Origin of the sequence: Clostridium sp. (genome assembly GCF_050717515.1) — a bacterium.
GTDB lineage: Bacteria > Bacillota > Clostridia > Clostridiales > Clostridiaceae > Clostridium_AD.
The window spans coordinates 1-230,686 of record NZ_JBOITL010000007.1 but is presented as its reverse complement, the minus strand read 5'-3'; the positions used below and the strand labels follow the sequence as shown (position 1 = coordinate 230,686).

Annotated in this window: 212 protein-coding genes, 1 pseudogene and 1 riboswitch (1 of these 214 cut by a window edge); of the genes and pseudogenes, 165 read left to right on the top strand and 48 right to left on the bottom strand. The window is 29.6% G+C overall.

Annotated elements, in window-relative coordinates; genetic code table 11:
• The 3 genes in view from pilM to ACREV6_RS02500 are tightly spaced (at most 9 nt apart) and all read left to right on the top strand, a layout consistent with a single transcriptional unit that may run on beyond the window.
• Positions 1-668, top strand: the 3' portion of a protein-coding gene (pilM, locus tag ACREV6_RS02510) for a type IV pilus assembly protein PilM (RefSeq protein WP_431576461.1). 448 nt of this gene lie to the left of the window's left edge; 668 of the gene's 1,116 nt are visible here — the last part of the coding sequence; its start codon lies beyond the left edge, outside the window; its stop codon occupies positions 666-668.
• Between the two features lie 9 nt (positions 669-677).
• Entirely contained in the window at positions 678-1,250 is a 573-nt protein-coding gene (locus ACREV6_RS02505; protein ID WP_431576460.1) for a PilN domain-containing protein, read from the top strand.
• Entirely contained in the window at positions 1,237-2,580 is a 1,344-nt protein-coding gene (locus tag ACREV6_RS02500) for a hypothetical protein (protein WP_431576459.1), read from the top strand. The genes ACREV6_RS02505 and ACREV6_RS02500 overlap by 14 nt, the downstream gene beginning before the upstream one ends.
• Before the next feature lie 121 nt (positions 2,581-2,701).
• On the opposite strand, the gene ACREV6_RS02495 is transcribed toward ACREV6_RS02500, so the two are convergent.
• Entirely contained in the window at positions 2,702-4,129 is a 1,428-nt protein-coding gene (locus tag ACREV6_RS02495; RefSeq protein ID WP_431576458.1) for an aspartate ammonia-lyase, read from the bottom strand.
• Positions 4,130-4,493: 364 nt separating this feature from the next.
• On the opposite strand from ACREV6_RS02495, the gene ACREV6_RS02490 reads away from it, so the two are divergent.
• From ACREV6_RS02490 to ACREV6_RS02415, 16 genes are all read left to right on the top strand, one after another.
• Entirely contained in the window at positions 4,494-5,666 is a 1,173-nt protein-coding gene (locus ACREV6_RS02490) for an NAD(P)-dependent malic enzyme (protein ID WP_431576457.1), read from the top strand.
• A gap of 344 nt (positions 5,667-6,010) precedes the next feature.
• Positions 6,011-6,628, top strand: a complete 618-nt coding sequence (locus ACREV6_RS02485; RefSeq protein WP_431576456.1) for a zinc-ribbon domain-containing protein — start codon at positions 6,011-6,013, stop codon at positions 6,626-6,628.
• A 30-nt stretch (positions 6,629-6,658) separates the two neighbouring features.
• Positions 6,659-8,035, top strand: coding sequence for a YceG family protein (locus ACREV6_RS02480; RefSeq protein ID WP_431576455.1), 1,377 nt, complete (start codon positions 6,659-6,661; stop codon positions 8,033-8,035).
• Positions 8,036-8,410: 375 nt separating this feature from the next.
• Positions 8,411-9,127, top strand: a complete 717-nt coding sequence (locus ACREV6_RS02475; protein WP_431576454.1) for a response regulator transcription factor — start codon at positions 8,411-8,413, stop codon at positions 9,125-9,127.
• Positions 9,111-10,118, top strand: coding sequence for a sensor histidine kinase (locus ACREV6_RS02470; RefSeq protein WP_431576453.1), 1,008 nt, complete (start codon positions 9,111-9,113; stop codon positions 10,116-10,118). Before ACREV6_RS02475 ends, ACREV6_RS02470 begins: the two co-directional genes overlap by 17 nt.
• A gap of 74 nt (positions 10,119-10,192) precedes the next feature.
• Positions 10,193-10,957, top strand: coding sequence for an ABC transporter ATP-binding protein (locus ACREV6_RS02465; RefSeq protein WP_431576452.1), 765 nt, complete (start codon positions 10,193-10,195; stop codon positions 10,955-10,957).
• Positions 10,947-12,908 (top strand): FtsX-like permease family protein, encoded by a 1,962-nt coding sequence (locus ACREV6_RS02460; protein WP_431576451.1) that lies wholly within the window; start codon positions 10,947-10,949, stop codon positions 12,906-12,908. The genes ACREV6_RS02465 and ACREV6_RS02460 overlap by 11 nt, the downstream gene beginning before the upstream one ends.
• A gap of 291 nt (positions 12,909-13,199) precedes the next feature.
• The gene (locus tag ACREV6_RS02455) at positions 13,200-13,475 is read left to right on the top strand and encodes a CD3324 family protein (RefSeq protein ID WP_431576450.1); all 276 of its coding nucleotides are present in this window, start codon (positions 13,200-13,202) and stop codon (positions 13,473-13,475) included.
• 32 nt (positions 13,476-13,507) lie between these two features.
• A complete protein-coding gene (locus ACREV6_RS02450) occupies positions 13,508-13,795 on the top strand; it encodes a DUF2651 family protein (protein ID WP_431576449.1) in 288 nt (95 codons plus the stop codon).
• Between the two features lie 217 nt (positions 13,796-14,012).
• Positions 14,013-15,131 carry a hypothetical protein gene (locus tag ACREV6_RS02445; protein ID WP_431576448.1) on the top strand — a complete coding sequence of 373 codons (1,119 nt, stop codon included), beginning with the start codon at positions 14,013-14,015 and terminating at the stop codon, positions 15,129-15,131.
• A gap of 14 nt (positions 15,132-15,145) precedes the next feature.
• On the top strand, positions 15,146-16,318 hold the full coding sequence (locus ACREV6_RS02440) for a zinc metalloprotease (RefSeq protein ID WP_431576447.1): 1,173 nt from the start codon (positions 15,146-15,148) through the stop codon (positions 16,316-16,318).
• A 166-nt stretch (positions 16,319-16,484) separates the two neighbouring features.
• Positions 16,485-16,616, top strand: coding sequence for a hypothetical protein (locus ACREV6_RS02435; protein WP_431576446.1), 132 nt, complete (start codon positions 16,485-16,487; stop codon positions 16,614-16,616).
• A 386-nt stretch (positions 16,617-17,002) separates the two neighbouring features.
• The gene (locus tag ACREV6_RS02430) at positions 17,003-18,073 is read left to right on the top strand and encodes a M23 family metallopeptidase (RefSeq protein ID WP_431576445.1); all 1,071 of its coding nucleotides are present in this window, start codon (positions 17,003-17,005) and stop codon (positions 18,071-18,073) included.
• On the top strand, positions 18,063-19,160 hold the full coding sequence (locus ACREV6_RS02425; RefSeq protein WP_431576444.1) for a M23 family metallopeptidase: 1,098 nt from the start codon (positions 18,063-18,065) through the stop codon (positions 19,158-19,160). The genes ACREV6_RS02430 and ACREV6_RS02425 overlap by 11 nt, the downstream gene beginning before the upstream one ends.
• 1,103 nt (positions 19,161-20,263) lie before the next feature.
• A complete protein-coding gene (locus ACREV6_RS02420; protein WP_431576443.1) occupies positions 20,264-20,695 on the top strand; it encodes an ABC transporter ATP-binding protein in 432 nt (143 codons plus the stop codon).
• The gene (locus tag ACREV6_RS02415) at positions 20,695-23,223 is read left to right on the top strand and encodes an ABC transporter permease (protein ID WP_431576442.1); all 2,529 of its coding nucleotides are present in this window, start codon (positions 20,695-20,697) and stop codon (positions 23,221-23,223) included. Before ACREV6_RS02420 ends, ACREV6_RS02415 begins: the two co-directional genes overlap by 1 nt.
• Positions 23,224-23,257: 34 nt before the next feature.
• Here ACREV6_RS02415 and ACREV6_RS25720 read toward each other — a convergent pair whose 3' ends face one another.
• Entirely contained in the window at positions 23,258-23,332 is a 75-nt protein-coding gene (locus ACREV6_RS25720) for a DUF6618 family protein (RefSeq protein WP_503417266.1), read from the bottom strand.
• Between the two features lie 99 nt (positions 23,333-23,431).
• Positions 23,432-23,620 (bottom strand): DeoR/GlpR family DNA-binding transcription regulator, encoded by a 189-nt coding sequence (locus ACREV6_RS02410; protein ID WP_431576441.1) that lies wholly within the window; start codon positions 23,618-23,620, stop codon positions 23,432-23,434.
• Between the two features lie 122 nt (positions 23,621-23,742).
• Here ACREV6_RS02410 and ACREV6_RS02405 point away from each other — a divergent pair, with 122 nt between their 5' ends.
• From ACREV6_RS02405 to ACREV6_RS02340, 14 genes are all read left to right on the top strand, one after another.
• On the top strand, positions 23,743-24,423 hold the full coding sequence (locus ACREV6_RS02405) for an ABC transporter ATP-binding protein (RefSeq protein ID WP_431576440.1): 681 nt from the start codon (positions 23,743-23,745) through the stop codon (positions 24,421-24,423).
• Positions 24,423-26,948 (top strand): ABC transporter permease, encoded by a 2,526-nt coding sequence (locus ACREV6_RS02400; protein ID WP_431576439.1) that lies wholly within the window; start codon positions 24,423-24,425, stop codon positions 26,946-26,948. Before ACREV6_RS02405 ends, ACREV6_RS02400 begins: the two co-directional genes overlap by 1 nt.
• Positions 26,949-27,039: 91 nt before the next feature.
• Positions 27,040-27,423 (top strand): GNAT family N-acetyltransferase, encoded by a 384-nt coding sequence (locus ACREV6_RS02395; RefSeq protein WP_431576438.1) that lies wholly within the window; start codon positions 27,040-27,042, stop codon positions 27,421-27,423.
• Positions 27,424-27,827: 404 nt separating this feature from the next.
• The gene (locus ACREV6_RS02390; protein WP_431576437.1) at positions 27,828-29,681 is read left to right on the top strand and encodes an ABC transporter ATP-binding protein; all 1,854 of its coding nucleotides are present in this window, start codon (positions 27,828-27,830) and stop codon (positions 29,679-29,681) included.
• 48 nt (positions 29,682-29,729) lie between these two features.
• Positions 29,730-30,428, top strand: coding sequence for a S8 family serine peptidase (locus ACREV6_RS02385; RefSeq protein WP_431576436.1), 699 nt, complete (start codon positions 29,730-29,732; stop codon positions 30,426-30,428).
• A 34-nt stretch (positions 30,429-30,462) separates the two neighbouring features.
• Positions 30,463-32,589: a radical SAM peptide maturase, CXXX-repeat target family gene (locus ACREV6_RS02380; protein WP_431576435.1), complete on the top strand. Its 2,127-nt coding sequence runs from the start codon at positions 30,463-30,465 to the stop codon at positions 32,587-32,589.
• A 68-nt stretch (positions 32,590-32,657) separates the two neighbouring features.
• Positions 32,658-32,945, top strand: coding sequence for a CXXX repeat peptide modification system protein (locus ACREV6_RS02375; RefSeq protein WP_431576434.1), 288 nt, complete (start codon positions 32,658-32,660; stop codon positions 32,943-32,945).
• Positions 32,946-33,004: 59 nt separating this feature from the next.
• On the top strand, positions 33,005-33,205 hold the full coding sequence (locus ACREV6_RS02370) for a hypothetical protein (protein ID WP_431576433.1): 201 nt from the start codon (positions 33,005-33,007) through the stop codon (positions 33,203-33,205).
• Between the two features lie 273 nt (positions 33,206-33,478).
• Positions 33,479-34,159 carry an ABC transporter ATP-binding protein gene (locus ACREV6_RS02365; protein WP_431576432.1) on the top strand — a complete coding sequence of 227 codons (681 nt, stop codon included), beginning with the start codon at positions 33,479-33,481 and terminating at the stop codon, positions 34,157-34,159.
• Positions 34,159-36,666 carry an ABC transporter permease gene (locus tag ACREV6_RS02360; protein WP_431576431.1) on the top strand — a complete coding sequence of 836 codons (2,508 nt, stop codon included), beginning with the start codon at positions 34,159-34,161 and terminating at the stop codon, positions 36,664-36,666. Before ACREV6_RS02365 ends, ACREV6_RS02360 begins: the two co-directional genes overlap by 1 nt.
• Before the next feature lie 179 nt (positions 36,667-36,845).
• Positions 36,846-38,900, top strand: a complete 2,055-nt coding sequence (locus ACREV6_RS02355) for a thioredoxin domain-containing protein (RefSeq protein WP_431576430.1) — start codon at positions 36,846-36,848, stop codon at positions 38,898-38,900.
• Positions 38,901-39,119: 219 nt separating this feature from the next.
• A complete protein-coding gene (locus ACREV6_RS02350) occupies positions 39,120-40,199 on the top strand; it encodes a metallophosphoesterase (protein ID WP_431576429.1) in 1,080 nt (359 codons plus the stop codon).
• Positions 40,200-40,621: 422 nt separating this feature from the next.
• Positions 40,622-42,346: an arginine--tRNA ligase gene (argS, locus tag ACREV6_RS02345; RefSeq protein WP_431576428.1), complete on the top strand. Its 1,725-nt coding sequence runs from the start codon at positions 40,622-40,624 to the stop codon at positions 42,344-42,346.
• Between the two features lie 201 nt (positions 42,347-42,547).
• The gene (locus tag ACREV6_RS02340; RefSeq protein ID WP_431576427.1) at positions 42,548-43,255 is read left to right on the top strand and encodes a ribonuclease H-like domain-containing protein; all 708 of its coding nucleotides are present in this window, start codon (positions 42,548-42,550) and stop codon (positions 43,253-43,255) included.
• Positions 43,256-43,297: 42 nt separating this feature from the next.
• Here the strand turns inward: ACREV6_RS02340 and ACREV6_RS02335 are convergent, their stop codons facing one another.
• The 3 genes from ACREV6_RS02335 to ACREV6_RS02325 are packed head-to-tail and all read right to left on the bottom strand — an operon-like array spanning position 43,298 to position 45,547.
• Positions 43,298-43,465 (bottom strand): FeoB-associated Cys-rich membrane protein, encoded by a 168-nt coding sequence (locus tag ACREV6_RS02335; RefSeq protein ID WP_431576426.1) that lies wholly within the window; start codon positions 43,463-43,465, stop codon positions 43,298-43,300.
• Between the two features lie 60 nt (positions 43,466-43,525).
• Positions 43,526-45,289, bottom strand: coding sequence for a ferrous iron transport protein B (feoB, locus tag ACREV6_RS02330; protein ID WP_431576425.1), 1,764 nt, complete (start codon positions 45,287-45,289; stop codon positions 43,526-43,528).
• A 33-nt stretch (positions 45,290-45,322) separates the two neighbouring features.
• Positions 45,323-45,547, bottom strand: coding sequence for a FeoA family protein (locus tag ACREV6_RS02325; RefSeq protein ID WP_431576424.1), 225 nt, complete (start codon positions 45,545-45,547; stop codon positions 45,323-45,325).
• 237 nt (positions 45,548-45,784) lie between these two features.
• Between ACREV6_RS02325 and ACREV6_RS02320 the strand changes: the two genes are divergently transcribed.
• The 5 genes from ACREV6_RS02320 (at position 45,785) to ACREV6_RS02300 (ending at position 50,694) form a co-directional block, all read left to right on the top strand.
• Positions 45,785-46,462, top strand: coding sequence for a ribonuclease H-like domain-containing protein (locus ACREV6_RS02320; RefSeq protein WP_431576423.1), 678 nt, complete (start codon positions 45,785-45,787; stop codon positions 46,460-46,462).
• A 116-nt stretch (positions 46,463-46,578) separates the two neighbouring features.
• Positions 46,579-48,297: an adenine deaminase gene (gene ade / locus ACREV6_RS02315; RefSeq protein ID WP_431576422.1), complete on the top strand. Its 1,719-nt coding sequence runs from the start codon at positions 46,579-46,581 to the stop codon at positions 48,295-48,297.
• Between the two features lie 259 nt (positions 48,298-48,556).
• Entirely contained in the window at positions 48,557-48,994 is a 438-nt protein-coding gene (locus ACREV6_RS02310) for a prepilin-type N-terminal cleavage/methylation domain-containing protein (protein ID WP_431576421.1), read from the top strand.
• A 130-nt stretch (positions 48,995-49,124) separates the two neighbouring features.
• Positions 49,125-49,901: a prepilin peptidase gene (locus ACREV6_RS02305; RefSeq protein WP_431576420.1), complete on the top strand. Its 777-nt coding sequence runs from the start codon at positions 49,125-49,127 to the stop codon at positions 49,899-49,901.
• Positions 49,902-50,055: 154 nt separating this feature from the next.
• Positions 50,056-50,694 carry a hypothetical protein gene (locus ACREV6_RS02300; RefSeq protein WP_431576419.1) on the top strand — a complete coding sequence of 213 codons (639 nt, stop codon included), beginning with the start codon at positions 50,056-50,058 and terminating at the stop codon, positions 50,692-50,694.
• 395 nt (positions 50,695-51,089) lie between these two features.
• On the opposite strand, the gene ACREV6_RS02295 is transcribed toward ACREV6_RS02300, so the two are convergent.
• Complete coding sequence (locus ACREV6_RS02295) at positions 51,090-52,319, bottom strand: 6-phosphofructokinase (RefSeq protein ID WP_431576418.1); 1,230 nt, start codon at positions 52,317-52,319, stop codon at positions 51,090-51,092.
• A 472-nt stretch (positions 52,320-52,791) separates the two neighbouring features.
• Between ACREV6_RS02295 and ACREV6_RS02290 the strand changes: the two genes are divergently transcribed.
• From ACREV6_RS02290 to ACREV6_RS02280, 3 genes are all read left to right on the top strand, one after another.
• Positions 52,792-55,116 (top strand): VIT domain-containing protein, encoded by a 2,325-nt coding sequence (locus ACREV6_RS02290; RefSeq protein WP_431576417.1) that lies wholly within the window; start codon positions 52,792-52,794, stop codon positions 55,114-55,116.
• A gap of 207 nt (positions 55,117-55,323) precedes the next feature.
• Positions 55,324-56,070, top strand: a complete 747-nt coding sequence (locus tag ACREV6_RS02285) for a hypothetical protein (protein WP_431576416.1) — start codon at positions 55,324-55,326, stop codon at positions 56,068-56,070.
• 772 nt (positions 56,071-56,842) lie between these two features.
• Positions 56,843-57,448 carry a GerMN domain-containing protein gene (locus ACREV6_RS02280; protein WP_431576415.1) on the top strand — a complete coding sequence of 202 codons (606 nt, stop codon included), beginning with the start codon at positions 56,843-56,845 and terminating at the stop codon, positions 57,446-57,448.
• A 547-nt stretch (positions 57,449-57,995) separates the two neighbouring features.
• Here the strand turns inward: ACREV6_RS02280 and ltaE are convergent.
• Entirely contained in the window at positions 57,996-59,033 is a 1,038-nt protein-coding gene (gene ltaE / locus ACREV6_RS02275) for a low-specificity L-threonine aldolase (protein ID WP_431576414.1), read from the bottom strand.
• Positions 59,034-59,196: 163 nt separating this feature from the next.
• On the opposite strand from ltaE, the gene ACREV6_RS02270 reads away from it, so the two are divergent.
• From ACREV6_RS02270 to ACREV6_RS02260, 3 genes are all read left to right on the top strand, one after another.
• Positions 59,197-60,543: a metallophosphoesterase family protein gene (locus ACREV6_RS02270; protein ID WP_431576413.1), complete on the top strand. Its 1,347-nt coding sequence runs from the start codon at positions 59,197-59,199 to the stop codon at positions 60,541-60,543.
• Positions 60,544-60,555: 12 nt separating this feature from the next.
• Entirely contained in the window at positions 60,556-63,453 is a 2,898-nt protein-coding gene (locus ACREV6_RS02265; RefSeq protein ID WP_431576412.1) for an ATP-binding protein, read from the top strand.
• A gap of 123 nt (positions 63,454-63,576) precedes the next feature.
• On the top strand, positions 63,577-65,574 hold the full coding sequence (locus tag ACREV6_RS02260) for a DNA topoisomerase (protein ID WP_431576478.1): 1,998 nt from the start codon (positions 63,577-63,579) through the stop codon (positions 65,572-65,574).
• Positions 65,575-65,844: 270 nt separating this feature from the next.
• On the opposite strand, the gene ACREV6_RS02255 is transcribed toward ACREV6_RS02260, so the two are convergent.
• A complete protein-coding gene (locus ACREV6_RS02255; protein ID WP_431576411.1) occupies positions 65,845-67,605 on the bottom strand; it encodes a phosphoenolpyruvate carboxykinase in 1,761 nt (586 codons plus the stop codon).
• 315 nt (positions 67,606-67,920) lie between these two features.
• Between ACREV6_RS02255 and ACREV6_RS02250 the strand changes: the two genes are divergently transcribed.
• Entirely contained in the window at positions 67,921-68,853 is a 933-nt protein-coding gene (locus ACREV6_RS02250) for a DMT family transporter (RefSeq protein ID WP_431576410.1), read from the top strand.
• 582 nt (positions 68,854-69,435) lie between these two features.
• Here ACREV6_RS02250 and ACREV6_RS02245 read toward each other — a convergent pair.
• From ACREV6_RS02245 to ACREV6_RS02235, 3 genes are all read right to left on the bottom strand, one after another.
• Positions 69,436-69,723, bottom strand: coding sequence for an ArsR/SmtB family transcription factor (locus tag ACREV6_RS02245; RefSeq protein WP_431576409.1), 288 nt, complete (start codon positions 69,721-69,723; stop codon positions 69,436-69,438).
• Between the two features lie 3 nt (positions 69,724-69,726).
• Entirely contained in the window at positions 69,727-70,986 is a 1,260-nt protein-coding gene (locus tag ACREV6_RS02240) for a D-alanyl-D-alanine carboxypeptidase family protein (protein WP_431576408.1), read from the bottom strand.
• A gap of 126 nt (positions 70,987-71,112) precedes the next feature.
• Positions 71,113-72,372: an MFS transporter gene (locus tag ACREV6_RS02235; RefSeq protein WP_431576407.1), complete on the bottom strand. Its 1,260-nt coding sequence runs from the start codon at positions 72,370-72,372 to the stop codon at positions 71,113-71,115.
• 221 nt (positions 72,373-72,593) lie between these two features.
• Between ACREV6_RS02235 and ACREV6_RS02230 the strand changes: the two genes are divergently transcribed.
• On the top strand, positions 72,594-73,208 hold the full coding sequence (locus ACREV6_RS02230; RefSeq protein WP_431576406.1) for an NUDIX hydrolase: 615 nt from the start codon (positions 72,594-72,596) through the stop codon (positions 73,206-73,208).
• Between the two features lie 87 nt (positions 73,209-73,295).
• Here the strand turns inward: ACREV6_RS02230 and ACREV6_RS02225 are convergent, their stop codons facing one another.
• Positions 73,296-73,646, bottom strand: coding sequence for a hypothetical protein (locus ACREV6_RS02225; protein WP_431576405.1), 351 nt, complete (start codon positions 73,644-73,646; stop codon positions 73,296-73,298).
• A 173-nt stretch (positions 73,647-73,819) separates the two neighbouring features.
• Positions 73,820-74,179 (bottom strand): winged helix-turn-helix transcriptional regulator, encoded by a 360-nt coding sequence (locus ACREV6_RS02220; protein ID WP_431576404.1) that lies wholly within the window; start codon positions 74,177-74,179, stop codon positions 73,820-73,822.
• A 272-nt stretch (positions 74,180-74,451) separates the two neighbouring features.
• On the opposite strand from ACREV6_RS02220, the gene ACREV6_RS02215 reads away from it, so the two are divergent.
• The 8 genes from ACREV6_RS02215 (at position 74,452) to ndk (ending at position 82,464) form a co-directional block, all read left to right on the top strand.
• Positions 74,452-75,093, top strand: a complete 642-nt coding sequence (locus ACREV6_RS02215) for a lactate utilization protein (protein WP_431576403.1) — start codon at positions 74,452-74,454, stop codon at positions 75,091-75,093.
• Between the two features lie 147 nt (positions 75,094-75,240).
• A riboswitch (cobalamin riboswitch) is annotated at positions 75,241-75,436 on the top strand.
• Between the two features lie 125 nt (positions 75,437-75,561).
• A complete protein-coding gene (locus ACREV6_RS02210; RefSeq protein WP_431576402.1) occupies positions 75,562-76,419 on the top strand; it encodes an energy-coupling factor transporter transmembrane component T in 858 nt (285 codons plus the stop codon).
• Positions 76,420-76,439: 20 nt separating this feature from the next.
• The gene (locus tag ACREV6_RS02205) at positions 76,440-78,185 is read left to right on the top strand and encodes an ABC transporter ATP-binding protein (protein ID WP_431576401.1); all 1,746 of its coding nucleotides are present in this window, start codon (positions 76,440-76,442) and stop codon (positions 78,183-78,185) included.
• Positions 78,185-78,892 carry an ECF transporter S component gene (locus tag ACREV6_RS02200; RefSeq protein ID WP_431576400.1) on the top strand — a complete coding sequence of 236 codons (708 nt, stop codon included), beginning with the start codon at positions 78,185-78,187 and terminating at the stop codon, positions 78,890-78,892. The genes ACREV6_RS02205 and ACREV6_RS02200 overlap by 1 nt, the downstream gene beginning before the upstream one ends.
• Before the next feature lie 59 nt (positions 78,893-78,951).
• Positions 78,952-80,823: a DUF4430 domain-containing protein gene (locus ACREV6_RS02195; RefSeq protein ID WP_431576399.1), complete on the top strand. Its 1,872-nt coding sequence runs from the start codon at positions 78,952-78,954 to the stop codon at positions 80,821-80,823.
• Between the two features lie 49 nt (positions 80,824-80,872).
• The gene (locus ACREV6_RS02190; RefSeq protein WP_431576398.1) at positions 80,873-81,556 is read left to right on the top strand and encodes a DUF4430 domain-containing protein; all 684 of its coding nucleotides are present in this window, start codon (positions 80,873-80,875) and stop codon (positions 81,554-81,556) included.
• Between the two features lie 132 nt (positions 81,557-81,688).
• A complete protein-coding gene (locus ACREV6_RS02185; protein WP_431576397.1) occupies positions 81,689-81,904 on the top strand; it encodes a hypothetical protein in 216 nt (71 codons plus the stop codon).
• An 86-nt stretch (positions 81,905-81,990) separates the two neighbouring features.
• The gene (gene ndk, locus ACREV6_RS02180) at positions 81,991-82,464 is read left to right on the top strand and encodes a nucleoside-diphosphate kinase (protein ID WP_431576396.1); all 474 of its coding nucleotides are present in this window, start codon (positions 81,991-81,993) and stop codon (positions 82,462-82,464) included.
• A gap of 134 nt (positions 82,465-82,598) precedes the next feature.
• Here ndk and ACREV6_RS02175 read toward each other — a convergent pair whose 3' ends face one another.
• Positions 82,599-82,958: a hypothetical protein gene (locus ACREV6_RS02175; protein ID WP_431576395.1), complete on the bottom strand. Its 360-nt coding sequence runs from the start codon at positions 82,956-82,958 to the stop codon at positions 82,599-82,601.
• A gap of 29 nt (positions 82,959-82,987) precedes the next feature.
• On the bottom strand, positions 82,988-84,466 hold the full coding sequence (locus ACREV6_RS02170; protein ID WP_431576394.1) for a nicotinate phosphoribosyltransferase: 1,479 nt from the start codon (positions 84,464-84,466) through the stop codon (positions 82,988-82,990).
• A gap of 157 nt (positions 84,467-84,623) precedes the next feature.
• Between ACREV6_RS02170 and ACREV6_RS02165 the strand changes: the two genes are divergently transcribed.
• The 7 genes from ACREV6_RS02165 (at position 84,624) to ACREV6_RS02135 (ending at position 92,575) form a co-directional block, all read left to right on the top strand.
• Positions 84,624-85,370, top strand: coding sequence for a UvrD-helicase domain-containing protein (locus ACREV6_RS02165; RefSeq protein ID WP_431576393.1), 747 nt, complete (start codon positions 84,624-84,626; stop codon positions 85,368-85,370).
• A 324-nt stretch (positions 85,371-85,694) separates the two neighbouring features.
• Complete coding sequence (locus ACREV6_RS02160) at positions 85,695-86,933, top strand: tyrosine-type recombinase/integrase (RefSeq protein ID WP_431576392.1); 1,239 nt, start codon at positions 85,695-85,697, stop codon at positions 86,931-86,933.
• A complete protein-coding gene (locus ACREV6_RS02155; protein ID WP_431576391.1) occupies positions 86,926-89,634 on the top strand; it encodes a tyrosine-type recombinase/integrase in 2,709 nt (902 codons plus the stop codon). The genes ACREV6_RS02160 and ACREV6_RS02155 overlap by 8 nt, the downstream gene beginning before the upstream one ends.
• Entirely contained in the window at positions 89,624-91,237 is a 1,614-nt protein-coding gene (locus tag ACREV6_RS02150) for a hypothetical protein (RefSeq protein ID WP_431576390.1), read from the top strand. Before ACREV6_RS02155 ends, ACREV6_RS02150 begins: the two co-directional genes overlap by 11 nt.
• 30 nt (positions 91,238-91,267) lie before the next feature.
• Positions 91,268-91,732, top strand: coding sequence for a hypothetical protein (locus ACREV6_RS02145; RefSeq protein ID WP_431576389.1), 465 nt, complete (start codon positions 91,268-91,270; stop codon positions 91,730-91,732).
• Between the two features lie 97 nt (positions 91,733-91,829).
• Positions 91,830-92,090 carry a hypothetical protein gene (locus ACREV6_RS02140; protein WP_431576388.1) on the top strand — a complete coding sequence of 87 codons (261 nt, stop codon included), beginning with the start codon at positions 91,830-91,832 and terminating at the stop codon, positions 92,088-92,090.
• Positions 92,091-92,398: 308 nt separating this feature from the next.
• Positions 92,399-92,575, top strand: a complete 177-nt coding sequence (locus ACREV6_RS02135; protein WP_431576387.1) for a hypothetical protein — start codon at positions 92,399-92,401, stop codon at positions 92,573-92,575.
• Positions 92,576-93,097: 522 nt separating this feature from the next.
• Here ACREV6_RS02135 and ACREV6_RS02130 read toward each other — a convergent pair.
• Entirely contained in the window at positions 93,098-93,829 is a 732-nt protein-coding gene (locus ACREV6_RS02130) for a phospholipase D-like domain-containing protein (RefSeq protein WP_431576386.1), read from the bottom strand.
• 405 nt (positions 93,830-94,234) lie between these two features.
• Between ACREV6_RS02130 and ACREV6_RS02125 the strand changes: the two genes are divergently transcribed.
• Positions 94,235-95,446 carry a GNAT family N-acetyltransferase gene (locus ACREV6_RS02125; RefSeq protein WP_431576385.1) on the top strand — a complete coding sequence of 404 codons (1,212 nt, stop codon included), beginning with the start codon at positions 94,235-94,237 and terminating at the stop codon, positions 95,444-95,446.
• 457 nt (positions 95,447-95,903) lie between these two features.
• On the opposite strand, the gene ACREV6_RS02120 is transcribed toward ACREV6_RS02125, so the two are convergent.
• The 5 genes from ACREV6_RS02120 to ACREV6_RS02100 form a co-directional block, all read right to left on the bottom strand.
• Entirely contained in the window at positions 95,904-96,158 is a 255-nt protein-coding gene (locus ACREV6_RS02120; RefSeq protein ID WP_431576384.1) for a hypothetical protein, read from the bottom strand.
• Positions 96,158-96,442, bottom strand: a complete 285-nt coding sequence (locus ACREV6_RS02115) for a hypothetical protein (RefSeq protein ID WP_431576383.1) — start codon at positions 96,440-96,442, stop codon at positions 96,158-96,160. Before ACREV6_RS02115 ends, ACREV6_RS02120 begins: the two co-directional genes overlap by 1 nt.
• A gap of 118 nt (positions 96,443-96,560) precedes the next feature.
• On the bottom strand, positions 96,561-97,034 hold the full coding sequence (locus ACREV6_RS02110) for a hypothetical protein (RefSeq protein ID WP_431576382.1): 474 nt from the start codon (positions 97,032-97,034) through the stop codon (positions 96,561-96,563).
• 79 nt (positions 97,035-97,113) lie between these two features.
• Positions 97,114-97,773 (bottom strand): GIY-YIG nuclease family protein, encoded by a 660-nt coding sequence (locus ACREV6_RS02105; protein WP_431576381.1) that lies wholly within the window; start codon positions 97,771-97,773, stop codon positions 97,114-97,116.
• Between the two features lie 337 nt (positions 97,774-98,110).
• On the bottom strand, positions 98,111-100,243 hold the full coding sequence (locus ACREV6_RS02100) for an ATP-dependent helicase (RefSeq protein WP_431576380.1): 2,133 nt from the start codon (positions 100,241-100,243) through the stop codon (positions 98,111-98,113).
• Positions 100,244-101,068: 825 nt separating this feature from the next.
• Between ACREV6_RS02100 and ACREV6_RS02095 the strand changes: the two genes are divergently transcribed.
• Entirely contained in the window at positions 101,069-101,881 is an 813-nt protein-coding gene (locus tag ACREV6_RS02095; protein ID WP_431576379.1) for a hypothetical protein, read from the top strand.
• 720 nt (positions 101,882-102,601) lie between these two features.
• Here the strand turns inward: ACREV6_RS02095 and ACREV6_RS02090 are convergent.
• The 4 genes from ACREV6_RS02090 to ACREV6_RS02075 form a co-directional block, all read right to left on the bottom strand.
• Entirely contained in the window at positions 102,602-102,865 is a 264-nt protein-coding gene (locus tag ACREV6_RS02090) for a TIGR04540 family protein (protein ID WP_431576378.1), read from the bottom strand.
• Between the two features lie 185 nt (positions 102,866-103,050).
• On the bottom strand, positions 103,051-103,419 hold the full coding sequence (locus ACREV6_RS02085) for a hypothetical protein (RefSeq protein ID WP_431576377.1): 369 nt from the start codon (positions 103,417-103,419) through the stop codon (positions 103,051-103,053).
• Positions 103,420-103,441: 22 nt separating this feature from the next.
• Positions 103,442-104,215: a hypothetical protein gene (locus ACREV6_RS02080; RefSeq protein WP_431576376.1), complete on the bottom strand. Its 774-nt coding sequence runs from the start codon at positions 104,213-104,215 to the stop codon at positions 103,442-103,444.
• A gap of 523 nt (positions 104,216-104,738) precedes the next feature.
• Positions 104,739-105,374 carry a hypothetical protein gene (locus ACREV6_RS02075; protein ID WP_431576375.1) on the bottom strand — a complete coding sequence of 212 codons (636 nt, stop codon included), beginning with the start codon at positions 105,372-105,374 and terminating at the stop codon, positions 104,739-104,741.
• A gap of 206 nt (positions 105,375-105,580) precedes the next feature.
• On the opposite strand from ACREV6_RS02075, the gene ACREV6_RS02070 reads away from it, so the two are divergent.
• The 9 genes from ACREV6_RS02070 to ACREV6_RS02030 all read left to right on the top strand — a co-directional run bounded on the left by ACREV6_RS02070 (position 105,581) and on the right by ACREV6_RS02030 (position 119,659).
• On the top strand, positions 105,581-107,656 hold the full coding sequence (locus tag ACREV6_RS02070) for an ATP-dependent DNA helicase (RefSeq protein ID WP_431576374.1): 2,076 nt from the start codon (positions 105,581-105,583) through the stop codon (positions 107,654-107,656).
• Entirely contained in the window at positions 107,653-108,279 is a 627-nt protein-coding gene (locus ACREV6_RS02065) for a hypothetical protein (protein WP_431576373.1), read from the top strand. Before ACREV6_RS02070 ends, ACREV6_RS02065 begins: the two co-directional genes overlap by 4 nt.
• A gap of 224 nt (positions 108,280-108,503) precedes the next feature.
• The gene (locus tag ACREV6_RS02060; RefSeq protein ID WP_431576372.1) at positions 108,504-110,024 is read left to right on the top strand and encodes a type I restriction-modification system subunit M; all 1,521 of its coding nucleotides are present in this window, start codon (positions 108,504-108,506) and stop codon (positions 110,022-110,024) included.
• Positions 110,025-110,065: 41 nt separating this feature from the next.
• A complete protein-coding gene (locus ACREV6_RS02055; RefSeq protein ID WP_431576371.1) occupies positions 110,066-111,358 on the top strand; it encodes a restriction endonuclease subunit S in 1,293 nt (430 codons plus the stop codon).
• 24 nt (positions 111,359-111,382) lie between these two features.
• Positions 111,383-111,595, top strand: a complete 213-nt coding sequence (locus ACREV6_RS02050; RefSeq protein ID WP_431576370.1) for a hypothetical protein — start codon at positions 111,383-111,385, stop codon at positions 111,593-111,595.
• A 21-nt stretch (positions 111,596-111,616) separates the two neighbouring features.
• Positions 111,617-113,650, top strand: coding sequence for a type I restriction endonuclease subunit R (locus ACREV6_RS02045; protein WP_431576369.1), 2,034 nt, complete (start codon positions 111,617-111,619; stop codon positions 113,648-113,650).
• Between the two features lie 111 nt (positions 113,651-113,761).
• Complete coding sequence (locus ACREV6_RS02040; RefSeq protein WP_431576368.1) at positions 113,762-115,627, top strand: ATP-binding protein; 1,866 nt, start codon at positions 113,762-113,764, stop codon at positions 115,625-115,627.
• Positions 115,628-115,671: 44 nt separating this feature from the next.
• Positions 115,672-118,869 carry a type I restriction endonuclease subunit R gene (locus ACREV6_RS02035; RefSeq protein ID WP_431576367.1) on the top strand — a complete coding sequence of 1,066 codons (3,198 nt, stop codon included), beginning with the start codon at positions 115,672-115,674 and terminating at the stop codon, positions 118,867-118,869.
• 76 nt (positions 118,870-118,945) lie between these two features.
• Positions 118,946-119,659, top strand: a complete 714-nt coding sequence (locus ACREV6_RS02030) for a M48 family metallopeptidase (protein ID WP_431576366.1) — start codon at positions 118,946-118,948, stop codon at positions 119,657-119,659.
• A gap of 530 nt (positions 119,660-120,189) precedes the next feature.
• On the opposite strand, the gene ACREV6_RS02025 is transcribed toward ACREV6_RS02030, so the two are convergent.
• From ACREV6_RS02025 to ACREV6_RS02010, 4 genes are all read right to left on the bottom strand, one after another.
• Positions 120,190-120,696, bottom strand: coding sequence for an HAD family hydrolase (locus tag ACREV6_RS02025; RefSeq protein ID WP_431576365.1), 507 nt, complete (start codon positions 120,694-120,696; stop codon positions 120,190-120,192).
• A 16-nt stretch (positions 120,697-120,712) separates the two neighbouring features.
• On the bottom strand, positions 120,713-121,672 hold the full coding sequence (locus tag ACREV6_RS02020) for a DNA-processing protein DprA (RefSeq protein WP_431576364.1): 960 nt from the start codon (positions 121,670-121,672) through the stop codon (positions 120,713-120,715).
• Between the two features lie 160 nt (positions 121,673-121,832).
• Positions 121,833-122,378, bottom strand: coding sequence for a ComF family protein (locus ACREV6_RS02015; RefSeq protein WP_431576363.1), 546 nt, complete (start codon positions 122,376-122,378; stop codon positions 121,833-121,835).
• A gap of 132 nt (positions 122,379-122,510) precedes the next feature.
• Positions 122,511-122,747, bottom strand: coding sequence for a hypothetical protein (locus ACREV6_RS02010; RefSeq protein WP_431576362.1), 237 nt, complete (start codon positions 122,745-122,747; stop codon positions 122,511-122,513).
• Positions 122,748-123,555: 808 nt separating this feature from the next.
• Between ACREV6_RS02010 and ACREV6_RS02005 the strand changes: the two genes are divergently transcribed.
• The 3 genes from ACREV6_RS02005 (at position 123,556) to ACREV6_RS01995 (ending at position 126,550) form a co-directional block, all read left to right on the top strand.
• A complete protein-coding gene (locus tag ACREV6_RS02005; RefSeq protein WP_431576361.1) occupies positions 123,556-123,786 on the top strand; it encodes a hypothetical protein in 231 nt (76 codons plus the stop codon).
• A 707-nt stretch (positions 123,787-124,493) separates the two neighbouring features.
• Positions 124,494-125,003 carry a hypothetical protein gene (locus tag ACREV6_RS02000; protein ID WP_431576360.1) on the top strand — a complete coding sequence of 170 codons (510 nt, stop codon included), beginning with the start codon at positions 124,494-124,496 and terminating at the stop codon, positions 125,001-125,003.
• Between the two features lie 1,154 nt (positions 125,004-126,157).
• Entirely contained in the window at positions 126,158-126,550 is a 393-nt protein-coding gene (locus tag ACREV6_RS01995) for a hypothetical protein (protein WP_431576359.1), read from the top strand.
• A gap of 313 nt (positions 126,551-126,863) precedes the next feature.
• Here ACREV6_RS01995 and ACREV6_RS01990 read toward each other — a convergent pair whose 3' ends face one another.
• Positions 126,864-127,820, bottom strand: a complete 957-nt coding sequence (locus ACREV6_RS01990) for a hypothetical protein (protein WP_431576358.1) — start codon at positions 127,818-127,820, stop codon at positions 126,864-126,866.
• Positions 127,783-128,025, bottom strand: a complete 243-nt coding sequence (locus ACREV6_RS01985) for a hypothetical protein (RefSeq protein ID WP_431576357.1) — start codon at positions 128,023-128,025, stop codon at positions 127,783-127,785. The genes ACREV6_RS01990 and ACREV6_RS01985 overlap by 38 nt, the downstream gene beginning before the upstream one ends.
• Positions 128,026-128,383: 358 nt before the next feature.
• On the opposite strand from ACREV6_RS01985, the gene ACREV6_RS01980 reads away from it, so the two are divergent.
• The 11 genes from ACREV6_RS01980 (at position 128,384) to ACREV6_RS01930 (ending at position 137,949) form a co-directional block, all read left to right on the top strand.
• Entirely contained in the window at positions 128,384-128,620 is a 237-nt protein-coding gene (locus ACREV6_RS01980; RefSeq protein WP_431576356.1) for a helix-turn-helix domain-containing protein, read from the top strand.
• 295 nt (positions 128,621-128,915) lie between these two features.
• Complete coding sequence (locus ACREV6_RS01975) at positions 128,916-129,218, top strand: hypothetical protein (RefSeq protein WP_431576355.1); 303 nt, start codon at positions 128,916-128,918, stop codon at positions 129,216-129,218.
• A gap of 153 nt (positions 129,219-129,371) precedes the next feature.
• Positions 129,372-130,691: an ATP-dependent helicase gene (locus tag ACREV6_RS01970; protein ID WP_431576354.1), complete on the top strand. Its 1,320-nt coding sequence runs from the start codon at positions 129,372-129,374 to the stop codon at positions 130,689-130,691.
• Between the two features lie 59 nt (positions 130,692-130,750).
• Complete coding sequence (locus tag ACREV6_RS01965) at positions 130,751-130,906, top strand: hypothetical protein (protein WP_431576353.1); 156 nt, start codon at positions 130,751-130,753, stop codon at positions 130,904-130,906.
• A 63-nt stretch (positions 130,907-130,969) separates the two neighbouring features.
• A complete protein-coding gene (locus tag ACREV6_RS01960) occupies positions 130,970-131,110 on the top strand; it encodes a hypothetical protein (RefSeq protein ID WP_431576352.1) in 141 nt (46 codons plus the stop codon).
• A gap of 27 nt (positions 131,111-131,137) precedes the next feature.
• Positions 131,138-131,335 (top strand): hypothetical protein, encoded by a 198-nt coding sequence (locus ACREV6_RS01955; protein WP_431576351.1) that lies wholly within the window; start codon positions 131,138-131,140, stop codon positions 131,333-131,335.
• Between the two features lie 103 nt (positions 131,336-131,438).
• Positions 131,439-131,738: a hypothetical protein gene (locus ACREV6_RS01950; RefSeq protein ID WP_431576350.1), complete on the top strand. Its 300-nt coding sequence runs from the start codon at positions 131,439-131,441 to the stop codon at positions 131,736-131,738.
• A 105-nt stretch (positions 131,739-131,843) separates the two neighbouring features.
• Positions 131,844-133,943: a cell division protein FtsA gene (locus ACREV6_RS01945; protein ID WP_431576349.1), complete on the top strand. Its 2,100-nt coding sequence runs from the start codon at positions 131,844-131,846 to the stop codon at positions 133,941-133,943.
• Positions 133,944-134,017: 74 nt separating this feature from the next.
• Entirely contained in the window at positions 134,018-135,190 is a 1,173-nt protein-coding gene (locus ACREV6_RS01940) for a M20 metallopeptidase family protein (protein ID WP_431576348.1), read from the top strand.
• Between the two features lie 134 nt (positions 135,191-135,324).
• Positions 135,325-136,278, top strand: coding sequence for an RluA family pseudouridine synthase (locus tag ACREV6_RS01935; RefSeq protein ID WP_431576347.1), 954 nt, complete (start codon positions 135,325-135,327; stop codon positions 136,276-136,278).
• A gap of 42 nt (positions 136,279-136,320) precedes the next feature.
• Positions 136,321-137,949, top strand: coding sequence for a putative polysaccharide biosynthesis protein (locus tag ACREV6_RS01930; RefSeq protein WP_431576346.1), 1,629 nt, complete (start codon positions 136,321-136,323; stop codon positions 137,947-137,949).
• 31 nt (positions 137,950-137,980) lie between these two features.
• Here ACREV6_RS01930 and spoVB read toward each other — a convergent pair whose 3' ends face one another.
• Entirely contained in the window at positions 137,981-139,486 is a 1,506-nt protein-coding gene (spoVB, locus tag ACREV6_RS01925) for a stage V sporulation protein B (protein ID WP_431576345.1), read from the bottom strand.
• Positions 139,487-139,836: 350 nt separating this feature from the next.
• Here spoVB and ACREV6_RS01920 point away from each other — a divergent pair, with 350 nt between their 5' ends.
• From ACREV6_RS01920 to nadC, 18 genes are all read left to right on the top strand, one after another.
• Positions 139,837-140,430: a ferritin family protein gene (locus ACREV6_RS01920; protein ID WP_431576344.1), complete on the top strand. Its 594-nt coding sequence runs from the start codon at positions 139,837-139,839 to the stop codon at positions 140,428-140,430.
• A gap of 63 nt (positions 140,431-140,493) precedes the next feature.
• The gene (locus tag ACREV6_RS01915; RefSeq protein ID WP_431576343.1) at positions 140,494-141,792 is read left to right on the top strand and encodes a PQQ-dependent sugar dehydrogenase family protein; all 1,299 of its coding nucleotides are present in this window, start codon (positions 140,494-140,496) and stop codon (positions 141,790-141,792) included.
• 82 nt (positions 141,793-141,874) lie between these two features.
• Complete coding sequence (locus tag ACREV6_RS01910; RefSeq protein WP_431576342.1) at positions 141,875-142,576, top strand: zinc dependent phospholipase C family protein; 702 nt, start codon at positions 141,875-141,877, stop codon at positions 142,574-142,576.
• Between the two features lie 91 nt (positions 142,577-142,667).
• Positions 142,668-143,207: a methyltransferase domain-containing protein gene (locus ACREV6_RS01905; protein ID WP_431576341.1), complete on the top strand. Its 540-nt coding sequence runs from the start codon at positions 142,668-142,670 to the stop codon at positions 143,205-143,207.
• Positions 143,182-144,867, top strand: a complete 1,686-nt coding sequence (locus tag ACREV6_RS01900) for a B12-binding domain-containing radical SAM protein (RefSeq protein ID WP_431576340.1) — start codon at positions 143,182-143,184, stop codon at positions 144,865-144,867. Before ACREV6_RS01905 ends, ACREV6_RS01900 begins: the two co-directional genes overlap by 26 nt.
• A 283-nt stretch (positions 144,868-145,150) precedes the next feature.
• Positions 145,151-145,477: an ATPase gene (locus tag ACREV6_RS01895; protein ID WP_431576339.1), complete on the top strand. Its 327-nt coding sequence runs from the start codon at positions 145,151-145,153 to the stop codon at positions 145,475-145,477.
• Positions 145,464-147,422, top strand: coding sequence for a V-type ATP synthase subunit I (locus ACREV6_RS01890; protein WP_431576338.1), 1,959 nt, complete (start codon positions 145,464-145,466; stop codon positions 147,420-147,422). Before ACREV6_RS01895 ends, ACREV6_RS01890 begins: the two co-directional genes overlap by 14 nt.
• Positions 147,423-147,435: 13 nt before the next feature.
• Positions 147,436-147,909: a V-type ATP synthase subunit K gene (locus ACREV6_RS01885; protein WP_431576337.1), complete on the top strand. Its 474-nt coding sequence runs from the start codon at positions 147,436-147,438 to the stop codon at positions 147,907-147,909.
• 43 nt (positions 147,910-147,952) lie between these two features.
• The gene (locus ACREV6_RS01880) at positions 147,953-148,552 is read left to right on the top strand and encodes a V-type ATP synthase subunit E (RefSeq protein ID WP_431576336.1); all 600 of its coding nucleotides are present in this window, start codon (positions 147,953-147,955) and stop codon (positions 148,550-148,552) included.
• Positions 148,553-148,617: 65 nt separating this feature from the next.
• Positions 148,618-149,619 (top strand): V-type ATP synthase subunit C, encoded by a 1,002-nt coding sequence (locus ACREV6_RS01875; protein WP_431576335.1) that lies wholly within the window; start codon positions 148,618-148,620, stop codon positions 149,617-149,619.
• Complete coding sequence (locus ACREV6_RS01870) at positions 149,612-149,920, top strand: V-type ATP synthase subunit F (RefSeq protein ID WP_431576334.1); 309 nt, start codon at positions 149,612-149,614, stop codon at positions 149,918-149,920. The genes ACREV6_RS01875 and ACREV6_RS01870 overlap by 8 nt, the downstream gene beginning before the upstream one ends.
• A gap of 17 nt (positions 149,921-149,937) precedes the next feature.
• A complete protein-coding gene (locus tag ACREV6_RS01865) occupies positions 149,938-151,710 on the top strand; it encodes a V-type ATP synthase subunit A (RefSeq protein WP_431576333.1) in 1,773 nt (590 codons plus the stop codon).
• Positions 151,703-153,085, top strand: coding sequence for a V-type ATP synthase subunit B (locus ACREV6_RS01860; protein WP_431576332.1), 1,383 nt, complete (start codon positions 151,703-151,705; stop codon positions 153,083-153,085). Before ACREV6_RS01865 ends, ACREV6_RS01860 begins: the two co-directional genes overlap by 8 nt.
• Before the next feature lie 2 nt (positions 153,086-153,087).
• Positions 153,088-153,759, top strand: a complete 672-nt coding sequence (locus ACREV6_RS01855; protein WP_431576331.1) for a V-type ATP synthase subunit D — start codon at positions 153,088-153,090, stop codon at positions 153,757-153,759.
• Positions 153,760-153,912: 153 nt separating this feature from the next.
• Positions 153,913-154,389, top strand: a complete 477-nt coding sequence (gene def, locus ACREV6_RS01850; protein ID WP_431576330.1) for a peptide deformylase — start codon at positions 153,913-153,915, stop codon at positions 154,387-154,389.
• A 320-nt stretch (positions 154,390-154,709) separates the two neighbouring features.
• Entirely contained in the window at positions 154,710-155,618 is a 909-nt protein-coding gene (gene nadA, locus ACREV6_RS01845; RefSeq protein WP_431576329.1) for a quinolinate synthase NadA, read from the top strand.
• Positions 155,619-155,622: 4 nt separating this feature from the next.
• The gene (locus tag ACREV6_RS01840; RefSeq protein WP_431576477.1) at positions 155,623-156,924 is read left to right on the top strand and encodes an L-aspartate oxidase; all 1,302 of its coding nucleotides are present in this window, start codon (positions 155,623-155,625) and stop codon (positions 156,922-156,924) included.
• Positions 156,905-157,741 carry a carboxylating nicotinate-nucleotide diphosphorylase gene (gene nadC, locus ACREV6_RS01835; RefSeq protein ID WP_431576328.1) on the top strand — a complete coding sequence of 279 codons (837 nt, stop codon included), beginning with the start codon at positions 156,905-156,907 and terminating at the stop codon, positions 157,739-157,741. The genes ACREV6_RS01840 and nadC overlap by 20 nt, the downstream gene beginning before the upstream one ends.
• 184 nt (positions 157,742-157,925) lie before the next feature.
• On the opposite strand, the gene ACREV6_RS01830 is transcribed toward nadC, so the two are convergent.
• The 4 genes from ACREV6_RS01830 to ACREV6_RS01815 all read right to left on the bottom strand — a co-directional run bounded on the left by ACREV6_RS01830 (position 157,926) and on the right by ACREV6_RS01815 (position 161,573).
• On the bottom strand, positions 157,926-158,606 hold the full coding sequence (locus tag ACREV6_RS01830) for a hypothetical protein (protein WP_431576327.1): 681 nt from the start codon (positions 158,604-158,606) through the stop codon (positions 157,926-157,928).
• Positions 158,607-158,840: 234 nt separating this feature from the next.
• Complete coding sequence (locus tag ACREV6_RS01825; RefSeq protein WP_431576326.1) at positions 158,841-159,206, bottom strand: hypothetical protein; 366 nt, start codon at positions 159,204-159,206, stop codon at positions 158,841-158,843.
• 353 nt (positions 159,207-159,559) lie between these two features.
• Entirely contained in the window at positions 159,560-160,060 is a 501-nt protein-coding gene (locus ACREV6_RS01820; RefSeq protein WP_431576325.1) for a DUF2798 domain-containing protein, read from the bottom strand.
• A 682-nt stretch (positions 160,061-160,742) separates the two neighbouring features.
• Positions 160,743-161,573 carry an SDR family oxidoreductase gene (locus ACREV6_RS01815; RefSeq protein WP_431576324.1) on the bottom strand — a complete coding sequence of 277 codons (831 nt, stop codon included), beginning with the start codon at positions 161,571-161,573 and terminating at the stop codon, positions 160,743-160,745.
• A gap of 250 nt (positions 161,574-161,823) precedes the next feature.
• Between ACREV6_RS01815 and helD the strand changes: the two genes are divergently transcribed.
• From helD to ACREV6_RS01800, 3 genes are all read left to right on the top strand, one after another.
• A complete protein-coding gene (gene helD / locus ACREV6_RS01810) occupies positions 161,824-164,118 on the top strand; it encodes an RNA polymerase recycling motor HelD (RefSeq protein WP_431576323.1) in 2,295 nt (764 codons plus the stop codon).
• Between the two features lie 330 nt (positions 164,119-164,448).
• Positions 164,449-165,624 (top strand): FprA family A-type flavoprotein, encoded by a 1,176-nt coding sequence (locus ACREV6_RS01805; RefSeq protein ID WP_431576322.1) that lies wholly within the window; start codon positions 164,449-164,451, stop codon positions 165,622-165,624.
• Positions 165,625-165,837: 213 nt separating this feature from the next.
• Positions 165,838-166,236, top strand: a complete 399-nt coding sequence (locus ACREV6_RS01800; RefSeq protein WP_431576321.1) for a hypothetical protein — start codon at positions 165,838-165,840, stop codon at positions 166,234-166,236.
• 24 nt (positions 166,237-166,260) lie between these two features.
• On the opposite strand, the gene ACREV6_RS01795 is transcribed toward ACREV6_RS01800, so the two are convergent.
• On the bottom strand, positions 166,261-166,437 hold the full coding sequence (locus ACREV6_RS01795) for a Spo0E family sporulation regulatory protein-aspartic acid phosphatase (RefSeq protein ID WP_431576320.1): 177 nt from the start codon (positions 166,435-166,437) through the stop codon (positions 166,261-166,263).
• Between the two features lie 359 nt (positions 166,438-166,796).
• Between ACREV6_RS01795 and ACREV6_RS01790 the strand changes: the two genes are divergently transcribed.
• From ACREV6_RS01790 to ACREV6_RS01780, 3 genes are all read left to right on the top strand, one after another.
• Entirely contained in the window at positions 166,797-166,964 is a 168-nt protein-coding gene (locus ACREV6_RS01790) for a DUF896 domain-containing protein (protein WP_431576319.1), read from the top strand.
• Between the two features lie 52 nt (positions 166,965-167,016).
• Positions 167,017-167,937 carry an HPr(Ser) kinase/phosphatase gene (hprK, locus tag ACREV6_RS01785; RefSeq protein ID WP_431576318.1) on the top strand — a complete coding sequence of 307 codons (921 nt, stop codon included), beginning with the start codon at positions 167,017-167,019 and terminating at the stop codon, positions 167,935-167,937.
• Positions 167,938-168,051: 114 nt separating this feature from the next.
• Positions 168,052-169,458, top strand: coding sequence for an aminopeptidase (locus ACREV6_RS01780; protein ID WP_431576317.1), 1,407 nt, complete (start codon positions 168,052-168,054; stop codon positions 169,456-169,458).
• A 244-nt stretch (positions 169,459-169,702) separates the two neighbouring features.
• Here the strand turns inward: ACREV6_RS01780 and ACREV6_RS01775 are convergent, their stop codons facing one another.
• Positions 169,703-170,536 (bottom strand): PHP domain-containing protein, encoded by an 834-nt coding sequence (locus ACREV6_RS01775; protein WP_431576316.1) that lies wholly within the window; start codon positions 170,534-170,536, stop codon positions 169,703-169,705.
• A gap of 336 nt (positions 170,537-170,872) precedes the next feature.
• Here ACREV6_RS01775 and ACREV6_RS01770 point away from each other — a divergent pair, with 336 nt between their 5' ends.
• The 10 genes from ACREV6_RS01770 (at position 170,873) to folK (ending at position 181,176) form a co-directional block, all read left to right on the top strand.
• Positions 170,873-171,541, top strand: coding sequence for an ABC transporter ATP-binding protein (locus ACREV6_RS01770; protein ID WP_431576315.1), 669 nt, complete (start codon positions 170,873-170,875; stop codon positions 171,539-171,541).
• 19 nt (positions 171,542-171,560) lie between these two features.
• A complete protein-coding gene (locus ACREV6_RS01765) occupies positions 171,561-173,849 on the top strand; it encodes an ABC transporter permease (RefSeq protein ID WP_431576314.1) in 2,289 nt (762 codons plus the stop codon).
• Between the two features lie 40 nt (positions 173,850-173,889).
• On the top strand, positions 173,890-174,579 hold the full coding sequence (locus tag ACREV6_RS01760; protein ID WP_431576313.1) for a response regulator transcription factor: 690 nt from the start codon (positions 173,890-173,892) through the stop codon (positions 174,577-174,579).
• Entirely contained in the window at positions 174,563-175,918 is a 1,356-nt protein-coding gene (locus ACREV6_RS01755) for a HAMP domain-containing sensor histidine kinase (protein ID WP_431576312.1), read from the top strand. Before ACREV6_RS01760 ends, ACREV6_RS01755 begins: the two co-directional genes overlap by 17 nt.
• 182 nt (positions 175,919-176,100) lie before the next feature.
• Entirely contained in the window at positions 176,101-176,694 is a 594-nt protein-coding gene (locus ACREV6_RS01750) for an anthranilate synthase component II (protein ID WP_431576311.1), read from the top strand.
• A 9-nt stretch (positions 176,695-176,703) separates the two neighbouring features.
• Complete coding sequence (gene pabB / locus ACREV6_RS01745; protein WP_431576310.1) at positions 176,704-178,053, top strand: aminodeoxychorismate synthase component I; 1,350 nt, start codon at positions 176,704-176,706, stop codon at positions 178,051-178,053.
• A gap of 43 nt (positions 178,054-178,096) precedes the next feature.
• Positions 178,097-178,870, top strand: coding sequence for an aminotransferase class IV (locus ACREV6_RS01740; protein WP_431576309.1), 774 nt, complete (start codon positions 178,097-178,099; stop codon positions 178,868-178,870).
• Between the two features lie 40 nt (positions 178,871-178,910).
• Positions 178,911-179,447, top strand: a complete 537-nt coding sequence (locus ACREV6_RS01735; protein ID WP_431576308.1) for an HD domain-containing protein — start codon at positions 178,911-178,913, stop codon at positions 179,445-179,447.
• A 37-nt stretch (positions 179,448-179,484) separates the two neighbouring features.
• Positions 179,485-180,291 carry a dihydropteroate synthase gene (gene folP / locus ACREV6_RS01730; RefSeq protein WP_431576307.1) on the top strand — a complete coding sequence of 269 codons (807 nt, stop codon included), beginning with the start codon at positions 179,485-179,487 and terminating at the stop codon, positions 180,289-180,291.
• Between the two features lie 66 nt (positions 180,292-180,357).
• Positions 180,358-181,176: a 2-amino-4-hydroxy-6-hydroxymethyldihydropteridine diphosphokinase gene (folK, locus tag ACREV6_RS01725; protein ID WP_431576306.1), complete on the top strand. Its 819-nt coding sequence runs from the start codon at positions 180,358-180,360 to the stop codon at positions 181,174-181,176.
• Between the two features lie 110 nt (positions 181,177-181,286).
• On the opposite strand, the gene ACREV6_RS01720 is transcribed toward folK, so the two are convergent.
• From ACREV6_RS01720 to ACREV6_RS01705, 4 genes are all read right to left on the bottom strand, one after another.
• Positions 181,287-182,339, bottom strand: a complete 1,053-nt coding sequence (locus ACREV6_RS01720; RefSeq protein WP_431576305.1) for a flavodoxin family protein — start codon at positions 182,337-182,339, stop codon at positions 181,287-181,289.
• A gap of 33 nt (positions 182,340-182,372) precedes the next feature.
• Positions 182,373-183,617, bottom strand: coding sequence for a lactate/malate family dehydrogenase (locus ACREV6_RS01715; RefSeq protein WP_431576304.1), 1,245 nt, complete (start codon positions 183,615-183,617; stop codon positions 182,373-182,375).
• A 19-nt stretch (positions 183,618-183,636) separates the two neighbouring features.
• Positions 183,637-188,499, bottom strand: a complete 4,863-nt coding sequence (locus ACREV6_RS01710; RefSeq protein ID WP_431576303.1) for a nucleotidyl transferase family protein — start codon at positions 188,497-188,499, stop codon at positions 183,637-183,639.
• Between the two features lie 139 nt (positions 188,500-188,638).
• Positions 188,639-189,124, bottom strand: a complete 486-nt coding sequence (locus tag ACREV6_RS01705; RefSeq protein ID WP_431576302.1) for a DUF4883 family protein — start codon at positions 189,122-189,124, stop codon at positions 188,639-188,641.
• 194 nt (positions 189,125-189,318) lie between these two features.
• On the opposite strand from ACREV6_RS01705, the gene ACREV6_RS01700 reads away from it, so the two are divergent.
• The 6 genes from ACREV6_RS01700 (at position 189,319) to ACREV6_RS01675 (ending at position 195,142) form a co-directional block, all read left to right on the top strand.
• A complete protein-coding gene (locus ACREV6_RS01700; RefSeq protein ID WP_431576301.1) occupies positions 189,319-190,257 on the top strand; it encodes an N-acetylmuramoyl-L-alanine amidase in 939 nt (312 codons plus the stop codon).
• 105 nt (positions 190,258-190,362) lie between these two features.
• A complete protein-coding gene (locus ACREV6_RS01695; RefSeq protein ID WP_431576300.1) occupies positions 190,363-191,301 on the top strand; it encodes an acyl-CoA dehydratase activase-related protein in 939 nt (312 codons plus the stop codon).
• Positions 191,255-192,352 carry an acyl-CoA dehydratase activase-related protein gene (locus ACREV6_RS01690; protein ID WP_431576299.1) on the top strand — a complete coding sequence of 366 codons (1,098 nt, stop codon included), beginning with the start codon at positions 191,255-191,257 and terminating at the stop codon, positions 192,350-192,352. Before ACREV6_RS01695 ends, ACREV6_RS01690 begins: the two co-directional genes overlap by 47 nt.
• Entirely contained in the window at positions 192,333-193,289 is a 957-nt protein-coding gene (locus tag ACREV6_RS01685) for an acyl-CoA dehydratase activase (protein WP_431576298.1), read from the top strand. Before ACREV6_RS01690 ends, ACREV6_RS01685 begins: the two co-directional genes overlap by 20 nt.
• Before the next feature lie 154 nt (positions 193,290-193,443).
• The gene (locus tag ACREV6_RS01680) at positions 193,444-193,605 is read left to right on the top strand and encodes an aspartyl-phosphate phosphatase Spo0E family protein (RefSeq protein ID WP_431576297.1); all 162 of its coding nucleotides are present in this window, start codon (positions 193,444-193,446) and stop codon (positions 193,603-193,605) included.
• A 244-nt stretch (positions 193,606-193,849) separates the two neighbouring features.
• The gene (locus ACREV6_RS01675; RefSeq protein WP_431576296.1) at positions 193,850-195,142 is read left to right on the top strand and encodes a hypothetical protein; all 1,293 of its coding nucleotides are present in this window, start codon (positions 193,850-193,852) and stop codon (positions 195,140-195,142) included.
• Between the two features lie 255 nt (positions 195,143-195,397).
• Here ACREV6_RS01675 and ACREV6_RS01670 read toward each other — a convergent pair whose 3' ends face one another.
• A complete protein-coding gene (locus ACREV6_RS01670; RefSeq protein ID WP_431576295.1) occupies positions 195,398-195,760 on the bottom strand; it encodes a helix-turn-helix domain-containing protein in 363 nt (120 codons plus the stop codon).
• Between the two features lie 689 nt (positions 195,761-196,449).
• On the opposite strand from ACREV6_RS01670, the gene ACREV6_RS01665 reads away from it, so the two are divergent.
• From ACREV6_RS01665 to ACREV6_RS01645, 5 genes are all read left to right on the top strand, one after another.
• On the top strand, positions 196,450-197,691 hold the full coding sequence (locus tag ACREV6_RS01665) for an Ig-like domain-containing protein (RefSeq protein WP_431576294.1): 1,242 nt from the start codon (positions 196,450-196,452) through the stop codon (positions 197,689-197,691).
• Between the two features lie 511 nt (positions 197,692-198,202).
• The gene (gene rseP, locus ACREV6_RS01660; protein WP_431576476.1) at positions 198,203-199,204 is read left to right on the top strand and encodes an RIP metalloprotease RseP; all 1,002 of its coding nucleotides are present in this window, start codon (positions 198,203-198,205) and stop codon (positions 199,202-199,204) included.
• 124 nt (positions 199,205-199,328) lie between these two features.
• Positions 199,329-199,625: a hypothetical protein gene (locus ACREV6_RS01655; protein ID WP_431576293.1), complete on the top strand. Its 297-nt coding sequence runs from the start codon at positions 199,329-199,331 to the stop codon at positions 199,623-199,625.
• A gap of 196 nt (positions 199,626-199,821) precedes the next feature.
• A complete protein-coding gene (locus ACREV6_RS01650; protein WP_431576292.1) occupies positions 199,822-200,709 on the top strand; it encodes a L,D-transpeptidase family protein in 888 nt (295 codons plus the stop codon).
• A gap of 349 nt (positions 200,710-201,058) precedes the next feature.
• Complete coding sequence (locus ACREV6_RS01645) at positions 201,059-201,316, top strand: hypothetical protein (RefSeq protein ID WP_431576291.1); 258 nt, start codon at positions 201,059-201,061, stop codon at positions 201,314-201,316.
• A gap of 228 nt (positions 201,317-201,544) precedes the next feature.
• On the opposite strand, the gene ACREV6_RS01640 is transcribed toward ACREV6_RS01645, so the two are convergent.
• Together ACREV6_RS01640 and ACREV6_RS01635 are read right to left on the bottom strand one after the other, a co-directional pair.
• Complete coding sequence (locus tag ACREV6_RS01640; protein WP_431576290.1) at positions 201,545-202,180, bottom strand: CatA-like O-acetyltransferase; 636 nt, start codon at positions 202,178-202,180, stop codon at positions 201,545-201,547.
• 833 nt (positions 202,181-203,013) lie between these two features.
• Positions 203,014-203,262, bottom strand: a complete 249-nt coding sequence (locus ACREV6_RS01635) for a hypothetical protein (protein ID WP_431576289.1) — start codon at positions 203,260-203,262, stop codon at positions 203,014-203,016.
• A gap of 218 nt (positions 203,263-203,480) precedes the next feature.
• Here ACREV6_RS01635 and ACREV6_RS01630 point away from each other — a divergent pair, with 218 nt between their 5' ends.
• Positions 203,481-203,909, top strand: coding sequence for an effector binding domain-containing protein (locus tag ACREV6_RS01630; protein WP_431576288.1), 429 nt, complete (start codon positions 203,481-203,483; stop codon positions 203,907-203,909).
• A gap of 163 nt (positions 203,910-204,072) precedes the next feature.
• Here ACREV6_RS01630 and ACREV6_RS01625 read toward each other — a convergent pair whose 3' ends face one another.
• Positions 204,073-204,933 (bottom strand): hypothetical protein, encoded by an 861-nt coding sequence (locus tag ACREV6_RS01625; protein WP_431576287.1) that lies wholly within the window; start codon positions 204,931-204,933, stop codon positions 204,073-204,075.
• Positions 204,934-205,257: 324 nt separating this feature from the next.
• On the opposite strand from ACREV6_RS01625, the gene ACREV6_RS01620 reads away from it, so the two are divergent.
• From ACREV6_RS01620 to ACREV6_RS01525, 20 genes and pseudogenes are all read left to right on the top strand, one after another.
• Positions 205,258-206,034, top strand: a complete 777-nt coding sequence (locus tag ACREV6_RS01620) for a sugar phosphate isomerase/epimerase family protein (RefSeq protein ID WP_431576286.1) — start codon at positions 205,258-205,260, stop codon at positions 206,032-206,034.
• Positions 206,035-206,106: 72 nt separating this feature from the next.
• The gene (locus ACREV6_RS01615; RefSeq protein WP_431576285.1) at positions 206,107-206,907 is read left to right on the top strand and encodes a leucine-rich repeat domain-containing protein; all 801 of its coding nucleotides are present in this window, start codon (positions 206,107-206,109) and stop codon (positions 206,905-206,907) included.
• A gap of 616 nt (positions 206,908-207,523) precedes the next feature.
• Positions 207,524-207,733, top strand: a complete 210-nt coding sequence (locus ACREV6_RS01610; protein WP_431576284.1) for a hypothetical protein — start codon at positions 207,524-207,526, stop codon at positions 207,731-207,733.
• Between the two features lie 13 nt (positions 207,734-207,746).
• On the top strand, positions 207,747-207,944 hold the full coding sequence (locus ACREV6_RS01605; protein ID WP_431576283.1) for a hypothetical protein: 198 nt from the start codon (positions 207,747-207,749) through the stop codon (positions 207,942-207,944).
• 274 nt (positions 207,945-208,218) lie between these two features.
• Positions 208,219-208,692, top strand: coding sequence for a hypothetical protein (locus tag ACREV6_RS01600; RefSeq protein WP_431576282.1), 474 nt, complete (start codon positions 208,219-208,221; stop codon positions 208,690-208,692).
• A 208-nt stretch (positions 208,693-208,900) separates the two neighbouring features.
• Positions 208,901-209,356: a flavodoxin family protein gene (locus tag ACREV6_RS01595; RefSeq protein ID WP_431576281.1), complete on the top strand. Its 456-nt coding sequence runs from the start codon at positions 208,901-208,903 to the stop codon at positions 209,354-209,356.
• A gap of 62 nt (positions 209,357-209,418) precedes the next feature.
• Positions 209,419-209,700: a hypothetical protein gene (locus ACREV6_RS01590; RefSeq protein ID WP_431576280.1), complete on the top strand. Its 282-nt coding sequence runs from the start codon at positions 209,419-209,421 to the stop codon at positions 209,698-209,700.
• 252 nt (positions 209,701-209,952) lie between these two features.
• A complete protein-coding gene (locus ACREV6_RS01585; protein ID WP_431576279.1) occupies positions 209,953-210,747 on the top strand; it encodes a class I SAM-dependent methyltransferase in 795 nt (264 codons plus the stop codon).
• Positions 210,748-210,978: 231 nt separating this feature from the next.
• On the top strand, positions 210,979-211,386 hold the full coding sequence (locus ACREV6_RS01580; RefSeq protein ID WP_431576278.1) for an HIT family protein: 408 nt from the start codon (positions 210,979-210,981) through the stop codon (positions 211,384-211,386).
• A 287-nt stretch (positions 211,387-211,673) separates the two neighbouring features.
• On the top strand, positions 211,674-211,982 hold the full coding sequence (locus tag ACREV6_RS01575) for a nucleoside triphosphate pyrophosphohydrolase family protein (RefSeq protein WP_431576277.1): 309 nt from the start codon (positions 211,674-211,676) through the stop codon (positions 211,980-211,982).
• A 274-nt stretch (positions 211,983-212,256) separates the two neighbouring features.
• The gene (locus ACREV6_RS01570) at positions 212,257-212,529 is read left to right on the top strand and encodes a hypothetical protein (protein ID WP_431576276.1); all 273 of its coding nucleotides are present in this window, start codon (positions 212,257-212,259) and stop codon (positions 212,527-212,529) included.
• The gene (locus ACREV6_RS01565) at positions 212,529-213,344 is read left to right on the top strand and encodes a GNAT family N-acetyltransferase (protein ID WP_431576275.1); all 816 of its coding nucleotides are present in this window, start codon (positions 212,529-212,531) and stop codon (positions 213,342-213,344) included. Before ACREV6_RS01570 ends, ACREV6_RS01565 begins: the two co-directional genes overlap by 1 nt.
• 120 nt (positions 213,345-213,464) lie before the next feature.
• Complete coding sequence (locus ACREV6_RS01560) at positions 213,465-213,638, top strand: hypothetical protein (protein ID WP_431576274.1); 174 nt, start codon at positions 213,465-213,467, stop codon at positions 213,636-213,638.
• A 783-nt stretch (positions 213,639-214,421) separates the two neighbouring features.
• Positions 214,422-214,655: a hypothetical protein gene (locus tag ACREV6_RS01555; RefSeq protein ID WP_431576273.1), complete on the top strand. Its 234-nt coding sequence runs from the start codon at positions 214,422-214,424 to the stop codon at positions 214,653-214,655.
• A gap of 145 nt (positions 214,656-214,800) precedes the next feature.
• On the top strand, positions 214,801-215,082 hold the full coding sequence (locus tag ACREV6_RS01550; protein WP_431576475.1) for an HAD family hydrolase: 282 nt from the start codon (positions 214,801-214,803) through the stop codon (positions 215,080-215,082).
• Positions 215,083-215,179: 97 nt separating this feature from the next.
• Entirely contained in the window at positions 215,180-216,118 is a 939-nt protein-coding gene (locus ACREV6_RS01545) for an alpha/beta hydrolase family protein (RefSeq protein ID WP_431576272.1), read from the top strand.
• A 102-nt stretch (positions 216,119-216,220) separates the two neighbouring features.
• On the top strand, positions 216,221-216,718 hold the full coding sequence (locus ACREV6_RS01540; RefSeq protein ID WP_431576271.1) for an alpha/beta hydrolase: 498 nt from the start codon (positions 216,221-216,223) through the stop codon (positions 216,716-216,718).
• 175 nt (positions 216,719-216,893) lie between these two features.
• Positions 216,894-217,118 (top strand): annotated as a pseudogene (locus ACREV6_RS01535) (GyrI-like domain-containing protein); the annotation flags it as partial.
• Positions 217,119-217,120: 2 nt separating this feature from the next.
• On the top strand, positions 217,121-217,573 hold the full coding sequence (locus tag ACREV6_RS01530; protein WP_431576270.1) for a hypothetical protein: 453 nt from the start codon (positions 217,121-217,123) through the stop codon (positions 217,571-217,573).
• 11 nt (positions 217,574-217,584) lie between these two features.
• Complete coding sequence (locus ACREV6_RS01525) at positions 217,585-218,304, top strand: DUF5131 family protein (protein ID WP_431576269.1); 720 nt, start codon at positions 217,585-217,587, stop codon at positions 218,302-218,304.
• A gap of 320 nt (positions 218,305-218,624) precedes the next feature.
• Here the strand turns inward: ACREV6_RS01525 and ACREV6_RS01520 are convergent, their stop codons facing one another.
• Positions 218,625-218,876, bottom strand: a complete 252-nt coding sequence (locus tag ACREV6_RS01520) for a fatty acid kinase subunit FakA-related protein (protein ID WP_431576268.1) — start codon at positions 218,874-218,876, stop codon at positions 218,625-218,627.
• Positions 218,877-219,446: 570 nt separating this feature from the next.
• Between ACREV6_RS01520 and ACREV6_RS01515 the strand changes: the two genes are divergently transcribed.
• From ACREV6_RS01515 to ACREV6_RS01455, 13 genes are all read left to right on the top strand, one after another.
• Positions 219,447-219,893: a hypothetical protein gene (locus ACREV6_RS01515; protein WP_431576267.1), complete on the top strand. Its 447-nt coding sequence runs from the start codon at positions 219,447-219,449 to the stop codon at positions 219,891-219,893.
• Between the two features lie 118 nt (positions 219,894-220,011).
• Complete coding sequence (locus ACREV6_RS01510; protein ID WP_431576266.1) at positions 220,012-220,500, top strand: hypothetical protein; 489 nt, start codon at positions 220,012-220,014, stop codon at positions 220,498-220,500.
• 341 nt (positions 220,501-220,841) lie between these two features.
• The gene (locus ACREV6_RS01505) at positions 220,842-221,129 is read left to right on the top strand and encodes a YdcF family protein (RefSeq protein WP_431576265.1); all 288 of its coding nucleotides are present in this window, start codon (positions 220,842-220,844) and stop codon (positions 221,127-221,129) included.
• Positions 221,130-221,143: 14 nt separating this feature from the next.
• Complete coding sequence (locus tag ACREV6_RS01500; protein WP_431576264.1) at positions 221,144-222,520, top strand: TraB/GumN family protein; 1,377 nt, start codon at positions 221,144-221,146, stop codon at positions 222,518-222,520.
• A 276-nt stretch (positions 222,521-222,796) separates the two neighbouring features.
• Positions 222,797-223,111 (top strand): hypothetical protein, encoded by a 315-nt coding sequence (locus ACREV6_RS01495; protein ID WP_431576263.1) that lies wholly within the window; start codon positions 222,797-222,799, stop codon positions 223,109-223,111.
• 210 nt (positions 223,112-223,321) lie between these two features.
• A complete protein-coding gene (locus tag ACREV6_RS01490) occupies positions 223,322-223,582 on the top strand; it encodes a hypothetical protein (protein ID WP_431576262.1) in 261 nt (86 codons plus the stop codon).
• A 125-nt stretch (positions 223,583-223,707) separates the two neighbouring features.
• Positions 223,708-224,199 carry a GNAT family N-acetyltransferase gene (locus tag ACREV6_RS01485; RefSeq protein WP_431576261.1) on the top strand — a complete coding sequence of 164 codons (492 nt, stop codon included), beginning with the start codon at positions 223,708-223,710 and terminating at the stop codon, positions 224,197-224,199.
• Between the two features lie 352 nt (positions 224,200-224,551).
• Positions 224,552-224,995: a GNAT family N-acetyltransferase gene (locus ACREV6_RS01480; protein WP_431576260.1), complete on the top strand. Its 444-nt coding sequence runs from the start codon at positions 224,552-224,554 to the stop codon at positions 224,993-224,995.
• A gap of 64 nt (positions 224,996-225,059) precedes the next feature.
• Entirely contained in the window at positions 225,060-225,824 is a 765-nt protein-coding gene (locus tag ACREV6_RS01475; protein WP_431576259.1) for an ABC transporter ATP-binding protein, read from the top strand.
• 121 nt (positions 225,825-225,945) lie between these two features.
• Complete coding sequence (locus ACREV6_RS01470) at positions 225,946-227,751, top strand: FtsX-like permease family protein (protein WP_431576258.1); 1,806 nt, start codon at positions 225,946-225,948, stop codon at positions 227,749-227,751.
• Positions 227,752-228,102: 351 nt separating this feature from the next.
• Positions 228,103-228,816, top strand: coding sequence for a class I SAM-dependent methyltransferase (locus tag ACREV6_RS01465; RefSeq protein ID WP_431576257.1), 714 nt, complete (start codon positions 228,103-228,105; stop codon positions 228,814-228,816).
• A gap of 165 nt (positions 228,817-228,981) precedes the next feature.
• Complete coding sequence (locus ACREV6_RS01460) at positions 228,982-229,584, top strand: YdcF family protein (protein ID WP_431576256.1); 603 nt, start codon at positions 228,982-228,984, stop codon at positions 229,582-229,584.
• Between the two features lie 230 nt (positions 229,585-229,814).
• A complete protein-coding gene (locus ACREV6_RS01455; protein WP_431576255.1) occupies positions 229,815-230,348 on the top strand; it encodes a GNAT family N-acetyltransferase in 534 nt (177 codons plus the stop codon).
• Positions 230,349-230,686: the final 338 nt, after the last annotated feature.

Here is a 230,686-nt window from a genome sequence, read left to right as displayed (position 1 = left end):
ATTTAGTAAAGGAATTAAAGGGCAATGCAGTAGCATTAGATATTAGTTCAAATAGTATTAATAAGTTATTTACTTACGATATAAAAGTTAACGATGAAAATTACAGTTTAGAAGATACGGTTGCAGTTATAGATTTAGGATATGATTTCATAAATGTAAATATTATTACGGAAGGAAATGTCCAGTTTACTAGAATTATTACTTATGGCGGCTCCCATATAGATATAAATATTGCTAAGCAATTTTCTATATCAGAAGAAGAAGCAGAGCAGCAAAAGATTGAAGGTTGTAATTTAGAAAGTGAATCTTTAAGTGATATGCATAGTTCAACCATAAATGATATTGTAAAAGCACAAGTAAGAAATTGGGTTAACGAAATAGAAAAATTGCTTAATTATTATAAAAATAAAGAACAAGGAAATAAAGTTGATAAAATATATATTTGTGGAGGAAGTTCAAATATTAAAGGTATAGAAACCTTTATAAAAGAGGCATTGAACTTACCTGTTACCCAAATACAGAGCTTAAGTAATGTAAACTGCTCTAAAATAAATGAATCTAAGGCAGAACCATCTAAATTTGACATATTTAAAGTAGAACCATCTAAAATGGATACAGAATTAAGCAAATATTTAAACGCTATAGGAGCAATAATAAGACTGAGGTAGGTGGAAATTATGAAGGATTTTAACTTTTTTGCTCCCTATACGGGAAGTAGAAAAGATTTTAAAAAAGAATATTTATATGCTGCTATTTTATCTTCTGGTTTAGTGTTATTGATTATTTTTACATATGCTTTTAATTATTTTAACATAAGTAAATTAAATTCAGAAATAGTGGATATACAGCAAAATTTAAATTCAAAACAAAATATTGTTAAGTTAAAAGAAATAGTTGATGAAGAAAAAAAGTTAGCTATAATGGATCAATACTATAGCAAAGTGGCAAATATTAGTAAGGTCATAAATAATAATGATTTTGTAGGTAGTAAAGTTATAAACAAAATTAATTCCTGCGTTCCTGAAGGTGTGTACTTTAAAGTCATGGCTTTGGATGCAAGTGGAGTGCAACTTGAAGCTCAAGGAAAAGATAGAGAAACAATAGCAGTATTTGAACGAACTTTAAGAAACTTAGATATTGTAAAAGAAGTTCATATTGCTAACATAACGACCTCATCTGCAGAAAATGAAAAACTTGTTTTCGTTGTAAATTGTACTTTAAAGGACGTTGATAATTATGAAGGTAACTAAAAGGGAACAAGTATTGCTAGGAGCTTTATTAATAATGATATTATGTTATAGTTTTTATAATTTTATTTACGCAAAGCAAGTTCAGAAGATAGCTGAATTAAAAGTCAGTAGAGATACGCTTTCACAAAAATGGGAGCGGGATAAAGTGAAAATTGCAGCAAAAGATAAAAGAAAAGGACAGTATACAACATTAAAAACTAAAATATTAAAGGAAACAGATACTCTGTTTCCTTCAATAGAGCAGGAAAAAATTATAGTAGTTTTAGATAAAATGATTAATGTTAGCAAACTTCAAGCAGATGTACTAGGTTTCTCGGGAGTAGGAAATGAAAATACCCCAGTAGTTACCAGCAAAACTGCGAAAATTGAAGAAAAAAGCAAAGATGCTACCAATGAATTAGACAAGTTAGTAAGTGCCTTTAATGGTGATGCTGCAAAAGATGATAAAAGCAAAAAAGAAAAAACAAATAATAGTAAAGTTAGCACGCAGACTAAAAATTCAATGTCTATTGATGCATATAAAATGCAAGTTGCATTTAAATTTAAGGGTATGTATGATGAATTTATAAGTTTTATAGAGCAAGTAGAGGATTATGATAAAAAGATAATTATAAATAATATAAACCTAACTGGAGCTGAGGGCAGTGATGTATCAGGAACTATTATATTAGACTTTTATGGTATTCCTAAGCTTGATGATAATGATTATTTTGTTTGGGATTATAAAAAGCCTAGCGGAAATGGAAATCCTTTTCTTGGCTCATCCTCTTCATTACAAGTTAACAAGGGGGTAATAACAAATAAAGAAAAAAAAAATCAAGTAAATAGTGAAATTACTGACGAAGTAAATAAAGAAGTAAGTAAAGAAGTTGCCCATGGCAATGAAATAAAAAGTGACTTTATTTTGAATACAAAACCTAAAACATCTGATTTGCATACTGTAACAATTGAAAAGGCAAAAGATGAGTCAAAACAATCATATATTTATGCAGACAATGCAGGAATAGAGAAAGTAGAGTTGTATTTTACAAAGATTGGGGATAAGTATTTTTATAAATATAAAACAAGTGGAGAAACGTATCCTAAAGATTTCAGTAATTCTACTAAATTTGTACCTAATGGAAAAAATATAATTTTAGATATTTTTTCGCAGAAAAGAGGTTTAGCTTCAGATTTATCGGGAGCAAATATTAAAATTACTAATGGTACTGATAAAAGTATTATTGTGAATATTTTAGATGATGATAAAATTAAACCGAGAGTTAAAATACTAAAAGAAAAAGGTGATATTTCGGTTATTAGAAATTACATTCGCTATACAGATAAGTGATAAAATAACGGTTAACACATAAACTAACCTAAGAATAATAGCAATAGCAATAACAACAGCTACTGCTGTTGTTATTGCTATTGCTATTATTTACACTAAATTAATAAAAAAATTCATATAATTATATGGCTAATAAATGTTTTGCTGCTATTCCTGGTTCGGTCATTGCTATGGTATCTAGTATTTCATTAAGTTCTAATTTCGTTAGAATATTTTCTTTAAGTACCAGTTCTCTTACAGGTTCGCCCGTTACAATAGCTCTATCAGCAATTTTAGCAGCAGTCTTATAGCCTACATGAGGAACTATTGCTGTAATTATACCTACACTATTATCTACTAATGATTTACATCTTTTTCTATTAGCAGTGATACCTACAATACAATTTTCACGAAGGGTATTAACTCCATTAGCTAGTGTTTCTATTGATTCATACAAGTTGTAGAATATAACAGGTTCAAATGCATTTAGTTCTAATTGCCCGGCTTCTGCTGCCATAGTTATGGTAATATCATTTCCTATAATGTTGAAAGATACCTGACTCATAACTTCTGGAATTACAGGATTTATCTTTCCTGGCATTATTGAAGAACCATTTTGTTTTGCTGGAAGATTGATTTCTCCAAATCCCGTTCTTGGACCAGAGGACATTAATCTTAAGTCATTTGATATTTTGGATAGACTTACTGCACAAGTTTTAAGCGCAGATGAAACATCTATAAAAACATCTAGATTTTGCGTGCCGTCTACTAAATCTTCTGCTTGACGTAAATCTAGATTAATAACCTTATTAATTGCGGGTACAATCTTTTTAAAATACTCTGTATCTACATTTATTCCTGTTCCTATAGCAGAAGCTCCCATATTTACAGTCTTTAGACCTTCGCTAGCTTTTTCTAGCCTAGCAATATTTCTTTTTATTACTGAACTATATGCATGAAATTCTTGTCCTAATCTAATAGGTACAGCATCTTGCATTTGAGTTCTTCCCATTTTAATAACATCATCAAATTCTTTGGACTTATCAATAAGTACATCATACAAGCTTCTTAACTCCTCTAAAGTTCTTGGAATAAGTTTTAGAGCTGTCATCTTGCCTGCTGTTGGGAATACATCATTTGTAGATTGGCCCATGTTTACATGATCATTTGGATGAACTTTATCATACACACCCAATTTACCACCTAATATTTCATTTGCTCTATTAGCAATTACTTCATTAGCATTCATATTACCAGAGGTACCAGCTCCACCTTGAATGGGATCAATTATAAATTCATCATGAAGTTTACCAGCTATTATTTCATCACATGCTTGTACTATTGCATCTCTTATATTTTTACTCATTAAACCAGCTTCATTATTAGCAATGGCTGTCCCTTTTTTTACTTGGGCAAGGCTAATGATTAAATCCTTGTGCATTCTTCTACCTGTAATGTTAAAGTTTTCTGATGCTCTTAATGATTGAACTCCGTAATATGCGTCTATAGGTACATTTTTAGAGCCTACAGAATCATTTTCTATTCTGAAATTCTGAATGTTTTCATTCATAATGACGCCTCCTTATTTATGATATTATACTAATAATACCCTTTAAAACAAATTTAGTCAAATTTCTAACAGTTGTTGATAGTATGAACAATATGTGTTATAACTAAATTAGATTTAAAATTTTTCATTGAACTACTTGATAAATGGTGCTTTTAAAGCTATACATGTAAAATAATTTGCAATCTATAACAAGAAACGCTAAGTATACTTAAATAATAAGAATATTGTGAATATTATAAATAATGAAAGAAAACTGTTAAGTTTAGCTTAATATTTATTTTGAACCCATAATAAACATATAAGATAGATCCATTCATTTATAATTTAAAGAGTACAAAAAAATAACAAAGGGGAGAGATATTAAATGAATTATTTTGAAGAAAGTTTAAAACTACATGAAAAGCATTTAGGTAAAATTGAGGTAACATCAAAAGTGAAAATTGAAACAAAAGATGATTTGAGCCTTACATATACACCTGGTGTTGCAGAGCCTTGCAGAAAGATATATGAAAACGAAGAAAATGTATACAAATATACTGCTAAGGGGAATATGGTTGCGGTGGTTACAGATGGAACTGCTATTTTAGGACTTGGAGATATAGGACCCAAAGCAGGACTTCCTGTTATGGAAGGTAAGGCTATATTGTTTAAAGAGTTTGGTAACGTAGATGCATTTCCAATTTGCTTAGACACAAAAGACGTAAATGAAATTGTTCGCACAATACAACTTATCTCACCAGGGTTTGGTGGAATAAACTTAGAAGACATTAGTGCTCCAAGATGCTTTGAAATAGAAGAAAAGCTTAAAAAAATACTAGATATACCAGTATTTCACGATGATCAACATGGAACAGCAATAGTAGTTCTTGCAGGCCTAATAAATGCTTCCAAGGTGGTTAATAAGGAACTTAAAGACTTAAAAGTTGTTGTAAATGGTGCTGGTTCAGCTGGTACTGCTATTGCTAAACTTTTAATTTCCTCAGGTGTGAAAAATTTAATTGCCTGTGATAAGGTAGGAATTCTTTATAGAGGTATGGAGAAAATTGATGATGCAAAAACTGCCCTTGCAGAAATAACAAACCCCAATAACCTAAAAGGAAGCTTAAGTGATGCTTTTGTAGGTGCAGATGCATTTATAGGAGTTTCAGCTCCTGGCATTGTAACCTCTGAAATGGTTAAGTCTATGAATAGTGATCCTATAGTCTTTGCAATGGCAAACCCAACTCCAGAAATTATGCCAGATGATGCTAAAAAAGCAGGTGCGAAGGTATGCGGATCAGGACGTTCTGACTTCCCTAATCAAGTGAATAATGTGCTTGTATTTCCTGGATTATTTAGAGGTGCTTTAGATGTGAGAGCAAGAGAAATAAATGAAGAAATGAAGCTTGCAGCAGCCTATGCTATTGCGAATTATATAAAAGATGATGAATTAAACGAAAATAATGTGATTCCTAGTGCTCTTGACAGAGGGGTAGCAAAAAAAGTGGCACAAGCAATTTCAAAAGCAGCAAGGGAAACAGGAGTTGCAAGAATATAGAAAATCTTCGTAAATGCGAATAAATATTTGTGTTTAAATAATTGATTAACAACCTAAATTACGAACTTTGTAATTTAGGTTGTTTTTTTGTTTGTTCCAAATTTAAATATCAGTGATTTCCTCTAGGGTTGTTATATTTTCAAAATGCCAGTACAATAGTAAAGGGTATTTAGTTGATTTTTCAAATAGATATTAATTTAGCATAATAAAAATATTAATGTGAATAAATTGATGAAAAAATATAGTCACATTAGTAGTTGTTTCAGCAAATAGGTATAGTAACTATACAAATTTGAACAAAAATTATTGCTAATAATACAGAAGATAAAACGGAGGATTAAAATATGAATTGCAAAAATTGTGGGTCCGAATTACCAGAAGAAACTTCATTTTGTAGTAAATGTGGACAAGATCTTAGAGGTATTAGTGATACATATTTAATTGAAAGCCAACAATTAACAATGAAGATTGAATTACCTAAAAAAACAAAAATGTCACGTAAATTAATGAAGAAATTTTCCGAAATTATTAATTTAAGCAAGATTCAAGTATCTAAAAAAGCAAAAGAGTCACATAAATTAATGAAGAAATTTTTAGGAAATGTTCACTTGAAAAATATTGAAGTATCTAAAAAAATAAAAGGATTAATGAAAAAAAATCTCAAAAATATTCATTCAAAAGAACTAGTAATTATTGATGGATGGACATGGGTAACTGAAGATAATTATACCTACTTGCGGGGTAGTGTTAAAAACATTGGAAAAAAAGCTATAAAATATTTTGAGGTTAATATAAAATATAATGATTTAAATAAAAATGTTTTAGATTCTGATTTTACTAAGTGGGATCGAAAGATACAGCCTGGGGAGTCTAAAGAGTTTGAAATTAAGCACCACATAAATAAAAAATATCAATCTGTTGATATTTCAGTAAATAATTATAAAAAAAGTTTGTGGAAGTAAACTTATACTTTATATTTTGAGGTGGTATTGTTGATAATAACTGAAAAATCTAAAAAAATTGTTCTTTTGGATAGCTTAGATCCTTTTGAAGATATATTAAAATTACAAGATCAGAGAAATAAACTTCTTAAAAAACCAAGTGGAATACCAATCTATTTTTACAGATATATAGGAATTGAGAATAATAAAGAAAGCTATCTTGAAAAATTAATAGAATTGCAGGATAAATTAAAAAAGTCTTCGTCTACTTATATTAAAATGACAAATAGCTTAAATAAGAATTTTTCAAAAGAAGAAATAGAAATAGCCAATAAACTTTGGTTGGAATATTTGATATGGGATAAAAGTACTTATAGAAGTGAGAGTAGTTTAAACGAGATGAAGTGGAATAGAAATTTAAATTGGTCTGCTAAAAAGAAATTTGCCACCATTCTAAGTATCTTTGACTCTACAGAGAAAAACATAAATGAAACTATAAGAAAAAATTTTGGAATATTAATGATTAAATGGATAGACACGTACTTTAACAATGTATTTCCTAGTGGAAAAATTACCAATGAAATACCAAAGTTTATTTATTATGGACCTATAAAAAGAAATGAAGTATACTTTTTAATATATCTTTCAATGATTGGATGCGATGTATTATACATTAATCCAACGGAAGATAAAGAATTTTTTAGAATAGATCCCAAAAATATTTATTCGAAATTAATTGAATATGATAAAAAAATTAATATAATTGATTTCCCTAAAACTATTGCTTCCAAGGAAGTCATTAAAAGGCAGATTCCTCAGATTCCCAAAATTCAAACTATAGCTATAGTACCTGAAGTGAAAAATGATAAAAGCTATGAAGAACTAGCCAAGCTATCTTCTAGTGTAGTAATGATTAAAATTTATGATGATAACCTAGTTACTTGTGGTAATGGATCAGGTGTTGTAATCGATGGAGAGGGAACAATCGCTACCAACTTTCATGTAGTTAGAGAGGGTAGCAGCTTTGGAATAATATTTGAAAATGACGCGAATGAATCTATTTTTGCAAGGCTAATTAAAGTAAATGAAAATTGCGACCTTGCACTATTAAAGATAGATTGCAAAACTGTGCCTATACCTATTAAAGACAAGGATACATTAAATAGAGGTCAACAAATAGTGGCTATCGGAAGTCCACTTGGACTTATGAACACTATTTCTGATGGAATAGTTGCAGGTTTTAGAAACATTGATGAAAGAAAATTTATTCAAATTACTGCACCTATTTCTCCTGGAAGTTCTGGTGGAGCTTTACTAGATAAGTATGGTTACTTGGTAGGGATTACAACTGCTGGATATTTAGAAGGACAAAACCTCAATCTAGCTGTTCCAAGTAGCGAACTTGTTTTGTTACTTAATGAATTTTAGAAATGAAAGATTTGTAGCATGCAGATACTCAAGCTAGATACTCAATTATTTGGGAAGGTAACGGTGATGAAGTAAAACTACAAGTGAATTTCTTATAAGAATAAATGCTATCGGATAATATCTGGTAGCTTTTTTGTTAGGGCTGTGATTTAGAGGTAGGGGTTTCAGTTTAAAACATAGATAAAACAAGAAAAATATTACAGGAAAAATAAAGATATAATGCTAAATTTTATAGTATAATGAAGTCAATATTACAAAAAACGGAAAGCTTTTGGAGTTATTTGATGTATTCAACTTCAGCCCAAAAACTAAAAAGTTAAGTTTTATTTTAATTTGCCTGTAGTATTGTAAAATATACAAGCATTAGGGGGGAATATGGATAAGATTTGTATAATAGAGGATGATTTTAAACTATGTGAATTAGTTAAAGAGTATTTAGAAGATAAGGGTTATTACGTGTATATAATAGACGATTTTATTAATATAGAAGAAGAAATAAGTAAAGAAAATCCAAAATTAATATTATTAGATATAAATTTACCCTATGTTGATGGCTATTACGTTTGTAGGGATGTTAGGAGTAAATCGAATATCCCAATAATAATAATCTCAGCTAGAAGTGGAGAAAAGGATCAGATTTTAGCTATTGATTTAGGAGCAGATGATTATGTGACTAAGCCCTTTAAGTTAGAAATATTACATTCAAAGATTAAAGCTGTTTTAAGAAGAACTTATGGTGAATATGCTTGCACTAATAAGTATATTGAAGAAAAAGTATTATATTTAGACGAGAAAAAATTTACTATTAATTTCAAAGATAGAGTTATTGAGCTTACCAAAAATGAGCTTAAGATTATTAATAAGTTTTTATTAAACCCTGGAAAGGTAATTAAAAGAGCAGCATTTTTTCAAGAACTCTGGGACGAGGATACATTTATTGATGAAAACACATTAACAGTTAATATAACTAGAATTAAGAATATATTTAAGGCGCTAGGAATTAAAGATATTATAAAAACTAAAAGAGGTGTTGGATATATTTTTGATGATACTGTAATAAAAGAGGTGAAGGGAAATGAAGAAGATAATTAAAAACTTTTTTATGGACAGGCTAATATATATATTATTTATGGTTATTAATTCGGTACTTATAACAACTTTTTATACCTTTACTGTAGGTGAAAATGTTGAGGTTATATATCCACTTATAATAACTATATTTCTTATTTCTGCCTTACTAATCATTGATTGGTTTAGATATTATGGATTTAGTAAGGATATTGCAGCAATTAAGCAAGAGAGAAACCATAGGCTAAAGGCAGTAACAAGAGAGCAAAAGGAAGTAACGAAAGCAATTAAATATCTTAACTTGAAGTATGCCCAGAAGGAACAAAACCTTTTAAGCGATTATGAAAATAAAATATATTTTTTAAGTGGTGCAATACATAAGTTTAAAAATTATATATCTGTTGTTGGGCTTATAATAGAAAAAAATAAATATAAAAATCAAGAAATAGAATTAGTTTTAAAGGATATAGAATATGAAAATGATAATTTGTGTGCTTCTTTAGAGCAAGTTTTAAATTATATAAGACTTGATAGTTTTAGTAATGATTTTGAACCTGTAGCTGTTAAACTATATGATGAGCTAAAAGAAATCATCAATGTAAATAGGAGCGCATTTATAAATAGTGACGTATTTCCTATTTTAAACTGTGAGGAAAAAGATGGTTTGATAATAACAGATAAAAAATGGAACAAGGTAATAATAGAACAAATTATTACAAATGCAATCAAATATGGAGCATTAAAAAATGAAAAAGTGTATTTTAATATTAAAAAGGAAGGTATCAATGTATTTTTAACTATAAAAGATGAGGGTATCGGAATACCAGGTTATGATTTAAAAAAGATATTTGAGCCTTTCTTTACGGGGGAAAATGGAAGAAAAGTAAGGAGTTCAACTGGAATAGGCTTATATATAGCTAGAGAAGTAGCGCATAAGCTGGGCCATGAAATATATATAGAATCAAAAATTGGTATAGGCACAGAGGTAACAATTAGATACCTTTCAAAATTGTAAGGTTATTTTCACATAAATAAATTTTTAAATGTGGCAAATAGCCTTAATATTATATGTGAAAGGGAGATGATTAAATGGAGATTTTAAAGGCAAGGAATTTAACAAAGATATATGGAAGTGAAAATGGTGAAGAGTCAACCAGGGCATTAAACAGAATATCTTTTAGTGTGGATAGCGGTGAGTTTGTAGGCATAATGGGACCATCAGGCAGTGGAAAAACAACTTTGCTTAATATGATTAGTGGTGTTGATAAATTAACGTCAGGGCAAGTGAGTATAAATGATAGAGATATATGCGAGATGAGCAAAAATGAGCTAGCCTTATTTAGAAGAAAAGAAATAGGGTATGTATTTCAAGATTTTAATCTTTTAGATAGCTTAACATTAAAGGAAAATATAATGCTTCCAATGATTTTAGATAAGAAACCAGCAGAGGAAATGGAAAAGAAAGCTAGGGAGCTTATGAAACTTTTTGAAATATATAATATAGCAAATAAATATCCCTATAACATATCAGGAGGGCAGCAGCAGAGGGTAGCTGTAAGTCGCGCACTTATTAACAACCCATCAATAATCTTTGCAGATGAGCCTACGGGAAATTTAGATTCGAAATCCTCAAAAGGTATTATGCAGTGTTTTGAAAAGATGAATACAGAGCTTAAGGCTACCATACTAGTAGTAACTCATGATGTTTTTGCAGCAAGCTATTGTAATAGAGTCATATTTATTAAAGATGGGAAAATACACTCGGAAATTGTTAAAAAAACCACAAGAAAAGAATTTTTAGATAGTATTTTTAACTCATTAGCTGTACTTGGCGGTGAAAGCTATGACCTTTAAAGATATAGCAATTAAAAATATTAAAGGTAATATAAAAAAATACATAACATACTATTTGTGCAATAGCTTCATTGTAGCAAGCTTTTTTATGTACTCAGTATTAATTTTCAACGAAAAACTATGGACAACATCTCAAATAGAGAAAGGTGTTTTACAGGCGATTATGATTCCCAGTGTAGCTTTAGGAGTATTCTCACTATTTTTTATAAGTTATGCTCACTCCACCTTTATAAAGTGTAGGAAAAAAGAATTTGGTGTATTTATGCATCTAGGCATGACAACGGTGGACATAAGAAAAATAATTATTTATGAAAATATAATAGTGGCTTTAGCATCAATATTATTAGGTCTTTTAGTAGGACTTGTTTTTTCAAAATTATTTTTTATTGTTACAATAAAACTATTAGGGGTTAAAGAAATAAGTTATGTTATAGGGTTTAAGAATTTTATATTCCCAACAATTATATTTAGCGGTATTTACTTAGCAAATTTGTTAACTACGATAATAGCTACACGTAGGTTTGAAGTAATTAAACTTTTAAAAGCTGACAGAAAGATTCAAAGTAATAGGTTTAGTAATCCTATATTCGCGTTAATAGGATTACTAATAGTTATAGGGTCAATTATTATTTTATATAAAGAATTTAACAACTCAGAAGCTGGTAGGCTAGTATTAGAGACAACTATATTAATTTCGATAGGCGTATATATTTTTATATCGCAGTTAGGGGGATTTTTAATAAAATACTCAAAGAGAAATCCAAGGGTATATTTTAATAAATTATTATTTATAACCAGCCTAAATAGTAAGTTTAAGCAGAACAAAATAATAATATTTATCATCTCAATTCTGGTTGCAGTAATAATATTTTATAATGGAGCTATGCTTAGTTTTTGCATCACAGCTGAAAAAGATGCATTAAATACAAATGCTTATGATATTTTCTATGCTGAAATTAAAGGTAAAAATGTATTATCTAATGAGGCAATAGAGGAAATAGTGATTAGAAATAAAGAGGAAATAATAAAGCATGAAACCTTAGAATTTGTATATTACTATGGAACCAGTGGAGAACCGGTTGATGAAATCATAATGACTGATAAAGAAATAAATAAATTAGGTAAGACTAATTTCAAGGTTAGTAAAGGTGATTATATATATCTTTATCAGTTTGATGTAACTCGTGAAGCTGAAAAGAAAAAATTTAGAAAATTTAACATGAAGCTTGTTTTTAATAGTGGAACATACGAATTATATAATCAAGAGAATGTTTTTAAAAGAATAGTCAATAACGGTAATTATAGTTATTCTAGAATTAATGTGGTAAATGAAAGTGACTATAATTTTATTAGAGAGCAAAACAAAAGTTATGAACTTGGTAAATTTCAATTATACAATTTTAACAATTGGAAGGCTACAAAAGTTATAGTTGAGGAGCTTAAAAGTGAGCTAGAGCTAATAAATAAAACCACAAAAGAGTTGTATTTACCATTTAATAGATACGAAGATATGTTAAAAGTTGCTTCAAAAGTTGGAAGTTACAATTTTAATATGCAAGGAGCTAAACTATTACTATTTACCTCAGGATTTTTAGGAATATTCTTTTTTATAGCTACAGCTATAGTGCTATTTTTAAAGCTATTATCAGATATTGATAGTGATAAAAAGAGGTTCAATAGTATGTATAAAATAGGAATTACAGAGGAAGAGATAAAAAAACAAGTAGGAAGTGAACTTAAACCTTTATTTTTTATAGGACCTATTATTGGAATTATGTTAGCTTTTGCTTATACCATAATCTTTAGTCAAGATAGCGCATATAATGTAAGAAGGTATTTTGTATATTCTAATATAACAGTTTCGTTAATATTTTTGCTTATACAATTAGTTTATTATTTTATTTGTAAAAAGATTTATTGTGATGAGATTTTAGAAGATCTTTTGATATGAAGATTTTATTAAGGCTTTTATTAGTTAGTTATTTGACAATATTATAGTTGGTGTTATAGTATGCTCTATGGTAAAATATTCACATAATGGTTTAAACTTATAGATTAGCTATAAGAAATAACAAACACAATTCATTGTAACCTGAGAAGAAAGGGGGAGAGAGCTTTATGACCGAATATGTAATTAATGCGTAGCAGAGGCTATTGCATAAATATTAATAGTTAATAATTAAAATATGAAATAACCTTTGCTCAATCCTAAAATTAAATTGTATTTAGGAGGAGCATACTAATGAGCTATGTTAAAGCAACTGATGTGTTGCCAGAGGAAGTATTGGATTTAATTCAAAAATATGTAGAGGGTGAGTACATTTATATTCCCAAAAGGGAATGTAACAGAAAGCTTTGGGGACAAACTACTAAAAGTAAAGAGATAACTTCTGCGAGAAATGCAGATATTTATAAAATATACGAAGAGGGTGTTTCTGTAAAAAGTCTTTCTAAAATGTATTATTTATCTCTCAAAAGTATACAAAGAATTATTTTTAAAATGAAAAGAGAAATATAATAATAAAATGCGTCTAAAAGGAGGCATTAACTATGTTATTATCTATACAGTCAATTGACCCTTTTCTAATGCAATTAGTAATCATTCCGTTTATAACCATTGGATGTGGAGTGTTATCTTCAATATTTTTAAAGAAGGTTTGGATTTCTCCAATAGTAACATTTATTATTAATGCTTTAGATGAGATATATTATTTTAAACACTATTACTCAGAAATTAGACTTACATCTTGGAGTATTATTTTTCCTATAATTTCATTGGTTATTTCTTTAATAATAATTCCAACTATTAAAACAAATAAAAAGGATCCTGTTGCATAATAGTAACGGGAGTAAAAAAAATGCGCCATAAAGCAAAAGCTGAGTGGCGCATTTTCGTTTCAAAAAAATTTAGAAATACAAGAAATTTATTATATATTGAAGAAAATACTAATAGAATGTAATTTATATTACGAATCATTAATTTGTTGACAAATTATACAATTAATTGTATAATTTACAAATAAACTAATTTAATATATATATGGGGTTTGATACAATGAAAGAAAAATTTATTAAACAGTATCAATATATAGATAAGTATATGTCACATAGTAATTGTAAAGTAAAATGCTTATATGATGTATTAAAAATGTGCGAAATAAATATAACTATAGATCAAGCTTACTTTCTTATAATGAATGATTTAACTTATTTTAAGACTTTTGATTATCCATTAAAACACACAAAGGTGAAATTAGGGCTATTATGTAATTTTACTGATGGTTGTGAGTTCGAAGCTTTAAAATCAATTGGATTAACTATAACTGAATTAGATAATAATCAAACTGATTCATTAGAAAAATTAAAGCTGTTAGTTGATAAAGATAGTATAGTTTTATATTGTTTGAATTCAGCAGAAATGTTAAATAAAAAGGAAACTAATACTTTAGCAGCTAGACCAGTCTCTGTATATGCTGTTATAGGATATGATGAAAATAAGATAATATTAAATTATAGGTCAAATAAGGGTATATTTGAAAAGGTTGATTATGAAAAATTTGAATTAAGTAGAAAAAGTATAATGTATCCAGTTAGCCCTAATAGCAAGGCTTATGCTATAAGAATGGAGAATACAGAGGAAAAATATACTAAAATTGAAAAACTTATAATTGAAAATTTAAATAAAGTAAGTGGCGGTTATTTTATTGTGGATAAACCTGATTGTAGCAACATTACTAAATGGGAATCTAGTCCTTATTTTTCTATGATAGAGCATTTGAATTCATTTAAAACTAATATTTTAAATATAACAAGGGATGAAGATGTTATAGACAAGCTTTTTAAAATGCAGTTAAGTGTACAAAGATTTGCTTTACATTTAGGTTCAGAGGGGACACTTTCAAGAAGAGAATTTGGAGAAGCACTTAAACATATAAACATAGGTTTAAATAAAAATGAACTTTGTGCATTAGGTGATGAATTTAATGATATATCAACTAGATGGAGAAATTTAAGTAGAGATTTATATCATTATAATCTTGGAAAATTAGACAGCGATAAATGCATTGAAGAAATTTCATTAAAACTTAAAAATATATGGTTGGAAGAGGATCTATTATTAAAAAAATTATACTTAATAAGTGGGAGACATCCTTCAGAAATGTCGTTAAAGTAGGGAGAAGAGGTTCATTGGAAGAAATTATTGATAAAATAAAACCGAAAATTATTAGTAATTGTGAAATTATTAACGGCGAAGATTTTTATGGAAATGGGTTTTATATTTTAGCATGTGAGGATTATGAAAAATATTTAAAAATAGATTCTGATAAATTAGTATATGTTGAAGAAATAATTAAGATGTTTACAGGAAGTAATACACTAATAGATATTTCGAATATTCTTTATGAAAAATTTAATAAGAAGGTTGATGTTTATACATTTTATAAAATATTGTTAAAAAATAATTTTATAAATTTAGGAAGTAAGCATAGTAAAGACTCAATAAAAAATGAATTAAGTATAATGAGCACGCAACTATTTAAAATAGAATTCGAAAATCAATTTAACTTTTTAAAAAAATCATCAAAAAAAATAGAAAAAGTAACTCGTATAGTATACTGTTTGTTATTTGCAATATCAATAATATGTATATGGAATGCCAAATATGTAATAGATATAAAAAATATTACATTAAAAAATTCTCCTTCATTAGCTTTTTTTACATTTATAGTTATTAATTTAATTGTAATAGTTCCACATGAATTATCCCACATTATAGTTGGAACAGCATATGGTAAAAATCTAAACAAAATAACCGTAAATTTGTATTCAGGAATATTTATAATGTTTATAGTTAATTTTAGAGGCTTAACTACATTGAAGGATCGTGAAAAGTTTCATGTTTTAATAGCAGGAATAATTACAAATTTAATGATTTTCATAGTATGTTGGGGAATTTTATCTTTACAGTGGTTTTCAAATTCAGCTAGAGATATTATTAGCATTATAGCAATTAGTAATTTATTCAATGCTTTAGCTAACTTTAGCCCTTTCTTTTTATCAGATGGTTATTTCTTATTTTCTATTTTGATAAATAAATATAATATGAGAACTTATCTAATTAAAAAAATTTTTTTGAAAAACAACACAAATGAATTAACAAAAAAAGATAAAAAAATATACATAGGTTATATTTTCATTAGTCTGGTCTTTATTATTTATATGACAATCTGTTTGATTTTTTGGCTTATGTCTATGATAAGAGCAAGAGAATATGCATTAGTAACTATTTTTATATTTGTATTTATATATAGTAAATGCAATGTTATTAAAAATTTTCTTAAGTTAAGAAAATCGCAATAATTTAGATGCAAATTATTATTAAAAGCATGTTTATAGTATTATTTGGATATATAGACTTTTATTGTTGCTTAAATATAATTAGTAATAATAAAAATTTAATATATATAAACAAAACGTATAGTAGAGTTGTTCACTTTTAAGTTATATAAAAGAAAGGAGGGTTAACATGAGTGATATAAAAAATGAAAAGGAAATAGTTGTAGAGGAAATTACATTTGAAGATTTGGAAGAGATAGAACAAGTCATTACAGCAAATATGTCCATTGTTTCTGGAAATGCCAACAGTAATTTTTGCTAACATTATTTGTTATTGATAACCATACATTCCAATTTAGCAAGTGAATGTGTTAATGTCTAACCATGATCTTTGAGCGTATAAATGAAGAATAAAAGCTATTGGATTATATCTGATAGCTTTTTTCATATTGTATGAAGATACAATATGAAGGAAGCATTAGTAGGAACTACGTTTAATTACATTTATATTCCTAAAAAGGAATGCGCCATAAAGCGAAAGCTGAGTGGCACATTTTCGTTTCAGAAAAATGTTATAGGTTGATACGCTGATGTTCCCAGTGATATCATTTAAATAGAAGGTTAAGAAAGTGGTGAAACCCATGGTAAAATAAGCGAAGTATTAATTGTGAGTAAAAATAATCTATTATATATAGTAGGAGGATTATAATGCAAATAAGTGCAATTCCAAAAGATTTTATTATTAATATGGCCCTTGAAACAGGTGGGAAAGTAGTATCAAATTTTCTTTTACATGGACTAAAAATTAAAAATGATTCAGATGAAAATATAATACTAAAAGATATAAATTTTGAGTTATATGTTTCAGATGTTTTAGTGAAACAAGTTACATACCAGGGAAAGTCACTTGAGAATTCTATAAAAGAATTTGCAGAAAATAGTATCTGGCTTATTAAAGGTTTTGGGGCTAAATTATTTTTAGGTGAAGAGGGCTTTTGGAATCCTGAATGTTATACAAATTCTATAGAGATGAAACCAAATCAGGAAACAGGTATATTTAATGAATATTTTATAGTAGTACAGGATAATGTTATAGATGAATTAGTGATAAAAGTTAATTATATTAAAGGTGGAGAGGACCAGATACAGGAGTTGAAAATTCCTCTAATACAATATAAAAATAAAAACAAATATATATTTCCACTTAAAGGTATCATCTCAACTTGTGGAAATTATAATACTTTGCCCGACCACAGGCAGCATTACTCAATGGAATTTGCTTTTGATATGGCTCAGTATAATGCGGATCAAAAGCTATGTTACAAAGACAATATGTGTGAAGAGGACTATATAGTTTATGGTAAGGATATACTAGCAATAGCTGATGGTGAGGTTGTAGATTGTTATCACAGCTTTACTATGACTACTTCTTGGGATTGGAATGAGAGGAAGCCACTTCTAGATAAATATGGATTGGCAGCTCAGTGTGGAAATTATATAGTTTTAAAACATGCTAATGAAGAATATTCTTTTTATGGGCACTTGGTTACAGATAGTTTAACTGTAAAAAAAGGTGATAGAGTAAAACAAGGACAAGTTATAGGTAAGGTTGGACATACAGGATTATCTAATTGTCCTCACCTACATTTTCAACTTATGGATGGACCAGACTTCTTAGCAGCTAGAGGGCTCCCTTGCTCTTTTTCAAATATAAGAGATGTAGCCGGCGAGAAACTTGGCTTAATACAAGAAGAAAATATAATTGTGCATGCAGAATAAAAGAAAAGAGAGGATGATAAAAATAGAAATTACAATTTTACCAAAGGATTATATAATAACAACATCTGATTCCTATGATAATACATATTTTTCTGATTTTATGTTGAGAGCTTTAAGGATTAAGAATACAACAGATGCTGTGATAGAAATACAAGACATTTCTTTTACAGTGAAGAAAAATGGACAGGTTATAAAGGAATATGTATACTCTTATGAGGCATTAAAGTTCTGGATACCAGAGTGGAATAAAAACATTCATATTTCAGAAAGTCAAATAGGAGCATTAATAGGGGTCAAAAAATTATGGGATTACAACTCCTTAGTTGAAAGTACAAGATTAGAGCCTGGTAAAGAAATTGGATTAAGAAATGAGTACTTTCATATTGTATATAATGAATTATTAGATGAACTTATAGTTCAGGTCAAATATACACAAGCGGGTACTGAGTATAAAGAAAGTAAGAATATCACTCTTTTAAAATATGAGAATAAAAATAGATATATTTTCCCAGTTAAGGGATCATGGCAAGTCAACGGAAATTTTGACTGTATCATGGCTCATCGACAAAGAAACAGTGATGAATTTGCCTTTGATTTAGCCAAACTAGACAGAAATGATATGACGCCCATTAATAAGGATATGAAACCAGAAGAATATCCTTGCTATGGAGAAAAAGTATATGCTATTGCAGATGGATTAGTAGTGCAAGTTTATGAGGACATGAATGTAAATACCATAGGAATAAGCAAGAAAGAAGGAGAAAAATTAGAATCTATTCATGGCTACTGGCCAATAATCACAGGTAATGTGGTAAGTATTCAGCATGATAGAGGAGAGTACTCTCAAGTTGATCATTTACAATATCATAGTATAAATCTAAAAGTTGGAGAAAGAGTGAAACAAGGTCAAATAATTGGTTTAGTAGGTGATACAGGTTTATCAAATTGTCCCCACCTGCATTTTGAATTAACAAATGGGTTTAATGCAGAAGCTAGAAGTTTCCCTTGCTTCTTCACTAATATCTATACTAATGGAAATCCAATTGAGATTATTACAGAAGAATATACTATGGTACATGCTGAATAAAGAGTAAAAAGCAAAGTGGTGTAACCAAAAAGGCTATCGGATAATATTCGATAACCTTTTTGGTTATAATAAAATAAAAAAGTGAAGGGTTACATAATTAATGATTTATAGCATATATAATAGTATTATTGAAAGCTATAAGAATAGGTCTTTCTTTTACGAAAGTTAGCAAAATAATAGAAATAAGAATTAAATTTTAAGCTTAAATGGTTAGATATAGATGAAGATGAACCAACCAAAGTATTACGAGTTGGAGATTATAGAGTTTTATTCGAGAAAAAGGATAAAGAACTTATAATTATTATAATCTAAGTTGGAAATAGAGGACAGATTTACAAATAAGCAAAGTTTAAGTAGAAATTCTTATAAATGCACTGAATTAATTTTCAGTGTTTTTTTGTGCTTTTAAATGGTTATTAAATTATAATAAAATGAATTTATATGAAAAGCTTCAAATTACAAAGAAACACTTGCTGATTCTTTGATTTTGGGGACTTAGACAAGCCCATTTTTCAAATGAGTGGCAGTAGCACATGTGGAATCACTGATACAACTAAAGCCCCTATAATGCTTATCATAGTACCCAAGTATGTTAGTTTATATCAATATGTTCAGAGACAGCACTTAAAAAATACAAAAAAAATTTTAATTGTTACATAAATGATTTGTAGTTTATGATTTTTACATACAAATTTTAAAAATATTGAATAAAAAAAGATATTCATATATCTTTAATTGTAAAGTCTTAATCGCTAGAAAATACTATATATTACAGTATGTATATAAAAGATAAGAATATTTAATATAAAAAGAAACAAAAAAATATAAAAGAAGTTGCTTTATTTAATAACATAACTTAAACTGAATATATAATATATAATATTTAACATTTAAACAAAAAAAATACATTTAATTTTAGGAGAACAAGCAATTTTTCCAAATATAGAAAATTATAAGCGAAAATATTCTATAAATCTGGATTAATACAGATAAATTAAGAGCATTTAAGACTTTGTCATTAGAAATGCAGAGTAAACAAGAGTGCATAGATTGTGAAGTAGCTGAAGGTTGTGCATTGAAATAATTGATGGGGGTAACGTATTATGGAATTACTAAAAACATATTATCTAACCAAAACCTACGGCACAGGTGAGGCATCTGTCAAAGCGCTAAAATCTACAGATTTAGTTATTGAAAAAGGTGAATTTACTGCAATAGTAGAACCAAGTGGTTCAGGGAAAATCACACTTTTACATCTATTAGCTGGACTTGATAAACCTTCCGCAGGGCATCAGCAGAGAGTGTCTATAGCAAGAGCACTATCTAATAAACCTTCTATCATATTTGCTGACGAGCCTACTGGAAACTTAGATAGCAAAAATAGTAAGGAAGTTTTAGAACTTCTTACCATGTCTATAAAAAAATTCAATCAAACTCTTGTTATGATTACCCACGATCCTAAGGTTGCAGCATGTGCAGATAGAATTATAACTATATCAGATGGAGAAATCATTGAGGACACGAGGGTGATATAATGAAGAACTTTTGGAGTCTTATACCACGTAATTTAATGAAAAATAAGAAGAGAGTCTTTTTTATAGCAGTAGGTATAATATTATCAATTTCCTTGATTATTTCTTTAAGCATAATGCTTGATATTTTGAAAACTTCTTCTTATAAACGTATGGTAGACGATGATGGTGGTATATATGATGCATCATTTTTCACATCACAGAAAAAAAACTTAGAAAAATTAAGTAAAGATTCGGTTGTAAATAAAACATCGATTTTTGCTTGTTTAGGAAATTATAAATTACCAAATACTAAATATATTTTAGAAATAAATGGTTATGACAATAATATAGCAGAATTTCTTAATTTTAAGTTGTCGAAAGGTAGATATCCTAAAAATAATAATGAAATTGCAATGGAAGAATGGATATTAAATAATATGCCTAAAAAATATAATATAGGGGATAAAATTAAATTAACTTCAAGTATACAATATATAAACACTCAAGGAAAACCAGATGAAATAAAGAATGAAGATGAGTTTATATTAGTAGGGACTTTTGAATATAAATTTAATAAAAATGGCCAAAAAAATAAAGCAATTGCATATGTGACCAAAAATTATGTTGAAGGTGTATTACCATCAAAATATATTCAATATGGTGGGTATTTAATTACAAATTCAAACAATCCTATAGAAAAGGGTATACAATTGTTGGAAGCAACTGATGACTATGAAAAAATATTTTTCAAGAGGAATTCTAGCAAAATATTTACATTGCAAATATTTAAGACTGTTGATTTTATAAGTATAGTTTTATATATAATAATAAGTATTGTAGCTAGCGTAATAATTTACAACATATTTAATATGTCAGTTACAGAAAGAATTAGAGAGTTTGGTATGTTAAGAGCAATAGGTGCCTCACCATCAAAAATTAAGATCTTGGTGCTGGGTGAAGGATTAATTCTGGGATGTATATTTATACCCCTGGGAATTATTATTGGAAGCTTTGTAGTTAAAGGTATTATAATTCTTATGTCTGGATATAAGGATTTTAGTGCGATAATGGATATTCCTAAAAATGGAGTTATAGCCTCTTTTATAGTCGGATTTTTAACTATAGTAATTGGTGTTTATTCTCCAGCAAAAAAAGCATCTAAAATATCTCCAATGGAAGCTATTAACTCAAATAATAATTTACAATTAAAAGGTAAAAACATAAAGAAAAATTCACAAGTGAAAAATATAATAAGTAAGAACTTTGGATTTGCAGAAGATATGGCGTACCTAAATCTAAATAGAAATAAAAAAAGATTTATAACTACTCTGGTTTCACTAAGTATAAGTATAATAATGTTTATGATTATAAATTATTTAATAAATTGTTCAGACCCTTTAAATAGTATTAAAACTAAAATGGGAGGAGATTTTTTAATATCTACAACCAATAGTCAACAGAATTATTCCATATCAGATAAAGACTTAGAAGATATTAAAAATATAAACGGTATAGATAAGGTGAATAAATCAAATGAGTTGAAAACAACTATTGAAGTTGAACGCGAAAAAATCACCAATGAAGGTATGAAGTATATTGAAAGAGAAAGTAAAAAATCTCCTGAAGCGAAAAATAATTTCCAACAAAAAATTTATAGTTTTAATGCAACTGCATTTGGATATACATCAGAAAATTTAAAGACTATGAAAAAACATATAGTTAAGGGCAAAATAGATATAAATGATATGAATGAAAAGCCAGAAATTATTTTAGCACAGAATTTAAATTATAATAATAATACTAAATTAAACTTAGGAGATAGTATAGTATTAGATTATCCTTATTATGATTCAAAAGGAAATTTTGTGAATATGCGTAATGAAACCTTTATTATTAGAGCATTATTAAATCAAGATTATGCAGCTCCTGATATGAAAATTGGAAATGTAGTGATTATGAGTGACAAAGTTGCTGAGAAATATCTTAATATTAAAGGTTATCAAAATATAAAAATTAATTTAAGCAAAAATGGAAATTATGATGAAGTGGAAAAAACTTTAAAGTATAAATTAAGCAAACATCGTGGTGCTACATTAGTATCATATAAAGAAGCATTGGAAAAAGCTAAAAAGGATAATTTGCAAGTGTCCTTGATAATGTATAGTTTTGTAGTTGTAGTAGCTATAGTTAGCATTGTTAATTTGCTTAATATTATGAGTATGAATGTACTATTAAGAAAAAAAGAAATAGGTATGCTTAGAGCCATAGGCTTTGGAAATGATGAAGTAAAAAAAATGATAAGAGCAGAAGGAATATTTTATGGGGTTGCCTCTGGATTTTGGGGAACAGCATTTGGAACAGTATTATCCTTTATATTCTTTGTACTTACAAGAAAATCGCTTACACAAGGGATGACATGGCGTTTCCCTATAGTTACTATAATAGCACTATTTTTAGTAACTATAGTTATTTGTTTACTTTCATCAATAAATGCATCACGAAGAGTATTTTCTTCAAGTATTGTTGAATCTATAAAGGGTGGAGAGTAATAACAGTTATAGAAACCCACCTAATTCTAGTTGATTATGTTAAGGCGTGAGCCACAGTTATCGCATCTATTTTGTTCATAATTGCACTTAAGCGTTCAGAGTTCCAAATATTAACTTTCTTCGCGTACTTTACAAATATAAATAAAATTGTATAGCAAATTGAGTGTTAATTTATAAAAGCAACAGGGCGAAAATGCCGCCCTGTAATCTATTCTTTTTCTACTATTATAATATTGATTTCTTGTTCTTCAAAAGCTGATAAGTCTTCTTCCGATGCATCCCAATCGGTAATAAGAGTATTTAATCTGTTTGCAGGGCAAATACTGACTATGGATTCAAATCCGATTTTCTCTGTTGGAAACAATCCGATAGTTTCCTTTGTTATCCATTTCTCCACCTAAAAAAATTGTAGATATATTATCCTTTTTTCGCAATTCTTCTGCAATAATAATGGAGTTTGTAACTACCGGTGCATTGAAATAATTGATGGTTTATAATAATTTATGGGGGTAACGTATTATGGAATTACTAAAAACAGATTATCTAACAAAAACCTACGGCACAGGTGAAGCATCTGTTAAAGCTCTGAAATCTACAGATTTAGTTTTCGAAAAAGGTGAATTTACTGCAATAGTAGGGCCGAGTGGTTCGGGAAAAAGTACACTGCTACATCTTTTAGCTGGTCTTGATAAACCTTCCGCAGGGCATGTATATATTAATGGCTCTGATATTTATTCTATGAGTGAAAAAGAGTTATCTAGATTTAGAAGAAGAAACATAGGATTTATATTTCAGTTTTTTAATTTAATTCCCATATTATCCGTTGAAGAAAACATTAAACTTCCAATTTTAATGGATGGAAAAAAGGTGGATAAGGATTACATAAATGAACTTATGGAAATTTTAGATATAAAAAATAGAAAAACTCACTTACCTGGAGAAATATCAGGGGGACAGCAGCAAAGGGTATCTATAGCAAGAGCACTATCTACTAAACCTTCAATTATATTTGCTGACGAGCCTACTGGAAACTTAGATAGTAAAAATAGTAAGGAAGTGTTAGAACTTCTCACTATGTCTATAAAGAAATACAACCAAACGCTTGTAATGATTACCCACGACCCTAAGGTTGCAGCTTGTGCAGATAGAATTATAACCATTGCAGATGGAGAAATCATTGAGGACACGAGGGTGAGATAATGAAGAACTTTTGGGGACTTATACCAAGGGGTTTGATAAAAAATAAAAAGAGAACATTTTTTATATCAATAAGTATAATGCTTTCTGCTATGTTAATAACAACCATGAGTATAACCATATCAAATTATAAAAGACAAACTATACAAAATGCAAAAATGCAAAGTGGAGGTCATTATCATGGTTCTTGTTTTGAAGCAGGAAATGTTCAAAGTATAAAAACACTAAAAAGTGAGCCATCTATAGATAAATTCGGAACAAGCATAATGATGGGGTATGCTGAAGTAGGTAGTGATAATTACAAAATTGATTTAAATGGTTATGATAATGTGGATACAGAACTTTTGGATTTTAAGTTAGAAGAAGGAAGATATCCAAACAAAGATTCAGAAATAGCTTTAGAAAAATATGCATTAGATAAGTTTAATGTAAAACCTAAAATAGGAGATAAAATAAAACTTAGTTATAAATTTAATTATATAAATTTTAAGGATGAGAAAGAGTCACCAGCAGCTAAAAACGGAGACAAGGAATTTGTTTTAATTGGTATTTTACAAAATAGAATGGATTCTATGAAGGAAAGAAAGGCTAAAGGATATTTAACAATAGACAGTGTGAAAAACACTCTTTCAGAGGATGCTTATAGATATAACCATCATTTTACACTTAAAGCTTTGTATAATGTAAAAGAAACTTTAAATAGTATGTGTGAAATACAAGGTGCTTTTATTAAGGAAAATTACAGTTATATAAATGCTTTGGAATCAGCTAAAAAAATGAACTTCATTTTCATATTTTTAAATATAATCATTCTTATCGCTGCTGTATCTGTAATTTATAATATATACAGTATTTCAGTATTAGAACGAATGCGTGAATTTGGTCTTTTAAGAGCTATTGGAGCAGAGGCAAAGCAAATACAAAAGATACTCTTTGGTGAAGGGATTATACTAGGTCTTATATCGGTGCCCTTAGGTATTTTACTTGGTATTCTATCTGTTAATGAAATAAGTGCATTGTTTTATAAGAGTAATAATTTGGGAATGACATCTATTTTAAATGATAAAGCTGAAATACCTTTGTGGGGAGTTATAGTATCTTTGGTAGTGTGTTTTATCGCTATATTTATATCTATATATTTTCCAGCTAAAAATGCTTCGAAAATATCACCAATGGAAGCAATAAGTAATACATCAGTTCAAGGAGAACAATTAGAGAATTCAAAAAGAAATAAAAAACCTAGAATTTTCGGTAAGTTTACAACAAGCATGGCATATGCCAATTTGACCAGAAATAAAAAAAGATTTATAGCAACGGTTATATCATTTAGTATTAGCATAATACTATTTATTGCAGTAACAAGTATTACTGTATGGTTTGATCCTTTAAAAATGGTTGACTTATATATAAATTCTGATTATATATTAACCTTAAATTGTAAGGAAAAAAACATTGGTTATGATAGTAAAACCATAGATGAAATATCAAAAATGAAAGGTGTAGATTCTTTTAAAAAAAATCTATATTTTAGAGGAATAGTTGAACTTTCAGGAGATAAAGTTACGGAAGCCTATAAAGAAAGTGTTAAAAAAAGGGCGTTAGAAAATAGCAGGGAGGATTTATTAATAAAAAGTGACATTTACGAATATGAAATAGCCATATATGGAGCTAATGATGAAGAATTAAAAGAGCTGAATAAATATTTAGAAGATGGAAAGATAGATGCAGAAGACATGAAAAAGAATAATAAAATTATTTTTATTCAAAATCAATCTAATATAAAAAACACAAATTTAAATGTAGCAAACAAGATTACTATGGAAATTGCCATGCATGAAGAGGATGTATGGAAACATTATAATAAAGACGTGGAGATAGGTTCATTATTAAATAAAGCTCCTTTTCCAACTAGTGATTATCAAATGGATGCTGTAGTTATTTTTCCAGAAGAAGTTTTAAAGGAATGGATAAAGGAAGATAAATATAGGATGTTAAGAATAAATACAAAAGAAGATGCCGATGAAGATTATATAAAAAATAAACTTAATGGGTATTCAAAGCAACAAATAGAGGGGGAAGTGATAAGTTATACGGAAAGGTTAGACTACTTTAAAAGTATTCAAAGAAGTATATCTATAGTACTTTATAGTTTTGTAATAGTCATAGCTATTATAGGTATAGTAAATATAATAAACACAATAAGTATGAATATTATACTCCGCAGACAAGAATTTGGAATGATTAGAGCAATAGGTATGGGGAATGATGAAATAAGAAGTATGATACTAAAAGAAGGGTTATTATATGGAATTTTTAGTACTATACTAGGAAGTATAATGGGAGTTCTTCTTCATATTCTTTTATATAAAGCACTGAAATTTGATAAGGCTGTGCAGTGGTTCTTTCCTTGGAAAAGTATTTTAGAGGTATTTTTAGTGTCGATGACTATATGTGTACTGGCATCTATTGGACCTCTTAAAAGATTGCTTTCTACTAGTATAATTGACTCCATTAGAAATGTAGATTAAAATCTAAAATGAAAATAGAAATCTAATAAAAAAATGCGCCATAAAGCAAAAAGCTGAGTGGCGTATTTTCGTTTCAGAAAAATGTTATAGGTTGATAGAAGCTATTCCGAACATTGGAGACCAATGGTTAAACTTAGGAATTTTATTAAAGGAAACAAATGAGTTTATCGGTTGGTGCTGCACAGGTCCAAGTGATGAATTATCTAAGACTAATAGAGAGATAGGTTATGCCATTTCAAAATATCATAGGAATAAAGATTATACCACACAAGCAGTTCAAGCGCAGATCAAATATTTGTTTGACAAAACGAATATTGAGGTCGTAAATGCAATGGCTTTGACACATAACGTATCTTCAAATAGAGTGATACAAAAATGTGGATTTAGATATATGAATAATATAGAGATTGAAAATTGTGAATATAAAACAGCTATACTCAATGGAATTCTAGTGAATGTAGTTGTTTTATACTAAAGTAAACTAAGTTTATGATTTTTACATACAAATTTTAAAAATATTGAATAAAAAAAGATATTAATATATCTATGATTGTAAGGTCTTAAACCATAGAAAATAGTATATATTACAGTATGTATATAAAACATAAGAATATTTAATTAAAGAAGTAACAAAAAAAATAAAAAAAAGTTGCTTTATTTAATAACATAAATTATACTTATTATACAATGTTTACCATTTTAATAAAAAAAACATTTAATTTTAGGAGGACAAGTTATTTTTCCAAATATAAAAAATTGTAAGCAGAAATATTCTATAAATCTGTAAATGTTTATTATCTTTATACAAGAAGATAATATCTAAATGTAAGTTAAATTACTTACAAAATCCAATATAAATTATTGAAGTAGGTGGTTTTATTGAGAAATATTTTAATAAATATCAAGAAGATGCGTTCCAAAATTAAATTTCTTTCAAAAGATGATGTAAAAGTATTGAAACGGTGTTTAGTATACATTAAACCCTATAAAAAGAAATTTTGTGTTTTTATGATTTCTATATTAACAGTAATTATATTTGGAATTATACAACCATTAATATGGGGGAAAATATTACAGTGTTTAGCTGAGAAAGACTATAAATCTATATACATAAATCTCATATACACATTTATACTTCTTTTGTTAAAAACTATTGTTGAGTTTATAAAATCTTATAGTGAATCAGAATTGAATAATAACTTAGCTTATGATCTAAAGGCAGATATGTACTATAAAATATTGAATTTACCAATGAAAATATTTGATAACACATCAATAGGAGATTTAATTTCAAGACTTCAAGGAGATGTATTTACACTATCAAATATAATAACTAACCAGCTAGTAAATGCAGTATTAGACATTTTGAGGGTTCTAATAGTCGGAATTGCTATTTTTAAGATAAACATAATATTGTCTTTAATAGTGTTAGGGGCTTTTCCACTTTCGTACTTAATATTTGCTATGTTTGGTAAGAAACTTAGAAAAGAGAATGAAAAAATTAAAAAATTAAATGATAGATATTTCAGTTTAATTCAACAGTCTTTATTAGGAATAAAGCATATAAAGACATTTGGAGCTAAAAATAGTAATTACAAAGATTTTAATAAGATATCCGGGAATATGAGAGACAAGCAGATAGAGGTAAATTTACTGGAAACTATGTCATTTACATTTTCAAATATAGTAAATTTTTTAGATGAGTTTGTAGTTATATTAATTGGAATTTACTTTATATACAAGCAAAAGTTAAGCATTCAATATTTTGTTGCATTTATATCATACTCAAGTCAATTTTCAAATTCACTTAGCTCAATAACTAGATTAAATTCTAGTATACAACAAGCTCTAGTATCACTTGAAAGAATCTTTGAATTAATAGATAATTTCACTTTTTCTATTGAAACTTTTGGAAATAAAGAAGTAGGAGAATTGGATGGAAATATAGAGTTTAAGAATGTTAGTTTTTCTTATGAAGAAAGTAAAAAAATACTGCGAAATATATCTTTTTCCATACCCAAGAATAAATTTATAGCTGTAGTTGGAAAAAATGGCTGCGGTAAAACAACAATATACAATTTACTTCTAGGACTTTATAAAGTAGATAAAGGTGAAATACTGATAGATGGGATAAATATTAATGATTTTAGCGAGGACTCTTTAAGAAAAAATATTTCAGTTGTACATCAACAACCATTCTTATTCAATTTATCTATATACGAGAACATGAGAATAGCAGTGCCTAATGCCTCAAATGATGAAATAGAAAAGGGTTGTAAGCAAGTTTTTATACACGATTATATTATGAGTTTAGAAAACAAGTATGATACTGTAATTGCAGAAGAAGGAAGTAATTTATCTGGAGGGCAGAAACAGAGATTAGCTCTTGCAATGTGCATGCTTAGAAAGGCGTCCATAGTACTTTTAGATGAAGCAACATCAGCATTAGATACTGAATCAAGATATTTTGTTAGAAAATCAATAAATCATATTTCAAAGTCAACGACTGTCATAATAATTACTCATCATTTAGCGACTATTTTAGATGCAGATGAAATTATTGTTATTGATAATGGTAAAGTTGCAGCAAAAGGGTTTCATGAAGATCTTTTAAAAACAAGTATTATATACAGAGAGATTTATGAACATGAAATTGCTTCAGTAATAGATGAATACGAAGTAGATACGTCACTAGATGAAATAAGTGCTGATATTGAAAATGAAACCGTTTAAAATTATTACTTAGTCATTAAATAAGGTAGTTAGGGGAGGACCGTGTGTGTGTGTGATATAAATAATTGTAAAGTTCCTAAAGTTGTAATTATAGATAGTGGAGTTGATATTAAAAGATATGATTTAAATAAGAATGTTAAAAACTCAATATCATATAAATTAAATAACAGAGGAGAGGTTGTAGAAGATAGTAAAATAAAAGCTAGAAATGATCATGGTACAGCTATAGCAATGATAATAAAGTGCATATGTAAAAAAGTAGAAATTTTTAGCATTAATATTTTAGATGAAAACTTAAGATCTGATGGAAGGGTATTAATATATGCTTTAAAAAAAGCTGTTCAAATAAAACCAGATATAATTCATCTAAGTTTAGGGACTACTAAATTTAGATATAAGTATGCTTTGAGCAAAATTGTTAAAAGAGCTGGAAAAAATAATATCGTTGTGGTTTCTGCTTATAGTAATGATGGGAAAGATAGCTACCCAGCAGCATTAAAACGTGTTGTAGGAGTTAAATCATCAGAAATTAGAGCTAATCAGAATATTTATTTTCATAAAAATACTTTTTTTGCACCACCAATCATTATATATGATGAGTTGAAATCTTTTTTTAAGTGCGGAAATATGTATGGCAATAGTATAGCTGCGGCATATATAACTGGACATATATGCAAAAATATAAATGGAAAACAAAATGTAAATAACAATGAATTAATTAATTATTTAATAGAACAGTTTTCATAAAGTGATAAATAAGGATTAACGAGGGGGAATTTGTATGGAAAACAATGAAGTATTAATGGGAAACTTATCACCAGGCTGGGAAGGTAATGGAAATATTACAAAAGAAATAACTTTTTGTGTTACTGAAGATTGTAATTTAGCCTGTAAATACTGCTATATGACTGGTAAAAATAACAATAAAAAGATGACATTTGAAACAGGTAAAAAAGCAGTAGACTATATTTTAAGTGATAGAGAAAACATTTCGAATACTGGAGCTGTTATTTGGGATTTTATTGGTGGAGAGCCATTTTTAGAAATAGACTTGATAGACAAAGTATCTGATTACATAAAACAACAAATGTTCCTGCTAGATCATCCATGGTTTAATGCATATAGATTTAATTTTTCTTCTAATGGAATACTGTATAGTACAGAAAAAGTTCAAAAATATATTAACAAAAATAAAGGGCATATTCATATAGGATTAAGTGTTGATGGCAATAAACTTAAACATGATATGCAAAGAATCTATCCTGATGGTAGTGGTTCATATGATGATGTAGTAAAAAATGTACCATTATGGCTTAAGCAGTTTGCTAATTCATCAACAAAAGCTACGTTTTCTAGAGATGATTTACCAAATTTAAAAGACAGCATAATAAGCTTATGGAATCTTGGAATCAATGTAGTTTCAGCTAATGTTGTATTCGAAAATGTATGGCAAGAGGGGGATGACATTGTATTTGAAAATCAATTAAAGGAGCTAGCTGATTACATAGTAGGTAATAAATTGTGGGATAACTACTCAGTAAGATTTTTCAGCCCTGAAATTGGGTTTCCTATCAATGACGAAGGGAAAAAGAAAAATTTTTGTGGAGCGGGTCAAATGGTTGCAATAGATTGTGATGGAAATTTATATCCTTGTATAAGATTTTTAGATTTCTCGTTGGAGAATCGTAAAGGAAGAAGACTAGGAGATATTTATTCAGGTATTAATACGGATAAATTGAGAGCATTTAAGACCTTGTCATTAGAAATGCAAAGTAAAGAAGAATGCATAGAATGTGAAGTAGCTGAAGGTTGTGCATGGTGCACTGGATGCAATTATGATAATGCAGATACAGATACAGTATACCAAAGAATAACATTTCATTGTAAAATGCACAAAGCTAATGTTAGAGCAAATAATTATTTTTGGGACAAGTATTCTCAAGTAACGGGTAAAAAATATCCACATAAACAGCGATATGAAGGTACCAATAACAATAATAAAGACTCAGAAAAGTTTTTACAGTTTATAACTAGTGACCAAATTACACCACATTGTCGTTATGAAAATTGGAATAATATGAATAATGTTATGAGCAAAGAAATCATTAAAAGAGGACTTGAGTTTTCGGAAAAAAATAATTTTATACCTATAATTATAGGAAATGAAAAAGGTGAGTTAACGCAAGAAAAATTCATATGTTTCATTAATAGTGAATCAGATGATATAGGTGGTAATTCTATAGTTATATATGATAACAATATTGATAATTTAAAAACATCAGATAATTGTACTTTATTAATACAAAAGGATAAAATTTTAAATATACAGATGTTTATTAAAAAATTATCTTTATGCCATGCAAGAATAAACTTAGTTATTCAAGATATAGAAAAATGGAGTGATAATGAGTTTAAAGTTTATGAAAATCAATTAGATAGTTTAATTGAGCTAATTGTAGAGAAGTATGAAGAATACAGTGATATACAAGTAAATGTTTTAACAGATAGACTAAACCTTAGAACAATGTGTAATTGTGATGCTGGAAATGAAAGTTTTGTTTTGGCACCTAATGGTAAAATTTACATTTGTCCTGCATTTTACTTTGATAATCCTGAAAATAGTATAGGAGATTTAGATAACGGTATAAACATTAAAAATAAATATTTACTTGATTTGGAATTTGCTCCTATCTGTAAAGAATGTGATGCGTATCATTGTAATAGGTGTAAATTTTTAAATAAAAAGCTTACTGATGAAATAAATACACCTGGTAAAAATCAATGTTTAATAAGTCATATTGAACGTAATTGTACCCAAAAACTTCAAAACATTTTAGTGGAGAAGGGGCTTATACCTATGGATAACACAATAAAAAATATATTTTATTTAGATCCTTTAGAGAAATAAATAAGTAAGTTAACTTATAAATTAAACCTTTATTAAATAAAAAAATATATGATAGTTGGAGGTAAAAAATGAAAAAAATAGGATTCGTAATGGAAAATGAAAAAAATCAGATACTTACTTTATATGAAAGAAAATTAGCATTAGAAGAATTAGAAGAGACGTTGATTAATAATGATTTGAGTATTATTACAAAAAGTTTATTAATAAATAAAGTAAAAATAGATAAGGAGAAAACCCATGAAAAATTTAATCGTTGGTGGATTAGTAAAAATATTAAATATAAATGGATATCTAATGAAGATATGTCAATGCTAAGTATAGATTTTAGAGCTAATGAAATATTTATAGTTGAATAATTGTATATAACTGGTATTTATGTGATTGTTAATTATACTGAATTTTGGGGGGATGTAAAATGAAACAATTTTTTATTAAAAACAATGCAAAGTCGAGAAATGACATACAAGGGTTTATATGTACTCCAGGGTGTGCTGCACAATGTATAGGATTTTGTAATAATGGATGCTCTGGAGCTTGTAATTCAGGTTGTGCTAATTACTGTGATAATACATGTGTAGGGAAATGCGGTGGACTTCTTTCGGGAATATTCGGTTAGAATAATAACTTAAGAAAATAAACAAATAAATACCAGTTTTATAAAAATGAGCTGATTTAATATAATCAGCTCATATATTTTAATTTAATTATTAGAATATGAAAGTAGTTTTTTATGATAAAACAACTACTTTTTAATGTGCTTAGGATTGTTATTTTATTGAAAAAATGTTATATTTTATATAAGATGTATTAAAGATCTTACAAAAGATAAAAGGAGAATTTTGAAAGTGGAAATAAATGGTTTTATAATAATTTATGGGGGTAACGTATTATGGAATTACTAAAAACAGATTATCTAACAAAAACCTACGGCACAGGTGAAGCATCTGTTAAAGCGCTAAAATCTACAGATTTAGTTATCGAAAAAGGTGAATTTACTGCAATAGTAGGACCGAGTGGTTCGGGAAAAAGTACACTGCTACATCTATTAGCTGGTCTTGATAAACCTTCCGCAGGGCATGTATATATTAATGGCTCTGATATTTATTCTATGAGTGAAAAAGAGTTATCTAGATTTAGAAGAAGAAACATAGGATTTATATTTCAGTTTTTTAATTTAATTCCCATATTATCCGTTGAAGAAAACATTAAACTTCCAATTTTAATGGATGGAAAAAAGGTGGATAAGGATTACATAAATGAACTTATGGAAATTTTAGATATAAAAAATAGAAAAACTCACTTACCTGGAGAAATATCAGGGGGACAGCAGCAAAGGGTATCTATAGCAAGAGCACTATCTACTAAACCTTCAATTATATTTGCTGACGAGCCTACTGGAAACTTAGATAGTAAAAATAGTAAGGAAGTGTTAGAACTTCTCACTATGTCTATAAAGAAATACAACCAAACGCTTGTAATGATTACCCACGACCCTAAGGTTGCGGCTTGTGCAGATAGAATTATAACCATTGCAGATGGAGAAATCATTGAGGACACGAGGGTGAGATAATGAAGAACTTTTGGGGACTTATACCAAGGGGTTTGATAAAAAATAAAAAGAGAACCTTATTTATATCTGTAAGCGTAATGCTTTCGGCTATGCTAATTACAAGTTTAAGTTTAACATTGTTAAATTATAACAAACAAAAAACAGAAAACGCTAAAAAGCAAAGTGGGGGTCAGTATTATGCTTCTTACATGGAAGCGGAAAATTTTGAAAGTATAAAGACACTGAAAAATGAACCTTCAATAGATAAGTTTGGAACTAGTATATTAATGGGTTATGCTAAAATTGATGATACAGATAATAAAATTGAATTAAATGGTTATGACAATATAGATACAGAACTTTTAGATTTTAAGTTGGAAGAGGGGAGCTTTCCAGAGAAAGATTCAGAAATAGCTCTAGAAAAATGGGTACTTGATAAATTTAAAGAGAAGGTTAAAATAGGGGACAAGGTAAATCTTAATTATGTATTTAATTATATAAACTTTAAAGATGGTAAGGAGTCACCAGCAGTTAAAAATGGAGAAAAAGAATTTATTTTAACTGGTATCTTGGAAAATAGAGTGGATTCAATGAGAGATAAAAATGCTAAAGGATACTTGACTATAGATAGTGTGAAAAATACACTTTCACAGGATGAATATAGATATATACATCATTTCACACTTAAGACATCTATTGATATAGAAAAAATATTAATAGGTATGGGTGAAAGACATGGGGTTTCTATTAAGGAGAACTATAGCTATATAAGTACTTTAAATTCTGCTGAAAAAGCTAATATGATTTTTGTTTTCTTAGGTATAATAATAATTATTTCGGCTATATCTGTAATTTATAATATATATAGTATTTCAGTAGTAGAAAGAATACGCGAATTTGGGCTTTTAAGAGCCATTGGAGCAGATACACAGCAAATTAAAAAATTAATATTTGGAGAGGGAATAATAATAGGCTGTATATTTATACCATTTGGGATTATAGTGGGCATTATTTCTATGAATGGAATAAACAAATTATTTAGCTTTAGTACTAATTTTAAAGGCAATGCAGCGATACCATTTAGTGGAATTATGATATCTTTTGTAGTATGCTTTGTAGCTATATTTGTGTCTATATATTTTCCATCGAAAAAAGCATCAAAAATATCTCCAATGGAAGCAATAAATAATACATCTGTTCAAGGAGAAAAGTTAGAGAATTTAAATGGAAAGAAAAAAATTCAAGTGTTTAGGAAATTCACAACAGACATGGCATATACAAACTTAACAAGGAATAAAAAGAGATTTTTAGCAACAGTTATATCATTAAGTATTAGTATAATACTTTTTATTACAGTGACAAGTTTTTGTGTATGGATTGACCCTGTAAAAAACGTAGAGGCGGATATAAATTCTGATTATATTTTAACTGCCAGCGATAGTGAAAAAAATACAGGTTATGGTAAGAATGTTGTACGTGAAATATTAGATATACAAGGTGTAACTTCGGTTAATAAGAATTTATATTTTAGAGGATCCTTCGACATTTATGGAGATAAAATTACAGAAGTATACAAAGAAAAATTGAAGGAAGTATCTTTACAGAATAATAAGGATGATTCCAAAATAAAAAGTAGTATTTATAATGTTACAATAGAATTGTATGGATGCAATGATGAAGAATTGAAAGAAATGAGTAAATATTTAGATGATGGAAAGTTAGATGTAGAAGATATGAAAAATAATAATAAGGTTGTTTTAATTCAGAATTTTTCCAGTGAAAAAAGTACAAATTTAATAATAAACGATGAACTTAATTTAAAGAGTGCTATGAAAGAAGATGACATATGGAACCAATATAATAAAAAAGTTTCAATAGGTGCGATATTAAATAAGCTACCATTTCCAACAATGGATCGTGGAATTAATGTTGTAGTTATTATTCATGAGGATGTTTTAAAAAGTTGGTTAAAAGAAGATAAGTATAGGGTATTAAGAATAAATACAAAAGAAAATTTAGATGAAAATTATATAAAAAACAAGCTTAACCAATATGCAAAAGGTCCCAAAGAAGGGAAGTTAATATCCTATAAAGATCAATTAGAATTTTATAAGAATGCTCAAAGAAGTATATCCGTAATACTATATAGTTTTGTAATTATAATAACTATTATAGGAATAGTAAATATAATAAACACAATAAGTATGAATATTATACTGCGCAGACAAGAATTTGGAATGATTAGAGCTATAGGTATGGGAAATGATGAAATTAGAAGTATGATATTAAAAGAAGGATTATTATATGGTGTCTTTAGTTCTATACTAGGAAGTATAATGGGAGTTGTCCTCCATATTATTTTGTATAATGCGATAAAATATGATAAAGCTGTTCAGTGGTTTTTTCCTTGGAAAAGTATTTTGCAGGTGTTTTTAGTGTCGATGGTTATGTGTATACTAGCATCTGTTGGACCTCTTAAAAGACTACTTTCTACTAGTATAATTGATTCAATTAGAAATGTAGATTAAAATTTCATTGTTAACAATAATAATTCAGAGATTTAAAAATACTGTGTGTAATGGTAATGAAGAAGAGAAGAGGTAAAAACAGATGCAAACTTTTTATAGAAGTAGATGCTATCGAATTATATTCGATAGCATCTTTGGGCATAGTAATAAGAAATAAAATATGAAGGGAGCGTGATAATATGTCTAATCAGAAGATGCGTGAAAAGTCTAATAGATTGGTTAATGAAAAGAGTCCATACCTGTTACAACATGCATATAACCCAGTAAATTGGAATCCCTGGTGTGAAGAAGCTTTTGCTGAAGCAAAAGCACAAGATAAACCAATATTCCTTTCTATTGGGTACAGTACCTGTCATTGGTGTCATGTAATGGAAAAAGAATCTTTTGAAAATGAGGAAGTAGCAGCTATTTTAAATAAGTATTTTGTTGCTATAAAGGTAGATAGGGAAGAACGTCCAGATATAGACAGTATTTATATGACGGTATGCCATGCCTTAACAGGAAGTGGTGGTTGGCCTTTAACTATTTTTATGACTCCTGATAAAAACCCTTTTTATGCAGGTACTTATTTCCCTGTGGAAAGTAAATATGGAATGCCAGGGATAATGGATGTACTGAACTCCCTTGCGCAGCAGTGGAATGAAAAAAGAGAGGATATTGTAAAATCTAGTGAAAAAATAGTAGAGCATATAAAAGGCATTGATACAAAGGTTATAAGGGAAGAAATAGGAGAAGAAGAAATACATAATGCATATAATAGTTTCAAAAGTGTCTTTGATGCGAGTTATGGTGGATTTGGTTCTTCTCCAAAGTTTCCGGCGCCTCACAACTTACGATTTTTATTAAGATATTGGAAAAATTATAAGGAGCCCAAAGCCTTAGAAATGGTAGAGAAAACACTGGAAGCCATGTATGAGGGCGGAATTTTTGACCATATTGGGTTTGGGTTCTCAAGGTATTCCACAGATGAGAAATGGTTAGTACCTCACTTTGAGAAAATGTTATATGATAATGCACTTTTAGCCTCTGTATATGTTGAGGCTTTTGAAGCCACGGGTAATTTATTCTACAAAGGTGTGGCTGAGAAAATCTTCACTTATATACTCAGAGATATGACTTCGAAAGAAGGGGCTTTTTATTCCGCTGAAGATGCAGATAGTGAAGGAGAAGAAGGCAAATTTTATTTATTAACATTAAAGGAAGTGGCTTTAGTTTTAGGTGAGCAATTTTATAAAACCTATTGTGATCACTACAATATAACTGGAAAAGGAAATTTTGAAGGTCGGAATATTCCAAATCTCATAGGTATGGAAAGTAGCTCTAAGCCAGATGAGGATTTACAGTACAAACTAGAAAAAATGAGACAAAGGCTTTTTGAATATCGAGAAAGAAGAATTCATCCCTATAAGGACGACAAGGTATTAACCTCTTGGAATGGACTTATGATTGCAGCATTAGCTTATGGAGGAAGAATTTTTGATAATAGCACTTATATTCAGCAGGCAGAAAAGGCTATGGAGTTTATCTTAAGTAATATGGTTAATGAAAAGGGCAGATTAATGGCCAGATATAGGGAGGGTGAAATAGCTCACTTGGGTTATTTAGAGGATTATGCTTTCACAGTGAATGCGCTAATTGAATTATACCAGGCCACTTTTAATGTCAGATATTTAATTAAAGCACTAGAACTTAATGATAATATGCTTAAGCTATTTAAAGATGAAGATCAGGGTGGATTATTTTTATATGGGATTGACGGAGAAGAACTAATTGTTAGGCCTAAAGATATTTATGATGGTGCGGTGCCTTCAGGTAACTCAGTGGCTACTTTAAATATGTTAAGGCTTGCTAAATTAACTGCTAATAGTAAGCTGGAAAATGAGGCATATGGGCAATTTGAAGTTTTTGCTTCAAAGGTTAAAACTATAGAAAGTGCTCATGCTTATTTTATGACGGCCCTACTATATAGTAGGGTACCAGGAAAAGACATTATAGTTGCGGGAAAAGAGCAGGAAGTGGAAACAAAAGCTATGATTAAAGAAATTAATAGTAATTACCTACCTTTTGCTACAGTAGTTCTAAATACTGGTGATGAAAGGCTATATTCTATAAATTTTGAAATAGAAGCTTATAAACCATTGCAGGGGAAAACCACCGCTTATATTTGTGAAAATTTTAATTGTAAAGAGCCTATAACTGATTTGCAAAAGTTTTCTGAGAGTATCAAGGGTTAAGGAGATTTTAGGAAGCCTCAACAATTAGTAATTATTTCTATAAAAATTCAAGTATCAAAAAGAACATCTGCTTAGGTAGGTGTTTTTATTATCATTAGGTTGTGGTATATTGTTATTATGGTAAATATTCCTATTGGGTGCTGAAAACTGAATTATAGTTTAACAACATTTCAGTACCGCAGGTGATAATTTAGAGGGGGAGAAATAATTAAAGCTAAAGTGAAAAAAATTATATTATCAGAGAATAAAAGGATTATTGTAATAAGTGATATACATGGTAATCTAAATCTCTTTCAAACAATTTTGGAAAAGGTTTCGTATACAAAACATGACATCTTGTTCTTAGTAGGGGACTTGATTGAAAAAGGAAACATGAGTTTGAAAACTTTAAGGTATGTAATTGAACTAGAAAATACAAATGAAGTTTATATAGTAAGTGGCAACTGTGATGCAATTTGGGAAGATATCAAATATGAAATAGATGACGAAAATCTTTTAAGATATATGATATTGCGAAAAAATAGTATTTTAAATGAAATGTGCTATGAACTATCAATTGAAGTTAATGAAAAATCAGATATTAAGTATATCAAGAAACAGATAATGAAAAATTTCAGTTGTGAAATTGAGTGGTTAGAGCAATTACCCCACATCATTGAAACAGAAAACTTTATATTTGCTCATGCTGGTATTACATCTGAAAATTTAGGAGAACAGGATGCAAGTAAAGTCATGAAGAATGATGCATTTTTGGAGCAGGGTTTATTTTTTTCTAAATATGTAATAGTTGGTCATTGGCCAACGGCTAATTATGGGAAAGAAAAGGCTTGTTGCAATCCAATTATAAAAAAAGAACAGAAAATTATCAGTATTGATGGGGGAAATATTATTAAAACAGAGGGTCAGTTAAATGCTTTAATAATTAATGGTGATGATGTTGAAAGTATAACATATGTTGCCAGTGATGATTTACCTAAAGGGGTAATTATAGAAGAGCAAAGCGATAATTCAAATACGATTCAAATTTCATGGATGGACAATGCTGTGGAATTGTTAAAAGAGGAAATGGAATTTAGTTTTTGCAGACATATATCTTCAAATCATAAATTATGGATTAAGAATACTAAGCTTTTTAAAACTAATGATGGAATGCGCTGTTATGACTGCACAGATTATTTTCTTCCACTTTCAAAAGGGGACATAGTGTCAATAATAGAAAGGTCAAATAATCAAACATTAATTAAGAAAGATGGGATAATCGGGTGGGTTCTAAATGAAAGATTAAGTGAGAAATATTAGAAAAAATGATGAAGCTAGAAAAAAAGTTGACAACAATATGCTAGTAGTAATATAATATAGTGTAATATGAAATAAATATATAACAACTAAATTCTGTGAAGAGGATAGTACTTTCTTATTAATCTTAAAGCGAGCAAGGGAATGGTGTAAGCCTTGTAAGGTATAGGAAGTTAAATGGGTAACTATTTAACAAAATTAATCGGATTAATTTTAGGAAAAGAACCTTGGAGATGCTGCCTGAACTAGTTAGAAGGAATAATTTTTGACTCTTATAGGGCATGCCGCGAAGAGCGTTAAAATATTGAGTGGACTTTATAGTCAACTAGAGTGGTACCGCGGAAATATAACCCGTCTCTTTATTTAGAGATGGGTTTTTTGTTATATTAAAAAATACATGAGTTTTAAAATTAGGAGGAAATAATATGGATTATAAGAAAATAGTTGCAGAAAGAATTAAACAATTGGTGGAACTCGACATAGAAACAATAGAAAATTTAATTGAAATACCACCAAAGCCTGAAATGGGAGAATTTGCTTTTCCTTGTTTCCAATTAGCAAAAACAATGAAAAAAGCACCTAATGCTATAGCTAAAGATTTAAAAGAAAAAATTGACAAACAGGGTTTTGAAAAAATAGAGTGTTTTGGTCCTTACGTAAACTTCTTTTTAGACAAAGGAGTATTTATTAAAGCTACTATAGAAAAGATATTAGAAGAGGGCGATCAATATGGCTCATCTAAAATGGGTGAAGGTAAGAATATAGTAGTAGAGTATTCATCACCTAATATAGCAAAGCCATTTCATGTAGGACATTTATTTACTACAGTTATTGGTAGCTCACTATACAAGATACTTTCTTTTGAAGGATACAATTGTACTGGAGTTAATCATCTAGGTGATTGGGGAACACAATTTGGTAAACTTATTTATGCTTATAAAAATTGGGTAGATGAAGTGGCTTTAGAAAAAGAGCCTATTAAAGAGTTATTAAGAATTTATGTTAAATTCCATGAAGAGGCTGACATAAATCCAACACTTAATGATGAAGCAAAAATGTACTTTAAGAGACTAGAAGATGGCTGCGCTGAGGAAGTTGCACTTTGGACTAAATTTAGAGACTTAAGCCTAGTGGAGTTTAAAAAACTTTATGAAACATTAAATGTTAAATTTGATTCATATGCTGGAGAAAGTTTTTACTGTGACAAAATGGAAGATGTAATTGCAGATATAGAGTCAAAGGGATTACTTGTAGAAAGTAATGGAGCTAAGGTTGTAATGCTAGATGATTATAATATACCACCTTGCATAATCAAAAAATCAGACGGGGCTACAATTTATGCAACACGTGACTTAGCAGCAGCAACTTACAGAAAGAAGACTTACGATTTTCATAAAAACATTTATGTAGTTGGAAAAGATCAAGCTCTTCATTTTAAGCAAGTATTTACTACATTAAAGCTTATGGGTAATGAGTGGGCAGATGATTGCGTGCATGTACCTTTTGGTACTGTAAGATTTGCAGATAAAAAATTATCTACAAGAAAAGGTGATGTTATTTTCTTAGATGAGCTATTAAGTGAAGCAGTGGCGAAAACTCTTGAAATAATAAATGTAAAAAATCCAGAACTGGAAAATAAAGAAGAGGTAGCTAAAAAAGTAGGAATAGGTGCTATCATATTCACTTATTTGAAAAATCATAGAGAAAGAGATATTGTTTTCAATTGGGAAGAAATGCTTAGCTTTGATGGAGAAACAGGTCCATATGTTCAATATACTTATGCAAGAGCAAAAAGCATATTAAGAAAAGTTGAAGAAAATAGCAATGGGTTGACCTCTAATGAAATTAGAACTAATGTAGAGCTTGATTACAATAAATTAAATTCTAAAGAAGAATTTGAACTTGTAAAGCAGCTAGAAGGTTTCCAAAACTCAATTATGTACGCTATTGATAAATTAGAACCATCTATGGTTACAAGATACGTTATTGAGGTAGCTAAGTCCTTTAATAAATTCTATAATCAGCATAATATAGCTAATTTAGAAGATGAGTCTAATAAAAAAGCAAAAATTAAAATGGTAGAAGCTACTTGCCAAGTAATTAAGAATGCATTAAATCTTATAGGTATAGAAGTGGTAGATAGAATGTAATAGAGCAGCTTAAGTACAAACAAATAAATAACATGCAGACATATTATTTATTTGTTTGTTTATTATTGCAATGATTTGCAATAACCTTGTTTTTAATGTATTATTAAAATATAGAAAAATGTAAAATTTATTTAGAATTACTTAGCAAATAGAAAAACATTTGTTGTAATACTTTTCTTTTTTTATAGATTAGGGGGAACTATGTTTATCAAAGAATATGAAATTAACGTTACTTTACCCAAGGAGATTTTTAGAAAATATAAGATGGACACTATTGCGTATTTGGACATTGAGGCTACAGGTTTTGATTTTGAACGTGATAAAATAGTATTGATATCACTAGGATATTACTTAAAAGAAGATCAATTTAAAGTTGTTCAATATTTTGCAGAATCGCCTTGTGAAGAGGAGAGCATTTTGAAAGAACTTAAAAAATCTATGAATAATTTTGAAAAATGGTGTTCTTATAATGGTACAGCTTTTGATGAACCTTTCGTAATTAGAAAGATGAATAGACATAATCTTGGGTTTAGGCTGCCTAGTGAACACATTGACTTGTTTAAGATTATAAGACCATTCCATAAAAAGATGGGAATGAAGAACTGTAGTTTAAAAAGTGTAGAGAAGTTTGCGGGTATTAAAAGGCGAGATGAAATAAATGGAGCCAAGAGCGTTGAAATATATAATGAATACTTAGTAAAACATGATGAAAAATTAAAAGAAATCCTTATGCTTCACAATTACGAAGATGTCCTAAATTTGCCTAAAATTTTCAAGGTGATTGACATTATTGAAAATGATTTGGATTTAAAAAGGAAAGAAAAATTAGCTAAAAAACAAATGTCACTTTTAAATAGTAATATAAAGACAAATGGCCCACTAAAAGTGGTGAATAGCCAATTATCATAAAAAACAGCCCTATAATACATTTATGTATTATAGGGCTGTTTTTCATTCGATTTTGTCACCATTCTTAGCAGACGGCTTTGTTTCGCAGCTGTGGCTACAACCTTTGCAGCCATTTCCACAACCACAATCACCCTTTGCTTGTTTTTTTATATTAGAATATAAGATATATCCAGCTACAATAATAATTACGCCAACAATAATAAATTCCATTGGCACATCACCTCACTATATTTTATACTAGAGGCTGCTACTTCAAATAGCCTCTTTTTATTATCCTATTATAATACTACCTACATTAAATATTATAAAAGATACTACCCATGCTAATACTAATTGATAAGCTACAGAAAAAATTGCCATTTTATTTCCATATTCTTTTTTCATAGTCGCTATTACTGATACACAAGGAGTGTAAAGTAATACGAAAGCCAGGAAACTATAAGCTGATAGAGGAGTAAAATAACTAGGCAATATATGTGTTAAATTACCACCATATATAACGCCCATGGTACCTACAACTACTTCTTTAGCCATAAGACCAGTTAATAGTGCTATGGAATTTTGCCAAGAAGCAAATCCAAGTGGAATAAATATTGGGTTTATAAATTTTCCAATAGCAGCTAAAAAGCTGGAGTTTATATCAACCATACCTGTAGTGTTGAAATTTGATAAAAACCATACTATTACGGAAATTGAAAAGATTATAGTACCAGCTTTCCTTAAAAACCCTTTACCTTTTTCCCAAGTGTGTAGTAATAAGCTTTTTATTTCTGGTAATTTATATTCAGGCAATTCTATAATAAAAGGCTCTTCGTCTTTTTTAAACAGTGTGTTTTTGAAGAGGAGACCAATTCCAAAAGCGAGTCCAATACCCATAAGGTATAGTGAAAATACCATGAGCGTTTCTTTTCCAGGAAAAAACACTGATGCAAATAAGGCATAAACCGGTAGCCTTGCATTGCAGGACATAAGTGGTACTAAAAGTGCAGTTAATTTCCTGTCCTTATCACTCTCTAGAGTTCTAGCAGACATTATGGCTGGAACAGAACAACCGAAACCAACAATTAAGGGGATAAATGCTTTACCTGATAAACCCATTTTCCTCATTAGCTTGTCCATTATAAAAGCAGCTCTTGCCATGTAACCACTGTCTTCTAAAAATGAAATGCCCAAGAATAATGCTAAGATAACTGGTAAAAATACTACTACAGAACCTACACCACTTACGATACCATCAACTAATAATGAAGAAAACCATGGGCTGTTGCTGGAAAGCAAATTACTCAGAAATGGAACAAAAGAATCATTAAGCAAGGTATCTAGAAAATCGGCTAAAGGTTTTCCTACCCAACTAAAAGTAAACATAAAAATTAAAAATAAACTTCCGAAAAATAGTGGATAAGCAATTATTCTATTAAGCACAATTTTATCTATTTTTTCCGAAACAGAGACTTTATCATCATTTTTCTTATTAGTGATTGATTTTAGTAAAACTTCAATGTATGCATAAGTTTCTTTTTCATCTTTGAATTTTAGGCTCTTTGAAGAGTTAGTAATATAATCCTCTTTAAGAAGACAATCTCGAACATCAGAGATTCCCTTTCCCTTTGAAGCCACTATAGGTATTACTGTTACACCTAGTTTTTGTGATAAGAGCTTATAATTAATATCGAACCCCTTAGCTATAGCTACATCCACCATATTTAACACTAAAACTATTGGTTTATTAAATTGTTTTAATTGCGTAGTAAGATATAAATTTCTATCAAGACTGGATGCGTCTACAATATTAATAATTACATCCACATTACCATTTTGCAAAAAATCTTTGGAAACTTTTTCTTCATTAGAATAAGTATCCATTGCATAAATGCCAGGCAAATCAACAATTTTAATTTTATTATCAATAAAGCCTTCTTTTTTTTCGACTGTTACTCCCGCCCAATTACCTACGTATTGGTTAGAACCTGTAAGTGCATTATATAGAGTTGTTTTACCAACGTTAGGATTACCTAGTAGTGCAGCAGTGATCATTCAAATCCTCCTCATTATGTCTGTGTACAATAATTATGCCATTTTTATATTTATATTTTTAGCGTCATTTTTTCTAATGGCTAAATTGAAACCACGTAAATTTATAATTATAGGATCGCCTAGAGGAGCAGTAGCTTTTAAAGTTACTTCAGTACCTTCTATGCACCCTAATGCTAGTAACCGTTTAGCAAACTTTTCATCACCGCAAACCGAATGAATTAATGCTTTATCGCCTGGTTTTAAATCATAAATACTCATAATAGTCACCCCTTAATGAAAATAATTCTCAATATCATTTTAACATGATTATCGATTGGTGTCAATGTAAAATAACAGGGGAATTCAACAAAATTTTTAAAATGCTTTCATATAATAGTGAAATTGTGATAAAATAGATAGAGCAGAGTTTTAAGTTAGATATGTGCAAATTTATGGGTTTGTTCTTTAGTTAACTTGCTAGGAAAGCTAGTAAACTTAGTAGAAAAGAGTGATATTATGATTACAAAACTTAGTAGTGTTAAAGTGGGAGAAATTTGTATGGAAGGCTCACTTACCATAGACGGAAATAAACAACTCTTTAAAGATGCATTGTTTTTTGATTTAGAACATTACATTTATAAAAAGCCCATATGCATTGGAGTTTTTGGGTGTTGCGTTTATGATGAAATTTCAAAGGAATTAAAGGTTACTCAATATATGGCGGAAAATAAAAAAGATGCTGTAGAAATATTATCTTTAGCTAAAAATTATTTTGAAGAAATGAAAATGAAGTATAATAAAAAATATATAGTTACATTTTCAGGAAACAATGATTTTACAGTTATAAATTATTTATTAAAAGCGCATAAAACAGATTTTTTATTAGAGGGGTATTTTGGAGAAATAGATTTACAAAAATGTTATGAAAAAGCTGAAGGAACATGTATTGGACTTAAAGCTTTGGAAAAGAAATTTGAGATTGATCGCGAAAGTGAATTAATAAGTGGTTCTAATTTAGCTAAAACCTTTGGTAAAATAGTAAAAGATGATGACTATATAAATAGAATGCCTCAAGAGAAAAAGGATAAGATACTATTATATAATCAACAGGACGTTGTCAGTTTATTTTATATCTATATAGATTGGTACAATAGAATAAATTTAAAACCCGAAGAAATCACAGCACAGCAATAGCTGTGTTTTTTATTTGCAAAGAAAATTTATACTTAAATTAGCAATAAGGAATACTGTGGCCCTTTCCGTAATAATTTAATATAAGGCTTATGAAAAATATTGGAGGGGGAGAGCGTGTGGATGGAATTAAAAGAAACGTTGATGTAGCTATGGGAAGGGCTAAGGCTGATTTGGTGCTAAAAAATGCAAATTATATTAATGTGTTTACTGAAAGTATAGATAGAGGGGATATTGCAATAGTTGGGGATACTATTGTAGGCATTGGTGAATACACAGGGGATGCGGAAATTGATTGTACAGATTTATATGTGGCACCAGGGTTCATTGATGCCCATGTACACATAGAATCATCCATGATTATGCCAGAGCAGTTTGCAAGGGTGGTTATTAAAAAAGGTGTAACTACAGTAATAGCAGATCCACATGAAATAGCTAATATAGATGGAATGAATGGCATTAATTTTATGCTTAAAAATAGTAAAGACGCGCCTATAGATGTTTTTTTTATGCTACCATCTTGCGTACCAGCAACAAAATTTGAGGATAATGGGTACATCCTTAATGCTGAAGATTTAGAAAAATTAATAAATAATAATAGAGTTTTAGGTCTCGGCGAAGTAATGGACGTGCCTTCAGTTGAAAATTCAGATGAAAATATGTTAAAAAAAATAGATATGGCAAAGCATAAACATATTGATGGGCATTGCCCTAATATTTCAAAGAAAGGGCTAAATGCATACTTAAGCTGCGGTATAAGAACAGACCATGAATGTACTAATATTGTGGAGGCTACACGCAAAGTTAGTATGGGAATGTACGTTATGCTAAGAGAAGGATCCGCAGCAAGGAATTTAAAAGACATACTCCCCGCTGTTAATAATCGCAATTTTGGAAGATTTTTATTTTGCACGGATGACAGGCATATAGATGACTTGCTAGAAATTGGATCTATAGATAACTGTATTAGAGTTTCTATAAAACAGGGACTGAGTCCTATAAAAGCTTTTATAATGGCTTCTTATAATGCAGCTAAGTGTTATGGCTTATTGGATAGAGGCGCTATAGCCCCAGGTTATAAAGCGGATTTGGTGCTATTTGAAGACTTAAAGGGGCTAAACATAAAAAAAGTTATGAAAAACGGAAAGGTGTATGCAGAATTACAGGATAAAAAATACGTTAACTTAAAGATAAATTCTTCAATGCATATGGATTTCATAAATAGTGAAATTTTCAAAGTACAAAGTACAGCTGAAAATATAAATGTGATAAAATTAATTCCAAATTCCCTGCAAACTAAATTGGTTAAGAGAAAAATAGAAAATGAATTTGGATATGTAAAGAGAGTCGTGGAAAAAGATATATTAAAAATAGCAGTAATTGAAAGACATCATAATACGGGTAAACATTTTGTTGCGTTTATAGAAGGCTTAGGGTTAAAACATTGCTCCATAGCACAAACTATAGCTCATGATTCTCATAATGTTATAGTGGTGGGAGATAATGATAAGGACATGGAGGTGGCTGTTAATACTCTTGTTACTATTGGTGGTGGTATATCCATGGTTTCTGAGGGAAAAGTTATTGCACAGTTAAACTTGCCAATTGCTGGAATAATGAGCTTTGAAACTCCCTATATGGTGGCAGAAAATCTAAAGAGGCTTAATAGAATTGCTAGAAATTTTGGAGTACGCGACGAATTTGATCCTTTTATAACTTTATCTTTTATGGCACTTCCGGTAATACCTGAAGTTAAAATTACTTCCAGAGGATTGTTTCACTATAATAAATTTGAGTTTATAGAACTCATGCTAAATAACGAGCAAAATAAAAAGTAAAAATAAGTCGATTATTTATAAAACACATTTCTATATTCAATAGGAGTGTGTTTTTTTGTTGTCAAATAAAAGGGGAAATTAACTTTTAACTAGGTGAAAAATAATTATAAATATATGTTTACAATTCAAAAAAAGTGGACAGAATTTTAAAAGTCATTAGGGCATAATTTCGGTAAAATCTATAGGTGGTAAACCATCCAAAGTTATTAGCTCTCCAAAGGAGTTAAAATAAAAAACATAATAAGAGGAGGAACCAAAAATGAAGAAAAATGTAAAAAAGAAAAAAGGATTTACTCTGATTGAGCTTATAATTGTAATTTCAATTATTGTTGTATTAGCTGCAATTGCGGTGCCCAAGTATGCTAGTATACAAAAGGATGCTAAAGTAAAAGTTGATATTGCTACGGCAAAGACAATAGCTGATGCAGTTACTGTTTTAGTAGCACAAGAGAAGATAGCTGAAACAATAGGTACTTCTGCTTCGCCAGTTGAAATTACGGCGACTGCTACGGATGCTGGTGCTATTGCTATAGTAAGTTATCTTCAGTCAATACCAACATCTGCTGTTAGCAAAGGTAAAAATTTTTCCGTAGCAGTTAGCGCCGGTATTGCAACAGTTTATGTAGAAAAGACGGAAGTATATCCAAATGGTAAGGAGCCATATGGGCCAGAAGTTGTAAAAAATGCAGATAAATAAAAAAATAATTTAAGAAGGAAAAGTCCTCACTTATAAAAGTGAGGACTAATAATTTATAATTGGATTTTTGTAAAATAATGTTGTGTTGTAGGTAATAAAGTTATAAAATAATATTAAATGAGGTGATCCAATGGAAAGTATTTTTCCGATAACTATTTTTATATTAGGACTATTAATAGGGAGCTTTTTAAATGTATGTATATACAGAATTCCAAGAGAAGAAAGTATAGCATATCCGCCTTCTCATTGTACCACCTGTGGAAGTAACATTAAGTCTTATGATCTTATACCAGTGATTAGCTGGATTTTTTTAAGGGGTAAATGCAGGAACTGTGAACAGAAGATATCTATTAGATATGCACTGGTAGAGCTTGCCACTGCCATACTTTTTTTATTAACTTACTTTCAATATGGAGTCAGCATTTTTCTCTTAAGGTATCTAATACTTATACCTTTTTTAATAGTTATAGCTATGATAGATTATGATACTATGGAAGTGTATAATACAACCACATGGGTAGCAATTGCTATGGGTATTGTTTTACTAGGGGTGAATTTTTATCTAGGGCAACCAGTAGCTACTTACGTTTATGGTGCTCTATTAGGTGCAGGATTCATAATTGTTATTATTTTATTATCCAAGCTTATTATTGGAACAGAAGGTATGGGCTGGGGTGATGCAGAAATTTGTGGACTTTGTGGCCTGTTTTTAGGTTTTAAATTAACCTTTCTTATGATGTTCTTTTCTTTTATAATTGGTGGTGCCGTTGGTGTTTATTTATTGAAGTTTAAGAAGAAAAATGGGAGATCAGAAATGCCCTTTGGTCCTTCTATAATAATAGCTGCTTTTTCGGTTATAATTTGGGGGGATAGAATTTTAAACTGGTACTTAGGCTCATTTAAATAAATAGTTGCAAATAGCTGTCTAAACATAAGGACTTTAACGGAAACTAGAGGATAACTTGAATAATCCGTAAGCTATCTAGAATGGCTCTAGTTGGCTATTCATAGTAATCGGTGTATAATAAGACATAACTGAATGGTTATGAAGGGTTGATAATATGCAAAATATATTGCAGAACATGAATAATAAATGGAAGAAAAAAATTATCAAAGCGAAAAAGAATGATTATCTTCAAAAAATTTACGAGAAAAATACTAGTACAGGAAATTATGTTATACAGGTAGCCTTAGACAAGTATAATGATATATTTAATGACTGGGATCATGCTCCTTTTAAAAAAAGAGATATGGATCCGGATTTAGCAAATTTTCTTGAAAACTGTTTTGAAGAGATTCCCGCTAAACATGGAGTAGATATATGCTTCTACTTGCCAAAAGAGGAAAAAGACGTAAATCGAGAAGAATTGTTAATTGCAGGTATTAAAACCTACTACTCTTTTTATTTGCATCAAGAAATTAAAATTTTAAAGGATAATTATCGAAGGTTATTTAAATATTTACTCACATCACTTAGTCTACTAGCGGTGTCTGTTTTTTTAAGTACCTCTATTGAGGGCAATATAATTTTAGGGACTATACAACAAGGATTTAATATAGGCGGCTGGGTGTTTTTGTGGGAAGTTATCTCAATGGTTGTTTTTAGAGGAAGAGAAGTTAGCTCTGAAATTAATAAATATCAAAGATTTTTGAATTCATTAATCTATTTTAAATATGGTAATGAAAATCCATTATTCTAATATATAGAATTTAAAAAAACTTTATGAAAATTTTTCGTAGAGCTTTTTTTATTTTGAAGATCTTTAAATGATTTTTGTTAAGTGAAAAGTCGGAAAAATTAAAAAAATGAATTTATATAAAAAGAATATATCAATTTTTAGAAAATTCCATATGCAAATGATTATATTTGTGATATTATAAACATAGGCAAGTTAGTAGATAGTTATATAATGCAGTGTAAGTATTTAATGATTTGTTTTCACTAAAAGTCCTTAACTCGGTAGCGTGGATATATATCTGTGCTATCATTTTTTTTGATTTAATCATCATCTGCGATGCTGCAATTAACGACTTTAGAAGGAGATTTATTTATTTGAAAAAATAAAATCACCTGGGAGGACCAGGTGATTTTGCTCTAGAATTTAAAAGGGACCTCTAAAAACGTATATTTTGGAAGACCATTTTCAATAGAGATTTTTGGTTCCCCCATTATTAATGGTAATGTATAATCGTAGGCTTCACGAGTTACATTATTACCTTCCTCATTAATCCATTCTAGAGGGAAGTATTTAATGTTATTAGCAACCTTAGAGGTTTCAAGTACAAAAGGTTCGGATGCATAAGGCGTATTGGAAAGTCTTCTTATACCTATCATGTTTCCGCTTATTCCGTCAACAGAATAAGAAACGGCGGCTTTACCTACTTCATAGGCCTCATCAATATCAGTTTGTGATGCACAGTGCATTGAACAACGTTGAATTGTTGAAAGTTCTAAAACTCTAACTTTTTCAGCCGTATTATTTGTTAAAATTAAATTTTTCAAGTATGCACAAACACCACCTAACTGAGCATGACCAAATTTATCAAGTCCGGTTGAGTAAGTTTCGCCTAAAAATTTGCCTTCTTTAGTTCGAATGCCTTCAGAAACTACTACGAAAACGTGATTTTTCTCTGTGAGTTTTTTACTTATGTCCCTTAAAAAATCATCTGGACTAAAAGCAACTTCTGGAAGATATATAAAATCTGCGGCAGGTTTACCGTTAATAGTTGCAACGCAAGCACTAGCTGCTAGCCATCCGGTATCACGTCCCATAGTTTCAAGTATGAAGACTCCTTTTGCAGGATATACACTGGAATCTAGGAAGTTTTCAAGGACTGATGTGGCAATTAGTTTAGCTGCACTACCAAAGCCCGGGGTATGATCCATAATTGGCAGGTCATTATCTATTGTTTTAGGAATGCCAATAAATTTTACATCCTTATTATGCTGCTTTGCGTAAATACTAAATTTATGTACAGTATCTTGTGAATCATTACCTCCGATATAAAAGAAGGTTTTAATTTCATGTTTTTCTAATATTTTAAAAAGTTTTAAATACTCTTCAGGACTTTCCTCAAAGGATTTCAACTTATACCTGCAAGAGCCAAGACCAGAGGAAGGAGTATACTTTAATCCTTTAACCTCATCATAGGGTATGTTAGATAGGTTTACTATATGGTCATCCAAAATACCTTGTATTCCGTTTATGCCAGCATAAACGTTATCATAATATTGAGAGTTAATATTTTCATCTAGCACTCCCATGGCACTAGCATTTATTACAGAAGTTGGACCGCCTGATTGCGCTACTATACAATTTTTCATTTTAGAATTTCCCCTTTCCATTGGAACTAAATTGTGATTACAATTAATAGAATCTACTAATTGATTATAAGGTATAAATTTAAGTTACTCAAGATAGAATTCAATTTTAAATGAATCATATTCTAAAACAATAAGAATAATTAGTCTATTACATATAACATTTGAATTTTGCATAAAATATTAGAGCTGCAATAAAAGAATAAAATTAATTTTAGCCCAGAGAAAATTGATATAATATTTTATAAAAATGCCATAAGAGTTATAAAAGCGGTGTGCTAATAATATATATTTATTTTTTTATTAGCACAATAATACATAATTAAAATGAAAGATAATAAAAGTAAAAATATGTAATAAATATAAAAATATTTTGATAAATCGGAAGACTAATTTTATTATTAATGATAAAATATATGTATAATATTTTAAAGATTTGATTAAATCTTTGCGATATAAAATCAGGAGGGGTACAATGGTAAATTATAATACAAACCATGGAAAAGAATTGAAGAATAACATAATCTTAAAAGAAGTTAATATAAGAGGAAATTTGTGTGGTGAATTCGCTGAGTATACTATTGACCATGTTTATGAAAATAAGGGAACAAATGATGTAGAAGCAATTTATACTTTCCCAATTCCAGAGCGAGCAGTTATATCAGGTTTTGAAGCAGTGCTAGGTGGTAGGACTATAAAAGGATTAATACAAGATAAAGATGAAGCAAATAAAATATATGAGAATTTCAATCAAAAGGATAATAACACCTTTTTGATGGAAGAATTTAGTGATAGTATATTTAGAATAGTTATCGGTAAGATAATTCCTAATGAAGTTGTAAAAATTAAAATATCTTATATAGAAGAACTAAGCTATGAGAATAGAAACTTAAAATTAGTTATCCCCACAATAATAGCTCCAATAAATCTTTCGAAAGATAATACACTAGATTCCAGTGTATTAGGCATCATCCATAAAGATAACAATTATAAATTTACTTTAAGGCTACTTGTTGAATCTTTAACAAAATTAGAATTCAAGTGTTCTTCTCATAAAATAAAGGTGGAATATGAAGAAAATAATTTATATAAAGTAACTTTAGATGGAAACAATCAAAGAATGGATAAGGATTTAGAAATTGTATTAGAAGAACTAGAAAAATTGGAAACTACAGGAATGATATATGATTACCCAAGAGATGATAAAGGGATTTTATATTTAAGATTTATACCAGACATTGAAATTGAGCAGAAATCATCTGGTTCAAACTATATATTCCTTTTAGATATATCGCAGTCAATGGGCGGAAATAAATTAATAGAAGGTAAAAATGCACTTCAACTATGCCTTAGGAATTTAACATTAGGAGATACCTTTAATGTTTGTGCTTTTGGAGATAAGCTTCATTTCTTTGCTATAGAGACAAAGGTTGATTTTAATGAAGAAAATTTAAGCAATGCCAGCAAATGGATTGAAGAACTTAAAGCAGAAGAAAATGCAGTGGTTTTTGATGCAATAAAGTATGCTCTGCTAGGAAAAAGTGAAATAGAAGAAAATGTAATTTTCTTATTTACAGATGATTTGGTGGAAAATGAAAAAGAAATATTGAATTTTGTGGAAGAAAACATTAAAGAAAGTAGAATATTCCCTTTTGGAATAGATACTTCAGTAAATAGCTATTTCATAAATAAATTAGCTCGTATTTCTTATGGTGCTGCAGAAGTTATATATCCTGGGGAAAGAATTGAAGATGTGGTGCTTAAACAATTTAATAGAATAAAAAATCCCCAAGTTACTGATATTGAAATTGATTGGGGTAAAATGAAGGTTGAAACAACATTCCCGAGAACTATTAAATATATGTATGATAAAGAACCATTTTCGGTTTTTGCTAAAGTTAACGGAGAAGTAGGCGGAGTTGTTATCTTAAAAGGTAAAGTTGGGAAAAATAGAATTCAAAGAATAATTATGCTAAATGATCTTGAGTTAGAAGAAAATGTTAACTTAATTGAAAAAATATGGTATAAAAAACGTATACAATCCCTCCAACACAGAGTAAAATATGAACGAGGGGAACTTCAAGAGGCAATGAACAATAAAATTATTGAAATTTCTAAAAAGGTTGGTATAATTTGCAGGGAAACTTCTTTTATCCTTTATGAGGAAATGGAAGATCCAATACTAGGTATAAGAATAAGAGAAATTCTACCTGTTAAAACTACAAAAAAAATAGAACTTGCCTTTGAAAGTTTAGATGGAGAATCAGAATCAACAGCATTTTATTATAAAGATTTATCAATACTAAAAGAAGATTACGATAAATATGCTGGTTATCAAAGAAATGAGTTATTAAAAGTTTTAGCTTCTAATCAATTTGCTAGTGGAGCTTTTGGTATCAATGTGGAACATAGCATAGAAAACAATATTAAGTACACTACAAAAGCAATGTTAGCCTTTGTCCTAGGTAATGAGGACATTAAAATGTATACTAACCAATTAAATAAATCTTTAGAGTTTTTAAATAGAGCATTAAAAAATACTGATCTTGATTTGAATAAAGATGACTATCAAAATTTATTATTAGTTTTCAAATTGTCTATTAAAAAGGATATAGTACTATCTTTTTATAAAGAAAATATTGACAAGGAAATCCAAAAAATTGAAGAAAAATTCCAATTGCATAATATAGATGTAGTTAAAATTCAGAGTGAATTTATCAAAAGGCTAAGTGAGAATCCTAATGAGCCTAAAGATACACTTCATTATATAATCCATACTGCGATTTTAAAAACCATTTAAACACTATTTTAACTACATTTTAGAAGAGTACTAAAAAATCCCACAGGTTATATATGTGGGATTTTTGTCTGTTCATTTATAAAAGATGGATAGTTATTATTTTAGAATCATGATATATTATATTTATAAATTTTTTCAAATAAAGTATCTTAAAGAATAAGGACTAATTATTTTTTAAAGGCGCTTAGTTATAAGGAAGTAAAAATAATGACAGGACAAAATATAAAAGATTTAAAATATAGTGCAGAAGAAATAATTAAAAAAAGAAAGGCTATAAGAAATAAGTTTTTAGCTAAATCTGAAAATGTGAATACGGGGTATATAAAATCTATGTCAAATCAGGACATGAGGATTTTGTTCCATTTATATGATGAAGAAATTTTCTGTAATTATTTTAGTGAAAATTTTAAGGAGAGTATAACTTTTTCTTTATCCACTAGGATGACCACTGCAGCAGGAAAAACCATATATATTAGAAAAATAAAACTATTACAGGAAACAGAAAAAACTTATGAAATAAGAATGGGCATAAAATTCTTTTTTCAGTATTATAAGGTAGAAAGGGATAAGATAGTATCTGGTATAAATACAGTGGATTCCTTAGAGGCATTTCAAATAGTTTTTGAACATGAATTATGCCATTTAATGGAGTTTCATCTTTATGGTGAATCTAGTTGCAAAAAGCGCAGATTTAAAATTATGGTTAATAACATATTTGCTCATACTGATGTACATCATCAATTACCAAGTCAACAGGAGATAATATCAGCGGATTATGGCTTTAAAATAGGGCAGAAGGTGGACTTCGCTCGGGATAATAAAAAATATAGTGGCTTCATTTATAAGATAAATAAAAGAGCAACAGTTATGGTTGTGGATAAGAAGGGTACTTATAAAGATGGGCAGGGAAACACATACTCGAAATGGTATGTAAACTTTGGACAATTAGTATGACTAAAAAAATAAGCTATTACACTGGGGCATGTTATTTGTTTGAATTTGCTTTGGAAATATTAAGGGCAGGTTTAGCTAAAACCTACCCTATCCTAGGATATATGGAAAGCTCAGAACGATTTACACTACAACATATACACATCCCTACACACCTAAGGATAATCTTTCGACTATATATAAGCATTACACAACATGTATACATCTTTGCTCGATTAAAAGATGTACCTTGGAGAACATAGATAATCTTCCGACTATATACAATCCCTAACTCTTATCATCATAGTTAATTATTAAAGTATAACTGGAACATAATGTTATACACTACAACTGGAGCCTGCGGCACATAATCTAGTCTTAGCTCGACCATTACACATCTATTAAGATCCTATACACACAGTTATGCAAATATACAACCTTTTCAAGACACATAATGATCTTCCCTCTGGCATATATTAAGCCATAACGACCTAGGATACACCTTTGGCCGAATGTTAAAAAGCTATTTATAACCTCGTAATACTCTTCGCTCAACCGATCTAAACCCTCTCATTTAATATTCTTGCCCGATGTGGTTTTATTATACAAAAACTCATAAAAATATTTAAATAATATTATAAGATATTTTTTCAGAAAAGGTAATTTTAATAAAGATTACCACATATGGTTATAATCTATGATATAATTTATATATAGTGCGAGCTAATAAAATTAAAGATTCATCTTTAGCTTTTATTAACTATTAATATAATATCTTATTAGGAAGGTGACAAAAATGAAGAAAATTCTTTCAGTAATATTATGTAGTGCGTTAATGTTTACATTGGTTGCTTGTGGAAAAACCGAGGTAAAAAAAGAGGATAGTTCAAAAAGTATAGTTAAAGAGGAGCCAAAAGAAACATCTAAAGTAGTAGGTGGTACCGTGGAACCAAAAGTAGAAGCTAAAACTGAGATAAAAAATAGTGAAATGGTACTTTATTTTAGTGATGATCAAGCTATGAACTTAGTAGGCGAAAAAAGAACTTTAGAAAAACCTACAGCGAAGTCTGTTGTAGGCGAATTAGTAAAAGGGCCTAGTGCAAAAGATGGGGACGCAAAATTAGTTGCAACATTGCCTGTGGATTTAGAAATAATAGATGTGCAAGTTAAAGAAAATATTGCTTATGTTGATTTTAAAAGTAGCGCAACAGAGAAAATCTCCGGTGGCTCTACAGGAGAAGGAATGGCTTTGTTTTCAATTGTAAATACTTTAATTTTAAATAAGGAATTAGGGGTAAATAAGGTTCAATTTCTTGTTGAAGGAAAAAATGTAGAGAGTATCAAAGGTCATTTTGATGTTAGTAAACCTATGATTGAAAATCAAGAAATGATAAAAAAATAATATTAATAGATTATAACCATATAATTATTTACATAAAAAGGGAAAATAAAAAAGGCAAGTTATTATAAAATAACTTGCCTTTTAACCCAAGGGATTTTTTGACCACTCAAAGCAATCTACGCTACAACATATACACATCCCTACATACCCATTTGAGCATTACAGCACATATATACATCTTTACTCGACCATATAGAACACCTTGGGAGCTAAAAACAATCTCTCGATTAAGAATAACCCCTAGTCATATACTAATAAAACCTGCGGCAACCTATATCATCTTAGCTCGACTATCACACATCCGGGAGAACCGTATAAGTACAGTTAGGCACATATACAGCTGTTAAGAACCTGTAACAATCTTCCCTCCGGCATATAAAAAACCTTAGCAGATATCGTATACACCTTTGGCCGAATACTCTAAAACCATTTCCAGTCTAGGAGCACTCTTGGCTCAACCACTTTGAATCATCTATTAAGATTATTATATGCTTTTTTTAAATTATTATACTATAAGGCATCAAAAAGCATAAGAAAAAAATGTGGATTATTTTTCAGCAAGAACTTCTTTCATAGAGGTTATAATAAATTTAATATCTTCTTTAGAAACCCAATTATGTGTAACAAAGCGCATTAATCCATCTTCTTCTCCATTAATTTTTATTCCTCTGTTATAAAATTTTTCTACTAATTTATCGCTACTAAATCCAGTAGCACTCATATCAAAGAACACCATATTAATATGTGTATCTTCACTATTTACTGATATACCAGGGATTTTTGATAATTCTTCTCCTAGTAATATAGCATTTTCATGATCTATTTTAAGTTGAGGAATCATTTCGCGCAAGGCTACAAGTCCTGCTGCAGCTAAAATACCCACTTGCCTTAGGCCTCCACCCAAAACTTTTCTTTTCTTTCTTGCCTTGGCAATAAAACTTTTATCACCAGCAAGTATAGAGCCAATAGGTGCACAAAGAGCTTTTGACATGCAAAACATCACACTGTCACAATATTTAGTGATTTCTTTTGCATCTACATCTAGGTATGCAGCAGCATTAAAAAGTCTTGCACCATCTAAATGAACTGGAACGAATTGCTCCTTTGCTAAATTATAAATTTTTTCCATTGTACAGAGTGGTATTACTCTACCACAAGAATGAGCATTTTCTATGCATATAAGACCTGTGCTAGGATAATGAATATCCTCATCTTCTTTTCTGATTCTAGCTTGGATTTGTTTAGGGTCCAGTTCTCCCTTATTACTGGTTAGAGTTCTAAGCTGAACCCCAGCAATTACTGATGAGGCAGCAACTTCATGTATAACTATATGGCAATCATCACCAAGAATAACTTCATTACCACGAGTACAATGGGTAAATAGTGCTAGCTGATTTCCAAAAGTACCACTTGGAACAAATAGTGCTGCTTCTTTGTTAACTAGTTTAGCAGCATATTCTTCTAAGGCTATTACAGTTGGATCATCACCATAAACATCATCTCCAACCTCAGCTGTAAACATAGCTTGTCTCATGTTTTGTGTAGGCTCCGTTACTGTGTCGCTTCTTAAATCTATAAATTTCATATACATATCCCTCCTATGAATAACTATAAATATCATTATAGCTTAAATTTTTTTAAAATTGTATCAAATTATAAAATTTCAATCTATTTGAGTTATATATACAATTGGTTTTATGGTAAAATATCTATAGTGATATCTGAAAAAAATAGGTGGTGGAAAAGTAATGAGTGGAACATTTCGGTTTATTCATGCTGCGGACTTGCATTTAGGATCTTTTCTTAATATAAATGGTAATCCTACAGAAAAAATACAAACCCTATGTAAAGACGCTGTATACGGCGGTTTTGAAAGATTATGTGATACTGCCATTGCGTATAAGGTGGATTTCATATTGATTTGTGGAGACGTATATGATAGTTGTTTAAGGTCAGTGCGAGGCAATAGATTTTTTATTAATCAATGCTTAAGGTTAAGTGAAATAAATATAGGTGTATATGTTATTTATGGCAATCACGATGCTGCAAATGACAAGCAAGAATTATTTGATATGCCTCTAAATGTTCACATATTAAGTTCTGATAATGCAGAGATTTTTGAAGTATGCAAAGATGATGAAATTATAGCTAAAATTGTTGGGAAATCCTATAAGCTTCGATCTGAAAGAGAAAAAATTTATGAAAACTATTTATTGGATAATGATTGTTTTAATATTGCAATGCTACATACTGCAATAGAGTGGGATAATAATAATTATGTTCCCTGCACATTAGAGGAGCTTAAGGCAGTACCAAATATAGATTACTGGGCCCTTGGACATATACATAAAACTAATATTCTAAGTGATACAAGGCCTATTATAGCTTTTCCAGGAATCCCTCAAGGACGTGATATGGGAGAGCCAGGACAGGGCGGAGTTTTCTATGTAGAGGTATCCAAGAAAGAAATTGTTCATATGGAATTTTTGCCTATAGCAACAATCATATATAAAAGAGTAGAAATAATAATTGGACAAGCAAGCAAGATAGAGAATTTTAGTGATTTAACTGGATTGATTTTAGAGAAAATTAGAGAGGTAACGGATGTTCTTCCCAAAATTTCTAATGAATTTGTGCACGTAAAGCAAGCAGTAAATGAGGAATTTAAAGGCTATGTCTTACAGCTAGTAATAAAAGGAAGAACGGATTTGCAGGATAAAATAACTCATATGAAGGAAGATGATTATAAACAGTTTATAGAAGATATAAACCAAGAAATTTCAGAGGGAAAATATTTTCTGTGGATAGATTCCATAATATTTAGAACTTCCCCGCTTATGAAAGATTTTGAAAGTCTCAAAATGCAAAACTCTATTTTTGGGGATTTAGATGAAGTAATTAGCTTATATAGGGAAAAAGGAGAGAATAGAGAAGAACTTGTGAAAAACTGGGGTTCCATTTGGAAAAAGCAAATTTGTACGGAAGATATAGATGAGGATAAATTTGATTTTGATGAAGAAATTATTGAGGATATTATAGTGCAAGCTAGGGAACTAGTAATTGAAAAGCTAGCAGAGGCTTTAGAATTAATGTAGGGGGTGGAGAATTTGAAAATAACACAATTGGATATTAGAGATTTTGGAGTATTTCAAGGTGAAAAGCTAGAAAACTTAGGGGAGGGAATAATAGTTATTGGGGGAGCAAATAGGTCCGGTAAAACTAGCTTAATGCAGATAATTAGAAATATACCCTATGGGTTTTCTCAAAATAGTAATCTACCTCCACCTAAATTTCAATATGATGTGAGATGCGATTTGAAAATCCAGGAGGATAACGGAGTAAATATATTGTTAAAAGGGTTTAGTAATCCAGAGATAGTTTATAAAAATAGCACAGATAATAAGGATAGTAAAGGGTTATATAATATAGATAAGGCAACCTACAGAGAGCTTTTCACTATAAGTCTTGATGAACTTAATAGGAGTTCAGATAAGGAAGATAATAATCTTCAGCCTATGCTACTAGGTGCAGGCTTTAAGCACATTATAAAAATACCGGTGATTTCTAAAGAGTTAAGGGAAAAAGCTAATATTATTGGTGGAACTCGGGGAAATCCATCTACTAAAATGTTTAAGCCTTATACGGAAAATATTAAAAAAAGCGTAGAAGGACGAAGAAAATCCATGGGGCTTATAGATACCTTTGTGAAAAAGAAAAATATGTTTTCAAAGCTTCAAAACACTGTAATTTCAAAAGAATTGGAAATTATAAATAGTAATAACAATATAATTAAATTAGAGATGTTAATGCACAATTATGATCTTAATGAAAATAAAAAAAATCTGGAATTAGAACTTAATAGTTATTTATTTAATCCTGAGGATATAAGAGAATATAATATAGAAAAAGCAAAGGCGCTAAAAACACAATTTATTAAAGAACTAGAAAGATATAATAATGACAATGATGAATTTCAAATTCAAACATCTAGAGATAAGCACACCAAAGAGTTGCTTCTTGAAAACAAGGTGGATATTAGTAACTTTTATAATAGGATATCAGGAATTAAAGAAATGATGAAAAATCTACTCATTATAAAAAAAGAATATTATGAAAAGACACAAACACTAATGAATAAAACTAAAAAAGCTAACAATAATTGGGTTAGTCTAAATATTGTGGAAGAAATTAATTGTGATGAGGTAGAGCAAGACATTTTAATCGGTAACATTGAAAAATTTAGAAAAATAGAATCCGAAACGCTTGCTTGCAATAAAAAAATTGGAGACTATAAAATTGGAAGAGAAATTTTAGAAAAACAAATTAAACCCTATGATTCTATAGTTTATGCTAAAAAATATTTTAATTTCACATTATTCACTATGATTTTAGGACTTGTATTGTTTTTTGTAGATAAATTACTAGGATGTTCAATAATAATAATCGGAGGCATAGGCGCAGCAATATATTTGTTTATAAATTACTCAAATAGCAAACTAATGTTAAATAGAAATTTGGAAACTAAAGCTAGCATTGAAAACTTAGAGATTGTTTTTAAGAAAACTACTGCAGAACTAAAAGATTTAGATGAAAACTCAATAGAAATAAACAATATCATGGATGAGTACAGGGACATTTTAAGGCTTGATGCTAGAGTAACAGCTGAGGGTATTAAGGATTATTTTAAAACTGCAGCTTTTTTAAAGGATGAAATATCCGAATATAATTTATTAAAGAAAAAACTAGACAATGAATTTAGTGTTACCTGTGAATATTTAAGTAGTATTAATGTGTTACTTAATAAATTTGATGATTTTAATACCAAAAATTCAGAGCAAGCACTGGAAGAAAGAATAGACATAAATAATATGGGCAATATTTGCAATGATGCATTACTAAAGGTAGAGGTTTTATATAAGCATTTGATGTTGGGAGAAAAAGCTGAAAAGAGCTTTTCAAAATTGATTATGTTGGAGCAGGAAATAGAAGAGTTTTTAACTAGGGGTAAATTAGCTGTAAATACTTCCTTTGAAGACAATTGGGAGAAAAATCAATATGAAAATGTAATTTTGTCATTAGAAAAATATATAAGTAAGGGTGAAGAGTATTTAAAATATATTAATCATCAGAATGAATTGAAAATTATTAATGATAAGCTATTGCAAGCTATAAAAAGCCAGCGTATAGGGGGATTACTACAGGATGGAAAAAGAGAATTTGCACAAAACAGAGATGAAAATGAAAAGCTATTAGAAATCCTGGAAAATTTATATAAGCAGTATAATAGTGCTTCTGAATTGAATAATGAATATGAGGCTTTAAGTAGAGACAATAAAGAATTGATCAGACAATTAGAGGATTTAAAGAATGAAAAACAGACCGTAAAGGATGAGATTGGAGCCTTGAATTCTGATGACAAATTACTGCAGTGTGAGCAAAATATTAGAGGAGCAAGAAGTCAGTTAAGACCACTTGCAGAAAGATATGCTGTTTATAATACAGCAGCCTTATTCTTAGAAAAAATTAGAGAGCGATTTTTAGAAAGTACCAAGGATAAGCTCTTAAAGGGAGCTAGTGATATTCTGTGTGAAATAACCTCAGGAGAATACAAAGATATTATGCCTATGGAAGATTTAATGCAGGGGGACTTTAAAACAGTACTACGAGATGAGAGTATTATGGAAAGTTCAAAAGAGTTAAGTAGGGGTACAAAAGAACAATTATTCTTGGCAGTTCGTATAAGTAGAATAAAAGAAATTAAGCCAAGCTTACCAGTTATACTTGACGATTCCTTTGTTAATTTTGATATAGCGCATACTAGAAATACTGTTAAGGCCTTAGTAAACCTTTCAAAGACACATCAAATTTTTGTACTTACCTGTCATGCAACCTTAGTAGAACTAATAAGGGCACAGTGTGCGCAGGCTCAATACTTCAAATTAGATAGGGGCAAATTCACAAAAAGTTCAGGTGGAGATTTACAAGAATATCTAAAAACACTATAAGGTACATTTAAGTTTCTTTTGAAATAGGTGTATAAACAATGGTATAATTAATTTTCAAGCATTAACAAGGACATTTAATACAGAGACTAATAATGTAATTTAACGGAAAGTGGAGTGGTACATATCAGTAAGGCATTATTTATTACAGAAAAACCAAGTGTTGCTGCAGAATTTGCTAAAGCCTTAAAAATAAATGGCAGAAAATCTGATGGATTTATAGAGTCTGACAGGGCTGTTGTTACATGGTGCGTAGGTCATCTTGTTACTATGAGTTACCCCGAAAAATATGATGTAAAATTAAAAAAATGGTCTTTAAATACTTTGCCATTTTTACCTAAAGCATATAAATATGAGGTTATAGAGGGAGTAAAGAAACAATTTAATATAGTTAAGAGTCAATTAGTTCGCGAAGATATTGATAGGATTTATGTTTGTACAGACTCAGGGCGAGAGGGAGAATACATATATAGATTAGTGGATGAAATGGCAGGGAGTCCTAACAAGGAAAAACGTAGGGTATGGATAGATTCACAAACTGAAGAAGAAATAATTCGTGGTGTTAAAGAAGCAAAAGAATTAAAAGAGTATGATAATTTATCGGAAGCTGCATATTTAAGAGCAAAAGAGGATTATCTAATGGGAATTAATTTTTCTAGACTTCTAAGTTTAGTTTATGGAAAAACTGTAAGTAATTATCTTGGAAAAAATTATATAGTTATTGCGGTGGGACGTGTAATGTCTTGTGTGCTTGGAATGGTGGTTCAAAGAGAAAGAGAAGTTAGAGAGTTTATTGTTACTCCATTTTATAAGATTATAGGAAGCTTTAAGGTAGATGAAGAATCTATTTATGAGGGAGAATGGAAAGCGGTAGAAGGCTCTAATTATTTCGAATCACCACTTCTTTATAATGAGGGTGGATTTAAAAAACAAGAAGCGGCAGAAAAATTAATAGCAGAACTTAGAGATTCTAGTATAGAAGGCAAAGTTGTGGTTGAGAATGTTACTAAGAAGAAAGAAAATAAAAATGCTCCACTGCTATTTAATTTAGCAGAAATACAAAATGAATGTTCTAAAAAATTCAAAATAAACCCAGAGCAAACCCTTAGTCACATTCAAGCCATGTATGAAAAGAAAATGCTCACATATCCAAGAACAGATGCTAGGGTATTATCTACGGCTGTGACAAAAGAAATCAATAAGAATTTGCAAAAACTAACAAATTTCAAGGGAGACCCTGAAATAAAAAATATAGCAGGAAATATTCTAGAAAAAAAATGGTACAGCAATTTAGCTAAAACAAAATATGTTGATGATAGTAAAATCACAGATCATTATGCGATTATTCCAACAGGTGAAGGTCTTCAAAACTATATGTCTTTAAAGGATATAGAAAAGAAAATCTATAATTTAGTGCTGCGACGGTTCCTTGCAATATTTTATCCTCCGGCTGTTTATAGCAAGGTTTCTGTTATAACCAAGATTGACAAGGAAAGATTTTTTACAACAGATAAGGTTTGCGTTGAACTGGGATATTTGCAGGTTTTAAAACCTGATAATGATAGTAATGACAGCGAAAGCAAAAACATGAAATTTTTGAGTACCTTAAAAAAAGGTCAAATTGTGAATCTGGAAGACTTGATTGTAAAAGAAGGTAAAACTTCTCCTCCTAAAAGATTTACTACAGGTTCAATAATTATAGCCATGGAAAATGCGGGTAAACTTATTGAAGATGAAGAATTAAGAGAGCATATAAAAGGCTCTGGAATTGGTACAAGTGCCACTCGTTCAGGAATTTTAACAAAGCTTGAAAAAATAGAATACATTAAATCTAATAATAAAACCCAGGTAGTTATGCCAACACTGCTTGGAGAAATTATTTATGATGTGGTAAAAAATTCTATACCCACGCTTTTAAATCCAGAATTAACAGCTAGTTGGGAAAAAGGATTAACCATGGTTACCCAAAATGAAATAGCGGGGAATTTGTACATGGATAAGCTTGAAAATTACATTATTAAAAATACTGATAGAGTACTTAAACTAAACAATGGCTTAAGACTTAAAAACAATTTTGATGCTGTAAGTTCATTTTACAAAAATCCTCAAACTGGGGTGGAGTAATTTTATAGGAAACAGTTTGCGGAAGTGGCTGTGGATAACATTTATACTCCACCCTAGGGAGAATTACTTCTTTACATGGTAAAGAAGTATATATTACGTAAACTTCATTTGAGCAAGCTCTAGTAATTCTTAAGTGATTTTAATGGGAGATGCGTTAAGAAAAGTGCATGTTTGAGCGTTAGCGAGTTTGCACTTTTTAGCATCTTTCATTAAAATCAGTTTAGAATTACTTAGCGCAGCGAACAGAAGTTGTAGTAATATATACTTCTTTTATTTTATGATTAACTCGAATAATTTTTTAGCTGCTTTTTTTGGCCCATCTTTTTCCTGACCTTTTATACCTAAGGAAGTTCTAATTTGTCCAACTTTTACTCCTGTTTTAAAGAATTCCTCAAAATACTTTTCTATAAGAACATCTACTAGTTCTTGTTTTTGCACAGGTCCAAAAGGATTTGCAAAATAAGATGTTACAAGGCCCAGTTCAGTGGTGGTACCTTTTGCCATTCTTGCTCCACTTTTGCAAACTGCAATGGCGTCCATTGGATTTGTAAAGAAATTAATTTCTTCATTTTCTTCATTTACCTCTTCATAATTGTTTGCGTAAAGGAATAAATCTATAGGGTATCCCTTAATAATATCTTTATAGCTTGCTACAGGCATAACAAGTCTTGCGTTAATTTTATCAGGATTCATAAATATACTTCTATCGATTTCTTTAAAAGCATAACCTGCATCCAAATCATCCAGTCTTACGAAGGCACCAATTTCTGTTCCAAAGCCTAAGGGTTTGTTACCGCCATTCATAGTTACAACGCCCATGTCATCAAAGACTATAGTCATGTCACTGACAAAATCTTCACTTAAACTTCTAAAGGCTTCTAAGCATTCAGATTTACCTGCACCACTATCACCCATAATAACAACATTTGCGCTTTTACCGTTATTCATAACAATATTTACCATGGCACCATGGATTGGTAAATGACCTCTTTTAATCATTATTAAGTTATGAAGCGTTAAAGCCATCTTTTTTACATATCCAAAATAATCAATTTCTTCACCATAACTTATATAGCCAAGCATAATATCATTTTTTACATCGTCATAAAAAACTGTTTTGATCTTAGGAGAGGGATCTTTAGCATTAATAGAGTCCTTAGCTCCAAAAACAAAAACTATATCCGGTTTAATACCTCTGTATTCTTTCTCTCTTGCCATTTCAAATAGGTTACATAGAGTTATTGCATGAGCCATAAAATCTCTGTGAACATAGATGAATGCAAGAAGTGTTCCTACTTTCGCAGGGTAACAAAACCAATGGTCAGTGCTTAAAGTACAATGCTCTAATGGATTTTCAAAACATTCATTAAAAATACCATCGCGAGTGTTTCTTTTAGGGTAGCTTATATAAGGTAAATCTAGCATTATTGATTCAATAAAGGGAACGTCCTTTAATTTTTCATAACCAGAGGGCATAGGCCAATTTGCATTATTAACAATAAGACCAGCATTGCCACCAGCAGGTAGTTGTCTGTAAACTGTAGGTTTATGGCCAACTACATTCTCTTCAATTTTTCTGTACAAATTAAGTATAAGCATGGAAAAATCATTGTTAGCTTCGATAAAGCTTGTTTTCTCTAAACCCTCATTAATTTTATTGTTTTGAATTACAGTGTATCTTTCAAGCTTTCTCCAGAAACCATAAAAATCTTCTATAAAATCAATAAAGGAATCTTTGTTATTTATAAGGGAACTATATTTAGTATTTAAATTTATAATTTCATTTACATTTAATATAGACAGTAGTTTAAACAAATGTATCATGAAAACATCTAAATCCTCATTTTCTTTGTGAGCATTTTGAATTAAATATTTATAGATATTTGAGTTTTTCTTTTTTATTTTTTTAAGATAAGCATTAAAAACTCTTCTAAAGCCATTACTTTCTAATAATTTTTCAGGACTATTACAGTATTTTGCGGTGAAATTTATCATTACATTATCGTTACTTAGTGAAAATTCTTTTTTCAAATTGGCACCTCCATAGGTTAGTACATAATTTTTTTTAATTAAAATGAATTTTATTTAGCTAAAATTCATCATAAACAACTGAAAATAATTCAATTCTATAATATAATACTCTAAAAATGAAATATTGACAATACTAAAATTGCAAAAATACATTTAAAAATATTGTCAATTAAAAATAAAATTGTAGTGTAATTATTGGTAATTCTAAGATATAATCATATTAGGCGCATGAAAATAAGTAACAAGTCAGAATAGACTAGTATACTTACTTGTTATTTATTTTCAGGTGGATTAAAGAAAAGTAAAGGGTGTGATATGTTGAAAAATAAAAAAATGCCTCATATAATGGCAGTTATCTTAATGGTGATATGGAGCTTATCCTATTTAAGTATAAAGGTTATAGTGGAAGAAGTAGATCCAATATTATCAGCATTTTATAGATTTGCGCTGGCTGCAATAATTTTATTTATAATAATGAAAGTAAAGTACCCTAAAGAGAAGATTTTAAAAGAGGACAAGCTTAAATTAGCCTTGGGTGGTCTATTTGGAGTAGCAATATATTTTATTTTCGAAAACTATTCTGTAGCATATACCTCTGCATCAAATGTGGCAATTTTAATTGCGACTATACCTGTATTTACTTTATTTTCACAAAAAATACTTTATAAAGAGAAGATGACCTATGGAAAAATAATAGGTGCTACCTTAAGCCTAATTGGGATTATTATAATAATTGCATCTAAGGGAAGGGTAAGCTTATTTTCAAAAGGAAGTATAGGAGACTTAATGGCTCTGGGAGCAGTATTTTCTTGGGTGATTTATAACATGGTTTGCAGTAGTTTTAAAAGAAATTATAGAATAATAACTATAACTACTTATCAAATTATGTGGGGGGCATTGTTCTTAAGTCCTTCACTGCTATTTAGTACTTTGCAAGTACCCTCTACTAAAGTTGTATTAAACATAGTGTTCTTATCAATCTTTTGCTCTTGTATTGGGTATATAATATATGTCTATTGCCTAAAAGAACTTGGAGCAACAATCATTACTACATATATAAATTTACAGCCTATTATGAGTTTAATTGCAGCAGCAGTCTTATTAAATGAAGTCATAACTGTTGGGCAGGTAATAGGGTGCACAATCATAATAATGGGGGTAACTTTAGTTAGTTTGGATGGTAAATTTAACTTTAAAAAATTCAAAGGAGGTATGAAATCTCTCCTACGTGCCTTGCAACAGAACTAGAAACTTGAAATTTCATTAAGAAATTCTAATCTTTTGCGAATATAAAATTCTCTAACGCTCACATTCTGCGTCCTGCCTCAGGTTCGCTAGCCTGACTTCCTGTCAGGCTTACGAGAATTTTATATTCGCAAAAGAAGAATTTCTAAATGGAATTTCAATAGTTTTGTCGTTTCTTATTGCAAGTCACTTCGGAGAAATTTCATACTTATATTTTATATACAATTAGAGTATCCCTTAGGTTCACAAAGTAATTATTAATTGCTATGTGCCCTAAGCTGTTTACGGAAAATTTTAATGTGATACTTTTTCTCATAGTATGCTAACAAAAGTATATATTGCGTAAAATGCGTTGAACAAACCATAGTAATTCACAATTTATTTTATTTGTAGCTGCGTGAAGAAAACCACATGTCTGAGCGCAGCGAGTTTGTGGTTTTTAGCAGCTATAAATAAAATAAATTGTAGAATTACTCGGTGAAGTGAACGCATTTGTAGCAATATATACTTTTAGTTATAGCATACTATGAGAAAAAGCACGTAGTGCTAATTTTTTAGTACTACATGCCTTTTGATAAATTTAAATTAAGTTTCATCAGGAAACAGTGCATTTATTACATTTATAATGGTTTCGTTACAAATTTTATAATTAATTTGCAAGCCATTTCTTTCACCTTGTATAATTCCTAAAGATTTTAGCTTTTGAAGGTGTTGAGAAATGGTGGATTGAGGAAGGTTTAGGCAATCTTGCATATAGCTAACATTGCAACTACCTTTGCTCATAAGCCCTCTTATAATACAGATTCTTACAGGGTGAGCAAGAGCTTTTAATAATTCTGAAATTTCTGTATATTGTTGAAAATCCTTATTCATTGCTTATCTCCTTTTAAAACTCATTCTTCTACCACCACGGTTTTTACGTCTGCTAATGGAAGAAATTAAAAACACTATTAAACCTAAAACTACAACTAGTAGAATGGCAACTATAGCGTAAATTATTATATTGTCTTTAATAAGGGTAGATTTTGAAATCATTGGATATAACTTATAACTCTTTTGGGCATCTCTTTGTTTAAATGCTAAAGTTCCAACTGATGTCTCTTTATTAAGCTTCCATGCATTTATGCTATCAGCTTTAACAATAGTTTGTGGTTTGACATCATTATTAAAAGCAGTCACATCCTCTTTTGACTCTAATGGAATATTAATTGTTCTTTTTGGTCCTATGAATGGAATAACCTTATAGGGTACTGAAATTGTTTTTATAGCAGTATTTTTTTTAGTAATTACTTCTTTTTTAGCGGCATAACTAAAGTCAATTAGTTTTTGCATATCTTCAAAGACTTTTGTGTCTTTTGCGTCATTTTCAGAATTCATAACAACTCCTAATATATGGCGGCCATTACGTTCATATATGGAAACTAAACATCTTCCGGCTTTTGTTGTATAGCCAGTTTTACCACCCATGTTACCATCTACACCAAGAAGTTTGTTTCTATTTTGAATAATAGCTTCAGGACCCTTGGTAGATTTTATTGTGCTAGTTTTTTTAGCCATAGATTGCTTTACTCTATCGTTTTTGTAAGCAGCTATACCTAAGATAGTTAAATCATAAGGGGTTGTAAAATGTTGATCATTTTTATCATCCAGGCCATTTGGAGTGATAAAGTGAGAACCTTTCATTCCTAGCTTCGCAGCCTCGGCATTCATCATTTTAGCAAAATTAGCTTCATTTCCTCCAATGTTATCTGCAATCATATACGCAATATCATTTCCAGAATAAAGAAGAAGTGCGTCCATTACGTCATCAGCTGACATAGTATCACCAACTGCTATAGGATGAATATTTAGGTTGTAAGAATAAGGTGGTTGCGCTTTTGCTGATGCAGTATAGATCAAATTGTCCGTGGATTTCTTATTTTCAGCAAGTAATAAAGCTGTAATAAGCTTTGTAATGCTCGCAGGGTACATCTTATTATCAATGTTTTTAGTATAAATAATTTCTTTAGTATCTATATCTACAGAAATAGCAGCTTTACCAATTAAATCTAGTGGCTTAACGGCAGCAAAAACAGTTGTAGAAAAGACTAGTGTAAATACTAGTGCAAATAATAAAAGTCGATTTGTTCTTTTCAATTTTCATCTCTCCATTTACGTTAGATTTTATACTTATCTACTGATAAATACAAAATAAGTATATCATTTTAGTTAATTAAGAACAAGGTACATTGTTTAATCACTTAGGTATAGTAAATTTTACGTTTAGTCCACTAGGGTGAAAATATTTTTTTCCTTTTTCTTTTGGTTTTCATCGTATTTTTCAAGTACACACATAAATATTGATGATATAAGTGCTACCATACCTAAAATTAGCCATGCTGATTCTATGCTAATATGTCCCAAGGCTTTGCCCATAGTTATGGGTCCTAAAGTATAGCCCATGCCGAAGATTATTGGAAGAACGGCATTCATTCTACCACGATGTGACATAGGTGTATGATTTGCAATAAATGGTGTAACGCTTATTGACAAAATAATTTCTCCCAAAGTAAATATGAAAACAGATACAAAGAAGAAAGGTAGTGTATTTAGTATACCTAGCATCCCAAAACCAAATGCATATAGAAGGCCTCCATAGATCATTTTTCTAATGTGTTTCGTGTTTTGTGAGATTTTAGTTATAAGTGGAGTAAAAAGCATAACTATTAATCCATTAAAGCCTGCCATTAAACCATAATATTTAGCTCCTAGATTCAGAAAATTTTGCGTTGAATGGATTGGCATCATAAAAGACCATTGCGAATAAACAAAATTATACCCAAAAGTACAAAATGCAAAATATATGAGTATTGGTCTTTTTAATAACACTGATATTATTGAACCTTCTACTCTGGATTCTAAATTTCTAGCTTCAACTGTAGTCTCTTCTTTTGTAAGATGTATAGTTTCTTTAATGAAAATAGATATTAAACCAAGGGATATAAGTGCGGTTACCGCATCTCCTATAAATACAAGTGATAAATAATTTTCATAGAGAAGCCCACCAATGATTGGACCTATGGCGAACCCAATATTCCATCCCATATAGGATAATGCATAAGCACCATCCCTGTTTTTGGGTGTAGTTAAATCTGCAATAAGGGCATCGTGGGCCGGACCAGCTATAAACATACATACAGATGCAAGCATCAATACGTAAATCATACTCATAGATGGATTCATAAATCCACAAACAATATATAAAATGGCAGATAAAAAATCAAATATAACAATAATTGTTTTCCTGCCAATAATATCAGTTAATTTACCACCAATTATAGATGCAGGCATAGATATTAATCCTGCTATACTAATGTAAACTCCTGACATTTCCTTGGATAAACCGATTTTTTCTGTAAGAATAAGGGTAAGTAAGGGCATAACAAAACATCCCATGGCATTTATAATTTTTGAAATAAAAATAACATATATTTCTTTGGGTAATCCTCTATACGGATCGAGCAATGCTGATATTTTCTTCATTTTTTAGTCCCCCTTTGTAAAAACAAAAATATATGCAAGTGTTGCAATACGCCCTAATTTGATGCTGTGTAAATTCTACCATTTTTTTAATGTTATGTAAATAATAAAAAAGTTCACAGTGTCTAAAAATTTTAGCTTTTAATCATATTTTCAACAAAACAAATGTTTTTAATAGTCTTGTGTGATATTATTAATTTGAATATAATTTGGTGGTGATTAACATGATAAATAAGCTAGAACAAATATTTAAAGGTAGGAATTCTAAGCCAATAGGGGAATTTAAGGAAAGCGCAGTTATGATATTACTTACAGAGGAGCTGGGCGAATTACACGTTATTTTTGAAGTGCGCGCTCTTAAATTAAGGAGTCAGCCAGGGGATGTATGCCTGCCTGGTGGAAAAGTGGAAGAGGATGAAAGCCCAAGGGAAACTTCTATAAGAGAAACCATGGAAGAATTAAATTTAAAAAGAGATCAAATTGAAGTTATAGGAGATATGGACTATTATATAAGCCCCTATGGAAATATAATGCATGCATTTGTAGGAGAATTAAAATATGGAGAAGTAAATCCAAGCGTTGATGAAGTAAGTCACATATTTAAAGTTCCATTAAAATTCTTTTTAGAACAGGAGCCTCTGCTTTATAAAATGGAAATAGGACCTATAAATCAAGAAGGGTTTCCTTTTCATTTAATAAATGGAGGTAAAGAGTATAATTTTAGAAAAGGGTATATGGATGAGTATTTTTATGAGTATAATGACTATATAATATGGGGTTTCACAGCGCAGATTATTAAAAGCTTTGTTGATGTTTTGCAAAATAGTAACAACATTTAAATTAATGCTGTGGATAATTTACAAAAATAGCTGTAACAAAATAGAAATTAATTTCTTTTTTGTTACAGCTATTTTTAATACAAGGAACTACTTACTGCTCACAAGCTTATTTTTCTTAAGGAATAGTGAAACACTTAACGCAATAACTGCTATATATACAAAAACATATATAATTGATATTAATCCTGATTTATTGAAAAATTTTAGATAAATAAAAGCAGTTTGGGAGATAAAAGCCCAAAAAAGAGAAACAAAAGCCATAATATTATTTCTATGTCTCCAATTGTCAGGGTCTTTCATGGAGCCAATAATTTTATCTCGTCTTTTACTTTTAGCACCTGTGTTAATTACTAGAAATTTGTAATATAAGAAAAATATAAAGGCTATTATTGAAATCCCAAAAAATATATAGGCTAAAGAAATACTTGTTATATTCAAAAAAATCACTCCTTTTAGAAATATAATCCCTAAAATGATCATAAAATCACATTTTATATAATTAATGTGCCCTAAAAGTTAAAACATATGTTTATTTAATATATAATATTTCCAACATGCATAATTTGAATCATCAAAAAAAAGAGTGGAGGTCCACTCTTTTTTATAATAAATTACTCTTCTTTGTCCGAAACAACGCTTTCAAAATAATCTGTTCCCCAATTACACATAACATCTAATATAGGCATTACACTTTTGCCTTGTTTGGTTAGAGAGTATTCTACTTTAGGAGGAACTTCTGCATATACTTTTCTATGAACCATTTCATATGCTTCCAATTCTCTAAGCTGTTGTGTTAGCATTTTTTGAGTTATGATGCCCATTGACCGTTTCAATTCGCTAAATCTTAATACGTCATTCTTGGCTAATTTCCAAAGAATAATTGGCTTCCATTTTCCACCGATAATATCCAGTGTTAACTCTATGGCACAGCTATATTCTTTATTATTTATTTTCATTGGTTTATCTCCCATAATTACCTCCTAGTTTTCCTCAGGATAGGTTAACTGTTTTCAAGATATTAATTACATTAGGATACTAAGGCACTAATAAGTGAGTACTTGATTAAAAAACCTTTAATATTTACAATTATATCATTGATATATTTTATATGCAATATTTCAAAAATATAAATTGCATATTATATATGGGTCAAATGAATTTGAACAAGCTTTAGTAATTTTAAGGTTTAAAAGGTATAATAAATATAAAAATAATTTAAATAAATTTTGAAAAGAGGGAAAAAATGAAAGAAATTCATAATTGGCACAACGAGACCATAGGTTTAAAAGTAGTAGATGTTCTTAAAAAAAATGGGTTTTCAGCACTTTATTGTAAAAGCGGTGAGGATGCTTCAGAATTTATAATGAATAATGTACACAAGGGTGACAGAATAGGTTTTGGAGGATCAATGACTGTAAAAAAACTTGGTATACAAGAAAAGGTAAAGTCATTGGGAGGACATGTATTAGATCATGGGGATCCAACTTTATCATCAGAAGAGAAAATGGAAACTATGAGAGCTGAGCTCCTTTGTGATGTTTTTTTATGCAGTTCTAATGCCGTCACTTTAGAGGGAGAGCTTGTAAACATTGATGGAGTAGGAAATAGAGTTGCAGCCATGAGCTTTGGACCTAAAAAAGTTATTGTTGTAGTGGGTGTTAATAAAATTTGTAAAAATGAAGCTTCTGCCTTTGAAAGACTAGAACAGATAGCTGCACCAATGAATTGCAAGAGATTAAATATGCCAAATCCTTGTACTAAAACTGGGGTTTGTAGTGACTGCAGTGCAGATACTAGAGCCTGTAGGATTTATTCTGTAATTAAAAGAAAGCCTATGAGAACTGATATTACTGTAGTTGTAATTGGAGAGGATTTTGGCTTTTAACGACATTTCAGAAGGAAGTCTCCCACTTCTATAAGCGGGGGTAAATATCCTTCTGAAGTCGTTAATTGCAGCATCGCAGATGATGATTTAACGACATTTCAGAAGATGATGATTAATAAAAATGTAGACTACTACATATAAAAGTAATATAATGTATAGTATAGTAACAATTGAATAAAACAGTTAATTATAAGAGGAAATGTGGTTTAATGCCACAGCAGCCCCCGCTACTGTAATCATGGACGATGGGTACGATACCACTTGACGCTTTAAAAAACGTTAGGGAAGGGTACCTTAAGGATGAAATGAAAGCCAGGATATCTTTTATAATTAGAATGAATACGATACCTTCGGAGGGAGGGTAAAGGGTTATATTTTATAGGCCTTTACCGAACTTTCGAGTTCGGTTTTTTTAACGACATTTCAGAAGGAAGAGGATGAGTTGATTTCTAGAAAATAGGAGGCGCTATGCACAATAAAAACAGTAAAATTCATGTTGTAACATCAGCACTACTAGGTGTAAATTTGCTTACAATAACTTTTTTGTGTGAAAATCCGATTTTGTTAATAATAATATTTACATTTTGTGCTTTTACTATGGTCTATAGTGGAAATTTAGAAAAGTTAAAAAATGGGTTTAAATATTTTATTCCCTTTTCAGTTTTAGCTATAGTGGTTAATATGATTTTTGTGGCACAAGGCAATACCGTTCTTTTTCATATTTTCGGAGAAAAATTCACACTGGAGGCATTACTTTATGGTGTTATATTATCCTTTAAACTTTTAGTGGTAATTTATTTGTTTGCAGTAGTTGGAATAATTATAGATTCTGATGTGGCTGCCTCATATTTTTCTTCTAAAATACCAAAATCTACATTAACAATTATGATTAGTCTAAAAATATTCCCCAATATGAAGAATCGAATTGTAAACTTAAAAGAAATATATAGTATACGTGGTGTAGATTTTGAAAGCAAAAAGCTTAAAGAAAAAATTAAAAGCAATATACCTGTATTATCTGTTTTATTAGAAGATTCACTAGAAGGGGCCTTTGATATAGGCGAAGCAGCTTATGTGAGAGGATTTTTAAGTGGAAAAAGAAGTGTATATGATAAGCCTAAACTTGAAATAAGAGATTATTTATTAATTGTAGCAAGCATAGTCACATTGTTTTTGTATTTAATAATAAAAATAAGAGGGATAGATAATTTTGATATATATATGAAGGTTAGTTTTTCACAACTTGTTAATTACTGGGTTTTAGTTTTTTTAATTTTAATAATTATAATGGAAGCTATGCTAATTAAGGTGCTAAATAAAAAATAATGCAATAGGGAGAAAATTAGATGTCATACATAGAAATTAATGGATTAACCTACTACTATCCAAAGGAGCAGAAACCTGTATTACGAGATATAAATTTGCAATTAGATAAGGGTAAGATTTTATTTGTTGTAGGAGAATCAGGCTCAGGTAAATCTACTTTAGCAAAGTGCATTTCAGGAGCTGTGCCAAATTTTTATGGAGGCACAATACAAGGAAGTGTAAACATAGAAGGACAAGGCGTAATAGAAATGGACCATAACACCCGGGCCCGAGAAATAACTATGGTTTTTCAAGATCCAGAAAGTCAGCTAATAATGAACAAGGTACACAGGGAAATCGCTTTTGGCCTAGAAAATGTGGGTGTAAAAAGTTCAGAAATAAAGAGAAGAATTTGGGAAGCCATGGAATTTTCTAATATTTTAGATATAGCTGATAGAGAAATTAACACACTATCTGGTGGACAAAAACAGAGAGTGGCAATAACCTCTGCAATGGTTTATTTACCAAATTGTATTATTTTAGACGAGCCTACCTCACAGCTAGACCCAGCTGCTGCGGAAGATGTTATTTCACTTATAAAAAAAATAAACGAGGAACTAGGAATTACCATTATTATCATTGAGCAGAGGATCCAAAAATGGTTTGAGATTGCAGATGAAATTCTTGTGTTGTCTAAAGGTAAAACAGCTTTTTTAGGAAATAAACAAGAGTTTTATAATGAAGAAACTAATGCAATGCAGGATTTTTTGCCCAACTATTTAAAGATATGCAAGGCCTTAGACATTACTAATATGCCTTGTGGTTTAAAAGAAGTAAGAAAAATTATTGAAAAATCTTCAGATGAATATAAAACCCCCTTCTTAGAAAAAGATTCAACTAGCAGGGAAGAAATTATTAAAATTGAAAATTTATGCTGCAAATATGAAGATACTTTAGCTATTAAAGATTTGAGTATTAATATAAAACAAGGTGAATTTATTAGTATTTTGGGGGCTAATGGAGGGGGGAAAAGCACTTTTTTAAAAGCGCTTATGGGACTTATTAATTATAGTGGTTCAATTAAAGTGTTGAAAAATTCCTTTTTAAATGAAGAGGATAGCAAAACACTATTCAAAAATACAATTGTGAATTTTAGTGGAGAGCATAAAGAGATTAAAAAACTTAAAATTAAGGATATAGCTAGGATTATAGGGTATGTTTCTCAAAATCCTAATGATTATATATCAAAAGAAACAGTTTATGAGGAATTAAAGTTTACCTTAGATAATTACAAAATTGTGGATGAGGGGGTTATAGAGGATACTTTAAAGGCTTTAGATATTTATAAATTAGTAGATAAGAACCCGAGAGATCTTAGCGGTGGCGAGATTCAGAGGGTTGCCATAGCATCAATTTTGGTTCTAAGACCGAAAATTTTACTCTTAGATGAACCAACTAGGGGGTTAGATTCCAAGGTAAAAGCAATGCTTGGGAAAATATTATTAGATTTAAATAAAAATGGGACTACAATAATACTGGTAACTCATGATGTGGAGTTCGCATCAGAATTTTGCAATAGATTTTTATTGATGTTTAATGGTGAGATAGTAGGAGATGGAAACCGGGAAGAAGTTCTTGGTACTGGAATTTATTATACTACCACCATAAATAAGATTTTCAGAAATAGGAATAGAGGTATTTTTACTTTAAAAGACTTTTATTTAAGCAGGGCACCCTCAAATAATTTGAAGGCACCGCTAAATAATTTAAATTTGAAGGTGAAATAATGAAGAAAATTGCAATGTATTTTACATTTTTAATTCCATTGGTATTAATAGCACTAGGTATTAAATTCAATAATTATATTAATATGTCTTTAAGCGTAACCTTAGCGGTGTTTTTAATAATTTTTTTAAGTTATTTTTATTTTGAAAAAAGTTCCATGGGTACTAAAGAAATAGCAGTTATAGCTACTTTGAGTGTATTTGCGGCAGTTAGTAGAATACCCTTTGCAGCTATATTAAATGTGCAGCCAACAACCTTTTTAGTAGCCTTATCTGGACTGGTTTTTGGGGTTTACGAGGGATTTTTAGTGGGAAGCACAGCAGCATTTATTTCAAATATTTTTCTTGGACAAGGACCATATACCCCATGGCAAATGCTTGCCTGGGGTATTGTGGGGGCAATTTCAGGTTTAATAGGTAAAAGGAGCAAAAAACTTTCTGTAGAAAAATTTGCAATCATATGTTTCCTATATGGGTTTTTGTTTGATTGGATAATGAATTTATGGTCTGTGCTTGTAATTGTAGATCCAATTAGTATAAAAGGTATTTTAACCGTCTATTTAACTAGCATTACTGCAGATGTAATGCATGCAGTGGGAAATTTTATTTTTGCTATGATTTTTTATGAAAGCTTCTACAAAGTTCTAACAAGATTTAAGAGTAAATTAGACATTACTTATATTAAAAACATTAAAAAATCAAGTCTATAGTTTGAAAAATAAAATTCATAGGCTTTTAAATATAAAAAAAATTCTAGGGGGAAAAAATAATGAGAAAAACAATGAAAAATAAGATTTACACCATGGCTTTGATAGTATTATTTGTTATAGGTCAGATTTTCACAGGAGCGTCTAGCGTAGCCTACGCAGTAGAAAATAATTTTCAGGTTTCAGTGCAGGTACAAGGTTTTGATAAAGTAATTACAACAGGGAAATCAAGTAAAGCAAATGGATTTGAGGCTTTAAAAGAGGTTTTAGATGTAAATAATATACCTATGGTTGCAACAGACGGAAAGTACGGAAAATTTATTTCAGAAGTTAATGGAATAAAGGGTGGTAAATTTGGTGGATATGATGGATGGTCTTATGCAATTAATAGAAATAATAGTTATGAAGATATAAATACAGGCATTGATGCTGCCAAATTAGAAAATGGGGATAAACTTATTTTTTATTATGGTGATATGGGAACACTGACTTCAAATAAAATAGAGTATTCAACAGTGGAAGCAAATATGGAACTTACTATAAGTTTAAATAATATGTATAATGATTTTACAACTGGAAAGCCAGTAATTCAACCTATCAATGGAATAAAAGCTGAGATTGATGGTGCGAAGATGCAAGTTGTGAATAATAAAATTACTATTAAAGAAGGATTGAAAAAGGGAACCCATACTCTTAAACTAAATGATTTTAGAACAGATGGGTGCCCAAAAGTAGTTTATGATGAAATAAAATTTACTATAGGAGAAGGAATAACTCCAGGTAGCAATGGTAATGAGAACAGTGGAACTGGAAATGTAGATAACACTAAAAATTCAAAATCTATTTCTGAAGCAATTGTTTCATCAACCTCAAATGTTACAGCAAAGGGACTTAATACTTGGTCTGCTATGAGTTTGAACAAGCTAGGTAAAAAGGTAGATACTAGTTTCTTAAAAGAAAGTATGGATAATATTAAAACTAGTGGTGTAAAAGATATTAGCAATACGGATATGGAAAAATTAATCATGGGCCTCACGGCGGCAGGGTTTACACCTTATAATGTTCAAGGATACAATTTAGTATCTGAATTATTTAATAGGGATGCAAATACATTTTTAATTAATGATGCAGTGTTTGGAATCTTTGCTTATAATTATGCTAACATAAAAGAGAATTATAAGGTAACTAAAGAAAAGTTGGTCAGTATTATATTGAAATCCAAGTTAAGTTATGTAGCAGAGGGAAATAAAATAGTAGGATGGACATATTACGGTGAAAAAGTAGACCCAGATATGACTGGAGCTGCCATAAATGCTCTTTCAGAATTTTATAATACAAAACCTGAAGTCAAAGAATCTATTGATGCTGCAGTTAAAACTATGTCTATATTACAAAATGAAAGTGGATATAGCGTTAGCCAATATGGTTTAGCCAGTGAAACTACGGCTTTTGTTGTACTAGGACTTACTTCTCTAGGAATAAATCCAGAGGGAGAAACATTCACTAAAGGCAAAGGGGATTTAGTATCAGCTTTATTATCCTTTAAAGCAAAGGATGGTGGATTTAAGCATTTATTAGAAGAGGGATCATCAAACTATACATCTACAGAACAGAGTCTCCGTGCACTAATAGCTATTCGTGAATATAAAACTTCTGGGAAATATGATTTTTATTCTAGCAATATTAATTCCAAAAAATTGCCAATATTTATTTTAACAGATACTAAAAGTAATACTGGAGTTAAAGACAATAATGTAGTTAAAGACAATAATGTAGTTAAAGGTGTAAAAGAAGATAAAAGTGTAAACAAGGTAAACATTGGTAAATTACCTGCCACTGGTGCCTTTGTTGATAATAACATGCTTATAATTCTAGGAATGTCATTTGTTGCTATAGGAGGTTTTTACACAAAAAAGGTTAAAAGTGAAAAATAATATTTACGGCGCAATCCCTTTTATGTCAATATAGAAAAGAGGAATTTCAATGAAAAAGAAAATAATACTTATAGCTGTAGTTATCTTGGTAAGTTTAGGTTTATTAAATGGTTCTAAAATTGTGCAAAATAAGTACCTTAATAAAAAAAGTGTTTCAGCAGAGCAGAAAACCAGCAGTCAAACCTCAAGAGAAGTTAGTGTAAAAGCAAATGATAAACAAGATGTAAAACCAATAATTACGAAGGCACAGACAAAGACAAAGGTTCAAAGTAAAACACAAACAGATGTAAAAAGCGCAACAGATAATAAAACAGTGGAAAAGATACCACAAACAAAAGCGAAGAGTACTAAAAATGTAGTGGTTTCAAAGGAGGTATCTAAAAAGGCGGTTACAAAGGTTCCTGAACCTAAAAAACAACCTAATTTGGTAATTAAAGATGATATCTCTGGTAAAATCATTTTATCTATAAATATAAGTACTGAAAATAAAACAGTAGGTGAAATTACATTAAGTGAACTAGATAATAGAGGTATTAGCTATAGTGCCTCAGGGAGAGGCGAAGCAGTTTATTTTACAATGATTAACAACCTTAAGGCAAGAGGCAAGGGAGCTTTAAGTGGTTGGTGTTATTACGTAAATGGAGCTAAGCCAGGAGTAAGTTGTGGAGCCTATAAATTAAAGTCTAGTGATGTTGTTGAGTGGAAGTATTTAAAGGATGGTGTAAATAAATAGGTTCATATTTCTATATTGTATGATTATTGTGAATTTTTAAAAAAACACTTCAATTTATTGTTAAAATGTCTTATAATGTTACCACGGTAACAATGTTACTGTAATAACAAATTATGGGAGTGGGGTGATAAAATGTTACAGTGTCCTTTTCTAACAACTATGGAAGAAGAGACAGACTGTTTTAAGGAGTGTGCATTCTATAAATGGGCGGATAATGGAGGGAAATGCCCATTTCTTGATTTGAAAAATTTCAAACCCTTCACTATTAAGAATATTTCTGACTATGATTTATTTAATGAGGATAAAACCTCTCCATTAAGAATGTTGTATAAAGAAAAATATTCATAGGATTGTTTATAGGTGAATGTGTATTATTTATAATAATAGGATATAATTTAGTTTATAGTTAATACAAAACAGGGATGTGAATTTAAATGGAAAGAACCTTGGTTTTAATTAAACCTGATGGAGTTAAACGTGGACTAATTGGAAAAATTCTTAATCACTATGAAGAGAAATCACTAGAAATTGCGGAGCTAAAATTGATTACTGCCACCACGGAGGATGCTAAAGAGCATTATAGGGAACACGAGGGAAGAGAATATTTTGAAGAATTAATAAATTATGTTACTGGAGGTAAAATGTGTGCAATGATTTTGATGGGTGAAAAAGCTATTGATGTAACACGCAAAATCAATGGAGATAAGGATCCTGTAAAAGCAGAATTGGCAAGCATTAGAGGGGAATTTACACTAGATAAAACTCGCAATTTAGTTCATGCCTCTGATAGCCATGAAAGTGCAGAACGTGAAATTGCTATTTGGTTTCCTGAGCTTAGTTGTAAAGATGGTTATAACAAAACTGTAGATTTGTTGCGAAAAATTGATGGTCCAATAATATATGTATAGTTCATACTTTATTTCACCTATTCAATGGTATGCTTGAGTTGAAATAAAAACTAACTTTATTACTTAAGTGATTTTTCGAAATTTGCACAAAAAAATAACGGCCAATGGTATACCATAGGACGTTATTTTTGTGTCTAATGTGAACCACAATTTCCAGAGCAACCACCACAGGAGTCACTATCAGACTTAGAACAATTTGTGCTACTATCTTTTGTGGAAACTGTTTTAACCCAAAATTTAGAATCACTATAGGCTATTGTGAGTTCCACAATGCTATCCAAAAGAGTTTCATCATATAATATTGGTAAATCATCAATATTATTTTTTATATCCCCCGTTTTAAAATTGTCTAAGTAAATGTCAACTTTTGCTGATTTACAGCAACCTTTTGCGTCCATAAATCTTACGCTGGTATACTCATCGGTTTGTTTAAGCATTTCTATAAGCTTATCATGAGCATCTTTGGAAAGTTTGATTTTTAAAGTTTGTTCCATAATACCTCCTTCTATTCTTGCTATTATTGTTACTCCTCAAAGGTTTCAGAATAATAATTTAATAATCCCTGCTTAAGATTCCATAAAGTAGAAGAAAGATCCACATAGTAGGCATGAGGATTTTCAAATCTTAAGACTTCACTCCATAATTTAGACACTTCTTTAGCAGAAAATGCTCTTATTTCCATAACAGAGGGTGATTCATAAATAGACTCTCCATTTTCAAAAATTTTAACCATAAGGTCTTTTATATAGTAATTTTTAATTTTTTTCTTTTTCCAAGTATATATGGAATTAAAAATTTCAAGAGGTTTGCTTTCATCAATTTCCTCATTGTGCAGGGTAATTAAATCTGCAATGGCTTTGTGTGATGTTTTGTCGAAAATTCTATATAGCTTTTTAAAAGCAGGATTTGTAATTTTCTCTTCATTTTCACTAATTTTAATTTTTGGTATTATTTGTCCATCATTCTCAACAGCAACTAGTTTATAAACACCGCCAAACACTGGTTCTGATCTTGCGGTAATAAGTCTTTCACCTACACCAAAGCTATCAATTTGTGCCCCGCTTTCCAAAACTCCTCTTATAATATATTCATCAAGGGAATTGGAAATAGTGATTTTTACATCCTCGTATCCAGCATCATCTAACATTATTCTAACCTTTTTGGTTAGATAAGTAATATCACCGCTATCAATTCGAATTGCTTTAGGTCTTTTGCCAATAGGTTTAAGCACCTCATTAAATACCTTTATGGCATTTGGAACACCAGAGAGTAGTACATTATAAGTATCTATAAGCAGTACGCAATTATCAGGGTAAGTCTGCGCCCAAGCTTTAAAGGAGTCATATTCGTTATCAAAAAGTTGTACCCAGCTATGAGCCATAGTACCAAGGGCCGGAATACCAAACATTTCATCAGCTATGGTGCAGGCAGTACCAGCACAACCACCAATAACAGCAGCACGAGCCCCATATATAGCACCATCATAGCCTTGAGCACGTCTAGAACCAAATTCCATAACAGGTCTACCTTTTGCAGCTCTACATATTCTACTTGCTTTAGTAGCTATTAAGGTTTGATGATTTATTGTGAGGAGTATCATTGTCTCAACAAATTGAGCCTGCATAACAGGTCCTTTAACTATAACTAAGGGTTCCCCAGGAAAAACAGGATAACCTTCCGGCACCGCCCATACATCACAAGAAAATTTAAAATTCTTTAGATAATCCATAAAATCCTCTGAAAAAATATCTTTGCTTTTTAGATAGGCTATATCATCATCTGAAAATTTTAAATCTGAAAGATATTCAATCAATTGTTGTACTCCAGCCATAATACAATAGCCGCCACCGTCGGGTATTCGTCTGAAAAACATATCAAAGTAGGCAATTTTATCTTGAACATTATTATGGAGATAACCGTTACCCATAGTTAATTCATAAAAATCTACTAGCATTGTTAGGTTTCTTTCATTATGTACATTAAAATCTTTTGAGTGTTTCATAATTTTTTCCCCTTTGAAATTTAATAAAAGTATATAATGGAATTATAACATATTTATATTTTAATATTTAAATGTGATTATTACAATAGCATTTTGGGTATAAACATAATATATGACAATTTAAAGTAGGTGGATGAAGGTGGAGAACAATCGCAGTATGAATAATAAAGTGACTAACAATAAAATAAATTCAAATTTAAGTAAAGAGCAAAGAGCAGCAGTTTTTTCGGATAATAGAAATTTATTGGTTACTGCTGGACCAGGTAGTGGTAAAACAGTGGTTATAGTTAATAGAATTGTTAATTTAATAAATCAGCAAAACATTAACCAGAGTAATATTATAGTCATTACATTTACAAGAGCAGCGGCTATTAATATGAAAAACAGATATATTGCTATCAATGGAAAAGGTAAGGTGCCATTTTTTGGAACCTTTCATGGCTTGTTTTATAAGATTCTTAAAAATTATTATGGACAGATAAATATAATCGATACACTAGAGGTTTATAAGTTAATAAAAAATGTGCTGATGTCATATTTGGATGAGGTAAGCGATGAAAAAGTAAAGGAAGTCATAAATAATATTTCTGTATTTAAAACAAGTGGGAAAGAAATGGAAAATTTTGATTCAAGTATTGATAAGGGAATATTTATAGCAGCTTATAATATTTATGAACAGTATAGGAAAGAAAAAAACTTATTTGATTTTGATGATCTCCAAATAGGCTGTAGAGATTTGTTTATAAAAAACTATACAATACTGCAGGGGTACAGAGCTTTATTTAAGCATATTTTAGTTGATGAATTTCAAGATTGTGATTCTATGCAAGTAGATATACTAAAATTACTAAATGAAGACAATTCTATTTTTGCAGTAGGAGATGAGGTTTTAATAACCAAATAGCTACTCTTTATATAAATATTATAAAATATCTATGTGATACATTGATATTAAAGAGAGTAATAAGAGTAAATTACATATTGAATTATTCATGGTTATAATGTATACTTATTTATATATTTTCAATATAAATAAATTGTATGTGGAGAGAAGCAAAATGAATAAATTTAGAGATAAATGTAATTTTTTACATAAAAATAATAATAAATTAATACATAAAAAGAGGATGTTGACCAAGGGTCAGCATCCTCTTTTATTTTGTAAATTTTAAATTACCGTTTTCTGAAAAAAGCATATGTTGTTAATACAAAAAAAGGAGTGGTTATTATGGGTGGTATTATTATGAATTTATCAAGAGAAATATTGGAGAAAAAAAAGGTTGTTAAAGTTATAAAAAAAGAAAATGTATTTCAACTTCAAGAAGCAATTTATTATGATGAGACTTATAAGATTGAAACTATAAGAAAGATAATAACTAAGAATGATATGCCATTGACAATCATTAATAATTGGTTGTCGACTTTAAGCACAGAAGGTACAACTAAAGGTTATGCTTATAAATTAAAACGGTACTTAGAGTATATAGATAGATTTGGAGTGGAATTTTATGACGTAAAAGATTCAGTTTTAATAGTTAATTTTTTAAAAAAAATAATGCGTGAAAATCCTAAGAAAAATATATCTACGGTTGAAATACAAATAGGATATAACACTATAGACACTAATGCTCTGGTAATTAAAGAATTTTATCTTTGGTTAGATGAAATGTTTAACGTTGATAAAATCATGAAAAACCCAGAAATAACTTATGAAATGCAAAAATATTATGAAATAAAAAATAGAAAAAATAAAAAGAAGAAAGATTATAAAAATGAAACAAAAATTATAAATTTTGACTATTTTGATATTTGGTCAAAAGACTTTATGGAAATTTTGGGTATAAAAAGAAGTTCATGCAAGAATAACAAAGTTGAACATATTAAATGGTATTCAAAAGAAGACATTAAAATAATAAAAACTAATTTTAACACAAAGAGGGATTTAGCTATTTTTTGTCTTGGGTTAGCAGGTGGAAGAATAGAAGAAATAGTAACAATAAAAAAAGAAGATTATATAAGTTCAGAAAAAAAAGTATATATATCAGAATCTAAGACGATGTTAAGGTGGCTATATTTAAAGCCGAGTGTTTGCCAAATTATAGAAGACTATTTATTTACTGAAAGAGACGTTATTGAAAATGAAATGGGCTTCGAGGGTGTTGAGCCATATCTATTTATTAACTTGGCGACCAATAGTAAAGGCAAGAAAGTACAACAAGGGAATTATCGAAAGATATTAAAAAGAGTAGGCAAGAAGTCTGGGTTCAATCCAGAAGAAGTTATTACTCATGCAGGTAGACATACTTTAACACAGCAAATGATTAAACTTGAGTATACAAATCAGCAAATAATGACTGTATTAGGATGGAATAGCGAAGAAACTATAGAGTTATATAAAAAGAAATTTGATAATGATATTGCTCTAAGTGCTTCAAAAAAGATAAATAGGAGAGAAAGAGATGTATAGCTTGGATAATTCAACAATTGAAATAAATTATAAAGAAAAAGAAATATACAATATACTATTTGTAAGATATGACTGTGGAAATAATATATCAGTGTGGAATATTAATGAAATTAACACAAATTTATTAGTTATAGACTTTAAAAGAAATGAAGTTGAAAAGGTAAATGATATTGTCCAAAAGATAGGGAGTTCATTAATAAACAAAGAAAGAATTGAAAATGATGATATTAATTTATCATCAGTTTTTAATATTTGTATGAGTGTTTTTAATGACAAATTAACGGAGTATTTTGATTATATGATAACTAAATACTTAAATGAGGAAAATAAGCCAATAACACTTAATAGATTTATTAGATATATTATGAATGTACAAGTTAAACACCAACTTTCATTATCTAATTTAAGTCAAAATGAAATTTTTTTGAAGTGTTTGAAATTTCCTACACAAATAATAAATTTAATGGAAACTAATTCTATTAAATTATTAAAATATAAAATGGAAAATAATGAGAATTTATATCAAGTGGTAAAGACAATCGGTTTAACTAAGATAATTAGCGTTAGTATAAATTGTCTCAAAAGTCTCACAGAGAAGTACATTTATAATGTTGTCACAGAAAATATAAGATTTAAGCCAACTTTTCCCTTTATAACAAACTACATATTTTATGAAGAGTGTGTCAACCTAAAGTGTGGGGTACCCGAATTTAGACGCATAAATATAGAGTATACAGATATTGTTAATGATTCCTTAGCAAATGTTTATTTAAAATATAATGAATTAAATACTTATGAATACAGGGTTGATTATAAACATTTATTAATAATTCCTAAAATAAAAGAAATATTAATTAAAAAAAAGCTTTTTACTCAATTTTTAAAAAACACTACTTTTAAAATTGAGTTGTCAATTCTTTTTAGAATCATTTTCAATGAGTTTTCTATTTTATTTAATGAATATTTACTATATCATGCTGACCAGTTATATAAAAAAAATATATTGATAAAAAACAGTTCCACCTTATTAGAATATGCCTTTGGAATTAATCCAGTGAAAATTAACAGTTTGTTTAAGGATAGTTTAGGAGAAAAATATTCTAATATTTATATTGGGTTTTGTAGAGAATGTTTAATTGAAAAACATGCTTTAATAAAAAATACGGATACTGCTAATAAAATAGATATTAATGATGATATATGGTATTATAATTACTTTTCAAATGGTGAAGTTAAAACAAAAAAACTTAATTTTGAAACTATAAAAAACAATAACTTAAAATTAGTATTAAAACACTATTACAAAAGTTTAATAAAAAAGCAAGAAATCAACAAAGGTAAAACTTCTTTATTTAGTCAAATAGATAATTATTTTAGAAATGTTAAAAGTGTAACTTATTTTATTGATACATACTGTATTCTATCGTTTAAAGATATTAAAATGGATATGATAAAAGCTCTTTATCGTCACCTAAGAAATAGAAAAGGTAAAGACAAAAAAATGGTAGGGATGAAGACTGTATCAACTTATATAACTTCGATGAAATTATTTATTGAATGGTTGATTGAAGAGAGTGGTTTTGATTATCAGAAACCAACTTATAATTTATTTGTAAATGTACGTTTTAAAAAACTTGATAATACTATAAAGAATACTGAAATTATAGCTAAAGAGGTTATGGATGATATTCCTAAAAATATAAATGAAGTAGGAAATGAGGCTATTGGGAGAATTATAATTATAATGATTAATACTCCAAGGAGATTTAAGGAAATAGCATATCTAACTGAGGACTGTCTTGATTTTAAAGATAAAGATGGAAAACAGATGTTAAGGTACATTCCTTGGAAGGTAATAGAAGCTAAATTAGCAAGAGACCCCAATAATCAATATGAGCAAGTTTATGTAAATGATGTTGTTATTAATGAAATAAAAGCTCAAATTGAAAATACAAAAGAATTAAGAGAAATAAACAAAATAAAAGAAATATTTATTTATAAAAAAGGAAAAAGGAATTTTAATTTCATTGGCATTTTAGATAACAATAAGTTGATTAACAAAGCTATAAATAAGACATTAGCTGTTGATTTAAGAAAGGAAATTAATGTTACAACAAGGCAGTTTAGAAAAACAATTGTTATAGAGATGATTCTAAATGGAAGTACAGTAGAAGAAATTAAAACTGAATTAGGACATTCAAACAAAAAAACAACAGAAAGGTATTATGCAGAAGCAGATAAACTACTTATAGCAGATAAGAATACAGTTCGTTTTAAAGAAGAGTTTGAAAAAGCAATATCGAAAGAGAACTTAGAAGAATATACCGAAAGTGAAAGGGAGCAACTTTTTAATCACTATTGCACCGAGTATAGAAAGGTATTCTATAAAAGAACAGTTTTAGGTTTGTGTAAAAGAAATATTTTTAAACCTTGCCTAATGAAAGATACTAATAAAACAATATCTTGTGCGTCCTGTAAAAAACTTTGTGCAGGTACTCCTAATTTGGAAGCATGGACAGAGTTAAGAGATGATAGTTTAAAAAGCAAGAATGAACTTGATAACTTTTATAAGGATAACTTGAAATTACAATATGAACAATATAAAGAATTTGAGGAGTACAAAGAACTTCTTGAAGATATTAAAAGCTACTTGAATGTGATAAATGCGATAAAGGGAAGAGGTATATCAAATGAAGTTTAGTAATCAATTAGTAGGAGTATTTATAGATGATTTATATGATGAAGGGCTGCGGGTAAATTTAGTTATTCAACTAAAAGAATTAGGAGATAACATTAACTTTAAAGACGATATATGGTTTTGTAATAAAAATAAAAAATCAAATTCAGTAACAGACAGTTCGCTGACATTAGATTTTTCTAAAACACCAGAAAAGTATAAAGATTTTGTGAAATATTTTGCATTAAAACACTTCTCTGAAATTTCTACAATTCAAAATATAATAAGAGAATTTAATAGATTTAATAAATTTTTATTTGAAAAATATGTTGTGGTGGATTTAAAAGATTTAAATAGAAATATTATAGGGGATTATAAAAAGAATTTAAAAAATAATTCCAACATAGGGAATGTTGAAAGACGAAAGCGGTGGAGTAATCTACGGGTATTTTTAAACACTATGCAAGGATGGCCAGAACTGCCTAAGTATACTCTTATTTCAAGTCAAGATAACCCATTTAAGATAAAGACTACAGATAAAAAAAATGATAGTAATTATCCGCCAAAAGAAATTACTAATAAATTGGACTGGATTTTCATACATGAAGATTATATTCCAACATGGATAAAAATTTCTTATTTTTATCTTAGGTTATATCCAAACAGAGGTGTGGACATATGCGGAATATTAATAGAAAATTGTCTAAGACCATTTGGAAGTATGTATACACTTACTATACCAAATTTGAAAGAAAGCATTGATGGGGAAGTACAAAATAAAGTTTTATATATAAATGCTGAGACTGAAATTGAAATAAAATTTATTGAACTAATACAGAAGCAAAAAGAAATATCTAAAAAATATCAGCATTTATTACCAGAAGATAAAAGAGGTTTATTATTCACATTTCCGAATTGTAGCTTGAATAAAACTAAATTTAGAAAGTCTGGCATTAAAGAATTTAGAATCTCAGATTCAAAAGTATCCATAGCAGATTCCAAAAAAATTTATTATGAATTTAAAATTATTTGTGAGTTATACAACTTAAAATATAAGGGTAAGGAATATCATATTACACCTAAACAGCTTAGGCATAAAGAAATAACAGATAGACTTGATAGTGGATTTTCTGGTTTCGAGACAAAATCAGAAAGTGGGCATACAACGGATATAATGAATACAACTTATTACCATCACCTTGAAGATGAACAGAAAAAAATACAATATAAATATAATCGGGAAAGTGAGCCAAACTCTGAGAATAATATAGAATTTGGAGGACATATTCTTGGAGAAATGGCTTTGAAGCGATTACTAAACAAAAGACAATCCCATGAGTTGGTAACCCCTGGTGGTTCATCTTTGGGGGTTTGTTCAGACAAATTCTCTTGCCCAAACAATGATGTATTCGACCCTTATCTTTGTTTAGGATGTAGCGAATTTGATTCGGAAAGTGAAAATAAATGTAAGGGTGGAGAAAAAAAGAGTAGATTTATCGACTTTTATAAAAAGGAAGCTGAAATGTGGAATAAAGATTATATATTTTTCAGTAACAATAATAATGTTATCTATAGAGATATAGCAAAACAAAATTTAGATGTATGTATGAAAATGTTAGCAGATTAACTGAAAATTAATATTAAGGGAGGATTATTTATGCAAAGGGAAAAAGGAAAAAGAAATGATGGATTAAAGAAATACAACGATGATAAAAAAGTGAATACTATAAATAAAGTTCGTGAAGCTATAATTATATTACAAGAAGAAAGAAGTGTTATTACTCCTAAGAAACTAATGGAAATAACAGGTTTCTGTGGAGCTACTTTTTGTTCTGACCATGTTGAAGAATTATTAAAAGAATATAAGGTATGTAAATATAAAGATAGTAGAAGAATTAGTGATGATAACCCCAAAAGCTATTTAAAAAACCTTGAAAAAGAATATGACCGCTTGGTAAAAGACAATGGAAAATTATCAAATGAACTTTCTAAAAGCAGAGGAACTAACAATTATTTAATTAGTGATTTAAGTAAAAAACAGAACCTTATAAATCTATATTTAGGTAAAATTGATGAACTTCAAGGTATTATTATTAATAAGAGTCCAACATTAATAAAATAATAGGGGAGCAAAAGTCATATATCTTCCCTCGTAATATGATTGAGATTTATGTGTAAGGGCATAATGATTATTAAATTACCAATATGGGAGTGAAATAATGGATATAAGTGGAAGTGTTAAATTAGTATACCAATTAATGTTAATGTCAAATAAAATAAAAAGCAGAGAAATAGTAACTGCATTAGATGAAGAAATAAGAGAGTATCTACATGAAATAGAAAATGTAGTATTTACAAGGAAAACACTTTCTCTGGAAGTTTTTGATATGTATGATTTAATAAAATATAGATATATGGAAGATTACCGAGTGCAGTGTGATTACGTATTAAACTTAGGCTATGTTAAAGAACAATGTTGAAATTGGAAAGCAACCATGTGAGGTTGCTTTAAGTTTATCACAATAGAATATTGAAAATTATATGTTTGATAATAAAAGACATCAGCATAGCTTATTTGAATTAAGGGTTCTTTAAAAATTTATATGATAAATAATATCTGTTAACATTTTGTAAACCTTTTTATAGAAAAAGTTAATTTTTTAAAGATTAAGTTAATTTATTAATAATATCCTTAAATGACAGAAAATTCGGCTATTTTAAGGGCATTTCCAGTATTATTTTTAGGTGCTATGATTAAGGTGCAAGATATGAATGGGAGGTGATTCTGGTGAATTTTAGAAGTATGGTTATTCCCAAAAATACTAACAGACTTATATTTACAGGCGAAAAAAATGAAATAAAAGCGTTAGCAGATAAGCTTGTAGAAAAACAAGGAGTGAAAGTTACTTGTCGTAGATTAACAAGCTATAGGAATCAGCAAATATATCGAGTGTGGGTCAGCTAAATCTAACACGTAGGGTAATAACAGCTACGCTGTTATTACTATAAAGTATTTGTAGTATGTGGATAAACGTAAAAATCGTTGTTAATTGAAATTAACAACGATTTTTATGCATGATATGTATGTGTCATAGAAATTAGCTACTATAGAGACTTAACCCTATAATAATTATATTGTTATCAACATCTTTCTTAAATAAAGCCTAAACTTAATAGGATATGGCAGTGGTTTTTAACAGGGTTACGTTAGCAGTAACGCTATATAAGAGGCAGTAGTATCAAAGGATACTATTTAAGCAATGATGTGTTAGGAGAGCGTATATTGAGTTAAAGGGTCACTGAGAAGGGTGTTATTTAATAGATGGGATACTAATTAAACAAAAGAACACCTCGAAAGGTGTTCTTAACAGTTACTAACAATATTTAGGGAAGAGCTAAATTAAAGGAAGAGAAATAGCCTACATTTTTAATTACTATGTAAAATAGATATAAGCTTTTTGTGTAAAAAAAATAAAGAGCTATATTGCTAACTCTTTAACTTTATAAATTCATCTGCAAACTTGTCCGCTATTGTTCTATCTGTATCAATACTAATTGTTTCTTTGTTATATCGTGCTTTTTTAGTCCAATTATAAGAACCGTGTATTACAGTTTTCAAATCTATTATACAGAATTTATTGTGCATAATATTCTCAAAATAACCATCTTTTTTTAACCTATATGTTTCAAAATTTTCTTCATACTTACAACCATAATTTTTATTGATTTCATCATCAATAATTATAATTTGTATGTTTAATCCTTCATTTTTTTTGTTTAATAGCTCTTTAAATAACACTTCATCAGTAAACCAAGCTACAGCAACCCATATAGTATATTTTGCTTGTTTTATTTGCTCTATTATCTGTTCTTGTATATCTTCAAAATGTATCATCTGCAATTTTTCTTCTTCTGATGTTATTGTTGAATTTCCAGGTTTTATAAACATTCCGCCAAAGTCATACTCTTTAGTTTCTATATATATTTCTGCACATATCTTTCCTAAATATTTTTTATATATCTCAGCTTTAGAAATGATAGGAATAGGAACTCTCAATTCTACATACTCCCACGACTGCCAATCTTTTCTTGTAAAGTCACTTGTTTTGTCAAATAAAATGTAACTTTCTTTTAAAACCTTTAATAACTCTTTTTTATCCTCATATTCACTATAATTCACATACTCAATAAGTTTTGTTAGAAACTCTTTTTCAGTCATTATACTATCATCCCCTTATTTTAAATCCACTCCTTAGTTAAAATTACCATATTATAAAATAATAACATATATTGAAATACAATACAATTACATTGAGATGCCCATAAATACAATATAATACCATTAAGAAAATTGAATCGTGATTTTGTAGTTGTATAAATACCGACAAAATAATATTATTTGGTGTTTAACTGCAACAATTTAAGCTGTTTTAATCATTTTTTATTAATGAAACTTACTTATTCACAATTAAATTACATTAATATTTTTACCTCCATAAATATATGAAAGCATATAGTTTATTTCAAAAATATAGAAAGCATGTTATAATTTTATTGTAAGCTATATATATCCCCAAAATTGATATATATACAACATTGTGATACGTATTAAAGGAGATAAATTATGAAAATTAATGAGGTTGAAAAGAAACTGCTTAAACATTCAGAAGCAAAAGAAATTAGAATCCAAGAATTAAAAGACATAGCAGAAAATAAAAGTATATGTATTCAATTTATTGATAGGGCAATAGAAACCATTAATAGGAATACTCCTCAGTATGTCCAAGGATACGAGTTGAAAATTGCAAATGAAAGAACAAACCCAATAGAAATAAGTGAAGACAAAGACAAGGATAACGAGTATACGTTCTTCACTGAAAAAGGGGAAAATATAAAGATAGATATTGTTTTAAAAAGTAAAGATAAAGAATTAATAATAGGTGAGATAGATTGCAATGTTACATGGACAGAGTATTCCCAAAAAAGATATTATGTAAAATTAAATTATATAGCACTACATGAGGAGTACCAAAACAAGGGATACGGAACGGAAATACTTAATCATATACCAACAATACTGAGCCACCTATATAAAGGTGAAATAGCAATGGTTAAAACAACAGCAGAAGTTATGAAGTATGATAAATATAAAATACATGAAATTACATACAATGAAAGAATTAAAGGCATTGAAGCTTGGTTAATAAAAAATGAATATCAGCCCAATGGAAGTTTTTTAAAGGATACTGAGTTAGAAATTTATGAAATGAATTTAAGGAATAATAAGAGCATAGATAATGACCTATTAATTTTTAAAAGGTCATTAATAAATATTCTTAAATCATCACTAAAAGATGATTTTTTTATAAGTTGGAGAAATGAAAGTATTGAAGAATGTGAAGGTACGTTAGAAATAATATGTAAAAATAAATATAGTGATGGAGTTTCTGAGCAAAAGATATTAAAATTGCAGAAAATAAAAGAAACAATAAAACGAGAGTATGAGACATTGAAACAGGAAAAGGAAAGTATTATATTTGCAGTTAGTGAAGTAGCAAAATTACATGATAAAGTTACCTTAGAAGAGTTAGAAATCAATGAAGATAATAGTTTAGACGAGAAGGCAATTAAATTATATTGTAAATACTTTAATTATGGAGCAGTTAGTAAGACCTTGGAACAAATGGGATATACAACAAAGAAAAAAGGCACAAACGAAAATAGAAAATATACATCAGAAGAACTTAAAGAAATTATGTTTAATAGCAATACTGAAAATAAAAAATTAAAAGAATATGCTAATTATATAATTATATCAAATTATAATTGTTGTTAAAAATACTTTTATAAATAGGAGTAAGAGAAATTATAAATTATGAGCAAAATAAAAGAAGAAATTGTTTTTTGTAGGGAGTTTGGGTGTTTTTGCCTATCTCCCCCAAAAGTTATGTTAGTAGGTTAATGTGAGTCAGTAAAGTTATGGGTTCAGAAGCTACTACAAGAATAATACAAACACTTTATTCTAAATGTAATTTGTAGTTATAACTTGGTAATCAATATTTTGAAAGTTACAAAAGTTTTCAGTTCTAAAACTATTACCAAAAACAAAGTTTCAAAACAATTTGAATTTAACCTTTAGGGTGCTTGTTTATGGTTATAGTTGGATTAACGTAGGTAAAAACTTTAATTAGTATCCAATTATTGTCTTAGAGTGGGTTTTGTCGGAAATGTTGGCGACACCCCTTATAGCGAAACCACTAATTTTCCATGCTTTCAATTTCATTGCCCTTTTTCTATTTAAGCATATTATATAGAAGTGTTTTAGCTTCATCAGATATAGTACTAAAATTTAGCAATTCTATAAACTTACTATTATCTAATTCATCTATATTTTCTACATTAATTTTATTTTCCATAATAAAAAGCATAATTTGAGAATTTTTGCTCTCTTTACCCCAAAATTTAATCCAGTTTTGTCCGTCTTCTTTTTTTTCTATTTCCATAATTATAAATCCATTTCCATATTTTTCTTTATATAACTTCTGCATTATAATTGACCTCCTATTAATGTATCTACTTTAGCTATTGTTTTTTGTAAGGAGGTTGTAGTAAGTACAGTATCTATAACAACTTCTACAAACTTTGAAGCAATATTAGCTTCTTCTTCTGTGTAATTTGAAAACATTTTTAAAGTATCATTACGAATAATTTCCATTGAAGCAACAAGTGTTACATTTCTGTTACTGGTCTTGCCAGTAAAGTTCACCAATTTATCTTTTAATACACTCCAAATCGCCTGTAACATTAGCCTTTGTTCTCTTGTTAAATCCATTATAAAGTCACCTCGCATTAATTTTTTTATAATAAATAAACTAAATAAGATACTAACATAGTAAGTACAAACTATCCCTTCTTACTAATACAAAACCTTCGTCTCTTTACATCTCTATTTAGGCTAATGTTGCTCTAAATGCTTCTATTTCTTCTAAAGGAAAATCAGTAATTTCTTTAATAATTTCATTTGTTAGCCCTTTTTTAATAGCATTTATTGTGATTTCCATTATATCTTCTTCATTTTTTAATATTTCTTTTTTTCTTACCGCATTTTTAAGCTGTAAAACACAGAAATATAAATTATTATTTATATCAATTGTGTCTCTTATTTCTGCTATTATATAATCATTAAAATGGGTTAACTCTACTATTTCCCTATTTGTAAATCCCATTTTTATAGCTCTAATAACAACTTCTTTTTTTTCTCTCAATCGTGCTGTGTTAGCTACTTTGGGAGCATATAAATTTTTATCTATTAATAGTATACCCCTAATTCGTTTAACCTCTTGCACTGGAACGTCTGTAGCTATGCTTATATAACTATCTGTTAAGCCCCCTGCAATTCTCTCAACCACGTCTTTTAAATCCATATTAAACACCCTTTCAAGATTATTTCTATCTACAGAAGGTCGTTACTTAAAAATTGATAGATATTCCAAATCAATAAAGCTACACCAACTTACGCTTTTTCATTATTGTAATTAATTGAAGTAAAACACCAGTTATTTTACCACCACCAAGTCTATTACTAACAAATTTAGGAGAAAATTCATTTATAAATTTGTCTTCTTTATCAAATGTTATTTTTGTCGTATATGCAAAAATTCTTGTAGTATCAAGAGACCTAAAACTATCAAATGCAAGTATTGAAGAATTAACAGCCCCCATTGGTAACAGAAGCCTATCAAATGACTTGCTGTTACTCCAATGCTGTCTTATACGCCTTTTTATGTTATCTGTTGTACCGATATATACCTGGCAATATTCATCAAGAACCATTATATAATATCCTGATTTTTCGTCATACAAATTAAGGTCAAACACTTCAACAAAACACTTATTACTTTTAATAAACTTATTTATTTCTATATTAAATTCATCATGGCTTAATAAAAAAAAATACTCCATATTTAAGTCATAATTTTTCAAACTGTCATCAAGCTGTTTCGCACACCATTCATCCGAATATATTTTTCCTTCTTCATCAGCGTAAATATCCACCGAAAAATGAGGTAATGAGCTTTTGTTGCTCACTACTGCATATTTTTCTCGTGTTAACTTTAGTCCACGTTTTCCTTCGAGTACCTTTACTCCAAAATGATTTGGCATAAATTATCCCCTTTCAAATTCTGCTTTATATTCCCAAAACTTTATTTACCATAAGTATTTTATTAAATACAATTCAATATAACTTCTTGTATTCCTTCAAATGGTATAATGGGTGACCCTTACTTCATGCGGTCCATTTGTCTTAGAGGGGTTCTAAGCCCGAGAATGCTTAGAAGAAGCATTTAATGCAAATGAGTTTACTCAAAAGGTATTAGAATATCAATTCGAGAATGAAAAATATGATGATTTTATAAAAAAAACAAAGGCCGCACAATACTATATGAACATACACTTTCATATAGTATTATAAAATAAAAATGTAAGCAATAATCAAAAACTAAATATTTAGTATATGTATCAAATTGTTTTTTACACATACCTCGCTCGACAAACACATAACTTTATTTGTGTCCTCAAAAAGCACTGAAATTTTATCATTCTCCTTCTTTATTATGTATCCGTTTCCGAATGTTTTATGTTTTATATTTAAACCTTCATTTAATTGCATTATTATTTTATTATTTATTTGATTTGTTTGAAATTCTCTATTTTGCTGTATAATATTTTTTATCTCATTATAGAAAATAGAAGGTTGTTGATTAACTACTTTAGGATAAAGGATATATACGTTATTTTTAGCCCTCGTTATCGCAACATATGCTATCCGTCTCTCCTCCTCAATATGAGATAATATTTCTTGTTTATCATTACTATCTATAGGAGCAGGAATAACATTGTCTACAAAATCCATTATAAAAACTTTATCAAATTCCATTCCCTTTGCACTATGAATTGTTGTCAATGTTACTACATTTTCACCTTTGAATTTTTTTGAATTTTGGATTTTATTATTTAATGTTTTAATCTCTAATTCTAATTCATTTATGCTCTTAATATTCCCACATAGTATCTCCAACATCTTTAAAATATTGTCTATATTATTTATGTTATATTTAAACTTTTTTGAAAAATTTTCGATGTATTCTTCGTAATTTAGCTCAAATCTTATAAATCGTATGCACTTAGAAGGTTCAAGCTCTTTCAATTTACTAAACTTCTTTATAAACTCTCCGTATCTTATTTTTAAATGCTCATTTACACTTGTTCTTGAAAGAGATTCAAATATATTTTCATCATCCCTTAATTGAAAATGTAATTGAATAATTTCAGTTTTTTTACAATAGGATTTAATCTTGTAATATATTTTCTCGAATGTATTTATGTCAGATAAATTAAATGCAAATTTTATAATGCTTAAAATATCTCTTAATATCCAATGGTTAAAAAAAATAAAAGGAGGGTCTTTGATATAAAATGGTATTTCTGCTTTAAGTAATTTATCAATAATAGTTAGGGATGTAATGTTGTTTCTAAACAAAACAGCACATTCTTTTAAATTATTGTCCTCTTTTATATTATCAACAATAAATTTTGCTTGTTCATTGTTGTTTTCAACATCAATTAAAGTGATTTGTTCTCCTTTTGCATTATTAGTAAATATATCCAAGTTGTATCGAGCTTTATTAATCTTAATAAACTCATTTGCAACATTAGTAATACTTTTTGTACTACGAAAATTCTGGCTCATAAATAATATTTTTGCGTCACTATTATAACTTTTGTTAAAATTCAATAATGTTTCGGGACATGCTCCCCTCCAAGAATAAATTGCCTGGTCTGGGTCACCCACAAGGCATACGTTACATTTCTTACCCATAATTAGTTTGATTATTTCATGTTGAATCTTGCTTACATCTTGACTTTCATCTATTTCTATATAATCGAAATTTTCTATAAACATTTCTAACAATTTTGAATTGGTGGATAAAATTGAATAACATAATTCAAGCATATCATCAAAATCTATATAAAAATTTTCTTTCTTAATATTCTCATATTCATTATATATAGAAATAAAATTACCGCATGGAAATTTACTACTGTATAAATCTTCAACATCTTCTGAATGTATCATCATGTTTTTTAAAAAACCAATGAAATTAGTAATTTCCTGTATCTTATCATCCGTTGTAAAATCTCCGCTATTATATTTTTTATAAAGGTTACGTAAAATATTGTTTTTATTAATATCAGATATATTATTCTCTATTATTTTATAATTGATATTGTGTTTAGAAGCATAATTTCTAATCACATTATATGAAAAACTATGTATTGTATAAAATTTGATTTTTTGCTTAATTATTTGATTGAAATTTTTATTAAACCTGGTTTCCATATCATCAGCAGAGGCTCTGCTAAAAGTTAGTGCAAGTATCCTTGACGGGTTAACCTGATTATTCAAAATTAAATTTGCGGTTCTACATATCAATGCTGTCGTTTTTCCTGACCCTGGTACTGCAATTACTGCTATAGGCCCATTAACAGTAAAAACAACTTGCTCCTGCTCTTTGGTTAAGTTAATATTACATTTTTCTTTAAGAAAACTTTTAAACTTTAGTTGATTCATTATTATTAATACCTCGTTTATTTTATTTAATATTTATTAATAAGCACATTGTTAAATGCAATTTTAAAAATTAAGACAATTAAATATTTTTCTTATCTTTCTATTTTAACACAATTAATATAATGTCTAAAATTATCAGCGAAATACGAATAAATATAGTGCTTACACAACCAAAAAAGAACAAATATTATTTAAAGGTTAGTTTTCTTAATTTGTAACTCTTTAATCTTCTTTATTTCTTCTATAGTTAATTAAGTAAATTCTGCTATCATGGACTAAATAGAGGTAAAGTATACTAAAGCGATAAAGACTTAACGCTTAAAATTGTTTTTTAGTCATTATTGATACTATAAAAATTACAATTAATACCACTGAATCTCCCAATATATAAGCAAATGAAATATTTATAAATTTACAGTAAGTTAGTATTTGGGTTTATATCCAATTTTTCATAAAAGCAGTATAATTAAATAAATATTTGGTTTCGTAAGGAAGAACATAGTGTTATGAAATATACATTTATATGGAGGTCTGAGTTTAACTGTATCAAGTAAAAATGGTGGGTATTTATATTTTAAGAGTGGAGAGCCGATTGATTATGCTCATTTTGTGAATTTATCAGACCAAGATGGAAAGTTTTGGTCAGCACAATTATCTAAATAAATAATATAGTAGCATCTTAAACGCCCATCTCTAAAAGATTACTATAAATTAAAACTACACCTTTATTAATTATGATGGATTAGCACTATTTAATGGGAAGGCATTCCAATATATGAAGTATAATAACAAAATAGGTTCTTGCAAATTTAAAGGAGATAAGCTATGAATTATGTTAAGAATATAAATGATATGCGTAAACATTTAAGCTCTCAAATATTTTTTTTGAAAAATTCAATTAGTTCATATGATTCAGGATTTGAAGATGAAGGTCAGAGAATTGCTACAACTATTAGAATTTTATTACATGACACAGATAACTCAACATCTTTGTTTAAACATCTTGATATGAAAACACACATGCTTTTTCTTTCTACTGCATTGCCATATATACCTGCGAACATGCTGAGTTATGAAGGATTATTAGCAACATCAAGTATTGGAATATACCTTCCTCATTGTTTAAGTGACAATAAAATACAAGGAATATGTTTAGTATTTGAAGACTGGTGGAATGAAATAATTTTAGATGATAAAATAAATGTATTCAGTAGAAAGGATATTGTATTGTATGTGGCTAATAAAGATGGAGGGGCCCATATTGATAAGAATTTAAATGAAGCATATACAAATCTAACCAAGAATAACTCATTATCAGGATACTTGTTAGTAAATAATGAAAAAAAACCACTTTATAATAGTCCCGTTTACGCTTGTATTCGACAAATTGCATTTGAATTATTGTATTCAATTGATTATTCAAAGAATATAAAATCATTTACAAGAAGAAGGGATAATACTGATAAATTTATAGCAACTTATGTTAAAGAAAAAATATATTTCAAACCAGATAAATCTTTAAATAATTTATTTTATGAAGATTGCAGAATATCTAAAAGTGAAGAAAGAAAGAACTATATAGATAAAGTCATTTTTATTAGCGGTAAAATAAGTGAAAGATACGTGATTTTAAAATAATTATATTGAAAAAGAGATTTAGTTATTATTTATTTTCATTGTAATTTTATAGGTTTAAAGGTACAATAACCATCAATGTTATGCCATTTAAAAGCATAATGTATCAAAAAATAAATAATTAGTATTTAAAAATTGAATATTGATGGAAGGAGTCCATTGCTATGAGCAAATCTAAACATTTGTTTTTAAAAATAGTAGCAACAGGATTGATTTTTATATTAATTATGAATCTTATTTTATTAGATTTATATTAATATAGTATCCTGGTTGTTTGCCTATAAAGGTGAACAATTGGACCGTTGAATAAATTAAAATAGTATATTGTATTTTTACTATATACGGAGTTCTTTTCATTAAATATTAATAATTTAAAAAGGAGAAGCTATTTTTGAACTTCTCCTTTTGTGGTTTCTTATTTAATTTTGATTTGTTGAACCATTGGTATAACTATGTTAATCAATAATGATTACCTTCAAAAATGATAATTAAATTTAATATGATTATTAAATGATAAGCTAAAATAAATTAAAATGAATTATTTTTTAATATTTAATTATCTTAACTTATAGAATAACATTTCTGAATATAAAAATTAATTAATGACGTTATTATGATTGCATTGAAAAAAGCATAAATGCCTGGATTTAAGCGTTTATGCCTCTAATGGTGATGTTATATAGCTTATTCTAATTTTCCAAATAGATTAATATGTCATTATAACTAAATGAACCTGTACTGGTGTCCATTAAGCATGTGGTTTACAAGAGTAAGCCTTTTAGTGCCTACCCTTTGAATAATAGTAGGGTTAAATTCGCACGAGCCATTGAACATTTTCTCACCAACATTATCAGCCCATGACCATATAATACTTTTCAATTCATTCTCATTAATTCTACGGGCAACATAATCATCACAAGCTCTCTTAATCTCCTCAATTAGTATTTTTGTTGTCGGAGGATACTTAATATAATCAGGATTTTTCATATGAGCCTCCTTACGTCTGTATTCATTTTGTATTATTTGTATTGATTTTGTATTGATTTTGTATTAGTTTTGTAATGTTAATATAGGTTATATTTAAAGAGTGTGCAAAATAGATTTAGGTGTTTTTATATAGATGGAAACAGGAAATATTTTTTTGACTTGTTTATCCAATAGTATTTTATTAATTAACTTTCATTTAGATATTTACTTATTTCTTCTTCATTATGAAAAAATCTTGATGTATACTTTTTGCTTCTAATATCATTCATTTTCCTATCTATATTAGTCCTAATTATTTTGCTTGTGTAAATACTTAATATTTTTTCATATTTAAATTTCAGGTCATCTATTTTTCGTTTTTTTATTAATAATTCCTTTAAGATTTTGCAGTAGTTATAGGCTTCCGCAGAATTAAAGTTATCATTTTCGATTACCATGAGAAGTTTCTTTATCAGGTCATCTATGGTAGTACCTCTTTTTAAATAATCATTATATTGAATTTCTAACTCCTGAAACAATATTTCTAACTTATTTAATACTTTTAAAACTTCCATAATTCAAGCTTTTACTAACTCTTTATAAAGAACTTAGTAGCTTTTTCCTCGCCTCCTTGGTAGAAAACATCTGTTTATGCTTTAATGGTTCACGATGGTTTTGACATTCTTGCAAATTAAAGAACGTATCTAAAGTATTGAGTAAATAGCCAAGTGGGGGAGAAAAGTATCCTAAGACCTCTATCTCATACTTTAGTTCTCTCCGTTCTTTTCTGATTTTTTTTAGGGTATCCACATACTCAATCTTTTTATCAATAACAAGTTCGGTAAATTCGATGAAATGTAAAATATCTTGGATGGCCATATTGTGCTTAGAAAGACTTTTATAATATTCCTCATTCATCCCCTGGGATTTCCTAATAATTAAATATAACTTAATTATCAATTTATAAAACTTACTATAATCTCCTACAACTGTACCCTGCAATAATTGTTCATCAAAATCCTCACGAAAGGTAAAACTCATATTTTTTACTCTATCAGCAATCTGCTTATATAAACCATTTATAGAACAATCTAAATTTGCCCTTTTGATACCTGATGTTAAGTCGTTAATCAGCTCTTTATTATTAATAATAAAGACTACATTTTTATCTGCTAAACAGCTTGTGTATTCTGCTTCAAGCTTCAATATAATTCTATTTACTAATTTAATTAATGCTTCATACTCATTGGTTGCCTCAAATCTTTTAATTTTCTCTAATATAAAAATTTCTTTGGCTCTATAAACTAAATAACTGGTATAATATATGTTTTCAAAGAAATCACAAAAGCATTGGCAGTAAAGTGTTTCCATGTAAAAGTACATCTCCTTTTTTAACAAAATAGACAATAAAAAAAGTTGGTGTAGATTATAGTCAATAGATATTTGACTAACACTACACCAACTTCAAAAAGTTGAATTTTTTATATTTACGTTTTAACTCATTAAATATTTTATGCCAATACATATGGGTCCCCTCCTATTTAATTTAAGTTTATCCCTATAATTATATCATAATTCATAATATTTATACATTAAGCTAAAAAATATTATATACGGTAATAATCGGTTGATGGTCATACACAATTGAAGATACAGTATTATTTAACTTATTTAACATAAAAATTGAATTGCCTCATTGAAACTAAAATTGTTTTCTTTGTGTTAAATATTTGAAATTCATATTAATATTCTGAAAACTTAATATGGATAACATATCACAAGTACATTTTAGGGTGACCACTTCCTGTTATCAACCGTTATCTATCGTATATAGAATATAAGAGAATGTGCCATTTATTTATATCCATATATGCATAGCTATATTTGAGGATTATTAATCCTCATCAGTTTTGGGATAATCATATAAATAGTGATTTGCTATCATGTTCAAAGTATCACTAATCTCTTTAAATCTCTCTAAGAAGTTTTCCAAATCAATTACTACATTATCTAATTCGTCTATATAAAAATGATTAATATACTTCTGGCTAAAAGGGTATCTTGAAAAGTCCATATTGTCTTTATGTTTTCCACATGATTTGGGTTCGATTTTTTTATATAATTCATCAAGATATTCCTTTAAATTCATGGTTATTTTTTTAAATTCATCTCTGTTTTCTTTTTCTTTTTCAAATTTATTTACTAATGAGCATACAATGGTGAATATCTGCTTTATGTCATGGTTTCCCTCAATTTTAACATCGTTTTCTAATAAAACATTTAATGACCAGGTAATTGCTTTCAAGTATAGCTCTATTCCATGATTAGCGTTAAACAATATTGGGAAAATAATAATATCGGCTTTCTTATCTCTGTTATCATTCAATGACTGTTCAGTTAATAGTATTGAAGATTTCATAAATCCTTCTGCAATAGTTATCATATTATCAATATGTGAATGCTTTTCAGTTCTCCAATTCAAATAGGCATTTTTATGAATAGATATGTTATAAGAAAATACATCTTTCATATATGATTCCTCCTTAAAATTATTATTTTTGATTTGCCATTATAAAAATAGCTCTTATAAGATTATATCAAATTTTAACACATATTGTAATATAACCTAATAACTAAAGAAATTTTACAAATTGATTAGAGATTATATGGATAAATGGTATAATAATGTTATATGGTTCAGCTATAAACTTTATTAGGAAGGTGTTTATAAATTATATGAATTTTACGGATTACATTTTAGATATAAATAAGCCTATTGATATTATTGAACAACTTGATTTTGACGAAGGAATAACCCAAAAGGTCTGGGATTTGTTTGATAAAAAACTACCCATGTTAGGCTATGAATTAAGGGAAGGCCAAGAAGATATGGCATATGATATATCCGAAGCTATAAGAGATAATCGCCATATAATAATAGAAGCAGGTGTCGGCATAGGCAAATCTTATGCTTATTTAGCTCCATTGATATATTACAATAGGTTAACAAATAGTCCTGTAATTATTTCGACTTCTACTATTTTACTACAGGAACAGCTAATAAAAGATATTGACAAACTATCAAGTATAATAAGTATTTATCCAGAGGTTATACTTGCAAAAGGAATGTCGCATTTTATCTGTTTAGATAGGGCTTTTGACTATCTAAATTATAATACTAAAATTTCAAAAATATATCCTTGGTTGGAGGGTTGGTTAGTAAATACGAATAATGGAGATAGGACAACCCTCCCCAACCAGATTAAAGATAGTTTGTGGAAAAAACTTAATGTAACTGCATGTCGGTCCAGGGAATGTAAATACGGATTTGATTGCTACTATTCTAAAAAAAGAAGGTCGATGTTAGAGACTAAGGGAATTATTCTATGTAACCATGATTTATTAGCTGTAGATTTACAGAAAAAAAATAAAGGATTAAACCCTTTATTATCTAAAGAAGCAAAATTAATAGTGTTAGACGAAGCTCACAACTTAGAAGATAAAGTTAGAAACTCATTAAAACAAGAATATTTATTAAATGATGTTAGTAAAATTGTTAATGAAGCAACCCAGTTTCTTGCAAGGCTTTATAGCTATGATAATATGGAAGACAAGATTTTAGATTTACTAAAGGAAATTTACATACAGCTTTGGGAGCAGGTTGAGGTGCAATATTCAAAGATGTTTTCAAGTGATGGAGACATTGTAAGATTTTATATAAATAAAGAAAAAATAAGCGGAAATGTGAGACTATTTACTAAAGCCACCGATGGATTAAGTGCTAAGGTCCAGTTAGCAAATAATGTGAGATTTGAGAGTGTTCAAGATAATATAATTGAGAACCTTGAAGTTATTCGGGATTTCTTTAACGACTTAGTTTATAAGGGTTCTAATATGTTATTTTGGATTGAGCTAAGTGGAAAGCGGAATTCTTTTAAAGATATATCCATTATAGGATGTCAAAAAAAAATGCACAAAGCAATTAATGAATTATTTTTTCAATCAAAAAAATATAAGACAATTTTAACATCAGCAACACTTACGAATAGCTTTAAAGGAAGTAATAAGGAAAGATATTCGTATATAATAAAAAATTTAGGTTTTCCATTAGAGCCTATTGGGGAGCTATCTGAGCCTAAAAAGTCGCCATATCCTTATAATGAAAATGCTTTAATATATTATAAAGAAGATATGCCTCACCCAACTAATGAAAGGGAAAAATTCATTTGTAAAAGTATAGATGTAATAGCTGAATTACTTTTTATAACTAATGGAAAATCCCTTATGCTATTTACATCGAAGAGTGATATGTTAGCAGTATATAATGGATTACTAAAGAAAAACCTTCCTTGGAAACTGCTTGTTCAGCAGGAAGGTTCCTCACAAGGGGCAACTATTGCTGAATTTAAATCAGATATAAATTCGATTTTATTAGGCACAGGTGTATATTGGGAAGGAATTAGTATAGAGGGAGTTGCCTTGTCTAATCTAATTATTTTCAGATTGCCATTTCCTGTTCCTGACCCAGTAATTGATTATAAAAAAAGTCTCTCTAATAATTCTTTAATGGAGGTAGATGTGCCTGAAATGTTAGTCAAGCTCAGACAAGGTGTTGGAAGATTAATTCGTAATTATGAGGATAAGGGAATTGTAACTATACTTGACCCAAGGGTGGGGGATACATCTAATAGACCATATAAAAATTCAGTATGGGATGCCCTTCCAATAAAGACAAAGACTAATGATATTAGTAAGGTGAAAGAATTTGCAATGAAGTATTTGAATGGGGGGGGGGGGAAGTTATATAAATGATGTATAGTAAAGCAAGAATTGATGCATTGACTGGGAGTGTACTTGATGAAATGATTAAACATATTTCAGAGAGGTGGATTGAAGATATTTATAATACATATGAAAATGCCTGTAGCTCGGTTTTAAAAAGGTTTGATGTAAAAGTTACCGAGTTAAACAAAGATAGGTATGATAGAATGTTTCTTGAATTATTATCCTTTGGTCTGTTTTTATCAATAAATATAGCTTCTGGTATTTTTATAATTAAAAAAGGGTTTTTTAAAAAAGAGATTGATGTAGAAAGTAAACAGTATTTTAGGGAAACAATTGCTACTTTAACAGCAGAATATATAAATACACACTCCTTAAATAATATTCCAGAGTTTGTTATAAAAGAAATCGACCCACAAATAGTATTCGGATATGGCGAAGACATATATTTTTGGAACAGAGTTAATAGTTATGCAAAGCTTTATTTTTCAGAGGATTCGGAGGGTAAAGAAATAGAGCTATTTGGAAAGAATATTGGAAAAGCATTAGATACAGTACACTATCCAATACTTTCTGTTATTGGTGGACAATATTGCAATAGCATAGTAAACGATATTAGTAAAATATTTGATAAAAATAAAATGAGTGTTTAGAACAGCGTTAATAAATTTATGATTAAGTTAATAAATGACATTGAAACTAAGGTTCTGTAAGCATAATTTCCTTACAAAACCTTTTTTTATTTATAGTAGATACTTATTTTACTTTAACATAATTCCTATAGGCAGAAAAACACAAAAATGTGGTAAACTAAACGTATAGATTATTATTATAAATACAAAAAATAATTGATATAGATTGACGAGGAGAGAGAACTATGGAAAAATTGACATTACAAAATTTAGAGGGCGTATTATGGTCATGTGCGGATATTTTAAGGGGTGAGTTATCGGCCGCAGAATATAAGGATTATATATTTGGATTACTATTCTTAAAGAGATTAAATGATGAATTTGATGAAGAAAGAGGAATTAGGAATAAGGAATTTGTTGAGCAGGGAATGGTTGCAGAAGAAGTAGAAATGCTGTTGAATGACAGCTCTATTTATGAAACTTTTTATGTACCTGAAAGTGCAAGATGGGGTAAGTTAAAAAACTTGAATTTAAATGTAGGACCCGAACTTGATAAGGCTTTTAAAGCGTTAGAAGATGAACCTAAAAATGCAGAGCTTATTGGTGTTCTTACTACTGCTAATTATAATGATAAAGAGAGAGTTCCCGACAAGAAACTTTCACAACTGCTTTTGGTTTTGGATACTATTAACATTGCAAACTCTAATTTGGAATCTGAGGATATACTTGGAGACGCATATCAGTATTTGATAAAACAATTCGCAGATGAAGGCGGAAAAAAGGGTGGGGAATTTTACACGCCTACAGAAATTGTAAGAATAATGGTGAATGTTTTGAAACCACAAGAAGGCGATAGAATTTATGACCCAACAGCGGGTTCAGGCGGTATGCTTATTCAATCATTACAATATATAAAAAATAAAGGTGGAAACTATAAAAATATATCGTTATTTGGGCAAGAAATTAATTTATCAACATGGGCTATTTGCAAGATGAATATGTTGTTCCATGGAGCAAAGGGAGCAGATATTCAAAAGGGTGATACTATAAGAGAACCAAAACATACAGAGGGTGGAGTTTTGAAGACATACGATAAAGTCCTTGCTAATCCTCCATTTTCGTTAAGTAACTGGGGCCTGGAAGAAGCAAGTGCTGACCAGTTTCACAGATTCCCATATGGAATACCTCCGAAATCCTACGGAGATTTGGCCTTCGTTTGCCATATGATAGCAAGTTTAAATGTAAGAGGTAAGATGTGTTCAGTAGTTCCTCATGGAGTTTTATTTAGAGGTGGCTCAGAAGGTAAAATAAGAGAAGGCTTTTTAAAGGATGATTTAGTTGAAGCTATAATTGGACTGCCATCAAATATATTTTATGGTACATCTATTCCTGCGGCCATAATTGTAATTAATAAGAATAAGACAGAAGATAGAAGAAATAAGGTTTTATTTATAGACGGGAGCAATTATTTTGTTAAAGATGGAAATAAGAATAAAGTAAGAGATGAAGACATTGATAAGATTGTAAAAGCTTATGATGAATATGTAGATGTAGAAAAGTATGCAAATGTTGTTGATATAGAAGATATAAAAGAAAATGATTATAACCTTAATATCAGCAGGTATGTTGATACAAGTGAAGAAGAGGAAGAAGTAGGCATTGAATCAGTTATTGAGGAAATAAATGAATTAGGGATTAAGGAAAAAGAGATAGGATTAAAGTTGAATGGGTATTTGAAGGAATTAGGGTTTGAAGAGATAGAATAGGATTTGGAAGAAGATAATATAGAGGTTGAGGTGGTAAATTAGTGAAAAATGTTAGAGAAGGATATAAAATTACTGAGTTAGGGGAGATACCTTTTGATTGGGAAATTGTGAATATAGATAAGGTTTCTGAATTTGTTGGAAGTGGAGTTACACCTAAAGGGGGGCAAAGTGTTTATAAAGCTGAAGGAATACCCTTTATAAGAAGTCAAAATGTTTATCCACAAGGATTATTTTTAAACAATATAGCTTATATAGATGAAGAACAAAATGAAAAAATGAAAAGGACCAAAATTCAAGATGAAGATATACTGTTAAATATTACAGGAGCTTCAATAGGTAGATGTACATTAGTGCCGATTGGATTTGGTAGAGGAAATGTAAATCAACATGTATGTATAATAAGAACTACTGATAAAACGAATCCACAATATATAAGTATTTGTTTGAATTCAGAAATAGGGAAAAAACAAATTGATTCATTTAATGGAGGTTCAAGCAGGGAGGGGCTAAATTTTCAACAGGTTCGAGGTATAAAGCTTCCTATGCCAATATTAATAGAACAACAAAAAATTTCATTAATACTATCCTCAGTAGATGAAAAAATAGAAAATACTGATAAACTTATAGAAAAATCAAAGGAGCTAAAAAAAGGGCTTATGCAGAGGCTTCTTACAAAAGGAATCGGGCATGATAGGTTTAAGGATACTGAAACTGGAAGGATACCTGAGGAGTGGGAAGTTAGAAAAATGAAAGATATAATTGAGACAACTCAATTAGGAACAAATGCTATTGGAAGTAATGATATCGAGAAAGGGATTCCTATGATAAAAATGGGGAATCTCTTAATTGGTGGATTTAATTTTGATAAGGTCCAGTATATAAAAAATGGAGATTTTGATATTAACAAAGAGTTTGTACTGAAAAAAGGAGATTTCTTGTTTAACACAAGAAATACATTAGATTTAGTTGGGAAATCCTCTACATGGAATAATCAATTAGCATTAGCTATTTTTAATAGTAATATAATGAGAATCCAATACAAAATAGATATTGATAGTTTTTATATGTCGTATTACTTTGCCGATAATATTGGGTGGAGACAATTAAAGTCAATTGCTAAAGGTACTACAAGTGTTGGGGCCATATATACTAAAGATTTAATTAATATAAAGGTAAAGATACCACCATTAAACGAACAGGTGAAAATAGCTTTAATTCTATCCTCAGTAGATGAAAAAATAAATCAATATCAATTTAAAAAAGAAAAACTTCAAGAACTTAAAAAGGGACTTATGCAGAAACTTTTGACAGGGAAGATTAGGGTTAAAGTTTAAGGAAAAAGGGGGTATGCGGAATTTATGGCTACATATAAGCAGATACAAAAATATGTAAAAGAGACACATGGTTTTATTCCTAAGACTTGCTGGATAGCACATATGAAAGAGGTATTGGGATTAGAAAGTAAAGTAGCTTTTAACAGAATTAATATAGATAAAAGGACAAATCCACGTCCAGAAGATAAACAAAAGTATATTGGGGAAGCTTTTAGGCATTTTAATATGGTTGGTTAACATAAAAAGGGGGGCGAGGGTATGTCTTATATAGGTAATGAAGAAGAGCTAATAGAATTACCAACAATAGAATATCTACAAAAGAACTTGGGGTATGAGTTTATTAATGGGGAAAAATTATCACCTGAGTTGGGAGAAAGAAGTTCTTATGGAGAAGTAATATTGAATAAAAGGCTTGAAAAAGCTTTGTATAGGTTAAATTCATGGATGAATGAATCTGATGTATCTAAGGCAATTGAGTATTTAAAATGCAAAGAACAAAAGGAAGAGGCATTAATTAATATAAACAACAAAATACACAATACTTTAGTAGATTCAAATTTTACTATTGAGAAAGTAGACAATAAAGATGAAAGTAAACAACAAAGAGTTAGTTTTATTGATTGGGAGAATACTAATAATAATGATTTTTTAGTTACCAGTCAGTTTAAAGTTAAGGGGATTAATGAAGATATTATTGCTGATATTGTTATTTTCATTAATGGAATTCCAGTTGTGGTATTAGAGTGTAAATCAGGCTTGATAGAAAATAAAAATGATTTAAAACAACAAGCCTATGAAAAACTGAACCAATATATTAATAGAAGCAAGGTTACTGGAAAAGAGCGTGTAGAACAATTATTCTATACCAACTTTTTTACAGGAGTGCTAACAGAAAATAATAATTATATTGGTACAATAAGCCCCTTAGATTCTCAGTATTTGCATTGGAATGACTGTTATCCTTTTGCAAAACAGGAGTTGGATGATATAGAAAAACATCCAAACAACTTAGCATTACAGGGGGTTTTTCATAAGGAAAATATTTTGAATATTATGAGTAATTTTATTGTCTTTGAAAATGACAATCACAGTATAGCTAAGAGAATGTGTAGATATTATCAATATAGAGCTGTCGATAAAGCTGTTATGGAACTAATGAATTACCCTAAAGCTCAAAATTCTTGTGGCTTTATACACCAAACTCATGGTTCTGGAAGATATATGACGATGGTATACTTAATCAATAAAATAAAGAAGATTGATAATTTAGCAAATAATATGATTGTAATTGTAACGGATAGGGTCGATTCAAGTAGGCAATTATATGATGTTTTTATTAGGATGGGAATAAATTTGCCTATAAAGTGTGTTGTAACATCAAACGAGTTAAAAGATATATTAATTCAGGGGAAGAGCGAAATAGTTATCACAACTATACAAAAGTTCCAAGACGAAGAAGGAATAATATTAAATGAAAATCGTAATGTTATTGTTTTAGTGGATAATGCTCATAGAACTCAAAGAGGAAGGGTAGCATTAAAAATGAGACAATCCTTGCCTAATGCTACTTATATCGGATTTTCACAAGTGATAAATAAAAACGTACAACAAATGTTTGGGAATTGCATTGACAAGTATTCAATGAAAAATGCTACTGAAGATGGTTTTGCTATAAAAATATTATATGACCAAAGATTGCGAAAATATCAAATTGATACTTTAGAACTAAAATATACTAATGATGATGGCGAAGTTCTACTTGAAGATGATGATAGGAAAAATCTACTCGAAGATGATAATAGAATAGATGAAATTGCAAAGGATATATTAAGTCATTATAAAGATAATGTATATCCTGGGGGATTCAAGGCACAGGTAGTATGCTCTTCAAGAAGAGCATGTATTAAATACTATGAAGCACTAAATAAATACATGACGGAAGTTATAGGTGAACCGTTAGAAATAGGAGTTATAACTTCTTCAAATGTTAACGATTCTCCTGCGATGAATAGATATTCTTTAAATAAACAAGAACAACATGATGTAATTAGAAGATTTAAAGAACCGTTGAGTAATAATAAATTAGCATTTTTAGTGGTGACGGATATGCTACTTACGGATTTTGATGCACCTATTCAACAAGCTATATATATTTGCAAGAACTTAACAGGTAATAAGTTAGCACAGTCCACTATAAGAGTTAGCAGACCTTATGAAGATAAACAGTGTGCATATATAGTTGACTATTATGGGATTTCAGATTGTATATCTGAAATAATTGATAACAATTAGGTACATTAGAATTGAATAATACTGAAATTATATTTTATTTAGGGGAGGTTAGATATGAATTAGTATAAAGTGAATATTATATATGCAAAGTTATATAAAGGGGGCATTTTCATGAGATTGAAAAAACTGAAACTTGAAAATTTTAGAGGGTATACTAATGGGGAAATTAGCTTTGATAATGATATGAATGTAATTATAGGAAGAAATGATGTGGGAAAATCAACAATTATGGATGCATTAGAAATCTTTTTTAATGGAAACAGTAGTGATTGCCAAGTCAAAATAGATATAGATGATTTAAATGTTTGTTGCGGAGATGATAATAAGCAAGTAAAGGTTATATGTTGTTTTGAAAATATTGATAATAAAGAAATATTAGTCGATACTACAAATTTGACAAATTTAAAGGAAGAATACTTATATAATGAAGAGGGATTATTAGAGATAGCAAAAGTATGGAATTGTTCAAAAACTAAAATAGGGGCATCAGACTTAAAGATTTATTTAATATCAAACTATCCAGTAATTTTTGATAAGCCCTTAATAATATTAAAAATTCAGGAGTTAAGAAAAAAATTAGATGAAATAAAAGCTGAAATTACAGATTATGAAGAAATTAATAAGACTAAGAATGCGGAACTTAGAAAAGCATTATACAGTTATCATGTGAAAAATAAAGAAGTAGAGTTTAATAATACTGAAATTGACATTGCAAAAGAAGATGCAAAAAATGTTTGGGAAAGTATAAAAACTAATTTACCATTGTTTTTTTTATTTCAATCAGATAGAAGTAATACGGATGGTGATTCAGAAGTACAAAATCCATTAAAGTTAGCAACTAAAAATGCTCTTGCTGAGATGGAAACAGTATTAAGTGATGTTAGAAAACAAGTGGAAAGAGAAGTGAAAAAGATTGGTGAAAGAACTATAGAGAAGTTAAAGGAATTAGATGCAGGTATAGCACAAAATTTAAAAACTGAATTAAAGTTAAAACCATGGGATTCTATATTTTCGTTTGATTTAATTGCTGATAATAATATTCCATTAAATAAAAGAGGTAGTGGGGTTAGACGACTTATATTATTAAGTTATTTTAGAGCTGAAGCAGAGAGAATATCAAATGAAAGCAGTTCAAAAGATATTATATATGCAATAGAAGAACCTGAAACTTCACAGCATCCTGACTTTCAAAAAATGATAATTGAATCTTTATTAGAGATTTCTAAAGATGCGAAGCATCAAATTATTTTAACAACACATACCCCTGAAATAGCGAAAATGGTTAGTGTTGACCAATTAATTTTCATAAAAAAAGATGAAATGAATAAACCATTTGCTGAAATTGATGAAGAAATTAAAATAAAAGATATTGTTGAAACTTTGGGCATCCTTCCAGGAATAACATCAAAGTTAGTAATATGCGTTGAAGGTGAAAACGATGTTAATTTTATTAAGAATATCAATAAAAATATAGATGAATTTAAAGAAATTATTGATATTGAAAAAGAGGGTATTAATATTATTTCTTTTGGTGGAAGTAATTTAAAAAGGTGGATAGAAAAGAACTATTTAATAGGCTCAAATGTGAAAGAAGTGCATATTTATGATAATGATGTGGAGGAATATGCAAAGAAAATCAAAGAAATAAATGAAGTTAACGATGGTAGAAGGTTTGGATGGATTACGCAAAAGAGAGAAATGGAGAATTATATAAATCCAAATCTCATAGAGCAAGAACTTGCAATAAGTATTCCAGATAAACACAAAGAAAACTGGGATAATACTGATGTTCCCAAAATTTTGATTGGAAAAACTATGACACAAATTAATGACGTTAAGTTAAGAGAAAAAGCTATAAAAGTGAGATTAAATAGTGGAGTTTCTAAGAAGATAAATAAACAGTTCCTTGAAGAAATTAACGCTTATAAGGAAATTGAAAAGTGGTTTTTAGATATTAAAGAGGTATATGATAAATAAGATTTCAAGCTTCATATTATTTTGTATACAAAGGGTGTGAAAACATGTCTTATCTTGGTAATGAAGAAACGTTGGTAGAATTACCTGCAATAAAGTATTTAACAGATAACTTAAAATATGATTTCATCCATGGTAAAGAACTCATTCCTGAAAAAGGAGAAAGAGATTCTTTAACGGAGGTAATCCTTGTAAAAAGGCTTGAGAAAGCTTTGAAAAGGTTAAATCCCTGGATGGATGAAGGAAATATTAGTAAGGCTATTAGATATTTAAGCAGACCAGAGAATTTAGGGTCAAGTTTATTAGAGATAAATGAAAAGCTTTATGACTCAATTGTAGATTTAAACTATACAGTAGATAAAGATATATATGGTAATGGTCAAAAAAAGCCTCAGACAGTACATTTTATTGATTGGACTAATGTAGATAATAATGAATTTTTAGTTACACGCCAGTTTGAAGTTAAAACTATTTTAGGAAAATCAATATACCCTGATATAGTAATATTTGTTAATGGAATACCAGTTGTGGTTTTAGAATGTAAATCACCATTCTTAGAAAAAACAAAGAATGAAAATATAGGTAAAAATGAAGCCTTTAAGCAACTTAGAAGATATATGAATGAAAGAGATAATAACATTTTAGAGGGGAATCCAAGACTTTTTTATACAAATTTCTTTACAGGAATAATGAATAAGTATCATGCTTATTTGGGGACTATTAGCTCTAAATATAATCATTATTTGGAATGGAAGGACCCTTACCCATTTGCAAAAGATAAGGTAGAAGGGTTAGAGGACAATGGGCAAAATTTATTTATTCAAGGGTTGTTAGAAAAAAATAATCTTCTTGATGTAATGAGGAATTTTTTATTATTTGAAACAGATAGTGGAGCTACAGTAAAGAAAATATGTAGATACCAACAGTTTAGAGCGGTTAATAAAGCCATTAGTAGATTGAACCAAGGAAAGGACTGTTTATCAAGAGGTGGCGTTGTATGGCACACACAGGGTTCAGGAAAATCTTTAACAATGGTTATGTTAGCAAGAAAGATAAAGAGAACTAAAGAGCTTTCTGACGCTACTATAGTGGTAGTGACAGATAGAATTGATTTGGATAAGCAAATATATGCTACGTTCATAAGGACTTTATCAAAAATAACTACCCCAGAACGTGCTAATAAAATTTCAGTAATGAAGGATTTGTTATCAAAAGCACAGTCCAAGGTTATAATGACTACTATTCAGAAGTTTGAAAGTGAAATAGAAGAAAGAGAAGTTATTGAAAATGGTGAGAAGGTTAAGAAAAGATTTAGCCTTCCATATGAGGTTTTAACAACAAAATCTAATGTAATTGTGCTTACAGATGAAGCTCACCGTAGTCAATATAAGGATACAGCCTCAAATATGCGTACAGCATTACCCAATGCAACGTTTATAGGATTTACTGGCACTCCTATTGATAAAGATGATAAGTCAACGCCAAGAACTTTTGGAGGATACATAGATAAATATGGTATTAAGGAAGCTGTGGATGATGGAGCTACTGTTAAGATAGTATATGAGGGTAGACGGTCAGAACTTCACATCAAAGGTGATAGCTTAGACGATTTGTTTAATGAGGCCTTCAATGAGAAAAGTGATGAAGAAAGAGAAGCCATAAAACAAAAATATGCTAATAAGAAAACAATAATTGAAGCTGATGATAGAATTAAGGATATAGCAATAGACATACTTAAACATTATAGAGATAATATTTTTCCTAATGGGTTCAAGGCACAAATTGTTTGTGTAAGCAGGGTGGCTTGTGTTAAATATTATAATGCTATAAAAGAACATATGAATGAGATAATGGGAGCAGAATTAGAGTGTAAGGTTATTTTCTCTGGTAACTTGAATGAAGAAACTTTTCTAAAGGAACATTTTACAACAAAGACTGAGCAGGAAAGTATTATAGATAGATTCAAGCAACCAATAGAAAAAGACAAGCTTTGTTTTATTATTGTAAAAGATATGCTCCTAACTGGTTTTGACGCACCTATCGAGCAAGTAATGTATCTTGATAGACCCTTAAAAGAGCATAATCTGTTACAGGCTATTGCAAGAGTAAATAGAACTTGCACAACTGATATTATGCGTAAGGTGGAAGATGGAAATATTAAGAAAGATAGCATTATAAAGCAGTGCGGATATGTTGTAGATTATTATGGTGTTTCAGATTATTTAGAGGAAGCTTTAGATATATTCGATAAGCAGGACTTAGGTCAACCTATGCAACCACTAAATGAATTATATAAAGAAATGCTATCCTATCGAGAAGACATTATGAATATGTTCAAGGGAAAAGATAAAAATAATCTTGATGAACTTATTAATGTGTTAGAACCACAGGATAAGAGAGCAGAATTTGAAATAGGATATAAGCGTTTTTCAGGTGCGGTAGAATCACTACTGCCATCTCATGTTGGGACTGATATTATAAATGATGTAAAATGGCTTGTGTATATACGAGCGGGGGCAAAAGCAAAGTACAGCCCACAAGAGGAATTAGACATTAGCGATTGTGGTGAGAAGGTAAGAAAAATAATTGAGGAACATTTAAAATCTCTTGGAGTTTTCCAGTGGATAGAGCCTATCACGTTATTTGAAGATGATTTTAAGAGTAAGATTAGTACCCTAAAATCTGATGAAGCCCAAGCTTCTGCTATGGAACATGCTGTAAAACATGCAATAAGTGTAAAAATGGATGATAACCCTGTATTTTTCACAAGCCTTTTAGAAAAACTTCAAAAGATACTTGATGAAACTAAAAATAACTGGATAGAGAAGAAAAAGAAGCTTGAAGAATTTATTGAAAAAGAAGTTGAAAAAGGTACAAAGTCACAGTCTGAAAGCTTAGGGTTAACAGAGAAAGAATTTGCTTTTTTTGAAGTGGTGAAAAAGTATATATTAGAAGATAGTGATGTCATTGAGGAAAAAGGGAATAAGCTTCACGAGGAAAGTGAAACATATATTAGCCAAGATATAATTGATTTATCCAAAGAAATAGCAAAGGATATGTCACAAATTATTCAGGAGAACTATTGTGTGGATTGGGTTACTAACAATTCCAAAACATCAGATGTTGAGAGAGCAATCTTTATGATACTTAATAAAAAGTATTTTAAAAAGATTAAATTCGATGTAAGGAAACAAATGGTTCAACCATTATTAAACTTAGCTAAAAAGCATTTTTCAGTCATTTAAAAATTAGTATATAAAAAAAATATGAAGTTAGGATTAAGGAATAGGCTAACCTTAGACCTAATAAATGAGGTATTATATGAAGCTTTCATTTAAGTATGGAACAACAAATATAGCATTTAATGTAGAATATAAAAACAGAAAGACAATGGAAATTGCAGTAGAACCACCCAATATTATTACAGTTACTGCTCCTATGGGAACGTCAGAGGAAAAAATAGTTGATAAGGTAAAAGGTAAAGCAAATTGGATTATACAGAAAATTTATTTTTATAAACATATGCACTATGTTCCTATTAATAGAGAATTTGTTAATGGAGAATCTTTTATGTATCTGGGGCGAAACTACTCGCTACAAATAGAATTAGAGTTAAGTATAAAGAAAACTGAGGTCAAATTATTTAGAGGTAAATTTATTGTTACAGCTCCAAATAAAAATGAAGAAGATATTAGAAAAGCCATGGAAGTGTGGTACAGAGGCAGAGCTAAAGAGATGATAAGGTTAAAGGTTAAATACTATCAGAGGTTCTTTAATATTGTTCCAACAGATATAAAGGTTAAAGAGCAAAAGAAGAGATGGGGGAGCTGTACATCGAAAAATGAATTATTATTCAATTGGAGATGTATAATGGCAAAAACTAATGCACTTGATTACATAATAGTCCATGAAATGTGTCATATGTATCACAAAAACCATTCAAAGGAATTTTGGGAACTTGTAGCTTCTGTACTTCCTGATTATGAGATAAGAAAAGAATGGTTGAAAAATTATGGTGTGAGAATGGATTTATAAGTTAGATAAAAAGAGAGATGTATAGGTTTGTTAGATGAAAATTTGGGCTGATGACAATTAGTTCAATGGCAGAAATATACTAAAGTGGAGAATATAGAAGTGGATTACAGGAAGGTTAAAACACTATTAAACAAAGGTGAATGTAAAACGATAGGTTTCAAAATAGAATGTAATGCCTTCATAAAGTGAAAGCAACTGCTGAGTGGGCTAAAGATATTATCACATTCGCTAATAATGGTAATATCGCAAGTTATTTAATAATTGGAATTGCGAATGACCGAAATGGATTTAAGTTAGTGGACAATTTCAATTTGTACTACTGAAATATAAGTATGATAAACTTACCATACTTAATGTAATAACATTTTATCAAAGTAACACCGTTTATATAGAAGACAATGTAATAACTATAAAAATATAAATAATTAACTGAGAATACACCATTTGATATGGAGTGGGGTATTCTCAGTTAATTATTTATGTCTAAGATAGCCTAAAATAAAAATAGTGTTATTCCTGCTCATAATTCTTTATTTATATATTTCATCTAAATACTTATCTAATTGATTAACTTCATCGAAAATATAATCAGGATTTTGTGACGCTATTTCAAACTTGTTTGTAATTCCCCAAGTTACAGCAACACTAATTACACCAGCTTTTTTTGAAGCAACAATGTCCTTTGGTTCATCACCAACTGAAATAATTTGATTAGGATTAAGTCCAAGTAATTTTATACCCTGTAGTATTGGGTCAGGATAAGGTTTATGATTTTTTGTATCATGGTAACAAACAGTTTTAAAATTTGTCCAATTCCAATAATCCATGACTTTCTTACAGTATGAAGATGGGCTTGATGTTACGATACAAATTGGGATTCTTTTATTAACTAACTTGGACAATAATTCATTAATGCCCTCGAATGGTAGTAGTGAAGGTATTAATTTATATACACTTTGCCAATCTCTATTTCGTCTTAAATTAATAGCCAGTGAAGAATTAATTAGGGTCTGGTCTAAATCGAATATTACCCCCATAGTTACACTCCTTTAGTTAAAAAAATCTTATTTGGTCATATTTTTCTACAGGCTTTATATCATTTTTTACATATTCACCTGCAAGTATTTTGTTTTTTAAATTTTGAATATCTATTTCATTAGCTAAGGGAATAGCTTTTCCTTCGCTTATTAGCATTTGATTCCCTTGGCTCTGTTTCTCATTCAAATATTTATCAGGATGTTTATAACATGCTAATATTCTATTTTGTAATAATGCGTCACCAACAGTGTGTAACGTTCCGCCTTTTATATCAGTCTCTACAACAATGACAGCTACGCTTAATCCGCTTTGCAATCTATCTCTTTCTACAAATGAACTTCTAAAGGGCTTCACACCTATTGCATACTCACTAATCAAGCACCCATTTGTATCTAATATTAACTTCGCTAAATCTTTATTTTTAGATGGATATACACTATCTAAACCACCTGCCATAACTGCAACAGTCTGCCCATTTGACTTGATACATCCCTTATGACCAAATTCATCACAACCTTGTGCTAATCCACTTATTACAACAAAGCCATCTTTCCCGAATGTCATACCTAATTTTTCAGCAACTCCAATACCATGATTAGTTGGAATTCGTGTTCCAATTATGGCAACTGAATTTGTATTCAATAAGCAGTTATAATTACCTTTATAATGTAGCAAAACAGGTGAATCAGGTATATTCCTTAATGATTCAGGGAAATTTTCATCTAACATACTTACAAACCCTATATTCTGCTTTGAACTGTTCTCAATAATCGAATATGATTTTTCTATTGCTTTGCTAATATCATCCAAACAAGGAATTGGTATCCTTTTATTTCGTTGGTGAAAATCACTAAACAAATCAACAATCTCATTTTTGGTCGTAGGCACAGAATCAGTATGTGTAAAAATATATCTAACTATATTTCTGCTTATTCTTGGTATATTTAATAAAGTAAGTATAATTTTTGAATTCATATAAAAAATCTCCTTTTGGTATTGTATACATGATGTATTTTAAACTTTTTATACGGAATCTCAATTCATTTTTAACTACACTATGAAGAAAAAGTTTTTCAAATTAAACAAAAAATTAATTGTAAAATACATCACATAAGAAGTATTATATATTATATGTCTAATGTTGCACAGTTTTAGTTAGACATAAACATATAATATCTTTTGCACCAGACTTTTTAAATAATTCTTTACTTGCTAATAATGAATTGCCTGTTGTAGTAACATCATCAAGTAATAATATTATTTTATTTTTTATTGATTGAGGATTATTTATAATAAGTGATTTAAAATGTACTTCTTTACGCCTATCACCACCTTGTGCAAGTTTTGGTATATCAATAGTTCGCTTTAAAGAATCACCCAAATAACTTATATTGTTATAAGAAGCTAATCTACTTGATAAACCAAGCAAAGAGAGGCTAACTTTTCCAGCTGTAGATGAAGGTATTGGAATTATAATAGTATCTTTATTACCTTTGAAATTTACTAATTCATCTTTTAGAAGGTTATAGTAATGAGTTATAGCATGAGCATCCCCTTGTTTAAATTGATAAAGTATTTTTGTGTGTAATGGATTTTCTGTTTTTTCTCCATTTTCATCCCACTTCCAATATGGGTGATAATCCCCTAAATAGTATATCTTAGTTAAATCGTCTTGTAACATACTTATCATCTCCTTTAAATTATGCAAAAAATGGCTTGTACTTATAAACTATATTTTAACATATCTTCAAATTAAATCATAGAAAATGATTACATGCAATATAAATTATGACGAATATGTAAGTTGTTAGTCTTATGATAGTGTATTTAGGTTAGTAGAGTTTAAGAGTATATATCCTTTAAACGTACTTATATTTGTATCTATTATTACGTTCTTATTTTGAAACATGGGGATTTCAGTAAATATCTTAGGCCCATTAGGGTCTAAATCAATTGAGTTTCCAATTTTCTCACACATATCTGCTATAGAATCCTTAAATATATTACGTCTTTGTGCAAAATTTAATTCAATTATTATTTTATCATCCACAGCACAATATCTATTGTGCCAGTGCAAACTCTTATAATATTCCTTCCTAAATTCTTCAATATATGTACTGCTAAGTGCCAGTATAGCCTTAGTAATATCATTTCTATATTGTTCATTATTAAGAGGTAATTTAAAAATTTATCCGTATTTACAGTTTTTGAAATCACTCTAATACATTTTTTAACAAGGGATTTATTATATAAAAGTTTATATTTTGTGTCTAAAGCGAGATTTAAGTGGTCTTGACTTACAAAACAAGTTTTTGGGTTACATATAAAAAATATATTTTTTGATTTATATGTTTTTAAATTGTTATATCATCAAATATTTACTCTATATTTTTAAATTTTCAAAACACCTTTCACTAATATCAAATATCTTATCATACAAAAATCATGTATTTGCAATTGTAATAAGATTTATATTCATAATAAATTTATTGACAAATACGACACGAAAAACACTTCATTGACAATATGACATGATTTGACATATTTATTACTTATGTGGTATATTATAGCCATATAATAATTTTAAGTATAGGAAGTGATTATATTGAAAAATGAAAAAGGCTTTAAAATTGTACCTGCTGAAATCTCGACTATTATTGAAAAAATGGTAAGTGAAGATAAATCCTAAGAATTAGTAGTTAAGGCCATGTTTGAAAGTGGTTTAAGGATTAACGAAATATTGCCTCTTTTAAAATAGAAATTAATATATAAATTACTATATTAATACTTAAAGAAATTATACGTTTTAACATTAAATGTTGTTTTATAAATATGATTTTGTATAGGTGGTGAATACATTGAGAAGGACAATAAGATTTGGAATGATAGATGATGGACTTTCTTATAGTGAAGCTAAATTATGTCTGAACAATATAAATCCAGAAAGTATGTTGAAATACCATATGGGCGATACTACTAAAATGGAGGACAATAGGACTACACAGACAGGATACTGTTTATCAAAGAAAAGTAATTGCACATCTGAAATTAAAGAAAATTGTAGCAATTGCAAAAACAATCATGTTTAGAGTTTAAAAATAGATTAGGTGACTTTATGAAAAGATGGGACATAAGAGATAAGGATGGCAATATATATCCATTAAAATCACAGCAATTTAGAACAAGATTTATTATGGAACTTATAAAACAGTAAGTACCAATAGAAATACTTAGTAAATTACCTGGTTACAGAAGTGAAGAGTAGTTGTCTCGTCTACTTCAAAGATTTTAGGATTAGGGGCAAAAGAGGAAAGGGTTAATGCTCCGATAAGTAAAGTTGTTTCCTCTGCAACTGCCATGAGATTAAATTTTAACCTATATTATCACAAGAACTGAAATAAAGACTTCTATGCTTTAATAAAAAATATCAACAATTGTATCTTAACCGCTGTGGTAAAATACCATGGCGTTTTTTAAGGTTACAATTATACTCAGTCTGTTTTAAATGTAATAATTGAAACAAAGATGTAATCTCTGAATAAAAAAGGTTATATACCTCAGTAATCCGTTGATGGTCGTATACCGTTGAAAATCCAGTAATTATTAGCCTTATTTACCATAAATACCTCACTGTCTCGTTGAAAATTTACCATAAAAATTATATAATAAAAAGTGAATAAGGACACACTTGTAGAATATTATGGTGCGAGTTAAAATAATAGAGCATACTTATTGTGAATAGAGTTTTAGATTGATATTGGTAAGAACAGCTATAATAAAAGGTAAGGGGATTACTATGATATTAGAACAAGATAAAGAAACTATCACCTATAACTTTAATTTTTTAAAGAAGACTGTGGGATTAGATTCTGTCGATAAATTATTATTTGAAACTAAAATGGCTGAATATTATACTGTTTTCAATATTGGTATTAATATAGATGATAAGGAGGAAATACATTCTTATTTTGAAAAACACTATATGGATAAGGCTGAATATCCATCATATTCATGTTGCTTAAAGGAGTTATTATATGACTTCATTAAGATTCCAGAAAATTATGAAATAAAGACATACAAATCAATCATAGGTAGCGTTAATTCTTCAATACGCTTAAATGCAAAGAATGGTGATGTATGGATTTTTAAAGATATATTAACGGAATATGGAGAAACATACAAAGACGGAATTTATACAATCTTTAAAAATGTTAAAGACTATTACGATAGAGACGAAAATAAGGAAAGAAAGCAAAGTTACATAAAAAAATTTATTGATGAATATAGTGGATTAAGTAAGGAATAGATGTTAAGGAAATTGTCCTTTAGCGGATAGTTGAAGACATCTTCATATTATTCATTTAATGCGAACAACTTGAAAAATAAAAGATATGTTATATCAGAGGTTAATTATTATATAGATTATTGAATAAAAAATATTTTTATTTCTATGCAAGACAACACATATAAATAGACTTATTTAGGAAAAGCTCTTAAATATGCCTTTATTCATGCCACTCCCCGTCATCAACGGTCATCTACAGTATACATAATTTAAGAGAAACATCATTTTTAAATGTATCTGAGGCTATGGAGAAACTTATTCTCGAAAAATTTGGTAAAGAACCTGAACCTGACGAAGATGAAAACATATATGAATATACAGACCAGGATACTTGGAAACAGATAAGGAAAATGCTTTAGTTTAAATTAAGTTCAATAATTAATTATCAATTTTCAATTTAAATAAACAGCAAATTAATGAATGTATTTTAGTATGCTTGATTGTTTGACTAACACTACAAAGAAAAAAGAGCTATTTTGCCGATAGCTCTTTACGAGAAAATCCATCATCAAATGCAAACGCACACCGACTTTGTATGCTATTAATTATATTATTACACGCCTAAAATTGCACCAGGCAATGCAATTAATTTATATACGGTAATAATCCGTTAATGGTCATACACACTTGTAAATAAAGGATTAACTAATTTTATTTATCACAAATATGGCATTGTCTCATTAAACGATATGGAAATAATATTTATGGAAATCCTTAAATCTAAAGTGAATTATACAATCACAGAGATTAATAATAAAAAATTAAAATTACTAAAGCCAACTACAAGTTATTTGTTATTTGTAAGGCACAAGTTATGAAAAAATATAAGCAATTAGCTTTATACAGTCTTGTAAGTGCGATAATAAAGTTACCAGACATAGATAACAACATATAAGAATTAATTACTACAGATAAGCATTATGATGTAGCAGATGAAGATTTAGAAACAATTAAAAGTATGGCATATAAAGTTTAGGCTATTATAAATTAATATTTTTATGACAAATATTTTAAATTAATTTTAATATTGTATATAATTAAATAAGACATACATACCTGTATCTAAGAACGAAGCAAATAATATAAAATAGAATTAGAGAGGAGAATAATGAGAGATGAAAAAAATAGGGTTTAATTTGCTTATGGTATTAATTTTGTTATTTTTGACTGCATGTAATTCCAGTAATGTTGTAATCTCTGTAAAAGATGGAACTTATGTCTTGGAGCAAACAGCAACAAAGGGTGATGTACTACCACAAGTTAATATTTCTAATGGTAATAGTTCATTTACATATGATTTATTAAGTAGTTATTGGCCCGTTGGAACATATACAATAGATGGCAATATATTAACAATGACTACAACAGATAAAAAGTATAAGTATTTATTTCAAGTAAAAGGAGATAAACTTATTTTTCACAAAGATAAATCATCAAAAGTAAATTTGACAGATGATAGATTGGGATTTAAGATAACAGATAATGCTGAATTTAAACTAAAGCAGTAGAAAAATTTCAGTTTTATAAGTTAAGTTAGTTCATATAATTCTTTTAAAGCGAATTAATTAATAAAAATAAGTATCAGAAGTTAATAATAACTCCTGCTATTTTCTTTGTTATAATATATGTTATTTTAGGGGCTAATTATTATGTAGATTATGGAATGAAAAACATTTTATTTCTATGCGAGACAAGGAAGATAAAAAGGCATATTTAAGAAAAACTCTTAGATATGCCTTTATCTATAGGTGTTCCCATCATCAACGGTTATCTACCGTATATAAAAAAAAGGCTATCAAAATATAGCCATATTTAAAGATTTTAGAGGTGAATTATTTTATACATTTTTGTAGCATATTCTATATAACCTTTAGCTGTATTTATAGCTGTATCTATGGTTAGCTTCTTGTTTTTGAGTATAGGTATCTCAGTAAATATCTTAGGGCTGTTAGGGTCTAAATCAACCGAGTTTCCAATTTTATCACACATATCTGCTATAGAATCCTTAAATGTACTAAATATATTAAGTCTTTGTGCAAAATCTAATTCAATCCTTATTTTATCATTCTTAGCACAATAGATATTAAGAATAATATCGGATGTCCCAGTACCGATTCTAATTATATTTTTTGTAAGGTCTTTATACCAATGTACTGCTAAATGCCAATATAATTCTTTTCTTAAACCTTTTAAAATAGCGTTAGCAATCGAATTCCCACATTGTTCATTTATTAGATTGTATATGAACATTCTATCTGTATCTACTATAGAAGAAGCCACGCTAATACATTTTCTAACAGCGGGTTCATTATATATAAATTTTTTTTTATTGTTTAAAGAATAATTTACATGGTCTTGAACTTCCAAAATCAGCTTCTTTGATATATACACAAAATATACTTTCACATTATAGGTAGCTATTAATTTTACTATATCATTTATATCTTCATTCAAGAAATTTGGTGATATTAAGACTATATGTGCAAATTTATCTTTACCGATAAATTCTAAAATCTTAATTAATTGATTTCTGTGAGTCACAAAATCTTTTACGCAACTATCTCTGATGGAAACCTCTACAAGTACCAGACACCCTTCTTCTACCTCACCAACTAAATCAACTCTAATCCTATTTTTATTAAGTCTAACTTCTGAATGAATGTTATTAATATTACTCCCAATTATTTTCTTGAATACCTCCTTATTATTTTTTAAAATTTCAACTATGTAACCCTCTTTATCACAATACTTTTTTAACCCTTGAATTTTCATATTCATGCCTCAGCTCCTTCATAGTTCTTCTACTCACTTTTAATTCAATTAATGCGTTATATATCCTTTCAAAACTTAGTTTTCCTATATTACGTTGGTCATTTCTATATCTACATAATGTTGTAGTATGAATATTTGTAATTTCACTAAGCAATACATTACTTATCCTGTTTTTACTCATTATTAAGTCAAAAACTTCATTTGCTATCATTTCTTAATCATTCCTCTCAAAAAAAATATAGAATGTTCCCAAATGGCACATTTTAAATTATTACCTATTTATTAAAATTAATTCATGATTATACTCCAAAATTAAAAATATTTGTTTAGCTACATGAACCATATAAGCAAGAAAGATAATAATATGTGTAATGTAGATTTAACAGGTTAAAAAAAGTTTAGGGAATATTTTTAACATAGTTATACAATAACCAATAGTATCCTGTTATATAGAAAATAGTATGTTATAATAAATATAAAAAAATTTTAAATTAGTATCAACCTTTTATTCATTTAAAAAAAATATAGGATGTGACTATTTGTCACATCCCATATTAGAGGGTGAGTAAATGGAAAAAGATATTAGAAATGGATTAGGACCCAATATTAAATTTTACAGAAATAGAATGGGAATTACGCAAGAAGAATTGTCAATACTTTTATATAACGAAGGTATTAAAATAAATAGAAGTACGCTGGCCAAAATTGAAAATAAGACAAGAAGACTATATGACCTTCAAATTATTGCATTTGCCAAAATATTACAAGTGGAGTATAAGGAATTATTTGATGATGTATCCGAATAGAAATAAAATTTCTATTCGGATTTTTTGTTTTGACAATTATTAAATAAACACTATATTAGCTAATTTTTTAAAAAGTTAGATGGTATTTAAATTGCAGTAAAATTACAAATTAATTTTAGGGCATATTAATATTATAGCTGTCGAATAAAGGAAAATAAAAAATTGTAGATGTTTTAGATGACTACTCATAGTTTATTTTTATTTGAAACCTCCGACTATATCAAACCAATATTTTTACTAAAGCTATTTAAACTTAATATAATGAATAATAAAGGAAAGATATGGAGGATAAAAATTGAGTTTGAATGAAATTGGAAATTTATTGAATGAAGTTGAGAGGTCTAATTTTAGACAATCATTATTAGATGAGTACGATTTAGGAGTTCTATCTACTAATTTTAATACACTCATAAGCTTGAAGAACAAGTTTTTATTGTCAAATATGAATAACTATAGTGCATGTGATATTGAGGCAGTAAGATTCAAATTAGTAGAATGTATTATGAATACTAAAATTTCAATTAAAGAATTGAAGGGAATAAGTACAGCAGATGAAATAGAGGAACTTAAAAAACTATATTTGATGAAAATTGATTAAAGTAACATTTATAAATTTATTTTAAAAAATTACCTAATAAATGATAGGTTATCAACAATTTATCCACAATTATTATCAAGAGATAGCTAAAGAGTAAATCACACCTCTTATAAATAAAGGGATAGCTATATTTTATAAGCGTGAAAAGTCTTTATGGGTATTAAAAACTGTGACCAATGTATTTATGGGTTTAGAGGGTCTAATCCTGAGTGTATGGTTCAGTTTTCTGAGCATTTTGAAGGGGGAGGGAAAGTACCACTTTCAACGAATTATAGATGCCCAAAGAACATAGTAGAAATATCCATGAATGTTATAAAGAATAACAGTATGAGAAACGAAAAAGACATAGTAGCATTTAAAGAGCAAGATGGTGGTATTGCAGTACTTAATAATATAAATGAAAACTCCCAGGCAGAGGAAATCAGTAATATTATTCAAAGTCGCCATGAAACATTGGATAAGAGTTATAGAGATAATGCTATATTGTACAGAACAAACGTAGAGTGTAGAAGTCTAATAGATGTTTTTATAAAGAGAAGAATACCTTTTATGCTCTTGGATAAGGAGTATGATTTCTTTCAACATTTTATTTGTAAGGATATAATTGCATATTTAAAACTAAGTATTGATAAATCTGATAAAGAGAGCTTTCTTAGGATAATTAATAAACCTTTTAGATATATAAGTAAATTAAATTTAGATAATTTAAGAAGAAATATTGTTAAAGAAGACTGTTTTGAAACCGTAAAGGAAATTTCCGGCGTACCCATATTCCAAATGAAGATGCTAGATAAGTTGAAAAAAAGTATTCACATTTTAAATAAAATTTCTCTAAGAAGTGCTATAGACAATATAATTTTAGATATAGGCTATCACGACTATATTAGAGAGTATTGTACTAAGTTTAAGATACATCTAGGTGAGATGGAGGATGTTATTGAAGAGTTTAGGCAATCAATAGATGGGTATAATTCTATAATAGCTTTTCTAGCTCATGTAGACCAGGTTAAAGAAGAAATTAGCAAGGGAAAGAAAAATACAAATGAGGATGCAGTAATACTTAGTACAATTCACGGCGTGAAGGGTATGGAGTTTAAAAATGTATACCTTATTAATTGTAATGAAGAGAATATCCCACATGTAAATAGTATGGACAATAACATAGAAGAAGAAAGAAGATTGTTTTATGTAGGAATTACAAGAGCTATAGATAATGTTTGGCTATGTATTTGTAAAAGTGTAAAAGGAAAAGCAAAGGAAACCTCACGATTTATTGTGGAATGCAATATTATAGGGGGGTTACCTACAGGTTTGCCTTTTCAAGAAGGGGACATTATACTACATAAAAATTTTGGTAGGGGGAAAGTAATTTCAATTACAAGTAAAGATTTAGATTTGAAGTTTGAGGGTGGAATTACAAGAAAATTTGATGCTACGGTATTATATAATAACTCACTAATATCAAAAGTATAAATGTTGCTTTAGAAGGAAAAGTCACTAATAAAACTATTGATGAATGTCACAAGGAGTATTTGAATCATTGTATTTCTATAGTACAAGCCTATATTTTAGAATCTATAGAAAGATGCAGCGGGGTTAAATCTGAGTTTGTAAGTAATACGGAGAAGTGTAGGATTAATTTAAAGAAAGCTAAAAAGAAAGCTAGTAAAGATAAGAGGGAAGATTAGTATTACAATAAAGGGATTTATTATTTTATGTAGAATTATCTTCCATATAGGGAGGTGAGATAGATGCATATTCATGAAATCAAAGAAGTTATAGATGGAATACAAGAGGTAAATAGCAATGTAGATTCGGTCAGGATTAATACAAATGAAAAGTTGGATAAAATAATTAGCTTATTGGAAAAATTAGTTAAGCAAGGTGAATAAATAGATTAGGAGACCTTACGATTTATTGTGGAATGCAATATTATAGGGGGATTACCTACAGGTTTGCCTTTTAAGGAAGGGGACATTATACTACATAAAAATTTTGGTAGGGGAAAAGTAATTTCAATTACAAACAAAGATTTAGATTTGAAGTTTGAGGGTGGAATTACAAGAAAATTTGATGCTACGGTATTATATAATAACTCACTAATATCAAAAGTATAAATGTTGCAAAGCAATAACATAACACATATAATGTAATAGGGTGTAATATTTAACAAAGCATATAAATATGTTACACTATATTTTTTTGTTAAGGAGGAATATAATGGTTGCATTTAAGAAGATGTGGGAAGATGTACGATTAATTTTGTCAAATAAAGAATACTCAGACGTAGAAATTTTGGAGAGATTTAACTGTGGGTTTACAGTTAAAGAGCGAGATAATATTATTTTTATCACAAGAGATGACTTTGTGGATTTTTGGTGCAAGCTATTGTATTATAATGAATTATCCTTGGAACAGGTTTTAAAAGAGGATAAATCAAAACCCAAATATATTTACACTATTATAAAACAATTACCTTATATATCAGAAAACTCTGGAGTAATTAAGTTAATACAGTAGTTTTGTTGAAAGTTGCTATATAATGTTATATAATTTTAATAAGCTCATATTCTATGAATATGAGCTTATTACATTAAAATAATTTTGTGAGGAAGAGGTATATAAATGGAAATCACAAATGTTAACGCAGAGGATATTATATTTGCTTTAGATATAGGAACAAGATCTATCATAGGTACAGTGGGGGTAATAGCGGAGAAAAAATTTCAAGTTATTGCTGAAAGTTACATAGAACATGAAGAAAGAGCTATGATTGATGGTCAAATTCATGACATTCAATTGGTAGCTAGTGGAGTAAAAAAAGTAAAAAAAGAATTAGAGAGCAGCTTAAATAGTTCGTTAACTAAGGTTGCTATTGCGGCTGCGGGAAGATTTTTAAGGACAACTGAAGTAAAGTCTGAAATAGAAATTGAGGGCGATAATGAAATTGATAGGGAGGTCATTAGAAGTTTAGAACTTACTGCGGTTAAAATGGCGGAGGATGAAGTTAATAAGTCCACACAGGGCAAGCTTTATTGTGTAGGCTATAGTGTGAAAAATTACTATTTAAATGGATACATAATTTCAAATCTAAACGCCCACAAAGGAGAGAAGATTGCAGTAGAAATAATTGCAACCTTTCTTCCACGCTCAGTGGTTGATAGTCTTTATGCTGTTATGAATAAGGCAGGACTTGAAGTTGTAAGTTTAACCTTAGAGCCAATAGCTGCTATGGAAGCTGCAGTGCCACAGAATTTAAGATTATTAAATTTAGCTTTAGTGGATATCGGGGCAGGAACTTCGGATATTGCTATTAGTAGTAAGGACAGCATAAGTGCTTATGGTATGGTACCTATTGCAGGAGATGAGATAACTGAAATAATAGCGCAAGCTTATTTAGTTGATTTTAATACCGCTGAAATAATTAAAAAGCAGTGCAGTGGAAAAGACAAAATTAAATTTATAGATGTTTTAGGTTTTGAAAATGAAATTGAGCCAGAGGAAGTATTAAAAATAATTAATCCTGTAGTTATGAAGATTTCAGAAGAAATTGGAAATAAGGTAATTGAACTAAACGGAGGGAAAGCTCCTAATGCGGTATTTCTAGTAGGCGGTGGAGCACATACGCCTTATATTAAAGAAAATATTGCTAAAATTTTAAATCTACCAATTCAGAGGGTTGCAATTAAAGGGCGCGATGCAGTAGTTGACTGTATATGTGATGGTGAACTGGGAAGTATTGGAGTTACGGTTTTAGGCATTGCACTTATATCAATAAAGAAATTAGGACATGATTTTGTTGACGTCACCATAAATGATAAGATTATAAGTCTATTTAATGCACATAAACATACGGTTATGGATGTAATGGTACAAGCAGGTATAAACCCGAAAATATTGATTGGCAAAAACGGACGTAATATAAGATTTGTAGTTAATGAGATAAAACGAGTGGCCTTTGGAACTCTTGGCAGGGGAGCAGAAATAAGGATAAATAGTATACCTAGTAATATTGATTCTGAGGTAAAAGAAGGCGATGTTATTGAAGTTGATTTCTGCATTGACGGAAAAAATGCTGAGCCTAAAATTATGGACTTTGTGAAGAATATCCAAACTGTGTGCTTTTATTTTGAAGATATAATACAAAATATTGAGCCTGTAACATTTATTAATGGCGAAAGGTCGCGAATAAACGCTGTAATAAAAGAAGATGACGATGTTCGCATAATATTCCCTACTACAATACAGGAATATGCAAAGTATTTCCCAGAGGTTGTAGGTGGCTCAATTTTTATAATGAATAATAAAGAGATGCAAGTGGATTATATTATAAAAGAAGGGGACAGAATATATAGTGTAATTGAAAAGGATGAAAAAGCAGTGGAGCAGGTGGAAGATCATTTGGTGAAACAAGCTGATATACCCTTTGAAATGCACAAGGAAATAGAAAAGAAACAGCCCATAGTTAATGAGGAGCAGGCTAACACGGAAATTGTACATACTAAATCAGAAAGCGGAGTGCCAAGCATTGTGGTGGAAGTTAATAAAAAAAATATTACTCTTAAAAATAAAGAGAAATACATATTTGTGGATATATTTGATTATGTGGAATTTGATTTGTCTGTTTCAAAGGGGAATTTAGTACTAACGCTTAATGGAAGCAAAGCTAGTTATTACCAGGCGCTAAAAAATGGAGATGTAATCCAGATGTATTGGGAAAAATAGCATTAGTGCATCCCAAACAAAATAAAATAAATCGGTTATTGTGTAAATGACTAACAATTAAAGAGGTGTAAATATTGAATTTTTTAGATAGGGCAAGAGGTATTGAAAGTGAGTTAATAGAAATAAGGCGCGATCTTCATGAAAACCCAGAACTGGGCTTTAATTTAATTAGAACATCTCAAAAGGTAAAAGACTTTTTATTAGTAGAAGGCATTGAATTTTATGAAGTAGCTGAAACAGGAATTTGTGCTATTATTCGCGGCAAGGGTGAAAAAACCATTGCGCTAAGAGCTGATATGGATGCACTTCCACTAGAGGATAAGAAAACATGCAGTTATGCATCGAAAACTTTGGGTAAAATGCATGCCTGTGGACATGATGCTCATACCACTATACTTTTAGGAACAGCAAAAATATTAAATAGCATGAAAGATGAAATTCGCGGTAATGTTAAATTGTTTTTTGAACCAGCGGAAGAAACTACGGGTGGTGCACCAATAATGATTAAAGAGGGAGTGCTAGAGCATCCTAGAGTAGATGCTGTTATTGGGCTTCATGTAGAGGAATGGCTTGAGGCTGGGACTGTTGGCTTAAAAAGAGGGGATGCCTATGCAGCATCAAATCCATTTACTATAAAAATAATAGGTAAAGGAGGACATGGTGCTAGCCCACATGTGACTATTGATCCTATTGTAATAGCTAGCAATGTTATTGTTTCTCTTCAAAACATTGTAAGTCGCGAAATTCCACCCACAGATGCAGCGGTTATAACTATAGGCTCCATTCATGGGGGCACAGCTCAAAATATTATACCAGAAGAAGTGATAATATCAGGAATTATTAGAACTATGAAAAGTGAACATAGAGAATATATAAAAAAAAGATTAGTCCAGGTAGTAGAGGGCATCGTGGACTCTATGAGAGGGAAATGTGAGATTGATATGGAGGAAAGCTACCCTTGTCTTTATAATAATGATGAACTAGCGGAGATGTTTGAAAAAAAGGCAAGTGAATTAATTGGTGAGGATAATGTTTATAAATTAGATAAGCCTACTATGGGAGTGGAAAGTTTTGCTTATTTCTCAATGGAAAGACCATCACTATTTTATTTTTTAGGAAGTGGAAACGTGGAAAATGGTATAGTCAATCCGGCTCATGGAAGTTTATTTGACATAGATGAGAGCTGTTTATCTATAGGTGTAGCTATGCAATGCAAGTTAGCTTACGAATTTTTATTGAATTCATAGCCCATATTAGTATATAATTGATGCTTGATGTGTTTTTTTTAAAGTGGAAGTTTATTTATTATAAAATAAATTAGATTATCTGAGGATTCGTCATTAGATAAAAAACAAGAGATAGAAGAATTAGGAGGATATGGATGAGGATAGAAATCGGAGCAAATGAAGCAGGACAAAGAACAGATAAATTCATGAGAAAAGTACTTGGTGATGTACCACTCAGCAAAATATATAAAGCTTTTAGACAAGGTGACATTAGGGTCAATGGTAGCAAGATAAAAGAGAAACATTCACTAGTAGAAGGTGATATTGTTGAAACAAAATATATTACAAGTGAGTTTAAAAAGGAAGAATTTAAAAGAATTGAGAATAACTTAAAAATAACCTTTGAGGATTCAAATATATTAATGGTGGAAAAATGGCCAGGTGTTTTAGTTCATTCTGATAAAGTGGGTGGCGAACCAACTTTAATAGATTACGTACTCTCTTATTTATTTGATAAGGGAGATTATAGACCAGAAAATGAAATAACCTTTACTCCAGCACCATGTAATAGACTAGACAGAAATACTTCCGGTATAGTTATATTTGGTAAGAATTTCAAATCTCTTAAACTTTTGAATGAGATGATAAGAGAGCGAAACGTTGAAAAATTTTATATGGCACTAGTAAGCAATAGGATTAAAGATGGAGTTTACGAAGGATACATACGTAAAGATGAGGACGCAAATATATCACAGGTATTCGACACTAAAATGCCAAATACAAAAAAAATAGCAATGGAAGTTAAAAACATAGAAAGTTGTGGTACATTTTCTTTAATAGATATTAATCTTTTAACAGGAAGAAGTCATCAGCTTCGTGCGCATTTGAGCCATTTGGGAAATGCAATTGTTGGTGATTCAAAATACGGAGATAAAAAAATGAATAGTTTTTTCAATAATAAATATGGTTTAGATTATCAATTTCTATATGCATATAAGGCAACATTTAAGAATTGTCCAGAAGAACTATCTTATATGGAGAACAAAACTATTGCAGAAAGTTTACCACCAGTATTAAAAAAGATTAAAAAGGATGTATTTAAATTTTAGAGGCTGTTTAGAACACATTACAGCACCGAAGGTGATGATTTAATGAGTGAAAGTACAAATTTAAATAAACAATCTACCACAAAGGGCTTTGCCATATTATCTGCGGCAGGTTTTATGGTTAAGCTTTTATCATTACTCTATATACCTTTTTTAGGGAAAATATTAGGTGAGGATGGGCTAGGGGTATATTATTCTGCCTACAATATTTTTGTATATATGTATATATTAACAAACGCGGGTATTCCCGTGGCTATATCAAAGATGGTATCAGAGCTCATAGCAAAGGGAAATTACAAAGATGCGGTAAAAACTTTTAAAATAGCTAGATTTTTACTCTTGATATTAGGGCTGATTATGTCATTATTGATGCTTATTTTCGCAGTACCCCTGGCTAATATAACAGAAAGTTCTACTTCAAGACTCGCCATTATGGCCTTAGCTCCAACTATTTTAATAAGCTCTGTATTATCAGCTTATAGAGGGTATTTCCAAGGAAGAGGAAATATGACTCCCACAGCTGTATCACAGGTATTAGAACAGGTTGCAAACACTATTTTTACTTTAGTTTTTGCAATGTATTTTATAAAATATGGGTTAGCAGCAGGTGCAGCAGGTGGAACCATTGGTACAACAGTAGGTGCACTAGTTGCTGCAATATATATGGTTTATGCCTATGAAAAAAATAAAGTTTTTAAAGTCCCAAAAGGTTATAATAAATTAGATATAAAAAGACTTACTACTAAAAAATTAATAAAAAAACTATTAAGTTATGCCGTTCCAATGACAATATGTTTAGGAATACAACAAGCAGGATTACTAATTGATTTAAAATTAGTTAAATCAAGGCTTCTATTTGCTGGAATTGATAAAAACCAGGTTGAAGTTTTATGGGCTGTACTAAGTAAATATACAACACTTATAGGGGTACCTATAGCTATTATTTCATCTCTAGCTATAACTATCTTACCTTCGATATCTAGCTTAATGGCACTAAGGGATAAAAAAGCTGTAAGAAGTAAAGTTAATTATGCTTTTAGGCTATGCTTTTTAGTGGCAGTACCTTCCGCGGTTGGCCTTGCAGTTTTGGCTACCCCTATAGTAGACCTCCTCCATTATGGTTCTGGTGTTGGAAGATTACTTGTATATGGTTCAGTGGTAATAATACTTATGGCTGTGGTTAGTATTCAAACTTCAATTCTTCAAGGGCTTGGAAAACTCTACTTAGTTACCTTTTATGCAGTAATCGGATTAATAGGCAAAATAATTATTAATTATATTTTTGTAGCCATACCAAGCTTTAATATATTGGGTGCGGTTATGGGAAATGGAGTAAGTTTTGCAATACTTTTAATACTGAACCATAATACTATGAACAAAGAGCTAAGGGTTAGGGTTAATCTATTTAGTCATGCAATTAAACCGATAATAGCCTCAGGTGTCATGGCTATCGTTGCAAAACTAATGTATGGAAACTTTAATTTTGTATTTAGTTTTGTTCGCGAAGGGTATTTCGCTAATGCGATTGCTATATTAATAGCTATGGTTTTTGCCGTATTAACTTATTTCTTTATCTTAGTGTTAATAGGCGGAATAACTAAAGAAGATTTAGGGGTATTACCCCACAAGATTACGAAACTTATACCTAAGCATATTTTACATAGAATTAGGTAGAAAAGTAAACAAATCTAATGCTTTTAAAGCACTAGACTTGTTTACTTTTTTTTGTAAGGATATGAGAAAAGAATATTAGAGAGAAGCCCGTGGCAATAATTACTATGTTTTTAGTAATAAACATAGAGTTTGGCAAGGTATTATCTAAAATTTTCAATACAAAGTATAAGAATATGCTAAGGCAAATATTGATTAAAAATTCTACCCCTGAAAAATGTATATAGCAGCTCTTTTTAATGGCATTAATATTCAATATAAAGCTTACTACAGAGGTTATAATGAGAGTTATGCCATAGCCTAAAATGTTTATACGTGGAATACCTAATAATATATACAGTAATATAAGCTGGAGAATAGCGGTTATTACTGAATTTACTAAAAGATCTTTTTGCCTGCCAAGTCCATTCAAAATTCCAAAGGTTGAACCAGCCATGTACATGAAGGGCGAACTTAGCGCAGCAAGACGTATGTAAATGCCTAAGTCATATCTGTCAAAAAATAGTTTTCCCAAAGAGTCCCCAGTGCTTAAACATATTATCATAGTTGAAATGCCTAGCAAAAAAGAAATCTTTATAACTTCCATTATTCTATGCTCTAGTGCATTATAATCATTTTTAATAATACTTTTAGAAATATCCGGTGTTAAGATGGTTGCCATGGACATTACAATGATAAAGGGAAAGAACACAATGCTCATAGCCATACCTGAAAACTTGCCGATTAAGGCCAGGCTGGCGGTATATTCAAGGCCTGCGTAAACTAGACGTCTTGGTACAATCAAGGCGGATAGGGCGGAAATTATAGTGGTTAAAAAACCATTTAAGCTTAAGGGGAGTGAAACAACTAGGATGTTAAATAAAAGTTGAGCCCTTCCTTCGGTTTTTTTTCTGTAATCCCGAAATTTATTTTTGTTTTTTTCATAAAAGATAAATAGTAGAATAAAACTTATAAATTCTCCAATGGTTAAGGAAATATAAGTAGCGGTTACAGTAGAAGTTACAGTTTTTAATGCGAAAAAGTTTATTAGCCCAAGTATTATTGCCATTCTTACGAACTTTTCAACTACGTCTATGATTGCAGGTACTTTAACATTTGAAATACCGTAGAAATAACCCTTGTATATAGATGAAAGAGCAACAAAGATTAGGGCAGGACAAATAACCCAAAGGGAATATAGTGTTCTTGCGTCTTTTATTATATATGTACTAATGTAGGGAGAAAAAAGAAATACTAAAATCATTATTAATATACCCCATGCAAAATCAAAAACTAAGGCAATATGTACAGATTTGTTAAGATTACCATAATCATTTATTTCATAATAGGCTGAAGCTTCCTTTGAAATAGCTGTTACCATTCCACCACAAATAAGGCAAATGAATAAATCGTAAATAGGCATTACTAGGCTATATAGCCCCATACCTTCTGCCCCTAATTTTTTTGAAAGTAGAATTGAAAACATAAATCTGAGTATTCCAGCAGTTAAATTTGATACCGTGAGAATTATTGAGTCTCTATAGAAATTATCTTTAATCATAAAAGCCCCCTCCTCTTTCTTCCTAGTGGTAGTTAACAGTTATTAATAATTAGTATGTGAAGCTTTATGATTATATTCTAAAAGAACATGAAAATTATATAATGCTAAGGGATAGTGGGTTTGCGCCCAAGTTTATAAGGTTATTATGTGAAAGGCTCTCCAAATGGAGAGCTTTTTATGTTAGAATTAGTATATTAGTACATAAAAAAGCGACAAGTCAAATTAGATACAAAGAGCAAAAAGTTTATTAATAGAAAGCAGAAAGGGGGAAAGCAAGGTTGGGAGTTGCTTACCAGCGAGTAACAATTCCTTCCTCACTTTAGAAGTGGGAGCATCCTTGCTATAAAAATATGAAATGTTTGATATGTGGGATGAATATAAATATAAACAATTTTAATATGAATAATGATGGCTTAGTAGAGAATAATGAGAGAGAACATGTTAAATATTGCCCATTTTGTGGTGTTAGTGCTGTGTATTTAAAACCAGAAGACGAGATAAATTTTAAAGAAGAGATCTATTCTGAAAAAGGAATGTATAAAGTTCCTGCTGAAAGTTTAGATGAAAATACTTTAGTAATACTAGATCATGCTATGAAACTTGAAATATTTAATTCGGAATTTTATAATGCAGCGGCAAAGCTAGCAAATAGCAGTGATGCTAAACAAACCTTTGAAGCACTTTCAAAAATTGAGAAGATGCATGCTATGGTGCATCAAAAACTAGGAGGGTTCTACGAGTTACCTAAATTAGTGAAAATAGATTATAGCAAACATAAAAACGATGACAAAAGCTTAATGGAACTGGCAAAAAATAGAGAAATTCATGCTGCTATGTTTTACGAAAAACAAGGTGGGAAAATAAACAATTCAATTGTGAAACAAGTATTCCACGCTTTATGGTTAGTCGAACGGGACCATATACAAATTGCTGGAAATTATTAACACATATACTCTAATCTATGTAAATATATATAGATTAGAGTATTTATAATTTAGGGGGCAAGTATGAAGAAGACCATTGGTTTTATAGTGATTTTAGCTGCAATGGCTTTTGCGCTGTTTTCATTAAAGAGTTCTTTAAGTGAATATAGGATAACGGTGAAAGATGAAGGTATAAAATCACAGATCCTGTTTAAGGGATTAAGTGGAGCGGTAGATTTTACGAGGGACAGTGAAGGAAACTATTATATAGCTTTCAAAGACAGTGTACAGTACATTGATAAAGCTGGCAAAGCATATAATGTGTTTGAAAACAAGAAGCTAAGTATAACTAGTTTAGATTATAACAATAGTGTATTGTATTACGCATCGGGTGCATCAGTCTATTCTTATAATTTAAAATCAAAGGAAAATAATGAAATAATTAAGAATTTACCTAATTATGGGGATTATAATAAGAGCCTGATTAGAATTAATGGAGAATATCTATTTGTTACTATAGGGTCAGCAACTAATTCTGGGGTAGTGGGACAAGACAATTCGTGGATAGATGATTATCCACAAAATCATGATGTTTCACCAAAAAGTATAACAATAAAAGGAATTAATTTTGGAGAGGAGAAAACTGGATCATTTGTTTCATATAAAACTAAAAATATAAAGGGGCAAATTATAACAGGACATATGCCTGGAAATTCATCCATAATAATCTACAATCTAAAAACTGGAGCGCAGGGAAATTTTGCTTGGGGTATAAGAAATATGAAAGGAATAGATTTCAACAGCCAGGGTAAAATAATAACTTCTGTTGGAGGAATGGAGGATAGAGGTCTAAGACCTGTGAGTGGAGATAGTGACTATATATACGGAGTTAGAAAAAATGCATGGTATGGTTTTCCGGACTATGCTGGTGGAGATCCAATAAGTTCTCCTAAATTTAAAGGCGCGAATGGCAACAGTATACCATTTATTTTAGATCAGCACCCTACAACAAATCCACCTGCACCAATTTACCAGCATAGTGCAGTAGATAGTTTAGAAGGTTTATCAGTTGATACAATAGGAATTTTAGGTAATAAAGACTGTATATATTTCTATGAAAAGAATGATAATAGTATATATAGTTTAAATAAAATAAATGCGCTTAAAGAAAAGATTAACTTTGGGAGCGGCACCTATATATCTAGTATGAAGTTTTTTAAAAAATTAATTTTACTAGACTCTAAAAGCGGATATCTAATATCAATAGAAAAAAAACAGAGTGATGTTATAGGGAAGGGGAGAGAAAGATTTTTTTACTATTTATTAGCAATTGTAGTAACTTTAATAGTTAGCCTACTTGTAGAACTGGGCAAAAAGAACTAGAATAGAGTAATGCATATTGTTGCAAATTATTAATATGTTTTCAAAGTCAATTTAGTGTATACTAAATTAAGAGGTGAACAGGTTGAAGAAAAAAATTGAAGCTACTTATGGAAAAACTTTAAAAGCCTTAATGGTAACAGTAAATCCAATTAAAAAAAAGATTATGAAAACTCATTGTATTGTTCATAAATTTATAAATATTCAAGCTATCGAAATATTAAAGAATCAGGGATATAGTGATGTTCATAATTTTTATAAATCACATATAAAAGAATTAAACAATGGAGTTACTTGGGCAGATCAAGATTTTAAAAGCTCAAATCATTTTTATCATCATTTTAAGGGTACTGGCCTTTATGGATTTTCAAATGCATTAACTGAATTTCAAAAATATTATAAAAGAGCTTTGAAATTTGTGGAGGCAGGAGATATTAGGCAAGCAATGTTTTATTTTGGAGCAGCATGCCATTTAGTTCAAGATGCTACAGTTCCTCAGCATGTGAACAATAAACTCCTAAAAAGTCACAGAAATTTTGAACTTTGGATCATAAGTAAATTAATGAGTGATTATTCTTTTCCTATTTTCAATGAAATAATAAAGCAAGATAGGGTAGAAGACTATATAAAAAATAATGCGTTATTTGCTAATAAGACTTATAATTCTTACGCAAATGTAAAAAGCAAGGAAGAGAAATACAATAAAATATCTGTACTTATAGTTCAGAGGGCACAAAAGACTACCGCGGGGTTAATGATAAATTTTTATAATGAAATTAAGAAATAATTCCTTTATTTTAGAGGGATTATTTTGTTTTTGAAGAATAATTAAAAAACAAGTAAATATATAAAATTATATTTGATGAGGGGGTCAATAATTGAAAAGGGAGGTTTTTATAAATTTAGAGAAAGAAATTTTCAAAGGAAATATATTAGACATAGGTTTTTCTAATTATGGAATTATATACAATATATGCAAACAATTTATTGATGATAGTAATAGTGTAGAGTATATAGAAGGCAAAGGGGACAAGACAAAAATAGAGGAAGGAGCATATGACACTTGTGTACTGTTTTTTACTCTAAGTGATATAAAATTCACAAAGAGCAAAGAAAAATTGATAAAAGAGGTATATAAATTTTTGAAAGAAGATGGGTTATTATATATATGGGACATAGATAAGGGCTTTGCTAAAATTTTCAATTCAAGAATAAATATTGTGTTACCTGATAAAAGCACAAAAAAAATAAATTTAAGACAATTGAATTTATTTAAAAATAGTTCTAAAGAAAATACAATAAAAATTTTAAAGCCTTATTTTGAAATAATAACTATGAAAAATTCAGACAATATTTATTACATGATATGCAAAAGGAGAGGGAAACCAAAAGATGAAAGTATTATTAGTGGGAATTAATTCTAGATTTACACACAGTAACCTTGCAATTAGATATTTAAAAGCATTTACTGAGGATTTAAAGTATCAGTGTCTTATAAGAGAGTTTTCTATAAATGATAGAGTGGAGCGAATCGTTCAAGAAATTATAGCTGAGAAAGCAGATATTGTGGCTTTTTCTTGTTATATATGGAATAGAGATTATGTTAAACAGATATCTGATTTACTAAAACTTATAGATAGTAATATAAAATTGTTATATGGAGGGCCAGAAGTATCTTTTGACAGTGAAAATTATTTGAAAGATAGTTTCGCAGATTACTTAATTGAGGGAGAGGGGGAAGAAACCTACAGAGAATTTATAGAATATATGATAGCAGGTAGTGACCTTAAAGATGTTAAAGGGTTGTACTATAAAGAAAATGATGAAATATTTTATGGCGGTAAAAGAGCACTTATGGATTTAAATAAGATTGTTTTCCCATATAACATTGAGGATGATTTAAATAACAAAATAGTATATTTTGAAGCTTCACGTGGATGTCCTTTTAACTGCAAATATTGTCTTTCTTCAACTATACGTGGAGTTAGGTTTATGGATTTAGAAAGGGTTAAAGTTGATTTAAAGTTTTTAATAGATAAGAATGTAAAACTTATAAAATTTGTTGATAGAACTTTTAATTGTAATGATAAATTCGCTATGGGAATTTGGGAATATTTAATGAGTTTAGAGACTGATACCACTTTTCATTTTGAAATCTCAGCGGATGTATTAAATGATAAGCAGCTTAAACTTTTAGCAAAGGCACCAAAGGGTAGATTTCAGTTTGAAGTAGGCGTTCAGACAACAAATGATGAAGTTTTAAAAAATATAAATAGATTCGTAGTTTTTGGCGATATAAAAAAACAGGTTATGGAGCTAAAAAAATATGGCAATATAAAGCAACATTTAGATTTAATTGCAGGACTTCCAGGGGAAAACTTTGAATCCTTTAAAAAGTCCTTTAATGATTTATACGCCATAGAACCGGATGAAATACAACTTGGATTCCTTAAAATATTAAAAGGGGCGCCTATGAAAGATGAAGCAGAAAAATGGGGGATTGTTCACTCGAACTATACTCCCTATGAGGTGCTGAAAACCAATGACATAAGTTATGATGAAATCATTCTTCTAAAAAGAGTTGAAGAGATGGTGGATAAATACTATAATTCTGGAAAATTTAAAACTATATTAAAATATTTTATTCCTAAATTTGAATCTGTTTTTGATTTTTATTTGTGTTTAGGCACGTTTTTTTATGATAGTGGGTATCTTAGTAGAAGTATATCTTCTGTAGATTACTATAAGATATTTATTGAATTTAATGAGGGAAAACTTAAAGGTGAAAATTTCGCTTTAAAAGAGATTGTTAAATATGACTATCTTAAATATAACAAAAAGAAATGGCTTCCAGATTTTCTATTTAGAGATGTGAATAAGGAAATAGAAAGAGGGATTAAAGACAAGTTTCTACAAAACAGCACTATAGAAAATGCAAATAATATTCATGTTGAAAAATTCATGATTAATATTTTAGATTATATAGAGAATAATAATATTTGTGAGGAACCTCATTATTTAATTTATGATATTAATGATGAGGAGAATGTAAAAGACGTAACTTGTATTCTAATTTAAAAATATGAAAGAGTAAATATTAGTATATTTCAAAAAAAACCATAAGTCCTGTTAAAAAGGGTCTTTACGACAAGAAAATGAGTTAATATTACGAATATTTGTTAATTTTCAAAAAAATCAGTTGAAATTTATATTAATACTAAGTATAATCAAGTTGTATTCAATACTACATAAAGTATAATGATAAATAACAGATTTAATTGACTATTTGTTGTTATAAAAAAGTATTAATTATTTAATAATACTAATTATAACTATTGATTAGAAAAAAGGTGGTGATATTTTGGCATTAGAAGCAATAAAAAGTATAAAAAATGCAGAGGAGCAAGCGGCAGATAATATTAATAAGGCAATTGACCATGGCAAGGATATATTAAAAAAATCTGAGACTTCCGCTGAAGAGCAATACAAAAAAGTTTTGGATGCTGCTAGAGAAGAAACTAAAAAAATCATCGAAAATGCTAAAGAAGAAGGTAGAATAAACTCAGAACCGATTTTAGAGCAAGGTAAAACAGAAGTAGAGGGTATTCTTAATTTAGAAAGTGAAAAATTTAATAAAGCAGTAAGCATAGTGGTTGAGAGGATAGTGAAAAATAATGGCAATAGTTAAAATGAGTAAGTTTACATTATTTGCCTTTGAATCACAAAAGGAAACTTTACTAGATAGCCTTCATAGATTTGAAAATGTTCAATTTATAAACCTGCAACAAGTTGAAGAAGAACATTTACAATCTCTCAAAAAGGACTCAGAAAACGAAAAAGTTTCCTATATAGAAGGTGAACAGGCAAAAGTAAAATTTGCTCTTGACCTACTAATAAAGCATACCGAAAAAGAGGGCGCCATAAAATCCTTAGTCAAGGGTAAAAGTTTATTGAATTATGATAAATTAGAAACACTAGCTAAAAAATCAAATTATATTGAAAACTATAAAAGATTAAAAGAAAAAGACAACGCACTAACAGAAATGAAGAATGAAAAATCTAAAATTAATTCTGAAATAGAAGCGTTGACTCCTTGGATATCACTAGATTCTTCTTTTGAGGATCTAAAAGCATTAAAATCCACTCTATTTCTAATGGGGTCAATTCCAAAAATTTCTAAAGATGCTTTTAGAGAAAAATTTGACAGTGAAGTTCCATATTCCTATTTAGAAGTTATAAGTGAAGGAAAAGATGGAATAAATATGATTGCTTTAATATATAAAGATTCTGAAGAGAAAGCTAAAGAAATTCTTAAGAACTATAGCTTCAACGCTATTAATTTAAAATGTGATGGAATTCCATCACAGCTTTTAAAAGAATTTAAGGCAAGATTAGAGGCTATATCTAAAGAAGAAGAAATCATAAATAGTGAAATAAAGGAAGACTGCCAGTATTTAGAGGACTTTAAGGTTGTTTATGAAGATTTATCAAATAAACATATAAAAGCTTCAGCTTGTGAGAATTTCTTAAAAACAGAAAGCGTAGTTGCTATAGAGGGATGGGTACCTACTGAATTAGTTAGTGATTTAGAAGGTACAATAAAGTCTATAACTAAAGAAGAATTTTATTTGGATATAGAAGGAGCGAGTAAGGAAGATGACCAGGTGCCTATACTTTTAAAAAATAATGCATTGGTAGAACCCTTTGAGTCAATAACTTCAATGTATAGTTTACCTAAATATTCAGAGATAGATCCTACGCCGCTACTAACACCATTTTACATGGTATTTTTTGGAATGATGGTAGCAGATATTGGATATGGTGTAATAATGCTCATAGGTTCATCACTTGCATTGATGAAATTTAATTTAGATGAAGGTCAGCGAAAGTTTGTAAAATTCTTTACATTACTAAGTATTCCGACAATAGTAGCAGGTATTGTTTATGGAAGTATTTTTGGGGATTTAATCCAATTTAAGTCTTTAATAAATCCTAAAGAAGATATAATGACTTTATTAATTATTTCTGTAACAATGGGTGCATTCCAAATTTATTTTGGTCTTGGAGTTAAAGGTTACATGCTTATTCGTGATGGTAAACCGATGGATGCTATTTATGATGTTTTAACATGGTATTGTGCATTAACAGGAGCGTTTTTATTATTAGCTGGAGCAAAACTAGGATTAAGTCCATCTGCAAGTAACATAGGTAAATGGGTTATGATAGCAGGAATGGTAGGCATAGTATTAACTCAAGGAAGAGAAAATAAAGGCATAGGTGCAAAGCTAGGTGGAGGAATATATGGTTTATATGGGATAACTAGCTATGTAGGAGATTTGGTTTCATATTCAAGAATTATGGCTATTGGACTTGCGGGGGGATTTATAGCAGCCTCTTTTAATATGATTATTAAAATGTTGCCATCACCCTTTAATATTATTATAGGTGTATTTATATTTGTGTTTGCACAGACATTTAATTTATTATTAAGTGCATTATCAGCTTATGTTCATAGTGCAAGACTTCAATATGTAGAGTATTTTAGTAAGTTTTATGAGGGTGGAGGAAAAGCATTCAAAGCCTTTAAATCAAAGAATCAATACGTTACTGTAGTAAAAGAAAAGCAAATTTAAGGAGGAATTAATTATGACGTTAATGGAATTTTTAGTTAAAAATGGTGGGTATGTTTTTGCTGCCTTAGGGATGGCGCTTGCAGTAATTTTACCAGGAGTAGGATCAGCAAAGGGTGTAGGTATAGTTGGTGAAGCGGCGGCTGGACTAACAACTGAGGAACCGGAAAAATTTGGTAAAGCACTTATTCTTCAGTTGCTACCAGGTACACAAGGACTTTATGGTTTCGTTATAGGATTATTTGTATTACCTAAATTAGATCCTAACATGACTTTAGGTATGGGATTATTCTTATTTATGGCTTGTTTGCCAATAGCTTTTGTAGGATTATATTCAGCAATTGCTCAAGCGAAAACAGCTGCAGCTGGTATAGCAATACTTGCTAAAAAACCAGAACATATTGCTAAAGCTATAATATATTCTGTAATGGTTGAAACCTATGCGATTTTAGCATTTGTTGTTTCAATAATTTTAGTTTTTAGTATATAAGACATTCTAAATTTTAAATTTAGAAGTTAGAGGATGTGAATATATGTCAAATTTAGAAAGTTTATCTGCTAAGATAGTAGAAGATGCTAATATTAGAGCGGAAGCTATATTGAAAGAAGCTAATGATAATGGGAAAATAATGGTAGAAGATAAAACGAAAAAAGCAGAGGTACTTAAAGCCCAAATGCTTGAAAAAACTAAAATTGAAGCTATTACAGTTAAACAAAGGATTATATCAAATGCCAAGCTAGCGGTTAGAAATGAAAAATTAGTGGCTATGCAAAAGATGATTGACAAGGTATTTGCCAAATCCCTAGAAAACCTTTTAGTAATGGGTGAAAATGAATACTTTGAACTTGTAAAAAAATACCTTTTATCAATGCCAATAGTAGGGGATGAAGAAATAATACTTCCTGGGAAATATAAAAGCATTGTAAGTGAAGAATATTTATCCCAAATAAATGCAGGACTAAAAGCCTCTGGAAAAATAGGCGAAATAAAGTTGAGTTCAGAGTCTAGGGACATAAACAGTGGATTTATAGTACTTAAAAATGGTATAGAGATTAATAATACTTTTGAAAGTCTAGTTAACTCTTTAAGAGCTGAGCTAGAACCAGAAATTGTTGAACAATTATTCAAATAAATTTAAGTAAGATAACAATTAACAATTGTTATCTTACTTAAGCAAAACAAGGAGGATAGCCATATATGGATAATATGAATTTTACACAAGCTGTGGCTAGGCTAAGAGTATTAGAAACAAGACTCCTGAATAATGTAAAGGTTGAAAGAATGATTGATAGTACCTCGGCGGATGAGGTGCTTAAAACCTTGCAAGAAACTGAGTATGCAAGTTTAATGGTAAATGTAAAAAGGCCAGAGGACTACAATATACTACTTAAGGAGGAGCTAGAACGCGTTTATTCCCTTATGTATACTGTTTCTCCAGATCCACTTATAGTAGATATTATGAGCTTAAAATATGATTACCATAATATTAAGGTAATGTTGAAAGCTAAAGCTTTAAATAAGGACTTTTCTCATATGCTAATGACCGTAGGTACGGTTGATATAGAAAAATTAAAGCTATATATGGAAGCTGAGGATTATAGGGAATTAAATCCTAAGATGAGAGAAGCTATAATCCAGACAGAAAAAGTCTACAATGAACTTGTGGATCCTCAAAAGATAGATATTGTAATGGACCAATATATGTATATAGATATGTTAGCTAGGGCAAAAGAAACAAAAATTGATTTTATAATCCATTATGTGGTAACAACTATAGATTTTTGTAATATAAAGTCAATTATTAGATTAAAGAAGCAAGAGAAGGATGTAGCATTTTTAAAAGAAGTTATGCTGACCGGTGGAGATATACCTATTGATATTTTATTAAGAGCATTTGATGATACTATTGAAAACATGGCAGCTAAATTTTCTTCACTAAAGTATAGTGAAGTTATAAAATTGGGACTAGAAGAGTATATGAAAACTGGAAAACTTTCGCTTCTTGAAAAGCTTTCAGAAAACTATATTATGAAAGCTTTAAAAACTGCTAAGTATATCACTTTTGGACCTGAGCCAATATTTGCTTATATCCTAGCCAAGGAAACAGAAATAAAAATAATTAGAATAATTATGGTTGGAAAATTAAATAATGTTGATACTTCTGTTATAAGAGAAAGGGTGCGTGAGGTTTATGCATAAAGTAGGAGTAGTTGGAGATAAAGATTCAATACTTGCTTTTAAAGCTCTTGGAATTGACGTATACCCTGTTATTGAAATTGAAGAAGCTAGAAAAGCGATAGATAAAATGGCATTAGATAATTATGCGGTTATATTTGTTACAGAACAGATAGCTCAGCATTTAGATGAAACTATTCAAAGATATAACAGACAGATGCTTCCGGCCGTTATATTAATACCAAGTAATCAAGGCTCGCTAAATATAGGAATGCAGAGAATTAGAGATAATGTAGAAAAAGCGGTGGGCGTAAATATTTTATAGAAGGGTAGGGAGATAACTTGAAAATCGGTAAAATTGTAAAAGTTTCTGGCCCATTAGTTGTTGCAAAAGACATGGACGAAGCTAATATATATGACGTAGTTAAGGTTGGAGAAAAAGGTCTTATTGGCGAAATTATCGAAATGAGAGGAGATAGAGCCTCCATTCAAGTATATGAGGAAACATCAGGCCTTGGACCTGGAGACCCAGTAGTGTCTACTGGAGAACCATTAAGTGTGGAACTTGGACCAGGACTTATGGAATCAATGTTTGACGGTATTCAAAGACCACTTGATGCAATAAGAGCTATAGCTGGTAATTACTTGACAAAAGGTGTAAATGTTTCACCTTTAGATAGAAGTAGAAAATGGAATTTTGTTCCTACAGCTGTGGTTGGAGATGAAGTTTCTTATGGTTACGTTATAGGTACAGTTAAGGAAACTACTGTTATCACTCAAAAAATAATGATACCTAAGGGGATTTCAGGAACTATAACTTCTATAACTGAAGGTGAGTATACTGTAGAAGATACAGTTGCAGAAGTTCAAACTTCAGAGGGTATTGTGAAAATTACATTGATGCAGAAATGGCCAGTAAGACGTGGAAGGCCTTATGCTACAAAGTTAAATCCAGTTGAGCCACTAATTACAGGTCAAAGAGTAATAGATACGTTCTTCCCAGTAACCAAAGGTGGTACTGCATGTGTTCCAGGTCCTTTTGGAAGTGGAAAAACTGTAGTTCAGCATCAATTTGCAAAATGGGCAGACGCTGAAATAGTAGTTTATATAGGTTGTGGTGAGCGTGGAAATGAAATGACAGACGTTTTGAATGAGTTTCCAGAACTTAAAGATCCAAAAACAGGCGAATCATTAATGAAAAGAACAGTGCTAATTGCAAATACTTCTAATATGCCAGTTGCAGCTAGAGAAGCTTCTGTATATACAGGTATAACTATTGCAGAGTATTTTAGAGACATGGGTTTTTCAGTAGCATTAATGGCGGATTCTACGTCTAGATGGGCAGAGGCATTACGTGAAATGTCCGGAAGACTTGAAGAAATGCCAGGTGATGAGGGATATCCAGCATATCTTGGTTCACGTGTAGCTGATTTTTATGAAAGATCAGGAAAGATAGTTTGTGTTGGAGATGGTGAACGCGAAGGAGCCATTACAGTTATTGGTGCAGTATCACCTCCAGGTGGAGATTTATCTGAACCAGTTACTCAAGCAACTCTTAGAATAGTTAAAGTGTTTTGGGGACTAGATGCCCAACTTGCTTATAGAAGGCATTTCCCAGCAATAAATTGGTTGGAGTCTTATTCACTATATTTAGATCAAACAGCTAAGTGGATGAATGATACTGTAGCAGAGGATTGGACTGAGCTTAGAGTTAAAGCTATGCTTGTTCTACAAGAAGAAGCAAAGCTTGATGAAATAGTAAGACTTGTAGGTGTAGACGCTCTTTCTGAAAAAGATAGATTGAAATTAGAAGTTGCAAAGTCAATTAGAGAAGATTATCTACAACAAAATGCCTTCCATGAGGTTGATACATATTCATCTTTAGATAAACAATATAAAATGCTAAAACTTGTTATAGCATTCCATGTTGAAGCTGAAAAAGCTTTGACTGCAGGAGTTTATTTAGATAAGGTATTAAAAATGGAAGCAAGAGATAAAATAGCAAGAGTAAAATACATTGCAGAAACTGAAATGTCAAAAATTGATGATGTATTTATAGCCTTGTCCGACGAAATAGAAAAATTAATAACGGAAGGAGGAGTTGCTCGTGATTAAAGAATACAAAACCATAACAGAAGTTGTAGGACCACTAATGGTTGTAGAGAAAGTTGAAGGCGTTAGATATGATGAACTAGTAGAAATAGAGCTACAAAATGGTGAAATTCGTAGCGGAAAAGTACTTGAAATAAATGAAGATAAAGCAATGGTTCAGTTATTTGAAAGTTCTGCAGGGATTAACTTAAAAGGTAGTAAGGCTAAATTCTTAGGTAGACCACTGGAACTTGGTGTTTCAGAAGATATGCTTGGAAGAGTCTTTGATGGTCTTGGAAGGCCTAAAGATGGCGGACCAAAAATTATCCCTGATAAGAGACTGGACATTAATGGAGAAGCACTGAACCCAGTGGCAAGAGATTATCCCTCAGAGTTTATTCAAACAGGTATTTCAGCTATTGATGGACTTAATACACTTGTTAGAGGGCAAAAATTACCAGTATTTTCTGGATCAGGGCTTCCTCATGCGCAACTTGCGGCTCAAATAGCAAGGCAAGCTAAGGTAGTAAATTCAGATTCAAAATTTGTTGTTGTATTTGCAGCTATAGGAATAACTTTTCAAGAAGCACAATTTTTCGTAGATGATTTTACGAATACTGGTGCTATTGATAGGACTGTATTATTTATGAATCTTGCAAATGATCCAGCAATTGAGAGAATAGCTACACCTAGAATGGCACTTACTACAGCTGAATATCTTGCTTATGAAAAGGGATATCATGTTCTTGTAATTATGACTGATATTACTAATTACTGTGAGGCACTACGTGAAGTTTCAGCTGCAAGAAAAGAAGTTCCAGGTAGACGTGGATATCCAGGATATCTTTATACTGACCTTTCTACCTTATATGAAAGAGCAGGAAGAATTAAAGGACTTGAAGGTTCAATAACTCAAATTCCTATACTTACAATGCCAGAAGATGATATAACTCATCCGATCCCAGATCTGACAGGATATATAACTGAAGGACAAATTATTTTAAGCAGAGAACTTTATAAAAAAGGAATTATGCCTCCAATAGATGTTCTACCTTCATTATCAAGACTTAAAGATAAGGGTATAGGTAAAGGCAAAACACGCGAAGATCATGCGGATACAATGAATCAATTATTTGCTGCATATGCTCAAGGTAAGCAAGCAAAAGAGTTAGCAGTTATATTAGGAGAGTCAGCTTTATCTGAGGCAGATAAAAAATATGCAATATTTGCAGATGCTTTTGAAAAGCAGTATGTAGCGCAAGGATTTGAAACTAATAGAACTATTGATGAAACAATAAATTTAGGATGGGAGCTTCTATCTATTCTACCAAGAAATGAACTTAAGAGGATTAGAGATGAATACGTAGAAAAATATTTACCTAAAAAAGAGGGTGAGTAAGCATGGCAAGGTTAAATGTCAATCCCACTAGAATGGAGCTTACTAAACTTAAAAAAAGATTAGGTACAGCTACTCGTGGACATAAATTATTAAAAGATAAACAAGATGAACTTATGAGAAGGTTTATTGATCTCATAAAACATAACAATGAACTTAGGAAAAAAGTTGAAGAAGAATTGCAAAATTCTTATAAAGATTTTCTTATGGCAAGTGCATTAATGTCTTCAGAATTTCTAGAGGAGGCCATTGCCTACCCAAAAGAAAGTATTTCTGTAGAAGTTGCAACAAAAAATCTTATGAGTGTTAATGTTCCCATAATGAAATTTAAAAGAAAATTAGAAGATGATCCTGGCAGTATATATCCTTATGGATTTGCCAGTACTTCAGCAGAACTTGATGGAGCTATAGAAAAGCTATATTTAATTCTGCCAAAGCTTTTAGAACTTGCTGAAGTAGAAAAATCTTGTCAGCTCATGGCAGACGAAATTGAAAAAACTAGAAGAACGGTTAATGCTTTGGAATATATGATAATACCTCAACTCCAAGATACTATAAAGTATATTAAAATGAAGCTTGGCGAAAATGAAAGAGGAGCTTTAACTAGACTTATGAAGGTTAAAAGCATGATGGAAGAATCCCAAAGAATAGCAGAAGCAAAAAAAATTAACGGATAAATGTGACGAAATTAAGGTGTTTTAGGGCACCTTAATTTTTTTTGATGAAAATTTATATTGATGTATACAGCTATTTATATTAGAATATAAAATATAATAAACTAAATTTTATTGCTATTGAAGGCAATTAATATAAGGTAAAGGAGAAGGCATATGGCAGTTAGAAAAATTTTACAATATGGTGACAAACGTCTTAATACAGAATGCGCAAAGGTGGAAAAGGTAGATGGTAAAATACTAAACTTAATCGACGATATGATGGATACGCTTTATGAAGGTAATGGAATAGGCCTTGCTGCTCCTCAAATAGGTGTTCTAAAAAGAGTTATCTTAATTGATTTAGGAGAGGAAGAAGAAGAACCAATAATAGTTATAAATCCTAAAATAACATCAAAGTCTGGAAATGAAAAGGATTTTGAGGGTTGTTTAAGTTATTTAGGACATGAGGGTGAAGTCTTTAGACCTACAAATGTTACAGTAGAAGGAATTAATATTAAAGGAAAACCAGTAACTTATAAAGCGGAGGGGTTACTTGCAAGAGCCTTCTGTCACGAAATTGATCATTTAGATGGAATACTATATATGTCTAGAGCTGAGGAAATGTACGAGCTAGCTGAAGAGGAAGAATAATTTTGTCCGGAGTCTATGATTTAAGGTCAAGTATAATATAAGAATAAACTCTTCTGTGAATCCTTTGTATTTCTAATAGACGCTAAAAAGGTATTAATTGTTTAGCGTTTTACATGGAAAACAATTACAATGTCCTTAAAAAAAATATATATTGTTAAAAAATACTGTAAGAAGAGCATGCTGTGTGATTTCAATATCATAGTGTATGCTTTTTTTTATTTCCCATAAATATTGATATATTACTAAACAAATGCTATTATAGTATATAATATAGGTGTATATACACCTGTATACGCATATATAAAGAGGTGTATAAATAAATGCAAGAGTTAAAAGAAAAGATCCAGCAATTGAAAGTAGAAAAAAATGCTTTGATTCTAGCGCATTATTATGAGAGTGATGATATTCAAGAGATAGCTGATTTCGTAGGAGATTCTTATTATCTTAGTAAAATAGCTAAAGAATGTAATGAAAATACTATAGTATTTTGTGGGGTAAAGTTTATGGCTGAGAGTGCAAAAATACTTTCACCAGAAAAAACAGTGCTTCTTCCAAATATGGAAGCGGGGTGCACTATGGCAGATATGATTAATGGGGAAGATGTTAGGCAGCTTAAGGAGCAGCATCCAAAGGCAAAGGTTATCTGTTATATAAATTCAACAGCAGAAGTTAAAGCCGAAAGTGATATATGTTGTACTTCTTCAAATGCATTAAAAATAATTAATAACTTAGATAAGGATGAAATAATTTTTATACCAGATAAAAATCTAGGTGAATATATAAATGAAAAGGCTCAAGGTGTGGACATGATTTTATGGAATGGTTTTTGCTGTGTGCATGAATTTGTAAACGCGAAAGAGATTATTGAAGTGAAAAATTCGGATAAAGATATAAAAGTTTTAGTTCATCCTGAATGTAATAGAGAAATTAGAAAACTAGCTGACTTTATAGGAAGCACTGGAGAGATAATTAAATTTGCCAGTGAGGACAGGGGCCAAAAGTATATGATTGTAACAGAGGAAGGTATACTTTATGAGCTTAAAAATAAAAATCCTAATAAACAATTTATAACACCGAAGACACCTATGATTTGTAAAAGTATGAAAAAAACCACTTTAGAGAATGTTTATAATAGTCTTCTAAATAAACAATATGAAATAACCTTAGACGAAGATGTAAGACGCGCAGCACATAAATGTCTAAATGCTATGCATGAAATGGCAAGGTGATTTAATGGATATTTTTGTAGATGTGCTAATAGTTGGAACTGGTGCAGCGGGCTTATATGCTGCATTGAATTTAAGAGAAGACTTAAATGTACTTCTAATAACTAAAGATGAAGTAAATAAATGCAATACATTCCTAGCTCAAGGTGGAATTTCAGTGGCTAGAGATGAAAGTGATTTTGAACTGTTTGTACAAGACACATTAAAGGCAGGAAAGTTTAAAAACTCCATAAAAGCAGTACAAACCCTAGTATATGAATCCATAGATAATATAAATAAAGTAACAGAGTTTGGAACCAGTTTTGACAGGGAAAACGGGGAACTCAAATATACAAAGGAAGGTGCACATAGCATCAGTAGAATTGTCCATAGAAAGGATGAAACTGGAAAAGAACTTTTTTTATCCTTGTTAGAAGCTTTAAAAAATAAAAAAAACGTGAGTATATTAGAAAATACTACCTTGGTTGATATTATTACTAAAAATAATGTTTGTTGTGGAGGCATTGCAACTAAAGGTGAAAAAAGAATGAATATCTATTCTAAGGCAACTGTTTTTGCAACAGGTGGTATTGGAGGTCTCTTTAAAAATTCAACCAACAGAAGAAGTTTAACAGGGGATGGAATAGCTATTGCTTTGCGACATAAGATTAAAACCTCTGATTTAGACTACGTGCAATTTCATCCAACTGCACTATATGATGATAATTTAAATTGTGAGAAATTCCTTATATCTGAGTCACTAAGAGGTGAGGGTGCCAAACTACTAAATGAATATGGTAGAAGATTTGTAGACGAACTACTACCAAGAGATGTAGTTGCTAAGGCAATCTATGGAGAAGAAAAAAAGAGTAGTATGCCTTTTGTGTTTTTAGACATTTCATTTAAAGGCAAGGATTATATAACTAATAGATTCCCAAGTATTTATAATCACTGTTTGCAAAGGGGTATAGATATTACAAAAAATAAAATTCCAGTAACGCCAGTACAACACTATCACATGGGCGGAATTGCTGTTGACTTAAGTTCTAGAACATCCATGGAGAATTTATTTGCCTGCGGTGAGGTGAGCTGCACGGGAGTACATGGAGCAAATAGACTAGCAAGTAATTCCTTATTGGAGGCTTTGGTTTTTTCTAGAAGAGCTTCAGAATTTATAAATAAGTCAATTGATAGTATTGCCATTTTAAACTATGAAGATTTGAATGATTTAAATAAGATCAAAGATTATAGTGAAATTAATAAAACTATAGTTGTAGATAAATTCAAGAAAATGGGAGAGGGTATAAGGAATGAATTGGTTAATTATTGATGATATTATTATAGAGGCAATAAAAGAAGATGTACCTCAAAATGATATTACAACGGAATTTATTATAAGTGATGAGTGTAATTGTAGTATTGATTTAATAGCTAAAGAAAATGGAGTAATTGCTGGGCTTCCTGTATTCGAGAGGGTTTTTAAAATACTGGGAGAGGTTAATATAGAGTTTTTTAAAAGTGATGGAGATTTAGTAAGTCAGGGGCAGTGTATTGCAAAACTAAGGGGAAAAACAAAGCACATATTGACAGGAGAAAGAACTGCATTAAACTTTCTTGGAAGAATGAGTGGAATTGCCACATTAACTAAAACTTATGTAGATAAATTAAAAGGCAGCACAGTGAAGATTTTGGATACAAGAAAAACTACGCCTAATATGAGGATATTTGAAAAGTATGCTGTAAAAATGGGTGGAGGCTGTAACCATAGATACAATTTATCTGATAGTGTATTAATAAAAGAAAATCATATAAGTGCGGCAGGCGGAATAAAAGCGGCAGTTAGTATTATACGCCAGAATGTTTCCTTTGTTAAAAAAATCGAAGTTGAAGTTGAAACATTGGAGCAAATTAATGAGGCTTTAGAAGTTGGTGCAGATATTATAATGCTAGATAATATGGATGCTATTACTATGAAAAAAGCCGTAGAGATAATTAATAAAAAAGCTCTAATTGAGGCATCTGGAAATGTAACATTAGATAATATTTTAGAAGTAGCTAGTAGCGGAGTTGACTATATTTCTGTAGGTGCGTTGACTCACTCTTTTAGGGTTTTAGATTTGAGTATGAAAAACTTGGTTAATAGTTAAAAATAATGACAAGCTAGTTACAACTTTAAGAATCCAATCAAGTTGGTTTTAAAATTTAGAACAAATATTTTTTTAAACTCCTATATCATTTGAAATAGGAGTTTAAAAAAACATTAACCATTTACTAAAAGTATAATCACTTATAGAAGTTGTTAGTTCTGTCATAAAAATATGTAGTTTGTTATTATTTTACTCCGTGTAAAATGTTTAATTTTGCGAATTCTTCGTATTCGTCATTTTCTAAATTCATACGTGCAAAACCCTCATGAGCACAAATTGCTAATATTATCCTTTCTTCTTTGTAAAAGGTTAAGTCTTCAAACTCAGTACCTTCAATTTGGTGAGGATATACAAATAACTTACTCATATTTAACATTAAATTTCTAAATATATCACCTATTATAAAATAACACATTTCAAACAAGGGTCCCCTAGATGCAGGGGTTACTCGTGTAAATTTTTTGTATAAAAAATCTTCTGTATTTCCATTAAAATGCTCATATTTTTCATTTTGGAACTCTTCATTTTCTAATTGGAACTCCTCATATCCTAATGAAGTACAAAACTCTATCTCTTGGTTAAGAATATGATTTAAAAATTCTTCCCCATCCATTTCTGTGTCACAGTAATCATTTATTAGGTCTCTATATCCATTAATGTTTTCATTATAGTCTAGTCGTCTTTGTTTATCCTGCGCAAGAATTAATGGTTTATCTTCAGACTGCATTTGATTGAATTCTTCTTGTGTAAGGTTACCAAAATAGTACCTTGATAAAGACAGTTTATTGATTTTCCCACCAACAAATAATAATAACTCATTAAGTTCTTTTCCTTGTAAGTCTTTATTTATAAAAACATTTTTCATACTTTCCCTCTATTCCGCATTTATAGTCTTTTTTGCTTCGTACTTTTTACAATATATTTTCAGTCTTTGTCTTAATTCACACATAAATAACAACACTCCCTTATTTTTGATTTCTACAATAAAAGACTAAAGGAAGTGGATTTTATGTGAGTTATAATATGATTTACATAGTTATCACTGGTATGCCAACGTTTTTAGCGGTTTAGTTCTTATTTACCGTTGTACTCGTAATAGCTAATCTATAATTATTTCGGATTTAATGCATTTTTCTTTTTCATCAAAATAAATGAAAAGAGATTCACTATCTACACTAATTAAACTTCTTTCAGATCCTAGGTAATACATAATTGAATTGCTTGTCTTTTCTGATTTAGTTGGCTTGCCTAATAAAGTTAATATATCTTCTTTATTTTTTTCTTTTAGCTTGTTATTTTTTAACAGGTTGTCTACCATTAAAATTCTTTTCTTTTCATATCGAACCCATTTGGAAGGAGTGAATTTTGAATAATAATATTTATTTAATCCTAAGTTTGATAAAAATAAAATAGCTGAAATAGAAATAATTATAATTACTAAACTTGATTTTTTAAATTTGTGCAAAATCATACCACCTCTTTTTAAAATTATACTTACATGTTATCAGAATTGTTGTGCAGAAAATGTAATTATATGCAAAGTATAAATAAAAAGTAAGCCTGTAAGATTATTTTGTGAAAATACATGTTTATGTATAATTAATTTTATTGCTATTAATTAATGAGGATTTATACAGGGCAACTATACATTTTAAATGGTGAATTATGCTAATAAAAGTATATATTGCGTAAAATGCGTCTGAACAAACCTTAGTAATTCTAAAATAAATTTTAGAATTACTTGGCGTCATGAACGCATAAAAAACTCAACATTAAGCCCCTTATGAAGATTGTTCATTGCTCAAAACATTTTTGTTTTTATGCACCTAACCTACCATCTAAATCATTTTCATTTTTGTCATGCATTATTCTCATCACAGTTCTTGCAATAGGCTGTACAATAAGCAGTTCCAAAAATATAACTACACAAAAGTTGCGTGGCCAGATAAGTGGGAACTCTTTAATGACTTCCATACTGAAACCACTTGCTAAAATTCCTCCCACATTTGTCATAATAATAGACATACCAATAACGGTAAAAAATGTCCTAAACAGAATATGAGCATTTAAACTATCTGATGGGGAACTAAAAACATTCACTAGTTTACCCGCTATCTTCCCCACAATAAAAGTTTCAAGTATCATTGCAATTATAAAGACTAATGGAAATGCTTTTAATGATGTAACTATAGCTTCTCTTGACACTCCACCCATGTTAATAGAAATATTCATAGTAGCCATGAATATGCAAGTCAATGCACATATAACACCCCCGTAAATCAATCCTTCTTTCCCATTTCTAGGCATACATTTTTCCATAATTTCCTCCTTTGGTTTACTTAAATTAAAAAAAATGCGCTGTATCGACGATGATATGACCGTCGGTACAACGCATTGAATTTGATTTGACTTTTATAGTATAGCATAATATTTTTATTTGTGTAATACCCTGATTTTATTTTTTAGATTTTGTTAAAATTACACATTACATAAGATTTAGTGAGATTCGCATTTATTTATGATACGGTTCAGTAAGAAAAACTTTTGAACTATAGAAGATTATAATATTTATAACCTAACGCCTTTGACTCCATATATGGAGCCGAAAAATGGAATTTTTAATTTCAGGTATACATGTATATCTTTATTTAGAATAAGGCTTTTATGAAGGTACACCTTCACGCCCTCATATTCCATTAAAATAAATTGTTCTGAAGGAGTAAAATTTTTCTGAGACTCAATCCAGAGACTCCTTGTAGGTGTTCCTCCTCAACCACAAGAATTTAGTACAGACTTAATCACTAAAACTGAATTCCCTTTTTTTATAGCATTAATTGATTTATTATCCATGGTTAACATAAAAACACCTCCATACCCATAGTGGGTATACCTATACTGATATTCTATTCCGAAAGTGTCTAAATGTCAATGAAGATAAAAAATTTAAGGTTTCTAGGTAGGTTCAAATAAATAACAAGTTAGTAAACTGGTCTAGTCTATTCTAAATTTCCTTATTAATATAATCTTTAAGTCTATCATTCCAAGGTGGAATTTTAATACCAAGGGAGCTTTTTATATGAGAACAATCCACACAGGTATATTTAGGTTCTTTGATAATATTAGACAAGAGTTTATCTGAGTTTAAAATCAACGGAATATTAAGATTACCAAACTCTATTATACTATTTATTAGTTGTGATTTTGATAAACAACCTTCATTGGTATAGTTATATACTCCATATTTATCAGTGGCTAGAAGCCTCTGAATAACTGCAGTCAAATCTTCAATATTAGTTATGGAAAGAGTGGGATTTGAAAATAGATAAATTGCAGTATGCATGCCTTTTACAAGTTTTGTAACAAAACAATCATTACCACCAAATATATTTGAGCTGCGAATAATAAAATATTTGCTGCAAATAGTTTGGATTAATTCTTCTGCCCCGAGTTTACTCTTGCTATATGCATTTATTGGAGTACATTCATCACTTTCGCTGTAGGGGGAAGATTTAGTATCACCATATACATCTGTGCTTGATAGGTATAATATGGGAATATCAAGAAAATTACAACAATTGGCAATATTTAAAGTTCCAACAGTGTTTACGCTATAGGCCAAATCATCATTGTACTCACAAATGTATTTATTTGTTATGGCTGCAATATGAATTACAGCATCAGGCTTTAATTCATTGAGAGTTTTCTCAGTATTTATTTTATCCATTATATTAAGCTGAGTTTTATCTAATCCATATATAGTATGTGATTTTGACAAGACGCTGCAAAGATATGTTCCAATATTACCTTTTGCACCAGTTATTAAAATATTCATAAATACCCCCTTAAAGTTCATGCTACTAAATTATATGATTTGGTATTTTTATTATTAAGGAATTCATAAATTTTCTTAAAGAAATTTTTAAAAACTTAGGCTTTGTGCTATATAGTATAAAGCATCTGAAATAAGGTAGAGTAAATTCTCATACTAGATAGTTACTTTTAAGGATAAGAAAGCATAAATTGACATTTATTGAGTTAAATTGTATAATTGTAAATCAAAGTATAGGAATGGAGGTGCGGCAATGGCAATAAATAAGAGCGAAATGGAATTAGAAAAGCATAAACTAGAGGAAACTGTAGGGTGGCTCAATAAGCAAGTTAATTTAGCAGCGGAAAAACAGGTAGAATTAGAAAAAAAAGTATCTATGTTAAAGAAAAGTTCTGGTGGCACATATAATGAAGAGTTAGCATTAACACAGCAGGTATATGAGTTTGCAAATAATAATTTACAAAAATACAATGAAGCATCGCATAAACCGTATTTTGCAAGGATTGATTTTAGTGAACGTAGAAGAGAAAAGGAAAGTTATTATATAGGCAAATTTGGTTTGAATGATAGCACTGAGGCAGAAGAAAAAGTAATTGATTGGAGAGCGCCCATTGCAGAATTGTATTATAGTGGGGAGCAAGGTGATGTTAGTTATAAGGCACCTATAGGTTTTGTTGAGGGTGTGCTATCTCTAAAACGTAAATTTCTTATTAAAGATGAAAAATTAGAAAATGCTTTCGATGAAGGTATTAATGACATAATATTAAGAGCTTCAAATGATGAAAGTGAGGATAATGCATTAGTAGATGAATTTTTAAAGATAAATTTAGAACAAAGCATAGGAAGCAAGCTTAAAGATGTTGTAGCTACGATTCAAAAGGAACAGAATGAAATTATAAGGGCAAGTAAAAATACAGTTATGATTATACAGGGTTCCGCAGGTTCCGGAAAAACTACAGTTGCGCTACATAGGCTGGCATACCTCATGTATAAATATAGTGAGAATTTAACCACCCATGAAATTTTAGTTATAGCGCCTAATAAGCTATTTTTAGATTATATTTCTGATATACTACCTAGTCTTGGGGTAAGTGGAGTTAAGCAAAGCACCTTTGAGGATATTGCTTGTAGCATCTTAAAATATAGTGGGAAAATTCACACTAAGGATATGAAATTTTCCTTAGTTATGGAAGAAATCAATAAGGAAAAAGTGAAATTTATAACCACTAGCAGTAAATTTAAAGGAAGCATGACATATAAAACTATTATGGATAGATACTTAAAATATATAGAAAATAAAGATATTCAAATTGAGGACATTATGGTGGGGGAATATATAGTATTTAGTTCAAATGAAATAAAAAGATTATACTCTAAGGATTTAGTAAACTTCCCGCTAAATAAAAGAAAACAGGAGATTAAGAGATATTTCAACTTGAAATTAAAGGTTATAATTCCAGAAGTCTTTGAAAAAATAGATGATACCTATGACAGATCAATTCAAAGCGTTAAAAGAGATATTAAGGATGAACTTTCTAAAAGAAAAAAAATTATTGAACTTTATGATAAAAGGGATGAGGAAAAAAAGCATTTCAAGGCTAATGCTAAAAAAGCAATGGATGAGTATTTTAAACAATGGTCCCAAAAGAGCATAATTGACTTATATTTTAATTTACTTGTAGATGAAGAGGTCTTTAATGAGCTTACAGAAGGTAAAATAGGCACAAAATTATATGACTTTATTAAATCCGAAACTATTGCAAACATAGGTGATAATATTATAGATAGCGATGATTTGGCAGCTTTACTTTATTTAAAGCTTAAAATCGAAGGTTTAGATAAATTCAATTTTTCTCATATTGTAATAGATGAAGCGCAAGATTATAGTAATTTTCAATTATTGATGCTTAAAAGCATTGCAGTTAATGACTCTTTCACAATTGTAGGTGATATTGGGCAAGGAATTTATTATTATAAGGGCATTGAGAGTTGGCAAAAGCTTATTAGTGAGGTTTTTAAAGGACAAGCAAATTATATTCCACTAACTCAAAGCTATAGATCTACTATAGAAATAATAAATGTAGCAAATAGGGTACTTCAAAAGCAACAAAATTATATAACTCCAGCGAGTCCTGTACTAAGACATGGGAAAGAACCTGAATTAATAGGATACTTTGAGGAAAAAGAGTTTGCAGAAAAATTAGATGTAATAGTTAAGAGTGTAAAGACAAGTGGAAAGAAAAGTATTGCAGTTATTGGAAAAACTTTTGAAGAGTGTAAACACATAAAGACGCAACTTAAAAAATATAGCAAAAATGATTGGGAGTTAATAAAAAATACTGATAAAAATTTTCAGTCAGAAAGAATAATTATACCATCCTATATGACTAAAGGTTTAGAATTCGATTGTAGTATTGTTTATAATTGCGATGAAGAGAATTACGGTGATAATGAGTTAGACAAGAAGATATTATATGTAGTTCTTACAAGAGCGCTACATTTAGAGTATATCTTTTATAAGGGGAAACCTTCAAGTTTATTAGAATAACTTAGCGGGTAATAATCGCTAGATGTGAATTAAGGAAAAAAGACATTATTAGCGTAGGAATACTATTTTATAATAATTTCACTTTTACCGCTAAACTGTGATGGCTAAAACAAGAGTATATTTTAATATTTAAGTGACAAACTATAAAATGACAAAGCTATGCATACCAATAAAAAATCTGACAACCAATAACTATTATTAGTTGAATAGCTTTGCTAAATGTGGTAAAATATATTATATATAAGAGGATTAAAATCATATAAGTTTATAGGCGGGGTAACGGTCAATAATTGTTATCTTCTCCATAGAACTACAAGGAGGATTTTGAGAATGAAAACAACAAAGTTAAAAGATAATATTTATTGGATTGGTGTGAACAACCCCGAGCTTAGAGTATTTGATATTATAATGGAAACAAAAAAAGGAACTACTTATAATTCATATTTAATAGATGATGAAAAAGTTGCTATAATAGATTGTGTTAAAGATGGTTATTTTGAAGAGTTTTTAGGTAAGATAAAAGGCGTTATTGGAGAAAGAAAAGTTGATTACATAGTTGTTCAGCATACAGAACTGGACCATAGTGGTTCTTTAGCTAAGTTCCTAGAAGTTTATCCAGAGGCTGTTGTTGTTGCTTCAAAAGCTGCTATAAACTATTTAAAAGAAATTACTAATGTGGAATTCAATAGTAAGCCAGCAATGGAAGAAATTTCCTTGGGTAAAAACACTTTGCAATTTATTTCAGCACCAAATTTACATTGGCCGGATACAATGTTTACATATATTAAGGAAGAAAAAATATTGTTTACTTGTGATGTAATGGGCTGTCACTATTCACCAACTAATTGTATAACAGATAACTGCTCAGGTGATTATTTTGATGAAATGAAATATTATTTTGATGTTATAATGGGGCCTTTTAAAAAGTTTGTAAATATGGGCCTGGATAAAATTAAAGATTTAGAATTAGATATAATAGCACCAAGTCATGGACCTATACATGTAAATGATATTAAAATGTATGTAGACCTTTATAGAGAATGGGCTACAACTTACGAAATAAAAGAAAAAAACGTTCAAATTTTTTATGTTTCAGCTTATGGTAATACAGAAAAAGTTGGAAAATATTTAGCAGGCAAAATCAATGAAAATGGTATAAAAGCTGAGGCTCATGAAATTTCATCTATGAATTTAAGCGATATTGTGGAATTAATTGAAAAAGCTAGTGGTATCATGATCGGTTCTCCAACTATTAATCAAGATGCTGTAAAACCTGCTTGGGACGTTTTATCTCTTGTGTGTGCAATAACAAACAGAGGTAAGGCTGCTGCAGCTTTTGGATCCTATGGATGGAGTGGAGAAGGAGTTCCTATGCTTACACAAAGGCTAAAGTCTTTAAAATTTAAAGTGGTAGAAGAGGGACTTAAATTTAAATTTGTTCCAGACACTAAAGAATATGAGATGGCTGACAAGTTTGTGGAAGCGTATTTAGAACTTTTAGAATAGTGAATCACAAATAAATAATAAAAAAGGAGAATTTTACTTTAATAGTGGAGTTTTCCTTTTTTTATAAGGAGTTAAGTGTATCTTAAATGTAAAGAATATAATTAGAAATATATTTGCAATTTGTTATAGAAAAAAAAGGGCATTTCTAGTATTATTTAAATAAGCATAAAATCTTAATGAATAATTTACTAATGAAATATGGAGGGGATTTATTTGAATAAACAATTTATAATTAATTTTTTAAAAATAAATGATCTAAGTGATATAGCAGAAATTCAATATAAAAAGGACACCATAGCTCTAAAATTTAAATATTATTATGATGAAGTAGAAATGGAAGCGGCTACATGTTATGCAAATGAAGAAGGAGATTTTAAAAAGGATAAAGAGGAATGGTACGAAGAATATTTTTTACCTTATCTAAGTGATATTGCAGCAGATAATGTGGAAGATATTATGGAGGAATGTTCGCAGCAAATGAAAATTGAGTATGAGTTTATTGGCTGTGATATATCAGAAGATGCATATGAATTTAATGAATTCGCAGTAGTTTTTTATGGTGAAGATGCAGATATAGATATTGATGATATTTTACTTGAATTAGATATTTAATCTTCTTTTATAATAAGCGGAGGGTTAAGCCACTTTTTTGCAAGTGGCTTTAACCTTTTCATACTTAACAATAACTTCATCTAATTGCTGGCTACAGGACACAACTATTTTATCTGTAGGTTTTTTAAAATTGAGTAGAAAATGTAATATCATTCTTAATGATTCTAATTCTTTTTTTATAATTTGTAATTTAATATTCATATATTTATGCCTCTTATTCATATATTTGTACTCCTTGTTTTTAATTTTGTTTTTGTAAAGTAAATACAGTATACCAAATTATTTAGATCATGTTAGTTTTTTTGTTAGTCAATAAAATATACAAAATTACAAAATAAACTATATTTTCGGAAAATAATTAAACACAATATGGTAAAATATACCAAATAAACCCATGTAGGTGTTTGGGAAAGCTATTTTACATAATATGTAAATGACGAAAAAAGTCTTAAATTTCTTGTTCTATAATTATAAAAAATATAATATGTTTGATTTTTACTGTTTACCAATAAAATATTTTGCTATAATAAAAAAGTTAAAAATAGTAAAGGAGTGATATTATGAGTATAGATGAGTTAACGAGTAGAATAAATTATCTTTATAAGAAAAGCAAGGAACTGGGACTTACAGAAGAGGAGAAAGTAGAGCAGCAAGAATTAAGACAAAAGTATATTGACAATGTTAAAAGAAATTTTAGATCGCAATTAGATACAATCAAAAAAGTATAATAGAAGGATTAAAAACAATAAATTTACTGATTAATAGAAAGGGGGAATTTTAATGGATGTTACTATAGAGGAATTAATAGAGCATTTTAAGTTAGAGGTTTTAGTGGAAGGGGAAAAGGGTAAATTAATTAGTGTTAGTGATATTAATAGACCAGGGCTTCAAATTGCAGGCTTTTATCAGTATTTTGATAATAAGCGAGTGCAATTAATAGGCATGGCAGAGTGGGGCTTCCTAGACTGCATGGAAGTAGAACTGAGGAAGAAACGAATTAACAAATATTTCAAATTGGATCCGTTTTGTGTTATTTTTACTAGGGGTTTGGAACCTCACACGGAAATTCTGAAGGCAGCACAGGAAAATGGTTTATGGGTTTTAAGGACAAAATTAATTTCCACAAGATTTATTAGTAAGCTTACAAATTTTTTAGACACTAAGCTAGCCCCGGAAACTAGACTTCATGGAGTTTTAGTAGATGTTTATGGTATAGGAATATTAATAAGTGGTGAAAGTGGTATAGGTAAGAGTGAATGTGCTTTAGAATTAATTAAGAGGGGTCATAGACTCATTGCAGATGATGCGGTAGACATTAAAGAAATTGATGGTGTGCTCCTGGGAAGTTGTCCATATATAACTTCAGGTATGCTGGAAGTGAGAGGTATGGGAATTATAGATATTCCAGCGATTTATGGTATGAGTTCCGTTCTAAACACTAAGACTATTAGCATATATATTTCACTTACTCTGTGGAATGAGAATGAAGAATATGATAGGCTTGGTATAGATAATGAATTTATGGATATTCTAAACGTGCCTTTAAGAAAAATAACGCTGCCAATTAGGCCGGGTAGAAATATAGCAGTGATTATAGAGGCTGCTGCAGCTAATTATAGATATAGTTTGAATTCTAAGATAACACCTGTTGAAACCATAAATATGAGAATAGAGGAAGTAACTGCAGCTCGTAAAAATTAAATAAATCATTCTAATTATATTCAATTTTAAAGACAGTTTTGGTGTTTGTAATTTGATAAAATATTTAGTAGAATGGTAAATGTAAAAAGTAGTTATATTAGGAGGCAAGTAAACATGTCTGATGTTAAACATTTAGAAAAAAAATATGAATTAGCTTGGGATAAATATACTAAAGGTGATTTGAAAAAGGTCTTCGCATTGTCTGATAATTACATAGATTTTATGTCGAAATGCAAAACTGAAAGAGAGTGCATAACTGAATTTGTTATTTCAGCTGAAAAAAACGGTTACAAGAACATTAATACATATATAAATGCAGGTACTACATTAAAAGTTGGTGATAAAGTTTATGCAAACTGCATGGGAAAAACTTTAGCATTATTTTTAATTGGCTCTGAGCCTATTGAAAAGGGTTTTAAAATTTTAGGTGCTCATGTTGACTCACCAAGACTTGATTTAAAACAAAATCCATTATATGAGGATTCTGATTTAGCATTAGCTAAAACACATTATTATGGTGGAGTTAAGAAGTATCAATGGGTGACGTTGCCTTTAGCTATTCATGGTGTTGTGGTTAAGAAAGATGGCACAATAGTAAATATAGTAATAGGAGAAGATGAAAAAGAACCAGTGGTGGGAATATCAGATCTTCTATATCACTTATCTGTAGACCAATTGCAAAAAACTATGGAAAAGGGTATTGAAGGTGAAGATTTAAATGTGTTCATGGGAAGTATACCAGTAGAAGATAAGGACGCTAAAAATAGAGTTAAGTTAAATATATTAAGACTTTTAAATGATAAATATGATATAGATGAAGAAGATTTTGTATCTTCAGAACTGGAAGTAGTACCTGCAGGGCGCGCTAGAAGTTATGGACTAGATAGCAGTATGATTATGGCTTATGGACATGATGACAGAGTTTGTGCTTATACATCTTATGAAGCATTAATGAACATCAAACAAACAGATAAAACCTGTATTGTTTTACTTGCAGATAAAGAAGAAATAGGTAATAGTGGTGCAACAGGAATGCAATCTAGATTCTTTGAAAACACAGTAGCTGAAGTTGTTAATTTAATGGGAGAATATAGTGATCTAAAAGTAAGAAGAGCATTAGCAAATTCTAAAATGTTATCTTCTGACGTAAGTCCGGCCTTTGATCCAAACTTTCCTTTAGTTATGGAAAAATTTAATTCTGCATACTTTGGAAAAGGTATAGTTTTAACCAAGTATACTGGATCTAAAGGAAAACTTGCATGCAACGATGCAAACCCAGAATTTATTGCAGAGCTTAGAGCTATAATGGAAAAACATAAAATTTCATGGCAAACCTCAGAGCTTGGTAAAGTGGATCAAGGCGGCGGTGGTACTATAGCTTATTTATTAGCTAAGTATGGTATGCAGGTTATTGATTCAGGAGTTGCGCTTCATAACATGCATGCACCTTGGGAAATTGCAAGTAAAGCAGATATTTATGAAGCTTTTAGAGCTTATGAAGCATTTCTTATTGAAATTTAGAAACTGAAATATAAAGTATATATTACTACAACTGCATCTTGCTGCGCTAAGTAATTCTAAACAAATTTTAATGAGAGATACTAAAAAGTACAAACTCGCTAGCGCTCAAACATGTACTTTTCTTAACGTATCTCCCATTAAAATTAGTTAAGAATTACTAACGCTTGTTCGAATGCAGTTTACGTAATATATACTTTTTTTACGCATTAAATGAAATGAAAAAAAGGATGTGAAAACATCCCTTTTATTTGTCTAATTCATTTACAAAGATAGCTAGTTCATTATGGCTTAGGAAAACTGAACCTACGACACCATGACTGGTATCATTGGCTGTAATCCCATGGAAATCTGAACCGGCAGTAATAAACTTATTGTACTCTTTAGCCTTTGCTTTTAGAAAGGCTTTTTGTTTTTTTGTGTTTAATGGATAGACGGCTTCAATACCATCAAAATCAAAACACATCATTTCATCTATAGAAGACTTTTTAATTAGTACAGGGTGTGCAAGTACTACTAATGCATTAACTTTCTTTAACATAGCTATACCATCAGCTGTTGAAATTTTCTTGGTTTGTACGTATGCAGGGCTATCGTTTGAAAGCAAATTATCAAATATATATTTCCAATCATATTTGTAACCAGCATTCATTATAGCTTTTGCTATATGAGGTCTAGCTATTACCCCTTTTGCATCATCTAAAATTTTCTGGTAATCTAATTTTATTTTGAAAAATGTATCTAGATTTTCCACTATTTTTTCAGCTCTTAATACTCTATAAATTTCCATTTCTTTTAAATAATTTTGAAAAACACCATTTTTATAGTTACCATCTTTAAAATAACCTAAAATGTGAATACTTTCTTTATTGTGAATAGTAGAAAGTTCTATTGCAGGTACTACCCTTATATTCTCACGTGCACCTTCTATAATTCCTTCTTCAACATTTAAAGTGGTGTCATGATCTGTTATTGCAATAATATCTAAACCTCTTGTAGAAGCTGTATAAATTAATTCTTTAGGACTTAGTTTTCCATCAGATGCATTTGTATGAAGATGGAAATCACCTCTATTGTACATATAATCACCTCGAATTTTAAGTTTACCACAAATAATATAAAAGAAACAAAAAAATAATTATGATATTCTATTTATTTTTATCTGTCTAATATCATTTTAACTAATAATGGTGAATATTTAAAGGGGTTTGTAATAAATAATAATTATTATTTGCTATTTAATGAATATTAGGCTCTTTTAATTTGTACTTGTATCCGTGTTATTCTGCTGAGATAGATATTCGTATATATAATCTTTATATTTTATTTATGTTTAAAACATAAATTACATACATTTCATATTTTATAATTGTAGATGTAGCATGATTATAATTATAAAAATTTGGAGGTTTATTATATGATTCAATTAAAAGCTGTGAATAAAAATTATAAACGGGAAAATGTGGAGCAGGAGGTGCTGAAAAATATAAATCTTACAATCAAGGAAGGGGATTTTATTACTATAATGGGTCCTTCAGGAGGCGGGAAGTCTACACTTCTATATATTCTGTCATTGCTTGAAACTTCAAGCAATGGCGAAATCTATTTTGACAATAAGGTTGTCAGTGGTAAGAAAGAAAAAGAAATAGAGGTATTAAGACGTAAAAATATCGGGCTTATTTTTCAAAATTCTAATTTAATAACCAGTTTAACACCTTTAGAAAATTTATTGTTAGCTATAGATAGCAAAGAAGGCAAAAATGAGAAAGTAGTAAAATGTGAAGCTTTATTAAAAAAAGTAGGTTTGTTAGATAAGAGAAATGCAAAGGTAACTTCACTTTCTGGTGGAGAAGCCCAAAGAGTAGCTGTGGTGAGGGCACTTGTTAACAGTCCTAGATTTATATTATGTGATGAACCTACGGGAGCTCTAGATTCTGAAAATGGTAAAAGGGTTATTGAGCTTTTACTGAAGGTTAAAGCAGAAATAGGTTGTTGCCTTGCTATAGTAACTCATGATGAAAGAATAGGCTCTTTGGGAGATAGAAAGTTTTTTCTTGAGGATGGTGTTTTGAATGAACTGGCTTAATATTTTCAAAATATATAATATGAAAAATTTGAAAGTGGAAAAGTTGATTTTATTATTCACAATGATCTCTATTTTGCTTACCACAACTTTATCTATTACCGTTCCTATTCTTTCAGCAAACATGAATGAATACAACAAAAAAAGTATCATGGAGGCTAATGGTGGCGATTTATTTATAAAGTCATTTTATGAATCTAAAGATTTTAATGAAGAAATAAGTATATTAAAAAAAGAGGGTTACAAGGTTACTTATAAAAAAACTATTACTGCCTTTTTTCAAAATAGCAAAAGCAGCAAAAGCAGTAAATTTTACGCTAAATTGATACTAGGTGAGCAAAGCCTTAAAAAGGATGAAGTAATTTTGGATTCATCCATGGCAAAGAATCTTGCTGCTAAAACTGGAGATAAAATTAGTATAAAAACTGATGGGGGAACAAAAGCCTATACTGTTAAAGAAATAGAAGCAATGCCTAAAGGGGTAACTAATGATGAAACAATAATTGGCTACGGAAAAATAAATGAAAGTGTTAGCGCGGGTAATTTAATTTATATCAGTGGAAATACTGATGGAGAAGCTTTGAAGCAGCGTATAGCGTCTAAGGAAGATGGATATTTGTATAGTTCAATAAAGGATAAAGAGCGAAGGCTTAAAAGTGAGACAGATGTGCAGCTTGCTTCTTTTGGAATATTGACCACTATGGGATATATACTATCTTCAATAGTAATAATAACTACCTCAATTATGCTTATAATAAGAGGTCAAAGGGATATATCTATTATGAAGATTTTATCCCTTAAAAATAAGGATATAAAAAATGCTCTAAGATTGGAATTATCGATTATAGTTTTACTGCCCATAATCTTATCTGTTTTAACAACTATTTTAGTATCTAATGTCCTATTAAAAATGAATTATATCCCTCAAAGTATAAGTTTTATAGAGGGATTTGGAATATTTTCCAAAGGAATTATTTTGAATATACTATTCTTCGAGATGTTTTCAAATATACCTTTATTAATAATAGATGATTTTAAAGGTTTATGGCTTCTAAGAGAAAATGAAGAAAAAAATGGGATAGTAAAAAAACGTGTATTTATCTACATTATATTACTAATACCTGTAATGCTATTCATATACTCGGTTTATATAGGAAGTTCTGTAAATCTTGTAACTTCATTAGGCATAATATGTATCATTTTAATATTTTTGATTATAAGCGCTGTACTGATGAAGATTTTGTCTTCGATTCATTACAGAAGTCAATTATTAATGTATTCCTTCAAAAATATGAAGAAAAACTTTTTAACATTTATTCTACTTACTGTAAGTTTTTCTATTACTTTAGTATTTATAATGATCACATTAACTCTAAACAACAATGTTAAAAACAGCATGAATAAATCTTTAACTACAGCTTTGCCATATAACTATATTTTGCTTTCAAAAGAAAATTTAAATTTGGAAAACATTCTTACAAAAGAAAATGGGGTTGAAGGGTATATTAAAAATTATAATTCAGCAGGTAAAGTTTTAAACAATAATATTAAACAAAAATTAATTGCCTTTAAAGAAATAAAAAAGGAAGATTACAAGCTGGAGTTTAAAATGGTGGAAGGTGAAAAACTTTTTAAGGGAAAAGACGGGTGCTTGATTACTTCCCAGTACCAAAAGGAAAATAAGTTGAAGGTTGGCGATATACTTCACATAGCTTATCAAAATAAAACAGTAGATATAAAAATAAAGGGCGTTTATGATAATTCATTTATAGATAGTATGTGTATGCTACTGCCTTATCGTGGGTATAGCAACAGTTCACAATTTTATATTAAGGCAGGCGGCACTAAATGGATGGATAAACTAGGGGACAGCCCTCTTATATCAGTTGATATTTTAGGCAGCGCTATTTCAGCATATATAGGGAAATTTCTTAATATATTCAAAGCACTTTCACTTATGGTAGTGTTTGCATCATTAATTTTTAATATTAATCTTCTGAATATTACATTCATAGAAGAAAGAAAAGAAGAAACAGTAATAAGAGCTTTAGGCCTGGGAAAAGGGTTTATATCAAAAGTATACATCTTTAAAGGAAGCATACTTATTATAGTATCCTGTATTCTGTCTTATGGCTTCTATGTTTCAGTTTCAAAGTTATTCTTAAAGCTACTAGGAATTAAGGCAGTTAATTCTTTATGGGACATGATTGTATTATTACTTTGTAGCCTAACTCTCACTGCGGCTACTTTCATTTATCCATTTATCACTATGAAAAAATATAATTCTTATGAGTTTTTAAGAGAGAACTAAAATGGTATAATTAAGAAAAAATGTAAAGATAGGTGGAAAAATGCAGAATAATATATTAATTGTGGATGATGATTTAGATATAAGAGAAATGTTAGGTAATTATTTTTCGAGAGAGGGTTATGAAATTGCTTATGCTTGTGATGGAGAGGAAGGTTTAAGAATTACTAAAAACAAGACATTTTCCCTGATATTACTAGATATTATGATGCCCAAAATGGATGGTTATGCAATGCTAGTAAGACTTAGAGAGTTCTGTGATACCCCTGTAATTTTGTTAACTGCTAAAGGTGAACAAATGGACAAAATAAAGGGATTTACTAAAGGGTGCGATGACTATGTAGTTAAGCCTTTTGACTTTACAGAATTATCCTTAAGAGTTCTTTCAATATTAAAAAGAACATCTGATAATAAGGCGTCTATAGATAGCATTTTAAAGATAAAAGATTTAGAAATAAATCTTTTAGAACATACAGTACAAAGAGTTGGAGAAGAAATCATGTTAACCCCTAAGGAATTTGAGATTTTAAGCACTTTAGCTTCAAATAAGGGACGAGTATATTCAACCAAAGTGCTGTATGAGTTAATATGGAAGGATACCTTTTTAGAAAATGATAACAGCGTTATTGTACACATGCGAAACCTTAGGGATAAATTAGGTGATAAGGTTAAGGTGGGTAAATATATAAAAACTATTTGGGGAATGGGGTATAAAGTTGAAAAGGATTGTTAAGCTTAAGGGTGAGTTAGTTATTATAGCGTTAGTTGCTTTTGTGATTTCATTTTTGAGTTCCGCAATTATAAAAAATATGGGCGTAGGAATTTATAATAAAAATCCTACTTATAGAATAAATAATATGTATTCTGAGTGTGTTAAGGGCTTAGAGAAGGAACTGGAAAGCAGTAATTTTAGCAATCCTATTGATTTGCAGCAACTTATAAATAATAAATATGCATTTAACCAAGGGTACAATTTCTATATAGTAGATAAAGTGGGTAAGGTTATAGTTGGAAGTAACAAAGGAGTACAAGTCATAGATAAGAATGAGATTAAAGACGGCATGCGGGAATATTCTATTTTAAGAAAAGATGAAAATATTTTTAAAATATATGGCTGTGATTATTTAAAGGAGGGATATTTCTTATATTATGGTTATCTTGGATATGGAAATGATGACAAGATGATGCTCGTTTGGACATTAATAGGATTTGTAATAATCTTTTTTATATTAATTTGGGGGAGGGTATCCTATATTTCAAAAATAAAATCCTCAGTGCAAATTATAGCCCAAGGGAATTTATCTCACAGAGTGCCCATTCACTATAAAAACGAATTAAGAGAACTTGCAGAAGGAATTAACTTTATGGCAACTGAACTTGAAAAAGAAGATAGGAAAAGAAGCGAATTTTTAACCAATATTTCACATGATCTGCGAACTCCTCTGACAACCATACTTGGATATATTGATATTATTAAAAAAGATAAATATAATTCTAAGGAAGAACTAAGTAAGTATATAAGCATAATAGAACGTAAGGGTGTATTTCTTAGAACTATGCTAGAGGACTTTTTTGAGTATTCAAAACTAACATCAAAGGATATAATATTAAATTTTGAAAATTTAGAGCTAAACGAATTGGGAAGACAGATATTCGAGGATGAAGCAAGTGGATTTTACGAGAACTCATTAAAACTAGAAGTGGAGCTGTCAAAGGAGCCTGTTTACATAAATGGTGATCCTGATTTGATTGGCAGGGCTGTTAATAATCTCCTAAGTAATGCTTTAAAAAATTCTAAAATAAATACTGTAGTGAAAATTAAGATATCCAAAGAAAAAATAAATAATATAAGCTATGGAGCTTTTTGCGTGAGTAATGTTCCTAGAGAGACAGTTTCAGAAGGGGAAGTGGACAGTTTTTTTGAAAGGTTATATAAAAAGGATCAGTCTAGGCATGAAGAGGGTAGTGGGTTAGGTTTGTCAATTGCTCTGGATATTGTAAAACTTCATGGAGGAATTATAAAAGGTTTTAAGGAAAAGGAAGAGGTAATATTTAAATTATATATAAAATAATAGCAAGTCAAAACTTCCAGTTTTTATTATGAACTAAAAAGTCATAACAGAAAATGGAAGTTTATTTTAATGCATTTCAGAAGTCGTTAATTGCAGCATCCTAGATGAGGATTTAATCCTAATGATTTTATTGGAATTATTTGATATAATATAAGTAATTATAAGAGAAAAGGAGATCCTTTATGTTTTTGATGATAGACAATTATGATTCATTTGTATACAACCTAGTTAGATACTTTGAAGAGTTAGGTGAACAAATACTAATATATAGAAACGATAAGATTTCAGTGGAGGACATTGAGAGAATTAAACCAGAAGCTATAATTATTTCACCTGGTCCAAAATCTCCAGAATATGCAGGAATTTGCATGGAAATAGTAGAAACCTTTAAAGGGAGAATACCTATACTAGGAATATGTTTAGGTCATCAAGTTATTGGTAAGGTATTTGGTGGCAAAATCATTAAGGGATCCCAGCCAGTGCATGGAAAAGTGTCTGAAATTGTACATAGTCAAAAATATATATTTAAAAATATTGTGAGTCCAATGAAGGTTACAAGATATCATTCCTTAATAATCGAGAGAGAATCACTACCAGAGGTACTGGAGATAACTAGTGAGACAGAGGACGGAGTTATAATGGGGATAAGACATAAGCAATATCACATTGAAGGTGTACAATTTCACCCTGAAGCGGAACTTACGCAGTATGGACACGAAATTCTTAAAAATTTTATTAATGAGGTTAGAAATAAAAATAAAATTGTTAAAGACTAAGGAGAAAAAATGAAGCTACTAATTGAAAAGTTCAACACAAAGCTTGATGGATTTGATATATATTCACTATTTAAAGATGATTTAAACACTATATTATTAGATAGTGCTAGGGACAAAGAAACCTTAGGAAGATATTCTTTTATAGGGGTCAATTGTTTTTTAACTTTTAAAAGTAAAGATGGTAGGTGCTACAAGGGAGAAGAAGATTATATAGGGGATACCTTTGAGGAGTTAAATAAAATTCTAAAAGAATATGCTATAGAAAATAATACTGAGCTTCCTTTTGTAGCTGGCGGAATGGGGTATTTTTCCTACGACCTTGCTAGGGAAGTTGAAGAGCTACCTAATATAGCAAAGAAGGATATAGATATACCAAATTGTATTTATAATTTTTATGATAACATTATTATCTTAGATAATCTTGAAAGTAGTGTTTATATATCTGCACTAGGCATGATTAAATCACAGAAAGACAGCATCGGAGATATTGCAAAGCGGATAAAAAAGGGAGATAAAATTGTATATGAAAAAGTAGGAAGTATAGTTAATAAATTTACTTCGGGCTTTGAAAAGAAGGATTATATCAAAACTGTATCAAAGGTAAGAGCTTATATAAAAAGTGGTGATATATATATTACCAACTTAACTCAAAGATTTAGTTGTAGCATTGGTAAAAGTGCATATGAAATATATAAAGACTTAAGACATATAAATCCAGCTCCATTTGCAGCCTTTATGAATTTTAAAGATTTTAATATAATATGCTCTTCCCCAGAAAGATTTCTGTCAATTAAAAACAGAATGGTAGAAACTAGGCCTATTAAAGGTACAATGCCAAGGGGAATAGACGTAGCAGAAGACTTAAAAAATAAAAATATATTAATAAATAGCGAAAAAGATAAGGCTGAACTTTTGATGGTGGTGGATTTAGAACGAAATGATTTAAGTAAAGTATGTAAGCCAAGTTCAGTAAAAGTTACCGAACTTTTTAAATTAGAGGAGTATAGCACAGTATTTCATTTGGTGTCTACGGTTGTAGGTGAACTGAAAGATGGAATAAGCCCCCTAGAATGTATTAAAGCTTGTTTTCCTGGAGGGTCTATAACCGGAACGCCTAAAATACGCTCAATGGAAATTATTGAGGAATTAGAGCCTGTGGGTCGAAATATATATACGGGGTCTCTTGGATATTTGGGTTTTGACGGAAATGTAGATTTAAATATAATTATTAGAACAATCTTAATAAAAGATAAGCAGGCATATTTTGGTGTAGGTGGAGGAATAACTTGGGATTCTAATGAAGAATGCGAATATGATGAAACCTTAGATAAAGCAAAGGCACTGATGAGAGTATTATAGAGTGGTGCCACCCACGTGGGTGGCACCAGTAAGGAGAGTATATATGATGCTTATAAATGGGAGTTTAAGCCAAGAGGCCATAGCCTTAGATAGTGGATTTTTCTTTGGAAGAGGAGTCTTTGAGACTATATTAGTTAAAGAAAAACCAATATTTCTTGGAGAGCATATACAAAGGTTAAATAGTGGACTTAGCACACTAGGTGTAAATAAAAAGATTACAGCAGCAGAAATTTATGCTGGGGCGGAAAAGATTAGCTCTAAAAACTCTGTGCTTAAGATTATGGTATCTGAGAAAAATACTATAATTACTAAAAGAGAAATTCCATATATAGATAGTGATTACGCGCGAGGGTTTTCCTTAGGAGTAAGCGAGGTACGTCGAAATGAATATTCAAATTTAACTTATGTGAAATCCTTTAATTACGTGGAGAATATAATTGAACGAGATAAGATTATAAAAAAAGGCTATAATGAAGCACTATTTTTAAATACAGAAGGATTTATAAGTGAGGGAGCTGTAAGTAATATATTTTTTGTGAAAAATGGGATTATATTTACACCGAAGGTTAAATGTGGTTTACTACCGGGTATTATTCGAGATTTTGTTATAAAAAATTCATTGACACTAGGATTTAAAATTCAAGAAGGCGAGTTTACATATGGCGAATTAATGGAAGCAGAGGGCATTTTTATAACTAATAGTATTATGGGCATAATGAAGATTAACAAAATTGAAAATAAAATTTTTAATGAAAGTTTGGTTGTCTCCCAAATGAAAAAGTATTATGATAGTTATGTAGAAAATTATAAGGAATAAGGCATATCAAAATAGACTAGCAAATTGATTTGTTATTTGTTTGAAGCCGCCTAAATACTACTCCAAAGGGGTGGAAGTTATAGATAATAATTTAATAAATGATAAAATCAATATTATTATAGAAAATCATAGTTTTCAGTATAATTTAAAAAATATAGAAAATTTAGAAAAACAAAGGGAATTTTGCAAACATGATATGCAACACTTTTTAGATGTGGCAAGACTTATGTACATAATAAATTTAGAAAATACTTTAAATATACCCAAACATATGATTTATGCAGCTGCACTTTTGCATGATATAGGTCGGGGAGAAGAGTATGAAAATGGAACTCCTCATAATACTTCTAGTGTGGAAATTGCCAGTAATATATTGAAGCAGTGCAATTATGATATTGAAGAAATAGATGAGATTATAGAGGCTATAGGAAACCATAGAAATAATACTGAAAAACCAAATAGTTTAAGCTATATATTATACAAGTGTGACAAGCTTTCAAGAAATTGTGCAAGTTGCAGTGCTACTTACGATTGCAAATGGCCTGTGGGGAAGAAAAACTTGAAGATAACATACTAAAAAGAATAATATTTAATTATTTTTGGGGAGGAAGTTTATGAGAATAGGAAACAAAGATTTTGAAATTGGTAAAAGAACATACATAATGGGAATTTTAAATGTTACCCCGGATTCTTTTTCTGATGGGGGAAAATTTAATAATATTGAGGCAGCCATAAAGCATGCCAAAAGGATGGTGGCTGAGGGCGTAGATATTATTGATATTGGTGGTGAATCTACAAGACCAGGGCATAAATCTGTAAGTGAAGAAGAAGAGATTAAAAGAGTAGTGCCTATTATAGAGGCTTTAAGGGCAGAAATAGAGGTTCCAATTTCCGTAGATACATATAAAGGTAGAGTTGCAGAACTTGCCGTAAAAGCAGGAGCAGCTATGATTAATGATGTATGGGGGTTTAAGAAGGACGATTACATTGCGGAAGTTGCAGCTAAGTATAATGTGCCTTGTTGTTTAATGCACAATAGAGATAATAGACAGTACAATAATTTAATGGTGGATATATTAAAAGACTTAGAAGAAAGTATAGCAATTGCAATAAAGGCAGGAGTTAAAAGTGAAAATATAATACTAGATCCAGGCATTGGTTTTGCGAAAAGCTATGAGGATAATTTAAAAACTATGAATAACTTAGAAAAGCTAAATAGCCTAGGATATCCAGTACTGCTTGGAACCTCAAGAAAATCCATGATAGGATTTGCACTGGATTTACCTGCAAGCGAAAGGCTTTGCGGGACACTTGCAACTACTACTATAGGAATAATGAAGGGCTGTGAATTTATAAGAGTACATGATATACTCGAAAATAAAAGAGTTTGCGTTATGACTGATGCTATATGTAGAAGCTGACAGATGAATATTGTAAACTTAAAAAGCACTTTTAGGTACAACGGAATATAGGGAGGATACAATACTATGGACAAAATTTATATAGAAGACTTAGAAGTTTACGCCCATCATGGTGTATTTAAAGAGGAAAAAAACTTAGGACAAAGATTTTTAATTTCATTAGAGCTTTTTCTTAGTTTAAGGGAAGCAGGCACCACTGACGACTTAACTAAAACAGTTCATTATGGTGAGCTTTGCCAATTTGTGGAGGAAGAGTTTGTGAAGGAAAGCTACGATTTAATAGAAAAAGCTACAGAAAAATTAGCGGAATTTATACTTTTAAAATATGATTTAGTCCAAAGAGTAGTGGTTAAAATTAAGAAACCTTGGGCACCTATTGGAAAGCCACTTAAGTATGTAGCAGTAGAGGTAGATAGAAAATGGCATACTTCTTATATTGGTATAGGTGGAAATATTGGGGACAAAGAAAAAAACATTAAGGGTGCATTAGAGCTTATAAATAATTCACAGCATACTAAAATAACAAAAACATCAAAATTTTATCAAACAAGTCCAGTAGGATATCTAGAACAAGAGGACTTTTTAAATTGTGCTATTGAGATAAAAACACTTTTAAATCCACTAGAGCTTGTACGATTTCTCTTATCTATAGAAAAGGAATTTAAAAGAGAAAGAGTTATAAGATGGGGCCCTAGAACTCTAGATTTGGATGTATTACTTTATGATAATAATATTAGTTCTCTAGAAGAAATAATATTGCCTCATCCAAGAATGCAGGAAAGGATGTTTGTTTTAGAGCCACTATGTGATATAGCTCCTTATGTTATGCATCCAATTTTGAATAAACCTATAATTCAAATCAAGGCAGCTTTAAAAGATAGTTAGTAGTATACAAGGCTATGATGGACTTGTATACTATAGCCCACTCTAGAATAGCCTTAGCTATTCTACTAAGGTTAATTTTAAAAAGATACCTAAAAGGAAATAAAAGCAAATTAAGCTTTTATTTCCTTTTTAATATTCTCTGCAAAATCTTTAGCTAGTTCATGAATTTGTGGAACCTTAAAAATTTCACCAGGGTCATTAGCAATAGCCATTATAGAAAAATATGGTGGCAATCTAAAGCCCTTATTTACATTTAGGGCTCCAATTAATTGTTTACTAATAGAATCACTTCCAGAACTACCGGATACCACCACTGCAAAGATATTCTTATCATAAAAGGCTATCTTTCTATATAGCACTGTGAGCCGATTTATTACAGCTGTTAAATTTGAAGCTATGGCATCATTATAATTAGGACATAGCCATATTATTGCATCAGATTTTTCAATAGAGGGAAGGACATCATCTACCATTACTCCTCCATAAAAGCATTTATTTTGGGTAGCGTAATGAGTACATAATTTATAAGAGCAACCGTTACAGTCTAAAACCTCTCCGTTTTCTATTTGCAGTTCTTTAATATCATAAAGCGCCAGATGTTCTGAGGTCATATGCCATAAATCCAAAGTATTAGAAGTTTTATGTGGACTTGAGTATAGTACTAATATATTAGGATTATTTATGATAATTGGATTATATTCTAATAATCGGTTTCGAAGCCTAGAGCACAGGTTCAAACAAATTTCTTCAAAGGGTAAATTTAAAATCTTTTGCCAAGTGAGAAAATTTCTAAGGGATGAAGTAGCTTCTACTACACTGTGCCCTATAAAGCAGCAACCTAAGTTGTTTGCAAGATAGATAATATCTTGACTTGTACGTTTGGTACCATGTTCCGTACTACTATGAACAAGGACGGCAGCAACAGAACCCAAAAGACAATCATTGCCTTTTTCATATAATTTCGAAAAAAACTGGAGCATTGCAATATCACAATTAATATCAGTGCTTTCAGAAGCAAAGAATATTTTCTTGTTTTGAAGGTTAGGAATATTATTATAATCTTCCACTAAAGTATAATTGGTGTAACGAGTAACCTCCCCTATCATTTTTGATAGCATGGGAGATATATTTTTGCTTGGTGCAATTACAAATAGATCCTTCATAAAAACCCCCTTTTTATAAACTTCTTAAATAAACTATATAGAGCCACTAAGAAGTTTATAAGTTGAATTTAGCTTACTTAAGAGCACTTCATTTAGGTCCAAGGTTTCAAGCTCAGTTCCAGAAGGTAGAAGTCTATTTCTAGAGCCCATAAAAGTACCCCCAATAAATGTAGCACTATAATGCCACTGTGAATTAATAGTGGCAAGTATTGACAAGGTCCCAGAAGAAAGAGCTGGAGCAATATAGGGTTTAAATCCTGTAGATCTAACTTCTAAGTTTGCAGTTTTAGTGCTAAAAGTTAAAGAATCTGAAAGCGATTCATTATAATGCTCAATACTATCGGCTATGATGAGACCTTCACCATGTGGTCCAAAAGCTCTACCTTCATGTATATAATGTTTTGTAGCATCTTGCTGCATGGCATAATAGCAAGCTCTAGCATTCATAACCCCCAGGCCATACCCTCTAATTTGTTCTGGAGCAAGGCCCTTAAAGTCCATATTCCCTGAACTGTCTTTATTACTTTCAACAAATGCTACTTTGCAAAGTAAATCTACTGGATCTGATACTACTGCAAATACGCCTTTAAATTCTTTTTCACCTGCAAGGGTAGCATAGTGGGAAATTATTTTAGAATTGCCTTTAAACTGTGCGAGTCTAACATCTGTAGACTCTTTGCCCACCTCAGGTACTCCCACAGATACACAAAATACAAACATATCACAGTCAAAGACATCATCTTCTTTTAAGGACACTATATTTATAGAATTTTCATTCATGTCCGGTGAAAGGATTTGACTAAGTTCATATTTGTAGCGTTCATTGCGATTTAAATCTCTATCGTAAAGTCCGAGACTTTGAATTTTTTCAGCGCCTAAGAGTTTTAAACCTGTAAGTAAAGTGCCACCAACATCCCCAAGTCCTACCACATTTATTCTCCATTTATCAGGCGACCTGTAGGTTAATACTTGCTTCCAGCTAGGATACATAGTATTCAAAGAGGTAACGCGATTACTATTAATTGCCTCTTTTATCCACTGTGGTACATTCACATTGGAGGTTACAGGTCTTACAAGTAAGTTTAAGTTTTCTTCATTTAAAAAGAGAAAATTCTCATGGGAAACAGAGAAACTCCTCCGACCGCGTTCTGGATTAATCTTATTCAAGGCAAAAATCATGCCCGTATATTTTTCTGCTTCAAATTCAGATATAACCGCAAGACTTGGATATGCTTCATTGGATATTAATAATTTTTCATGGCAAATATAGTAAAACATTTTAAGCACCTCTTTTTATTTATAATAAATTATCGAGCCTACGTAATTGCTGTAAATCATTTTCTAGGTAGTGAGAGGGCGAGATATTTAAATCATAGTGCAGATCACGTCCAATATCAGGACAGCGAGGAACAGTAAATACTTCACCCAGTGAAGCTAAAGTTAAATTACGAGTATATAATATATGATACTCATTTTCTAAAACTTTTAAAAGTTCTATAGAATTTTCAATACACACTTTTGATAATTCATAAAGATTTTTGGGTAGCGCATTTTTTATAAAAACTGGATAAGTATAGGGCAGTATTAAATTAACGGAAGGAAGTAAGTTTCTTTTTGGATAAGTACCTCTCCATAGCGCATCTCCACCAATAAAGGGATATAGTGTATTCTCATTAAACCAAATTTTAAGCTTGGGTATAAAGTAAACACTATCAACATGGCGATGCTGCATATCCATTAGGTCTTTTCCTCGCCCAGATAGAATACCAGCAATGATTTTTTTTACATTTACGGACTCCTTTTTTAAGAGCGGGTCTAAAGCTTTCATCCTATAACCTTTATGAAGTATATTATCTACTAGTATCACAGGTCTATTAAAAGACTTTATCATTTTAATTTGATGCTCAAGGTTTAAGTAATAAGGGAATTCTCCAATATGAAATTTCTTAATCTCAGGATCAAAAAACTTTTCTGTATGCAGTGATTTAGTAACAGTATTGGGAACTATATATCTGTCAAGAATATCTCCATAAGGTACACACATAGCTTCTCCATTTTGCTTTGTATGGCTTATTTTAATTGGAACATTATTTTCGCTGCAAACCTTTTTTATCATTTGTTGATGGAGTATATCACTATCGAAGGATAATACGAGTTCACCAGGATACAAATTTGATATGGCTTGTTGCAACCGCTTTCTTGTACTGCAAATAACTTGTTTTACTCGTGCACTACTCCTAAAGGGCTCTTTAAGAATATTTTCTAAATCTAAGTTTAGTACGCAAGGACTATTCATATCTACCACAAGTGCAGTTAAACTAGGATCAGTGGTATCAACTTTTTTAAAACCATGCAAATATAGAAGTTCGATTAGTGAAGGAGCATACAATTCTTGCAAAATTGGTTTGAAAATTGCATATTCATAGTCTTTAGATAATGCATAAGCTAGAGACTCTGTAATAAGTATTTGCTCTAGTATTTTGTTTTTTTCTTTGCTTTTTTCCTTATTGTTTATATACATTAGATCAATAAGAATAATTCTACCAGAGGCATTTTCACGAACATATCTTGATAATTTATCATCATATAATTCACTGTATAAAATATTGGAACGAATCCAATGCATTGATGCAAAACCTAGAATTTCGTGACTTTGGATATTTTTAATTATTACAAGCTTTGGGGCGATTTTTTTCGAGAGCTGGGTCAAAATTTGGAAAACAAGCTCTTTATCATTACAGGAATTAGAAAGCTTTTTTATAAAGCTTTCAGTAAACTCTTCAGCAAACTCAATATCTATATGAGGATATGCCAGTGAAAGCTTATCTTGTGGTTCTCTTTGATAAAAACCATTTTCATAAATATACTGCTGAACTAGCGGGTCAATTAAACTTGAAATATCACGGTTGTCATCAATATAATTTCTTATTTGACTAGAGCTAATGCTAGCATAACTAGAAGGCAAATTTATTAATTTTATTTCTCCAAGGATTCTTTTCTTAGCCTCATCTAATTGTTTGTTTTTTCCACGCTCAAAAATTATATGTGGAAAATTGTGTATAGAGAATTCAGTTACAGGCTTCTTATAGCAAGTAGCATTTAATATAACATCACTGCCAGCAACAAAATAAACCTGAGATTTACTAAAGTTTTCCTTTAACTCTCTCATATCCTCTGGATTAGAAATATTTGTTGGAAAGTTTTCTGGATAAATAAAAATATTTAATTCATCTGCAATGGACATATTCAGTAAATTTTTACGAAGCAAGGTTGGTAAGGTTTTCTTTGACCAAGAAAACTCATCCACAGATAAATAAACTTCGAAACCCATATTTCTTATAGATTTTGCAATGGTTTTATGACTAAGGGAGAAGGGGTCAAAGGTGCCCGGGAAAAAAGCTGTTTTTGAAGGAATAGGTATAGTAATTTCACCTATAAAGAAACTGAAATCTGATATAAATCTATATATGTGATTTAGTGCTGCAGCATTTGTAAGGAAAAGTAATTGTTCTGTGCTATCCTCTGTAATTAGCGTAAGGATTTTTTTTGCAGCTAATTTAAAGATAACAATTTTATCCTCTAGAGATAGCAGTTTAGAACCAAAAACATCTTTTCCAAGGCTGTGTGCGGCGGATTGCTTAACTTTTGTTTTGTAATCAGCTAGGCCATTTAAAAGTATACCAAGTATATTTAATAGGCGGTTATCATAATCCGCAGGTTTTTCAATAAATCGACTTCTATACCTGGGATAATTAGCTAAGCAAACACCTAGAGTCTTAAGAATAAGAGGCTTTACATTTTCATTGGCTATTTTTATTTTGATTTTTAAATCATCAATAATTTCATTTAGCTCCACAGGTTGTAACCAAAGAAGGATTTCACCCAGGTAAGGTGGAATATACTCAGTAAATCTATGGCCTTCTATCTCTAGTGCCCGAAGAAGTTCTACTGAAATTTCATTTCGCTCAGCGAGTGTAAGTGTGGGCATAATTTTAAGTATGGCAATGCCTGCCCTACTGCGAACACTCTCAACAGCACTCACTTTAAGCAAATTACAAAAATGAATAGCTGTGTGAAGGCCTGTGGCAGGTGCTTTATTTAAAGTATAATTTAACAATAAATCGATTTGGTTTTTCTTTTTTATCCAATCAGTTGCTGTTTTTAAATTGCTTAAAAATATATCGGGTATTTTTGCATAATCTTCTTGGCAAAATTTTTGAAAAATAGGAATAGAAGTTTTAAGATTAAGCAGTGTGAAAATCCTTAGTTTAAGTAGATTTTCTGCAGGGAGTTTACTTTTAGTATAGTAACTGGAAAACTGCCCTATTAAATTTTCCTTTAAATAATTAAATTTAGGAAGCTTTATTATTAAGTCGGTTATAATTTCTAAGGCGGAAAGTCTTAAAATACTGCTTCTTTTGTTTGTCATTGAAATTACATAATTAAATAATATGGACAGGTTCTCTTCATAAGGTTCCATGGGAATGTATTTTGCAGTTACCAGTAAAAACAATTGAGTTTCTGTATTGCCAAGGTGTGCGGCGTCATAATACTTAAGAATAATATTTCTGTAGGGTATAAGCATACTTTTTCTGCAATTTTCAAATAAGCTGCTAACCAGGATTCTAGAACTATAGCCCATCCAAGTTCTATGACTTGAAATCATTTTGTGGCTTGGATAAAGTAACAAATTCAAATACTCCACAAATAAATCTGAACTGGATATATTAGGGTTTTCAATATCTACTTTTTTTGGAATTTCTTTATTATAATCTTCGTCAAAGATAGCTATAAGAACTCCAATAAGCTGAGCGCAAAGACGCCTGATATCATCTTCAGAATGAGTTAAATTATCGTATAGAAACTTAATAGTTTGAAGCTTTTGTTTTTGAGTTAAATAGGTAGAATATTCTTCGAAAACCATTATATATTGTCTTAAATTTTTCCAGTCTTTTTCACTTCTAGCTTGCTCTAATACTTCATCTAAAGAAAATTCATCACGTAACATATGCATTAAATTAATGTTATGATTTATAGAAAGATATTTAAGGTTTTGAACTATATCATTTCCTTGCATTAGTGAATAAATTGGAGATTTTGGAATCTCATGATTTTCCTTTTTATCAAGGGTTGTATTAATACCAATACTAATTAAATAATCTTCAAAATCTTCTAGTTTAGCATATACGCGTCTATATCTTTTTTCTTTTTTTTCATCAACATTTTCTAATTTATTGAGTATAACTTTAAAGGAGGTAGCTAAAGAGAATATGTTCATGGCGGGACCTTCGCTGGTTTCAAGATTTTTAACTCTAAAGTCAGAATATATTAAGATTAGTGACTCTAGTGATAAATTTTCAAGCTCCAAATCCCAGGTAGAATGATTTATTGCAATATTTCTAATGTAGTTTATGTTATGTTTTTTAAACCATTGATCTGTGTAATAGTAATGTAAATGAGGAACTCTTTTAAGATCATCACCAAAGCAACCATATTTTCCAACATCATGTCCAGCCGCTGCTCCAGAAACTCTACCTAAATCTATTTGAACATTCTTGCTCTTAAGTTGCCTTGCAAGATGTAATGCCAGATAGTGCACTCCACAAATATGATCAAGGGTATTATATTTAAAAACCTCACCATTAAGTTTCATCATTTCATAGATGTAATCTTTTTTAAAAGCTTTAATGAATTTTATATATTCATCATCATTTTCTAAATCTTCTATTTCTTCCTGCAGTAAAAAATTCATGGCGTAGTTACTTTGCCAAGTGTTATCACTATGATTTTTTTGAACAGTGCATACAATTCTAAGAACTGTTAGATATAGTTCACAAGCAGTTTCTAGATTACTATGGAGTACAATAGTTACAGCTTCTGGAAAGGATTTATTTAATGCGAAATTATATAAGTATTTGAGCATGTCATTGGGTAATTTATCTTTGCACAGCTCATTCATAACAGCTTCACAAATTAAAAGAGTACGTGCACATGTGAAATCCGTGCATTCTATCATAGTTTTCAAGTTTTCTAAATAACAGGAGCCTGATAAAAAATTTTCAATAAGAGATTTTGGAATATCATGGTTTTTTAAATACTTTGGGCTTAATAATTTTTTGGTTATTTTTTGATTAATCTCTTTAAAATCTATAGCTTGCATGCATATCCTCCTTATAGTCCTCTGGTGGGACGTAACAATTATTAATTGCTATGTCTCTTATCTATATTAGAAATTATATACTTATAATGTGATTAATTATAGAGGATAATGCAATTATACTAGAAAAAAAACAAATACCTTATTTAGGTATAAGGTATTTGCATAGTCCATAAAGATTATAAGCTTTGTACATTTTATTTGTGTCAATGTAATCCATGCTGTAGCCACCATCCCAGGGATATATGGAAATTAAATCTTGGCTATAGACATTTATAATATATTTGTTTTTACTAAAGGTTAAAAATATTTTATATACTGGTTTATTTGTCAAGGTAGCTGGCTTTTCTATGAAGTTATTATTATTTAATGAATTAAAAAACTCAGTGAATGTATATAAATCCTCCACAGAAAAGTCCTTCTTCTTATAAAAATTCATATATAGAGCATAAAGCTCTTTTGGCTTTTCCAAAGATAAATCCTTCATTAATAAATTCGTGTAATAATAATTGTTTGGTTTACTTTTTAAAAGAATATTTTTATTGAATTTATAATTACATCCAAAGAGATTTAAAGAGAAAAAAACACATATTATAATTAAAATAGATTTCTTTATATAAAGCTTCAAATAATCACATCCTTATACTGCTTTGTAAATAAAATATGTTGAAAAACTATTTTTTATTACACAATATATGAATATTGGCATATTTTAATTGTGAGATAGAAAATTAGTTTTAGAATTAATGTTTAAATAACATGAAAATAGACTAGCAAACTGGATTGTTATTTAAATGTGCTAAAAGCTTAGGGGGGGTTATTTTGAAGTATGGGATTGATATTGGACACAACTGTCCACCGGTAGACACTGGAGCGGTGGGTATAAGAAAAGAAGATGAGCTAAATAAACAAGTTGGAGATCGCGTCATGGAAAAACTGAAAACACTTAAGCATCAGGTAGTTAATTGCACTCCAAGTTATGCATCTAATTTAGGTAACTCTCTTTATAAAAGAGTAAATAAAGCAAATGAAGAAAAAGTGGATTTATACGTGTCTATTCATTTCAATGCAGGCGGTGGACATGGAACAGAAGTGTTTGCTATATCAAAATCAGGCAAAGATATAGCAAAAAGAGTTGTAGATGCAATAGCAGCCTTAGGGTATGTTAATAGAGGGGTAAAGGATGGCAGCTGGTTGTATGTACTAAAAAACACAAAAATGCCTGCCATACTTGTAGAAGGTGGATTTGTAGATTCTAAAGAGGATATGCAAAGATTTAATGCAGAAAAGATAGCAAATGCAATTGTAAAGGGGCTAACAGGAAGTATCGTTAATGAAACAGACAGCGAAAATGGAAATGTCAAACCCACTGTAAATATTGCATTGTTAAAAATACAAAATGGATTAAATCTATTAAATATACTAGATTCTAATGGTGAAAAACTTAGACCAGATGGAATTATGGGCGAAAAAACCGCATCTGCCATTAAGAGATTTCAAAGCATAATAGGACTTGAAATAAATGGCGCTAATGACTTGAAGACAAATGCAGCACTTGCAAATATTTTAAGCATGCCTGTGCTTAAATTTGGTAATAATAATATTGTTGCTAATCGCTATATTCAGTGGAGATTAAATATAACTGTAGATGGAATATTTGGTAATGACACTGAAAAAGCTGTATTAAAATATCAAACTGTAAAAAAAATAAAAGTAGATGGTATAGTGGGCGTAATTACTTGGAATGGATTAATAGTGTAAAAAACCTGGAGCTTAAGTCCAGGTTTTTTATATTTTAGGAATAATTTTCAGATTAATAGTTCAGAATATAGAAGTGCTAATAGAGTGGAATGCAAGGAGGAAAATATGAAAGTTGGTGTCCCAAAAGGTTTATTATATTATAAATACCATCCTTTTATAGAAAAGTTTTTAATTGAATTAGGTGCAGAAGTAATTACATCTACAGATACAAATAAAGATATTTTAAACGCAGGAGTTAAATGCTGCGTTGACGAGGCTTGTTTGCCTATAAAGATATTTCATGGACATATAATAGATATAAAGGACAAATGTGATTTATTAATAATACCTAGAATTATGAGGGTTCGCGCGCGAGAATTTATATGTCCTAAATTTTGTGGACTTCCGGAAATGATATTAAATAGCATACCCAATATGCCAAAGGTAATGACAGAACCTATATATGCCACTAGCGAGAAGGAGTTATATACTTGGTGTAAAAAACTTGGAAAGATGATTACTAGGGATACTAGCAAAATAAAAGCTGCATTTAATAGTGCCTTAGAAGAGCAGAGAAACTTTAAATTTGGTATTAAAGATGAAGGATTTAAAATAACTATTGCACTAGTAGGTCATCCATATAATCTTTATGACACTTTTATCAATATGAATATAGTAAAAAAATTAAATAAAATGGGAGTGGGGGTTATAACAGAAGAATATGTAGAGGAGGAGCAAATTAACTTACAAGTAAAAACTCTTTTTAAAAGGCCATTTTGGACCTTTGCTACAAATTCCTATGGATTTACAACTGCTATAGCAAAACATAATGAGATTTCCGGAGCAATATACATATCATCCTTTGCTTGTGGAATAGACTCTGTGGTACTTGAACTTATTAAAGAAAAAATTGAGGATTTTCCACTATTATTGTTAAAAGTTGATGAACATACTGGTGAAGGCGGTCTAGACACAAGGATTGAGGCTTTTATTGATATGATTGAAAGGAAAAAAAATAATGAAAATAACATTTCCACATTTAGGAAACACATATCTTGCAGCTAAAGCACTATTTGATGGACTGGGAATAGAATGCATAATTCCACCTTTTAGTAGTAATGAGGCGCTAGAGCTAGGTTCAAAGTTTTCGCCAGAAGAAATGTGCTTACCTTATAAAATTATGATGGGTAATTATTTGCAGAGTATAGAAAAGGGCGCGGATACCATAATTATAGTTGGAAGCTGTGGACCTTGTAGATTTGGTGAGTACTGTGAATTACAGATCAATGCACTAAAGAAAATGGGACACGATTTGACTTTTATTGTAGTCGATAGCCCTTTTGATGTAGGCAAAGAGGAATTTTTAAATCGTTTATCCAAGATTTCAGATAATAGTACAAAAGGTAAAGGAGAAAAATTTAGAGCACTAAAGATAGCCTATAATGTAATTGATTTAATAGAGAAAATTGAAAGTAAAGCACATTATTTAACAGGATTTGAAGTGAACAAAGGAGAATTTAAGAGACTTTTAAAAGAATGCAAAAACAATGCTGCAAAAGCAAATACACCATCACAGATGGTGAATATCCTAAAAGAATATAAGAAGAAAATAAGTGAGATTCCTATTAATAAACACAAATCTCCAATAAAAATTGCAATTATTGGTGAAATTTATACTGTAATTGAACCCTTTTCTAATCTTTATATAGAAGATAAACTTATGGATTACGGTGTATCAACTAAAAGAATGCTTACTCCTAGTTGGTGGATTAAAGACATGGCGCTTAGGTGCTTAAAGCTTAATTCAATTGATATAAGAATAGCATCTAGAGAATATCTTCCACATTATATTGGTGGCCACGCTAGAGAATGTATAGGAGAAGCATTACTTGCGCAGAAAGAGAGTTTAGATGGAGCAATTCAAATTTTCCCTATGGGCTGTATGCCAGAAATTGTATCAAAAGCTATTTTGCCTACAATTTCAAGTGACAAGGAATTTCCAATAATGACCTTGGTAGTAGATGAAATGACTGGAGAGGCAGGATATATTACTAGAATAGAAGCATTTATAGATATGTTAGAAAGGAAGAAGAACAATGTATTATATGGGAGTTGATGTAGGATCTGTAAGTACTAACATTGTACTATTAGATAATACTTTAAAGGTTATTCAAAAGTTATATTTAAGAACAAAAGGTAAACCAATAAAGGCCATCCAATATGGATTAAAAATTTTAAGTGAAGAATATAATAGTGAGCAAATAAGATCAGTAGGAACTACAGGTAGCGGAAGACAAATGGCTGCTTTTTTAATGGGTGCTGACATAGTAAAAAATGAAATTACTGCCCATGCAGTGGCATCGCTTGAAATTGATAAAGATGTAAGTACTATATTAGAAATTGGAGGCCAAGATTCAAAGATAATATTACTGAAAAATGGCATAGTTACAGACTTTGCAATGAATACGGTATGCGCAGCAGGTACAGGGTCTTTTCTTGATAGGCAGGCAGAAAGATTGGAGATACCTATTGAAAATTTTGGAGAGTATGCATTAAAGTCAAAAGCACCTGTAAGAATAGCTGGTAGATGTGCTGTTTTTGCGGAATCTGACATGATACATAAGCAACAGCTTGGATACAATGAGGAAGACATAATAGGAGGGCTTTGTGAGGCCATGGTGCGGAATTATCTAAGTAATGTAGGTAAAGGAAAAGATATTCGCTCAAAAATATTTTTTCAAGGTGGAGTTGCAGCAAATAAAGGCATCAAAGCAGCTTTTGAAAAAGCTCTAGGCACTGAGATTTATGTTCCAGAGCACTATGATGTTATGGGGGCTATAGGTGCGGCGATACTTGCAAAGGAAGAACTTATGAAAAGTGGAAAAACAAAGTTTAAAGGCTTTGAAGTAGCAACTAATGATTTTGTCCCAAGAAGTATTGAATGCAATGGTTGTGGTAACAATTGTGAAGTAATCCAAATAAAAGATGGAGAAAAAACTGTAGGCTGCTTTGGAGATAGATGTGGTAAATGGAGCGGCAAGATGGTGATGTAAAATTTAAAATTCTTAATGTTTCCAGTAATAGACTAAACTTAACAAAAAATTAAAACCTTGTTTCCTTGAAACCAATTATTTACTGCAATATAATAATATGTAATAGCCAATATATACTATTTATATTGTAGTAGGTATACAGGAGATGAAGAATTTGAGCAGAGACACTATAGAAAAAGCAATGGAAAAAATAAGGGAAGAAATAAATAGGTTAGTTCTAAAGAAAGAATTAGTTTTATATGAGGGCGAAATTCTAAAACTTAGCCAGGAATTGGACAAGCTTATATATACTTATTATTATAGTAAATTTTTATAATATGTATTTCTTGAAAGTATTTTGGTGACGGAGCACTCCTCTTAGGTTACATATAGAATACTTATAATTACTTAGTATTGCAGGAAAAAATAGTTCTATGTTGAATTAACATTTAAGGAAGCAATAAATTGTACTGATGTTTTTGCATAATATGATGTATTATAAATATATAAAACGTTGCATTAAAAGTGATTTTTTAATAGGTATAATATGGCGAGTTAGTTTATAAAAGGAGTGAGCATTTATGAAAAGAGAATATTTGGAATTAAAAACCTGTCGTACAGAAAAAGCTGAATTTATAAGCGGAAAAGAATATATTGTATTTGATACAACAACTAAATATACCTATGAATATGATTTCAAAGTATTGCCTTGCTATAGGGTTATAAACGAAAGAGGTGGTGTGGAAATAGTTGTGCCTGACCAAATTTTCTATCCAACCAGTAGGCTATTGCAATCCATAAAAGAAGTAGTATATTCAGGTGTTTTAAATATAGATAGTTTAAAAGAAGGTGAAGTATATTCTGTTTTTAAAATGAATGAAGAAAAAGGAGAAGAAGTTTATACCATATTTGATAATTCAAATAAACTAAAAATATATCCCACATCTTTGTTTGTCTCAGAAGCTCAATATCTTAAAATGTCTAAAGAGGAACTTTTTGATTTTAAGAAAGTCAAAGAAGAAGAACTATTAAAATTTGAAGATTTGAGAAAAAAAGAGGCTCAAAAAGCTTTAGATGAAAAATTAGAATTTGAAAATGCTAAAAAAAAGGAGCTTCAAGAATCTTTAGATGAACAAAACAGGCTACAAAATATAAAGGATTTGAACAAACTTGAGATAGAAAAAATTAAAGAATTTATAAAAGTTTTAAGACCAAATATAGTAGAAAATACTACGACCCCTTTGATTAATGAAACTTCCAAAATTACAAATAAAATCAACCAACTTTTAATAATTTTTATTTTTGGATGTTTCATAACAGTTGTTTCCTCACTATTTGGTAAGGTTTTACTAAGTTCAATAATTAATATGATATATTTAATTATAGGTCTGCTAACTTACTTATATTTAAAAAATAATTTATTTGAAAGTTTAATTAAAGATATCCCTATAAGCAAAAAAACTAATAAAGAATCGCTAAGTTTATTGGTGACCTTTAGTGATGATATATTGTTGAAATTAAAAAAAATTGAATTAAATTTATTAATTTTAGAAACTAGATCTACTGTAAGTAGTGAGACTATTTCACTAATAAGCGAATCTGTGGCCTTTTGTTTAGAAAGTTATAAAACCAAAGATACTAATTTACTAAAAGATATATCAGTATTTTTAGATAAAACCCTTGAATATATATATAGCTTGATAGATGGTGATAATTCACAAGAATTATCTATAGAAAAGCAGATTTATGAAAATGTATCTTCCGTAATAAACAGAAACACTGATATTTTTGAAGTTATGATTTCAGATAATAAAAAAATTAAAGAGATATTAGCTCCTACGGAATCGCACCGACCACCTAAAAGAAAGGAATGATGCATGAGCAGGAACATGTAAGAATAGTTTCCATGGGAAAAATTAATGTAATAAAATATGTTTCAGCATTGTCTTCTTGTGTTTGTATATAAATATAATCTATTTTATATAAATTGCTTAATTATAGGAATTATATAAAAACCAAAATACGCCATATGTTATTCATAACATATGGCGTTAAATTTATTAAAGTATATTATTTTTTACTGAAAAATAAAGATTAAATGCAATTTTGTGAAACTATGTACTGCATAACTATTTATTATTAGATTCCCATTTAAAACCAGCTTTTTTTAAATTATCAAGTATTTCTAATACTTGTTCATGAGTAAGACCATCGGGGTAAACACTTTTATCTATTTCAACCTTGATATCATTATTTTCCACATCATCCTGTACTATTAATCCTAATCTATTATCTGTTCTGCCCAGGAGGTAATCTGTAGAGCATTGTAAATAATCAGCTATTTGTTTAACAAAATCAACTTTAGGTTCTCGTAAGCTATTTTCATAACGGCTTAAAGTTGCCTTTGTAGTTTTCAAATCTTCAGCCATTATTTCTAATGTAATCTGTTTTCTGTTTCTTTCAGTTTTTAATCGATCACCGAATGTTACCAAATGTATCACCTCCATAGTAAATATTATACAAGATATATAGAATATTGGAATAAAAGTTACCAATAATATAAAAATAATAAATAATTTATTGAGTTGTTACCATAATGATAATACAAGTAAGTTACCAAATGGATTAATCTTATTATTGTAGTATACAAGTTCTGTTTGATACTTGTTAATCGGAAATTAAATAGAAAAAGTAAACTAGGGAAAATTCAGTAAAATTATTTGCCGAAATATATGCAAAAGTACGTGTAAATAACAAATGTATGGTACAATTAATAATATATAACAAATTTAGATATTTCAAGCGTAAATTTATGACTAAATGTTGAATGAGGTGCAAACTCCTTTGCAACTTCGTCATCATCATTTGTATGCCTATAACTTTTGAGTAAAATCAAAGTTAATGCTTTTGCTTGCGAAAAAGTGTTTTGCTAATAAAAAAATAGGACAACTTGTAATTACAGTTATGAATGAATACTTTTATTCTTATGTTGCTTAACTGATTAATCATACTTATAACTTGCTCTTTTTTCTTTTTTTAGGATTGGGAATTATAATGCCAGAAGTCATTAATCTACCCTGAGATTTTTTAGATAAATTATTATAAATCAAAGGGTTAAAGCGAAGGTTGCTTCACTACTTTTGCCAGTCCCTAAATTTAATATGGGGTGGAATTATATACAATGAAAAAACAAATTAAAAACTTAGCTAGAATTTTTATTATTTGTGTTGTGTTTCAGAGCTTAAAATACAATACTGTTTTTGCTGAAGAAAACACTTTACTTAAAAAAAATGTAGAGATGGGTAGTTTAAAAATCACAAACAATGTAAATTATAATTTGAAGGAAGATGAAAAAAGTCCTAATGATCATAAAAATTTATCAAAAGATGTTATTGCCAACGTTAATACTGATTCAATCTTAGCAAGTGTATCTGTGGATAAGGCTTGGAAAATTAAATTTAATGATGAATTAGATATTAATAGTGTAAAGAATAATGTGAGAATTATGGACAAAGATACAAATGAAGGATTAAATATTAATATAGATTTTCAAGATAAGGATAAAACTTTGATTGTTTCTTGTAAATATTTACCGAACAAAATTTATACTTTAGTTATTGATAAAAATGTAAAGTCAAAAACAAATAATTATTTGAATCATAGAATTTCAAAAGATTTTACAACCAATAAAGCTATAGAACCAATAATAACACGTATAGACGATATTAATGTAACTATACAAGAAAAAGAGGAATTCAAGTTGCCGAGTACAGTAAATGCACTTATGAGTAATGGTACTTATAAACAAGTAAATGTTAATTGGTCTGATTGTCCTGAGAATATTGAGGTACCAGGGACATATGTTTTTTATGGAGATATTTCTGGATATGAAAAAAAAGTGCTGTTAAATTTAACAGTAAATCCAAATCCTATAGAAAAACCAAGTGATGATAATGATTTACAACCACGAGGCATTTTACATAAAAACTTATATAATTATCTTATGAAGGAAGAAAATAGACAATCAGTAATGAAAAGAGCTATCCAATTACATGATGGAGATTTGAGTAATAATTGTGTGTATTTTGCAAGCGAAGCGTTAAGAAGAGCAGGACTTAATAAATTACCTCAATATGTATGTAATACAGTACAACTTACAAATAATTTAAAAAATATGGGTTGGAGTATGGGCACAGATTTTTCTAAACTTCGTCCAGGAGATATATGTTTTACAAAAGCTTATGGTTACGGACCTACACACGCATACGTATTTATGAAATGGGTTAAACCAGGTAAATATGATTATGCATATATATGTGATAATCAAGGGTCTGAATATGATAATCAAATATATCATAAGAGAAATGTTAATTTTGCCACAAAAGCTAAAGATCCTACTACATATTTTATGTACAAGCGTTAATAGGTTGTTAAATATTTCTTAGTAATGCGAGATGATGTTGTCTTTGACTCTAGTTATGTTAGGTTCACAAATAAATATGTATAAAATAAAAGCAAGGGAAAATTCTCTTGCTTTTATTATTGGGCTCTGATTAAGAATGATGTTGAAATTTAATATAAAGTTAAAAGCTGGTTGTCCTATACGTTAATTTTATATTAAGATTGATTAAATAATTTAAGCATAAGGTTAGAGAAATCTAGCTTTAGGTTTTAGTTTTTACCTAAATTTACAGATATTGAAGGGAAAAGGTAGTTATGTGTGGAAATGAGTATAGTTATAAAAGTTGCATTGATTGAAAATATCATGCAACTAATATATATAATTGGAAGTTGGAGGAATAACACTTAATTGATGTGTGTGTACCGTAGTTAGTATTTTATAAAGATTTTTAAACCTTATACAAATAATAAAAATAGGGAGGGGAATTGGTATGAGTAGTATATTCACAAGTATTTTAGTAAATATACCATATATGATTATGGCTCTATTAGCATTTAGTCTTTTGATTATAATACATGAATTAGGTCATTTTACTATGTGTAAGCTAAATGGAGTAAAAGTATATGAATTTTCACTAGGAATGGGTCCGAAAATTTTTGGAATCAAGGGAAAAGAAACAGAGTATTTGATTAAAGCATTTCCAATTGGTGGCTATGTTAAGATGGAAGGCGAGGATTCAGTAAGTGATGATCCTAGAGCTTTCAACAATAAAACTCCATGGCAAAAACTAAGCATAGTTTCTGCTGGTGCAATTATGAATTTAATATTAGCAGTGGTTTTATTTGCTATTGTAGGTGCTGCAGAAGGATATATATTACCAATAATAGGGGGAGTAGACTCTAATAGTCCAGCCATGCATGCTGGACTAAAGGTGGGAGACAAAATTACTAAGGTTAATAAAGTTAATATAGATAAATGGGAGCAAGTTTTAAGTGAATTTTCTAACAATAAAGGCAAAAGTATGGATATTGAAATACTTAGAGATGCAAAAGTGAAAGAAATCTCTCTGACCCCTCTTAAAAATGTAAAAGAAAATAAATTCATGATAGGAATCGCTGGTTTGAAAAAGAAAATGAACTTTGGCGAAACTGTAAGTTATGGATTTAATCAAACTATTAACTCATCAAAACAAATTTTTACATTTTTCGGAGGCATATTTAAAGGGCAAGTTTCTGCAAATGATGTGGGAGGACCAATAAGCATATTACGAATTTCAGGAAAGGCAGCACAAGCTGGAATTACAAACTTAATATACCTAACTGCATTTATAAGTCTACAGTTAGGTATACTCAACATAATACCTTTCCCAGCTTTGGATGGCGGATGGATTTTTATGCTCTTATTTGAAATAATATCCGGTAAAAAATTAGATGAAAATAAAGTTGGAACTGTAAATTATATTGGATTTATATTTCTAATGATATTGATGGTGTTAGTAGTCATTAAGGATATAGTTAGTCCACTAAAATTCTAAGAGATGAAAAAAGGAATGGATGTATAGTTTTAACAGTATAGCCACAAAAAACCTTACTAACTACAGGTTTAAATGGTTACAGCTTTTTTATACGAATTTATACATGATAGGGGAGGTGATATTAATGAATTTAGTTACAGTAATGATTTTTTTATTATCCTATAGTATTTCATATGCTATATTACATGTTATTAGTTCTAAATTAAACATAAAAAAATGGTTTAGGCAAAATTACAAGAGAAAAATTATTGCAGTTATAATATCTTTCCTAATATATATAGTTGGCATTATACTTGGCGAAAAGTTTAATATTGTAGGTAATTACAATACTATACTAAAGGGGATTTTATATGCAACTGTTTTAAGTACTGTAGTTGGTGTAACGTCAAATGTATCGAAAAATAGAAAGGTAGATAAATAATATTATTAAAATGTGAAATCTATTTAACCAAGAATTAATCAATGCGAAAGTAGAAACAAGTTTGTTAGAGCTAATTAATGCATTAGGATATTTTGAAAATGTATTTTTTTTCAAGAAGGATAATAGAGAGTATTTAATTAACCTAGAAAAAAACTATAAAGTATGTCCAATAACAAACTAAGAGGGGTTGAATGCAGTGTCAAAATGTAAAATTAAATCGGTAATATCGCTAATCTTGCTTAGTGCTATGTTGGTAGCATGCGGAACCAAGGGCATATCTAATAAAGCGGCACCTAGTATAACAAACTCTAGTATAGTACAGCCTGTTGCATTAAAGGTAGCATACACAGTAATATCTCCACCAGATAAAAAAAATACAAAACGAATTATACCGTTGCAAGGAAAGTTAGCTCCAAAACCAAAAGAAGCAACAATAAAACCTACAATAAAACCTGTTTATTTAGCCAGTAGGTTACTAGCTTCCCTAAGTAAAAGTAAAAGTGACCAAGCTGTAGTAATAAAAGTTCCTTATTTAGCAAGTGAGCATGCGACAGCAGAGATATACTCAAAAGTAAATAAAGCATGGAAATTAGATTATTCATTCCCATGTGTAGTCGGTAGGAAAGGTGTAAGTGCTTACAGACATGAAGGAGATATGACAACACCAGAAGGCGTTTTTGGGTTTGTATATGAATTTGGAACTGCAGCAAATCCAGGAACAAAGATGCCATATAAGAGAACACAGTCGAATCATTATTGGTCAGCACTACAGACAGTAAAAGAATATAATACATTAGTATTAAAAAATCCGAAATATAGCTATGATACTGACATTTACGAAAATCTATCTAAGCAACCATTATATAAATATTCAGCAGTTGTAGATTTTAATTATGGCAAAGACAAAGTTTTAGGAAAAGGTTCAGGAATATTCCTTCACATAGCACCCAAGAGTGGTAGAGGGACAGCTGGTTGTATAGCATTAAAAGAAGCAAATCTAGTTACAGTATTAAAATGGCTTAACCCAGAATTAAATCCTAGAATTTGTATAGGAACATCAGCATACTTCTCAGCTTTAAAATAAACAAAACAGCAATGAACTTGTTTACTAAGCTCATAGCTGTTTTTGCTTCCAGCTTAGAATAAAAATTTACATTGCTTTTTATTAATTTCGTGTTTAATTAAGGGCAGGCATTTTTGGCTTCCCTTAAAAATTGTCATATTATCAACACTATTATTAAACATAGGTGCGACAAGAAGTTGCTAATTGGTAGTATTTCTCATGAAGCTACTTTAGCTACTAAGAGTAGCCTCACTTAAAACTGCACTTCGAGTAATTGGTTTGTAGATATTATTTAGTAATTGATAATAAATTTAGGGACCTTATCATATACATTTAAAAACACTATAGGATGGAGATGATAAGTCTGAGAATGGAATTAATAACAACGATAATAATTATAACTTTATTTATTACTAGTTTATCTGCTTTTATAAGGACTCAAAAACTGCGAAAAGTGGCATACCCTTTAATTATAATTTACCTTTTCGTAGTATTGCCTATTATATCAAAATTTATAGATAATAGAGGTCTTAGTAATAGCTTTGCAGTATTAAGTGCTGTTATTATTGTGGTATTTGTATATTGGGATTTAATAATAACCGACAAAGAAAAGAACTTATTGCATTAATAAACATAACTTTATCGCATTAAGTTACAATGATATTTTATAGGGGGTACGGCAACGATTTGTAAATCGTCGCAGTGCCCCTAACTGGACTAGCGCCAACGTTTCCCACAAAACTCATTTTAAGACATAAAATTGATAAATATCTTATAGTTCACCCACTCTTTCATACTATAAGAACATTTAGAATCAACTGAATAAAATCAAAATTATTTTTTGTAAAGTTAGATATTATAAATATGTTACAGGATTATCTAAAATTTCTTGGATTTTATTAAAGAAATACCCAACATGTACGCCATCTACCAGTGAGTGATGCACTTGAACAGATAGCGGTAGCTTTATCTTTCCATTTTCCTCAAAGTATTTACCCCATGCTATTATTGGGACACTACCAACAGGGTTCATTTGAATTGGGTGAGTTATACTAGTAAATGAAACCCATGGAATACTTGTAGTATATATTAAGTCATCACGATCTGGTTCATTTCCGATAATTATATTGTTTTTTGTTTTTTCTATTTCATTTGATGTATTAATCTTAAATTCTTTAAATTCCGCTATAAATTCAGCAGTACAAAAACTAAATATTTCATTTGGAGTCATTACTGTAAAAGAAGGACTGACCATTTCATGTTCAATTATTTTATCTTCTCTTATCCTATAACGAAATTCTTTTATGCTATTTGCTGTTTTTGTAACAACATATAACATGGATATAAAAAATGGATTTTCTTTTTCCTTAATAAATCTATAAAATTCAGTAATGTCAACATTCCCACATATATTAAAATGAGGGTAATCAAGTTGCTTAAAATAATTATAATGATTTTTTCTTTCCCAATTTTCCATGTCTATAAACTTCATCTGTAATCGCTCCCCCTAAAAAATTTTCTAAACTAAACTTGGTTATATCTTACAACTACAACCCAATTATTAGTATATCATTACAATAAATTTAATTCCAATTTTATAAATTATTGAAAAATTACTTTAAAGGTCTCATATTATCTATTAAATTGTAATTAGAGCTATCATTCTGACCCCATAACAGTCTTCGACAGTTTCTAACGAGCATGTTAATATAAGGCTATGTTAGACATAAATAGTGATATTGTATAAATTTTAGTAGGATGTGTTATAATAGGGCATAACGTACATAGATAAAAGTGGATAGATAAATTTAATGGAGTATCAACTAAATTTTTGGTGAATTATCTCCATTGGTTCAAGTGGTTACAATGTTTTAAAGATGATAAAGACATAACATAAAAATACAGCTTCGTATATATTCGGTAATAAATAGTATTTAAAAGGGGGGAGATATATGATATTTACATATGTAATAATAACAATAATCATTGCTATTGTAGCAATGGTAATATCTAATAAGAATAAGTAGTTGAGAGTTATATTTTAACTTATAGAAAGGTTAAAACAATTTTCATTAATTTAAAAAAGTACTGCAAAATATTAATAAGCCTACAATCCTTTGAAATACTATTTTTAAAGGATTTTTATTTTATTAAAAAAATTCTGGTGCATTAAAATATTCTTATGTAGTTCATCAATCATAAATTTACTATACTTTTAATAATTATGGAAAAGTTTTAAATTGGCTTGTCTATTTACGACAAGCCAATTTTATGTTCCATTACTACCTGTGCCCTATATATATATTAAGAAAATCCTGAATTGTTTTAAATAAAAAAAGTGTATAGAAATGCAATAACTGTTAGAAAGAAACCAACAAAGATTAGTAGTCTACTTTTTTTATCAAGAGTCTTATTAGATATAAACTTGCCATTTAGATAGCCCAAAGGACCTCCAAGTGCTAACATCTCTAACATTAGTTTATTATTTCGTATTTGCAATATGCTTAAAAATATAATACAAACATCAAATAATAATATTATTTTTATTTGATGTTTTGATATAATTGACTTCATAAAATTTATTCCCCCTTGAATCATTTTATAACAACCTTCAATTATGTCTTTATTTAATTACAAATAAAACAACTTACCACTTCTAGTCTTTCACGGGGGAAACGCGACAACAGCATATAATCTGCTGACTTGTGGATTTTTGTTTCAGGATTTTCATATCTACGCCGTTGACACAATCGGGCATCCCGGCAGTATTTAAAAAGGAGGTGTTTGAATACATGAGCTATTTTGAACCAATTCACCAGGTGTCGGAAAAACTTGGAGTGACAACACTTAAAAAAGTGTTGGATTGGGCAGAAGCAGAAAATTTAATGGGTACTGCCAGAATTTTTGGCTTCAACACAACTGCATATAGTCCAGGTTGTATAGAATATGGATGGGCAGCTTGTGTTACTGTGCCAGAACAAGTTGAGTTACCCGAATATCTTGAGGAAAAAAGATTACCACGCGGTTTATATGCATCATTAAACAGTACAAATGAAGTATATGATTCATGGCAAACATTAATGCGATTGTTAAAAGAAAGTAATGAATATGTTGTTGATGAAAGTCATATATGTCTGGAAGAACATATTCGTAGTGGTGAAGATAAGGGAATAGTAAATGATTTTTATTTGAATCTGCTGGAACCCATCAGTAAAAAATAATCTTTGGAAATTATTAGATGAATCACATGATAAAATAATGATAGGACAAATTGCATAACAGCCACAAAATAGTAGTCTTGTTTTTGATTTATATTTCATCAAAAATGTAGAATACTGTCTTGTGGCTGTAAATGTTATGATTTTTCGGGCACAATATGCGATTCTAGTTTAAAACTTCTAATCCTAGGTCTAGTATATTAGCAAATAATGATAATGTATTAGCATTTGGGATAACATTATTTTTAACATCTAATAATTTTCCAAGTCCGTACTCAGTATAAATGCTAACAGTAGGGAAATTAATTTCATCCAGGTTACAAATAACATCGGTTTCTTCTAATTTTATTTTAACTGTTTTATCAATAGGTTCTACTATGCTATAAAGTCTTGTACTATAGTTATAGCTTAGAACTTTTAAGGTATTACTTGTTAGTATCTCTTTAGTTTTAGTATTTATATCATACTTTGAAGTAACTGAAGAAATATTATTTATAACAAAATAATCAATATTTCTTTTGTAATTTACCCTATCTTTAAATTCTTTTAATCTTTCTAAATTTAAATTTATATCTACTGAAATTTCATCATTTTCTAAATTTCTAAAACTTTCCTTTATGTAAATTAATTCTTCTTTTCCCTCAAGTTCTCTAGCTAATATATTCATACAATTTTCATAAATATCTTCAAATGAACTAAATGGTAAGGCGTATTTTATATAATTTGAAATAAGGTAAATCTTGAATTTAGTAGATTTATTACTGATTTTAGATGAATAATTCACCTCAACTAATAACCTTTCATTTAATAGTTCTGTATCAAGTGTTATTTTCTCAATTCCTTTACTAAGTTCTACAGTGTAATTCTCATCAGTAGATAAGTTTTGTGTATGTTGATTTATTATATAAGTGCTTTTAAAGCCAGCTTCAGTAATTTTACCAATTCTTAATGAACTTTTCCTTGGTACTTTCTTTAAATTTATATATGGTCTATTTGTACATAGGTTGTTTTCAGATATTATTCTCATAATAAACTCCTTTAGTTCTAACAAGACTGTTAGTTTGATTTATTTTAATATATTATGTAAAAACAAATTTAACAATAAAACTTTTAAAAGACATAATTTAAAATCTTCCTGCGCAACTTATTTTACACCAAATACGCAATCTATGGAAGCAACAAGAAATTTAGCAACCAAAATTGGAAGCAAAACTTTATTTTAATTGTCAAATGATAGCAAATATATGGTAATATTAATCATATATAAGAAATTTTTATATTTCAATCGTAAATTTTTAATTACATCAAATAAAGTATTTTATATAACATTTATAAGATAGGAGTGAAAATAATGAGAAAAACATGTATATTTTCCTGGTTTGGGTATCCAATTGATATAAGTGAAAGGTTTAGACTGATTAAACAAGCAGGTTTTGATGGGGTACTTTTATGGTGGGGAGACGAAAATATTGATACTGATGGAGCAAAAGAAAAGCAACCAGAATTAGCATTAGAAAATGGGTTGATCATAGAGAATGTACATTTACCTTTTAGTGGTACAAATGATTTATGGCTTGATAATATAAATGGTGATGAATATGAAAATCTAATTATTACTAGTATTGAGCAGTGTGCGAATTTTCAAATACCAACAGTTGTTATGCATTTAACCAGAGGAAATAATCCGCCTCCAATTTGCAAAACTGGATTAAATAGAATAAGAAGAATTGTTGATATAGCTGAAAATCTAAATGTTAGTGTTGCTCTTGAAAATTTACGAAAACCAGAATACATGGATTATATTTTACAAGAAATATCATCAACAAAACTTGGATTTTGTTATGATAGTGGACATAATAATTGTTTTACACCAAAAAGAGATTTTTTAAAACACTATGGTGATAGGCTATTTGCACTGCATTTACATGATAATGATGGAATAGATGATTTGCATATGATACCTTTCGATGGCAATATTCAATGGAACAAAATTAAAAATGAATTGGATGATATATGTTATAAAGGAGCTATTTCCTTGGAGGTAGAACAAGGAAGATATGATAAATATAGAAATATGTCAGCAGAAGAATTTTTAAGAAGAGCGTTTATTTCAGCTACTAAACTTTAGATTGATATATTAAAACTATATTCATAGTATTAAAGAAATTATTACTAATACTAAGTGTTGTAAGGAGAAAATATGAATAAACTAAAATTACTTAGCCAAACATATATTAAAATTATTTTAATTATTGCTATCATTATAGGAGTTTTTTCAATATTTCAGTACAAAAAATATATGGATATTAATGTAATGACATTTGAAGATAAAAATTTTGAACGATTAGTGAGAAATACCATTAATAAACCTAAGGGACATATTTTAAAAAAGGACTTAGAAAACACAAAAAAATTATATGCTAATTTTGGGAGTCCACTTGCTAATTTAAATGCACATATAGATTTTAAAATCACTAATTTGGATGGTATACAATATTTTAAAAATCTAGAAACTGTATTATTATCTGGAAATAATATTAAGGATATATCACCATTAAGTAGTTTATCAAATTTAAAACATCTTGATATATCCTCAAATATAGAATTAACAGATATATCACCACTAAGCAATTTATCAAAGTTAGAGTATCTGGATATATCTTCAATGAAAGAATTAACAGATATAAGTCCATTAAGTAAATTAACTAAATTAGAGTATTTAGATGCTGTTGACAATAAGATTAAAGATGTAAGTCCGCTAGCTACTCTTCCCAATATAAAGACATTGGAATTATCAATTAATGAAATCGAAGATATAAGCAGTCTAAATAAATTATCTAGCTTAAAAAATTTGCATTTAGGGGCAAACAAAATAAAAGATGTAAGACCTTTGAGTAATATGACTGGATTAAAAGAATTATCTTTAGAAAAGAACCTTATAGATGATTTTAGTCCTTTAAATGGTTTGAAATCTGTAAAAATCACAAAACAACTTTTATAAAATTGAATATTTCTTATTTTACAATAATCGGGGTAGCCGACTTTTGAGCGAATACTCAAACTTTGAATATCAGCTTCATATTGCTAAAGGTATATAATTTTAATATGTCATGGTTAAACAGGGTATTTACATAATGTAAGTACCCTTTGTTATGAAATATGAGAAAAATGCGTCTTAACTATTGGAATGGAAAACACGAACAATGGTCTTCGGAAAATGAATAATGCGGAATTTAAAATAAAACAATTAACTATTATGGGAATATAGAAATGTAAACATATGTATAATATGCTATAATTTATATAGAGTTAGGCCGGAATTGTTATTTTTTCTGAAGGAAAGATTATTTATAATATAGAGAGGAAGGTGCATTATATTATTATTCAAAAATATAGCAATTGTATCTGGTTTACGTTTGGTTTTTGGTGTTTTAATGGGAATTTTAATTGATAGAAATAACTAAATAGCATAAGCATAATAGGTGGTTGTAGATAAGTAACAATTTTCATAAAGGGTTTACTATTCATGTCTTTAAGGGTATTAGGACCTTGTAAGAAAGAATGAATTAGTTATAACTATACGAAGGTTGTTTATATAACTGAAAGTTGAGGATGGTATGATGAAAAGGAAGGAAATAATTGAAATTTTAAAACAATTAAACCCTTTAATAATAGAAAATGATGGACCGACATCTATTTTTATTGACGGTAAAGATAGTAAAAAGGTAAATATATCTGATTTGTCAGTAGATAAGGATTTTATTATTGTTACAACGGGGAAATACCTGTTTAAGCGTAAATACCGAATTAACAGAAATGAACTATAAGTATTACCTGTACATGGAAGATAAAATTATAGCTGATTTGAAAGAAAGCTATGGGATAAATATTAATCAAATTACTCCGGTAACAGGTGGATTGCTGAATCATAAATGGAAGGTTTCAACAGAAAAAGGCGAACTATTGGTTAAACAATACAGCACTAAGCGGTTTCGCAGAGAAAGTATTGAGTTAATCGAGTCCAGTTTGCAGCGGTAGATTATCCTTGAAAAAAGCAGTGTTCCTTGTCCGTTTCTCTGGCAGTGCGGAAACCGTGTAATTCGTTGGCTGGATGGCAAAACAGCAAAAGTAATGGAGTAATTGTGCGTTATATATATATATACTTTAGCTTCCCATTATTCTTATTAATGAGAAGTCAAAAATGGTGTAGAACTTGATAGATGTAGGGCATATCAGCGATATCTGAAGACATTTCTCAGTTAAAGAGTTATGTCAAACTTGTAAAAAAATATGAAGAAAGTAGGTATATATTATGATATGTAAAGAGTGTTATAGCGATAATCCGAGGGTAACACCACTTTTAAAACCAGAGCTTTGTTTAGAAAAGCATACTCAATATATATGTTCAACGTGTGGAAGATGTATATGTATTGATAGAGATGATAAACGAGATGTTTATAGATGGAGTTTCCCATTTAAAACATTAGAAATTGCTAAATTATATTTGAGAACAGCAGAAGTAAGTTGCAAAGATATTTGTGGAATATATGAGATTAAAGGAAAGAATAATAGAATTTCTTATAAAATCTTTCATACCGAAGAAGATTTGGGAAAATATTTATCTAAGAACAAAGACAAGTCATGTAAGGATAAGAAATATGTCTATATATCTAAGCAATATGTTGAAAGTCCTAATGCTCAAATTCGTAAATTAAATAATGATGAAATAGAAATTTACATTAAGAGCAAAAGTAATTCGCAGAATAATAAATACACAATCTTCTAATATGTTGTTGCAATGGTATTATAATTTGTAATTGAAGCTATAGCAGTTTATATAGCAAAAATGATGTTTAGGATGTAGGAGTGGATGGTATGGGCGAAAAATGGATTGCAGTGGTTAGTAGTTTTCGAAAGGGAAAAAACACAGATTTGATGGTAGACTATGTAATAGAAGGATTAAATGAAAATAAATTAGTGTAGATAAATTCTTTTTGGACAGTCATAATATTTCAACTTGTACAGGCTGTGAATATTGTATAAAGGCAGGAATTTGCATTATTCAAGATGATATAACTGAAATTATAAATAATATGAAAAATGCAGACGGATATATATTCGCTTCTCCATCATATAATTACAATATTACTGCACAGATGAAATCCTTATTAGATAGGACATTCTGTTTAAATGATTATAGTAACGGATGGAAAAGTTGTCTCTCGCCAGATAAAAAGGCAATAATTGTAGGTGTTTGTGCAGGTAAAACTAAAGACTCTATGGGATATACAATAGAAGGTATAAGTAAGCCTCTTTCTGAATTAGGCGTGGAAATCATTGATGTAATTGAGCATTATAATACCAGGCACACACCTGTTATTAATAATGATAATATTAGAGAAGAAACAATCGAAAGAATAAGAAATTATAGAGATTTTCGAGGGGATTAATAGTAGAAAATTATATAACAATAGTAAAATATTGCGGTGAAAGATAAAAGGGGGAGTGAGTAATGCTCTGGTTAGTAATTCGATTTGTGCTATGTTTTTTGACTATTCCTTTGTTCATGATAATCTCAATAAAATTTGGATGGAGCAGATCATTATGGACTGCTTTGGAAAGAAATATTAAGATAAAACATACTATTGCTTTTTATATTATTTTATTCATTATTTTTGACGTGATAGTACAATATTTCTGTGGGATTATTGGCGTGAATTATAGAAGTGTCAATTTTATTGTGGTAGCATTGGGTTTTGCTTTTATGCCACCACTTGCGAAAATCTCCAAGTGAGTTAATTCACAATATTCATAACGGACGACACAAACAACTGTTAGGATTACTAAAGTAAGGGGGTAATTGCGCGTTTTTTATATATACTTCAGCTTCCTATTATTCTTATTAATGAGAAGTCAAAAATGGTGTAAAACTTGATAGATGTAGGTTATATCAGCGATATCTGAAGACGTTTTTCAGTTAAAGAGTTATGTCAAACTTGTACAATTTTGCGAAGTAAAATTAATTATAGTATTGGAGGAGAAAATAATGGATGATAAGAAAAATGATATTTTTAATTTTTATGAATATCAATGCGATGAAAACAACAGATTAAATAGAGCAAGGATAAATTGCGTAGAATTTCTTACTACTATGAAATATATACAAAATACAATCTTACCACAATCAGAAATATTAGATGCATGTGCTGGTACTGGGGTATATGCCTTTCCCCTTGCAAAAATGGGTTATACGGTTACAGCTGGTGATTTGGTGGACTTTAATGTAACACAAATTAGAAACAAACAAGAAGATAATCCTATATTAAAAAAAGTATATACGGGAAGTATACTGGATTTATCTATGTTTAAGGATAATAGTTTCGATGTTGTTTTAAATTTAGGAGCTTTTTATCATTTTAAATATGAAGAAGATAGAATAAAATCTATCACTGAAAGTATGCGTGTATTAAAGCCAAATGGTATTTATTGTTTAGCATATTTAAATAGATATGCTAACTATCTTAAATATAATAGCCAAATGAAGGGGAATTTTGATATTTTCGAAGAGTATATGAACAAAGGTTATAATGAAGAAAATTATTTATTTTATGCAACTACACCTGAGGATATAGAATCATTTATGCCAAGCTTTGGTCTAAAACAGATATATAATATAGCTACCGATGGTGTCAAATTTATTATGAGTGATACAGTGAACTCTTTTAATGATAATGAATTTGAAAGATGGTTAAATATACATTATCAAACCTGTGAAGTTAAAAGTATATTAGGATATAGTGAGCATGGACTCTATATAGGTAGAAAGGCTGAGCATATATGAGTATAAATTTTCTATATAGTATTAATGTGTTGTGCAAAACAAGTATTGAAGCAATAAAAGAAGCAGAAACAAGATTTTTTGATGTGAATTTACGTAAAGAGGACCAGTAATAAATTGAAAAATGTGTATTTTACATCGAAAGATTCATTTATTGTACATCTATCGCAAAACTACGATTGATGAATAACTGTATTATAATACGAAGGTTTAAGAACAATTAGGGAGGTAACTATGGATTGTATATTTTGTAAAATTGTAAAAGGTGAATTACCATCTAACTTAGTATTTGAGGATGATTTAATTATGTGTTTCTTAACTATAGTGCCAATAAATGAAGGTCATGTACTTATAATTCCTAAAAATCACTATTTAGATACTGATGAAATTCCAACTGAGGTAGTAACGTCTATGATGGTATTATCTAAAAGAATTGTTAAGGTAATTAAAGAAAAGTATTCTCCAGATGGCTATAGTATAATGCAAAATGGTGGAGAATTTAATGATATTGGACATTATCATATGCATGTTTTTCCAAGATATAAGGGAGATGGATTTGGGTGGACATTTAGTGATAAAAAACATGTTTTTTCACAAGAGATTGCCAAGGAATTAAAAGAGATGCTTGATAAAGAAATTTAAGATTATTACTTTTGCATCGTAATATTCTTAACGGACGACACAAACAACTGTTAGGATTACTAAAGTAATGGAGTAATTGTGCGTTTTTTGTATATACTTCAGCTTCCCATTATGCTTATTAATGAGAAGTCAAAAATGGTGTAAAACTTGATAGATGTAGGTTATATCAGCGATATCTGAAGACGTTTTTCAGTTAAAGAGTTATGTCAAACCTGTAGAATATTGCGAAGATTATTTAATTAACTGTCATTAAAAATCAACTATGAATGATATGGAGGTAAATAACAATGTATAAATTGTATAAGATGGTTCAAGGTTCATTTAAACGTTTTCCGGATGGTGTAGAACCTTTTCAAATGGTTACAAGATTATTAGAAGAATGCGGTGAGGTAGCAAGTGAAGTAAATCATTTTGAAAACAGTGGCATAAAAAGGTTAAAGCACGGTGAACCAAGCAAAGAGGCTTTAGCCAGTGAAATTAGACAAGCAATAGTTGCCTTAATGCAAATAGCAGTATACTATTCAGTCCAAGATGAACTTGATAAATCTATAGATGACTCTCTAAGAAGAATGAAGGTTGAGAATCTTATAGATTAGCTGTTACACTAGATACATCCTATGATTATATTTAATACGTAACATTCTTTTTAAGCGTCACAACTAATAAAACAAAATAATCCCTTAAAAACACCGTATTATTCAATTGAATTTTACGGTGTTTTAAAATGAAAAAATTTACTATTATAGGAACACGATAATGTATAAATATGTATAGTATGTTATAATTTTAGTAGAATTAGGTGGAAGTTGTCTTATTTGATGACTTACAAAAGATTATTTCTATAAAATAAAATTAGGGGTTGATTTGTCTATGAGTAATCTTCAATATACTAGTCCTAAAATAAATGCATTAGAAGAACAAATTAGAATTGGTGATACTAATTTAATTAATTCCTTTTGGGAGAACGTAGAAAGAGAGGGAGCACCTTTAATAGAATCAATTAAAGATGATAATAATGCTTTGCTGACATACGTTTATAAAGGGGATGAAAACACTAAAAATGTTGTAGTAATGCACCCAACTTGTTGGAAAGATTATAAAGAGAATATGCTTATTAACGTTCCAGGTACAAATGTATGGTAATGAGAAATATCATAGTTCAAGAACATGTTTTTGAACAGCTAATGACTGAAGAGGAATTAATTCGTTTTAGTTTGTTTTATGCCATACGTACAGTTAACGATTCTTTTATCGTAACAAATGATAATAATGTAATTATTGGGCAAGAACGTCCAACATCACCTTTATGGATTTATATTAAGAATAATTTATCTGATGATGAACGAGAAGAAGTTGTTAAAATCATATGCGAAAGACTTGCACTTAATCCTACTCTTAATGTAGACGGAGAAGAAAAATATCTTAAGTCAATTCTTGAAGAGGTTTCAAGTATTTTTGGAATGTCCTTTAAGATAAGTCTTCCTAAAAATTCATATGTTTGTCATAAACCTATAAAGCCTGAAATGATTTGTGGTGGTTTATCAAAAGCGAGTGAGGATGATTTAGAAACTCTTACTATATTCTCTAGAGATAATTGGGAAGATATTGGTTTTGGAATTCTTACACCAGAGCAAGCTAATAAGTTCTCAGAACGAAAACTAACTAACTCTGATTTTCATGTTTGGAGGAATGATAATGAAAGAGTTGTTGCTATGGCATCTGTACATAAATATGGGGACGTTGCATTGACTGATGGAATCTTTACTGATAGAAATGAACGTAATAAAGGATATGCAAAAATTTTAATGTATAGAATTACAAAAGATTTGCTTAATGAGGGTTTCGTGCCGATATTATATGCTGACCGTAGAAAATCAGCTCCGAATCATGTATATAAAAGTATTGGTTATGAATATTGTGGGGAGGTTACTGAATATAGATTTTTAAATTGTAAATAATTAGAAATTTAGTAGCTAATAGAAAAGCAAGAGCGTTGTGAATCTCGATTTTTGAACATGATTTAGTTGTATGAAAATTTAGTCTGAAAAAACTGTGTAGTACCCTTATTGATTGGCAAAATGAAAGGTTTATTAGCAGAATTGCCCTCAGTTAGTGATAAATATCAAGAATTGCAGTGGGAAATATTAAGTCAAGCACTTAAAGAAATAGATCAATTCGTTATACAAAGATGGTCAGTATTTCTTATAGCTCTATGTCGCCTTAATGGAGTCAAATTCGCATTAGAAATTTAATATCATGATGAATGTATATGTACTATTAACTATGATATTTCTAGCAATAATGTTTTTCGTTTCATTGTCTATATCATTAGCTTAGTGCTTATGGAGGATAAAAGATAATTTGAGAGTTGGTTTTATTTAATGAATCACAAAGGAAATAAAAAGTTTTACGCTAGTTAATATTGCGTCACAATTCTAGAATGTTGTTCATCAATCATAAATCTATGATACCTAAACATTTATAGGAAATTGAGAAAATTATTTTTATTAGGAGGTAATAACTTGAAAGAAAAAAAGTTATAAAAATATTAATTTCAGCAGTGGTTATTATATTATCGCTTTTAGGTTTATTTAATATAATTAATAGAAAAATTACAATGCCAATTGCATTACTATTATTAGGTATCTTGAATATATCAAATGGGTATTACTCATATATTAAGAACAAAAAAGGAGAATCAATTTTGTTAATTCTAAGCGGAATATTCGTAATCTTTGTTTCTGTAATTACAACGTTTTTTTAGTAAATAGGTGAATTTAATTTTTATTAAAAAATACAATTATTATTCTTATGCAACGTTACAATAGTATTTTGTTGTGACACATTCTACAATAAATTGGTTAGGGGTTAAAAAGTATGAATACTATTGTGATTTATAAATCTAAAACAGGTTTTGTATTGCTTTAGAACAAGGTTGGGTGGATTATCGAAACCCTAAAGGCGATATTTATAAGTTGATAAAAAAAATTAGCATAATCTACAGTAAACTTAATACACAATATAGGGTGCATTATATGACTTTTGATACAATACTTTTTGATTTAGATGATACAATACACGATAGAAACAAATCATTATATAAGTTTGTTGACCTTTTTATATTGAAATATTTCCATGCATTAACCTATAATAGTAAGTTAATTATGGAGGATATTTTTTTGAAATTGATTGCCAAGGATATAGACCAAGAGAAGAAATGTTCAAAGAACTACGAAACAGAATTTCATGGGAATGTAAGCCTAATTTAAAAGAGTTAATTGATTTTTGGAATGTGGAATTTCCCAAATGTGCTGAACCTATGTCTAACTTATACAATGTCCTAGATTTTTTTATGAATAAAAACATAAAAATGGGAATTGTAACAAATGGTTATTCAGATTTTCAAAATACAAAATTGATAAATTGAATTTAAGAAAATATATGAAGACTATTATTATTTCTGAAGAAGTTAATATTAGAAAGCCACAACCTGAAATATTTTATCTTGCTTTATCTAAAATCAATTCAGATAAAGAAACTACCTTGTTTGTTGGAGATAACTCTTTATGGGATATAAAAGGGGCAATTGATGTTGGGTTAATCTCTATTTGGTTAAGTAATGGAAAAGCGTGGGATACAAAATACTATATGCCAAGATATATTATTAATGATATATCTGAAATTATGCAAATATGAGTAAAACAATTTGGTTAAAATAATACACAATATTCATAACAGATGACATAGTAAAATATGACGGTGCTAACGATTATTTATATTAGGTGGTGTTGAAGTGAAAGACTTGAGAATGGGAATTACTGAAATTATTGATATTAAAGTTGAAGACATGTCAACTCAAATTGAATACAGGATAATAGAGTCCATAAAAGAGGTTGGGTATACAAGACAACTTATTAAGTATAATTCCAATGGAGATACAGTCATTGCTTTTCTATTAATTCCTGAAGTTCTTAACAACAATCCTGCAATACTCATAAATCACCAGCATAATAGCGAACGCCATTTTGGAAAAAGCGAGGTATGTGGTTTGGCAGGAAACCCATTGCAGGCTTTTGGCCCAGAACTGGCGAGAAATGGATTTGTTGTTTTAGCTCCCGATTCAATCTGCTTTGAGCAACGGCGAAAAAATGCAAATGGAATAGAGCCTCTGCCTGGTGATGGTGATTTTTTGCAACATTACAATGAGATGTGCTATCAAATCATAAAAGGTGAAAATTTAATGAAAAAAGTCCTTTATGATGCAATTAATGGTATATCACTGTTGTCTGAAATGGCATTCGTGGATAAAAAAAATATTGGTACAATGGGACACTCCTATGGTGGGAATACCGTTCTGTTTCTTGCCGCAATAGATGAACGAATATCTTTTAGCTGTGCGAGTGGAAGCGCTTGTACCTACGAAAACCGAATCTTAAACAATGTTGGGATTGAAATGGCAAGCGTAATTCCTGGTTTTAATAGAAATTATGACATTTTCGATTTAGTATGCTGCATAGCTCCAAGGCATTTGCTAATTGTTTCTGCAGAAGATGATAAGTATTCAAAAGATGCTGGATATATTATTGAGAAAGCTTGTTCTTCATATGCATATTATGAGGCTGAAGCTAATCTGTGTCACATGAGATATAAGGGAGGACATGCACTTACAATAGAAAGATTCGATTATATAGTTGACTGGCTTTATACAAATACTAAACAGCGGACATTATAAGCATAATCCGAAGTAAGGTTAATTCGCAATTTTTAAAAAGTTCATCACAAATAACTGTAAAAATCACTAAAGAAATTCAAATTCAAATTATGAGGTGTTAGGATGAGGATAGTTGTTGAAGACAGAAATGTCTGCAATATCCCAATATTAGATGTTTATGAACTTGATGTAAAAGAAAAAAGACCAATTATTATTATGCTCCATGGAGCTAATGGCAGCAAAGAAAAATATATAGAACGAGCTTACGAATTTGTTAAAAGAGTACCTATTTGGCAAAATTTTGTTAGAAGATATATATCAAAATTACCTACCGAGGCCTTAAGTTTTAACGAAGATGACATAATACAAATTGAAAAGTATATAGAAAGTATTGAGCCATTAAATCATACAGAAAATATGAAAGATTTACCATTATTAATGCTTAATGGAAAAAAAGATGAATTAATACCTATAAATAGCATTAGACAGTCTTATTGCAAATTACAGAATAATTATAAAGACCAGCAATTAATTAAGTCTATTGAATTTGAAGGCATAGGACATACAGTAACACCACAAATGCTAGAAGTTGCTTGTGAATGGATTAAAAAATATATATAATGTTTATATAACAGTTAAGACGTAATTTTCTTAACGGACGACACAAACAACTGTTAGGATTACTAAAGTAATGGAGTAATTGTGCGTTTTTTATATATACTTCTGCTTCCCATTATTCCTACTAATGAGAAGTCAAAATGGTTTAAAACTTTATAGGTGTAGGGCATATCAGTAGAATGATTTAGAAGAATACATTGTCCCTAGTTCTATATGGGCAATATTTTCAGGAGAAGGAAGTATTCAATCTATACAGGAAATAGAAAAAAGAATCGTAACGGAATGGCTTCCTACTTCAGGATATGAATATGGAAATGCACCAGATATTGAAGTGTATTTAAATGCAAATCCAGAGAATGCTAAGTATGAGATGTGGATTCCAGTTGTGAAAAAGGAGAATTAGATATGGTACATTTGGTATATTGTGATGACAAAGAAAAGGTATTAGAAAAAATATTGGCTAGTTCTAAAACAATGATTATAAGAGCAGCGGCAGGAAGGAAAATTCCCCATAGTAGAGTGTTTGATGGTGAGAAACTTTACTTTATGAAAAAAGGTACAGCTAAAATCTCTGCAACTGCAACTGTGAAATTAGTTCAAAATCACGTTAAATTGTCGGAAGATGAAATAGTAAAGGTGCTTGCCGATAATCAAGAGAAATTGAATTTATCTAAAAAGCAACAAGAACGTTGGCATAAAAAATGTATGTGCTTGGTAGAGTTTGAGAATGTGAGTGAAATCCAACCTCTTGACTTTGACCATCAGGGCAATATGGATGATTGGCTTATTGTCGAAAAAATCCAAGATGTAGTTGTTGGTACAAGTATTCCATATAACTATGACAAATCAAAATTTTAGGTGGTGTTGTTATGGCAATGTGGAGTCCGTGGCGCGGCTGTCATAAATATAGCGAAGGATGTAAATATTGCTATATTCATAAAGGTGATGCCAAAAGAGGAGTAGACACAAATACCATTGTAAAAACAGATAATTTTAATGCGCCTGTTATAAAGAATAAAAAAGGTGAATATAAAATCAAATCAGGTCAAACCGTGTACCTATGCTTTTCTACAGACTTTCTTATTGAAGAAGCTGACGAATGGAGAGAAGAATGTTGGAAAATGATAAGAGAACGCTCGGACTTGAATTTCATTTTTCTAACAAAGAGAATCGAAAGGTTTTTGCAATGTATTCCGAATGACTGGAACAATGGATACGACAATGTGACTGTTGGCTGCACTGTTGAAAATCAAGATAGAGCAGATTTTAGGCTGTCTATGTTTGCTACTTTTCCAATAAAGCATAGGAATGTAATTTGCCAGCCACTTATTGAAGGGATAAATATTGAAGAATATCTGGACAATATTGAATTGGTTGTAGTTGGTGGTGAATCTGATAAAAATGCAAGACCGTTGAATTACAATTGGGTTTTATCTATTCGAGAGCAGTGTATAACTAAAGGAGTTCGTTTTGAATTTAGACAATGTGGAACTCACTTTATCAAAGATGGTAAGGATTACACACTTAATGTCAGAGATTTATGTAGTCAAGCAAGAAAAGCAAATATTGACTGTAAATTACTCGTTTAAAGAGATGATACAAGTTTGCTGCGTTATAGCATGTAACTCCATATTATAGAAGATGGAGACTTTCCTTATGAAATGTCGTTAAATGATTTTAAAAACCGGGAAGCCATTTTGGAATTCTGAAGTTTTATTGCTACTTTATCAATAAAACTTCAGATAATTAATATTATTTAGGCGTCACAAGCAACAAAGTCTGTGACGTTTTTATTTGTGACATTCTGAATAGTACGATGTTCTAATTTAGTATTAAATTTTTTTGGATAACAATATGACAGAACTTTAGTGGTTACATCTTACTGATAAATTGGAAATTATATTTATAATTAACCTTGAAGACCATTGGTCTGTCGTTCCATATTTTCTACAACAATATCATGAATATCACCTAATGAAGCACAATACTCAAGTACTTTCCATGGAGTATTTGTGTGAAAATGAATTTTAATCAGTTCCTCATCGCCAACTGCAAGCAAACAATCGCCTTCAATGTTTACTGTAATATACTCGTTTATTTTATCCTCTGAAAGTTTTTTTCCTTCAATTAATAACTGCGTATCAAATTTGTATTCAAGCATAATTAATCTCCTTCTCTGTTTTTAAAATTCTGATTTATATTTTGGTTAATTATAACATAGTTTTCAAATATCACATTATTCAATTTTCAAAGAAATTTTTTTTATTTCCAATTGTAAAAAGAATCCTTACTAATCCTATAGGCGGTAAAAAATTTTTGCATAGTTCTAATTCCATCCTAATATGCCTTTAAAATTTCATACTTTTCTTGTGCTGTATATTTAGTTCTTTTAGCCACAAAACACGCCCCTTTCCAGCAATAGGTTTTTACTATTTAATGACATTTCAGAAGGAAAGTCTCTCACTTCTATAAGGGGAGCATATCACTTGTCTGGTGGAATATTTTTATATAGCATTGTGTAAAAAAATGACTTATAATCTATATATAGGTTGGCAGTTAAACCAACACCACGACACATATTATGATGAATAATTTTAAGGGGTAAATGAATATTTAAGAATGTAGCAATGCTGTAGTTTTAATGGATAGTTTAATAGACAATGTCTTTACCTTGCGTCACAACTGTAGAATATTGTGTAAAATTTCAATAGTAAATTAATGGAGGGATATAATGAAACATTTTTCATCTTTAAAGCTGCCTTTAATCTTTACCTTACTACTAGTTTTTATTTTATTGGGGTTCATAGGATTTAATAAGACAAGTAAATTATCAGATGAAAAACCAGCCTTAACTAGCTACCAAATTAATAAAGTAAAATCTAATCTAAAAACATTTTCATCGATGCCTCTTTCGTCAAACCCCTTGGACCATGTGAAAGGCCATGAAAAGGAATATGATGAAATTATTCAATTGGGTGAACCAGTTGTAGATTGCTTTATAGATGAGTTTAGGAAAGGTAGACTAGATGGTAGCAATGAGTGGATAACAGCATGGATTTGTAATGAAATACTTGGTGATAAAAACCCAATAAAGATTTGGGTTGAGGATAATGAAAATGGATGGGATTCAGGAAGAGATTGGTATGAAAAATATATAAAAATAAAGAAAATAAAATAATTATAAGTGCATTATATTCTTATTAGGCGTTACAAGGAACAAAGTCTGTGACGTTTTTATTTGTGACAGATTAGTAAAATACTATGTAATAATTAGAATTTTAAAGGGAGAGATATCAATGAGGGGTAAAACAAAAAAAAATCTAATTTTAACGTCAATAATGATTATTTTAGTGTTGATTTCATTCGTAACACTTAAACCTAAAAATGCTAATTTAAATAAAGAGTTAGTAAAAAGAGTAATTGAAACAGCCGTAGTGTATGGTAAAATACCCGATTATAGACTTATTAAGGACAAGATAAATATAGTGATTTCAACAGAAATTATTGATTCTAATATCTTGCCAGTGTTACCGAATATTAAACTCATAGTATTAAGCCCTACAGAAATAAAGAAAAAAGCAAATAAAGAAGGCGATTTCCTGTATCTTAAATTTAGAAAAATAGATATTAATAATTGGAATGCTAGGCTAACATTAGATAATACTTGGGCAGTGTCTGATAATAGTAAAGTGGATTATTTAAGCGGTGGTGGAATGACAATAAAATTTTATAATCTATTTGGTAAGTGGTTTCAAAAAAAATCAATTGAAATGTGGATATCTTAAAAATCGGCACAATTAAATTGTTACAATAAATTAATAGGCTCTATACTACGACGCATTCTTCATATTAGGCGTCACAAGCAACAAAGTCTGTGACGTTTTTATTTGTGACAAATTAGTAAAAAAATGTTAAGAATAGGTTGTATATTGGTAGATGATATTAATAGACACATATAAGAGGAGATATGATAAATGATAATATTATGTATTCTATGTGCAATATTAATATGCTTTATGATTGAGTATGCTGTTCTTTGTAATAGTTTAAAGAAAGCAACCTATAATAATGGGCAAAAAAAAGATGTTATTATTGTACTTGGTTATCCCGCAAAAAAGATGGAAGCGTGTCACCAATTCTGCGAGAGCGAATAAATAAAGCAGCAAAACTATATCATGAAGGAATTGCTGAAGTGATTATTTGCACTGGTGCGGCAGTTGCTAATAACTATGTTGAGGCAGATGTCATAGCACAAACCTTGATTGAATTAGGAATGTCTAATTGCAGTATAATTCGTGAAAAACTTGCAAAGGGTACATATGAAAATTTAGTAAACTCAAAGAAAATCATGAAAGATAGAGGATTGAGAACAGCAGTTATTGTATCCTCACCTTGGCATTATAAAAAATTGTGAAGGTGGTTATTAAGATGACATGTAATAAAATTAAGAAAGTTTTTTTACTTATTTTTCTTTTTACTTTACCTTTATTGTTAGTGGATTGTAATAATGTAGATATTAATAAAAATGATAAAGTAGACAGCATGGTTTCACAAAATGGAAAAGAGAGTTTTAAGGCTATAGATGATAATGTGTATATTAATTATTTGAAAAAAAATACCTCAAACTTAGATATCGAGGACAATAATGACTATTCTTCCTTTAAGTTATTAGATAAGGATACAAAAGACAAAGACATTTTTCTCATTGGTGAATACCATTATGTAACAGCTAATTCTACAATTCAATTAAAATTTCTAAAATATTTTAAGGAGAAAACTAATTTTAAATATCTTTTGTGTGAAACTCCATATTTGGCAAGTAAAAAATATAATATTTTTATGAAAACAGGAGATGAAAAACTTTTAGCCCCTTATCTTAATACCGTAGAGGAATTAGAGTTTTGGAAGAAACTTTATGAATTTAATAGGACCCTAAAGAGTGAAGACAAAATCATAGTGGTAGGTCCTGATGTTGGAAATGTGCAAAACGATATTTCATATCTCATTGACACACTATCTTCAAAAGATTTACCAAAGGAACTTCAAACACAGTTATCACTGATAAAAGAATACAAAGAGTACATAGACAAGTTATTCGCTGTAAATGAGGAAGACGCAGAAACTGTATACATGAATTCTTATACGGAAAACAGGAAAAAATTTATGAACATTTATAATAAAGTAAATGACAATATACCTTCCTATGAAAATATATTTAAAGAGAGTTCTTTTGACATTGAATATGTTCTTAATGACTTAAAAAACGTATTAGATATACAAGAGCAATCAGCTAAGCAGTATTTTGAAACAGGAGATTTTGCTTCAATATTACGTGTAAGAGATGTAATGATAGGAGAAAACTTTAGTAAACTTTATAAAAAACTTCCTAAAGGAAAATACTTTGGAAAGTATGGAGCTGGACACACTTATCAAAAGGAGATTTTATCAGAATCTAATATTAAAACTAGAAATTTTGCAGCTGAAATAACCAAAGAAGGGAGTCCCTTAAAAGATAAAGTAATAACAATTGCATGTTTTTATGATAATTGCTTTAGTAGTAATTCAGGTGTACCCGAACCAATAACCAGCTATAAAGGTAATAAAGCCATGGAATCATATGTTACAGGCAATAACACTTTAATAAAACTTAATGGTAAAAATTCACCTTATGACAGAGAATTAAAGTGGGATTTTGTTAAGGAGCCTTATGGGAGAGCGGAAGGTGGTGTAACTACAGATTATTTTCAATATATGATTGTAATCAAAAATTCAGAAAGTGATACATGGTTATTAAACCGTAAATAAATGGCTTGAAAATTTTTCTATTATCTTTATTTAAATTAGATATTTGACCATTATTCTTAAGTTGCGTCACAACCGTAAAATTAAGCGTCACAACTAATAAAACAGAATAACCCCTTAAAAACACCGTATTATTCAATAAAATTTACGGTGTTTTAAAATGAAAAAATTTACTATTAGAAGTGAAGGTGATAGGCACCTTTCAAAAAATGGAAATGAGTTTCAAATTTGTTGCTACTTCAGGTTCAATAAACAAACTATTAGGGAGTGTTGAGTGTTATGTATTTAAATGACGAAAGCATAAAAATCTTAAGGACAGTATTAATGTTTTTTAATGAAGAAACTATGAAAATATTAGAATCAATTGTAGTTTCAGAAGAACCGGAACTGTCTGCTATCACCTCTTGTAAAAGAATTAATATGTATATGGACCTTATTGAATTATTGGAACCAACTTTATCTGAGCCTAAAACTATAGATGAATTTATAAGAAAAAGTGGATATGATGAAGATTTTATCATATCATTTAAAGCCAAGATTGAGGACGAAAAACTAAGAAGAAAAAAGACTAATAGCAAGTTTGCTACGTTATAGCATGTAACTCCCTCTTATAGAAGATGGAGACTTTCCTTCTGAAATGTCGTTAAATGATTTTAAAAACCGGGAAGCAGTTTATATATAACTATGTTAAATATTTGAATGATTTTTAGGAGTATTCCAATCTTTACAATTATGTTATATAATGGTACAGAAGATTTGGAATTGTAGATTTATATGAATTAATAATTTTAGGAGGAGGTTAAGTTGAAAGAAAAAGACTTCATAAGATGGAGTAAGTTTCGTAAAATTGGAGAATTGAAATATATTTTATTATTTAGTGTATATTTTATTATTGTTACTAATATTTTTACATATACATTAAGTCATAATTTTACTTTTAATATTATACGTATTCTTGGAAATTTCATATTATGTGGTTCAATTGGTGCTATTTTTGGTAAAATAATATGGAAAAATTATGAAAAAAGGTATGAAGATTATATTAGTAGTAATAGTAAAGTCTAATTATTAAATACTACGTGATTTTCTTTCAGAATGTGAATTAAAGGAAGCCACTTTGGGATTCCGGAATATATTGCTACTTAATCAATAAAACTTCAGATTATTAATATTATTTAGGGGGCAACAATATGATAAACAAATTTGAAGTATTAAGTGCAGAAGTTCAACCTGCTATTAATATAATGAAAGAAGTAGCAAAATGGGGGCGCTCAGCAGGGTTAAATGTATGGAAAGATGAGCACCTTACAAGGGAAAAGTTAATGGTGGGTATTAATGAAAATGACTTTTACATAGGACAAGTTTTGGAAGATAACGCATGTTGTATGATACTGCAATGGAACGATACTTTATTTTGGCCCAAAGCAAAAGAGAATGAGGCAGGATATATACATAAATTATGTGTTAGGAGAGACTATTCTGGATTAGGATTATCACGAAAAATGGTTGAATTTGCTATAGAAGAATGTAGAAGAAGAAGTGTTCACTATTTAAGATTAGATACAGGGTGGAGTAAGAAAAAGTTATGCAATTTATATGAAAGTTTCGGTTTCAAATTGCTTGATAAAACCATGTTGGAAGACAGAGGTGAATTTGCTCTGTTTGAGATGAAAATAATATAATAAGAAAAGACAATGCAAAAGATATCTTTGGCGGTTAATTTATTTAACAATTTTCTTAACGGACGGCACAAACAACTGTTAAGATTACTAAAGTAATGGAGTAATTGTGCGTTATATATATACTTCGGCTTTCCATTATTCTTATTAATGAGAAGTCAAAAATGGTGTAAAGCTTGATAGATAGTAGAATATAACGGAACAAAAACGAACAGACACAATGGAAAGAATAGTTATAAATTTTCGTTCCATTGCATCTACTTAAATTTGAATTTATAATTTTCTTATGAGCTAAATCGAATTGGTTAGATATTTTTATGTAAAGAGAAACAAAAAATTGTAGAGGCGGGGAAACATGGAAAAATTAGTTTTATTAAAAATTAAAAAACATATGATTGATGATTGTGTGGATTTGTATATTGAAACATTCACTAAAGAACCATGGAATGATATTTACGAATCAAGAGAACAAGTAGCAAAGTTTTTTAATAATCATTTTAACAATAACTACTTCGTAGGTTATGCAGCTTTGTTAGATGATAAGGTGGTAGCCTTGAGTATCGGTATGAAAAAACCATGGATAGAAGGTTTTGAATATTATATTGATGAATTTTGTGTTAGTTACGAAATGCAGGGTAGAGGTATTGGAAGCTGGTTTATAAAGGCAATAGAAGAAGATATTAAAGAACAAGGAATAAATGCAATGATATTAAACACAGAAAAAGATTATCCATCGCAGAAATTTTATGAAAAAAACGGATTTAAAGCACTTGGTGATTTGATAATTCTTGGTAAATAGTGTGGAGATAAATTAAAATAGGTATAAGAAGCAATAGTTGATCGATTTTTAGGAGGGCATAGAGATGTCAGTTTTAAATGCAAGTAATGTGGTGAAAATATACAAAGGTAAGGGCAAGTCAAATTCTACAAAGGCTCTTAATGGTATTAATCTTACAATTGACAATGGTGAATTTGTTGCTATAATGGGACCTTCTGGAAGTGGAAAAACCACACTCTTAAATATCCTAAGTGGGATAGATAAACTTACCACGGGGGATATTGAAATCTCGGGGCAAGGCATAAATGTAATGACAAAAAATGAATTAGCACTTTTCAGACGTCAGCATTTAGGCTTTGTTTTCCAGGAATTTAATCTATTAGATAGTCTTACGCTAAAAGAAAATGTCATGCTCCCGATGATACTTGACGGCAAAGAGCCTGAAGATATTCAAACTAAGACAAATGAAGTTATGTCGATGTTTAATATAGCAGATATTATGGACAAGTATCCCTATACCGTTTCTGGAGGACAACAACAAAGAGCAGCTATAAGTAGAGCTATAATAAATAATCCAGATATGATATTTGCTGATGAGCCTACAGGAAATCTAGATTCCAAGTCTTCAAAGAATGTAATGAACTGTTTTGAGAAACTAAATACTATAAATAAAAATACTATATTAATAGTAACACATGATTCTTTTGCTGCTAGCTACTGCAATCGAGTAATTTTCATAAAGGATGGTCTTGTTAACATGGAAATTAAGAAAGAAGGCACCAGAAAGGATTTCTTTGATAATATTTTAGGCTGCATTGCAGTAATGGTCGGTGACAAAGATGACCTTTAACCAGATCGCTTTGAAGATTTTCAAAGCTAATTTTCGAAGATATTTGCTGTTTTTTTTATGTAACAGCTTTTCTATTATGGTTTTCTTTACTTATGCTACAATCTTCACAAACAAAAAATTCATGAATCCTTTTGGTATAAATTATTCTATTACAGGTAATATGGTTGCTCCTGGAGTAATGTTGGCTCTTTTTTCAGCATTTTTTATATTTTATGCTCAGAATTCTTTTATTAAATATAGGAAAAAGGAATTTGGACTTTTTATGGTGTTAGGTATGACAATTCAAGACATACAGAGAATAATGTTTCTAGAGAATGGATTAATAGCAATAGTTTCTTTGCTTACAGGGATAGTGTCAGGAACAATATTTTCAAAGTTATTTTATGTATTGATTATTAAAATAATTGATGTGAAGGGGATACCTTTTTCTATCTCAATTAAAAGTTACATTTACACTATAGTTTTCTTCGCAGTGATTTACTTGCTTGTAATAATAAAGGGAGTAATACAGTCATTTAGATATGAAATTATAAACCTTTTAAAGGCCACTAGAAAACAAGATAATAACTTTCTAAATAGTCCGATTTGGAGCGTGCTTGGAATTCTATTAATAGGAATAGCTTGTTTTGATATGATAATTAATAGAGGCGCAGAAAATTCATCATTATCATTACGAAGCATAGCAACGGGTTTCGTTGGAATTTATCTTTTTATTTCGAACATTGTTTTGCTTTACTCAAAAGTAACTAATTACTTTGGGTATAAAATTTATAAAAATCTTTTAGTCACAACTAATCTGAAACACACTTTGGGTCAGTCAAAGAAAATACTTTTTGTAATAACTTTATTTGTTACCATGACAATATTTATGAGCACCATTGGAATAATACTTATATCCGATGCTAAAAGGATAGCTGTTGCATACAACCCTTATGATATAGCATATGCCCAGATTTTTGACAAAAATAAAATTGCCACTCCTGTTCTTGATAATATTTTAAGTAATTCCGAGGCTCCCCTTACTTCTTTAAAAACAATAGAGTTTATATCCAAAGAATACATAACAATTCTAAACGATGAAAATCTAAATATTAATTTAGGAACAAATATTAAAGTTGAAAAAGGGTGTTTTATTTCATTATACCAAATAGTAAAAGATGATGGATATACACATGATACTAGTGAAATTAGTAGCCTTGATATACCCACTAAAGATGGTACTTATACTTATAAGCCCAAAGGAAAAATCACAAAAGTATTATTTAGTAATCTTCCAATATTTACAAATACACATTATCTTATTCTTAACAATAAAGATTATCAAAATGTAAGAAATATTACTAAACCTTATGATGTGGGAACAATTAAGCTTATGAATTTTAAAGACTGGCGTAAGACTGAAAATGTTTCAATGGAGCTCAAGAGTAAACTAGAGACATATAACAGAGAAAATACAAGACCATATTATGAAAATGTAAATAAAGATAATTTAATGTTTAAACCAGAATCAAAAATAAAATATTATTTGGATAATAAGCAATCAGGTTCATATTTGCTGTTCTTGTGTAGTTATGTAGGAATACTCTTTCTTTTATCCTCTGCGGTAATACTGCATTTTAAATTATTAACTGAATATGAAGATGAAAAGATAAAATATAAAAAATTATATAAAATAGGAATTACTGATAACGAAGTGACTAAACTTATTTTAAAAGAATTGAAAGTATTATTTTTTCTACCTTTCGTATTATCAACATTTGTAGCAGCTTTTTATAGTTATAACTTGCCTGTGAAACAAGGTGCAGGGTTGGTTACTTTAACGTATTCCAGTATAATTAGTCTCATATATTTCTGTTTCCAGATAGTGTTTTACTTAATTTATAAAAAGATATATATAAAGAAATTAATTCGGGATTTAGAAAAATAAAAGAGATTATATATATTTTTCATTTATGTAGTTAATCAACTGAAAAGGCAGCAATGCCTTTTTTTTATTATATATACCATTTAACTATAAATATATTTTTTTTTGCTAATTTAAATTTGGCTTTAAAACATATGCTATTATAACTGTTTTATATGGGTTTTGAGGAAAAATTACTGTCTAACGAATGGTTGTATTAACAACAGGTATAAGGTATGTTAGAACCAAAATCATGCTGAATATAATACGTTTAAAATGTCAAAACATGTTATAATGAAATATAGTAATTTGGAAAATAATTATGTTTGTGGTATAATTTACTAAGTGTATATATCGAATATAGGGGGGTAAATAATGTCAGATAAAATTAATTCAGAGATTATTAAAACAGAAAATGACATACTTATTATGTTAGACAATCTTTTAGAAAAACGAGATAGTGAATGGTGGAATAATTTCTATTCTGATAAGGAGAAGCCAATTCCATTCTTTAAAAACATTGCTGATGAAAACCTTATTTCATACTTTGATAGAGAGTTAATAAAGCATGGAAAAGCACTTGATATTGGTTGCGGAAATGGAAGAAACTCTTTTTATCTTGCACAGAGAGGTCTGGAAGCTAATGGAATAGATTTTTCAAAAACTTCTATTGAATGGGGAAAACAAATAGCAGAAGAGCAATCTATAAAGGTGAATTTTTTATGCCAATCAATATTTGAGTTTCAAGATAAGCCAGAGAGTTTTGATTTTATTTATGATAGTGGATGCCTTCATCATATTAAGCCACATAGAAGAAATCAATACCTAAAAACCATCTTAAAATATTTAAAACCAGATGGATATTTTGCAATGGTATGCTTCAATTTAAAAGGTGGTGCAAATATATCTGATTATGATGTTTATAGAGATAATTCAATGCTTGGGGGGCTTGGATTTTCTGAATACAAATTAAAAACAGTTTTAGAGCCTTATTTTGAGATAATTGAATTTAGAGAAATGAAAGAATCTACTGATGAAAACATATTTGGTAAATCTTTTCTTTGGACAGTCCTAATGAAGAAAAAATAAAAATAGTTAGGATTTATTGTTTAATAATTCGCAGTTTTCATGTTAGGCGTCACAAGCAACAAAGTCTGTGACGTTTTTATTTGTGACATATAAGTAAAAAAATGTGAAGAACGGGTTATATAGGTAGATGATACTAATAGACACATATAAGAGGAGATAGGATAAATGATAATATTATATATTCTATGTGCAATATTAATATGCTTTATGATTGAGTATGCTGTTCTTTGTAACAGTTTAAAGAAAGCAACCTATAATAATGGGCAAAAAAAAGATGTGATTATTGTACTTGGTTATCCCGCAAAAAAAGATGGAAGCGTGTCACCAATTCTGCGAGAGCGAATAAATAAAGCAGCAAAATTATATCATGAAGGAATTGCTGAAGTGGTTATTTGCAGTGGTGCGGCAGTCGCTAATAACTATGTTGAGGCAGATGTCATAGCACAAACCTTGATTGAATTAGGAGTGCCTAATTGCAGTATAATTCGTGAAAAACTTGCAAGGGGTACATATGAAAATTTAGTAAACTCAAAGAAAATTATGAAAGATAGAGGATTGAGAACAGCAGTTATTGTATCCTCACCTTGGCATTTACGAAAAGCCAGTTCCTATGCTTTTAGACTTGATATTAACCATACAGTGGAAAAATCTAAATTTCCTCATGAATACCTAATAATAGGAGTGGGGATTATTTACTTTTATTTATATACTCAGATGTTCATAAAGCTCTGCGTTAGCATAAAGGCAAACAATAGAGTTAAGTCATAATTTTCTTAAGTTATGTCACAACTATAAAAAATTAAGACATTTTTCAAACGCTAATTAGTAGTAATTTATTATGTAAAAAACAATATAGAAATATTTTTTATCTTTATTTTTACACATTTTAAAGTTAAGATGTTTATTATACGGGGGAAAAGAAGAGATTAGTAAAACTTCCATAAAAATAACTATCTTAGAGTATCTAATAAAATTGATAACATAGGGGGGGAAAAGAAATGATTTTTAAATTTGTTGCACAGAATGGGGATTGTGCACGAGAAATGATTAATAATTGGAAATATGAAGGTGAATTTTCAATTTATGACTTTGCAAATGAAGAAGAGTTCTTACTAAAGACTGAAAATTGGGGAGTTGAAAGATTTGCAGTTTTAAATGAAGATGAGAAATTAGTTGGTGAATTAACTACAGAGTTTTTTCGAGAAGTTGATAAAGATTCAGAGGAGGATGGATACGTTGATATCCAAACAGTTAAAGATAATCCAGATAAAGTTTACGAAATGTGGATTGGATTTGGCTTAAGACCAGATTTAACAGGAAAAGGAATTGGAAAAAAATTTGTTTCTGAGTGTGTTAACTTTGCAGTAAAACAGCATAACTATAAAGGTGATTATGTAAGATTGGGTGTAGCAGAGTTTAATAAGAGAGCAATCAAGACATATGAGAAAGTAGGTTTTCAAGTATTTAATACTTATATTGGAGATATTGCTGGAGAAAAATTTAAAATTTTATGGATGAAAAAAAGATTGTAATGTGAATAATGGATTCTGGAAATAATACAATTATAAGACGGAATATTCGTAATAGGCGTCACAAACAATAAAAGTTTGTGGCGTTTTTACTTGTGACGACTTAGGAAACTATGGTGAAGTAAAGTTTGGACTATTCCAATCTTTACTATTATGTTATATAATGGTAACAATGATTCGGAATCGTATTTAACAGCGAAGTGAAGATTATTTTTAGTGCGCCAAGAAAGCTTGGCATCTACTTGTAGGGTGAAAGTCCCTATTGAGGAAGGTCTAACCAACCACTCATATCGAGTGTTGCGTTGAAGCTGGTAACAGCAATACGAAGCGTACACAGAGAA

Bases quoted from the DNA above. Each gene is read 5' to 3' on its own strand.
- ACREV6_RS02505 (WP_431576460.1), top strand. From the start codon at position 678: ATGAAGGATTTTAACTTTTTTGCTCCCTATACGGGAAGTAGAAAAGAT.
- ACREV6_RS02500 (WP_431576459.1), top strand. From the start codon at position 1,237: ATGAAGGTAACTAAAAGGGAACAAGTATTGCTAGGAGCTTTATTAATA.
- ACREV6_RS02495 (WP_431576458.1), bottom strand. From the start codon at position 4,129: ATGAATGAAAACATTCAGAATTTCAGAATAGAAAATGATTCTGTAGGC.
- ACREV6_RS02490 (WP_431576457.1), top strand. From the start codon at position 4,494: ATGAATTATTTTGAAGAAAGTTTAAAACTACATGAAAAGCATTTAGGT.
- ACREV6_RS02485 (WP_431576456.1), top strand. From the start codon at position 6,011: ATGAATTGCAAAAATTGTGGGTCCGAATTACCAGAAGAAACTTCATTT.
- ACREV6_RS02475 (WP_431576454.1), top strand. From the start codon at position 8,411: ATGGATAAGATTTGTATAATAGAGGATGATTTTAAACTATGTGAATTA.
- ACREV6_RS02470 (WP_431576453.1), top strand. From the start codon at position 9,111: ATGAAGAAGATAATTAAAAACTTTTTTATGGACAGGCTAATATATATA.
- ACREV6_RS02465 (WP_431576452.1), top strand. From the start codon at position 10,193: ATGGAGATTTTAAAGGCAAGGAATTTAACAAAGATATATGGAAGTGAA.
- ACREV6_RS02460 (WP_431576451.1), top strand. From the start codon at position 10,947: ATGACCTTTAAAGATATAGCAATTAAAAATATTAAAGGTAATATAAAA.
- ACREV6_RS02455 (WP_431576450.1), top strand. From the start codon at position 13,200: ATGAGCTATGTTAAAGCAACTGATGTGTTGCCAGAGGAAGTATTGGAT.
- ACREV6_RS02450 (WP_431576449.1), top strand. From the start codon at position 13,508: ATGTTATTATCTATACAGTCAATTGACCCTTTTCTAATGCAATTAGTA.
- ACREV6_RS02445 (WP_431576448.1), top strand. From the start codon at position 14,013: ATGAAAGAAAAATTTATTAAACAGTATCAATATATAGATAAGTATATG.
- ACREV6_RS02435 (WP_431576446.1), top strand. From the start codon at position 16,485: ATGAGTGATATAAAAAATGAAAAGGAAATAGTTGTAGAGGAAATTACA.
- ACREV6_RS02430 (WP_431576445.1), top strand. From the start codon at position 17,003: ATGCAAATAAGTGCAATTCCAAAAGATTTTATTATTAATATGGCCCTT.
- ACREV6_RS02425 (WP_431576444.1), top strand. From the start codon at position 18,063: ATGCAGAATAAAAGAAAAGAGAGGATGATAAAAATAGAAATTACAATT.
- ACREV6_RS02420 (WP_431576443.1), top strand. From the start codon at position 20,264: ATGGAATTACTAAAAACATATTATCTAACCAAAACCTACGGCACAGGT.
- ACREV6_RS02415 (WP_431576442.1), top strand. From the start codon at position 20,695: ATGAAGAACTTTTGGAGTCTTATACCACGTAATTTAATGAAAAATAAG.
- ACREV6_RS02405 (WP_431576440.1), top strand. From the start codon at position 23,743: ATGGAATTACTAAAAACAGATTATCTAACAAAAACCTACGGCACAGGT.
- ACREV6_RS02400 (WP_431576439.1), top strand. From the start codon at position 24,423: ATGAAGAACTTTTGGGGACTTATACCAAGGGGTTTGATAAAAAATAAA.
- ACREV6_RS02380 (WP_431576435.1), top strand. From the start codon at position 30,463: ATGGAAAACAATGAAGTATTAATGGGAAACTTATCACCAGGCTGGGAA.
- ACREV6_RS02375 (WP_431576434.1), top strand. From the start codon at position 32,658: ATGAAAAAAATAGGATTCGTAATGGAAAATGAAAAAAATCAGATACTT.
- ACREV6_RS02370 (WP_431576433.1), top strand. From the start codon at position 33,005: ATGAAACAATTTTTTATTAAAAACAATGCAAAGTCGAGAAATGACATA.
- ACREV6_RS02365 (WP_431576432.1), top strand. From the start codon at position 33,479: ATGGAATTACTAAAAACAGATTATCTAACAAAAACCTACGGCACAGGT.
- ACREV6_RS02360 (WP_431576431.1), top strand. From the start codon at position 34,159: ATGAAGAACTTTTGGGGACTTATACCAAGGGGTTTGATAAAAAATAAA.
- ACREV6_RS02355 (WP_431576430.1), top strand. From the start codon at position 36,846: ATGTCTAATCAGAAGATGCGTGAAAAGTCTAATAGATTGGTTAATGAA.
- argS (WP_431576428.1), top strand. From the start codon at position 40,622: ATGGATTATAAGAAAATAGTTGCAGAAAGAATTAAACAATTGGTGGAA.
- ACREV6_RS02340 (WP_431576427.1), top strand. From the start codon at position 42,548: ATGTTTATCAAAGAATATGAAATTAACGTTACTTTACCCAAGGAGATT.
- ACREV6_RS02335 (WP_431576426.1), bottom strand. From the start codon at position 43,465: ATGGAATTTATTATTGTTGGCGTAATTATTATTGTAGCTGGATATATC.
- feoB (WP_431576425.1), bottom strand. From the start codon at position 45,289: ATGATCACTGCTGCACTACTAGGTAATCCTAACGTTGGTAAAACAACT.
- ACREV6_RS02325 (WP_431576424.1), bottom strand. From the start codon at position 45,547: ATGAGTATTTATGATTTAAAACCAGGCGATAAAGCATTAATTCATTCG.
- ACREV6_RS02320 (WP_431576423.1), top strand. From the start codon at position 45,785: ATGATTACAAAACTTAGTAGTGTTAAAGTGGGAGAAATTTGTATGGAA.
- ACREV6_RS02310 (WP_431576421.1), top strand. From the start codon at position 48,557: ATGAAGAAAAATGTAAAAAAGAAAAAAGGATTTACTCTGATTGAGCTT.
- ACREV6_RS02305 (WP_431576420.1), top strand. From the start codon at position 49,125: ATGGAAAGTATTTTTCCGATAACTATTTTTATATTAGGACTATTAATA.
- ACREV6_RS02300 (WP_431576419.1), top strand. From the start codon at position 50,056: ATGCAAAATATATTGCAGAACATGAATAATAAATGGAAGAAAAAAATT.
- ACREV6_RS02295 (WP_431576418.1), bottom strand. From the start codon at position 52,319: ATGAAAAATTGTATAGTAGCGCAATCAGGCGGTCCAACTTCTGTAATA.
- ACREV6_RS02290 (WP_431576417.1), top strand. From the start codon at position 52,792: ATGGTAAATTATAATACAAACCATGGAAAAGAATTGAAGAATAACATA.
- ACREV6_RS02285 (WP_431576416.1), top strand. From the start codon at position 55,324: ATGACAGGACAAAATATAAAAGATTTAAAATATAGTGCAGAAGAAATA.
- ACREV6_RS02280 (WP_431576415.1), top strand. From the start codon at position 56,843: ATGAAGAAAATTCTTTCAGTAATATTATGTAGTGCGTTAATGTTTACA.
- ltaE (WP_431576414.1), bottom strand. From the start codon at position 59,033: ATGAAATTTATAGATTTAAGAAGCGACACAGTAACGGAGCCTACACAA.
- ACREV6_RS02270 (WP_431576413.1), top strand. From the start codon at position 59,197: ATGAGTGGAACATTTCGGTTTATTCATGCTGCGGACTTGCATTTAGGA.
- ACREV6_RS02250 (WP_431576410.1), top strand. From the start codon at position 67,921: ATGTTGAAAAATAAAAAAATGCCTCATATAATGGCAGTTATCTTAATG.
- ACREV6_RS02245 (WP_431576409.1), bottom strand. From the start codon at position 69,723: ATGAATAAGGATTTTCAACAATATACAGAAATTTCAGAATTATTAAAA.
- ACREV6_RS02235 (WP_431576407.1), bottom strand. From the start codon at position 72,372: ATGAAGAAAATATCAGCATTGCTCGATCCGTATAGAGGATTACCCAAA.
- ACREV6_RS02230 (WP_431576406.1), top strand. From the start codon at position 72,594: ATGATAAATAAGCTAGAACAAATATTTAAAGGTAGGAATTCTAAGCCA.
- ACREV6_RS02220 (WP_431576404.1), bottom strand. From the start codon at position 74,179: ATGGGAGATAAACCAATGAAAATAAATAATAAAGAATATAGCTGTGCC.
- ACREV6_RS02215 (WP_431576403.1), top strand. From the start codon at position 74,452: ATGAAAGAAATTCATAATTGGCACAACGAGACCATAGGTTTAAAAGTA.
- ACREV6_RS02210 (WP_431576402.1), top strand. From the start codon at position 75,562: ATGCACAATAAAAACAGTAAAATTCATGTTGTAACATCAGCACTACTA.
- ACREV6_RS02205 (WP_431576401.1), top strand. From the start codon at position 76,440: ATGTCATACATAGAAATTAATGGATTAACCTACTACTATCCAAAGGAG.
- ACREV6_RS02200 (WP_431576400.1), top strand. From the start codon at position 78,185: ATGAAGAAAATTGCAATGTATTTTACATTTTTAATTCCATTGGTATTA.
- ACREV6_RS02195 (WP_431576399.1), top strand. From the start codon at position 78,952: ATGAGAAAAACAATGAAAAATAAGATTTACACCATGGCTTTGATAGTA.
- ACREV6_RS02190 (WP_431576398.1), top strand. From the start codon at position 80,873: ATGAAAAAGAAAATAATACTTATAGCTGTAGTTATCTTGGTAAGTTTA.
- ACREV6_RS02185 (WP_431576397.1), top strand. From the start codon at position 81,689: ATGTTACAGTGTCCTTTTCTAACAACTATGGAAGAAGAGACAGACTGT.
- ndk (WP_431576396.1), top strand. From the start codon at position 81,991: ATGGAAAGAACCTTGGTTTTAATTAAACCTGATGGAGTTAAACGTGGA.
- ACREV6_RS02175 (WP_431576395.1), bottom strand. From the start codon at position 82,958: ATGGAACAAACTTTAAAAATCAAACTTTCCAAAGATGCTCATGATAAG.
- ACREV6_RS02170 (WP_431576394.1), bottom strand. From the start codon at position 84,466: ATGAAACACTCAAAAGATTTTAATGTACATAATGAAAGAAACCTAACA.
- ACREV6_RS02165 (WP_431576393.1), top strand. From the start codon at position 84,624: ATGAATAATAAAGTGACTAACAATAAAATAAATTCAAATTTAAGTAAA.
- ACREV6_RS02160 (WP_431576392.1), top strand. From the start codon at position 85,695: ATGGGTGGTATTATTATGAATTTATCAAGAGAAATATTGGAGAAAAAA.
- ACREV6_RS02155 (WP_431576391.1), top strand. From the start codon at position 86,926: ATGTATAGCTTGGATAATTCAACAATTGAAATAAATTATAAAGAAAAA.
- ACREV6_RS02150 (WP_431576390.1), top strand. From the start codon at position 89,624: ATGAAGTTTAGTAATCAATTAGTAGGAGTATTTATAGATGATTTATAT.
- ACREV6_RS02145 (WP_431576389.1), top strand. From the start codon at position 91,268: ATGCAAAGGGAAAAAGGAAAAAGAAATGATGGATTAAAGAAATACAAC.
- ACREV6_RS02140 (WP_431576388.1), top strand. From the start codon at position 91,830: ATGGATATAAGTGGAAGTGTTAAATTAGTATACCAATTAATGTTAATG.
- ACREV6_RS02130 (WP_431576386.1), bottom strand. From the start codon at position 93,829: ATGACTGAAAAAGAGTTTCTAACAAAACTTATTGAGTATGTGAATTAT.
- ACREV6_RS02125 (WP_431576385.1), top strand. From the start codon at position 94,235: ATGAAAATTAATGAGGTTGAAAAGAAACTGCTTAAACATTCAGAAGCA.
- ACREV6_RS02120 (WP_431576384.1), bottom strand. From the start codon at position 96,158: ATGCAGAAGTTATATAAAGAAAAATATGGAAATGGATTTATAATTATG.
- ACREV6_RS02115 (WP_431576383.1), bottom strand. From the start codon at position 96,442: ATGGATTTAACAAGAGAACAAAGGCTAATGTTACAGGCGATTTGGAGT.
- ACREV6_RS02110 (WP_431576382.1), bottom strand. From the start codon at position 97,034: ATGGATTTAAAAGACGTGGTTGAGAGAATTGCAGGGGGCTTAACAGAT.
- ACREV6_RS02105 (WP_431576381.1), bottom strand. From the start codon at position 97,773: ATGCCAAATCATTTTGGAGTAAAGGTACTCGAAGGAAAACGTGGACTA.
- ACREV6_RS02100 (WP_431576380.1), bottom strand. From the start codon at position 100,243: ATGAATCAACTAAAGTTTAAAAGTTTTCTTAAAGAAAAATGTAATATT.
- ACREV6_RS02095 (WP_431576379.1), top strand. From the start codon at position 101,069: ATGAATTATGTTAAGAATATAAATGATATGCGTAAACATTTAAGCTCT.
- ACREV6_RS02090 (WP_431576378.1), bottom strand. From the start codon at position 102,865: ATGAAAAATCCTGATTATATTAAGTATCCTCCGACAACAAAAATACTA.
- ACREV6_RS02085 (WP_431576377.1), bottom strand. From the start codon at position 103,419: ATGGAAGTTTTAAAAGTATTAAATAAGTTAGAAATATTGTTTCAGGAG.
- ACREV6_RS02080 (WP_431576376.1), bottom strand. From the start codon at position 104,215: ATGGAAACACTTTACTGCCAATGCTTTTGTGATTTCTTTGAAAACATA.
- ACREV6_RS02075 (WP_431576375.1), bottom strand. From the start codon at position 105,374: ATGAAAGATGTATTTTCTTATAACATATCTATTCATAAAAATGCCTAT.
- ACREV6_RS02070 (WP_431576374.1), top strand. From the start codon at position 105,581: ATGAATTTTACGGATTACATTTTAGATATAAATAAGCCTATTGATATT.
- ACREV6_RS02065 (WP_431576373.1), top strand. From the start codon at position 107,653: ATGATGTATAGTAAAGCAAGAATTGATGCATTGACTGGGAGTGTACTT.
- ACREV6_RS02060 (WP_431576372.1), top strand. From the start codon at position 108,504: ATGGAAAAATTGACATTACAAAATTTAGAGGGCGTATTATGGTCATGT.
- ACREV6_RS02050 (WP_431576370.1), top strand. From the start codon at position 111,383: ATGGCTACATATAAGCAGATACAAAAATATGTAAAAGAGACACATGGT.
- ACREV6_RS02045 (WP_431576369.1), top strand. From the start codon at position 111,617: ATGTCTTATATAGGTAATGAAGAAGAGCTAATAGAATTACCAACAATA.
- ACREV6_RS02040 (WP_431576368.1), top strand. From the start codon at position 113,762: ATGAGATTGAAAAAACTGAAACTTGAAAATTTTAGAGGGTATACTAAT.
- ACREV6_RS02035 (WP_431576367.1), top strand. From the start codon at position 115,672: ATGTCTTATCTTGGTAATGAAGAAACGTTGGTAGAATTACCTGCAATA.
- ACREV6_RS02030 (WP_431576366.1), top strand. From the start codon at position 118,946: ATGAAGCTTTCATTTAAGTATGGAACAACAAATATAGCATTTAATGTA.
- ACREV6_RS02025 (WP_431576365.1), bottom strand. From the start codon at position 120,696: ATGGGGGTAATATTCGATTTAGACCAGACCCTAATTAATTCTTCACTG.
- ACREV6_RS02020 (WP_431576364.1), bottom strand. From the start codon at position 121,672: ATGAATTCAAAAATTATACTTACTTTATTAAATATACCAAGAATAAGC.
- ACREV6_RS02015 (WP_431576363.1), bottom strand. From the start codon at position 122,378: ATGTTACAAGACGATTTAACTAAGATATACTATTTAGGGGATTATCAC.
- ACREV6_RS02000 (WP_431576360.1), top strand. From the start codon at position 124,494: ATGATATTAGAACAAGATAAAGAAACTATCACCTATAACTTTAATTTT.
- ACREV6_RS01995 (WP_431576359.1), top strand. From the start codon at position 126,158: ATGAAAAAAATAGGGTTTAATTTGCTTATGGTATTAATTTTGTTATTT.
- ACREV6_RS01990 (WP_431576358.1), bottom strand. From the start codon at position 127,820: ATGAATATGAAAATTCAAGGGTTAAAAAAGTATTGTGATAAAGAGGGT.
- ACREV6_RS01985 (WP_431576357.1), bottom strand. From the start codon at position 128,025: ATGATAGCAAATGAAGTTTTTGACTTAATAATGAGTAAAAACAGGATA.
- ACREV6_RS01980 (WP_431576356.1), top strand. From the start codon at position 128,384: ATGGAAAAAGATATTAGAAATGGATTAGGACCCAATATTAAATTTTAC.
- ACREV6_RS01970 (WP_431576354.1), top strand. From the start codon at position 129,372: ATGGGTATTAAAAACTGTGACCAATGTATTTATGGGTTTAGAGGGTCT.
- ACREV6_RS01960 (WP_431576352.1), top strand. From the start codon at position 130,970: ATGCATATTCATGAAATCAAAGAAGTTATAGATGGAATACAAGAGGTA.
- ACREV6_RS01950 (WP_431576350.1), top strand. From the start codon at position 131,439: ATGGTTGCATTTAAGAAGATGTGGGAAGATGTACGATTAATTTTGTCA.
- ACREV6_RS01945 (WP_431576349.1), top strand. From the start codon at position 131,844: ATGGAAATCACAAATGTTAACGCAGAGGATATTATATTTGCTTTAGAT.
- ACREV6_RS01935 (WP_431576347.1), top strand. From the start codon at position 135,325: ATGAGGATAGAAATCGGAGCAAATGAAGCAGGACAAAGAACAGATAAA.
- ACREV6_RS01930 (WP_431576346.1), top strand. From the start codon at position 136,321: ATGAGTGAAAGTACAAATTTAAATAAACAATCTACCACAAAGGGCTTT.
- spoVB (WP_431576345.1), bottom strand. From the start codon at position 139,486: ATGATTAAAGATAATTTCTATAGAGACTCAATAATTCTCACGGTATCA.
- ACREV6_RS01920 (WP_431576344.1), top strand. From the start codon at position 139,837: ATGAAATGTTTGATATGTGGGATGAATATAAATATAAACAATTTTAAT.
- ACREV6_RS01915 (WP_431576343.1), top strand. From the start codon at position 140,494: ATGAAGAAGACCATTGGTTTTATAGTGATTTTAGCTGCAATGGCTTTT.
- ACREV6_RS01900 (WP_431576340.1), top strand. From the start codon at position 143,182: ATGAAAGTATTATTAGTGGGAATTAATTCTAGATTTACACACAGTAAC.
- ACREV6_RS01890 (WP_431576338.1), top strand. From the start codon at position 145,464: ATGGCAATAGTTAAAATGAGTAAGTTTACATTATTTGCCTTTGAATCA.
- ACREV6_RS01885 (WP_431576337.1), top strand. From the start codon at position 147,436: ATGACGTTAATGGAATTTTTAGTTAAAAATGGTGGGTATGTTTTTGCT.
- ACREV6_RS01880 (WP_431576336.1), top strand. From the start codon at position 147,953: ATGTCAAATTTAGAAAGTTTATCTGCTAAGATAGTAGAAGATGCTAAT.
- ACREV6_RS01875 (WP_431576335.1), top strand. From the start codon at position 148,618: ATGGATAATATGAATTTTACACAAGCTGTGGCTAGGCTAAGAGTATTA.
- ACREV6_RS01870 (WP_431576334.1), top strand. From the start codon at position 149,612: ATGCATAAAGTAGGAGTAGTTGGAGATAAAGATTCAATACTTGCTTTT.
- ACREV6_RS01855 (WP_431576331.1), top strand. From the start codon at position 153,088: ATGGCAAGGTTAAATGTCAATCCCACTAGAATGGAGCTTACTAAACTT.
- def (WP_431576330.1), top strand. From the start codon at position 153,913: ATGGCAGTTAGAAAAATTTTACAATATGGTGACAAACGTCTTAATACA.
- nadA (WP_431576329.1), top strand. From the start codon at position 154,710: ATGCAAGAGTTAAAAGAAAAGATCCAGCAATTGAAAGTAGAAAAAAAT.
- ACREV6_RS01840 (WP_431576477.1), top strand. From the start codon at position 155,623: ATGGATATTTTTGTAGATGTGCTAATAGTTGGAACTGGTGCAGCGGGC.
- nadC (WP_431576328.1), top strand. From the start codon at position 156,905: ATGAATTGGTTAATTATTGATGATATTATTATAGAGGCAATAAAAGAA.
- ACREV6_RS01830 (WP_431576327.1), bottom strand. From the start codon at position 158,606: ATGAAAAATGTTTTTATAAATAAAGACTTACAAGGAAAAGAACTTAAT.
- ACREV6_RS01820 (WP_431576325.1), bottom strand. From the start codon at position 160,060: ATGGAAAAATGTATGCCTAGAAATGGGAAAGAAGGATTGATTTACGGG.
- ACREV6_RS01815 (WP_431576324.1), bottom strand. From the start codon at position 161,573: ATGAATATTTTAATAACTGGTGCAAAAGGTAATATTGGAACATATCTT.
- helD (WP_431576323.1), top strand. From the start codon at position 161,824: ATGGCAATAAATAAGAGCGAAATGGAATTAGAAAAGCATAAACTAGAG.
- ACREV6_RS01805 (WP_431576322.1), top strand. From the start codon at position 164,449: ATGAAAACAACAAAGTTAAAAGATAATATTTATTGGATTGGTGTGAAC.
- ACREV6_RS01795 (WP_431576320.1), bottom strand. From the start codon at position 166,437: ATGAATATTAAATTACAAATTATAAAAAAAGAATTAGAATCATTAAGA.
- ACREV6_RS01790 (WP_431576319.1), top strand. From the start codon at position 166,797: ATGAGTATAGATGAGTTAACGAGTAGAATAAATTATCTTTATAAGAAA.
- hprK (WP_431576318.1), top strand. From the start codon at position 167,017: ATGGATGTTACTATAGAGGAATTAATAGAGCATTTTAAGTTAGAGGTT.
- ACREV6_RS01780 (WP_431576317.1), top strand. From the start codon at position 168,052: ATGTCTGATGTTAAACATTTAGAAAAAAAATATGAATTAGCTTGGGAT.
- ACREV6_RS01775 (WP_431576316.1), bottom strand. From the start codon at position 170,536: ATGTACAATAGAGGTGATTTCCATCTTCATACAAATGCATCTGATGGA.
- ACREV6_RS01770 (WP_431576315.1), top strand. From the start codon at position 170,873: ATGATTCAATTAAAAGCTGTGAATAAAAATTATAAACGGGAAAATGTG.
- ACREV6_RS01765 (WP_431576314.1), top strand. From the start codon at position 171,561: ATGAAAAATTTGAAAGTGGAAAAGTTGATTTTATTATTCACAATGATC.
- ACREV6_RS01760 (WP_431576313.1), top strand. From the start codon at position 173,890: ATGCAGAATAATATATTAATTGTGGATGATGATTTAGATATAAGAGAA.
- ACREV6_RS01750 (WP_431576311.1), top strand. From the start codon at position 176,101: ATGTTTTTGATGATAGACAATTATGATTCATTTGTATACAACCTAGTT.
- pabB (WP_431576310.1), top strand. From the start codon at position 176,704: ATGAAGCTACTAATTGAAAAGTTCAACACAAAGCTTGATGGATTTGAT.
- ACREV6_RS01740 (WP_431576309.1), top strand. From the start codon at position 178,097: ATGATGCTTATAAATGGGAGTTTAAGCCAAGAGGCCATAGCCTTAGAT.
- folP (WP_431576307.1), top strand. From the start codon at position 179,485: ATGAGAATAGGAAACAAAGATTTTGAAATTGGTAAAAGAACATACATA.
- folK (WP_431576306.1), top strand. From the start codon at position 180,358: ATGGACAAAATTTATATAGAAGACTTAGAAGTTTACGCCCATCATGGT.
- ACREV6_RS01720 (WP_431576305.1), bottom strand. From the start codon at position 182,339: ATGAAGGATCTATTTGTAATTGCACCAAGCAAAAATATATCTCCCATG.
- ACREV6_RS01715 (WP_431576304.1), bottom strand. From the start codon at position 183,617: ATGTTTTACTATATTTGCCATGAAAAATTATTAATATCCAATGAAGCA.
- ACREV6_RS01710 (WP_431576303.1), bottom strand. From the start codon at position 188,499: ATGCAAGCTATAGATTTTAAAGAGATTAATCAAAAAATAACCAAAAAA.
- ACREV6_RS01695 (WP_431576300.1), top strand. From the start codon at position 190,363: ATGAAAGTTGGTGTCCCAAAAGGTTTATTATATTATAAATACCATCCT.
- ACREV6_RS01690 (WP_431576299.1), top strand. From the start codon at position 191,255: ATGAAAATAACATTTCCACATTTAGGAAACACATATCTTGCAGCTAAA.
- ACREV6_RS01685 (WP_431576298.1), top strand. From the start codon at position 192,333: ATGTATTATATGGGAGTTGATGTAGGATCTGTAAGTACTAACATTGTA.
- ACREV6_RS01675 (WP_431576296.1), top strand. From the start codon at position 193,850: ATGAAAAGAGAATATTTGGAATTAAAAACCTGTCGTACAGAAAAAGCT.
- ACREV6_RS01665 (WP_431576294.1), top strand. From the start codon at position 196,450: ATGAAAAAACAAATTAAAAACTTAGCTAGAATTTTTATTATTTGTGTT.
- rseP (WP_431576476.1), top strand. From the start codon at position 198,203: ATGATTATGGCTCTATTAGCATTTAGTCTTTTGATTATAATACATGAA.
- ACREV6_RS01655 (WP_431576293.1), top strand. From the start codon at position 199,329: ATGAATTTAGTTACAGTAATGATTTTTTTATTATCCTATAGTATTTCA.
- ACREV6_RS01645 (WP_431576291.1), top strand. From the start codon at position 201,059: ATGGAATTAATAACAACGATAATAATTATAACTTTATTTATTACTAGT.
- ACREV6_RS01640 (WP_431576290.1), bottom strand. From the start codon at position 202,180: ATGAAGTTTATAGACATGGAAAATTGGGAAAGAAAAAATCATTATAAT.
- ACREV6_RS01635 (WP_431576289.1), bottom strand. From the start codon at position 203,262: ATGAAGTCAATTATATCAAAACATCAAATAAAAATAATATTATTATTT.
- ACREV6_RS01630 (WP_431576288.1), top strand. From the start codon at position 203,481: ATGAGCTATTTTGAACCAATTCACCAGGTGTCGGAAAAACTTGGAGTG.
- ACREV6_RS01625 (WP_431576287.1), bottom strand. From the start codon at position 204,933: ATGAGAATAATATCTGAAAACAACCTATGTACAAATAGACCATATATA.
- ACREV6_RS01620 (WP_431576286.1), top strand. From the start codon at position 205,258: ATGAGAAAAACATGTATATTTTCCTGGTTTGGGTATCCAATTGATATA.
- ACREV6_RS01615 (WP_431576285.1), top strand. From the start codon at position 206,107: ATGAATAAACTAAAATTACTTAGCCAAACATATATTAAAATTATTTTA.
- ACREV6_RS01610 (WP_431576284.1), top strand. From the start codon at position 207,524: ATGATGAAAAGGAAGGAAATAATTGAAATTTTAAAACAATTAAACCCT.
- ACREV6_RS01605 (WP_431576283.1), top strand. From the start codon at position 207,747: ATGGAAGATAAAATTATAGCTGATTTGAAAGAAAGCTATGGGATAAAT.
- ACREV6_RS01600 (WP_431576282.1), top strand. From the start codon at position 208,219: ATGATATGTAAAGAGTGTTATAGCGATAATCCGAGGGTAACACCACTT.
- ACREV6_RS01590 (WP_431576280.1), top strand. From the start codon at position 209,419: ATGCTCTGGTTAGTAATTCGATTTGTGCTATGTTTTTTGACTATTCCT.
- ACREV6_RS01585 (WP_431576279.1), top strand. From the start codon at position 209,953: ATGGATGATAAGAAAAATGATATTTTTAATTTTTATGAATATCAATGC.
- ACREV6_RS01580 (WP_431576278.1), top strand. From the start codon at position 210,979: ATGGATTGTATATTTTGTAAAATTGTAAAAGGTGAATTACCATCTAAC.
- ACREV6_RS01575 (WP_431576277.1), top strand. From the start codon at position 211,674: ATGTATAAATTGTATAAGATGGTTCAAGGTTCATTTAAACGTTTTCCG.
- ACREV6_RS01570 (WP_431576276.1), top strand. From the start codon at position 212,257: ATGAGTAATCTTCAATATACTAGTCCTAAAATAAATGCATTAGAAGAA.
- ACREV6_RS01565 (WP_431576275.1), top strand. From the start codon at position 212,529: ATGAGAAATATCATAGTTCAAGAACATGTTTTTGAACAGCTAATGACT.
- ACREV6_RS01560 (WP_431576274.1), top strand. From the start codon at position 213,465: ATGAAAGGTTTATTAGCAGAATTGCCCTCAGTTAGTGATAAATATCAA.
- ACREV6_RS01555 (WP_431576273.1), top strand. From the start codon at position 214,422: ATGACTTTTGATACAATACTTTTTGATTTAGATGATACAATACACGAT.
- ACREV6_RS01540 (WP_431576271.1), top strand. From the start codon at position 216,221: ATGAGGATAGTTGTTGAAGACAGAAATGTCTGCAATATCCCAATATTA.
- ACREV6_RS01530 (WP_431576270.1), top strand. From the start codon at position 217,121: ATGGTACATTTGGTATATTGTGATGACAAAGAAAAGGTATTAGAAAAA.
- ACREV6_RS01525 (WP_431576269.1), top strand. From the start codon at position 217,585: ATGGCAATGTGGAGTCCGTGGCGCGGCTGTCATAAATATAGCGAAGGA.
- ACREV6_RS01520 (WP_431576268.1), bottom strand. From the start codon at position 218,876: ATGCTTGAATACAAATTTGATACGCAGTTATTAATTGAAGGAAAAAAA.
- ACREV6_RS01515 (WP_431576267.1), top strand. From the start codon at position 219,447: ATGAAACATTTTTCATCTTTAAAGCTGCCTTTAATCTTTACCTTACTA.
- ACREV6_RS01510 (WP_431576266.1), top strand. From the start codon at position 220,012: ATGAGGGGTAAAACAAAAAAAAATCTAATTTTAACGTCAATAATGATT.
- ACREV6_RS01500 (WP_431576264.1), top strand. From the start codon at position 221,144: ATGACATGTAATAAAATTAAGAAAGTTTTTTTACTTATTTTTCTTTTT.
- ACREV6_RS01495 (WP_431576263.1), top strand. From the start codon at position 222,797: ATGTATTTAAATGACGAAAGCATAAAAATCTTAAGGACAGTATTAATG.
- ACREV6_RS01485 (WP_431576261.1), top strand. From the start codon at position 223,708: ATGATAAACAAATTTGAAGTATTAAGTGCAGAAGTTCAACCTGCTATT.
- ACREV6_RS01480 (WP_431576260.1), top strand. From the start codon at position 224,552: ATGGAAAAATTAGTTTTATTAAAAATTAAAAAACATATGATTGATGAT.
- ACREV6_RS01475 (WP_431576259.1), top strand. From the start codon at position 225,060: ATGTCAGTTTTAAATGCAAGTAATGTGGTGAAAATATACAAAGGTAAG.
- ACREV6_RS01470 (WP_431576258.1), top strand. From the start codon at position 225,946: ATGAATCCTTTTGGTATAAATTATTCTATTACAGGTAATATGGTTGCT.
- ACREV6_RS01465 (WP_431576257.1), top strand. From the start codon at position 228,103: ATGTCAGATAAAATTAATTCAGAGATTATTAAAACAGAAAATGACATA.
- ACREV6_RS01460 (WP_431576256.1), top strand. From the start codon at position 228,982: ATGATAATATTATATATTCTATGTGCAATATTAATATGCTTTATGATT.
- ACREV6_RS01455 (WP_431576255.1), top strand. From the start codon at position 229,815: ATGATTTTTAAATTTGTTGCACAGAATGGGGATTGTGCACGAGAAATG.